This is a genomic window from Pseudomonas sp. B20(2017) (assembly GCF_002113125.1).
In the GTDB taxonomy this organism is placed as follows: Bacteria; Pseudomonadota; Gammaproteobacteria; order Pseudomonadales; family Pseudomonadaceae; genus Aquipseudomonas.
Genome location: NZ_NEJP01000006.1, coordinates 56,467 through 279,029, shown reverse-complemented (window position 1 = coordinate 279,029; position 222,563 = coordinate 56,467). Strand labels below are relative to the sequence as shown.

At 60.4% G+C, this 222,563-nt stretch carries 229 protein-coding genes and 3 pseudogenes (2 of these 232 only partly in view); 106 read left to right on the top strand and 126 right to left on the bottom strand.

All coding sequences use genetic code 11. The features are described from left to right. From CAF63_RS11585 to CAF63_RS11565, 5 genes are all read right to left on the bottom strand, one after another. On the bottom strand, positions 1–527 hold the 5' portion of the coding sequence (locus tag CAF63_RS11585) for a substrate-binding domain-containing protein (protein WP_085687497.1). Its footprint begins 244 nt before the window's first position; only the first 527 of its 771 coding nucleotides appear in the window; it begins with the start codon at positions 525–527; the stop codon falls past the left edge of the window. Between the two features lie 10 nt (positions 528–537). Then, on the bottom strand, positions 538–1,830 hold the full coding sequence (locus CAF63_RS11580; protein ID WP_085687499.1) for an MFS transporter: 1,293 nt from the start codon (positions 1,828–1,830) through the stop codon (positions 538–540). 143 nt (positions 1,831–1,973) lie between these two features. After that, positions 1,974–3,035, bottom strand: a complete 1,062-nt coding sequence (locus tag CAF63_RS11575; protein ID WP_085687501.1) for a M48 family metallopeptidase — start codon at positions 3,033–3,035, stop codon at positions 1,974–1,976. Between the two features lie 27 nt (positions 3,036–3,062). Further along, positions 3,063–4,109 carry a M48 family metallopeptidase gene (locus CAF63_RS11570; protein ID WP_085687503.1) on the bottom strand — a complete coding sequence of 349 codons (1,047 nt, stop codon included), beginning with the start codon at positions 4,107–4,109 and terminating at the stop codon, positions 3,063–3,065. Between the two features lie 24 nt (positions 4,110–4,133). Beyond that, complete coding sequence (locus CAF63_RS11565) at positions 4,134–4,730, bottom strand: LemA family protein (protein WP_085687505.1); 597 nt, start codon at positions 4,728–4,730, stop codon at positions 4,134–4,136. Between the two features lie 200 nt (positions 4,731–4,930). Here CAF63_RS11565 and CAF63_RS11560 point away from each other — a divergent pair, with 200 nt between their 5' ends. Beyond that, a complete protein-coding gene (locus CAF63_RS11560) occupies positions 4,931–5,239 on the top strand; it encodes an RcnB family protein (protein WP_085687507.1) in 309 nt (102 codons plus the stop codon). A 100-nt stretch (positions 5,240–5,339) separates the two neighbouring features. Further along, a complete protein-coding gene (locus CAF63_RS11555; RefSeq protein WP_085687509.1) occupies positions 5,340–5,804 on the top strand; it encodes a hypothetical protein in 465 nt (154 codons plus the stop codon). Positions 5,805–5,807: 3 nt separating this feature from the next. Here CAF63_RS11555 and CAF63_RS11550 read toward each other — a convergent pair whose 3' ends face one another. Then, positions 5,808–6,884 (bottom strand): sensor domain-containing diguanylate cyclase, encoded by a 1,077-nt coding sequence (locus CAF63_RS11550; protein ID WP_085687511.1) that lies wholly within the window; start codon positions 6,882–6,884, stop codon positions 5,808–5,810. A gap of 141 nt (positions 6,885–7,025) precedes the next feature. Here CAF63_RS11550 and CAF63_RS11545 point away from each other — a divergent pair, with 141 nt between their 5' ends. Beyond that, positions 7,026–7,364, top strand: a complete 339-nt coding sequence (locus tag CAF63_RS11545) for an FKBP-type peptidyl-prolyl cis-trans isomerase (RefSeq protein WP_064380576.1) — start codon at positions 7,026–7,028, stop codon at positions 7,362–7,364. 72 nt (positions 7,365–7,436) lie between these two features. Here the strand turns inward: CAF63_RS11545 and CAF63_RS11540 are convergent, their stop codons facing one another. From CAF63_RS11540 to CAF63_RS11530, 3 genes are read right to left on the bottom strand one after another with little or no spacing between them, the layout of a single operon-like run. Continuing rightward, complete coding sequence (locus tag CAF63_RS11540; protein ID WP_256574506.1) at positions 7,437–7,745, bottom strand: hypothetical protein; 309 nt, start codon at positions 7,743–7,745, stop codon at positions 7,437–7,439. A 27-nt stretch (positions 7,746–7,772) separates the two neighbouring features. Further along, complete coding sequence (locus CAF63_RS11535; RefSeq protein WP_085687515.1) at positions 7,773–8,012, bottom strand: pyocin S6 family toxin immunity protein; 240 nt, start codon at positions 8,010–8,012, stop codon at positions 7,773–7,775. A 14-nt stretch (positions 8,013–8,026) separates the two neighbouring features. Then, on the bottom strand, positions 8,027–9,250 hold the full coding sequence (locus tag CAF63_RS11530; protein ID WP_085687517.1) for a colicin E3/pyocin S6 family cytotoxin: 1,224 nt from the start codon (positions 9,248–9,250) through the stop codon (positions 8,027–8,029). A gap of 403 nt (positions 9,251–9,653) precedes the next feature. On the opposite strand from CAF63_RS11530, the gene CAF63_RS11525 reads away from it, so the two are divergent. The 3 genes and pseudogenes from CAF63_RS11525 to CAF63_RS11515 all read left to right on the top strand — a co-directional run bounded on the left by CAF63_RS11525 (position 9,654) and on the right by CAF63_RS11515 (position 10,767). Beyond that, the gene (locus CAF63_RS11525; protein ID WP_143492447.1) at positions 9,654–10,136 is read left to right on the top strand and encodes a hypothetical protein; all 483 of its coding nucleotides are present in this window, start codon (positions 9,654–9,656) and stop codon (positions 10,134–10,136) included. 21 nt (positions 10,137–10,157) lie between these two features. Then, positions 10,158–10,313, top strand: a pseudogene (locus tag CAF63_RS11520) (FKBP-type peptidyl-prolyl cis-trans isomerase); the annotation flags it as partial. A 43-nt stretch (positions 10,314–10,356) separates the two neighbouring features. Beyond that, a complete protein-coding gene (locus tag CAF63_RS11515) occupies positions 10,357–10,767 on the top strand; it encodes a hypothetical protein (protein WP_085687521.1) in 411 nt (136 codons plus the stop codon). 73 nt (positions 10,768–10,840) lie between these two features. Here CAF63_RS11515 and CAF63_RS11510 read toward each other — a convergent pair whose 3' ends face one another. Then, positions 10,841–11,122, bottom strand: coding sequence for a hypothetical protein (locus tag CAF63_RS11510; RefSeq protein WP_085687523.1), 282 nt, complete (start codon positions 11,120–11,122; stop codon positions 10,841–10,843). A gap of 10 nt (positions 11,123–11,132) precedes the next feature. Beyond that, a complete protein-coding gene (locus tag CAF63_RS11505) occupies positions 11,133–11,504 on the bottom strand; it encodes a DUF6124 family protein (RefSeq protein WP_085687525.1) in 372 nt (123 codons plus the stop codon). A gap of 526 nt (positions 11,505–12,030) precedes the next feature. On the opposite strand from CAF63_RS11505, the gene CAF63_RS11500 reads away from it, so the two are divergent. From CAF63_RS11500 to dmeF, 3 genes are all read left to right on the top strand, one after another. Beyond that, the gene (locus CAF63_RS11500; protein ID WP_085687527.1) at positions 12,031–12,342 is read left to right on the top strand and encodes a helix-turn-helix domain-containing protein; all 312 of its coding nucleotides are present in this window, start codon (positions 12,031–12,033) and stop codon (positions 12,340–12,342) included. A 181-nt stretch (positions 12,343–12,523) separates the two neighbouring features. After that, positions 12,524–12,799 carry a metal/formaldehyde-sensitive transcriptional repressor gene (locus CAF63_RS11495; RefSeq protein WP_085687529.1) on the top strand — a complete coding sequence of 92 codons (276 nt, stop codon included), beginning with the start codon at positions 12,524–12,526 and terminating at the stop codon, positions 12,797–12,799. An 11-nt stretch (positions 12,800–12,810) separates the two neighbouring features. Next, positions 12,811–13,731: a CDF family Co(II)/Ni(II) efflux transporter DmeF gene (gene dmeF, locus CAF63_RS11490; protein WP_085687531.1), complete on the top strand. Its 921-nt coding sequence runs from the start codon at positions 12,811–12,813 to the stop codon at positions 13,729–13,731. Here the strand turns inward: dmeF and CAF63_RS28980 are convergent. Next, positions 13,728–13,881, bottom strand: a pseudogene (locus CAF63_RS28980) (cytochrome P450); the annotation flags it as partial. The gene dmeF and the pseudogene CAF63_RS28980 overlap by 4 nt on opposite strands. A gap of 3 nt (positions 13,882–13,884) precedes the next feature. Here CAF63_RS28980 and CAF63_RS28975 point away from each other — a divergent pair. Then, a pseudogene (locus CAF63_RS28975) lies at positions 13,885–14,118 on the top strand (transcriptional regulator); the annotation flags it as partial. Here the strand turns inward: CAF63_RS28975 and CAF63_RS11480 are convergent. After that, on the bottom strand, positions 14,115–14,858 hold the full coding sequence (locus tag CAF63_RS11480; RefSeq protein WP_085687533.1) for an SDR family NAD(P)-dependent oxidoreductase: 744 nt from the start codon (positions 14,856–14,858) through the stop codon (positions 14,115–14,117). The pseudogene CAF63_RS28975 and the gene CAF63_RS11480 sit on opposite strands and share 4 nt — an antisense overlap. Before the next feature lie 263 nt (positions 14,859–15,121). On the opposite strand from CAF63_RS11480, the gene CAF63_RS11475 reads away from it, so the two are divergent. Then, positions 15,122–16,342, top strand: coding sequence for a putative DNA modification/repair radical SAM protein (locus CAF63_RS11475; protein WP_085687535.1), 1,221 nt, complete (start codon positions 15,122–15,124; stop codon positions 16,340–16,342). After that, positions 16,339–17,178 carry a TIGR03915 family putative DNA repair protein gene (locus CAF63_RS11470; protein WP_085687537.1) on the top strand — a complete coding sequence of 280 codons (840 nt, stop codon included), beginning with the start codon at positions 16,339–16,341 and terminating at the stop codon, positions 17,176–17,178. Before CAF63_RS11475 ends, CAF63_RS11470 begins: the two co-directional genes overlap by 4 nt. 52 nt (positions 17,179–17,230) lie before the next feature. Here the strand turns inward: CAF63_RS11470 and CAF63_RS11465 are convergent, their stop codons facing one another. The 5 genes from CAF63_RS11465 to CAF63_RS11445 all read right to left on the bottom strand — a co-directional run bounded on the left by CAF63_RS11465 (position 17,231) and on the right by CAF63_RS11445 (position 23,441). After that, positions 17,231–18,250 (bottom strand): branched-chain amino acid aminotransferase, encoded by a 1,020-nt coding sequence (locus CAF63_RS11465; RefSeq protein ID WP_085687539.1) that lies wholly within the window; start codon positions 18,248–18,250, stop codon positions 17,231–17,233. Between the two features lie 236 nt (positions 18,251–18,486). After that, entirely contained in the window at positions 18,487–19,860 is a 1,374-nt protein-coding gene (gene lpdA / locus CAF63_RS11460) for a dihydrolipoyl dehydrogenase (protein ID WP_085687541.1), read from the bottom strand. Between the two features lie 4 nt (positions 19,861–19,864). Continuing rightward, positions 19,865–21,145, bottom strand: coding sequence for a dihydrolipoamide acetyltransferase family protein (locus CAF63_RS11455; RefSeq protein ID WP_085687543.1), 1,281 nt, complete (start codon positions 21,143–21,145; stop codon positions 19,865–19,867). After that, positions 21,146–22,204, bottom strand: coding sequence for an alpha-ketoacid dehydrogenase subunit beta (locus CAF63_RS11450; RefSeq protein ID WP_085687545.1), 1,059 nt, complete (start codon positions 22,202–22,204; stop codon positions 21,146–21,148). Between the two features lies 1 nt (position 22,205). Further along, entirely contained in the window at positions 22,206–23,441 is a 1,236-nt protein-coding gene (locus CAF63_RS11445) for a 3-methyl-2-oxobutanoate dehydrogenase (2-methylpropanoyl-transferring) subunit alpha (RefSeq protein ID WP_007952906.1), read from the bottom strand. A gap of 185 nt (positions 23,442–23,626) precedes the next feature. On the opposite strand from CAF63_RS11445, the gene bkdR reads away from it, so the two are divergent. After that, entirely contained in the window at positions 23,627–24,115 is a 489-nt protein-coding gene (gene bkdR, locus CAF63_RS11435) for a Bkd operon transcriptional regulator BkdR (protein WP_085687547.1), read from the top strand. 71 nt (positions 24,116–24,186) lie between these two features. Here the strand turns inward: bkdR and CAF63_RS11430 are convergent, their stop codons facing one another. Further along, the gene (locus CAF63_RS11430) at positions 24,187–25,050 is read right to left on the bottom strand and encodes an MBL fold metallo-hydrolase (RefSeq protein WP_085687549.1); all 864 of its coding nucleotides are present in this window, start codon (positions 25,048–25,050) and stop codon (positions 24,187–24,189) included. A 104-nt stretch (positions 25,051–25,154) separates the two neighbouring features. Here CAF63_RS11430 and CAF63_RS11425 point away from each other — a divergent pair, with 104 nt between their 5' ends. The 3 genes from CAF63_RS11425 to CAF63_RS11415 are packed head-to-tail and all read left to right on the top strand — an operon-like array spanning position 25,155 to position 27,586. After that, positions 25,155–25,493: a helix-turn-helix transcriptional regulator gene (locus CAF63_RS11425; protein ID WP_007952897.1), complete on the top strand. Its 339-nt coding sequence runs from the start codon at positions 25,155–25,157 to the stop codon at positions 25,491–25,493. Between the two features lie 38 nt (positions 25,494–25,531). Beyond that, complete coding sequence (locus CAF63_RS11420) at positions 25,532–26,776, top strand: FAD/NAD(P)-binding oxidoreductase (protein ID WP_085687551.1); 1,245 nt, start codon at positions 25,532–25,534, stop codon at positions 26,774–26,776. A 9-nt stretch (positions 26,777–26,785) separates the two neighbouring features. Beyond that, the gene (locus CAF63_RS11415; RefSeq protein ID WP_085687553.1) at positions 26,786–27,586 is read left to right on the top strand and encodes a sulfite exporter TauE/SafE family protein; all 801 of its coding nucleotides are present in this window, start codon (positions 26,786–26,788) and stop codon (positions 27,584–27,586) included. Between the two features lie 64 nt (positions 27,587–27,650). Here CAF63_RS11415 and CAF63_RS11410 read toward each other — a convergent pair whose 3' ends face one another. From CAF63_RS11410 to CAF63_RS11380, 7 genes are all read right to left on the bottom strand, one after another. Further along, on the bottom strand, positions 27,651–28,931 hold the full coding sequence (locus CAF63_RS11410; RefSeq protein WP_085687555.1) for a TRAP transporter large permease: 1,281 nt from the start codon (positions 28,929–28,931) through the stop codon (positions 27,651–27,653). Then, entirely contained in the window at positions 28,931–29,458 is a 528-nt protein-coding gene (locus CAF63_RS11405; protein WP_085687557.1) for a TRAP transporter small permease, read from the bottom strand. Before CAF63_RS11405 ends, CAF63_RS11410 begins: the two co-directional genes overlap by 1 nt. Before the next feature lie 79 nt (positions 29,459–29,537). Then, a complete protein-coding gene (locus CAF63_RS11400; RefSeq protein ID WP_085687559.1) occupies positions 29,538–30,509 on the bottom strand; it encodes a TRAP transporter substrate-binding protein in 972 nt (323 codons plus the stop codon). Positions 30,510–30,568: 59 nt separating this feature from the next. Next, a complete protein-coding gene (locus tag CAF63_RS11395) occupies positions 30,569–31,462 on the bottom strand; it encodes an SMP-30/gluconolactonase/LRE family protein (RefSeq protein ID WP_085687561.1) in 894 nt (297 codons plus the stop codon). A 41-nt stretch (positions 31,463–31,503) separates the two neighbouring features. Beyond that, on the bottom strand, positions 31,504–32,328 hold the full coding sequence (locus CAF63_RS11390) for an NAD(P)-dependent oxidoreductase (RefSeq protein WP_085687563.1): 825 nt from the start codon (positions 32,326–32,328) through the stop codon (positions 31,504–31,506). 149 nt (positions 32,329–32,477) lie between these two features. Continuing rightward, positions 32,478–33,773 carry an OprD family porin gene (locus CAF63_RS11385; RefSeq protein WP_085687565.1) on the bottom strand — a complete coding sequence of 432 codons (1,296 nt, stop codon included), beginning with the start codon at positions 33,771–33,773 and terminating at the stop codon, positions 32,478–32,480. A gap of 172 nt (positions 33,774–33,945) precedes the next feature. After that, positions 33,946–34,896, bottom strand: a complete 951-nt coding sequence (locus CAF63_RS11380; protein ID WP_085687567.1) for a polysaccharide deacetylase family protein — start codon at positions 34,894–34,896, stop codon at positions 33,946–33,948. 200 nt (positions 34,897–35,096) lie between these two features. On the opposite strand from CAF63_RS11380, the gene CAF63_RS11375 reads away from it, so the two are divergent. Together CAF63_RS11375 and CAF63_RS11370 are read left to right on the top strand one after the other, a co-directional pair. After that, positions 35,097–36,752: an MFS transporter gene (locus CAF63_RS11375; RefSeq protein WP_085687569.1), complete on the top strand. Its 1,656-nt coding sequence runs from the start codon at positions 35,097–35,099 to the stop codon at positions 36,750–36,752. Then, positions 36,749–37,891, top strand: a complete 1,143-nt coding sequence (locus CAF63_RS11370; protein WP_085687571.1) for an HlyD family secretion protein — start codon at positions 36,749–36,751, stop codon at positions 37,889–37,891. Before CAF63_RS11375 ends, CAF63_RS11370 begins: the two co-directional genes overlap by 4 nt. A gap of 2 nt (positions 37,892–37,893) precedes the next feature. Here the strand turns inward: CAF63_RS11370 and copD are convergent, their stop codons facing one another. Genes copD through CAF63_RS11355 form a run of 3 tightly spaced genes read right to left on the bottom strand, consistent with a single transcriptional unit; the run spans position 37,894 to position 39,599 of the window. Then, positions 37,894–38,751, bottom strand: a complete 858-nt coding sequence (copD, locus tag CAF63_RS11365; RefSeq protein ID WP_085687573.1) for a copper homeostasis membrane protein CopD — start codon at positions 38,749–38,751, stop codon at positions 37,894–37,896. A gap of 3 nt (positions 38,752–38,754) precedes the next feature. Beyond that, complete coding sequence (gene copC / locus CAF63_RS11360) at positions 38,755–39,117, bottom strand: copper homeostasis periplasmic binding protein CopC (protein WP_085687575.1); 363 nt, start codon at positions 39,115–39,117, stop codon at positions 38,755–38,757. Positions 39,118–39,164: 47 nt separating this feature from the next. Then, positions 39,165–39,599 carry a GNAT family N-acetyltransferase gene (locus tag CAF63_RS11355; RefSeq protein WP_085687577.1) on the bottom strand — a complete coding sequence of 145 codons (435 nt, stop codon included), beginning with the start codon at positions 39,597–39,599 and terminating at the stop codon, positions 39,165–39,167. 147 nt (positions 39,600–39,746) lie between these two features. On the opposite strand from CAF63_RS11355, the gene CAF63_RS11350 reads away from it, so the two are divergent. Then, positions 39,747–40,367: a TetR/AcrR family transcriptional regulator gene (locus tag CAF63_RS11350; RefSeq protein ID WP_007952885.1), complete on the top strand. Its 621-nt coding sequence runs from the start codon at positions 39,747–39,749 to the stop codon at positions 40,365–40,367. Between the two features lie 141 nt (positions 40,368–40,508). Here the strand turns inward: CAF63_RS11350 and preA are convergent, their stop codons facing one another. The 3 genes from preA to hydA all read right to left on the bottom strand — a co-directional run bounded on the left by preA (position 40,509) and on the right by hydA (position 44,746). Continuing rightward, positions 40,509–41,783, bottom strand: a complete 1,275-nt coding sequence (gene preA / locus CAF63_RS11345) for an NAD-dependent dihydropyrimidine dehydrogenase subunit PreA (RefSeq protein ID WP_085687579.1) — start codon at positions 41,781–41,783, stop codon at positions 40,509–40,511. Then, positions 41,784–43,151, bottom strand: coding sequence for an NAD(P)-dependent oxidoreductase (locus tag CAF63_RS11340; protein WP_085687582.1), 1,368 nt, complete (start codon positions 43,149–43,151; stop codon positions 41,784–41,786). Between the two features lie 155 nt (positions 43,152–43,306). Then, entirely contained in the window at positions 43,307–44,746 is a 1,440-nt protein-coding gene (gene hydA / locus CAF63_RS11335; protein ID WP_085687586.1) for a dihydropyrimidinase, read from the bottom strand. A gap of 621 nt (positions 44,747–45,367) precedes the next feature. Here hydA and CAF63_RS11330 point away from each other — a divergent pair. Both CAF63_RS11330 and CAF63_RS11325 read left to right on the top strand, forming a co-directional pair. Further along, on the top strand, positions 45,368–46,852 hold the full coding sequence (locus CAF63_RS11330; protein ID WP_085687588.1) for an NCS1 family nucleobase:cation symporter-1: 1,485 nt from the start codon (positions 45,368–45,370) through the stop codon (positions 46,850–46,852). Between the two features lie 124 nt (positions 46,853–46,976). After that, positions 46,977–48,260 (top strand): Zn-dependent hydrolase, encoded by a 1,284-nt coding sequence (locus CAF63_RS11325; RefSeq protein ID WP_085687589.1) that lies wholly within the window; start codon positions 46,977–46,979, stop codon positions 48,258–48,260. Between the two features lie 60 nt (positions 48,261–48,320). Here CAF63_RS11325 and CAF63_RS11320 read toward each other — a convergent pair whose 3' ends face one another. Next, the gene (locus CAF63_RS11320; RefSeq protein ID WP_085687591.1) at positions 48,321–48,527 is read right to left on the bottom strand and encodes a hypothetical protein; all 207 of its coding nucleotides are present in this window, start codon (positions 48,525–48,527) and stop codon (positions 48,321–48,323) included. A 172-nt stretch (positions 48,528–48,699) separates the two neighbouring features. On the opposite strand from CAF63_RS11320, the gene CAF63_RS11315 reads away from it, so the two are divergent. From CAF63_RS11315 to CAF63_RS11305, 3 genes are all read left to right on the top strand, one after another. Next, positions 48,700–50,190, top strand: a complete 1,491-nt coding sequence (locus tag CAF63_RS11315) for a helix-turn-helix transcriptional regulator (protein ID WP_085687593.1) — start codon at positions 48,700–48,702, stop codon at positions 50,188–50,190. A gap of 184 nt (positions 50,191–50,374) precedes the next feature. Continuing rightward, positions 50,375–50,617 carry a DUF1652 domain-containing protein gene (locus CAF63_RS11310; RefSeq protein ID WP_085687595.1) on the top strand — a complete coding sequence of 81 codons (243 nt, stop codon included), beginning with the start codon at positions 50,375–50,377 and terminating at the stop codon, positions 50,615–50,617. An 892-nt stretch (positions 50,618–51,509) separates the two neighbouring features. Beyond that, positions 51,510–52,163, top strand: a complete 654-nt coding sequence (locus tag CAF63_RS11305; protein ID WP_256574504.1) for a trimeric intracellular cation channel family protein — start codon at positions 51,510–51,512, stop codon at positions 52,161–52,163. Between the two features lie 113 nt (positions 52,164–52,276). On the opposite strand, the gene CAF63_RS11300 is transcribed toward CAF63_RS11305, so the two are convergent. The 4 genes from CAF63_RS11300 to CAF63_RS11285 form a co-directional block, all read right to left on the bottom strand. After that, positions 52,277–53,044 carry an SDR family oxidoreductase gene (locus CAF63_RS11300; RefSeq protein WP_085687598.1) on the bottom strand — a complete coding sequence of 256 codons (768 nt, stop codon included), beginning with the start codon at positions 53,042–53,044 and terminating at the stop codon, positions 52,277–52,279. A 38-nt stretch (positions 53,045–53,082) separates the two neighbouring features. Beyond that, positions 53,083–54,150 (bottom strand): phosphotransferase family protein, encoded by a 1,068-nt coding sequence (locus CAF63_RS11295; RefSeq protein ID WP_085687600.1) that lies wholly within the window; start codon positions 54,148–54,150, stop codon positions 53,083–53,085. A gap of 216 nt (positions 54,151–54,366) precedes the next feature. Beyond that, positions 54,367–55,335 carry a 2-hydroxyacid dehydrogenase gene (locus CAF63_RS11290; RefSeq protein WP_085687603.1) on the bottom strand — a complete coding sequence of 323 codons (969 nt, stop codon included), beginning with the start codon at positions 55,333–55,335 and terminating at the stop codon, positions 54,367–54,369. A 172-nt stretch (positions 55,336–55,507) separates the two neighbouring features. Next, a complete protein-coding gene (locus CAF63_RS11285; RefSeq protein ID WP_085687605.1) occupies positions 55,508–55,891 on the bottom strand; it encodes a tautomerase family protein in 384 nt (127 codons plus the stop codon). A 273-nt stretch (positions 55,892–56,164) separates the two neighbouring features. On the opposite strand from CAF63_RS11285, the gene CAF63_RS11280 reads away from it, so the two are divergent. The 3 genes from CAF63_RS11280 (at position 56,165) to CAF63_RS11275 (ending at position 58,114) form a co-directional block, all read left to right on the top strand. After that, on the top strand, positions 56,165–56,359 hold the full coding sequence (locus CAF63_RS11280; protein WP_007958836.1) for a hypothetical protein: 195 nt from the start codon (positions 56,165–56,167) through the stop codon (positions 56,357–56,359). Between the two features lie 48 nt (positions 56,360–56,407). Beyond that, positions 56,408–56,578, top strand: coding sequence for a hypothetical protein (locus CAF63_RS28825; RefSeq protein WP_007958834.1), 171 nt, complete (start codon positions 56,408–56,410; stop codon positions 56,576–56,578). A gap of 255 nt (positions 56,579–56,833) precedes the next feature. Continuing rightward, complete coding sequence (locus CAF63_RS11275; RefSeq protein ID WP_039767145.1) at positions 56,834–58,114, top strand: HAAAP family serine/threonine permease; 1,281 nt, start codon at positions 56,834–56,836, stop codon at positions 58,112–58,114. Positions 58,115–58,406: 292 nt separating this feature from the next. On the opposite strand, the gene acnB is transcribed toward CAF63_RS11275, so the two are convergent. Continuing rightward, on the bottom strand, positions 58,407–61,016 hold the full coding sequence (gene acnB, locus CAF63_RS11265) for a bifunctional aconitate hydratase 2/2-methylisocitrate dehydratase (protein WP_085687609.1): 2,610 nt from the start codon (positions 61,014–61,016) through the stop codon (positions 58,407–58,409). 469 nt (positions 61,017–61,485) lie between these two features. Here acnB and CAF63_RS11260 point away from each other — a divergent pair, with 469 nt between their 5' ends. Continuing rightward, positions 61,486–61,956: a DUF1289 domain-containing protein gene (locus tag CAF63_RS11260; protein WP_085687611.1), complete on the top strand. Its 471-nt coding sequence runs from the start codon at positions 61,486–61,488 to the stop codon at positions 61,954–61,956. A 125-nt stretch (positions 61,957–62,081) separates the two neighbouring features. Here CAF63_RS11260 and CAF63_RS11255 read toward each other — a convergent pair whose 3' ends face one another. Then, positions 62,082–62,945, bottom strand: coding sequence for a universal stress protein (locus tag CAF63_RS11255; protein WP_007958823.1), 864 nt, complete (start codon positions 62,943–62,945; stop codon positions 62,082–62,084). A 159-nt stretch (positions 62,946–63,104) separates the two neighbouring features. On the opposite strand from CAF63_RS11255, the gene CAF63_RS11250 reads away from it, so the two are divergent. From CAF63_RS11250 to CAF63_RS11240, 3 genes are all read left to right on the top strand, one after another. After that, a complete protein-coding gene (locus CAF63_RS11250; RefSeq protein ID WP_011334764.1) occupies positions 63,105–63,713 on the top strand; it encodes a tRNA-(ms[2]io[6]A)-hydroxylase in 609 nt (202 codons plus the stop codon). Between the two features lie 140 nt (positions 63,714–63,853). After that, complete coding sequence (locus CAF63_RS11245) at positions 63,854–64,561, top strand: winged helix-turn-helix domain-containing protein (protein WP_085687613.1); 708 nt, start codon at positions 63,854–63,856, stop codon at positions 64,559–64,561. After that, positions 64,562–65,848 (top strand): ATP-binding protein, encoded by a 1,287-nt coding sequence (locus tag CAF63_RS11240; RefSeq protein ID WP_085687615.1) that lies wholly within the window; start codon positions 64,562–64,564, stop codon positions 65,846–65,848. 31 nt (positions 65,849–65,879) lie between these two features. On the opposite strand, the gene CAF63_RS11235 is transcribed toward CAF63_RS11240, so the two are convergent. The 3 genes from CAF63_RS11235 to CAF63_RS11225 all read right to left on the bottom strand — a co-directional run bounded on the left by CAF63_RS11235 (position 65,880) and on the right by CAF63_RS11225 (position 68,841). Further along, positions 65,880–66,779 (bottom strand): bestrophin family protein, encoded by a 900-nt coding sequence (locus CAF63_RS11235; protein ID WP_085687617.1) that lies wholly within the window; start codon positions 66,777–66,779, stop codon positions 65,880–65,882. Between the two features lie 27 nt (positions 66,780–66,806). Further along, entirely contained in the window at positions 66,807–67,805 is a 999-nt protein-coding gene (gene moaA, locus CAF63_RS11230; protein WP_085687619.1) for a GTP 3',8-cyclase MoaA, read from the bottom strand. A 184-nt stretch (positions 67,806–67,989) separates the two neighbouring features. Further along, entirely contained in the window at positions 67,990–68,841 is an 852-nt protein-coding gene (locus CAF63_RS11225; protein ID WP_085687621.1) for a CAP domain-containing protein, read from the bottom strand. Positions 68,842–69,041: 200 nt separating this feature from the next. Between CAF63_RS11225 and CAF63_RS11220 the strand changes: the two genes are divergently transcribed. Beyond that, positions 69,042–69,662 carry a cell wall hydrolase gene (locus tag CAF63_RS11220; protein WP_085687623.1) on the top strand — a complete coding sequence of 207 codons (621 nt, stop codon included), beginning with the start codon at positions 69,042–69,044 and terminating at the stop codon, positions 69,660–69,662. On the opposite strand, the gene CAF63_RS11215 is transcribed toward CAF63_RS11220, so the two are convergent. Continuing rightward, positions 69,659–70,546, bottom strand: a complete 888-nt coding sequence (locus CAF63_RS11215) for a LysR family transcriptional regulator (protein WP_085687625.1) — start codon at positions 70,544–70,546, stop codon at positions 69,659–69,661. The genes CAF63_RS11220 and CAF63_RS11215 overlap by 4 nt on opposite strands. A 104-nt stretch (positions 70,547–70,650) precedes the next feature. On the opposite strand from CAF63_RS11215, the gene CAF63_RS11210 reads away from it, so the two are divergent. Continuing rightward, entirely contained in the window at positions 70,651–72,039 is a 1,389-nt protein-coding gene (locus tag CAF63_RS11210; protein WP_085687627.1) for an MFS transporter, read from the top strand. A 76-nt stretch (positions 72,040–72,115) separates the two neighbouring features. Here the strand turns inward: CAF63_RS11210 and CAF63_RS11205 are convergent, their stop codons facing one another. The 4 genes from CAF63_RS11205 to CAF63_RS11190 form a co-directional block, all read right to left on the bottom strand. Further along, complete coding sequence (locus CAF63_RS11205) at positions 72,116–73,522, bottom strand: heavy metal sensor histidine kinase (protein WP_085687629.1); 1,407 nt, start codon at positions 73,520–73,522, stop codon at positions 72,116–72,118. Further along, positions 73,519–74,190, bottom strand: coding sequence for a heavy metal response regulator transcription factor (locus CAF63_RS11200; RefSeq protein WP_085687631.1), 672 nt, complete (start codon positions 74,188–74,190; stop codon positions 73,519–73,521). The genes CAF63_RS11205 and CAF63_RS11200 overlap by 4 nt, the downstream gene beginning before the upstream one ends. Before the next feature lie 12 nt (positions 74,191–74,202). Beyond that, entirely contained in the window at positions 74,203–74,460 is a 258-nt protein-coding gene (locus CAF63_RS11195) for a DUF2790 domain-containing protein (protein ID WP_007950580.1), read from the bottom strand. A gap of 147 nt (positions 74,461–74,607) precedes the next feature. Continuing rightward, positions 74,608–75,321, bottom strand: a complete 714-nt coding sequence (locus CAF63_RS11190; protein WP_085687633.1) for a murein L,D-transpeptidase catalytic domain family protein — start codon at positions 75,319–75,321, stop codon at positions 74,608–74,610. Positions 75,322–75,472: 151 nt separating this feature from the next. On the opposite strand from CAF63_RS11190, the gene CAF63_RS11185 reads away from it, so the two are divergent. After that, positions 75,473–77,077 (top strand): murein L,D-transpeptidase, encoded by a 1,605-nt coding sequence (locus tag CAF63_RS11185; protein WP_085687635.1) that lies wholly within the window; start codon positions 75,473–75,475, stop codon positions 77,075–77,077. A 3-nt stretch (positions 77,078–77,080) separates the two neighbouring features. Here CAF63_RS11185 and CAF63_RS11180 read toward each other — a convergent pair whose 3' ends face one another. Both CAF63_RS11180 and CAF63_RS11175 read right to left on the bottom strand, forming a co-directional pair. Then, on the bottom strand, positions 77,081–77,596 hold the full coding sequence (locus CAF63_RS11180) for a DoxX family protein (RefSeq protein WP_085687637.1): 516 nt from the start codon (positions 77,594–77,596) through the stop codon (positions 77,081–77,083). Between the two features lie 57 nt (positions 77,597–77,653). After that, entirely contained in the window at positions 77,654–77,857 is a 204-nt protein-coding gene (locus tag CAF63_RS11175) for a hypothetical protein (RefSeq protein WP_085687639.1), read from the bottom strand. A gap of 362 nt (positions 77,858–78,219) precedes the next feature. Here CAF63_RS11175 and glsB point away from each other — a divergent pair, with 362 nt between their 5' ends. Continuing rightward, a complete protein-coding gene (gene glsB / locus CAF63_RS11170; RefSeq protein ID WP_085648356.1) occupies positions 78,220–79,128 on the top strand; it encodes a glutaminase B in 909 nt (302 codons plus the stop codon). A gap of 69 nt (positions 79,129–79,197) precedes the next feature. Beyond that, positions 79,198–80,700 (top strand): aldehyde dehydrogenase family protein, encoded by a 1,503-nt coding sequence (locus CAF63_RS11165; RefSeq protein ID WP_085687641.1) that lies wholly within the window; start codon positions 79,198–79,200, stop codon positions 80,698–80,700. Between the two features lie 48 nt (positions 80,701–80,748). Here CAF63_RS11165 and CAF63_RS11160 read toward each other — a convergent pair whose 3' ends face one another. The 3 genes from CAF63_RS11160 to cynS all read right to left on the bottom strand — a co-directional run bounded on the left by CAF63_RS11160 (position 80,749) and on the right by cynS (position 82,205). After that, on the bottom strand, positions 80,749–81,408 hold the full coding sequence (locus CAF63_RS11160) for a carbonic anhydrase (RefSeq protein WP_007950573.1): 660 nt from the start codon (positions 81,406–81,408) through the stop codon (positions 80,749–80,751). 11 nt (positions 81,409–81,419) lie between these two features. Continuing rightward, a complete protein-coding gene (locus tag CAF63_RS11155) occupies positions 81,420–81,656 on the bottom strand; it encodes a DUF2790 domain-containing protein (protein ID WP_085687643.1) in 237 nt (78 codons plus the stop codon). An 84-nt stretch (positions 81,657–81,740) separates the two neighbouring features. Next, on the bottom strand, positions 81,741–82,205 hold the full coding sequence (cynS, locus tag CAF63_RS11150; protein WP_085654242.1) for a cyanase: 465 nt from the start codon (positions 82,203–82,205) through the stop codon (positions 81,741–81,743). Between the two features lie 119 nt (positions 82,206–82,324). On the opposite strand from cynS, the gene cynR reads away from it, so the two are divergent. Together cynR and CAF63_RS11140 are read left to right on the top strand one after the other, a co-directional pair. After that, on the top strand, positions 82,325–83,209 hold the full coding sequence (gene cynR / locus CAF63_RS11145; RefSeq protein WP_085687645.1) for a transcriptional regulator CynR: 885 nt from the start codon (positions 82,325–82,327) through the stop codon (positions 83,207–83,209). A gap of 46 nt (positions 83,210–83,255) precedes the next feature. Continuing rightward, positions 83,256–84,317, top strand: coding sequence for an MBL fold metallo-hydrolase (locus CAF63_RS11140; protein WP_085687647.1), 1,062 nt, complete (start codon positions 83,256–83,258; stop codon positions 84,315–84,317). Between the two features lie 44 nt (positions 84,318–84,361). On the opposite strand, the gene CAF63_RS11135 is transcribed toward CAF63_RS11140, so the two are convergent. Continuing rightward, complete coding sequence (locus CAF63_RS11135; RefSeq protein ID WP_011334739.1) at positions 84,362–84,691, bottom strand: hypothetical protein; 330 nt, start codon at positions 84,689–84,691, stop codon at positions 84,362–84,364. 127 nt (positions 84,692–84,818) lie between these two features. On the opposite strand from CAF63_RS11135, the gene CAF63_RS11130 reads away from it, so the two are divergent. Further along, entirely contained in the window at positions 84,819–85,190 is a 372-nt protein-coding gene (locus tag CAF63_RS11130) for a hypothetical protein (protein ID WP_085687649.1), read from the top strand. Positions 85,191–85,202: 12 nt separating this feature from the next. Here the strand turns inward: CAF63_RS11130 and CAF63_RS11125 are convergent, their stop codons facing one another. Next, complete coding sequence (locus CAF63_RS11125) at positions 85,203–85,706, bottom strand: GNAT family N-acetyltransferase (protein ID WP_085687651.1); 504 nt, start codon at positions 85,704–85,706, stop codon at positions 85,203–85,205. 47 nt (positions 85,707–85,753) lie between these two features. Next, complete coding sequence (locus CAF63_RS11120; RefSeq protein ID WP_085687653.1) at positions 85,754–87,697, bottom strand: DNA topoisomerase III; 1,944 nt, start codon at positions 87,695–87,697, stop codon at positions 85,754–85,756. Between the two features lie 278 nt (positions 87,698–87,975). Between CAF63_RS11120 and CAF63_RS11115 the strand changes: the two genes are divergently transcribed. Both CAF63_RS11115 and CAF63_RS11110 read left to right on the top strand, forming a co-directional pair. Next, complete coding sequence (locus CAF63_RS11115) at positions 87,976–89,382, top strand: serralysin family metalloprotease (RefSeq protein ID WP_085687655.1); 1,407 nt, start codon at positions 87,976–87,978, stop codon at positions 89,380–89,382. A gap of 139 nt (positions 89,383–89,521) precedes the next feature. Further along, complete coding sequence (locus tag CAF63_RS11110) at positions 89,522–89,890, top strand: DUF427 domain-containing protein (RefSeq protein WP_085687657.1); 369 nt, start codon at positions 89,522–89,524, stop codon at positions 89,888–89,890. A 38-nt stretch (positions 89,891–89,928) separates the two neighbouring features. Here CAF63_RS11110 and CAF63_RS11105 read toward each other — a convergent pair whose 3' ends face one another. From CAF63_RS11105 to CAF63_RS11085, 5 genes are all read right to left on the bottom strand, one after another. Further along, on the bottom strand, positions 89,929–91,002 hold the full coding sequence (locus CAF63_RS11105) for an SGNH/GDSL hydrolase family protein (protein ID WP_158090786.1): 1,074 nt from the start codon (positions 91,000–91,002) through the stop codon (positions 89,929–89,931). Between the two features lie 140 nt (positions 91,003–91,142). Beyond that, the gene (locus CAF63_RS11100) at positions 91,143–91,562 is read right to left on the bottom strand and encodes a hypothetical protein (RefSeq protein WP_085687661.1); all 420 of its coding nucleotides are present in this window, start codon (positions 91,560–91,562) and stop codon (positions 91,143–91,145) included. Between the two features lie 16 nt (positions 91,563–91,578). Further along, positions 91,579–93,804 (bottom strand): C1 family peptidase, encoded by a 2,226-nt coding sequence (locus CAF63_RS11095; protein ID WP_085687663.1) that lies wholly within the window; start codon positions 93,802–93,804, stop codon positions 91,579–91,581. A gap of 196 nt (positions 93,805–94,000) precedes the next feature. Then, a complete protein-coding gene (locus tag CAF63_RS11090; protein ID WP_085687665.1) occupies positions 94,001–95,623 on the bottom strand; it encodes an MFS transporter in 1,623 nt (540 codons plus the stop codon). A 130-nt stretch (positions 95,624–95,753) separates the two neighbouring features. Beyond that, positions 95,754–97,439: a GMC family oxidoreductase gene (locus tag CAF63_RS11085; protein WP_085687667.1), complete on the bottom strand. Its 1,686-nt coding sequence runs from the start codon at positions 97,437–97,439 to the stop codon at positions 95,754–95,756. Positions 97,440–97,572: 133 nt separating this feature from the next. On the opposite strand from CAF63_RS11085, the gene CAF63_RS11080 reads away from it, so the two are divergent. Both CAF63_RS11080 and CAF63_RS11075 read left to right on the top strand, forming a co-directional pair. Beyond that, the gene (locus tag CAF63_RS11080) at positions 97,573–98,460 is read left to right on the top strand and encodes a LysR family transcriptional regulator (protein ID WP_039767081.1); all 888 of its coding nucleotides are present in this window, start codon (positions 97,573–97,575) and stop codon (positions 98,458–98,460) included. A gap of 98 nt (positions 98,461–98,558) precedes the next feature. After that, positions 98,559–99,821 carry an MFS transporter gene (locus tag CAF63_RS11075; protein WP_085687669.1) on the top strand — a complete coding sequence of 421 codons (1,263 nt, stop codon included), beginning with the start codon at positions 98,559–98,561 and terminating at the stop codon, positions 99,819–99,821. Between the two features lie 21 nt (positions 99,822–99,842). Here CAF63_RS11075 and CAF63_RS11070 read toward each other — a convergent pair whose 3' ends face one another. The 7 genes from CAF63_RS11070 to CAF63_RS11040 are packed head-to-tail and all read right to left on the bottom strand — an operon-like array spanning position 99,843 to position 106,137. Then, positions 99,843–101,210, bottom strand: coding sequence for an ATP-binding protein (locus CAF63_RS11070; protein ID WP_085687671.1), 1,368 nt, complete (start codon positions 101,208–101,210; stop codon positions 99,843–99,845). Further along, positions 101,207–101,869, bottom strand: coding sequence for a response regulator (locus CAF63_RS11065; RefSeq protein WP_085687674.1), 663 nt, complete (start codon positions 101,867–101,869; stop codon positions 101,207–101,209). The genes CAF63_RS11070 and CAF63_RS11065 overlap by 4 nt, the downstream gene beginning before the upstream one ends. A gap of 11 nt (positions 101,870–101,880) precedes the next feature. Next, positions 101,881–102,525 (bottom strand): tetratricopeptide repeat protein, encoded by a 645-nt coding sequence (locus CAF63_RS11060; RefSeq protein ID WP_085687676.1) that lies wholly within the window; start codon positions 102,523–102,525, stop codon positions 101,881–101,883. Continuing rightward, positions 102,522–103,331 (bottom strand): SDR family oxidoreductase, encoded by an 810-nt coding sequence (locus tag CAF63_RS11055; RefSeq protein WP_085687678.1) that lies wholly within the window; start codon positions 103,329–103,331, stop codon positions 102,522–102,524. The genes CAF63_RS11060 and CAF63_RS11055 overlap by 4 nt, the downstream gene beginning before the upstream one ends. Further along, positions 103,318–103,992 carry a TenA family transcriptional regulator gene (locus tag CAF63_RS11050; RefSeq protein WP_085687680.1) on the bottom strand — a complete coding sequence of 225 codons (675 nt, stop codon included), beginning with the start codon at positions 103,990–103,992 and terminating at the stop codon, positions 103,318–103,320. The genes CAF63_RS11055 and CAF63_RS11050 overlap by 14 nt, the downstream gene beginning before the upstream one ends. After that, a complete protein-coding gene (locus CAF63_RS11045) occupies positions 103,989–105,470 on the bottom strand; it encodes an AMP-binding protein (RefSeq protein WP_085687682.1) in 1,482 nt (493 codons plus the stop codon). Before CAF63_RS11045 ends, CAF63_RS11050 begins: the two co-directional genes overlap by 4 nt. Then, positions 105,460–106,137: a thermostable hemolysin gene (locus CAF63_RS11040; protein WP_085687684.1), complete on the bottom strand. Its 678-nt coding sequence runs from the start codon at positions 106,135–106,137 to the stop codon at positions 105,460–105,462. Before CAF63_RS11040 ends, CAF63_RS11045 begins: the two co-directional genes overlap by 11 nt. Before the next feature lie 207 nt (positions 106,138–106,344). On the opposite strand from CAF63_RS11040, the gene CAF63_RS11035 reads away from it, so the two are divergent. After that, the gene (locus CAF63_RS11035) at positions 106,345–106,896 is read left to right on the top strand and encodes a cytochrome b (RefSeq protein WP_085687686.1); all 552 of its coding nucleotides are present in this window, start codon (positions 106,345–106,347) and stop codon (positions 106,894–106,896) included. A 13-nt stretch (positions 106,897–106,909) separates the two neighbouring features. On the opposite strand, the gene CAF63_RS11030 is transcribed toward CAF63_RS11035, so the two are convergent. Further along, complete coding sequence (locus CAF63_RS11030) at positions 106,910–107,836, bottom strand: universal stress protein (protein WP_085687688.1); 927 nt, start codon at positions 107,834–107,836, stop codon at positions 106,910–106,912. 219 nt (positions 107,837–108,055) lie between these two features. Here CAF63_RS11030 and CAF63_RS11025 point away from each other — a divergent pair, with 219 nt between their 5' ends. Then, complete coding sequence (locus CAF63_RS11025) at positions 108,056–109,129, top strand: NAD(P)-dependent alcohol dehydrogenase (protein ID WP_085687690.1); 1,074 nt, start codon at positions 108,056–108,058, stop codon at positions 109,127–109,129. Positions 109,130–109,159: 30 nt separating this feature from the next. On the opposite strand, the gene fnr is transcribed toward CAF63_RS11025, so the two are convergent. Next, complete coding sequence (gene fnr / locus CAF63_RS11020) at positions 109,160–109,903, bottom strand: fumarate/nitrate reduction transcriptional regulator Fnr (RefSeq protein ID WP_085687692.1); 744 nt, start codon at positions 109,901–109,903, stop codon at positions 109,160–109,162. A 309-nt stretch (positions 109,904–110,212) separates the two neighbouring features. Here fnr and CAF63_RS11015 point away from each other — a divergent pair, with 309 nt between their 5' ends. The 5 genes from CAF63_RS11015 to CAF63_RS10995 all read left to right on the top strand — a co-directional run bounded on the left by CAF63_RS11015 (position 110,213) and on the right by CAF63_RS10995 (position 115,322). Beyond that, the gene (locus tag CAF63_RS11015) at positions 110,213–111,133 is read left to right on the top strand and encodes a universal stress protein (protein ID WP_085687827.1); all 921 of its coding nucleotides are present in this window, start codon (positions 110,213–110,215) and stop codon (positions 111,131–111,133) included. 98 nt (positions 111,134–111,231) lie between these two features. Beyond that, on the top strand, positions 111,232–112,620 hold the full coding sequence (locus CAF63_RS11010) for an MBL fold metallo-hydrolase RNA specificity domain-containing protein (RefSeq protein ID WP_085687694.1): 1,389 nt from the start codon (positions 111,232–111,234) through the stop codon (positions 112,618–112,620). Positions 112,621–112,856: 236 nt separating this feature from the next. Then, entirely contained in the window at positions 112,857–113,069 is a 213-nt protein-coding gene (locus CAF63_RS11005; RefSeq protein ID WP_085687696.1) for a hypothetical protein, read from the top strand. Continuing rightward, positions 113,066–114,316 (top strand): DUF4010 domain-containing protein, encoded by a 1,251-nt coding sequence (locus tag CAF63_RS11000; RefSeq protein ID WP_085687698.1) that lies wholly within the window; start codon positions 113,066–113,068, stop codon positions 114,314–114,316. Before CAF63_RS11005 ends, CAF63_RS11000 begins: the two co-directional genes overlap by 4 nt. Positions 114,317–114,404: 88 nt before the next feature. Continuing rightward, a complete protein-coding gene (locus tag CAF63_RS10995) occupies positions 114,405–115,322 on the top strand; it encodes a universal stress protein (RefSeq protein ID WP_085687700.1) in 918 nt (305 codons plus the stop codon). A gap of 49 nt (positions 115,323–115,371) precedes the next feature. On the opposite strand, the gene CAF63_RS10990 is transcribed toward CAF63_RS10995, so the two are convergent. Further along, positions 115,372–115,935, bottom strand: coding sequence for a GNAT family N-acetyltransferase (locus CAF63_RS10990; RefSeq protein ID WP_085687702.1), 564 nt, complete (start codon positions 115,933–115,935; stop codon positions 115,372–115,374). A 203-nt stretch (positions 115,936–116,138) separates the two neighbouring features. Here CAF63_RS10990 and CAF63_RS10985 point away from each other — a divergent pair, with 203 nt between their 5' ends. The 6 genes from CAF63_RS10985 to CAF63_RS10960 all read left to right on the top strand — a co-directional run bounded on the left by CAF63_RS10985 (position 116,139) and on the right by CAF63_RS10960 (position 120,525). Continuing rightward, on the top strand, positions 116,139–117,086 hold the full coding sequence (locus CAF63_RS10985; protein WP_085687705.1) for a universal stress protein: 948 nt from the start codon (positions 116,139–116,141) through the stop codon (positions 117,084–117,086). Then, positions 117,083–117,967: a universal stress protein gene (locus CAF63_RS10980; protein ID WP_085687707.1), complete on the top strand. Its 885-nt coding sequence runs from the start codon at positions 117,083–117,085 to the stop codon at positions 117,965–117,967. The genes CAF63_RS10985 and CAF63_RS10980 overlap by 4 nt, the downstream gene beginning before the upstream one ends. 89 nt (positions 117,968–118,056) lie before the next feature. Continuing rightward, positions 118,057–118,359: a helix-turn-helix transcriptional regulator gene (locus tag CAF63_RS10975; RefSeq protein ID WP_007950555.1), complete on the top strand. Its 303-nt coding sequence runs from the start codon at positions 118,057–118,059 to the stop codon at positions 118,357–118,359. 63 nt (positions 118,360–118,422) lie between these two features. Then, positions 118,423–119,418, top strand: a complete 996-nt coding sequence (locus tag CAF63_RS10970) for a zinc-dependent alcohol dehydrogenase family protein (protein ID WP_085687709.1) — start codon at positions 118,423–118,425, stop codon at positions 119,416–119,418. Next, a complete protein-coding gene (locus tag CAF63_RS10965; RefSeq protein ID WP_085687711.1) occupies positions 119,415–119,744 on the top strand; it encodes an antibiotic biosynthesis monooxygenase in 330 nt (109 codons plus the stop codon). Before CAF63_RS10970 ends, CAF63_RS10965 begins: the two co-directional genes overlap by 4 nt. Before the next feature lie 418 nt (positions 119,745–120,162). Continuing rightward, entirely contained in the window at positions 120,163–120,525 is a 363-nt protein-coding gene (locus CAF63_RS10960) for a DUF6124 family protein (RefSeq protein WP_085687714.1), read from the top strand. 68 nt (positions 120,526–120,593) lie between these two features. Here the strand turns inward: CAF63_RS10960 and CAF63_RS10955 are convergent, their stop codons facing one another. After that, on the bottom strand, positions 120,594–120,950 hold the full coding sequence (locus CAF63_RS10955) for a hypothetical protein (RefSeq protein ID WP_039767675.1): 357 nt from the start codon (positions 120,948–120,950) through the stop codon (positions 120,594–120,596). Between the two features lie 172 nt (positions 120,951–121,122). Here CAF63_RS10955 and CAF63_RS10950 point away from each other — a divergent pair, with 172 nt between their 5' ends. Together CAF63_RS10950 and CAF63_RS10945 are read left to right on the top strand one after the other, a co-directional pair. Next, positions 121,123–122,664 carry a phospholipase effector Tle1 domain-containing protein gene (locus CAF63_RS10950; RefSeq protein WP_085687716.1) on the top strand — a complete coding sequence of 514 codons (1,542 nt, stop codon included), beginning with the start codon at positions 121,123–121,125 and terminating at the stop codon, positions 122,662–122,664. Then, positions 122,664–123,320 (top strand): DUF2931 family protein, encoded by a 657-nt coding sequence (locus CAF63_RS10945; protein ID WP_085687718.1) that lies wholly within the window; start codon positions 122,664–122,666, stop codon positions 123,318–123,320. Before CAF63_RS10950 ends, CAF63_RS10945 begins: the two co-directional genes overlap by 1 nt. A gap of 560 nt (positions 123,321–123,880) precedes the next feature. On the opposite strand, the gene CAF63_RS10935 is transcribed toward CAF63_RS10945, so the two are convergent. The 3 genes from CAF63_RS10935 to CAF63_RS10925 form a co-directional block, all read right to left on the bottom strand. Continuing rightward, the gene (locus CAF63_RS10935) at positions 123,881–124,120 is read right to left on the bottom strand and encodes a hypothetical protein (RefSeq protein ID WP_011334704.1); all 240 of its coding nucleotides are present in this window, start codon (positions 124,118–124,120) and stop codon (positions 123,881–123,883) included. Between the two features lie 72 nt (positions 124,121–124,192). Beyond that, positions 124,193–125,296 carry a DNA alkylation repair protein gene (locus tag CAF63_RS10930; protein ID WP_085687722.1) on the bottom strand — a complete coding sequence of 368 codons (1,104 nt, stop codon included), beginning with the start codon at positions 125,294–125,296 and terminating at the stop codon, positions 124,193–124,195. A 2-nt stretch (positions 125,297–125,298) separates the two neighbouring features. Further along, positions 125,299–125,904 (bottom strand): glutathione S-transferase, encoded by a 606-nt coding sequence (locus CAF63_RS10925; RefSeq protein ID WP_085687724.1) that lies wholly within the window; start codon positions 125,902–125,904, stop codon positions 125,299–125,301. A 409-nt stretch (positions 125,905–126,313) separates the two neighbouring features. Here CAF63_RS10925 and CAF63_RS10920 point away from each other — a divergent pair, with 409 nt between their 5' ends. The 3 genes from CAF63_RS10920 to CAF63_RS10910 all read left to right on the top strand — a co-directional run bounded on the left by CAF63_RS10920 (position 126,314) and on the right by CAF63_RS10910 (position 128,868). Then, entirely contained in the window at positions 126,314–126,718 is a 405-nt protein-coding gene (locus tag CAF63_RS10920) for a TraR/DksA C4-type zinc finger protein (protein WP_039767046.1), read from the top strand. 228 nt (positions 126,719–126,946) lie between these two features. Further along, entirely contained in the window at positions 126,947–128,551 is a 1,605-nt protein-coding gene (locus CAF63_RS10915; protein ID WP_085687726.1) for a methyl-accepting chemotaxis protein, read from the top strand. 113 nt (positions 128,552–128,664) lie between these two features. After that, the gene (locus tag CAF63_RS10910; protein WP_085687728.1) at positions 128,665–128,868 is read left to right on the top strand and encodes a hypothetical protein; all 204 of its coding nucleotides are present in this window, start codon (positions 128,665–128,667) and stop codon (positions 128,866–128,868) included. 6 nt (positions 128,869–128,874) lie between these two features. On the opposite strand, the gene CAF63_RS10905 is transcribed toward CAF63_RS10910, so the two are convergent. Both CAF63_RS10905 and CAF63_RS28970 read right to left on the bottom strand, forming a co-directional pair. Further along, positions 128,875–129,111, bottom strand: coding sequence for a DUF2789 family protein (locus CAF63_RS10905; protein ID WP_085687730.1), 237 nt, complete (start codon positions 129,109–129,111; stop codon positions 128,875–128,877). A gap of 39 nt (positions 129,112–129,150) precedes the next feature. After that, complete coding sequence (locus CAF63_RS28970) at positions 129,151–129,414, bottom strand: hypothetical protein (protein ID WP_085687732.1); 264 nt, start codon at positions 129,412–129,414, stop codon at positions 129,151–129,153. A gap of 408 nt (positions 129,415–129,822) precedes the next feature. On the opposite strand from CAF63_RS28970, the gene CAF63_RS10895 reads away from it, so the two are divergent. From CAF63_RS10895 to CAF63_RS10885, 3 genes are all read left to right on the top strand, one after another. Then, positions 129,823–130,293, top strand: a complete 471-nt coding sequence (locus CAF63_RS10895) for a hypothetical protein (RefSeq protein ID WP_007950541.1) — start codon at positions 129,823–129,825, stop codon at positions 130,291–130,293. Further along, on the top strand, positions 130,290–130,487 hold the full coding sequence (locus CAF63_RS10890) for a hypothetical protein (RefSeq protein WP_085602906.1): 198 nt from the start codon (positions 130,290–130,292) through the stop codon (positions 130,485–130,487). The genes CAF63_RS10895 and CAF63_RS10890 overlap by 4 nt, the downstream gene beginning before the upstream one ends. Positions 130,488–130,615: 128 nt before the next feature. Next, entirely contained in the window at positions 130,616–131,629 is a 1,014-nt protein-coding gene (locus CAF63_RS10885) for an ABC transporter substrate-binding protein (RefSeq protein ID WP_085687734.1), read from the top strand. Between the two features lie 37 nt (positions 131,630–131,666). Here the strand turns inward: CAF63_RS10885 and CAF63_RS10880 are convergent, their stop codons facing one another. Both CAF63_RS10880 and CAF63_RS10875 read right to left on the bottom strand, forming a co-directional pair. Beyond that, positions 131,667–133,799 (bottom strand): TonB-dependent siderophore receptor, encoded by a 2,133-nt coding sequence (locus CAF63_RS10880; protein ID WP_085687736.1) that lies wholly within the window; start codon positions 133,797–133,799, stop codon positions 131,667–131,669. Between the two features lie 93 nt (positions 133,800–133,892). Beyond that, a complete protein-coding gene (locus CAF63_RS10875; protein ID WP_085687738.1) occupies positions 133,893–134,279 on the bottom strand; it encodes a DUF2946 domain-containing protein in 387 nt (128 codons plus the stop codon). Positions 134,280–134,373: 94 nt separating this feature from the next. On the opposite strand from CAF63_RS10875, the gene CAF63_RS10870 reads away from it, so the two are divergent. Further along, positions 134,374–134,814, top strand: a complete 441-nt coding sequence (locus tag CAF63_RS10870; protein WP_085687740.1) for a DUF3995 domain-containing protein — start codon at positions 134,374–134,376, stop codon at positions 134,812–134,814. On the opposite strand, the gene CAF63_RS10865 is transcribed toward CAF63_RS10870, so the two are convergent. From CAF63_RS10865 to CAF63_RS10835, 7 genes are all read right to left on the bottom strand, one after another. Then, the gene (locus CAF63_RS10865) at positions 134,811–135,173 is read right to left on the bottom strand and encodes a Na+/H+ antiporter subunit G (protein WP_085687742.1); all 363 of its coding nucleotides are present in this window, start codon (positions 135,171–135,173) and stop codon (positions 134,811–134,813) included. The genes CAF63_RS10870 and CAF63_RS10865 overlap by 4 nt on opposite strands. Further along, positions 135,170–135,448 carry a K+/H+ antiporter subunit F gene (locus CAF63_RS10860; protein ID WP_003225959.1) on the bottom strand — a complete coding sequence of 93 codons (279 nt, stop codon included), beginning with the start codon at positions 135,446–135,448 and terminating at the stop codon, positions 135,170–135,172. The genes CAF63_RS10865 and CAF63_RS10860 overlap by 4 nt, the downstream gene beginning before the upstream one ends. Then, positions 135,445–135,933, bottom strand: coding sequence for a Na+/H+ antiporter subunit E (locus CAF63_RS10855; protein ID WP_007950533.1), 489 nt, complete (start codon positions 135,931–135,933; stop codon positions 135,445–135,447). Before CAF63_RS10855 ends, CAF63_RS10860 begins: the two co-directional genes overlap by 4 nt. Next, entirely contained in the window at positions 135,930–137,609 is a 1,680-nt protein-coding gene (locus CAF63_RS10850) for a monovalent cation/H+ antiporter subunit D (protein ID WP_085687744.1), read from the bottom strand. Before CAF63_RS10850 ends, CAF63_RS10855 begins: the two co-directional genes overlap by 4 nt. Continuing rightward, positions 137,606–137,950, bottom strand: a complete 345-nt coding sequence (locus tag CAF63_RS10845) for a Na+/H+ antiporter subunit C (protein ID WP_085687746.1) — start codon at positions 137,948–137,950, stop codon at positions 137,606–137,608. Before CAF63_RS10845 ends, CAF63_RS10850 begins: the two co-directional genes overlap by 4 nt. After that, positions 137,950–140,850: a monovalent cation/H+ antiporter subunit A gene (locus CAF63_RS10840; protein ID WP_085687748.1), complete on the bottom strand. Its 2,901-nt coding sequence runs from the start codon at positions 140,848–140,850 to the stop codon at positions 137,950–137,952. The genes CAF63_RS10845 and CAF63_RS10840 overlap by 1 nt, the downstream gene beginning before the upstream one ends. Positions 140,851–140,956: 106 nt before the next feature. Continuing rightward, the gene (locus tag CAF63_RS10835; RefSeq protein ID WP_085687750.1) at positions 140,957–141,895 is read right to left on the bottom strand and encodes a DMT family transporter; all 939 of its coding nucleotides are present in this window, start codon (positions 141,893–141,895) and stop codon (positions 140,957–140,959) included. A gap of 85 nt (positions 141,896–141,980) precedes the next feature. On the opposite strand from CAF63_RS10835, the gene CAF63_RS10830 reads away from it, so the two are divergent. The 3 genes from CAF63_RS10830 to CAF63_RS10820 all read left to right on the top strand — a co-directional run bounded on the left by CAF63_RS10830 (position 141,981) and on the right by CAF63_RS10820 (position 145,639). Then, the gene (locus tag CAF63_RS10830) at positions 141,981–142,544 is read left to right on the top strand and encodes a helix-turn-helix domain-containing protein (RefSeq protein WP_085687752.1); all 564 of its coding nucleotides are present in this window, start codon (positions 141,981–141,983) and stop codon (positions 142,542–142,544) included. 216 nt (positions 142,545–142,760) lie between these two features. Beyond that, positions 142,761–144,164 carry an LLM class flavin-dependent oxidoreductase gene (locus tag CAF63_RS10825; protein ID WP_085687755.1) on the top strand — a complete coding sequence of 468 codons (1,404 nt, stop codon included), beginning with the start codon at positions 142,761–142,763 and terminating at the stop codon, positions 144,162–144,164. Positions 144,165–144,223: 59 nt separating this feature from the next. After that, positions 144,224–145,639 carry an FAD/NAD(P)-binding protein gene (locus CAF63_RS10820; RefSeq protein ID WP_085687757.1) on the top strand — a complete coding sequence of 472 codons (1,416 nt, stop codon included), beginning with the start codon at positions 144,224–144,226 and terminating at the stop codon, positions 145,637–145,639. A 64-nt stretch (positions 145,640–145,703) separates the two neighbouring features. On the opposite strand, the gene CAF63_RS10815 is transcribed toward CAF63_RS10820, so the two are convergent. From CAF63_RS10815 to ppnN, 5 genes are all read right to left on the bottom strand, one after another. Further along, a complete protein-coding gene (locus CAF63_RS10815; protein WP_085687760.1) occupies positions 145,704–145,955 on the bottom strand; it encodes a hypothetical protein in 252 nt (83 codons plus the stop codon). Between the two features lie 108 nt (positions 145,956–146,063). Then, positions 146,064–146,798: an ABC transporter substrate-binding protein gene (locus CAF63_RS10810; RefSeq protein WP_085687762.1), complete on the bottom strand. Its 735-nt coding sequence runs from the start codon at positions 146,796–146,798 to the stop codon at positions 146,064–146,066. A 161-nt stretch (positions 146,799–146,959) separates the two neighbouring features. After that, entirely contained in the window at positions 146,960–147,337 is a 378-nt protein-coding gene (locus CAF63_RS10805) for a hypothetical protein (protein WP_085687764.1), read from the bottom strand. 151 nt (positions 147,338–147,488) lie between these two features. Further along, positions 147,489–148,226, bottom strand: coding sequence for a response regulator (locus CAF63_RS10800; RefSeq protein WP_085687766.1), 738 nt, complete (start codon positions 148,224–148,226; stop codon positions 147,489–147,491). Positions 148,227–148,381: 155 nt separating this feature from the next. Next, complete coding sequence (ppnN, locus tag CAF63_RS10795) at positions 148,382–149,755, bottom strand: nucleotide 5'-monophosphate nucleosidase PpnN (protein WP_007950520.1); 1,374 nt, start codon at positions 149,753–149,755, stop codon at positions 148,382–148,384. 210 nt (positions 149,756–149,965) lie between these two features. On the opposite strand from ppnN, the gene CAF63_RS10790 reads away from it, so the two are divergent. Next, a complete protein-coding gene (locus CAF63_RS10790) occupies positions 149,966–150,487 on the top strand; it encodes a DUF3087 domain-containing protein (protein ID WP_085687768.1) in 522 nt (173 codons plus the stop codon). Here CAF63_RS10790 and CAF63_RS10785 read toward each other — a convergent pair. Further along, positions 150,484–150,870: a DUF2784 domain-containing protein gene (locus tag CAF63_RS10785; protein ID WP_085687770.1), complete on the bottom strand. Its 387-nt coding sequence runs from the start codon at positions 150,868–150,870 to the stop codon at positions 150,484–150,486. The two genes, CAF63_RS10790 and CAF63_RS10785, sit on opposite strands and share 4 nt — an antisense overlap. Positions 150,871–151,024: 154 nt before the next feature. Here CAF63_RS10785 and CAF63_RS10780 point away from each other — a divergent pair, with 154 nt between their 5' ends. The 3 genes from CAF63_RS10780 to CAF63_RS28820 are packed head-to-tail and all read left to right on the top strand — an operon-like array spanning position 151,025 to position 152,233. Next, positions 151,025–151,723, top strand: a complete 699-nt coding sequence (locus CAF63_RS10780) for an AzlC family ABC transporter permease (RefSeq protein ID WP_045121617.1) — start codon at positions 151,025–151,027, stop codon at positions 151,721–151,723. Further along, positions 151,723–152,034, top strand: coding sequence for an AzlD domain-containing protein (locus tag CAF63_RS10775; RefSeq protein ID WP_178081308.1), 312 nt, complete (start codon positions 151,723–151,725; stop codon positions 152,032–152,034). The genes CAF63_RS10780 and CAF63_RS10775 overlap by 1 nt, the downstream gene beginning before the upstream one ends. A 49-nt stretch (positions 152,035–152,083) precedes the next feature. Then, positions 152,084–152,233, top strand: a complete 150-nt coding sequence (locus tag CAF63_RS28820; protein ID WP_178081307.1) for a hypothetical protein — start codon at positions 152,084–152,086, stop codon at positions 152,231–152,233. Positions 152,234–152,278: 45 nt separating this feature from the next. Here CAF63_RS28820 and CAF63_RS10770 read toward each other — a convergent pair whose 3' ends face one another. The 4 genes from CAF63_RS10770 to CAF63_RS10755 form a co-directional block, all read right to left on the bottom strand. Next, positions 152,279–152,551: a hypothetical protein gene (locus CAF63_RS10770; protein ID WP_085687775.1), complete on the bottom strand. Its 273-nt coding sequence runs from the start codon at positions 152,549–152,551 to the stop codon at positions 152,279–152,281. A gap of 270 nt (positions 152,552–152,821) precedes the next feature. Then, a complete protein-coding gene (locus CAF63_RS10765; protein ID WP_085687777.1) occupies positions 152,822–153,502 on the bottom strand; it encodes an SOS response-associated peptidase in 681 nt (226 codons plus the stop codon). A 49-nt stretch (positions 153,503–153,551) separates the two neighbouring features. Continuing rightward, complete coding sequence (locus CAF63_RS10760) at positions 153,552–154,391, bottom strand: ABC transporter permease (RefSeq protein ID WP_085687779.1); 840 nt, start codon at positions 154,389–154,391, stop codon at positions 153,552–153,554. A 61-nt stretch (positions 154,392–154,452) separates the two neighbouring features. Continuing rightward, positions 154,453–155,439 carry an aliphatic sulfonate ABC transporter substrate-binding protein gene (locus tag CAF63_RS10755; protein ID WP_085687781.1) on the bottom strand — a complete coding sequence of 329 codons (987 nt, stop codon included), beginning with the start codon at positions 155,437–155,439 and terminating at the stop codon, positions 154,453–154,455. A gap of 292 nt (positions 155,440–155,731) precedes the next feature. Here CAF63_RS10755 and CAF63_RS10750 point away from each other — a divergent pair, with 292 nt between their 5' ends. The 3 genes from CAF63_RS10750 (at position 155,732) to CAF63_RS10740 (ending at position 158,078) form a co-directional block, all read left to right on the top strand. After that, on the top strand, positions 155,732–156,679 hold the full coding sequence (locus CAF63_RS10750) for an ABC transporter substrate-binding protein (RefSeq protein WP_085687783.1): 948 nt from the start codon (positions 155,732–155,734) through the stop codon (positions 156,677–156,679). Between the two features lie 134 nt (positions 156,680–156,813). Then, positions 156,814–157,713, top strand: coding sequence for a polysaccharide deacetylase family protein (locus CAF63_RS10745; protein ID WP_085687785.1), 900 nt, complete (start codon positions 156,814–156,816; stop codon positions 157,711–157,713). Between the two features lie 122 nt (positions 157,714–157,835). After that, complete coding sequence (locus tag CAF63_RS10740) at positions 157,836–158,078, top strand: DUF1652 domain-containing protein (RefSeq protein WP_085687787.1); 243 nt, start codon at positions 157,836–157,838, stop codon at positions 158,076–158,078. A gap of 3 nt (positions 158,079–158,081) precedes the next feature. Here CAF63_RS10740 and CAF63_RS10735 read toward each other — a convergent pair whose 3' ends face one another. Beyond that, positions 158,082–158,444 (bottom strand): NUDIX hydrolase, encoded by a 363-nt coding sequence (locus tag CAF63_RS10735; RefSeq protein WP_085687789.1) that lies wholly within the window; start codon positions 158,442–158,444, stop codon positions 158,082–158,084. A 197-nt stretch (positions 158,445–158,641) separates the two neighbouring features. Here CAF63_RS10735 and CAF63_RS10730 point away from each other — a divergent pair, with 197 nt between their 5' ends. Further along, entirely contained in the window at positions 158,642–158,830 is a 189-nt protein-coding gene (locus tag CAF63_RS10730) for a hypothetical protein (RefSeq protein ID WP_007950503.1), read from the top strand. A 59-nt stretch (positions 158,831–158,889) separates the two neighbouring features. On the opposite strand, the gene CAF63_RS10725 is transcribed toward CAF63_RS10730, so the two are convergent. Next, a complete protein-coding gene (locus CAF63_RS10725; RefSeq protein ID WP_085687791.1) occupies positions 158,890–159,129 on the bottom strand; it encodes a hypothetical protein in 240 nt (79 codons plus the stop codon). Positions 159,130–159,306: 177 nt separating this feature from the next. On the opposite strand from CAF63_RS10725, the gene CAF63_RS10720 reads away from it, so the two are divergent. Next, a complete protein-coding gene (locus tag CAF63_RS10720; protein ID WP_085687793.1) occupies positions 159,307–159,642 on the top strand; it encodes a hypothetical protein in 336 nt (111 codons plus the stop codon). Positions 159,643–159,705: 63 nt separating this feature from the next. Here the strand turns inward: CAF63_RS10720 and CAF63_RS10715 are convergent, their stop codons facing one another. Then, positions 159,706–160,254 carry an Rrf2 family transcriptional regulator gene (locus CAF63_RS10715; RefSeq protein ID WP_085687795.1) on the bottom strand — a complete coding sequence of 183 codons (549 nt, stop codon included), beginning with the start codon at positions 160,252–160,254 and terminating at the stop codon, positions 159,706–159,708. Between the two features lie 335 nt (positions 160,255–160,589). On the opposite strand from CAF63_RS10715, the gene CAF63_RS10710 reads away from it, so the two are divergent. Next, positions 160,590–161,795 carry an NAD(P)/FAD-dependent oxidoreductase gene (locus tag CAF63_RS10710; protein WP_085687797.1) on the top strand — a complete coding sequence of 402 codons (1,206 nt, stop codon included), beginning with the start codon at positions 160,590–160,592 and terminating at the stop codon, positions 161,793–161,795. On the opposite strand, the gene CAF63_RS28375 is transcribed toward CAF63_RS10710, so the two are convergent. Then, entirely contained in the window at positions 161,796–161,981 is a 186-nt protein-coding gene (locus CAF63_RS28375; RefSeq protein ID WP_143492446.1) for a hypothetical protein, read from the bottom strand. Between the two features lie 118 nt (positions 161,982–162,099). Between CAF63_RS28375 and fae the strand changes: the two genes are divergently transcribed. The 4 genes from fae to CAF63_RS10690 all read left to right on the top strand — a co-directional run bounded on the left by fae (position 162,100) and on the right by CAF63_RS10690 (position 166,616). Continuing rightward, entirely contained in the window at positions 162,100–162,612 is a 513-nt protein-coding gene (gene fae / locus CAF63_RS10705; RefSeq protein ID WP_085687829.1) for a formaldehyde-activating enzyme, read from the top strand. A 10-nt stretch (positions 162,613–162,622) separates the two neighbouring features. Next, positions 162,623–163,657, top strand: a complete 1,035-nt coding sequence (locus CAF63_RS10700) for an aldo/keto reductase (protein WP_085687799.1) — start codon at positions 162,623–162,625, stop codon at positions 163,655–163,657. Next, positions 163,654–165,087: an NAD-dependent succinate-semialdehyde dehydrogenase gene (locus CAF63_RS10695; protein WP_085687801.1), complete on the top strand. Its 1,434-nt coding sequence runs from the start codon at positions 163,654–163,656 to the stop codon at positions 165,085–165,087. Before CAF63_RS10700 ends, CAF63_RS10695 begins: the two co-directional genes overlap by 4 nt. 164 nt (positions 165,088–165,251) lie before the next feature. Continuing rightward, the gene (locus CAF63_RS10690) at positions 165,252–166,616 is read left to right on the top strand and encodes an MFS transporter (protein WP_085687803.1); all 1,365 of its coding nucleotides are present in this window, start codon (positions 165,252–165,254) and stop codon (positions 166,614–166,616) included. Between the two features lie 10 nt (positions 166,617–166,626). Here CAF63_RS10690 and CAF63_RS10685 read toward each other — a convergent pair whose 3' ends face one another. Beyond that, positions 166,627–167,502 (bottom strand): LysR substrate-binding domain-containing protein, encoded by an 876-nt coding sequence (locus tag CAF63_RS10685; protein ID WP_085687805.1) that lies wholly within the window; start codon positions 167,500–167,502, stop codon positions 166,627–166,629. A gap of 202 nt (positions 167,503–167,704) precedes the next feature. After that, positions 167,705–168,883 (bottom strand): hypothetical protein, encoded by a 1,179-nt coding sequence (locus tag CAF63_RS10680; RefSeq protein WP_085687807.1) that lies wholly within the window; start codon positions 168,881–168,883, stop codon positions 167,705–167,707. 185 nt (positions 168,884–169,068) lie between these two features. Between CAF63_RS10680 and CAF63_RS10675 the strand changes: the two genes are divergently transcribed. From CAF63_RS10675 to CAF63_RS10650, 6 genes are all read left to right on the top strand, one after another. Continuing rightward, positions 169,069–170,001, top strand: a complete 933-nt coding sequence (locus tag CAF63_RS10675) for a LysR substrate-binding domain-containing protein (protein ID WP_085687809.1) — start codon at positions 169,069–169,071, stop codon at positions 169,999–170,001. A 107-nt stretch (positions 170,002–170,108) separates the two neighbouring features. Continuing rightward, positions 170,109–171,533: an aldehyde dehydrogenase gene (aldA, locus tag CAF63_RS10670; RefSeq protein WP_085687831.1), complete on the top strand. Its 1,425-nt coding sequence runs from the start codon at positions 170,109–170,111 to the stop codon at positions 171,531–171,533. Between the two features lie 82 nt (positions 171,534–171,615). Next, complete coding sequence (locus CAF63_RS10665; protein WP_085687811.1) at positions 171,616–172,935, top strand: nitrate/nitrite transporter; 1,320 nt, start codon at positions 171,616–171,618, stop codon at positions 172,933–172,935. A 1-nt stretch (position 172,936) separates the two neighbouring features. Next, positions 172,937–174,154 carry a mandelate racemase/muconate lactonizing enzyme family protein gene (locus CAF63_RS10660; RefSeq protein WP_085687813.1) on the top strand — a complete coding sequence of 406 codons (1,218 nt, stop codon included), beginning with the start codon at positions 172,937–172,939 and terminating at the stop codon, positions 174,152–174,154. A gap of 155 nt (positions 174,155–174,309) precedes the next feature. Further along, positions 174,310–175,923, top strand: coding sequence for a GMC family oxidoreductase (locus tag CAF63_RS10655; RefSeq protein WP_085687815.1), 1,614 nt, complete (start codon positions 174,310–174,312; stop codon positions 175,921–175,923). Between the two features lie 123 nt (positions 175,924–176,046). After that, complete coding sequence (locus CAF63_RS10650) at positions 176,047–176,652, top strand: DUF6338 family protein (protein WP_085722083.1); 606 nt, start codon at positions 176,047–176,049, stop codon at positions 176,650–176,652. 142 nt (positions 176,653–176,794) lie between these two features. Here the strand turns inward: CAF63_RS10650 and CAF63_RS10645 are convergent, their stop codons facing one another. Continuing rightward, on the bottom strand, positions 176,795–177,694 hold the full coding sequence (locus CAF63_RS10645) for a LysR substrate-binding domain-containing protein (protein WP_085690243.1): 900 nt from the start codon (positions 177,692–177,694) through the stop codon (positions 176,795–176,797). Between the two features lie 126 nt (positions 177,695–177,820). Here CAF63_RS10645 and CAF63_RS10640 point away from each other — a divergent pair, with 126 nt between their 5' ends. Then, a complete protein-coding gene (locus tag CAF63_RS10640) occupies positions 177,821–179,188 on the top strand; it encodes an MFS transporter (RefSeq protein ID WP_085690245.1) in 1,368 nt (455 codons plus the stop codon). Positions 179,189–179,212: 24 nt separating this feature from the next. Beyond that, on the top strand, positions 179,213–180,487 hold the full coding sequence (locus CAF63_RS10635; RefSeq protein WP_085690247.1) for a glucarate dehydratase family protein: 1,275 nt from the start codon (positions 179,213–179,215) through the stop codon (positions 180,485–180,487). Between the two features lie 106 nt (positions 180,488–180,593). Here the strand turns inward: CAF63_RS10635 and CAF63_RS10630 are convergent, their stop codons facing one another. Further along, positions 180,594–181,478, bottom strand: a complete 885-nt coding sequence (locus tag CAF63_RS10630) for a LysR substrate-binding domain-containing protein (protein WP_085690249.1) — start codon at positions 181,476–181,478, stop codon at positions 180,594–180,596. A gap of 159 nt (positions 181,479–181,637) precedes the next feature. On the opposite strand from CAF63_RS10630, the gene CAF63_RS10625 reads away from it, so the two are divergent. Both CAF63_RS10625 and CAF63_RS10620 read left to right on the top strand, forming a co-directional pair. Continuing rightward, complete coding sequence (locus tag CAF63_RS10625; protein ID WP_085690251.1) at positions 181,638–184,667, top strand: FAD-binding and (Fe-S)-binding domain-containing protein; 3,030 nt, start codon at positions 181,638–181,640, stop codon at positions 184,665–184,667. A gap of 115 nt (positions 184,668–184,782) precedes the next feature. Then, complete coding sequence (locus tag CAF63_RS10620; RefSeq protein WP_085690351.1) at positions 184,783–185,952, top strand: DUF1624 domain-containing protein; 1,170 nt, start codon at positions 184,783–184,785, stop codon at positions 185,950–185,952. A 6-nt stretch (positions 185,953–185,958) separates the two neighbouring features. Here the strand turns inward: CAF63_RS10620 and CAF63_RS10615 are convergent, their stop codons facing one another. After that, complete coding sequence (locus CAF63_RS10615; RefSeq protein ID WP_085690253.1) at positions 185,959–186,864, bottom strand: LysR family transcriptional regulator; 906 nt, start codon at positions 186,862–186,864, stop codon at positions 185,959–185,961. Between the two features lie 129 nt (positions 186,865–186,993). Between CAF63_RS10615 and CAF63_RS10610 the strand changes: the two genes are divergently transcribed. Further along, a complete protein-coding gene (locus CAF63_RS10610; RefSeq protein WP_085690255.1) occupies positions 186,994–187,824 on the top strand; it encodes an oxidoreductase in 831 nt (276 codons plus the stop codon). A 120-nt stretch (positions 187,825–187,944) separates the two neighbouring features. On the opposite strand, the gene CAF63_RS10605 is transcribed toward CAF63_RS10610, so the two are convergent. Then, positions 187,945–189,336, bottom strand: a complete 1,392-nt coding sequence (locus CAF63_RS10605; protein ID WP_085690257.1) for an aldehyde dehydrogenase family protein — start codon at positions 189,334–189,336, stop codon at positions 187,945–187,947. A gap of 103 nt (positions 189,337–189,439) precedes the next feature. Between CAF63_RS10605 and CAF63_RS10600 the strand changes: the two genes are divergently transcribed. Continuing rightward, positions 189,440–190,321: a LysR family transcriptional regulator gene (locus CAF63_RS10600; RefSeq protein ID WP_085690352.1), complete on the top strand. Its 882-nt coding sequence runs from the start codon at positions 189,440–189,442 to the stop codon at positions 190,319–190,321. Positions 190,322–190,409: 88 nt separating this feature from the next. Continuing rightward, complete coding sequence (locus CAF63_RS10595; protein WP_085690259.1) at positions 190,410–191,072, top strand: M24 family metallopeptidase; 663 nt, start codon at positions 190,410–190,412, stop codon at positions 191,070–191,072. Positions 191,073–191,117: 45 nt separating this feature from the next. Here CAF63_RS10595 and CAF63_RS10590 read toward each other — a convergent pair whose 3' ends face one another. Together CAF63_RS10590 and CAF63_RS10585 are read right to left on the bottom strand one after the other, a co-directional pair. After that, positions 191,118–192,683 (bottom strand): aldehyde dehydrogenase (NADP(+)), encoded by a 1,566-nt coding sequence (locus CAF63_RS10590; protein ID WP_085690261.1) that lies wholly within the window; start codon positions 192,681–192,683, stop codon positions 191,118–191,120. Further along, positions 192,680–193,318, bottom strand: a complete 639-nt coding sequence (locus CAF63_RS10585; RefSeq protein WP_085690263.1) for an isochorismatase family cysteine hydrolase — start codon at positions 193,316–193,318, stop codon at positions 192,680–192,682. Before CAF63_RS10585 ends, CAF63_RS10590 begins: the two co-directional genes overlap by 4 nt. A 99-nt stretch (positions 193,319–193,417) precedes the next feature. Here CAF63_RS10585 and CAF63_RS10580 point away from each other — a divergent pair, with 99 nt between their 5' ends. Continuing rightward, positions 193,418–193,915, top strand: coding sequence for a helix-turn-helix domain-containing protein (locus CAF63_RS10580; RefSeq protein WP_085690265.1), 498 nt, complete (start codon positions 193,418–193,420; stop codon positions 193,913–193,915). A gap of 6 nt (positions 193,916–193,921) precedes the next feature. Here the strand turns inward: CAF63_RS10580 and CAF63_RS10575 are convergent, their stop codons facing one another. The 7 genes from CAF63_RS10575 to CAF63_RS10545 form a co-directional block, all read right to left on the bottom strand. Then, complete coding sequence (locus tag CAF63_RS10575) at positions 193,922–194,545, bottom strand: glutathione S-transferase family protein (RefSeq protein ID WP_085690267.1); 624 nt, start codon at positions 194,543–194,545, stop codon at positions 193,922–193,924. Between the two features lie 99 nt (positions 194,546–194,644). Then, entirely contained in the window at positions 194,645–196,060 is a 1,416-nt protein-coding gene (locus CAF63_RS10570; RefSeq protein WP_085690269.1) for a cytosine permease, read from the bottom strand. A gap of 397 nt (positions 196,061–196,457) precedes the next feature. Then, positions 196,458–197,606, bottom strand: coding sequence for an acetylornithine deacetylase (gene argE, locus CAF63_RS10565; RefSeq protein ID WP_085690271.1), 1,149 nt, complete (start codon positions 197,604–197,606; stop codon positions 196,458–196,460). Continuing rightward, positions 197,603–198,280, bottom strand: a complete 678-nt coding sequence (locus CAF63_RS10560) for a DUF1028 domain-containing protein (RefSeq protein ID WP_085690273.1) — start codon at positions 198,278–198,280, stop codon at positions 197,603–197,605. Before CAF63_RS10560 ends, argE begins: the two co-directional genes overlap by 4 nt. A 119-nt stretch (positions 198,281–198,399) precedes the next feature. Continuing rightward, the gene (locus tag CAF63_RS10555; RefSeq protein WP_007950460.1) at positions 198,400–198,816 is read right to left on the bottom strand and encodes a RidA family protein; all 417 of its coding nucleotides are present in this window, start codon (positions 198,814–198,816) and stop codon (positions 198,400–198,402) included. A 58-nt stretch (positions 198,817–198,874) separates the two neighbouring features. Next, positions 198,875–200,179: an NAD(P)/FAD-dependent oxidoreductase gene (locus CAF63_RS10550; protein ID WP_085690275.1), complete on the bottom strand. Its 1,305-nt coding sequence runs from the start codon at positions 200,177–200,179 to the stop codon at positions 198,875–198,877. Between the two features lie 258 nt (positions 200,180–200,437). Next, positions 200,438–201,256, bottom strand: coding sequence for an alpha/beta fold hydrolase (locus CAF63_RS10545; protein ID WP_085690277.1), 819 nt, complete (start codon positions 201,254–201,256; stop codon positions 200,438–200,440). 181 nt (positions 201,257–201,437) lie between these two features. Here CAF63_RS10545 and CAF63_RS10540 point away from each other — a divergent pair, with 181 nt between their 5' ends. The 3 genes from CAF63_RS10540 to CAF63_RS10530 all read left to right on the top strand — a co-directional run bounded on the left by CAF63_RS10540 (position 201,438) and on the right by CAF63_RS10530 (position 202,723). Further along, the gene (locus CAF63_RS10540) at positions 201,438–201,887 is read left to right on the top strand and encodes a helix-turn-helix domain-containing protein (RefSeq protein WP_085690279.1); all 450 of its coding nucleotides are present in this window, start codon (positions 201,438–201,440) and stop codon (positions 201,885–201,887) included. Positions 201,888–202,076: 189 nt separating this feature from the next. Beyond that, positions 202,077–202,367 (top strand): hypothetical protein, encoded by a 291-nt coding sequence (locus CAF63_RS10535; protein WP_085690281.1) that lies wholly within the window; start codon positions 202,077–202,079, stop codon positions 202,365–202,367. A gap of 47 nt (positions 202,368–202,414) precedes the next feature. Continuing rightward, positions 202,415–202,723, top strand: a complete 309-nt coding sequence (locus CAF63_RS10530; protein ID WP_085690283.1) for a hypothetical protein — start codon at positions 202,415–202,417, stop codon at positions 202,721–202,723. A gap of 103 nt (positions 202,724–202,826) precedes the next feature. Here the strand turns inward: CAF63_RS10530 and CAF63_RS10525 are convergent, their stop codons facing one another. Then, the gene (locus CAF63_RS10525) at positions 202,827–203,870 is read right to left on the bottom strand and encodes an LLM class flavin-dependent oxidoreductase (RefSeq protein ID WP_085690285.1); all 1,044 of its coding nucleotides are present in this window, start codon (positions 203,868–203,870) and stop codon (positions 202,827–202,829) included. A 67-nt stretch (positions 203,871–203,937) separates the two neighbouring features. Then, positions 203,938–204,423 (bottom strand): flavin reductase family protein, encoded by a 486-nt coding sequence (locus CAF63_RS10520; protein WP_085690287.1) that lies wholly within the window; start codon positions 204,421–204,423, stop codon positions 203,938–203,940. A gap of 325 nt (positions 204,424–204,748) precedes the next feature. On the opposite strand from CAF63_RS10520, the gene CAF63_RS10515 reads away from it, so the two are divergent. Further along, complete coding sequence (locus CAF63_RS10515) at positions 204,749–206,155, top strand: cytosine permease (protein WP_085690289.1); 1,407 nt, start codon at positions 204,749–204,751, stop codon at positions 206,153–206,155. A 252-nt stretch (positions 206,156–206,407) separates the two neighbouring features. After that, complete coding sequence (locus tag CAF63_RS10510; RefSeq protein ID WP_085690291.1) at positions 206,408–207,508, top strand: polyamine ABC transporter substrate-binding protein; 1,101 nt, start codon at positions 206,408–206,410, stop codon at positions 207,506–207,508. Positions 207,509–207,545: 37 nt separating this feature from the next. Here the strand turns inward: CAF63_RS10510 and CAF63_RS10505 are convergent, their stop codons facing one another. After that, entirely contained in the window at positions 207,546–208,523 is a 978-nt protein-coding gene (locus CAF63_RS10505; protein WP_085690292.1) for a TerC family protein, read from the bottom strand. A gap of 159 nt (positions 208,524–208,682) precedes the next feature. Between CAF63_RS10505 and CAF63_RS10500 the strand changes: the two genes are divergently transcribed. Beyond that, a complete protein-coding gene (locus CAF63_RS10500) occupies positions 208,683–209,666 on the top strand; it encodes a Dyp-type peroxidase (RefSeq protein ID WP_371807401.1) in 984 nt (327 codons plus the stop codon). A gap of 37 nt (positions 209,667–209,703) precedes the next feature. On the opposite strand, the gene CAF63_RS10495 is transcribed toward CAF63_RS10500, so the two are convergent. Further along, complete coding sequence (locus CAF63_RS10495; RefSeq protein WP_085690293.1) at positions 209,704–211,416, bottom strand: amidase; 1,713 nt, start codon at positions 211,414–211,416, stop codon at positions 209,704–209,706. Positions 211,417–211,554: 138 nt separating this feature from the next. After that, a complete protein-coding gene (locus CAF63_RS10490) occupies positions 211,555–212,343 on the bottom strand; it encodes a helix-turn-helix domain-containing protein (RefSeq protein WP_074688626.1) in 789 nt (262 codons plus the stop codon). A gap of 85 nt (positions 212,344–212,428) precedes the next feature. Here CAF63_RS10490 and CAF63_RS10485 point away from each other — a divergent pair, with 85 nt between their 5' ends. Beyond that, positions 212,429–213,427, top strand: coding sequence for a bile acid:sodium symporter family protein (locus CAF63_RS10485; RefSeq protein ID WP_085690294.1), 999 nt, complete (start codon positions 212,429–212,431; stop codon positions 213,425–213,427). A 15-nt stretch (positions 213,428–213,442) separates the two neighbouring features. Here CAF63_RS10485 and CAF63_RS10480 read toward each other — a convergent pair whose 3' ends face one another. Continuing rightward, positions 213,443–214,045, bottom strand: coding sequence for a response regulator transcription factor (locus tag CAF63_RS10480; RefSeq protein WP_085690295.1), 603 nt, complete (start codon positions 214,043–214,045; stop codon positions 213,443–213,445). 113 nt (positions 214,046–214,158) lie between these two features. Between CAF63_RS10480 and CAF63_RS10475 the strand changes: the two genes are divergently transcribed. Continuing rightward, complete coding sequence (locus CAF63_RS10475; RefSeq protein WP_085690296.1) at positions 214,159–215,796, top strand: hybrid sensor histidine kinase/response regulator; 1,638 nt, start codon at positions 214,159–214,161, stop codon at positions 215,794–215,796. On the opposite strand, the gene yecR is transcribed toward CAF63_RS10475, so the two are convergent. The 6 genes from yecR to CAF63_RS10445 all read right to left on the bottom strand — a co-directional run bounded on the left by yecR (position 215,768) and on the right by CAF63_RS10445 (position 221,614). Next, a complete protein-coding gene (yecR, locus tag CAF63_RS10470) occupies positions 215,768–216,076 on the bottom strand; it encodes a YecR family lipoprotein (RefSeq protein ID WP_085690297.1) in 309 nt (102 codons plus the stop codon). The genes CAF63_RS10475 and yecR overlap by 29 nt on opposite strands. A 61-nt stretch (positions 216,077–216,137) precedes the next feature. Further along, positions 216,138–216,452 (bottom strand): hypothetical protein, encoded by a 315-nt coding sequence (locus tag CAF63_RS10465; protein WP_085690298.1) that lies wholly within the window; start codon positions 216,450–216,452, stop codon positions 216,138–216,140. 218 nt (positions 216,453–216,670) lie between these two features. Then, positions 216,671–217,222 (bottom strand): hypothetical protein, encoded by a 552-nt coding sequence (locus tag CAF63_RS28750; RefSeq protein ID WP_158090785.1) that lies wholly within the window; start codon positions 217,220–217,222, stop codon positions 216,671–216,673. Between the two features lie 645 nt (positions 217,223–217,867). After that, complete coding sequence (locus tag CAF63_RS10455) at positions 217,868–219,046, bottom strand: PLP-dependent aspartate aminotransferase family protein (RefSeq protein ID WP_085690299.1); 1,179 nt, start codon at positions 219,044–219,046, stop codon at positions 217,868–217,870. Then, positions 219,043–220,419 carry a cystathionine beta-synthase gene (locus CAF63_RS10450; RefSeq protein WP_085690300.1) on the bottom strand — a complete coding sequence of 459 codons (1,377 nt, stop codon included), beginning with the start codon at positions 220,417–220,419 and terminating at the stop codon, positions 219,043–219,045. The genes CAF63_RS10455 and CAF63_RS10450 overlap by 4 nt, the downstream gene beginning before the upstream one ends. Before the next feature lie 259 nt (positions 220,420–220,678). Continuing rightward, positions 220,679–221,614 carry a Ppx/GppA family phosphatase gene (locus CAF63_RS10445; protein ID WP_085690301.1) on the bottom strand — a complete coding sequence of 312 codons (936 nt, stop codon included), beginning with the start codon at positions 221,612–221,614 and terminating at the stop codon, positions 220,679–220,681. A gap of 296 nt (positions 221,615–221,910) precedes the next feature. Here CAF63_RS10445 and CAF63_RS10440 point away from each other — a divergent pair, with 296 nt between their 5' ends. Together CAF63_RS10440 and map are read left to right on the top strand one after the other, a co-directional pair. After that, positions 221,911–222,171, top strand: a complete 261-nt coding sequence (locus CAF63_RS10440; protein WP_085690302.1) for a ParD-like family protein — start codon at positions 221,911–221,913, stop codon at positions 222,169–222,171. Further along, positions 222,168–222,563, top strand: the 5' portion of a protein-coding gene (gene map / locus CAF63_RS10435) for a type I methionyl aminopeptidase (protein ID WP_085690303.1). 396 nt of this gene lie beyond the right edge of the window; 396 of the gene's 792 nt are visible here — the first part of the coding sequence; the start codon lies at positions 222,168–222,170; the stop codon falls past the right edge of the window. Before CAF63_RS10440 ends, map begins: the two co-directional genes overlap by 4 nt.

The window sequence follows — 222,563 nt, the reverse complement described above, 5'->3', positions numbered from 1 at the left end:
CCCACCGGGATTTTCGGGATCATCTTCGCCTTCGGTTTCAGCTGATCTTCGATACCGAGTTTCTTGAACAACTGCTGCTCGATGTACACGCCGCTGGCGCTGTCGGAGTAGGCCACCGATTTTGCATCCAGCAGGGTTTTCTTCAGGGCATCGACGTTGCTGATGTCCGGTTTCGGCGCGCCTTCGCGCACTACCAGGCCAATTCGCGAATCCGCCAGTTCCACCCGCGACGCCGGATCAACCTTGCCTTGTTTGATCAGATCATCGAGGGCGTAGCCGACCATGATCACCACATCGGCCTTTTCGCCACGGGCAAGGCGATTGGGGATTGCCTCCGGCGCCTTGCCCATCGACGGGCCGAGTTGGGTGTCCAGGGTGTTGCCGGTGGCGGCAGCGAATTTCGGCCCGAGGATCTTGTAGGCGGCGGTAAAACCGCCGGAGGTCATGACCCGCAACTCTTCGGCCTGGGCCGCAACGTTGAACGCAAGACCGGCGAGCAGGGCTGTAACGGTAAACAGTTTTTTCATGGTGATGTTCTCAGGCAGTAGCAGGTTGCAGACGACCGCCGGCGCGGCGATACAGATACAGCGTCGCACCCAGTGCGCAGAGCGCGCCGATGCTCATCCAGTAACCCGGAGCGGCTTTGTCGCCGGTGTACTGGATCAGGAAGGTCGACATCGCTGGCGTGAATCCGCCGAACACGGCGGTGGCGAGGCTATAGGCCAGGGAGAAACCGGCCACGCGCACTTCTACCGGCATGATTTCGGTCAGGGCCGGAATCATCGCGCCGTTGTACAGGCCGTAGATAAACGACAACCACAACAGCGACAGCAGCATGTGGCTGAAGCTTGGCGCCTGCACCAGATACGACAGCGCCGGATAAGTGGTGGCCAGCGCCAGCAGCGCCATGGCGATCAGCACCGGACGGCGGCCGACGCGATCGGACAATGCGCCGCCAATCGGCAGCCAGAAGAAGTTGGAAACGCCCACCAGCAGCGTCACCAGCAACGCATCGGAGGTGCTCAGGTGCAGCACGGTTTTACCGAAGGTCGGTGCGTACACGGTGATCAGGTAAAACGCGGTGGTGGTCAGGGCAACCATCAGCATCCCGCCCAGCACTACGCCCCAGTTCTGACCGAGGGTGCGGAACACTTCCTTCATGCTCGGACGATGTTTACGAGCGGCGAACTCTTCGGTTTCCGCCAGATTGCGTCGCAGAAAGAAGATGAACGGGACGATCATGCAGCCGACGAAAAACGGAATCCGCCAGCCCCAATCGGCGACCGCTTGCGGTGCCATCCACTGGTTCAAGCCATAACCCAGCGCAGCGGCGACGACGATGGCCACCTGCTGACTGGCCGACTGCCAGGCGGTGAAAAAGCCTTTGCGACCGGGCGTGGCGATCTCCGAGAGATACACCGAAACCCCACCCAGTTCCGCACCCGCGGAGAAGCCTTGCAACAGCCGCCCGATCAACACCAGCGCCGGGGCAAACAGGCCGATGGTTTCATATCCGGGCACCAGCACAATCAGGATCGTGCCGCTGGCCATGATCGACAGGGTGACGATCAGACCTTTGCGCCGACCGACGTCATCGATGTACGCGCCGAGCACAATGGCCCCCAGCGGACGCATCAAAAAGCCTGCGCCGAACACTGCAAAAGTCATCATCAGAGAGGCGAACTCACTGCTCGCCGGGAAGAACACCGCCGCGATCTGCGTGGCGTAGAAACCGAACAGAAAGAAGTCGAACTGTTCGAGGAAGTTACCCGAGGTGACCCGGAAAATGGCGCCGGCCCGCGAGCCGCCGTGTGGGATTGAGGCTGTCATAGAAAAGTACTCCACCGCTTTTATGACGTGCGCGACGGGGAGGCGGCGCACGGTTTTTATTGGGGCGGATAGTGGCGCGCAGGGATCGATTTGTTAATTGCATAGTTGGCATGGATTGATGTGCTAAGCGGATCAATGGCGTGCTATGGCGGCTCTTTCGTCGGCGCTGCCCGCACGGTTCTGGCGACCATCGAGTCCTGCTGTGGTTCGGTGACGTTCACGAAAGTCCCATTCCAGTCAGGGTCTATCCTGCGAATGCGTTCACGCAGATCCGGATGGCCCGAGAGCAGATGAGCGCTGGAAGTGCCAGGGCCGAAAAACAGGTGGCTGAACTCGGCGACGCGGGCGGCTTTGAGGGTCGAGCCGATTTTATACCCGCCGATTTTTTTCAGCGCCCCGGCGATACTGTCGGGGTTGCGGGTGTATTGCACGGCCGTCGCATCGGCCAGGAACTCGCGTTGCCGGCTGACTGCAGCCTTGATCAGGTTGCCGAAGAACGTCCCGGAGAATCCGACGATGCACAGTGCAGTGCCAAACATGCTGACCAGGATGGTCGGCTGCTTACGATTGGCAGATGAGTGTGGTGTGTCCTCAAGACCGCGCAAGAGATGGTTTCCCGCCAACCCGATCACCATGATCCCGTGAACGATCGCGACCAGTTGGGTGTTCAGGCGCATGTCGCCGTTGTAGATGTGGCTGAATTCGTGGGCGATAACGCCTTGCAGTTCATCGCGTGACAACAGGCTTATCGCACCTTGAGTGACGCCAATCACTGCATCCTGAGGAGCGAGGCCGGCAGCAAATGCATTGATGCCCAGATCTGGTAGCAGATACACGGGAGGGACTGCGGTGCCGGACGCCAACGCCATTTCCTCCACCACGTTGACCAGGCGGCGCTCTTCCAGAGTCCGCGCGTCATGGTTGATCAGACGACCGCCCAAACGGCGCGCGACCACTTTGCCGCCCCCTTTCAGTTCAACGTATTTGGCCAGCCCGCCGAGCAACACAACAGCCGTTACCAGTGCTGCGACGGTCGTGAAAAACTGCCAGTTCGACGCCATGTTCTCGAGCGTTTTGCCGTATGAGAACGGCAGAATCAGGAGCATGCAAAACACAAGAATCAGGCTGAGTACGGCAAAAAACATCAAAATCACGAGCTGCACCGAGCGATGTTTGGCCCGGCGCTGTTGTTCGAAGAAATTCATCTAGCCATCCGTGGGCGTGGATTTTAATCAATCCGCCGTTGCCGCCACCTGATCTGGCACCGGTTTTTCGGTTGCGGCAGCCGTCTTAAAACTCCCATCCCACTGCGGATCGATCCGACGAATCCGCACGTTCAGATCAGGGTGGGGCGCAAACATCCGGCTCAGCCAACCTGAGCCGCCGGTGCTGAAAAACAAATGACTGAACTCGGCGGCACGGGGCGAGCTGATTACCGAGCCTTGTGCATGGGCGCCGATTTTTTTCAGGGCGCCGACAATGCTTTGCGGATTGCGCGTGTATTGCACCGCGCTGGCATCAGCGAGGAACTCACGCTGACGACTGACTGCGGCCTTGATCAGATTGCCGTACAGATTCCCGATAAGCCCGGCCACGCACAGTGCGGCACCGAGCGCAAAAACCACCAGCATCAATCGCACGTCGCGTTTGTCGCGCTTGAGCAGGCTGGCCAGTATGTAAGTGCCGGCCAGCCCCAACACCAACAGGCCGTGCACCACTGCCACCAGTTGCGTGTTGAGGCGCATGTCCCCGTTGAAAATGTGGCTGAATTCGTGGGCGATCACCCCTTGCAGTTCTTCTCGGGTCAGTAGTTTCACTGCGCCACGGGTCACACCAATGGCCGCGTCCTCCGGTTTAAATCCGGCCGCGAAGGCATTGATGCTTTCGTCGGGTAACAGATACACCGCTGGCATGCGGGTGCCGGAGGCAATCGCCATTTCTTCGACGACGTTCATCAACCGCTGCTCGTCTAGGGTACGCACATTGCCATTGAGCAGGCGGCCACCCAGTTTCTCGGCGACGACTTTGCCGCCCGCGCGCAGTTGCCGATATTTCAGCAGACCGCCAATCACCACGATGCTGCTGATGAACAATGCAATAACGGCCATTGCCAGAAACGCATCCGCCAGCGTGCCAGTCCCGCTCAGATAATCCTCAAAACCATTGAAGACGAAGGGCAGGCTGGTCATCCCGATCAGCATGACAATCGCCAGAATCATCAGGTAAATCAGCCGTGATGTCTGGTTTCGAGCTTGGGTCTGTCGTTCAAAAAAGTTCATCGGGTCATCCATGGAGAGCAGCAATCAGAAAGAAACGTTGGGCGCGGTCTTGATGGCCAGCGTATCGGCAAACTTCAACGGAACCGCGTCCTCGCGATGGCCAAAACTGGTCGCCAGCAGCACCGCCGGAAAACTCTGCTTGAGCGTGTTGTAGGCCATCACCGCGTCGTTGAACGCCTGACGCGCGAAGCTAACCTTGTTTTCGGTGCTGCTCAGTTCTTCGCTCAGTTGTTGCATGTTCTGCGACGCCTTGAGCTCCGGATAGGCTTCCAGCGTCAGGTTCAGTCGACCCACGGCGCTGCCGAGTGCGCTGTCCGCCAGCCCCAATTGCGCGATGTTCTGGGCGCTGCCCGGTTTCGCCTGTGCAGCCTCAAGTCCGGCCACGGCGGCATTGCGTGCGGCGATCACGGCTTCAAGGGTTTCGCGCTCATGGGCCAGATAACCCTTGGCGATGCTGACCAGATTGGGGATCAGGTCATAGCGGCGTTTGAGCTGCACTTCGACCTGGGCAAATGCGTTCTTTATCTCGTTGCGCCGGGCAACAAGTTTGTTGAAAAGAGTGACAGCGTAGAGCCCCAGAAGCGCAAGCAATACCAGATTGACGATGAGGTAGATCTTCACGGTGATGTCCTTATTCACTCGGCGGGGGCGCGCGATCTTATCGCAAATGGATGCCGTTGACTGCATTGGCCCGGTGGCGGGTTAGCCCGGATCGCGTTCCGGAGCGTGGCTACAATCTCAACTTCCATCAATAAACAAGGAATGATTCCAGAACCCCGCAGTCGGAGTTCAGGTATCAAACATCTGAAGGAGGTTCACCGATGAACAACAAGACCCTAATCGCCAGCCTGGCCCTCGTCGCCAGCATCGCCGGGATCAGCCCACTCGTTCAAGCGGCGCAAACCTCGAACGACACCGTCGAACAATCACCGACCGGCAACCGCGAGCTGAACGTCAACGACCGCGCCCCGGACATTTACCAGCGCAGCGAAAAAGCCATCAAAAACTGGAAACAGAAAGGCCTCAAGCAACCGGAGCCGCAGGCGCAGTGGGTGCAGATCAATGACAAATACGTGATGGTGATGATTACCAACGGGACGATTGTCGCGATTCAGCCGGTGGAGCGCTGACCTCAAGCAACAATTGGCCATGGACGGTTGATTGCATTCGAGCGCCGTTCCGGTAAAACGCGAGGGGCGTTTCGAGTGACTGGATGTCAGGAGCAATAGGTTGGAAAAGAAACCCCTTTATCGCAAAGAAAACACCACCGCCCACAACGTCTGGCGCAACAACCCGGGCGGGCATTACCGGCATCAACGAAACACCAAGTCTGAAATCCACAGCGAGGCTACACGCGGTTCGATGCATGGCATCAAGCACCATGGCTACGATTACACGCCGTTGTTTCGCTTTCTGTTGTCGCGTGTCGGCGGTGATTGGGACGAGATTTTCAGTGAAGCCGTGTCGCGGCTGGATCGGCAGGAACCGGTGTTCTGGATGGTCGCTCTGCATGAACACGAGCGAAGGGATGTCGTGGGGATGGGCGAGTCCAGCATCTACAGCGGGTTATACGTCGATGAGAACAAGCGCCTGCAAATCGTCAATCCCGCCCTGAAAGCCGAAGACATGACGCCCAACTGCCGGTGCTGCACGCATACCTTCAATGGCGTTGTATTCGGTACGCCCGAGCGCTGAGATTCAGTCGATCCGGTTATGGCTCAACGCTTGTCCGCCACCCAACCGATACTGATTATTCCCGCTGCGCTTGGCCTCATACATCGCCAGATCGGCAATGTGCAGCAAGCGATCCATGGTCGGCGCGTGGTCGGGGAAGACGGCGACGCCGAGGCTGGTGCCGATGTGGCGTTGGTCGTTGCCGATGGGAATGGGCGGGGACAGTTCGATGAAGATTTTCTGGCAGATGCTGCGGGCTTCGTCTTGCAGGTTCAGGCCGGGGGCGAGGCCTTGCAGGATGACCACGAATTCATCGCCGCCGATGCGCGCGACGGTGTCGCTGACCCGCAGGATGCGTTTCAGGCGCGTAGCGGTGGTGATCAGAACGCGGTCGCCGGCGGCGTGACCGTAGCGGTCGTTGATCGCTTTGAAGCCGTTGAGATCGATAAACACCAATGCCACCCGCGTCTCGGTCATGCGCGCATGTTCCAGTGCTTCCGATAGCCGTTCTTCCAGCACCAGCCGATTGGGCAGGCCGGTCAACGGGTCGAAATGAGCGAGGTGCTGGAGGTAGCTGGCCGAGGCCTTTTCTTCGGTGATGTCGCGCACCACGCCCATCATCTTGATCACCGCATCGTGATCGTTGCGTACCACGTTGCCGGTTTCCCGCAGCCAGCGAATCGTGCCGTCGGGCCAGACCACGCGGTATTCCTCATCGTGGTTTTCACCGGTTTTCAGACAGCGCAATTCTCCGGCGCGCACCTTGGCGCGATCGTCGGGGTGCACGCACGAGCAAAACAGGGCGTAGGAGGGTGTCACCTCGCCGATCTTGAACCCGAACATGCCGAAGATCGCGTCCGACCAGTAGAGCCGGTCGGTGTCGACCTCCCAGTCCCAGGTGCCGATCCGGGCGAAATACTGGCTGCGCTTGAAGCGGTCGGCGTCGCCATCCTGACGGATGTTCTGGCCCTCGGCGGCGCGGGTGAGCAGTTCGCGATACTCGGCGAGTTGCTGACGAAGCTCGCGCACTCGGCGGATCAGAACGGCGATCACGACCATCAGCACAACGACAATGGCGAAGCTGATCCAGAGTTGAGTCATTCAAGCGTCGCTGTCATGGCGTATCGATCAGGATTGGTAGCGGGTGGCCATCATCCATCACGGCCGACGTAGGGTCAAACGGTTGCCAATGGCCGGTATTTCTGGGAAAACGGCGGCCAGCGGAACGATAGAGTGAATGTTATGAATGATGAACTGCAGATAATCGATCTTCAGACCGGAGACGGAAAAGCCGCCGTCAAAGGCGCGTTGATCACCACCCAATACACCGGTTGGCTGGAAGACGGCACCGAATTCGATTCGTCCTGGAGCCGGGGCAAGCCGTTTCAGTGTGTGATCGGCACCGGTCGGGTGATCAAGGGTTGGGATCAGGGGATCATGGGCATGCAGGTGGGTGGCAAACGCAAACTGCTGGTGCCGGCGCATCTGGGGTATGGCGAGCGGACGATGGGCAAGATTCCGCCGAATTCGAATCTGGTGTTTGAGATTGAGTTGCTTGAGGTTTTGACGCGGGAGGATTGAAGCTTGCGGGACGAGGGCGTTGTGATGAGGGAAGTCCCTGATCACAACGTCCGGGATGCGACGCTTGGCGAGTCAGGTAAATGCCTCAATATCGTCAAGCGTGTCTTCGATCACGCCTTCCAGCGAGGGGAATCTTGTCTTTACTTCTTCCAGCGCTGAGAGGGCAGCATCTTTGTCCAGCTCGCCGTGCCTGCGAGCGATGTGGCCGAGAGCGGTAATGGCGGAGGAGACTACGGTTTCATTGCTGCTGTCGAAATACTTCAAGCAAGTTTGTTGGGCCCAAATCCTGTCTTCTTCATTGAGGCCAATAGAAATCAGAGCCTGGATAACGTCTGTGTCTGTGCGGCTTTGAAGAAGCTTCACTGCTTCATCGTGGTTCACTGATGGTTCTTGATAGAAAAGACTCAACTATTCCCGAACTCCGATAAAAAGATCTAGTTCAGTTGGTAGGTGTTCATTAAGGATTAAGGCGATTTGCCGGACCTGACCTTCATTCAATAACCATTCTCCGGCCTCGCTTTCTTCCAGGCTTTCCCAACCTAGCAACGCTAAAACTGCAGCTTCTGCCTCATGCTTCACCGTCAGTTCAAACTTCAAAGAGTCGTCCTCTTCATCACCTTTCAAAAAGCCACTTATCCATAAAAACATTGAAAGCCTCCTTATTACTTCGGGGTAGATCTCTCGGGATCTGCGGGATCTATTTGTTCACCGGTTTCGTGGTTGAATTCACCAAGGTGTTTGCCTTGTTTGTTGTAAAGCTCAATAGCGCCAGTCTTGCTATCCCATTCATATATTCGCCCCTTCCGGTCCTTCCAGCGGCTTCGCTTGCCTCCTCCACCCTGAACGCTGCTTTTTGATTTGACTGGTTGGGCATCCGGGAATGCGGGCAGTGTGCGTGGGGGCCTGTGGTATTTGATATCACCGCCCAGTGCTGGCCTGGAGAGCACAACATACAGAGGCTGCGCCCCGGAGTCAGCCGGAAACACAAGGATGAAATCCTCGTACTCCGGCGGATAGATCGGGTTGACGATGATTTTGTCTGCTTGCTCAGTCGGCGGATAAATCCAGATAGTCGGTGTTTGCGGGGCACCTTCCAGCGGTGGGATAGCCGAGGTGCTGGATGGATCGACTGCAGGCGTCCAGGTCAAAGTGGCGCCATTGCCAAAGTCAGCCACCTGTCGAGAGCCTTGAGCAACGAATTGCACGACCGGAATCATTTCCCAGTCAGGGCGATTCTGAGTGTTGTACCCGTACCCTTTGAGACTGCCATCGGCCTGTTGCTCTACGTGCAGCCGGATACGTGTTCGGCCCTCCTTCAGTGATCTGAGCTGTTCTTCGGTATAGAGCGAACTGTCCCCCAGATTCGATGGCCACAGAAGTGCAACCATTCCCGCCAATGCACCTCCTGCAACGCCGCCCGTGACTGCGCCAACACTGGAAGTGACGCTTGCGCCGGCGCCAGTAAAAGCAGGACTGCCCAACACAAGAGTTCCTAGTGCGGACGGTAAATTGACACCGCTGATTTTTTTGAGGGGAATGTTTCCCGACGCATGTTTTTCGCGCCCCCCAAGAAGTGAGAACGCTCCAAAGTCGGCAAGCCTTTCGACAGGAATAAACCCTGACGGGCTTTCATGGTTGATGACGCCGTCGGGGAGGTTGCAGCTTTTGGCAAATACACAACCTACGGCGCTGAGTTGACTCTGTGGTGGCGTCTGCCGAACAAAACGATCTTCATAGGCTTGTTGTCTGGCCAGCATATCGTCGTATTTCTTTTGTCTGGCATCCTGCTCTGCAAGTTCGGTAGCAGTCATGAAGCGGGTAGTGATGTGGTGCCCGTCACCTGACGGCGGATTTTGAATCCGGGGGAGGAGTGTTTTTCGAGGCATGAGCGTCCTTGTTTCATCTTTTCAAAGCGTGAAGGACGCTATCTGAATAAGAGTTTGAAAGATGTAGGACGCTTCTGAGGTTCAAGCGGTTGTTACAAAAAAGGCGTTTTCGGCAAGGAGTTGAATGTTGGCTTCGGCCTCACTTGACAATAGTGCGGGGGGGCAAATAACCGGCGTTATGGCACAGGGCTACTCTGGTAACATCCGGCATCTAAGGCAACTAGGGTGACGATATGCAGCAAGAAGGTGCGAAGCAGAAGACGAAATTCCATTTGATGAGAACGCTCGGTGCATGGGCGCTAGTTCCAAGCCTAGGAGTTCCAGCTACCAAGTTCGTTGAGAGCTACTACGACGTGTCCTTTTTAGCCCGGCAATCTCTGTAATGTGGCGCGGGTTACAGAGCGTGCGCAGTTGGATGATCCTTACGGTTCCCCTGCCGTTGTGGATGCTTGTTGTAGTCACGGTCTTGCCTTTGCTGATGATGGGGGTAGTGGTCTGGGTGATCATTGATGCCAATGGAAAGCTAAAAGACGCTGATATGGAGTTAGATGCTGCTCACGCGAAGATCAAGGATTTACAGGTGCCAAAAATACTTCCTCTCACAGACGAGCAGAGTAAGGTCATTGCTGCAATAGCGGCTTATGACAGCGTTGGCAAAGATTGCCGTACTAAAGATTTTCCTGTTCAAATTGGTCTAACGCTTTTGCAGGCAGATGGAGCCATGGACGTACTTGAGAAGAGGAAATTTATCTCTTTTCAATACGCTACATCTGGAAAATACGTCACCCTAACTGCGGCAGGCCGTGAATACGTTCTACGCCCAGAATTTGAATATCCACTAGTCCCGCTACCTCAGGCACCACTTCCTGGTAATGGTCGTATATAAACCGATACATGAAATCCTTGCGATCACGGAATCATGGGCATGCAGGTTGGCGGCAAACGCAAACTGCTGGTGCCGGCGCATCTGGGGTATGGCGAACGGACGATGGGCAAGATTCCGCCGAATTCGAATCTGGTGTTCGAGATTGAGTTGCTTGAGGTTTTGACGCGGGAGGATTGATGACCAGAGGTCATCTTGTTCGAACGGCTCAAGGATCAGGTCGATGGATGTTGAACAGATCATTTACAAAACTGTTGCGTGGTTGACTATCGAACACTCGGGACGACGGAGCCCGATTTACAACATCCAGTTGGTATTCTTCGCGGCCATGATGATTTTTTTGTGGTTCGCCGGAAAGGATGTCCTCGCACGGCGAGAAGCCTTTCTGGCCCGCAAGGCTCAGGTCTTGGCGTCAAAGCCACTGTCTGCGATTTCCTTCGCCGAGGAAGACGGGCAGAAGGTCAGACTCACCGGCGTTTTGCAGGAGACGGAAGGCGCTTACACCGTGACAGTGACTCGTGACGATGACAAAGAAGCCACTTTTTCATCCCGCGAAGGGTTGCTTTCGCTGGAGGAGGTCGAGGCTTACTTGAGGGCGCATACGCCTTTCGTTCTGGCTGACTTTCGGCGTTAACCACATCTGCACACAAAACCCGCAGCCTCCCTCAACGGAGGCAGCGGGTTTTTTCTTGCCTTGTGCCCAGGTGTTACGCAGCCATCGCCATCTCATCCAGCGTCGCGGCAACCGTGCCGGTCAGGCTTGGAAATCTGCGTTTTACGCTGGTGAGTGCCGGCAGCAGGCGGTTGCGATCCAGTTCGCCATGGTCACGGGCGAGTTGGGCGAGGGCGGTGAGTGCGGCGCTGACGATGGATTTTCGTTCGCTCTCCAGCAGCAGCAGACAGGCTTTTTGGGCCCATTGGCTGTCTTTCTCGTTGAGGCCGATGGAGATCAGGGCGGCGACGATGTGTGCATCGGATTTGCTTTCCATGGGTGTTCCCTCAGGTTGTGGCATCGAGAGTGTCCAGCGCCCGGTTCACCGCGAGTTCACCACACATCACCACTTGGGCGATGCCCAGCACGGTGCTGCGGTAGGGCGGGTCCAGCAGCGCGGCGAAGTCGCTGAGCATTACGCTGGCCGAAGTCATCGATTCGCAGGCGTGGGCCAGCAGGGCATGTTGATCCAGGTCGGGGGCGACGAGGAACATGCGGCCGGGGCAGTGTTGTTTCGGGGCGGTGGGTTTGAGGTAATGGTCGAGGGCGCGCTCGGCGGCTTCGTGGAGTTTTTTTGAATCGGTTGTGGAGTAGGGAGAGGTTGGATCGGATTCGGACGGTAAGTCTGTTTCTGGTGGATTAGGCGTAGGTTTGAACATTTGGGGGTATCCCTTAAATAATGCTGACACCACCTTGCGACTAAACAGAGAGGTGGCAGCTGTACACAGGTTAGTCGACCGGGGAACCCACCAAACCCGGTGCACCCGAGGGTGCCCTGCGCACAGCCGCCATAGAGTGCAGATATGTGGAATATCTGGCTGGATGGAGCTTGTGCATGGTTTGTGGTTCCCGAGCGACTAAACCCGATCACTGACCATTCAGTGATGCGAATCAAGTTACGGGCAGGCCCCAAACTGCACAAGCCGGCGGATTCTGGCGTAGTTGTAGGCAAAGGCGCAAGGCAATGTAGCCTCCTGGATGGCGGCAAAATGATGCGTCGTTTTTCAGTCCGCCATCGCGAGCAAGCTCGCTCCCACAGGAGTTCTGTGTCGGCTTATCAGATGTGCTGACTCGCGAATTTTTGCTTTGTGATACCGAATATTTAATAAGCCACTTCGAGCTTGATTTATATCGGTTTCGATATAGCCTGCGTGGCACGTTCAAATGCCAGGAACAGGTGAAACCATGAAGGATCATCAAACCCCACCCCAGCGTTTCTCAAGCATCTGGGATGCACTGGAAGACACGCCGCAGGAAGCGGCCAACATGCGCCTGCGGGCCAAACTGATGCGTACGCTTTGCGAAACGATTCGTGCCTGGGAGCTCCCTCAGAAAGAGGCGGCCAAGCGTCTTGGCATCACTCAGCCGCGTCTCAACGACGTACTCAACGGCAAAATCGACAAGTTCTCGCTGGATGCGCTGGTCAACTTGTCGGCCGCTGCAAAACTGGACGTAGACCTCTGTTTCTCGTCGTCCCCGCCGCTGCAATGGGCCTGACAGACAAGGGGTCCCAACGGCCCTGCATCTGAAAAGCCTTCCAGAGGCGGCACCGTCTGACGCTCCGCCTCAATCCTTTCACGTCAAAATTTCAGGCCGCGACGGGCGGTCGAAAACAGACCTTGCCCCTTTCAATCCGAACAGCGACTATGCTCGCCATATAGGGGTAGGGGGTATAGGTATGTCGCACACACACGAACACAAAGGGGAGTTGCTTAACCGGGTCCGGCGCATTGCCGGGCAGGTTCAGGCGGTTGAACGGGCGCTGGAGTCCGAGGCAGATTGCGCCAAGACGCTGCACCTGATGGCGGCGGTTCGCGGGGCGATCAACGGCCTGATGGAGCAGTTCATCGAGGCCCACGCCCGCGAGCATGTCGCCCATCCTGATCTCAGCGATGAAGCCCGTGCCCAAGGCGTGGAAGAGTTGCTGCAGGCCATTCGCCGTTATTCCAAGTGAGCAACCACGCCATGACACTCAAGGCTGAAACGTTTTCCCACGATCACCAGTTCCTCGGTGCATCCCACGACGACAACGCCCGCCGAACCTTGTGGGTGGTGGCGCTGACGTTCGTGATGATGATTGGCGAAATTGCCGCCGGTTATCTCACCGGTTCCATGGCGCTGCTGGCCGACGGTTTCCACATGGCGACCCACGCTGGTGCCTTGGGCATCGCGGCGGCGGCCTATGGTTTTGCCCGGCGCAACGCCAACAACCGGCGCTACAGTTTCGGCACCGGCAAGGTTGGTGATCTGGCGGGTTTTGCCTCGGCGATGGTGCTGGGGCTGGTGTCGCTGGGCATTGCGGGGGAATCGGTTTTCCGTCTGTTCCAGCCAACCAGCGTGGCGTTCGGCGAAGCTACCTTGATTGCCCTGGTCGGCCTGGGCGTCAACCTGCTCAGCGCGTTTCTGCTGGCCGGCCATCATGGTCATCATGACCATGGTCATAGCCACGATCATGGCCATCAGCACCATCACGACAACAACCTGCGTTCAGCTTACGTGCACGTACTCGCCGATGCGTTGACGTCGGTGCTGGCGATTGCCGCGCTACTTGCCGGGCGCTATCTGGGCTGGGTCTGGATGGACCCGGTGATGGGCATCATCGGTTCCATCGTCATCGCCAAATGGGCCTGGAACCTGATGCGCGACAGCGCCGCCGTGCTGCTCGATACCACCGATGAGCCGGTGGCCGAGGAGATCCGCGAGCTGCTGGAAACCTCCGACGACGTACGCATCAGCGACCTGCACGTCTGGCAGGTCGGCCCGCAGGCGCGGGCGGCGATTGTCAGCGTAGTCGCCGCGGCTGGCGTGACTGCTGAAGCGATTCGCGAGCGGCTGGCGCCGGTGCATGAGCTGTCGCACCTTACGATCGAATTGCGCAGCGCCTAAGCCCGTACTTCGCTGAACAGCGGAATTCGCCCGTTCAGCGAAGGGCGGTAATGCCAGGCGAACCGCTTCAGGTCGATGTCGTGGGCGAGGATTTCACTGATCGTCGCTGGCAATCGTCATCGCTGGCCTTTGCCCCTGACATTGGTGCCGACGTGTCTGGACTGGAGCATGCGCCGGCCGCACTTGGGTGGTTCGCTCGGGGCCGCGTAGTTGCAGTTGAAGCGCAAATGGGTGACGCAGGATCTGGACAGTCGGGCGCTGACGTTGACGGTGCAGGGGCGCCGGGAACTGGCGTCGCGCTGGGGTCTGGTTTTGCCGGAGTCCGGGCGGGAATCGTCAGGCCGCCAGATGACGGATTCCACGCCCGGATCGGTGCATGCGCGTTAGCTCAGGGTATAACCGCTATCGACCACCCAATCCTGACCGATGACGCCACGAGCACCGTTGCCCAGTTGGAACAGAATGACGTCGGCCACCGCCGCAGGTTCGAGAAACTGCCCGCTCAAAAGCCGTTTGTTGACGCCTTGGGCCACGTCGCCGAGCGCTTCGTCACTCAGGCCCAGCGTTGACCAGATCGGCGTCGCGGTCGGGCCGGGAGAGACGCAATTGATGCGCACGCCATGGGGTGCCAGCTCGACCGCAAGGGTTCGGGCATGGGCGATCAACGCCGCTTTTGACGCGATGTAGGCGGCCAGTCCCGCGAAACTGATTTGGGCCAGAAAAGTACCGATGAACACCACTGAAGTCTCGTCTGCAAGGTGCGGGCGCAGGGCGGCCAGCGTGTTGAGGGCGCCGGCGCCGTTCACAGCCCATTGGCGATCGAATGCCGAGCTGTCGAGCCCGTCGGCCAATTCCGCAATGCCGGCGTTGGGTACCACGAAACTTACCGGGCCCACGCTCGCAGCCTGATCGGCCAAAGCGGCAAGGTCGGTTGCTTGAGTGACATCGCCGGGTTGCCAGACCAGTTGCTGCGGATACCGCTCAAGCAGTTCGGCCAGTGCGCCGAGCTTTCGCGACATGGCCAACACGCGTGCGCCTTGATTCAGCAGGCGTTCGGTAACGGCCAGGCCTATGCCTGAACTGGCGCCGGTGATGACGGCAAGCTTGCCCTGAAAAACCTGATCCATGTTCAACTCCCGTTTTTGGTCTTCAGCCAAAATGGCTACGGGGAACCAGACAATTTTCGGGCCATGCCGGACAGCCTTGAATATCAAGGGCTGCGCAGATTTGATAGTCATTATGACCTTCGTGATATCGAGTCAATCTGACTTCCTATGAGTCAAAATGACCTGTCTGTAGCAGCGCGACATTCCGACGAAGAACGGTATTGCATCTTGTATGAGTCAAACGCTCTCTATACTGTATATGCGAACAGTATCGAGTCCGTGCCATGCAAATCATCGACAAGCTCAGCATCCTCGCCGACGCCGCCAAGTACGATGCCTCCTGCGCCAGCAGCGGCGCGCCCAAGCGCAGTTCCGAGGGCAAAAGCGGGCTGGGTTCGACCGATGGCATGGGCATCTGCCACAGCTACACGCCGGACGGGCGTTGCGTGTCGCTGCTCAAGGTGCTGCTGACCAATTTCTGTCTCTACGACTGCCAGTACTGCGTCAACCGCCGCTCCAGCGACGTGCCGCGTGCGCGTTTCACGCCCGAGGAAGTGGTGACGCTGACCCTGGATTTCTACCGGCGCAATTGCGTCAGCGGGTTGTTTCTTAGCTCGGGGATCATTCGTTCGGCGGACTACACCATGGAGCAACTGGTGCGTGTCGCGAAGCTGTTGCGCGAAGAGCATGAGTTCCGTGGCTACATTCATCTCAAGACCATTCCCGATGCGGATCCTGCGCTGATCGAAGAGGCCGGGCGCTACGCCGACCGCTTGAGCGTCAACATCGAATTGCCCACCGATGCCAGCCTGCAAACCCTCGCGCCGGAGAAGCAGATCGGTTCGATCAAGCAGGCGATGAACACCATCTACACCGGTGTGCAGACGGTGCTCAACGAACCCCGTGCACCGAAGTTCGCCCCGGCCGGGCAGAGCACGCAAATGATCGTCGGTGCCGATGACACCGACGACAGCACCATCCTGCACAGCGCTCAGGCGCTCTACGGTAACTTCCGCCTGCGTCGGGTCTATTACTCGGCGTTTAGCCCGATTCCCGACAGCCCGAAAAGCGTGCCGCTGGCCGCGCCGCCACTGATGCGCGAGCACCGCTTGTATCAGGCGGATTTTCTGTTGCGCGGTTATGGCTATACCGCCGGTGAGTTGCTTCAGGGGCCGGGCAATCTGGCGTTGGATATCGATCCGAAACTGGCCTGGGCGCTGCAGAATCGTGAGGTATTCCCTCTGGATCTCAACCGCGCCGAACCGGCGTTGATCTCACGCATTCCCGGCATCGGCCTGCGCACTACCGAACGTCTGGTGGAGCTGCGTCGGCAGCGGCGCATTCGCTACGAAGACGTGGCGCGTATGCGTTGTGTGCTGGCCAAGGCCAAACCGTTCATCATCACCAGCGATTACCACCCGCAGCAGGCAGAAGTCACCAGCCAGATGCTCTATCAGCAACTGCGCGACCGGCCGATGCCGCAACAGATGGGGCTGTGGGGATGATCAATCTCGATTGCGACGACCTGTTCGATACCTGGCGCCAGCAGGCGCGCTGGCTGCTCAGCCATGAAATCGACCCGAGTCTGGTGAGCTGGGCGTCGGAAGGCGTGAGCGATCTGTTCGCCAGTGACGTATCGGTGCCCGAAGGGCAGGGGCCGTTTCAGGCGCGGATTCCGCGTGCATTGCTCGACACCCTGGAACAAGCATCTCGATACCGGGGCGATCAACGCTGGAGTCTGCTGTATGAAGTGCTGTGGCGAGTCAGCCACGGCGACCGCACCGCAATGATGGCCGGCGACAAACTGGGCAGCGAGTTGCAGCGGCGGATCAAGCAGGTGCAGCGCGAAGCCCATCATCTGCATGCGTTCGTGCGCTTCATCGAGCGCCCGCCAGAACAGCCGGGCCCACAATACGTCGCGTGGCACGAACCAGCCCACGACATCCTGCACAGTGCCAGCGAACACTTCATCGGGCGCATGGGCCGGCATCGTTGGCTGATCGCCACACCCCGCGACGGGGTTTATTACGATGGCGAACAACTGATCCATCAACGCCAGTGCCCGCTGGAATGGCAGCAACTGGCGCAGAAGGTCGATGATCCCCACGGTGATTTATGGCTGACGTACTACAGCCACATCTTCAACCCGGCGCGGTTGAACGAGAAAGTCATGCAAGGGCATTTGCCGACGCGGTTCTGGAAGAACCTGCCGGAGGGGGAGCTGATTCCCGGATTGATTACCCAGGCGCGCATGGGCAAGCAGCAGAACGGACAGGCGAGCGGGATTGCCGGTCGCGCGGGCAAGCGGATTGCCATGAAGGTTAGTGAACGGGACGAATGAAAAAGCCCCCATCGATCACTCGATGGGGGCTTTTGTGCATCTGGCCGTCAGATCAAACCTTGACGATCCAGCCTGCTGGCGCTTCGATGTCGCCGGTCTGCACACCGGTCAGCTCTTTGTAGAGCTTCTGGGTCACAGGGCCGACTTCGGTTTCGCTGTGGAACACGTGCAGGTGGTCGTTGTAGCTGATGCCGCCGATCGGGGTGATCACCGCAGCGGTACCGCAGGCACCGGCTTCCTTGAAGTCCGACAGCTTGTCGATGAACACGTCGCCTTCGACCACTTCCAGACCCAGGCGGGACTTGGCCAGTTCGATCAGCGACAGACGGGTGATACCCGGCAGTACCGACGGCGAGTTCGGGGTTACGAACTTGTTGTCGTGGGTAATCCCGAAGAAGTTGGCCGAACCGACTTCCTCGATCTTCTTGTGGGTCAGCGGATCCAGGTAGATGGCGTCAGCGAAGTGCGCTTTCTTGGCCTGGGAGCCCGGCATCAGGCTGGCGGCGTAGTTGCCACCGACCTTGGCGGCACCGGTGCCTTGTGGCGCGGCGCGGTCGAAGGTGGAGATCTGGAAGTTGTGCGGGGTCAGGCCGCCCTTGAAGTAGGCACCGACCGGGATCGCGAACACCGAGAAGATGAACTCAGGTGCGGTACGCACGCCGATGTTGTCACCCACGCCGATCACGAACGGACGCAGGTACAGCGCGCCGCCGGTGCCGTAAGGCGGGATGAAGCGCTCGTTGGCGCGAACCACTTCCTTGCACGCTTCGATGAACTGCTCGGTGGACACATGCGGCATCAGCAGGCGGGCGCAGCTGCGTTGCATGCGTGCGGCGTTCTGGTCCGGACGGAACAGGTTGATCGAGCCGTCCTTGCAACGATAGGCCTTCAGGCCTTCGAAGCATTGCTGGCCATAGTGAAGGGCAGTGGAGCCTTCGCTGATGTGCAGTACGTTGTCTTCGGTCAGGGTGCCTTTGTCCCACTCGCCGTTGCGAAAGTACGACAGATAGCGTTTGTCGGTCTTGATGTAGTCAAAACCCAGCTTGTCCCAGTTGATGCTTTCGTTACCCATGACACCCTCTATCACTGAACAACCGCCGAAGCGGTTCAAGGCTTCTGACGTTTTTTTGGATGGGCACAACAATACTTCATTCTTGAGCGGTTTCGCAGCCCGAAATCTCTGCCTTTGATCGTTCCCAGGCTCTGCGTGGGAATGCAGTCCGGGACGCTCTGCGTCCCAACAGCCGAACGCGGAGCGTCCGTGGAGGCATTCCCACGCGGAGCGTGGGAACGATCTGCGACCGAGCGTTACAGGTGCAACGCATGCCCAAGCGCACGCAACGCCGCTTCCTGCACCGCTTCACCCAGGGTCGGGTGCGCATGGATGGTGCCGCCGATGTCTTCCAGTCGCGCACCCATTTCCAGGCTTTGCGCGAACGCAGTCGACAGTTCGGATACCCCGACACCGACCGCCTGCCAGCCGACAATCACATGATTGTCCCGACGAGCGACCACCCGCACGAAGCCGGTTTTCGATTCCAGCGTCATCGCCCGACCATTGGCCGCGAACGGGAAGTTCGACACGATGCAGTCCAGTCCCGCCGCCTTGGCTTCGTCCGGCGTCTTGCCGACCACTACCAGTTCCGGGTCGGTGAAGCACACGGCAGCGATGGCGGTCGGGTTGAATTCGCGGGTCTTGCCGCTGATCAGTTCGGCAACCATCTCGCCCTGTGCCATGGCGCGGTGAGCCAGCATCGGCTCGCCGCTCAGGTCGCCGATGGCGTAGACGTTGCGCATGCTGGTCTGGCAGCGGCTGTCGATCTTGATCGCCGAGCCGTTCATGTCCAGGTTCAGCGCTTCAAGGTTCCAGCCCTGGGTGTTGGGTTTGCGACCAACGGCCACCAGCACCTGATCGGTTTCCAGGTTCAGGGTGTCGCCGTTCGGATCGCGCACCTGCAACGTCCCGTCGAAACCCAGCACGCTGTGCTTGAGGTACAGCTTCACGCCCAGTTGCTTCAGCGCGTCGTGCACCGGTTGGGTCAGTTCTGCGTCGTAGGCTGGCAGGATGCGATCCTGCGCCTCGACCACGCTGACCTCGGCACCGAGCTTGCGGTAGGCAATGCCCAGCTCCAGACCGATGTAACCACCGCCGACCACGATCAGGCGTTTCGGTACCGACTTCGGTGCCAGTGCTTCGGTCGACGAAATGATCGGCCCGCCAATCGGCAGGATCGGCAGGTTGACGCTTGTCGAACCGGTGGCCAGCACCAGATGCTCGCACTGGATGCGGGTATCGCCGACTTCAACGGTCTTGCCGTCGATGACCTTGGCCCAGCCGTTGAAGACCTGAACCTTGTTTTTCTTCAGCAGGGCGGCGACGCCAGTGGTCAGGCGATCGACGATGCCGTCCTTCCACTCGACGCTTTTGCTGATGTCGAGGGTCGGCGCCGAAACGCTGATGCCCAGTGCCGAATGCTGATTGTGGTGTTGAGTCTGATGAAACTGTTCGGCCACATGAATCAGCGCTTTCGACGGAATACAGCCGATGTTCAGGCAGGTGCCGCCCAGCGATTCGCCCTCGACCAGAATGGTCGAAATGCCCAGTTGCCCGGCGCGAATGGCCGTCACGTAACCGCCGGGGCCGCCGCCGATGATCAGCAGCGTGGTGTTCAGAGTTTGCATGCCATCACTCCACAAACAGGGTCGCGGGTTGTTCGAGCAGACCACGAATGGCCTGGATGAAGAGCGCCGCGTCCATGCCGTCGACCACGCGGTGATCGAAGGAGCTGGAGAGGTTCATCATCTTGCGGATCACCACCTGACCTTTGACGACCATTGGGCGTTCGACGATTTTGTTGACGCCGACGATCGCCACTTCCGGCAGATTCAGCACCGGAGTGCTGACGATGCCGCCAAGGGCGCCGAGACTGGTCAGGGTGATGGTCGAGCCGGACAGTTCATCGCGGCTGGCCTTGCCATTGCGGGCGGCGGTGGCTAGGCGGGAGATTTCCGCCGCGCTGTCCCACAGGCTGCGCGCCTCGGCATGACGCACCACCGGCACCATCAGGCCGACATCGCTTTGGGTGGCGACGCCGACATGCACCGCGCCGAGGCGGGTGATGACCTGGGCTTCGTCGTCGTAACGGGCGTTCATCTGCGGGAAGTCGCGCAGAGCGACGACCAACGCGCGCACCAGGAATGGCAGCAAGGTCAGCTTGCCACGACTGGCACCGTGTTTTTCGTTCAGGTGGGCACGCAGTTCTTCAATCGCAGTGACGTCGATTTCCTCGACATAACTGAAATGAGCGGCACGCTGAGTGGCGTCCTGCATGCGCTGGGCAATCTTGCGGCGCATACCGATCACTTGAATCTGTTCTTCATCGTTACGCTGGGTGTACGCGGCAGCGACCGGCGCCGAAGCGTTCGACTGACCCTGTGCCAGATAGGCCTCAAGGTCTTCGTGCAATACGCGACCGGCCGGGCCGGAGCCGCGCACCAGACGCAATTGAATGCCCAGATCCAGCGCATGTTTGCGCACGGCCGGCGAGGCCAGCGGGCGCTCATCGGCTTCGCGGGCAACCATCGGGCCCTGGCAAACGGCAGCCGCCGGACGCGGTGCGGTCACAGCAGGTTTGCTTTCAACGACCGCTTCAACTTTGGGTGCGGCAGGTGCCTCTTTCGCCGCAACAGGCGCCGGTTTGTCCGACTCCTTCAGATTGCCGGCGCCTTCAACCTCGATGCTGATCAGGATACTGCCGACCGCCATCACTTCACCCGGCTGACCGCCCAACGCAATCACCTTGCCGTGTACCGGCGAGGGAATATCGACCATCGCCTTGTCGGTCATCACATCCGCCAGCACCTGATCTTCAACGACCAGGTCGCCGACCTTGACGTGCCACTGCGACAGTTCTACTTCTGCGATGCCTTCGCCGATGTCCGGCATCTTGATAACGTGCGTGCCCATTCAGACCTCCATGACCCGTTTCAGCGCCGCGCCCACTCGGGACGGCCCAGGGAAATACGCCCACTCCTGCGCGTGCGGGTAGGGGGTGTCCCAACCGGTGACGCGTTCGATCGGCGCTTCCAGGTAGTGGAAGCAATGCTCTTGCACCAGCGACACCAGTTCGGCGCCGAAACCGCAGGTGCGGGTGGCTTCGTGAACCACGACGCAACGGCCGGTTTTCTTCACGGATTTGACGATGGTTTCCAGGTCCAGCGGCCACAGGCTGCGCAGGTCGATGACCTCCGCATCAACGCCGCTTTCTTCGGCGGCGACTTGCGACACGTAAACAGTGGTGCCGTAGGTCAGCACGGTCACGTCCTTGCCCGGACGAGTGATGGCGGCAACGTCCAGCGGCACGGTGTAGTAACCGTCCGGTACTTGCGCGGCCGGGTGTTTCGACCACGGGGTTACCGGGCGGTCGTGGTGGCCGTCGAACGGGCCGTTGTACAGGCGTTTCGGCTCGAGGAAGATCACCGGGTCATCGTTTTCGATGGAGGCGATCAGCAGGCCTTTGGCGTCATACGGGTTGGACGGCATGACGGTGCGCAGGCCGCAGACCTGAGTGAACATCGCCTCGATGCTCTGGCTGTGGGTCTGGCCGCCGTAGATGCCGCCGCCGCAAGGCATGCGCAGGGTCATCGGCGCGGTGAACTCGCCGGCCGAGCGATAACGCAGACGGGCGGCTTCGGAAATGATCTGGTCGGACGCCGGGTACACGTAGTCGGCGAACTGAATTTCGGCGACTGGACGCAAGCCATAAGCACCCATGCCCACGGCGACGCCGACGATGCCGCTTTCGGAGATCGGCGCGTCGAACACCCGCGAGGTGCCGTACTTGGTCTGCAGGCCTTCGGTGCAGCGGAACACGCCGCCGAAGTAGCCGACGTCCTGGCCGAACACCACGACGTTGTCGTCACGCTCAAGCATCACATCCATGGCCGAGCGCAGGGCCTGGATCATGGTCATGGTGGTCGTGGTCATGGCGGTTTCCAACTGAATATTGTTGTTGTGATCGTTCATGTCAGATCCCCAACTGCTGACGCTGGCGCTTCAAGTGCTCCGGCATCTCTTTGTAGACGTCTTCGAACATGGTCGCGGCGCTCGGAATCTGGCCGCCGGCGAGGGTGCCGTACTGTTCGGCCTGTTTCTGCGCCGCGATCACTTCGGCTTCGAGCTCGGCGCTGACGGCGGCGTGCTCTTCTTCCGACCAGTGGCCGACCTTGATCAGGTGCTGTTTCAGGCGGGCAATCGGGTCGCCCAGCGGGAAGTGGCTCCAGTCGTCGGCAGGACGGTATTTGGACGGATCGTCGGAGGTCGAGTGCGGGCCGGCGCGGTAGGTGACCCATTCGATCATGGTCGGGCCAAGGTTGCGGCGAGCGCGTTCGGCAGCCCAGGCGGAGGCGGCGTAGACCGCGTAGAAATCGTTGCCGTCAACACGCAGCGAGGCGATGCCGCAACCGACGCCGCGTCCGGCGAAGGTGGTGGCTTCACCACCGGCAATGGCCTGGAAGGTCGAAATCGCCCACTGGTTGTTGACCACGTTGAGGATTACGGGCGCACGGTAGACGTGAGCGAAGGTGAGGGCGGTGTGGAAGTCCGATTCGGCGGTGGCGCCGTCGCCGATCCAGGCCGAGGCGATTTTGGTGTCGCCCTTGATCGCCGAGGCCATGCCCCAGCCCACGCCTTGAATGAATTGAGTGGCGAGGTTGCCGGAAATGGTGAAGAAACCCGCGTCCTTGACCGAATACATGATCGGCAGCTGACGGCCCTTGAGCGGATCGCGCTCGTTGGACAGCAGTTGGCAGATCAGGTCGACCAATGGCACGTCGCGAGCCATCAGGATGCTTTGCTGGCGGTAGGTCGGGAAGCACATGTCGTCGATGTTCAAGGCCAGGGCCTGGGCGCTGCCGATGGCTTCTTCGCCGAGGCTCTGCATGTAAAACGACATTTTTTTCTGACGCTGGGCGACCACCATGCGGTTGTCGTAGATCCGGGTCTTGAGCATGGCACGCATGCCTTTGCGCAGGATCTCGACCGGCACGTTTTCGGCCCATGGGCCGAGGGCGTTGCCCTGGTCGTCGAGCACGCGGATCAGGCCACGGGCCAGGTCGGCGGTGTCGGCCGGTTCTACGTCGATGGAAGGTTTGCGCACCGTGCCGGCATCGGTCAGATGCAGGTAGGAGAAATCGGTTTTGCAGCCTGGGCGGCCCGAGGGTTCAGGGACGTGCAGACGCAGCGGTTCATACGCTTGGGTCATGGCTTCTACGCTCGATCTTGTGAATTTCTTGTAGTGAGCTGGCAGTCATTCTTCGATAAAAGAAATCTTGTCCTACAACAATCATAGGCCCGGCCAAGAAGAATATTTCTCTCTGTTTCGTTGCGCTGAAGATCATTTGCAGATAGAAATTCTGCATAAACATAAAAAACAGGTGGTTTTGTCTCATGCGCAAACTGGACCGTACCGATATCGGCATTCTCAACAGCCTTCAAGAGAACGCGCGCATCACCAACGCCGACCTGGCCCGTTCGGTCAATCTGTCGCCGACGCCGTGCTTCAACCGGGTCAAGGCGATGGAGGAACTGGGGCTGATCCGCGAGCAGGTGACCCTGCTGGATGCCGACCTGCTGGGGCTGCACGTCAACGTCTTCATTCACGTCAGCCTCGAGAAGCAGGTGGAAGAGGCCCTGCAGCATTTCGAAGAGGCGATTTCCGATCGCCCGGAGGTCATGGAGTGCTACTTGATGGCCGGCGACCCGGACTATCTGATCCGGGTGCTGGTGCCGACCATTCAGGCGCTTGAACGGTTCATGATGGACTTTTTGACCAAGGTGCCGGGCGTGGCCAACATTCGGTCGAGCTTTGCGCTCAAGCAGGTGCGCTACAAGACGGCGTTGCCGTTGCCGGCGAACGGTTTGACATTGGGTGCTTGAAGATGATCGTTCCTACGCTCTGGGTGGGAATGCCGCCATGGACGCTCCGCGTCCCGCTTCCGATCAGTTGATTACAGTTTGTTGAGCGGAATCTTCAGGTATACAACGCCGTTATCTTCCGCCGCCGGAAAATCCCCCGCCCGCACATTCACCTGAATCGCCGGCAGCAATAGCGTAGGCATGCCCAAACCGGCATCTCGTCGCGTGCGCATTTCAACGAACGTGGCTTCATCGATGCCGTCATGCACATGGATATTGCTTTTGCGCTGTTCACCGACAGTAGTCTGGCACTGTGCCTGGCGACTTTCGGGTGGATAGTCGTGGCAGACGTAGAGCTTCACGCTGGCAGGGAAGGCCAGCAGCTTGTGAATCGAATTGAACAATTGATGCGCGTTGCCACCGGGAAAGTCGCAACGGGCGGTGCCGACGTCGGGCATGAACAACGTATCGCCGACCAGAATCTGCTCGCCATCGATCAAATAGGCCATGTCCGCCGGGGTGTGGCCGGGGACGTGCAGGGCGGTGGCCTTGAGATTGCCGATCCTGAATGACTCGTTCGGCGCGAACAGATGATCGAATTGCGAACCATCGACGCGAAATTCCGGTTCCAGGTTGAACAGCGCCTTGAATACGTTCTGCACTTTGCTGATCGACTCGCCAATGGCGATCTTGCCCCCCAGTTCCCGGCGCAGATAGGGCGCGGCGGACAAGTGATCGGCGTGGGCGTGGGTTTCCAGCAGCCACTGCACTTGCAGGTTATGGGCGCGTACGAAGGCGATGATCTTGTCCGCCTGAGCCGTGCAGGTGCGGCCGGCGGCGCCGTCGTAATCGAGCACCGGATCGACGATCGCGCACTGCCCGCCATCGGCTTCGTAGACCACGTAGCTGTAGGTCGAGGAGGCGGGGTCGAGAAAGGCTTCAATCAACGCGGGCATGGACATGAACCTGTGGCAGAGGACGAAAAGTCAGTCGTGGGTTGCAACACTTTATGTAAACACATAATGTCCGCAGCTTAAGTGACGTTGAAGGCATCCTGCAAATGCAATCCAGTCTGACCGAATGTGAAGTCGCCCAACTTCGGGCCTCGGCCTCCAAGGCTTGTTCGCTGCTCAAGGCACTGGCCAATGAGGATCGGCTGTTGATCCTGTGTCAGTTGACCCAAGGCGAGCGCAACGTCGGCGAGCTGGAGAAAATGACCGGCGTGCGTCAACCGACCCTGTCCCAGCAACTGGGCATCCTGCGCGATGAAGGGCTGGTCGCGACCCGTCGTGAAGGCAAGTACATTTTTTACGGTCTCGCCAGTCACGAAGTGATCCAGGTGATGAAAACCCTCTCGGGACTCTACTGCGGAGCCGTGCTCAAAAGCTGGGCGCAATAGACCCGGCTATCCTTGCGTGCAGCCATAAGGAACAAACAATGAACGATCAACACTGGGGCCCATCCATCAGTGCGGACATCGTGGTCATCGGCGGCGGCACTGCCGGTATCGGCTTTGTCGCGAGCCTGCTAAAGCGCGATCCCGGCCTGAACATCACGGTCATCGAGCCGAGCACCCTGCATTACTACCAGCCGGCGTGGACGCTGGTCGGCGGTGGCGCCTTTGATGCCAAAGACACTGCCCGACCGATGAATAAAGTGATGCCACGTCAGGCCACCTGGATTCAGGCTGCAGTGACCGGCATTGACCCCGACCAGCGCCGCCTCACCCTCAACGATCAACGTACCGTCACCTATCAGAACCTGATCGTCTGCCCCGGTCTGCGTCTGGCGTGGGAGAAGATCGAAGGCCTGCAGGAAAGTCTCGGGCAGCACGGCGTCACCTCCAACTACAGCTATCAGCACGCGCAATACACCTGGGATCAGGTGCAGAAAATGCGCGGCGGCAAAGCGCTGTTCACCCAGCCGCCGATCCCTATCAAGTGCGCCGGCGCACCGCAAAAGGCGCTGTACCTGTCCTGCGATCACTGGCTCAAGCGCAACGTGCTGAGCAACATCGATGTGGAATTCAACCTGGCCGGTGCCGCACTGTTCGGCGTCCCTACCTTCGTACCGCCGTTGATGAAGTACATCGAAAAATACAATGCGCGGCTGGCGTTCAACGCCAATCTGGTGAAGGTCGACGGCCCGGCGAAAACCGCCTGGTTCGACGTCAAGGACGCGGACGGCAACGTCACTCGTCAGGCCAAGACTTTCGATCTGCTGCACGTCGTCCCGCCACAGGTCTCGCCGGATTTCATAGCGCAAAGTCCGTTGGCGGACGCTGGCGGCTGGTGCGAGGTCAACCCGCACACCCTGCAACATCCCCGTTATCCCGAAGTGTTTGCCCTGGGCGATATTTGCGGCACCACCAATGCGAAAACAGCAGCGGCAGTGCGCAAGCAGGTCGTGGTGGTGGCGGAAAACCTGCTGGCCCTGCGCAAGGAACTGGCGCTGCCGCTGAAGTACGACGGCTACGGTTCCTGCCCGCTGACGGTGGAGAAGGGCAAGGTGATCCTCGCCGAGTTCGGCTATGGCGGAAAATTGCTCCCGACCTTTCCCCTCGACCCGACCGTGCCGCGCCGTTCCGCTTGGTGGCTGAAGGCGACGCTGCTGCCGTGGTTCTACTGGAACGGCATGCTCAAGGGCCGTGAGTGGTTGACGAGTCTGTCCAAAGTCGACTGAGAACTCCCTATGTTGCTGGCAAGTCTGTTTGGCGTGGTGATGGGATTGATCCTCGGGCTGACCGGGGCCGGTGGCGGGATTCTCGCGGTGCCGGCGCTGGTGCTTGGTCTGGGCTGGACGATGACGCAGGCGGCGCCGGTCGCGCTGTTCGCCGTGGGCAGTGCGGCGGCGGTCGGGGCCATCGATGGTTTGCGTCATGGACTGGTGCGCTACCGCGCGGCGCTGTTGATCGCCGCACTCGGGGCGGTATTTTCGCCGCTGGGCATCTACTTCGCTCATCAGCTGCCGGAAAAGGTTCTGATGATCCTGTTCAGTCTGCTGATGGTGATGGTGGCCTGGCGCATGCTGCGCCGCGAACGCCAGCAAGAGGGGCCGAGCGATCATGGTCACGCCAGTTGGGGCCAGAAGAACTGCATGCTCAATGAACAGACCGGCCGTTTCGACTGGACCGCCAAATGCACCGCAACCCTTGCGGCACTGGGGGCGGTCACCGGCGTCGTGTCGGGGCTGCTCGGCGTTGGCGGTGGGTTTCTGATCGTGCCGGCGTTCAAGCAACTGACTGATGTGCAGATGCGTGGCATCGTCGCCACGTCCTTGATGGTTATCAGCCTGATCTCCGCCATTGGTGTGATCGGCGCGTTCCATGCCGGGGTGCGGATCGATCACTTGGGCGCGGCGTTCATCGTGGCGAGCATCGTCGGCATGATTATCGGCCGCAAGCTCTGCGCACGGGTGCCCGCGCGGACGTTGCAGGTAGGATTTGCCAGTGTGTGCCTGGTGGTGGCGGGTTACATGCTGCTGCGCGCCTGAGGTGTACCCGGCAATGAAAAAGGCTCCGTTTTCGGGAGCCTTTTTTTTGCCCGTGCCGAGGTCGTTACAACACCAGATGCGGCAGCCACAGCGACAGCGCCGGAACATAAGTCACCAGCATCAACACCAGGAACAGCACCGCGTAGAAGGGCAGCAGCGCCTTCACCGTGCTTTCGATACTGACCTTGCCCACCGCCGAACCCACGAACAGCACCGCTCCCACGGGCGGCGTTATCAGACCGATACCGAGGTTGACCAGCATGATCATGCCGAACTGCACCGGGTCGACGCCGATACCGAGAATCACCGGCATCAGGATCGGTGTGAGGATCAGAATCAGCGGTGCCATGTCCATCACGGTGCCGAGCAACAGCAGCATGACGTTGATGCACATCAGGATCACGTAGCGGTTATCGGACAGGGTCAGGAACAGCGTGGTGATTTTCGCCGGGATCTGCATCAGGGTCATGATGTAGCCGAAGCTGGCGGCGAAGCCGATCAGGATCATCACGATGGAAATGGTGCGCACCGTGCGATGCATCAGTTTCGGCAGCTCACTCCATTTGTAGTCGCGGTAAATGAACATGGTGACGAAAAACGACCACAGCACGGCGATGGCCGCCGACTCGGTGGCCGTGAAGATCCCCGACAGAATCCCGCCGAGAATGATCACCATCGCCATCAGGCCCCACAACGCTTCGCCGCAAATTTTCAGGGCTTCGCGCAGCGGGATCACTTCGCCCTTGGGGTATTCGCGTTTGCGCGCAAATATCAGGCACAACACCATCAGGCACGCGCTCATCAGCAGGCCCGGCACCACGCCGGCCATGAACAGCGAAGCAATGGAAACGGTGCCGCCGGCGGCCAGCGAGTAGAGCACCGAGTTGTGACTGGGCGGGGTCAGCAGAGCCTGTACCGAACCGCTGACGGTGACCGCTGTAGAGAATTCCCGAGGGTAGCCTTTGCGCTCCATTTCCGGGATCAGCACCGAACCCACCGACGCGGTGTCGGCCACCGACGAGCCGGAAATCGCGCCGAAAAAGGTCGACGCCATGATATTGACCAGCGACAGGCCACCACGCACGAAACCCACCAGCACCCCGGCAAACGCCACCAGTCGGCGCGACATGCCACCCTCGGCCATGATCGCCCCGGCCAGGACGAAGAACGGGATCGCCAGCAGCGAAAATTTGTTCACCCCGCCAGCAACCTGGATCATCAGGGCCTGGAACGGGATGTCGATCCACCACGCACCGATCAGTGCCGACAGGCCCAAGGCGTAGGCGACCGGCATGCCGATCAGGATCAGCGCGATAAAACTGCCCAGCAGAATCAGTGCGTCCATCAGGCAGCTCCTTCGCTTTCTTCGACCAGATCGAAACGCACGACGCGCCGGTTGCTCTGATCACCGAGCAAGAGTTTCTCCAGGACGAACACCAGCGTCAGCGCGCCGCCGAGCGGTATCGGCATGTAAGTAATGCCGACCCGTAAGGTCGGCATCGCACTCATGAACTGGTTCCAGGTCGACAGACAGAGCTTGCTCCCCCAAATGGTCATGAACAGGCAGATGGTTGCCATTAGCAGCTGAGAGAGGATGCTCATGGTTTTGCGCAGATGCGGCGGCATACGGTCGGTGAGCATCGCCACCGCCATGTGTGCACCGGCGCGATAGCTGGCAGCAGCGCCGATGAAGGTAAACACCATCATCAGCAGGATCGCGGTGGGCTCCGGCCAGCTTGAACCGGTACCGAGTACGTAACGGGCAAACACGCCCCAGGGAATGATCAGGGAAATGGTCAATACCGACAGGCCGGCGACCCAGATGCAGGTCATGTACAGCATGTCGTTGAAGCGCAGCAACAGATTCTTCATCGGGTTCCACCGTAACCGGGCAGCCGCCGACATCAGGCGACGTCAGCGCTGCCGGGCCTTTGTGCAAGGACAGGGAGGGTTACTGAACGGCTTCGATGCGTTTGAGCAGGTCGGCGTAAGGTGCGCCGTATTTCTCGCGGATCGAGGCGGTGGCCTCGTAGAAGGGCTGTTTGTCGACGGTGATGAACTCGACACCGGCGGCCTTGAGTTTTTCTTCACTGCTGGCGGATTTGGCGTCCCACAGCGTGCGCTCCTGGGCCTGCGCAGCCTTGGCGGCTTTCTTCACCAGCGTCTGCTGATCCGGGGTGAGTTTTTCCCAGGTGATTTTCGACATCACGATGGGCTCGGGCAGGATCAGATGCCCGGTCAGGCTGTAGAACTTGGCGTTCTGGTAATGGTTGTGTTCGAGCAGGGTCGGCGGATTGTTTTCGGCACCGTCGATGACCCCGGTCTGCAGGGCGCTGAAGATTTCACCGGTGTCCATGGCGATCCCGTTGCCGCCCATGGCATTGATGGTTTCGATGAACATCGGATTGCCCTGCACGCGGATTTTCATGCCCTTGAGGTCTGCCAGGCTGCGCACCGGTTTCTTGGTGTAGATGTTGCGCGTGCCGCCGTCCATCCACGCCAGGGCGACGAGGTTGAATTCGGATTGAGTGATCTTGTCGAGGATCTCGTCACCGATTTCACCGTCGATGATCTTGCGCATGTGCGCCTGGTCACGGAACACGAACGGCATGTTGAACACGTTCACGTCCGGCACCACCGGGCCGACGATGCCGAGGCTGACCCGGGCCATCTGGATCGCGCCGACCTGGGCCTGTTCGACCACTTCCTTTTCCGAGCCGAGCACGCCGCCAGGGAACATCTTGAAGGTCAGCTTGCCGTCACTTTCGGCGACCAGGGTCTTGCCCAATTGTTCTTCGGCGACCACGGTCGGATAACCGGCGGGGTGGATGTCGGCGAATTTGATTTCCAGTGCCTGGGCCGCGCTGCCGAAGGTGAGCGCGAGGGGGAGGGCGGCGGCGAGCAACGTGCGTTTGAAGTCCATGAGGGGTTCTCCAGTCTTGTTGTTTTTGTGTTCAAGGCACAGCGATGCAGCGGGGGCGGTTACAGCAGGTCATCGAAGATTGGCTCCGGCAAGCCTTTGACGCCGGGGTTGAGGGCGAACACCCCGCCGGCCAGGGAGTGCGGATCCTGGTCGTCGCCGGGGCGGATCGAGGTCACGAACAAGGTATCCATCCGGCTGCCGCCAAAGGCGCACATGGTGGGTTTTTTCACCGGCACCTGCAGCGAGCGGTCGAGGCGACCTTCGGGGGTGAACCGGTGGATCAGGCCGACGTCGTTGGCGCAGATCCAGTAGCAGCCATCGGCATCCACGGCAGCGCCGTCGGGCCGGCCGTAAAAATGGTTCATGTCCACGAACACCCTGCGGTTGGAGGGTGTGCCTGTCTCGGTGTCGTAATCGAAAGCCCAGATCAGTTGCACGCTCGGGTGCGAGTCCGACAGGTACATTGTTTTGCCGTCCGGGCTGAAGCCCAGGCCATTGGGCACGATGAAGCCATCAAGCTGCGCCTCTATCACGCCTGTTTGCCCGGCACCGTAACGGTAGAGCCGGCCCTCGGGCAGATTCAGGCCCATGTTCAGCACCATGCTGCCGGCCCAGAACCGGCCCTGACGGTCGCAGCGGCCGTCGTTCAGGCGCATGTCCTGGCGGCTGTGCTCGACCGGAGCGAGCAGGTCGCTGTCGAGGCTGCCATCGCCGTGCGGCTGCAAGTGAAAGAACCCGCTCTCCATGCCGGCCACCCAGCCGCCCCTGCTGTGTCGCGCGATGCAGGCGAGCATTTCGGGAGCCTTCCAGGCGTGGACGTGGCCCGTGTCGGCGCTCCAGCGTTGCAGTCCACCGTTGGGGATATCGACCCAGTAGAGTGCATTTTCCTGCGGCACCCACACCGGGCTTTCACCCACCGCGTTGCGGGCGTCGACGATCATTTCGGCTTGCATACTCATTCCCTTGGTTTTATTGGAGACGTCAATCGCGCCGGTCAGTCGCCAAACGGGCCGGCCGCAACGAAGGCTCCGCCCTGATAGATCCGCGCCGGGTCATCGTTGGCGGGCATCGGCTGCGCCTCGACTTTTTCGCGAAACACTTCGGACGTGTCTTTGGCCGCGAAACCGAGGTGACTGGCGAAGCGGTTGTCCCACCACACGTCCTTGTTGTCGGACATGCCATAGACCACGGTGTGGCCGACGTTGGGGGTGTACAGCGAACATTCGAGCAATTGGGTGAGGTCATCGAAGCTCAGCCAGGTGTGCATCATTCGGCGGTTCTGCGGTTCGGGAAACGACGAGCCGATGCGGATGCTGACGGTTTCGATGCCATAGCGATCGAAGTAGAAACTGGCCATGTCTTCGCCGTAGGACTTGGACAGACCGTAGTAGCCGTCGGGGCGGCGAGCAGAGCTGGCGTCGAGGCGCTCATCCTGTTTGTAAAAGCCGATGACATGGTTGGAGCTGGCGAAGATCACCCGTTTGACGCCGTGGCGACGTGCCGCTTCATAGAGGTGGAACACGCCACAGATATTGGCACCGAGGATTTCTTCGAAGGGGCGCTCCACTGAAACGCCACCGAAATGCAGGATCGCATCCACGCCTTCGACCAGTTGATGCACGGCGGTTTTGTCGGCGAGGTCGCAGAGCACGATTTCTTCCCGATCATCGATGGCCGGGGCGAGGGCGGCGATGTCCGACAGGCGCAGCACGTTGGCATACGGGCGCAGGCGTTCACGCAAGACTTTGCCCAGGCCACCGGCGGCGCCGGTCAGCAGCAGGCGATTGAACGGAGTTGGGGCGGTGGAGGTGGGCGTCATGGCAATCCCTTACGCGTTGTTATTAGGGTTGTTGTAGGTTGTCGTATGACTGCGCTGAAGTATCGGTAGGGTTTCCGGAACTTGTCAACGCGACTTTTGGTGTAAGTGACAGAAGGCGGATGCACCTTCCGTTCACGCCATGCCGCTGTTTACAACAACGAAATCGGGTAACTGATGAAGATCCGGTTCTCATCGAATTCATTGGTGCTGAAGTCCCGGCGAATCGTTGCGTTGCGCCATTTGACGTTGAGATTCTTCAGCGGACCGCTCTGAACGGTGTAGGCCAGTTCCGACTCGCGACCCCATTCCTTGCCATCGGTGATGGTGCCGGTGTGCACGTTGTCACCGCTGATGTAGCGGTTCATCAACGTCAGCCCGGGGACGCCGAGAACAACGAAGTTGTAGTCGTGGCGAATCTGCCAGGAGCGCTCCTTCGCGTTGTCGTAACTGGCGTTGTAGCTGTCGTTGGCCAGAGTGCCGCCACTGGTGCCGTTGACGCGCATCCAGGCATCGTCACCACTGAGCTTTTGCAGGCCTATGTAGAACGTGTTGCCGCCGTACCTGGCCGAAAGCAGGGCGAACGCGGTTTTGTTGTCGAGGTCGCCGGCCTGAGTGCTGCCGTCTTCCTTGCCGGTGAAGAAACCGAGGTTGGCGCCCAGTGTCCAGTCGCCCAGGGGCTGGCTGTGGCTGAGGTTGAAATACTGCTGCTGGTAGATGTCGCTGAGTTCGGCATACCACGCACCGACAAGCGTGCGTTTGTCGTTGAAGGTGTATTCGCCGCCGCCGAAGTTGAAGCGGTCGGAGGTAAATGCGCCTCGGCCGTTCATCGACATGTCTTCCATGCTTGCATCGTTGCGCGGGCTGTTGCCGCGGAACTGGCCGCCGTAAAGGGTCAAGCCATTGATTTCAGTAGACGTGACCTGGCCACCGCGAAAGGTCTGCGGCAGGGAGCGGCCATCGTCCGAGCGCAAGATGGGCAGTACCGGCATCCATTCACCGACCTTCAATTCGGTCTTCGACACTTTGGCCTTGAGCGCCACGCCCAGGCGCCCGAAATTGTCCGCCGGGCGGCCATCATCGTGGATCGGCAATAACTGCGTACCGCCGGTACCTTTGCCGCCATCGAGTTTCTGCGAGTACAGCCCCAGTACATCCAGGCCAAAGCCGACAGTGCCCTGCGTGAAGCCGGATTTGGCGTCGAGAATGAAGTTCTGCGTCCACTCTTCAGCCTTGCCTTGCGGATAGTTCGGGTTGACGAAATTGCGGTTGAAGTAGGCGTTACGCAGGTTCAGCGTGGCTTTGCTGTCTTCGATGAAGCCCTCGGCATCGGCGCTCATCGGCAAGATGAGGGCCAGACTGCTGCAGCCGATCAAACTCAGGGTGGAACGCGGGCGGGGGACAGAAAAACGGGACGTGCGGACGGAATTGCGGACGAGTGTGCTCACTGTGACGCTCCCTGTTTCGTTTGTTGTTTTTATTATTTGTTATACGTCGTCGTACAACATGGTTGCGGATGTTTGCGAGGTTTTCCGGAAATGTCAACAGGGCGTTGTACGATGACTTTGCGTGAGCGGGCAGCCCTCCAAACGCTGTGAAGAGGGCTGCTTTCGACCGTTTTTACTGGTTGTAGAGCGCTTCAGTGTTATCGATCAGTGGGTTTTTTTCGGTCAGCACGATTTGCGCGATCTGATCCTTGCGCATGAAACTCACCTTCGGATGCGATTGGGCGTACCGGATAAAACGCTCCATGGCCTCAACCATCGCCGGCGTGCCGCCAATCCGGTCGTGCAGACTCACCGACATCATCCGCCGCTTGCTCGCGCCTTCGGCGTAGAGGCGATCGAATTCCAGCACCAGTTGCTGGTAGAACTGCTCGGCTGAGAAGTGCCGACCTTCGACCAGCACGATGTCGTTGTTGCGCAGGGTGTACGGCACTACGGCGAATTTGCGCCCGCGAACCATCGTCACGAACGGCTCGTCACGGCTGACATCGTCGATGTGATAGGTGAAGTTCAGGTCCTGCAATACCTTCAGCGTATTGGGGCTGCGCCGTAGCCAGTTGGCGTTGTAGCCGACCGAGCGCTGGCCGGTGATTTTTTCCACCGCTGCGACACCATCGCCGATGAACTGTTTTTCCTGGGCGTAATTCATGTTGTACGAATCGGCCCAGCGCATTCCGTGGGCCGCCAGCTCATGACCGCGCTCGGCGATCGCCTTGGCCAGTTCCGGGTGCTTGAGCGCCGCTTCGCCGACCACGTGGGAAGTGACTTTGATACCGGTGCGATCCCACAGATCGAGCATGCGCCACAGACCTTCCTTGTAGCCGTAATCGAACCAGGTCTGGGCCGGCAGATCCGGGTAGCCTTTTGGCAGCGGTGTGCCGGAGAACGGACTTTCAGCGCCTTCGGGCTGGCCGCCGGTTTCGAATTGCATCGACACCGAAATCACCAGTTGCGAGCCATTCGGCCACGGGCGTTCCTGAGCGAAGGCGAGGGCGGGCAGTAACAGCGCGGCGGCCAGCAGGTTTTTCAACAGACGGGGGGAGCGTTGCGAGTGGGGAGTGGTCATATCGGGCACCTTGCAGGTTGAGAAGTGCTGCAAGGTTGGCATCCGCTACGCTTGGGAAAAATCGGCTGCGGGCGAGATGTCTTTTAAACAGAATTTACGAATCCTCCCAAAATCCCTTTGTGGCAGCGAGCTCCCACAGTGGATAGGTGTTTGGCCAGGATTTGCGGCACACTTAAGCGACTACCAGACAAGGCCTTTCAATGGATCAATACGCCCCGCGCAACTGGCAGCCGCACGAGAAGCCCAGTCTGCCCGGTTCCCCTTCGACGCCGCTGCACTCCAACCCCAAGCGCCTGGCCTATGCGCTGGTCGGGTTGCTGGTGGCATTGACCGGCGGGTTGGGCAATTCGCTGGTGGTCGCCAACCTGCCTTATCTGCAAGGCGCGCTCGGGGCGACCACGGCGGAGATGGCCTGGCTGCCGGCGGCGTATGTGATGACCAACGTATCGATGAACCTGCTGCTGGTGAAGTTTCGCCAGCAGTTCGGTTTGCGGGCGTTCACCGAGGTGTTTCTGGTGCTGTACGCGCTGGTTACCTTCGGCCATCTGTTCGTCAATGACCTGAATTCGGCGGTGGCCGTGCGTGCGGCCCACGGCATGGTGGGCGCGGCGTTGAGTTCGCTGGGCCTGTATTACATGGTGCAGGCGTTCCCGGCCAAGTGGCGGATGAAGGCGCTGGTGCTGGGGCTTGGCACTTCGCAACTGGCTTTGCCGCTGGCACGACTGTTTTCCGAGGATCTGTTGCAGATCGCCGAATGGCGTGGTCTGTACCTGTTCGAATTGGGCATGGCGCTGCTGTCGCTGGGTTGCGTGTTGATGCTCAAGCTGCCGCCGGGTGACCGGTTCAAGACCTTCGAGCCTCTCGATTTCCTCACCTTCGCGATCCTTGCCAGTGGCGTGGCGCTGCTGTGTGCCGTGTTGTCCCTGGGCAGGATCGACTGGTGGCTGGAAGCCGACTGGATCGGCATCGCCCTGGCCGCTTCAATTGTCCTGATTCTCGCGGGGCTGGCGATCGAACATAACCGCAGCAACCCGATGTTGATGACCCGCTGGCTCGGCAGTGGGGTGATGATCCGCCTGGCGCTGGCGGTGATCCTGATTCGCATGGTTATCTCGGAGCAGTCCACCGGCGCCGTGGGCTTCATGCAAAACCTGAACATGAGCAGCCAGCAGCTTCATAGCCTGTACGTGGTGATGCTGATCGGCAGCGTCGCCGGGCTGCTGACCAGCGCGCTGACCATCGACCCGAAACACCTGCTGATGCCGCTGATCGTCTCGCTGGCGTTGATGGCCACCGGCTCGATCATGGACAGCTCATCGAACAACCTGACCCGCCCCGGCAACCTGTATTTCAGCCAGTTCCTGCTGGCGTTCGGCAGTACGTTCTTCCTCGGCCCGACCATGGTGCTGGGTACGCGCAACGTGCTGACCAATCCGCGCAACCTTGTGAGTTTTTCGGTGTTGTTCGGGATCTGCAACAACCTCGGTGGCCTGATCGGCGCAGCGTTGCTGGGGACGTTCCAGATCGTGCGCGAGAAATTTCATTCCAGCCACATCGTCGAGCAACTGGTGATGTCCGACCCGCGCGTCGCCGCCCGGGTTCAGAGCGGCGGTTCGGCGGTCGGCTCCGTGATTGCCGACCCAAGCCTGCGCAACCTGCAAGGCATTCGCAGCCTGGCCAACGCGGCCACCCGCGAAGCCAACGTGCTGGCCTATAACGATGTGTTCATGCTGATCGCGGTGATCGCGATCCTGACCATGATCTGGATTTCCATCCGTGCGCTGTGGCTGATCAGCACCACCAGAACCGTCGCCCCGACACCTTCCGTACCTTCCAGCGGTGCCACTTCTTCATGACCGAACCGACTACCACGACCACCAATGCCATCGCCGCCACCCCTGAAGGTATGGCGCCACCGTCATCACCGAACACCGAGCCGCGCTCGTTGCGGGTGCGGATCATCTCGTCGCTGGGCTTTGCCGCGATTGCCATCGTCGGTGTGCTGATCGTGCTGTATGCCTGGCAGTTGCCGCCGTTCAGCAGCGCGGTCGAGACTACCGAAAACGCCCTGGTGCGCGGGCAGGTGACGATCATCGGGCCGCAGCTCAGTGGTTACGTGTTCGAGGTGCCAGTGCAGGACTTTCAGTTTGTGAAGGCGGGCGATTTGCTGGTGCGCCTCGATGACCGGATCTATCAGCAGCGTCTCGATCAGTCGCTGGCGCAGCTGGCGGTGCAAAAGGCCTCGCTGGCCAACGTGGTGCAGCAGCGCAACAGCGCCGAAGCCACGATCAAACTGCGGCAGGCGGTGGTGGCCGACAGCGAGGCGCAGTTACGCAAGAGCGAGGCAGACCTGCGGCGCAACAAGGCGTTGGTCAATGACGGCTCCGTGTCCAGGCGCGAGATGGACGTGGCGCTGGCCGCCAACGCGCAGAGCATTGCGGCGCTGGCGCAGGCCAAGGCCAATCTGGAAATCGCCCGGCAGGATCTGCAAACGGTGATCGTCAATCGCGGCTCTCTGGAAGCGGCGGTGGCCAGCGCCGAAGCGGCGGTGCAACTGGCGCGGATCGACTTGTCCAACACGCGGATCATCGCTCCGCGTGACGGTCAGCTCGGGCAGATTGGCGTGCGTCTGGGCGCTTACGTCAACTCAGGGGCGCAGTTGATGGCGCTGGTGCCGGATCAAAAATGGGTGATCGCCAACATGAAGGAAACCCAGATGGATAACGTGCGGGTCGGGCAACCGGTGAGCTTCACCGTCGATGCGCTGAACCACCGCAAATTCACCGGCCACGTTCAGCACATCTCGCCCGGCACCGGTTCGGAGTTTGCGTTATTGCAGGCCGACAACGCCACCGGCAACTTCGTGAAAATCGCCCAGCGGGTACCGGTGCGAGTGACCATCGATCCGGACCAACAGGAAATCGAGCGTTTGCGGCCGGGAATGTCGGTGGTGGTCAGCATCGATACGGCGAAGGGTGATACTCAGAAACACTGACGTCAGGCAGCGATCATCGGGGGCAGGGTGCCGAGCACGGAAACCGCAGCCACGGCGCCGATCCCCAGCAGCCACTCGAGCATGACGCTGCGCTTGAGGGTATCGACGCGCTGTTCGCAATCACGGATGCGCAAGCGATTGAACAGCGCCAGCCCAAGCATTCCGAGCACCAGCAAGGCCTTGATCAGCAGGATCAGGGCGAATCCCGAGAACAACGGCGTCGGCCACCACTGACCGGTGAGGACGCGCACGTTGATCAATCCGGTGATCAGCAGACCGGCAACCAACCCGTAGCCGACCCCGCTGAAGCGCTGCAAGACGTAGCGCACCGTTTTGCCGGACTGGCGCAGGATCATCACCAGCATCAACAGCCCGCCGAGCCAGGCACCGACACAGGTCAGATGAATCACTTGATTGAGGATCAACATCTGGCCGCTGAAACCGTCGAGCATCGCCCCGTGTCCGACCGGTGCCAGCGTCATCAACAGCAACGCACTCAGGCCCAGCCGCAATGGTTGGTTCGAACGCCACGGGGTAAACAGCAACGCCAGCAACAATGCATTGATCAGCAGATGCCAGCGCCACACCTGACCGAAAAACGTATGGCCCAGCACCAGCTCGATGGTGGCCGGATCGAATGCCGCAGCAGCCGAACCGGCCATGCTCGCGGTGATCAGCAACGCCCAGGCGACGCCGCTGACCAGCGCGACCGCCGCCAACCAGCGAGCCAGTCGCGCCAAGTGCAGATCCAGCGTCGGCGCTTCACCCTTGAGCAGCAGCGGCCGGAACAGCCAGGCCCCGAACAGCATCAACACCACGATGAAGTGCAGGAACCGGCACAGCACCAGCGCTTCGCTCATGAATTACTGGCCAACCTTGAACTGATAGGCGCCTTCGCTCTTGTGCGTGTCGACCGACACCGCGTGCCATTCGACCTTGTATTCGCCCGCGGTCAGCGGTGCTTCGGGGGTGACGATCAGGGTTTTCTTGTCGCCTTCGGTGGTCAGCGGTTTGACCGCCACCGGCTTGCCGTCGTGGGTCACGGTGACTTTGGTGAAACTGGCCTCGACGCCTTCGGAAAACACCATGCGCAGATCTGCCGGCGCGGTGACGGTGCTGTCGGCGGCCGGGGTCTGACTTTTCAGATGGGCGTGGGCGAAGGCCTGAGAAGTGACAATCAGCGAAGCCAGCAGCGCGCCAGCGGTGAACAGGTTTTTCATCGACATGGAAAGATTCCCTTCAGTGAAATGGCGGGCAGAGTATAGAACCTGGATCACAAGGCTTTCAGGCGCATGTGAATGACCGGAAACGGCCGGCCTTCGCCGTCGAGTGCCGAGCGGCCGATGTCTTCGAATCCGTAGTGCCGGTAGAAGCCGTGGGCCTGCGGGTTCTGTTCGTTGACGTCGACCTTCAGCAGCGGGCGGCGGACGTGGTCGAGCAAGCGCCGGCCGATCCCCTGGCCACGCTGAGCCGGGTCGATGAACAGCATCTGCACGGTGTCGTCGTCGGTGGCGATGAAGCCTGCCGGGGAGTGGTCGGGGTTCTCGAAAACCTGCACGTCCAGGGCGGGCAGGTAGGTGTCACGCACCAGCGGGAACAGCCGGTGGATGTCTTCTTCCGGGAGAAAATCATGGGTGGCGCGGACCGAGCGCTCCCACAGCGCGGCGAGTTGCGGATCATCCGCAGCGATGCGCTTTCGAATGGTCATGGGCAGGATCCTTCAGTGTCTGACGGGGAGAAGGAGGGCGATCCTAAACCAGAAAAAAGCCCAAGTGTGTGAAGAATCGTTCTCGGCTGTCGCCCCTTGCCCAGAGCGGATGCTAGTCTTCAACAACGTTGTCTTCAGGGAGCCCTCATGGGCAATCACAAGATCGAAATCCGCCGCACCAACGTCGACAAGATCCTGCTTGCAGCGGAAAAAGTCTTCGCTGAAAAAGGTTTCGGCGGCACCGCCATGGCCGACATCGCTGCGGAAGTGCAGCTGCCGCGATCCAACCTTCATTACTACTTCAGCACCAAGAGCGAGCTGTACAGCGCCGTGCTGTTCGACCTGCTGGAAGTGTGGAAGCAGGACGCGCTGTGTTTCGAGATGTTCGACGATCCGCGCGTGGTGCTCAGCAGCTACATCCGCGCCAAGATGAACCACTCGCGCAGCCGGCCGTATGGCTCAAAAGTCTGGGCCAACGAAATCATTCACGGTGCGCCGACCCTGGGCGAGGCGCTGGATGTCAGCTTGTACGACTGGGCGAAGATGAAAGAAGCGAAGATCCGGCAGTGGGTGGAGGACAAGCGGATTCTGCCGGTGGAACCGTCGAGTTTGTTGTACATGATCTGGGCGTCGACGCAGCACTATGCGGACTTCGATCATCAGGTGAATATTCTGAATGAGCATCAGCCGTTGTCGGACATGCAGTTCGAGCGGGCGGTGCAGACGGTGACCAGCGTGATTTTGCGGGGGATCGGGTTGGAGCCTTGAGCCATGTGTTGTGACTGACTGCCCCTTCGCGGGCAAGCCCGCTCCCACAGAGTTTTCTGGTGTACATGACACTTGAAAACAACTCGAAAACCTGTGGGAGCGGGCTTGCCCGCGAAGGCGTCAGCTCAGACGCCGTATGCCTCAAGGTGAGACATGGTAGGGATTCCTCGGATCATGATTCCAGTCCAGAAACGGCTTGCCCGTTTCCATCGGCACCATCTCGATACAGTCCGCCACCGGGCAGGTGATCTGGCACAGATTGCACCCCACACACTCATCATCGATCACTTCATATTTGTGCGTGCCATCGGCCTGTTTCAGGCTGCTGATCGCCTGGTGTGAAGTGTCCTCGCAGGCAATGTGGCACCGCCCGCAACCGATGCACGCCTCCTGGTCGATCTTCGCGATGACCTGATAGTTGATGTCCAGGTACTTCCAATCAGTCGTGTTGCCCACCGCGCGCCCGGAAAACTCGGCGATGCTGGCGTAACCCTGACTGTCCATCCATCGCGACAAGCCATCCTTCATCTCATCGACAATCCGGAACCCGTGCAGCATCGCCGCCGTGCACACCTGCACCGCGCCGCTACCCAATGCGATGAACTCCGCTGCATCGCGCCAGCTGCCGATGCCACCGATGCCGCAGATCGGCAGGCCTTGAGTCTGCGGGTCGCGGGCGATTTCCGCGACCATGTTCAGCGCGATCGGCTTGACTGCCGAGCCGCAATACCCGCCATGGGTGCTTTTGCTGCCGACGGTGGGCAGGGCGACCATGTGTTCGAGGTCGACGCTGGTGATCGAGTTGATGGTGTTGATCAGCGACACCGCATCGGCGCCGCCCCGGTGCGCGGCGCGGGCGGCGACGCGGATGTCGGTGATGTTCGGTGTGAGTTTGACGATCACCGGCAGCGAGCAATAGGTCTTGCACCAGCGCGTGACTTGCTCGACGTACTCCGGCACCTGACCGACCGCCGCGCCCATGCCGCGTTCGGGCATGCCGTGGGGGCAGCCGAAGTTCAGCTCGATGCCGTCGGCGCCGGTGGCCTCCACCAGCGGCAGGATGTGTTTCCACGACTCTTCAACGCAGGGCACCATCAGCGAAACGATCAGCGCGCGGTCCGGCCAGTCCTTTTTCACCTGGGTGATTTCCCGCAGGTTGATTTCCAGCGAGCGGTCGGTGATCAGTTCGATGTTGTTGATGCCCAGCACTTCGCGGTTGTTGCCGTAATGCGCCGAGTAGCGCGAGGACACGTTGACCGCCGCCGGGTCTTCACCCAGGGTTTTCCAGACCACGCCGCCCCAGCCCGCCTCGAAGGCGCGCACCACGTTGTAGGCCTTGTCGGTCGGCGGCGCGGAGGCCAGCCAGAACGGATTGGGGGCTGTGATTCCGGCGAAGACAATCGAGAGATCGGCCATTTACGCAGCCTCCACGTTGAGCATCAGTTCAGCATTGATCGCCTCGGCGGCGCGCTTGCCGTGTTGTACCGCCTGCACGGTCAGATCCTGATCGAGGCTGGTGCAGTCGCCGCCGGCGTACACACCTGGAATGCTGGTGCGCAGGTTTTCATCGACCTGAATCCGTTCTCCCTGACGTTTCAGCTCACGGGCCAGTGGGTCGGTGAGGGCGCTGCCGTCGAAGGCTTGGCCGATGGCTTTGAAGATCGCATCGGCGGCCAACTCGAACGTCTCGCCGGTGGTTTGCAGGCGACCGTCCACCAGATGGGTACGAGCGAAGCGCATGCCGCGCACTTTGCCCTGAGTGTCGAGCAGCACTTCGTCCGGTTGTGCCCAGGTCAGCAGCCGCACCTGATTGGCCTTGGCGATGTCCTGTTCATGGCCGGTGGCGCCCATGTCCGCCGCGCCACGGCGATAGACCAGATTGACGTCGCGGGCACCGAGGCGGGCCATTTGCACGGCCATGTCGATGGCGGTATTGCCGGCGCCGAGGACGATGCAATGTTCGGCCAGCGGCAGTTGCGACAGGTCATCGGCCTGGCGCAGCTCGCGGATGTAGTCGGTGGCGGCGAGCAGGCCGGGGGCGTCTTCGTGGGCCAGGCCGAGTTTTTTGCTGGCGTTGAGGCCAAGGCCGAGGAACACCGCGTCGAACTGTTGGTGCAGTTCGCTCAAGGTCAGGTTTTCACCGAGTTTCTGGCCATGGCGGATTTCGATGCCGCCGATTTGCAGGAGGAAATCCAGCTCCTTCTGCGCGTAGTCGTCGACCAGTTTGTATTTGGCGATTCCGTATTCGTTGAGCCCTCCAGCCTTCTCCCGTGCTTCGAAAATCACCACGTCATGCCCGTGCATGGCGCTGCGGTGTGCACAGGACAGGCCGGCCGGGCCGGCACCGACCACCGCAATGCGTTTACCAGTGGCGGCGGCGCGCTGGAATGGGTGCTCGCTGAAGTTTGCGTTGTCCACGGCGTAGCGTTGCAGCAAGCCAATCAGCACTGGCGCGCATTCATGAGCGTTGTTGCGCACGCACGCTTGCTGGCAGAGGATTTCGGTCGGACAGACCCGGGCGCAACTGCCGCCGAGGATGTTCGCCGAGAGGATTTTCTGCGCCGCACCGGGCACGTTGTCTTGGTGGATATTGCGGATGAACGACGGAATGTCGATCTCGCTCGGGCACGCATTCACGCAAGGCGCGTCGTAGCAATACAGGCAGCGCGAGGCTTCCAGATGCGCCTGACGGTCGTTGAGCGGCGGCGCCAGATCGGTGAAATGGCCGGCGAGGGCGGCCGCACTCTCGTGCGGGTGCGGGAGATGGTTCAGGGTCTCGATCACGGTTTTTTGCCTCACGGTTAATTGAGGTGCTGCCTCTGATGGGCATGTTTTTTGTGTTGCCTGGACTGGCCTCTTCGCGAGCAAGCCCGCTCCCACAGGGGTACGCATTTCAAATGTGGGAGCGGGCTTGCTCGCGAAGGCCGAAGGCCTGGGTTTCAGCGTTTAACCGCAACCGGCCTGTGCAACTCAGCCCGCTTGCTCAGCAAATCAAACACCGCCGGATACGCCGGCCGTTCGACATACCGGCCCGCCCCACGCTCGGCGCGCAGGTCGCCATCGGCCCAGACCACCCGGCCCTGGCTGACGGTATGGCTCGGCACACCGGTCACGGTCTTGCCTTCGAAAATGTTGAAGTCCACCTGCTGATGGTGGGTCTTGGCGGAGATGGTGCGGGTGCCTCGCGGATCCCACAGCACCAGGTCGGCATCGGCGCCGACGCGGATCGCGCCCTTGCGCGGGTAGAGGTTGAAAATTTTCGCTGTGTGGGTGGAGGTGAGGGCGACGAAGTCCTGCATCGACAACCGCCCCGAATTCACCCCTTCATCCCACAACACCGCCATGCGGTCTTCGATGCCGGCGGTGCCGTTGGGGATCTTGCTGAAGTCGTCACGGCCGGCGGCTTTTTGCTCGGCGCAGAAACAGCAATGGTCGGTGGCGGTGGTGTGCAGATTGCCGCTCTGCAGACCATGCCACAGTGCCTCTTGATGCCCGCGCGGACGGAACGGCGGGCTCATTACGTAACCGGCGGCGGTCTGCCAGTCCGGGTGCTGGTAGACGCTGTCGTCCAGCAGCAGATGCCCGGCCAGCACCTCACCGTAGACCGGTTGGCCCTTGCTGCGGGCATAGGTGATTTCGTCGAGGGCTTCCTTGGTCGAAACGTGCACCAGGTACAGCGGCGTGCCGATGGTTTCAGCGATACGGATTGCCCGGCTCGCGGCTTCACCTTCGACTTGTGAGGGCCGCGACAGCGGATGCGCTTCCGGCCCGGTGATGCCCTGGGCCATCAACTTGCGTTGCAGGTGATAGACCAGCTCGCCGTTTTCCGCGTGCACAGTCGGCACCGCGCCGAGTTCCAGGCAGCGCTCGAAGCTCGCCACCAGCGTGTCGTCGGCGGCCATGATCGCGTTCTTGTAGGCCATGAAATGCTTGAAGCTGTTGATCCCGTGATGGCTGACCAGCTCGGCCATTTCTTCACGCACCTGCTCGCTCCACCAGGTGATCGCGACGTGAAAGCCATAATCGGACGCCGATTTCTCCGCCCAGCCACGCCACTGATGAAACGCTTCGAGCAGCGATTGCTGCGGATTGGGAATCACGAAATCGATGATCGAGGTGGTGCCGCCGGCCAGGCCTGCGGCGGTGCCGCTGTAGAAGTCTTCGCTGGCCACGGTGCCCATGAACGGGAGTTGCATGTGGGTGTGCGGATCGATGCCGCCGGGCATCAGGTACTGGCCGCTGCCATCGAGCACTTCGGCGCCGGCGGGAACATCCAGGTTTTCACCAATGGCTTTGATCACGCCGTCAGCGCAATAGACATCGGCGCGGTAACTTTCATCATGGGTAACAACGGTGGCGCCACGGATCAACAGAGACATTCCGAGTTCCTCGCAGGCATGACCGACTTGTGCCGGTTCTAGTGTTTTATTGTTTGCAGCGCCAAATACGTAATCTTGTCAGCGCTGTCAGGAATAGACGCTAGTCGCAGTTCTGCAATTGATCAAGATTATTTTTTATAAGCTTATGACTGTTTTAAGTTGATGATAAATAACGATAAAAATAGAAAATCACCAAAATGGTGAGGCGCTTCACCATTTTGACGCACTTGACAGGTTGGAAATATGAGCAAAATTTCCTATGTGAAATCAGCCGCTTGAAGTTGAGCTGCGGCTGAGTGCCCACGATGAAAAAAAGTGCAGTGCACCAGATTGAGCCCTGACAGTTCGGACAACTTGCCTGGCATTTAGCCTGAGTGTTCAGTCAAGTTTTCGCGGCCTCACAAGGTGAATAATTAAAACTGATAAACATCAGTTGGTTACAAGAAATGAAAAGCACGGCCCGATGCGCAAGCGGGGCACCCGGCACGTTTATTGATGCCGCCGCTGACACCATGGCCGGTGCATGAAAGTTGTCAGTTCCTCCGGCCATCGTCCGGCTCGCACCTGCGTGTGCAGCCACCTGATGAGCAAAAAAATAATCAGAAGAACAGTGGAGCGGCCATGCAACAGAACAGATCGCAAGTGACCGAGCGCGACGGCTTGTTCGAACTCGAAGCCGGCAGCGACGTCCTCGACAGTCCCCGTTACAACCACGACATGGCACCGACCAAGGTGCGCGAACGAACCTGGAACAAATGGCACATCACCGCGCTGTGGGTCGGCATGTCGATCTGCGTGCCGACCTACACCCTCGGCGGCGTGCTCACCGCGTATTTCGGCCTGAGCGTCGGCGAAGCCTTGCTGGCGATTCTGTTCGCCAACATCATCGTCCTCATCCCGCTGACGCTGAATGCGTTTCCCGGCACCAAATACGGCATTCCGTTTCCGGTGCTGCTGCGCTCGTCGTTCGGGATTCTCGGCTCCAACGTGCCGTGCCTGATCCGCGCGCTCGTGGCGTGCGGCTGGTTCGGCATCCAGACCATGTTCGGCGGGCTGGCGATTCACCTGTTTCTCGGCTCGGTGTTCGAGGGCTGGAAATCCCTCGGTGGCACGGGGGAGGTGATCGGTTTCATGGTCTTCTGGGCGCTCAACCTGTGGGTGGTGATCCGTGGCGCCGAGTCGATCAAATGGCTGGAAACCCTGTCGGCACCGCTGCTGGTGGCGGTCGGCATCGGGTTGCTGGTGTGGGCGATGCCCAATGTGTCGATGACTGAATTGCTGGCGATTCCACCGAAGCGTCCCGAGGGCGCGAGTGTGGTCAGCTACTTCGCTGCCGGGCTGACCGCGATGGTCGGTTTCTGGGCCACATTGTCGTTGAACATTCCTGATTTCAGCCGTTATGCCCGTAGCCAGAAGGATCAGATTCTCGGGCAGATTTTCGGCCTGCCGCTGACCATGTTCCTGTTCGCTGCGCTGGGCGTGGTGATGACTGCGGCATCGGTGAAACTGGTGGGCGTCAGCGTTTCCGATCCGGTGACCCTGATCGGCCATATCCAGAGCCCGGTGTGGGTCGCGGTGGCCATGGCGCTGATCATCATCGCCACGCTATCGACCAACACCGCCGCCAACATCGTCTCGCCGACCAACGATTTCCAGAACATCGCCCCGAAGGTGATCAAACGTACCAAAGCGGTGATCCTCACCGGATTTGTCGGGCTGGCGCTGATGGCCCATGAGCTGCTGAAAAAGCTTGGGTTGATCGTCTCCGATGTCAGCCTGGAAACCGTATATTCGAACTGGCTGCTGGGCTATTCCAGCCTGCTCGGGCCGATTGCCGGGATCATGGTGGTGGACTATTTCCTGATCAAGAAGCAGCAACTGGACCTGGCCGGCCTGTACCGCGACGACGTGTACCCGGCGTGGAACTGGGCCGGGTTCATCGCGTTCGGCGTGCCGGTGGTGCTGACTCTGCTGTCGTTGGGCAGCAGCGCATTCAGCTGGTTCTACAGCTACGGCTGGTTCACCGGCTCGGCGCTGGGCGGCTTGATCTATTACGGGTTGTGCGCGATGCGCGGTAACCCGGCCATGGCAAAAGTACCCTCGTAATGATCGTTCCCACGCTCCGCGTGGGAATGCAGCCGGGACGCTCCGCGTCCCCACAGCGGACGCAGAGCGTCCATGGATGAATTCCCGCGCAGAGCGTGGGAACTAACTGCCTGAGGAGATCCCCATGAACGCAGCCGTAGACGTTCTGCAATCGACCCATCAGCACATCAACCGCGACCGCTTGTGGGCGTCGCTCATGGAACTCGCCAAGCTCGGCGCCACGGTCAAGGGCGGGGTCTGTCGCCTGGCCCTGACCGACCTCGACCGCCAGGCTCGCGACCTGTTTGTGCAGTGGTGCAAGGACGCCGGTTGCAGCGTCACGGTCGATGAAGTCGGCAACATCTTCGCCCGTCGCCCCGGGCGCAACCCGAACCTGCCGCCAGTGATGACCGGCAGCCACATCGACACCCAGCCCACCGGCGGCAAGTTCGACGGCTGCTTCGGCGTGCTGGCCGGGGTCGAAGTGCTGCGCACCCTCAACGACCTCGGCGTGGAAACTGAGGCGCCGCTGGAAGTGGTGGTCTGGACCAACGAAGAAGGCTCGCGTTTCGCCCCGTGCATGATGGGCTCCGGCGTGTTCGCCGAAAAATTCACCCTCGAAGAAACCTTGGCCAAGGTCGATGCCGACGGCATTACGGTAGGCGAAGCACTGAACGCCATCGGCTACGCCGGGCAGCGCAAGGTCAGCGGGCACAAGGTCGGCGCCTATTTCGAGGCGCACATCGAGCAAGGTCCGATCCTTGAGGATGAACAGAAAACCATCGGCGTAGTGCTCGGCGCACTCGGGCAGAAGTGGTTCGACCTGAAACTGCGCGGCGTCGAAGCCCACGCCGGCCCGACTCCGATGCACCTGCGCAAGGATGCCCTGGTCGGCGCTTCGGTGATCGTCGGTGCAGTCAATCGTGCAGCGCTCGGTCATCAACCCCACGCCTGCGGCACGGTCGGTTGCCTGCAAGCCTATCCGGGGTCGCGCAACGTCATCCCCGGCGAAGTACGCATGACCCTAGACTTCCGGCACCTGGAACCTGCACGCCTCGACTCGATGATCGCCGAGGTCAAGCAAGTCATCGAAACCACCTGCGAAGAACACGGCCTGACCTATGAACTGACCCCGACCGCCGACTTCCCGCCGCTGTACTTCGAAAAAGGCTGTGTCGAAGCCGTGCGCGGCGCCGCCAAAGGTCTGGGCCTGTCGCACATGGACATCGTCAGCGGTGCCGGCCACGACGCGATTTTCCTCGCCGAACTGGGCCCGGCCGGCATGATCTTCGTGCCGTGCGAAGGCGGCATCAGCCACAACGAAATCGAAAACGCCGCACCGGACGATCTGGCGGCGGGTTGTGCGGTGTTGTTGCGGGCGATGCTGGCGGCTTCGGCGGCGGTGGCGGGCAAGCAACGCGCGGCGTAAAGCCAGGGTTGTGTAGTCAAGAGACTGTGGCGATCTGGCAGATCGCCACAGACACCCGGCTCAAGTTGTTCTTTTATGGCTCAGCTCTGCCTTGCGCCGTTCCTTGCCATCCGGGCTGCCGATGTTCAACAGCCTTCTTTCGATCATCACGTTTTCCAGTGCCTGCCGCTCTGCCGGGTTCATCTGGTGTTCGCGCTTTTTCAGCTCCAACAGAATGGGTGTGGACCACGTGCGATAGGTCCGTTCGGTAATACGGTCGCTCGTCATTTTTGTCTCTCCTTGATCAGATGCCCGGCCGCAGGCGCGGGCACAATCCGTCGAGGTACTAACGTTAGACGAGAAAGCCGTGAGGCGCGAATAGTCAACGCTCAATCGTGGTTGGCACGATCACAACCGTCCGCGGTCGTAAATTTCACATGCGCGAACTTGTGGAGAACCAATGAGCCGGGACGTCCTGACCACTGAAACCAATCGCCGTCAGTTGCAGCAGATCATTGCCGGCCTGTCCGACGGGGTGATTCTGCTGGAACTCGACCAGACGATTCTCTGGGCCAACGAAGCGGCGCTGGCGATGCATGGCGTCAGCCGGATCGGCGAGCTGGGCAACAACGCCGGGGAATATGCCGAGCGCTTCAACCTGCGGTATCGCAACAACCACACGCTGACGCCCGATCAGTATCCGATCAGCCGAGTGGCCGCCGGCGAAACCTTCAGCGACGTGCTGGTCGAAGTCACCCCGAACAGTGACGAGGAACGCACCTGGGTGCACAGCGTGCGCAGCATGGTGTTGACCGATCGCGACGGCGACACCGAATCGCTGGTGCTGATCATGAGCGACGTCACCGACTGGGCCAACGCCGAACAGCGCTTCGAAAAAACCTTCAATGCCAACCCGGCGCCGGCGGTGATCTGCCGCCTCAGCGATCTGCGTTACATCAAGGTCAATCCGGGGTTTCTGGAAATGACCGGCTACACCCGCGATCAGGTGATCGGCGCCTCGACCTATGAGCTGGACATTCTCGAGCAGGCCGAGCGCAAGGATCTGGCGATCCAGCGCCTGCGCGATGTCGCGACGATTCCGCAGATGCAGGCTGAATTGCGTCTGCCGGACGGTGGCAGCAAACAGGTGATCGTCGCGGGGCAGCCGCTGGTGCTCAACAACGAAGATTGCATGTTGTTTTCCTTCGTCGACATGGAGCTGCGGCACAAGGCCGAAGTTGCCCTGCGCCAGAGTGAAGAACGGTTTGCCAAGGCCTTTCGCCTGACCCCGGTGCCGATCCTGATTTGCAGCGCCGACGAGCAGCGGCTGATCGATGTCAATCAGGCCTTCCTCGATATCCTGGCGTACGAGAGCGACGACGTGCTCGGCAAGACCGTTGCGCAACTGGACTTCATCGATGAACCGGCGGAACGCGCTCGCTTGCTGGCGGCGCTGGAGAAGACCGGCCGGGTTGATCGCGTCGATATGCGGATCCGCAGGAAAGACGCCGAGCTGCTGGAGTGCGCGGTGTCCGCCGATACCGTCAACATCCAGGACACGGTGTGTTATCTGCTGGTGCTGATGGACATCACCGAGCGCAAGCGCACCGAGCTTGAGCTGGTGGCGGCGATTGAGGAGGTGATGAAGGATGCTTCGTGGTTCAGCCGCACGTTGATCGAAAAGCTGGCCAATGTGAAGAAGGTCAATTCGCCGCAGCTGCCCAGTGTTTCGTTCACCGATCTGACGGCTCGCGAACGTGATGTGCTGGGGTTGATCTGTGAGGGGCTGGCGGACAAGGAGATTGCTGCGCGGTTGAAGCTGGCGCCGAATACGGTGCGCAATCATGTGGCGACGGTGTATTCGAAGCTGGATGTGCACAGTCGCAGTGAGGCGATTGTCTGGGCGCGGGAGCGTGGGTTGTTTTCGGGGGGCGGTCGGGGGCAGCGGTAAGGTGCAAATGCACTAGTTCATGGGGTGCAAATTCGGGTGTTTGATCGGGCGGGGTGTTCTTAGTCTGGTGAGGTGCGGTGCGGTTTTTTTTCCGTGATCGCGTGCCCTTTTGAACCTGCTAATGGATAAGCCCCCTTATGAATGAATTGTTTGTCGTTGAGTCTCGTTGTGCGGAGCTGGCGCGATGATTTATCTGGCGCAGTTGCGGGCTCGGCTTGAGCGTAGTTTTTCGCCGTTGGCTTGTGAGTGTGTGGTGGATGGGGATCATTCGCTTACGGTGAAGTTGTATCACCCGGCTTCCGGGCAGGTTGATCTGGTGATCAGTGGGTTGAGTCTGGATGCCTTGCGCACGCCGGAAGCGGTGGATGCCTTGATTGATGAATTGCGGTATGAGCTTGAGAGTAATTCTTTGCGCTCGTCCGGGTGAACTTGGCGGCCTTTGGGCCGACTAGGTTCTTGTTCGGTTTGGGTCAATATCCGGTTCTTGGGTGCAGCCGCTGGCGGTTTCGCCCTTACGGCGAGTCACCTTTTCCAAACGCCGAAAAGGTAACCCAAAAGGCTTTACCCTGACGTACGGCCCTCGCTGTGGCTCGGGTCCCTTCGCTCCGGGATTGATCCGGGGGCATCGCCTACGGTTTGCTTCGCTGCACCTCCTCTCGATGTGTTTGGCTTCGCCAAACGGTCGCTGCGCTCCCACCCCCGGATCAATCCCTCCACTCAGCCTGCCGACGGGCCCTGCGATCAAAAGCGGTGCTCGAGCTAACGCTCATCGTGGTGAGTGGGGCGGCTCCGCCGCTTGCTCTTCTGTGGGAGCGAGCCTGCTCGCGATTTGATCGTTCCCACGCTCCGCGTGGGAATGCAGCCCGGGACGCTCTGCGTCCCATCCGACGTTCACCCGCAGGCACTGGCTTGCCAGCGATGTCAGCGCATCAGTCGACTCGTTCAGTTGATATCGACTCATCCCAAAAATCGACAGCCAATTTCTCCCAATCCCACCATTTCACTGGCACTCACCCCCCACTGGTCTATAAGGAATGAGTGGTTCGGTTTCCATAACCGGGCGTTGTCCTGCTCGGCGACGGGAGTTTTCTTCCATTCATCGCGGGTCATCCTATGAACAATCCTGGGAAACGCGTGTGCTCTTCGTTGTTGTCGGCTTTTGCTCTGGTGCTGCTCAGTGGCTGTGCCAGTCCTCCACCCCCTCCGCCAGCAGTACCGCCTCCACCACCTGAGCGGACTTGTCAGGTCATGGAAAACACCGAGGTCGCCGGTGATGCCTATGCCGACGGGCAAGTGACTCGCCACATCACCAAGACTCGTTGCGTCACTCAATAACGCACGCGCCGTTGAAGGCGCGGGTCGAGTGGATTGTGCTGGTGGCCGATCTGGTCGGCACGGCGGTGTTTGCGGTTGAAGGCGCGATTGCGGCGATGCGCAGTCACCTTGATCTGCTCGGGGTGATGGTGATTGCGTTCATCGTTGCGCTCGGTGGCGGGGTGACGCGTGATCTGTTGATCGGTGCGACGCCGCCCAAGGCTGTGGCTGACTGGCGTTATCCGGCGCTGGCGTTTGCCATGGGCGGGGTGGCGTTTGTTTTTCATGAGCGGGTGCTGGGCTGGTCCGGTTCGACGCTGATCGTGCTGGATGCGGCGGGGTTGGCGCTGTTTGCCGTGGCCGGGGCGCAGAAGGCGTTGAATTTCGGGATCTCGCCGTTTGTGGCCATGCTGATGGGCACGATTACCGGGGTCGGTGGCGGGGTGCTGCGTGACATTGTGCTGGCGCGGGTGCCGGTGGTGTTGCAGGCGGATTTGTATGCCAGTTCGGCGTTTGCCGGGGCAGCGGTGTTGATTGTCGGGCGCAGGCTGGGTGTGCCGCCGGTGGCGGCTGCGTTGCTGGCGGGGGCGGCGTGTTTGTTGTTGCGGTTGTTGTCGGTGCATTTCGGCTGGCAGTTGCCGAAAGTCCTCGATGCCTGATTGAAACACTGACCCTGTGGGAGCGAGCTTGCTCGCGATAGCGGTGGTTCAGCCCATGCAGATCTTGACTGTACCGACGCAATCGCGGGCAGGCTCGCTCCTACAGGTTTGAGTCAGGACAGGAAACCACCGTCCACATTCAGCGAAACCCCGGTGGTGTAGCTCGAAGCATCGCTCGCCAGGTACAGCACCGCACCGGCCATTTCGCTCGGGTCGGCTACTCGCTTGAGCGGGATCTGGGTCAGGGCCTGTTTCAGGATCGCGTCGTTCTTCACCAGCGCCGAAGCGAATTTGGTGTCGGTCAGGCCTGGCAGCAGGGCGTTGCAGCGGATGCCGAACTGCGCGCATTCCTTGGCGAAGACTTTGGTCATGTTGATCACGGCGGCTTTGGTCACCGAGTAGATGCCCTGGAAGATCCCCGGCGAGATGCCGTTGATCGACGCCACGTTGATGATGCTGCCTCCGCCGTTTTCGCGCATCAGCTTGCCGGCTTCCACCGACATGAAGAAATAGCCGCGGATGTTCACGTCGACGGTTTTCTGGAAGGCGCCGAGGTCGGTGTCCAGCACGTTGCAGAACTGCGGGTTGGTCGCGGCGTTGTTGACCAGGATGTCCAGGCGCCCGAACTGTTCCTTGATCCCGGCGAAGACCTGACTTATCTGTTCCATTTCACCGATGTGGCAGGCGACTGCTGTGGCCTTGCCGCCGGCGGCGATGATGGCGTCGGCCACGTGCTGGCAGCCTTCGAGTTTGCGGCTCGAAACGATGACGTGGGCACCTTGCTGGGCCAGCAGTTTGGCGATGGCTTCACCGATGCCGCGGCTGGCGCCGGAGACGAAAGCGATCTTGCCGTCGAGGTCGAACAACTGAGTCTTGGACATGGGATTCCCTTGTAGTAAGCCTTGTTATAACGCCGTCATCAGAGGCTGGATTTGGCAATGACCTGCAGGCTCATCTGCTCCAGCAGTTTGTTCATGTGAATGAACTGCGCGAAGCGTTTGTCCTGGGTCTGGCCATGGAAGAAGCGGTAGTAGATCTGCTGCACGATGCCAGCCAGGCGGAACAGGCCGTAGGTGTAGTAGAAATCGAAGTTGTCGATCTGGATGCCCGAGCGCTCGGCGTAGTAGTCGACGAATTCGCGGCGGGTCAGCATGCCCGGGGCGTGGCTCGGCTGGCGGCGCATCAGTTGCACCGGTGCCGGGTCGTCGGCCTGGATCCAGTAGGCGAGGGTGTTGCCCAGATCCATCAGTGGATCGCCGAGGGTGGTCAGTTCCCAGTCGAGCACGCCGATGATCTGCATCGGGTTGTTCGGGTCGAGGATGACGTTGTCGAAGCGGTAGTCGTTGTGGACGATGCTGGAAGTCGGGTGATCGGCCGGCATCTTGTCGTTGAGCCAGGCTTTGACCTTTTCCCAGTGCGGTGCATCCGGGGTCAGGGCTTTTTCGTAGCGCTCGCTCCAGCCTTTGATCTGGCGGGCGACGTAGCCTTCAGGCTTGCCGAGGTCGCCGAGGCCGCAGGCGTTGTAATCGACCCGGTGCAGTTCGACGAAACGGTCGATGAAGCTCTTGCACAGGGCTTCGGTTTTGGCCGAGTCGAGGCCCAGTTCCGGCGGCAGGTCCGAGCGCAGGATGATCCCCTTGACCCGTTCCATCACGTAGAACTCGGCGCCGATCACCGATTCGTCAGTGCAGTGCACGTAGGCTTTCGGGCAATACGGGAAGCCATCGCGCAACTGGTTGAGGATGCGGAATTCGCGGCCCATGTCGTGGGCGGACTTGGCCTTGTGGCCGAACGGCGGACGGCGCAGGACGAATTCCTGGTCCGGGTATTCCAGCAGGTAGGTCAGGTTCGACGCGCCGCCCGGAAACTGGCTGATCTGCGGCGTGCCGGTCAGGCCCGGAATGTGCGCCTTGAGGTACGGATCGATCAGGCTGGCATCGAGTTCTTCGCCAGAGCGGATACGGGTGGACTGGTCAGTAAGCGCCATGCTTATCCCTTCTGCTTATTTTGGAGGCCAGACATCATTGGCTAATCTAATGGCGCGCTCGGGTCGTCACAAGCGCGGTTCGGTCTTATAGGTTAGCGTGTTGGACGGTAATCAACTTCGGGAATGGGCGTGGCGTGCCGCAGCACAACGGCGCCACGTTTGGCATGATGTCGGCAGACGCCGAATCCCGGCGTCTTGAACTTTGCCTGGCGTGCTTTAGTGCACGCGCTGGTTGTTCAGCTTCGGCGGCAACTGGAGCGGTGTCAGCACCGGTTGGCCGGAGAAGAACGCCACCAGATTCTTGCCCACCAGCTCAACGGTGCCCTGGGTGGCTTCCGGTGACAGCCCGGCGACGTGTGGGGTCAGAAGTACATTGCTCAGGCTCTTCAGTGCATCGGGCACTTGTGGCTCGTGATCGAATACATCCAGCGCCGCCCCGGCGATTCGCCGTTGCTCCAGAGCGCTGATCAGGTCGGCGGTGGAGATCACGCTGGCACGGGCAATGTTGACGATAAAACCGTTGGGCCCCAGGGCATCGAGCACCGGGCGGGTCACCAGATGCTGGCTACCGATGCCCCCGGGCGTTGCGACTACCAGAAAGTCCGAGGCCCGGGCCAGTTCGGTCGGGGTCGAGCAAAACGCGTAAGTCACATCACTGCGCACCTGACGGTTGTGGTAGCTGATCTCCATGTCGAAGCCCAGGCCCGCGCGCTTGGCAATCGCCATCCCCACCGCACCCAACCCGAGAATGCCCAGGCGCTTGCCGGCCAGCGACGGGCGCATGATTTTCGGCCACTCGCCCCGACGCACCGCCGCATCGCAGCGCGGAATGTCACGCACCAACGCCAGCAGCATCGCCATGGCGTGGTCGGCCACCGACGAAGCATTGACACCGGCGCCGTTGGTCACTGTCAGGCCACGGTCGCTGGCGGCCTGCAGGTCGACCTGTTCGTAACCGGCACCGATCACGCAGATGATTTTCAGCGCGGGCAATGCGGCGATTTCTTCCGCGTACAAACCCAGCGGGCCACGGGTCAGCACCGCGTCGATCCGTGCCCCGTGTGTGGCGATGGCTTGCGCGCGCTCGGCTGGGGTCGGCGCGAGAATCAGGTGAAAACCCTGACGTTCGAGAATCGGCAAATAATCATTGATGGTTTCAACCAGTACCAGAACGGTGGCGGGCATTGCTCGGCTCCTGTGATCGTCGGTCTTCGGGCGCAAAAGTCGGTTCAGAGTGCTGATTCCAGAGCGGTTTGGCAATGGCTGGCACGGCCCCGCATCAGGCAGTGTAGGAGCTGAGGCGGGGAGCGCGCGGGTGCTTCGTCAGAAGGTGACGTCGGCGCTGGCAGTCACAGAATCAGGTCACGTACTGGGCGATGCCGTTGCCGAAAGACCAGTTTTCTTTTTTCACTTCCACCAGATTGATGAATACGTCTTCCTGGCGCACGGCCAGTTGCTGGTTCAGGTTGCGCGCGATGGTCTGGAACAGCCGTTGTTTCATCTCCACGGTGCGGCCTTCGCTGATGGTCAGCTGGATAAACACGATACCGTCGCTGCGCTGGATCCCCAGGTATTGCGGGTCATAGACGAAGTGCTGGTGGTCGTGCTCGGCCAGCACCTGGAAATTGTCGTGTTCCGGCACATTGATCTCGCTGCGCAGGGCGGCGTAGATCACTTCGCCAATGCGTTTGGCGAACGTCGGATCCGGGTTTTTCTTGATGTCGACGCGGACGAGGGGCATGGGATGGCTCCACAGGCGAGGGGACTGGACGGGGATGTCAGTCAATTCGCCATTGGGTATAGCTGAAAAATGCCGGTCGATGAGGTTGTTTAAAAGCGGTAGGAAATGGACGTACCGTCCTGCGGGATTTACGGATGTTGCCTACGAGTGCTGCCGGATTCATCCGCTATACGGCGGGGTGAGAAGCGCGGAATTATAGAGAGCAGGGCGGGATGCGTTCTTCATGACGAAGCAGTAATCCGGACGGAAATTGCCATCAGCCAAGGAAGGCCAATGCTTCAGAACAACCGCGAAAACCTGGAACTCGACAGGCTGCATAACGAAACGCGAAAACTGATAGCTGAGCGGCAGAAGCTTATGGCGGAACAGAAGAAGCTGAAGTGGGAGACGTATTTTTATCCGGTTGCGGTGGTGGCCGGCGTGTTGACGGCAAGCGCGGCATTGGCAGGCGTCTTTTTCAAGTTTTGAACGTTCGTTTTCGCAATCTTCAGACACATGACCCAAAAGGAAATCAACATGAGCACCTATGACGCCAAAGCCAGAATGGAACAACTGGAACGGGAACACGATGAGTGGGCCGAAAAAATACGTATCAAAGACAGGAAAGAAATGCGCCCGATCTGGGGGTTGATGGGTCTGGGCATCTTTTGCATGTTCCTCGGCTTCATATTGGCCCGATCGATCTGATCGGACTTTCCCATGGCTTGTTCGGCACCGGTTCATGTCATAAAACGACATGTCGCGTATCTGGTGCCGACAGTCTTTTTCCTGAAAACGACAATCCTCCGATCTGCTCCGTATAACCATTCCTCAGCTAAGTCTTTGCTTCTGCTCATTTATCGCGGAGAATCGCGCCCCTGTTTCGGCCGGGGCATGTCTGTCGGTTTTTTCCGACGCGTCCCGACCGAGTGGCAAGTGACCGGAATGCGGAGATCCGACCGGATGAATGATCAGGCCAATAGCGTCGAACAACGCTTTGAAGCGGCAGCACCAGCTGAACTGTCGAGCTGGAATCGCCATGACACTACCTGGATGTTGGGACTGTTTGGGACGGCCATCGGCGCCGGTACCCTGTTTTTGCCGATCAACGCAGGTCTGGGTGGCTTCTGGCCGCTGGTGATCCTCGCGCTGCTGGCATTCCCGATGACGTTCTACGCACACCGCGGCCTGACCCGCTTCGTGCTTTCCGGTCGCGAAGGCGCCGACATCACTGACGTGGTAGAGCAGCATTTCGGCATCAAGGCCGGCGCGCTGATCACACTGCTGTACTTCTTCGCGATCTTCCCGATCCTGCTGATCTACAGCGTCGGCCTGACCAATACGGTCGCCAGTTTTCTCGAACACCAACTGCACATTACGCCGCCACCGCGCGCGCTGCTGTCGTTCGTGCTGATCCTCGGCCTGCTGGCCGTGGTGCGCTGCGGCGAGCAAGTGATCGTCAAGGCCATGAGCCTGATGGTGTATCCGTTCATCGTCGCGCTGCTGTTCCTGGCGGTGTACCTGATTCCGCACTGGAACGGCGGCATTCTGACCACCGCTTCGCAGGTGCCGGCACCGTCGGCGCTGCTGCACACGCTGTGGCTGGCGATTCCAGTGATGGTGTTCTCGTTCAACCACTCGCCGATCATCTCGGCGTTTGCGGTGGACCAGAAGCGTCGTTACGGCGTCCACGCCGATGAGCGCAGCTCGCAGATCCTGTCCCGCGCCCATCTGCTGATGGTGGTGATGGTGCTGTTCTTCGTATTCAGCTGCGTACTGACCCTGTCGCCCGAGCAACTGGCGGAAGCCAAGGCGCAAAACCTGTCGATCCTGTCGTACCTCGCCAACCACTTCAGCAACCCGACCATCGCGTTCGCGGCGCCGCTGATTGCGTTCGTGGCCATCTCCAAGTCGTTCCTCGGTCACTACATCGGTGCCAGCGAAGGCCTGAAGGGCCTGATCGTCAAAAGCGGCAAGCGTCCGGGCGCCAAGGCTCTGGACCGCATCGTGGCGGCGTTCATGCTGGTGGTCTGCTGGATCGTGGCGACCCTGAACCCGAGCATCCTCGGCATGATCGAAACCATCGGTGGCCCGGTCATCGCAGCGATCCTGTTCCTGATGCCGATGTACGCGATCCGTAAAGTGCCGGCGATGGCCCGTTATCGTGGGCAGATGTCGAACGTGTTTGTCACCGCAGTGGGTCTGGTGGCGATTTCGGCATTGATCTACTCGCTGACAGCTTGAGGTTCAACACAAGATCCCGTTTGATCTTGTGACACAGAAAGGCCGATCTGCCTCGCAGGTCGGCCTTTTTTGTGCCTGCGATCTTCGCGGGCAGGTTCGGTCCCAAGATGATCGTTCCCACGCTCTGGGTGGGAATGCAGCCAAGGACGCTCTGCGTCCTGAACCGTGACGCAGAGCGTCACAAGAGGCATTCCCACGCGGAGCGTGGGAACGATCAGCACCAGCCGTTCAGCAGGCATAAAAAAACGCCGCTCATCTAGCGATGGGCGGCGTTTTTCATTGCGTTGCAGCGTCAGGCTTGAACGACAGGGATCTTGGCGTTCGCAGCAGCTTCACGGAACTCGGCAATCTGGTCGAAGGACAGGTAGCGGTAAACGTCGGCCGCCATGCTGTCGATCTTGCCAGCGTATTCCATGTACTCCTCGACGGTCGGCAGGCGACCCAGGATCGAAGCAACGGACGCCAGCTCAGCCGAAGCCAGGTAGACGTTCGCGCCGTCGCCCAGACGGTTCGGGAAGTTACGGGTCGACGTCGACACCACGGTGCTGTTCGGCTCAACGCGTGCCTGGTTACCCATGCACAGCGAGCAGCCTGGCATTTCCATGCGCGCGCCGGCCTTGCCGTAGATGCCGTAGTAGCCTTCTTCGGTCAGTTGGTGAGCGTCCATCTTGGTCGGCGGCGACAGCCACAGACGGGTTGGCAGCTGACCCTTGACCTGATCCAGCAGTTTACCGGCAGCGCGGAAGTGACCGATGTTGGTCATGCACGAACCGATGAACACTTCGTCGATCTTCTCGCCAGCAACGCTGGACAGCAGACGGGCGTCGTCCGGGTCGTTCGGCGCGCACAGTACAGGCTCGTTGATGTCGGCCAGATCGATTTCGATGACTTCGGCGTATTCGGCGTCGGCATCGGCTTCCATCAGTTGTGGGTTGGCAATCCAGGCTTCCATCGCTTGAGCACGACGTTCCAGGGTACGCGCATCGCCGTAGCCTTCGCCGATCATCCAGCGCAGCAGGGTGATGTTGGACTGCAGGTACTCGGTGATCGACTCTTTCGACAGCTTGATGGTGCAACCGGCAGCCGAACGTTCGGCCGAGGCGTCGGACAGTTCGAAAGCCTGTTCCAGGGTCAGACCTTCCAGACCTTCGATTTCCAGGATGCGGCCGGAGAAGGCGTTTTTCTTGCCTTTCTTCTCGACGGTCAGCAGACCGTTCTGGATGGCGAAGTAAGGAATGGCATGAACCAGGTCACGCAGGGTGATGCCAGGTTTCATTTTGCCTTTGAAGCGCACCAGGATCGATTCCGGCATGTCCAGTGGCATGACGCCGGTGGCAGCGGCGAACGCAACCAGACCGGAACCGGCCGGGAACGAGATGCCCATCGGGAAACGGGTGTGGGAGTCACCACCGGTACCTACGGTGTCCGGCAGCAGCATGCGGTTCAGCCACGAGTGGATGATGCCGTCGCCCGGACGCAGGGAAACGCCGCCGCGGGTCATGATGAAGTCAGGCAGGGTGTGGTGGGTGGTCACGTCGATCGGCTTTGGATAGGCCGCGGTGTGGCAGAACGACTGCATCACCAGATCAGCGGAGAAGCCCAGGCACGCCAGGTCTTTCAGTTCGTCACGGGTCATTGGACCGGTGGTGTCCTGAGAACCTACGGTGGTCATCTTCGGTTCGCAGTAGGTGCCAGGACGGATGCCTTTGCCTTCTGCCAGACCGCAGGCCTTGCCGACCATTTTCTGCGCCAGGGTGTAACCCTTGGTGCTTTCGGCTGGTGCTTCAGGCTTCTTGAACAGGTCGAACGCAGGCAGACCCAGTTCGGCGCGAGCCTTCTCGGTCAGGCCACGGCCGATGATCAGCGGGATACGGCCGCCGGCGCGGACTTCGTCCAGCAGGACCGGGGTCTTCATTTCGAAGGTGGTGATGACTTCGTCAGTACCGTGCTTGCAGACTTTGCCTGCGTGCGGGTACAGGTCGATCACGTCGCCCATGTTCATGTTCGATACGTCGAACTCGATTGGCAGTGCGCCGGCGTCTTCCATGGTGTTGTAGAAGATCGGAGCGATTTTGCTGCCGAAGCAGAAACCGCCAGCGCGCTTGTTCGGCACATAAGGGATGTCGTCGCCGAAGAACCACAGCACCGAGTTGGTCGCCGATTTACGCGAGGAACCGGTACCGACCACGTCACCGACGTAGGCGATAGGGAAGCCCTGGCCGCGCATTTCTTCGATCTGCTTCATCGGGCCGGTCTTGCCTTGCTCGTCCGGAACGATGCCGTCACGGGCCATTTTCAGCATGGCCAAGGCGTGCAGCGGGATGTCTGGGCGCGACCAGGCGTCAGGAGCAGGGGACAGGTCGTCGGTGTTGGTTTCGCCGGTCACCTTGAAGACGCGCAGGCTGATCTTGTCGGCCAGCACAGGGCGCTTCTTGAACCACTCGCCTTCAGCCCAGGATTGCAGCACGGCCTTGGCGTGAACGTTGCCGTTCTTGGCTTTTTCAGCCACGTCGTGGAAAGCATCGAACATCAGCAGGGTGTGCTTGAGTTCCTCGGCGGCCACTGGCGCCAGTTCGGCGTTGTCCAGCAGTTCAACCAGGGTCACGATGTTGTAGCCGCCCTGCATGGTGCCGAGCAGTTCTACAGCGCGCTTCTTGTCCAGCAGAGGGGAGGAGACTTCGCCCTTGGCCAGTGCGGAGAGGAAACCGGCCTTGACGTAGGCGGCTTCGTCCACTCCTGGTGGTACGCGATTGGTGATCAGGTCAACGAGGAAAGCTTCTTCGCCAGCCGGAGGATTCTTCAGCAGCTCGACCAGGCCTGCAGTTTGTTCGGCGTTAAGCGGCTGGGGAACGATACCCAGGGCTGCACGCTCTTCGATATGTTTGCGGTAGGCTTCAAGCACAGTTATTACCCTCATCAGTGGTCCCAAATGGGTGTCCGGGACGCTCATCCCGAAATGGACGTACTCATGCGCTGCGCGGCGTTGTGGGCCGCTTAGCCAGAATTACCGACCATTCCTTACAGAAGCTGCTTTCAAAGTTTTACGCCTGCAGAACGGGGAGCTGATGAGGGTTGGCGACTGAATTTTCCCCGCTGGAAAACCCTATCGCCAACACCGCTCTGAAGGAACGACTGTGCTCGTGACGCTTTGAAAACAGCTTCTAACGGACATTGGCGCCTAAAAAGGCTGGCTGATTCTACGGCAAAAAAAATTTAAAGGTAAGTCGCGCTCTATTGGACTTTGGTGGCGTTGTGCGTGGGCGGGCCAAACCCCGATCCAGCGCTTGCCCCTGACGTTTGAGGGGTGATGAATGGCGGACAAAGGGCTAACATGCCGACCTGTTCCGCGTTTCAAGTGTTCTGCCCACCCTATGCCCAATCAGACCATCAAGACCCCCTGCGTCGGCCTCTGCTCCACTGTTTACGGTGATCTGGTGTGCCGTGGCTGCAAGCGTTTCCACCACGAAGTGATCCACTGGAACGGTTACAACGAGGAAGAAAAGCGCGCGGTGTGGCTGCGTCTTGAGCAATTGCTGTCACAAGTGATGGCGAGCAAGGTTGAAGTCTTCGATCCGGCGCGACTGCGCCTGCAACTGGAACAGCGCAAGATCCGCTTCGTGCCGCATCAGTCGGAATATTGCTGGGCGTATCAGCTGATCGCCCGGGGCGCGCGGGTGATCATTAATCTGGAAGCCTACGGTATGGTGCTGCTGCCGGAGTTTCGCGACTGGAACCTGCCGGAACTTCGCGATGCCATTGATCGGGAATTTTTCCTGCTGTCGGAAGCACACTATCAGCGCTACATCGCGCCTGATTTCCTCAAGGATGCCCTCGGCGACTGAAGTTCAAAAGCTTCGCGAGCAAGCTGCTCCCACATTGGATTAATGTCGTTCACAAAACCACTGTGGGAGCGACGGTGCGACGATTCGACTTGCTCGCGAAGGGGCCGGTTCAGGCACCGAAGGCCTTAATGCTTGACCGCCAACTCGACCAAATGGTCTTCAACCTCCTGGGGTTTGAGCACCAGCACATCGCTTTCCAACTGATCCAGCACCTGTTCAGCCGTGTTCCCGATCAACGCACCGGATACCCCGCTGCGCGCCACGGTGCCAATCACCGTCACTGCCGCCTGCAGCTTGTGCGCCATGAACGGAATCAGCACATCCGCCGGGCCTTCCTCGACGTGCAGGTGAGCGTCATCGATGTCGAATTCAGCCTGAAACGCCCGGCATTGCTCGCGATAGCGCGCCTCGATGGTTTCCTTGAGCTGGAACGTCGGATCGGCCGCTGACAGCATCGGCGATGGATGAGCGGTAATCACGTGCAGATGCCCCTTGGCCAGGCTGGCGATGTCGAACCCGTGGTCGATGATGGTGGTGTGCAGGTGACGGTGTTCGCCGTCGGCATTGCCCACGTCGACCGCCGCCAGAATCACCTTGTCCTTCCACGAACCGGCGGTTTTCACCAGCAGCACCGGAGTAGGGCAGTGGCGCAGCAGTTTCCAGTCCGCCGGGGTCAGCAGGGCCTTTTTCAGCGAACTATCGGGGAAATGTTGTTTGATCACCAACCCGCAGCCTTCGGCCTGCTGCACATCGATGATGGTTTCGTGCAGGCTCTCGTTCCACGCCTGTTCGGTGGTGACGCTGTACCCGTCCGCCAACAGCGCGGCCTTGAGCACGCTGAGCATGCCGGCGTGATCGTGCTTCTTGTCGCAGACCAGCAGGTGCAGATGGGCCTGGGTCACCCCGGCGATCAGCTTGGCGCGCTTGAGCGCCAGGCTTTCCGCGTGTTCGGGTTCAATGACCACCAGAATGCTGCGAATGGCTTGCATGAGCGGAGTCTCCAGCAATGAAAAGGCACGGCGTTGCACAACTATAGTTGCTGCTGCCACGCCTGCGACTTGATGCATATCAAGGGCTGGCGCTGGTGGTCTGCGGGCAGGCCGGTATAATCGGCGCCCTTCGCTCGAACACCTTTGACCGTGAGCCCCATGATCCTTCCCGAAATCCACGAATTCCTTGGTTGCCGCACGCCTGACGCCTGGGTCCAGGCCGCGCTGGCCGATCAGGAAACCCTGCTGATCGACCACAAGAACTGCGAGTTCAAGGCCGCCAGCACCGCGTTGAGCCTGATCGCCAAGTACCACTCCCACGTCGATCTGATCAACATGATGTCGCGTCTGGCCCGGGAAGAACTGGTGCACCACGAGCAGGTGATGCGCATCATGAAGCGACGCAAGATCGAACTGCGCCAGCTGCATGCCGGGCGTTATGCCTCCAGCCTGCGCAAAGTGGTGCGCAGCCACGAACCGGTAAAACTGGTCGATACCCTGGTGGTCGGCGCCTTCATCGAAGCACGCAGTTGCGAGCGTTTCGAAGCGCTGGTGCCGCATCTGGACGAAGAACTCGGCAAGTTCTACTTCGGCCTGCTGAAAAGCGAGGCCCGGCATTTCCAGGGTTATCTGAAACTGGCCTACCAGTACGGCGACGCCAAGGACATCGCGCAGGTGATCGAGAGAGTCCGCGCCGCTGAGCAGGACCTGATCGAGTCGCCGGACGAAGAATTCCGTTTCCACAGCGGTGTACCCGTCGCGGCATGAATTGTTAAAAACTCTTAAGAGTATGAAATATCAACGAAAACCGGCCCCGGAGGCCGGTTTTTGCTGCCTGCGATAAACGTCTCGTCATTGAATGCCCGCATAATGTCGCCCACTTCACAAAGCGGTTGGTGGCGGTTGTTATGGATAACCTGGGTTTTGGCAGAGTCCTGCTGGTGGAAGACGATGAGCGGTTGGCCGCGCTGATCGCGCACTTTCTCGAACAACACGGCTTTGATGTGCGCACGGTGCATCGCGGCGATCTGGCCGTGGCCGCGTTTCTCGAATTCAAGCCCAAGGTGGTGGTGCTCGACCTGATGCTGCCGGGGCAGAGCGGGCTGCATGTGTGCCGGGAAATCCGCAGCGTGTCGGACACGCCGATCGTCATCCTCACGGCCAAGGAGGACGACCTCGACCATATTCTGGGCCTGGAATCCGGGGCCGACGACTACGTGATCAAACCGATCAAACCGCCGGTCTTGCTTGCACGCCTGCGTGCCCTGCAACGTCGGCAAGTGCCTGACAGCAGCGTGGTCAGCTCGCTGGAGTTCGGCAACCTGATCATCGACCGCAGTTGCCGTGAAGTGCGTCTGGCAGGCGAACTGATTGAACTGACCACCATGGAGTTCGAATTGCTGTGGCTGCTGGCCAATGCCGCCGGCACCATCCTCTCGCGCGATGAGATTCTCAACCGCATGCGTGGCATTGCCTTTGACGGCCTCAACCGTAGCGTCGACGTGTACATCAGCAAATTGCGCAACAAACTCAAGGACAATCCTCGCGAACCGGTGTGCATCAAGACCGTGTGGGGCAAGGGTTACCTGTTCAATCCGTTTGCGTGGGAGTTGTAGATGCTGCGGTTATTCTTCGGGCTGTTTCTGGTCATGACGGTCGGACTGGTACTGGCGCTGCAAACGGTCGAGCGCACGTTCGACGCGCTGCTCGATTATCAGATGCAGGACTACAACCGCGAGGCCGTGCGCGGTCAGGCCTGGACGCTGGGTGAACAACTGCGCGACCTGGACGGCCCGGCCCGGGAGCGACAACTGGAAGCGATCCGCCCGCACTATGGTTTGGGGCTGGCATTGGTTCAGGCCGATCAACTGGCCCTGAACGACAAGGAAAAAACCGAGCTGGCCGAGGGCCTGTTGGTTATTCGCGATAAGTACACGCAATACATCGCTTCGATCGATGGCGGGCCGCAACTGCTCAGCATCAAGCTTCCGGCCGAGCCGAGCCTGATGCCGTTTTACATCGCCGGCGCATACCTGATGATCGCGGTGATGATCGGCATTGTGCTGTTTTTCTGGGTGCGCCCGCATTGGCGCGATCTGGAAAAGCTGCGGATGGCCGCTGAGCGATTCGGCGACAACGACCTGTCGGCGCGTATTCAATTGTCCAGGCGCTCGAACATCCGCGATCTCGCCGAACACTTCAACCTGATGGCGGCGCGCATCGAAGGTCTGATCGCCAATCAGCGCGAACTGACCAATGCCGTGTCCCATGAACTGCGTACGCCAATTGCGCGGCTGTCGTTCGAACTCGATCAACTCAAACAGCAACCGGACGCCAGCCAGAATCGCGAACTGATCGCCGACATGTATGCCGACCTCGGTGAACTGGAGGAAATGGTTTCCGAGTTGCTGACCTACGCCAGCCTCGAACGCGGCGCGACGGTGATCACCCGCGAGAACATTCAGGCGGCGGACTGGCTCGACAGCGTGGTTGGCAGCGTCGCACTGGAGGCCGAGGCCGTCGGTGTGCAGTTGATTATTGGCGAATGCCGGGTGGAGGTAGTGCGGATCGAGCCGCGCTTCATGGCGCGGGCAGTGATCAATCTGCTGCGCAATGCCATTCGGTATGCCGAGCAGCGGGTCGAGGTGTCACTGGTGCGCATCGGCGATCAATATGAAGTGCAGGTCAACGACGACGGGCCGGGTGTGCCGCTTGAAGGCCGGGAGAAAATTTTCGAACCGTTCTCGCGTCTGGACGCCAGTCGCGACCGACGTACCGGCGGGTTTGGTCTCGGGTTGGCGCTGGTGCGACGGGTTTCCCAGTCCCATGGCGGGCAGGTCGAGGTCGGCGATTCGCCGTGGGGCGGGGCGTCGTTTCGCATGACCTGGGCGCATCTGGATTGATGACAATCCCTCCTTTGGCGGGAGGGATCGATCAGCTGAGTATGTAATCGACTGGCTTGAGTGCCGGTGGCAGAGGCTCGACCCCCAACTCCGCCAGAATGTCCCGCTCGATGCTGCGCACCAGCGAATCGGTTGGCAGGTCATTTTCATCCCGACCGAATGGATCTTCCAGTTCATCGGCAATCGCATCCAGCCCGAAAAAGGTGTAGCTGACAATCGCTGTAAACAGCGGTGTCAGCCAACCCAGCGGTTCGGCCATGGCGAACGGCAGCAGGATGCAGAACAGATAAATCGTGCGGTGCAGCAATAAGGTGTAGGGAAACGGTAAAGGGGTGTTCTTGATCCGGTCGCAGACCGCTTGTGCCTGAGTCAGACTGGTCAGGTGATTGGCCAGCAGCATGTAGCGCCACTCGTTGAGCTCACCGGCCTCATGCAACTGCGAACATTGCTGGCCGATCGTTTGCAGGATACGGCTACTGTAATCCGGCACCTGCGCATCGTGTCGTGGCGTGATCCATTCGGCACTTGCAGCCGCTTCGTTTTCCCGACGCAGCCGGGCATTCAGGGCATGAGCGAATCCGCAGAGGTTTCGCAGCATGGCGCGCCGTTCGCTCGATTCGCGGATCACATGGGTTTCACGAATCACCGAGCGCACGTGCACGATGATTTCGCCCCAGGCCTTGCGCGCTTCGTACCAGCGGTCGTAGCAGGCGTTGTTGCGAAAACTCATGAAGATGGACAGTGACAGGCCGAGCAGGGTGAATGGTGTGGCGTTGACCTTGGTGAAGTTGCTCGGGTGAAGCATTTCCACCAGCACGATGGCCGACGCCAGCAGCGTGACCATCAGGGCGCGCAGGGCAATGCGCTTGGCAATCGAGCCCTTGAGGGTGAAGAGAATGGCGAATTGATTGACCTTGGGCCTGATGATCATGCGGCTCTGCCTTGAAAACGTGGCGTGTCAGCCACCGGTCATGTTCATGAAACGCACCACTTGCACGTCGTCGTTCACTTCGAAGTTGTGCCGATAGGGCTTGAGCTTCATGGCTTCGATGATCGCTTTCTCAAGCCGTTCCGGCTGCCCCGGATGCGCGCGTAACACTGCCTTCAGATCGACGGAGTGTTCGTTACCCAGACACAGTAGCAAACGCCCCTCGACTGTCAGCCGCACCCGGTTGCAAGTGCCGCAGAAATTGTGGCTGTGGGGAGAGATGAACCCCAAGCGAATGTGCGGTGCTTCGGCCAGCCGCCAGTAGCGCGACGGGCCTTGGGTCGATTCGGCGGAATCGACCAGGGTGTAGCGCTCGGCGATCCGCTCGCGCACCTGAGTACTGGAAAAAAATGACTCGGCGCGGCTGTGTTCGCTGATGATCCCCAGCGGCATTTCCTCGATGAAGGAAATGTCCAGATCCCGCTCGATGGCAAACTGCACCAGATCGTTGATCTCGTGATCGTTGCGGCCTTGCATCACCACGCAGTTGAGTTTAGTGCGGGTGAATCCGGCTTTGCGTGCCGCGTCGATGCCGTCGATCACCTGAGCCAGGTCGCCAGTACGGGTCATTTGTTTGAAGCGTGCGGGATCGAGGCTGTCGAGGCTGACGTTCAGGCGTTTGACCCCGGCATCGAACAGCGGGGCGGCCAGTTTGCCGAGTTGCGAGCCGTTGGTGGTCAGGCACAGTTCCCGAAGGCCGGGCAGGGCCGCGATCTGTTGGCACAACTTGACGACGCCGGGACGGATCAGCGGTTCGCCGCCGGTGAGGCGAATCTTGCGGGTGCCCAGTGCGACGAAGCTCTGCGCCAGTTGGTAGATCTCTTCGAGGGTCAGCACCTGTTGGCGTGGCAGGAACTGCATGTCCTCGGCCATGCAATACACACAGCGAAAGTCGCAGCGGTCGGTGACCGACATGCGCAGGTAGTCGACGCGCCGGTTGTAACCATCGATCAGCACGCGCTCTGACATGGCAGCCTCAACGGGATGAAAAGTCGCCATTCACGGCAGGGGATGGCGCAGGTTATGGGCAACTTTCAGGGGTGTCCAATCACTATTAATGACCGGCTGATTGATGCTGTCGATGAGGTGTTCATCGGTAGCGATCAGGCGACCTTCCTGACGTTGTGAGCCCACAGGTTTTACGCCACGACCATCACTCGGCGCCAAACATCGCCGTCCAATAGATGCCCGCGCTGCTCTTCGGATCGACTGCATAGGCCGCGCCCAGTTCGCGGTATTGCGGGTTCATCAGGTTGGCGCAATGGCCGGGACTCGCAAGCCAGCCGGCGACGACTTTCTGCACCGTGTCCTGCCCGGCGGCGATGTTTTCTCCGACTTGCTGACCGCTGTAGCCGGCCAGTTCGGCGCGGTCGCCGGGGGTGCGGCCATCGCGGTCCTTGTGATCGAAATAATTGTTGTTGGCCATCTCGCGGCTGTGTTCCTGGGCAACGCCGCCCAGCACCGCGTTCCATGCCAGCGGCCCAGTCGCTGCGAATGCCTGACCGCCACACTGGCGTGGTTGGGCGCGGGCAGCGTTGAGTTGTTCGAGCAGCTTCTGGCCTTCGGCTTGTCCATCGCCCAGGCGCGCCGACAGCAGCGGCCGTGCCAGCGTGATACGCCAGTCACGATCAGCTCGGCTGACGCCAATATCGACGAACTGTGGATCCAGCACCACCTGACAGAAGCTCTCCTGAATCGCCTTCATCGCCGACGCCGCATCCCGTGGCCCGTTCAGGGTGATCGCCTGCACGTTGACCATCGGGTAGCGTGCGCTGGACATCGCCTGCTGCAAATCCACCACGCCGCTGGCCGGCAGAGTCAGGCGCGGATCGGCCGACAGCGGCGGCAATTCGCTGGACGCCTGGCTGCCACAACGCTGTGGCTGGCTGCGGTAGCTGTTGATCGACTCGATCAATTGCGACTCGTCGGCGGCCATGGCCGGAGTGGCCAGCGCGACGCCCACGGACAACGCGGCGAATCGCAGAACGGATGGCATGAAGCGCATGGAAATCTCCCTTGGACTGAGTGCGCACATCATGCGCGAAAGGGCCCCGGTCCGTGCAATGTCTTTTTCTTCATAACGTGGATTTCAGTGCGGAACGTTGCTGCGATTTTCGCCGTCTACACTCTGCGAAGACCCCGGAATCCGGGCGTTTCAGCCACGTAACACTTTGCCCGCGCCGGGCGCTGCCGGAAGAATAGATCATGGGATTGAAGGCTTTGTTTTGCTGTCTCGTGTTTACCTTGGCGAGTGCTGCCGTATCAGCCACCGACCAGGCTCCAATCAAGGAAAAGGCTGAAGAGAAAGCCCAGGTGCTGGAAGAGAAGGCTGCCGATAAAGTCAGCGCAGCACCGGCGCCGAAATCCGAAGCGATCACCCCGACCGAAGCGCAAGCGGTCGACCCCGCCGGCGCCGCGCCGCTGGACGATCCGATCACCTGTCTGGCGCGCAGTATCTATTGGGAAGCCAAAGGCAAGGACAATCCGGAAATGGAAGCGGTGGCCAACGTGGTGATGAACCGGCTCGGCCATGAAGGGTTCCCCGACACCGTATGCGCAGTGGTCAAACAGGGCTCGGAAACCAAGAGCTGCCAGTTTTCCTGGTGGTGCGACGGGCGTCCGGATCAGGTCAAGGAAGACGCCGAATACGCGCTGGCCAAGGAAATCGCCGGCAAGGCGCTGAACCGCCAGCTCACCGACCGCACCCACGGCGCGCTGTATTTCCACGATCGCAACGTTCATCCGAGCTGGGCCAAGGAATATACCAAGACCGCCCAGACCAAAAAATTCCTGTTCTATAAACCCACTGGCGGGGATGCGCGCTAGGCGCAGACTTCCCGCACACAATTGCGCAACCAGCGGTGCGCCGGATCGGCGTCCATGCGCGGGTGCCAGAGCATAGACACGCTGATGTCCGGCATGCGAAAGGGCAGGGCGAAGCTGTGCAGGCCTGTTCGCAGTTTGCTGGTGTGACGCTCCGGAACGGTGGCGATCAGGTCCGATTCACGGACCAGCGTCAGCGCTGCCGAAAATCCACCGAACGAAGTGACGATGTCTCGCGTCAGGCCAAAGGCGAGCAACGCTTCGTCCACCGGGCCGCTGCTGCGCCCGCGTCGTGACACCAGAATGTGCTGGCCTGCAGCAAAGCGTTTGGCGCTGACCTTGCCGCTGCTCAACGGATGCCCCTCACGTACCACACCAATCCACTGATCGCGGAACAGGATGCGGCTGTGCAGCGTCGGGTCGGTGCTGTCGTCGACCACGCCGGTTTCCAGGTCCACCCGGCCGACGCGCAGCAGCGTGCTGTCCTTGTCGGCCTTCTGCACGAAGCGCAGGCGCACGCCGGGTGCCTCTTCGGCGATGCGGGCGAGCAGGGCGGCGGCAAAGGTTTCGACAAAACCGTCGGTGTTGCGCAGGGTGAAGGTGCGCTGCAACTGGCCGGGATCAAGCACTTCTGCCGGACGCAAAACCGCTTCGGCTTCCTGCACCAGATAACTGACCCGGTCGCGCAGTTCCAGCGCACGCGGGGTCGGCACCAGCCCACGACCGGCGCGCACCAGCAGCGGATCCCCGGTGGTTTCGCGCAGCCGAGCCAGCGCGCGGCTCATGGCTGACGGACTCAAACGCAGGCGCTCGGCGGCGCGGGCAACGCTGCCTTCGCTCAGCAACACGTCGAGGGTGATCAACAGGTTCAGATCCGGTGCATTCATGACATGGCGTTCCATGCAGGTATCAAGTGCAAAGCATGCGTCTTGCGCCCTGTATTGTCGAGGCTCAGGCTATGTCCCAAGACTTCTGCCCTGTGAGCACCCCCATGCACCGAGAACCCCTGAGTCCTTCAGCCCGCTGGGCGCTGACCAGCCTGGCGCTGTCGATGCTGATGCCGTCGCTCGACACCAGCATCGCCAACGCCGGATTGCCCACGCTGGCGGCGGTGTTCGATGCGACGTTTCAACAAGTGCAGTGGATCGTGCTGGCCTATCTGCTGGCGGTCACCACGTTGATTGTCAGCGTCGGGCGGCTGGGTGACGGTTTCGGGCGACGACGTTTGCTGTTGATCGGCATCGGCATCTTTACCGCCGCTTCACTGGCTTGCGCACTGGCGCCGAGCCTTGGCTGGCTGATCGGTGCGCGGGCGGTACAGGGCCTGGGTGCGGCGATCATGTTCGCGTTGACGGTGGCACTGGTGGCCGATGCGGTGCCCAAATCCCGGTCCGGCAGTGCGATGGGCTTGCTGGCCACGATGTCGGCCACCGGCACCACCCTCGGGCCGTCGCTCGGTGGGCTGTTGATGGCGCATGTCGGCTGGCAGTCGATCTTTGTGATCAACGTGCCGTTGGGATTGCTCAATGCGTGGTTGGTTTATCGCTATTTGCCTAAGGATCGGATCGTGCGCTCGGGTGTTGCATTTGATTATCCCGGCACCGCCGTGCTGATGCTGACGCTGGCGGCCTATGCACTGGCAATGACAATCGAAGGACTTACCCCGACGTTGCTGTTGCTCAGCCTGTTGGGCGTGGGCTTGTTCATCCTGGTCGAGAAACGGAGCAAGGCGCCGCTGATTCACCTGTTATTGTTCACCGACACGCGAATCAGCAGCAGTCTGGCGCTGACCTTGCTGGTGACGACGGTGATGATGACCACGCTGGTGGTCGGGCCGTTTTACCTGAGTCGAGGGCTGGGCCTCACCAGCACTCAGGTCGGACTGGTGTTGTCGATCGGACCGTTGCTGGCGGCGTTCAGTGGTGTGCCGGCCGGGCGCCTGGTGGATCGTTTCGGCGCGCGGCGGATGGTTCCGGGTGCGTTGTTCGGTCTGGCTTGCGGTTGCGGTTTGTTGACGCTGTTTCCGGTGAGTTTCGGAGTGCTTGCATACGTGCTGCCGATCACGGTGGTGGCCTTGAGTTACGCGCTGTTCCAGGCCGCCAACAACACCGGGTTGATGTCCGGCGTTGCTCAGGATCAGCGCGGCGTGGTCTCGGCCATGCTCGGGCTGTCGCGCAATCTGGGCTTGATCACCGGGGCCGCGGCGATGGGCGCGGTATTCGCTTTGGCCACGGACGATCCGACTCAGGCGTCGGCCGCCGATATTACGGGCGGATTGCACATGACCTTCGGCGTGGCCACGGCGTTGATGCTCACCGCCCTGTGCATCAATCAATTGTGGGAGCGAGCTTGCTCGCGAATGCGGTATGTCATGCGCTGAAGAGTTGACTGGTATGACCCATTCGTCGGATCGCCGCCCGGAGCAAGCTCGCTCCCACAGTAAGGCCTAAGTGAAATTAGTCGCGGGATTGTCGTGCCGGAAAGAACAGTTCAAAGCAGGTGACGCCATCAGCGCTGGTGACGCTGTAGCGGCCCTGATGCAACTGCATGATGGTCGCGACAATCGACAGGCCCAGACCGTTGGATTGGGCCGAGCGCTCGCGGGACGGATCAACGCGGTAGAAGCGTTCAAACAGTCGCGACAGATGCTCGGCAGGAATGGTTGCGCCCTGATTGCGCACCCGCAGGTAGCTGCCGTCCGATTTGGCAATGGCCTCGACCTGCAACGTCGAATCCGCCGAGCCGTACTTGATCGCGTTGGCGCACAGATTGGCCAGGGCCCGACGCAGCAGCATCGGCTCGGCCCAGATCACGCCGCTGCCACTGGCCTCGATGGTGACACCGACGTCCGCCGCCAGCCCTTCGAAGTAATCGGCAATGCGCTGCATCTCATCGCTGGCGTCCAGCTCCTGCCGCTGACTCAGTGCGCTGGCCGGGTCGGTGCGGGCGAGAAATAGCATGTTGTCGAGCATCCGCGCCAGCCGTTCGAGTTCTTCGACATTGGAGGCGAGCAACTGTTGATAGGCGTCGACGCTGCGGTTCTGTTGCAGGGCGACCTGGGTCTCGCCGAGCAGGTTATTGATCGGCGTGCGCAGTTCGTGGGCCATGTCGGTGGAAACCTGGCTCAGTTGCGCAACCCCTCGGTCTAGCCGGTCCAGCATCGCATTGAAAGACTCGATCATCGGTTGCAGTTCCCGGGGCGTGCCTAGGCTGTCGAGCCGTTCGCCGAGGTTGGCGATGCCGATGCCGTGGGCATGCCGGGCAATCCGCCGCAACGGCAGCAAGCCGCGATACACCAGCAGGCAGCCGACCAGCGCCAGCACAATCGCTGCCAGTGACGCGAGGCCGTACACGCTGAGCCGGTAATTGGCGAGCATCGCCGTGCGCTCGCTCATCACCTTGGCGATGAGCACCTGCAGATTGCCCTGGTCGCCAGAGTCGATACTGGCCGCCACCGCCGAGAATGGCACGCCGTTGATGCTTGGCAGGTGCTGCACGTCGTTGAGCGCCATGACATGGTCGACCGGCACGGCGGGCACGCTCGGCAGTGCCAGGTCGCTGGGGTTGACCACGAACAAGGGTGGTTGTCCCGGCGCGCTGATGGTCAAGAGCGCTTCGCGGTTGCCCAGCATGTTCTGGAACAGCGCCGGTTTGGTCTTGATCAATTCCAGCGTGTTGCTGTCGTTGAGGATGGTGCGCAGTTGATCGATGCGGCTGACCAACTGGATGTCGTCGCGGCGAGTCAGCTGCTCTTCCAGCTGGTTGTAAAGCGCCGCGCCCAGGCCTGCCAGCGCGGCGAAGGCGAGCACGGCGAAGACCAGCGCCAGACGCAAGGTCAGGGAGTAAGTGCCGGCGATTTTCATGGCTGGGTATCGAAGCGGTAGCCGATGCCGCGCACGCTGTGGATCAGCTTGAGCGGGAACGGATCGTCGATCTTCGCCCGCAGGCGGCGCACGGCGACATCGACTACATTGGTGTCGCTGTCGAAATTCATGTCCCACACCCGCGAGGCGATCAGAGAACGCGACAGCACTTGCCCGGTGTGGGTGGCGAACAATTGGAGCAGGGCGAATTCCTTGTTGGTCAGGGTGACCCGGTTGCCGGCGCGAACGACCCGGCGCTTGAGCACGTCGATCTGCAGATCGGCCACCTGCAATTGCTCTTCTTCATGGATCGGCCCGCGCCGGGTCAGGGTGCGCAGGCGCGCCACCAGTTCGGCGAAGGAAAACGGCTTGATCAGGTAATCGTCGGCGCCCAGTTCCAGGCCTTTGACCCGGTCGGCGATGTCGTCGCGGGCAGTGAGGAAAAGCACCGGCGTGTCGGTTTCCTTGCGCAGCCGGCGCAGGACTTCCCAGCCATCCATTTTCGGCATCATCACGTCCAGCACGATCACGTCGAAGTCGAACTCCAGCGCCAGGTGCAGGCCGTCGGCGCCGTCCCGGGCCAGGCTCACGCTGTAGCCCAGTTCCTGCAAGCCGTTGAGCAAGTAGTTGCCGGCTTTGGGTTCGTCTTCGACAACAAGGATATTCATGGGCACTGTGCCTCAATTGTCATTGATACAACCGCTGCCTTGCACTTGATAGTCCAACACATGTTCACGGCCCTGGTGGTCGAGGTAGTTGAGCTGTGCGGGGATCACGCCGCAAGCCTGGGAAATATCGGTGCTGGAGAGGACTTTGTCGACATCCAGGTGCACGAAGAAGCCGGTTTTGTCATGAATGACGGCGGCGTCCGGCGCAGGCGCGGCGAACACGGAACCGGTGGCGAGGAGGGCGGTGAAGGCGAGGATCAGGGTTTTCATGGCGTGTCACTCGAGTCGTTGAAGTTGATCGGCGTTCTGGCCGGGACAACTTCAAGCTACCGGGCGATCCGCTCGGCAAACCGACAACTCGATGACAAATCTGTAATAAACCGAACCTGTGGGAGCCAGCGCACTCCCACAGAGTATTCAGCTGGCGTGAGTGCTGAGAATGCTCGCGATCTGTTGCGGCTGGCAGTTGAGGTACGGCGAGGATTTCAGCCACTGCTGATCCGGGTACCAGGAGAACATGAATTGACCATTCTTCAGACTGTCGATCACCCGTTTGGCAACCTGCGGTCGCACCGCCGGGCAGCCCTGGCTGCGGCCCAGACGGCCCGTACGCTTGCTCCAGAACGGGTTCACGTAATCGGCGGCGTGGATGACGATGGCGCGGTCACGGGCCATGTCGTTGACGCCCGGTTCCAGACCGTCCATGCGCAGCGAGTAACCGTGAGTGCCTTGGTAACTTTCCTGAGTGCGGAACAGGCCGAGGCTGGATTGAAAACTGCCTTCACGGTTGGAGAACCGGGTGGCGAAATTTTCCCCGGAGTTCGAACCGTGGGCTACCAGATCGCGCAGCACCAATGTCTTGCGGGTCAGGTCGAAGATCCACAAGCGGCGTTCGGTGGACGGCTGCGAGTAGTCGATGATCGCCAGATGACGGGACTGCTTCGCGCCGTTGTTGATCGCACATTGCATGGCGTTCAAGGCACCTTTCAGCGCCTGGGGATTGAGTTCCGGAGCGGCGTGGGCGAGGCTGGTGTACAGAACCGGCGAAGAGGTGCCGGCGGCAAAAACGGGGCTGGTCAGCACGCCAATGGCGGTGGCAGTCAGCAGAAGTCGGCGCAAAAACGTCAACATTTAAAGTGAGTCTCCACTTGCTACTTGTTTGGCACTTAGGCTCCTGACGTCCAGTCGTCCCCGGCAGGCCCGCGAATCGGGCCTGACTGTTCACCGCACCTGAGGTAAGGTTGACCGTCAATCAGGACGGCCATGGATTGGAGTAAAGCAGTTGTTCAAAAAGTATGCATGCTACTTGAGCATTTGTTTGCTCGCTGCGCCGTTTGTCGCTTGCGCCGAGGAGCCGCTTGCGCCATTGCCGGTGCCGCCGGCTGAAATGCCGGTCGAGCCGCAAAGTCCGCTGCAGGCCGTTTTGCTCGATCTGCCGTTGGCATGTCCGGCAATCGGCACCCGTTTCAATGGACCGGCGCTGGATCAGTTGCGGGCGTTCTATCAGCAGCAGGACTGGATGCCGGTGTGGGCGGATGGCGGGCAATTGCCGGCCTTGCATGCGCAATTGCAGCTGTTGGCCGACGATGGCCTGAACCCGACACGTTATCCGGTGGCGCTCACCGCCCCGCAGGACGGCGAGCTGTGCGCCGACATCGAGATCAGCCGCTACTATCTCCAGGCCTTGCAGGATTTGCATTACGGGCGCCTGCTGCAATCGCACTTCGAACCGCTGTGGCATTCCGACGAAACGCCACGCGACCGTCAGGCCGAATTGCTCGCCATTGCCGTTCCGGGCGTGCGCAACGTGCCGGCCGCGTTCGATCTGGCCCGCCCGCAGCTGGCGCAGTACCAGAACCTGCGTCATCTCTATGCCGCGCAGCGCCTGCAAGCCTTGCCCCAATGGACGTCGGTGGGCAACGGCCCGTTGCTGCGTCCGGACATGGAAGACAAACGCGTGCCGGAACTGGCTCGGCGGCTCCACAGTGAAGGTTATCTGAGCAGTGCAGTCGCCACGCCGGACAACGCCTATCACGGCGCACTGGTCGCGGCGGTGAAAAGTTTTCAGACCACTCACTCATTGCAGGCTGACGGGGTAGTGGGGCCGGGGACGATTGCCGAACTCAACATCAGTCCGCTGACCCGACGCGAACAGCTACGGGTCAATCTCGAACGTTTCCGCTGGATGGCCCAGGACATGGAGCCGGACGGTTTGCTGGTCAATGTCGCGGCTGCCGAGCTGACGCTGTATCAGGGTGGCCTGCCGGTGTGGCAGACCCGTACCCAGGTCGGTCGCGCCGAACGCCAGACCCCGTTGCTCAAATCCCGGGTCACGCGTCTGACGCTCAACCCGACCTGGACCGTGCCGCCGACCATCTGGAAGGAAGACAAACTGCCGGAGATCCGCAAGGACCAGACCTTCCTCAGCCGTCAGAATCTGCAAGTACTCGACGCCAACGGCCAGCCGCTGGCCGCCGCCGACATCGACTGGGACAACCCCGGCAACATCCTTCTGCGTCAGGACGCCGGGCCGCGCAACCCGCTGGGGCAGATGGTCATTCGGTTCCCCAACCCGTTCTCGGTGTACCTGCATGACACGCCGAGCAAGGCGCTGTTCGACAAGGGGCCACGGGCGTTCAGCTCCGGCTGCGTGCGGGTCGAGCATCCGATGAAGCTGCGCGACTTCCTGTTAAGCCCGGCTGAGATTGCCCGCACCGACACCTTGCTCGCCACCGGCACCACTCACGAGTTCCGGTTGAGCAACCCGGTGCCGATCCTGATGACCTACTGGACGGCTCAGGTCGACAGTCAGGGCCGCGTACTCTACGCGCCGGACATCTACAGCCGCGACAGCGCGTTGCTGGCCGGGCTGGACCGGGCGCATTGATCCTCAGCGGCTGGCGCGTTTCCAGAAGAACCGCGCCAGCCACGCATCCACGCTCAACTTGCCGGCCCCGGCAAACACCAGCGGCACCAGCGCAACCAGATAGATTGCCGGCAGCTTGAAGTTGCCGAAACCCTTGTTGGTGATCGCGTAACCCTGAGCCAGCTCACTCAACGATGACCAGTCCGCCGGCCAGTGCACGGCAGCGGTGGCAACGACGGTCACGACAATCAACGAAATCGCCGAAATCCGCGTGCCGAATCCGATCAGGATCGCCAGCGCGCAGATCAGCTCGGCCCACATCGACAGCTCCCAGTTCAGCGTCGCCGGCAGACGATCGAAGGGAAACGGGAACCGCTCCTGGATGTCTTCGAACCAGTTCTGGCCGTTGAATTTCTCCAGCCCGGATTCGAAGAATTCCCAGGCGATGAACAGGCGCAGGGTCAGCGGCGCGAGCCACTGGCCGGCGCGGTCGAGATTCAGGTGCAGGCCTTTGACGGCCGACGAGAGAGCTGTGGTCATGGGAAGGCTCCATTCAGTCATAAGAAAACGGGGCACCGACGTGCCCCGTAAAAAGGTTTATTCGCCGGCGCCGCACTTGCCTTCGCCGCATTTGCCTTCCGAGGTTTTTTCCGCGGTGTCGGTCTTGGCCTGGGTCTGGCTGTAACCGTGATCCAGTTGCTTGACGCTGAACGCTTCGGAAGCCGAAGCCGCATTGGACAGGGCCAGGCCACCGGCAAGCAGCAGGCCGAGTGTCAGGGAGGTTTTCGAGCGCTTGGTCATGGTGAATCTCCGATGCGATGTGTGAGTTCAAAGGCTTGATCGGGGCTGCCGATCGACAGGTTCATTTGAACGCCGGGCTGTATCGGTGATGTGTCGCAGAGGGCCGTATTTGTGCGCGGGATGTGTCGGGCGTCGGGCCGTACACACTGCGATACACAGCCTGCGCAAAAACTGTGGGAGCGAGCTTGCTCGCGATATCGGTGGGTCAGGCGCCGAGGGTACTGGCTGTATTGGCCTCATCGCGAGCAGGCTCGCTCCCACACTGGATCTCCAATTATTCCGAATGTGTGATTTGCCTCAGACCCGCAGCGTCTAGCCACGGTGTCCCCGCAATCCCATGGGGCGAGACTTCGAGACCCGGCATGCAAGCGCTGTTGAACGAGATCCTTGACGCTGTCCGGCCCCTGATCGGGCAGGGCAAGGTGGCTGACTACATTCCCGCCCTCGGCACCGTGCCGGCCAATCAACTGGGCATCGCCGTGTATGGCAACGACGGCGAGATGTATTGCGCCGGCGACGCCGAGACGCCGTTCTCGGTGCAGAGTATTTCCAAGGTGTTCAGCCTGGTGCAGGCCATCGAACATTCCGGCGAGGCGATCTGGGAACGTCTGGGTCACGAGCCGTCCGGCCAGCCGTTCAACTCGCTGGTGCAGCTGGAGTTCGAACGCGGCCGTCCGCGCAATCCGTTCATCAATGCCGGGGCGCTGGTGATCTGCGACATCAACCAATCACGCTTTGCCGCACCGGCCTTGTCGATGCGCGACTTCGTGCGGCGGCTGTCGGGCAATCCGCAGGTGATGGTCGACGGCAAGGTCGCCGACTCCGAATACCAGCACCGAGCGCGCAACGCGGCGATGGCTTACCTGATGCAATCCTTCGGCAATTTTCACAATGACGTTGAAGCGGTGCTGCGCAGCTACTTCAGCCACTGCGCGTTGCGCATGAGCTGCATCGACCTGGCCCGGGCGTTCTGTTTCCTGGCCAACGACGGTTTCTGCAAACACAGCGGCGAGCAGATCCTGAGCCGGCGCCAGACCCAGCAAGTCAACTCGATCATGGCCACCAGCGGTCTCTACGACGAGGCCGGCAACTTTGCCTATCGCGTCGGCCTGCCGGGCAAGAGCGGCGTCGGTGGCGGCATCGTCGCGGTGGTGCCGGGGCAGTTCACGGTGTGCGTGTGGTCACCGGAGCTGAACGCGGCGGGCAACTCGCTGGCGGGGATGGCGGCGCTGGAAATGCTCAGTTCGCGGATTGGCTGGTCGGTGTTCTGAGCCCGTGTTGCGTTGAGGAAGGCCAACCTATACATTTTCCGGCCGCCCTCAATATGGTGAATCCGCTCCATGTCTCTCGCGCTCGAACGTCTCGTCGCTGGCACGCCTATCCCTTTCGCCGGTAACCGCGTCACCGTGGTCAGCCCCGAACTGGCCGAGCGTTTCCGACCCGGCGACCACCTGCTGGTGGAGCAGGTGAGCGGCGAGCTGTTGCTGATTCCGGTGGTGGATCAACAAGCAGCGTCGGTGGCGATAGAGCGTGCATCGGCGGCGTTTACTGCGTTGTCCGCTGTGCCGGATGAGGCCATCAGCCGCTTCTTTGATCTGTTCGCTCAACGTCTGGAAAACCCGGACGCCTGGGCGCTGATCGAAACCGCCAACCTCGCCGACATCGAACGGGCCAAGGCGCGCGGTCGTTCCACTACCCGGTTGCTCGCCGACGAGCGCATGCGCCGCGACATGATCGCAGGCCTGCGTGCCTGGCGTGATGCGCCGGCCACCCGCGGCAAAGTGATCAGCAGCGTCGAGCACGACGGCTGGAAGGTCGAACAAGTGGTGTCGCCGCTGGGTATCGTCGCGTTCGTGTTCGAAGGCCGGCCGAATGTTTTCGCTGACGCCGCTGGCGTGCTGCGCACCGGCAACACCGCCGTTCTGCGGATTGGCAGCGATGCATTGGGCACCGCGCAAGCCATCGTCACCCACGCCTTGAACCCGGCGCTGGCCGACGCCGGTCTGCCGGCGGGTGCGGTGTCGCTGGTGGAGAGCGTCAACCACGCCGCCGGTTGGGCGATGTTCGCCGACCGGCGTCTGTCGCTGGCGGTGGCCCGTGGTTCTGGCCGTGCGGTCAGTCAACTGGGCAGCATCGCCCAGCAGGCCGGCACCGCCGTCAGCCTGCACGGCACCGGTGGTGCGTGGCTGATCGCTGATCGTGATGCCGACGCCACACGCTTCGCCGCTGTGGTGCGCAACTCGCTGGATCGCAAGGTCTGCAACACACTCAACGTCTGCCTGATCCAGCGCGACCGTGCTGCCGAACTGGTGCCGTTGTTCCTCGACGCCTTGCAGCAGGCCGGTACCGCGCGCGGTCAGGGCTGCAAATTGCACATCGTCGAAGGCAGCGAAAGTTACCTGCCGGGCGACTGGCAGAACGCGACGGTCGAGGTCTATCGCGCCGAGGGTTACCAGACCGAAGCCTTGGCCGAACCGCTGCCCGAAGCGCAATTGGGCCGCGAGTGGGAATGGGAAGAAACCCCGGAAACCAGCCTGATGATTGTCGACGATCTGGATCAGGCCATCGCGCTGTTCAACCGTTACAGCCCACAGTTCACGGTGTCGCTGATCAGCGAAGACGCAGCGGTTCAGGAGCGTTTCTACAGCGCGGTCAACGCGCCGTTCGTGGGCAACGGCATCACCCGTTGGGTCGATGGTCAGTACGCGCTGAACAAGCCGGAACTGGGGCTTTCGAACTGGGAAAGCGGGCGGTTGTTTGCCCGCAGCGCGATCCTCTCCGGCGACGGAGTGTTCACCGTACGCAGCCGCATGACGCAAATCGATCTGGGCGTAAAACGCTGAACAGAACAACGCCGCGTCCGTCGCAATGACGGGCGCGGCGTTGTGTTTTCAAGCAGCATCGACTGCCTGACCGTACACCGCGCACGTCGACGGTTGCTCGGCCAGCGAGACGAAGGTGCGACGGTCGGCACTCAGCGCGTCGATCGAGCCGGTCTCGATGTCGTACACCCAGCCGTGCAGATTCAGCAGGCCTTTCTCCTGGGCCAGGCGCACGCTCGGGTGAGTCTGGATGTTCGCCAGTTGCGCAATCACGTTTTCCCGCACCATCGAACTCAGCTTGGCTGCGTCATTGGCGTGTGGCCGCGATTCGTTGACCACTTTCGCCGACTCGGCGTGTTGCAGCCAGCCGCTGACGGCGGGCAGGTGATCCATGCATTTGCACTGGGCGATGGCAGTCATGGCGCCGCAGTCGGAGTGTCCGCAGATCACGATGTCGGTCACGCCGAGCACGGCCACCGCGTATTCCACCGTCGCTGAAACCCCGCCCGGATGCGGGCTGTAGGACGGCACGATATTGCCGGCGTTACGGATAACGAACAGCTCGCCGGGTTCTTGCTGGGTCAGCAGTTCCGGGACGACGCGGCTGTCGGAGCAAGTGATGAACAATGTGCCCGGGGTTTGGGTGGTCGCCAGATGTTTGAACAGCTCGGTGCGTTGTGGAAACGCTTCGTTCTGGAACTTCAGGAAGCCTTCGATCAGGTTTTTCATGGTGTGTCCTCTCAGTTCGAACAGCCGGTGCCGAATTCGCTGTATTGAAGAATGTGTTTTGCGCCGTGGCTGTCGAGGTACGTCATCTCGACCGGCACCACGCCGCAGATGTCGGCGACCGGGGTGATGCTCACGACTTCAGCGATGTCCAGAGACATGCCATAGCGGTAGGCGACGGCCTCTTCATCAGCCTGAGCCTGGGCGGCAAGGCCGGCGAGCAGGGCCAGGGTCAACAGAATTTTTTGCATGGGGCAGCCTCCAGACAGATGTGGTGACGACTTGGCAATTCAGGTTTTGGATGGGCCCGCACGCGATGGGCGGGCCCGGAGGAATCAGAACGGACGCAGCGGGAGGAACTTGCCGTCGAGGGTGACCACGGCGCGGGAACCGCCTTCAGGGTCTTCGACTTTCTTGATGTCGAGCTTGAAGTTGATCGCGCTGATGATGCCGTCGCCGAACTGCTCGTGAACCAGGGCTTTGAGGGTGGTGCCGTAGATCTGGATCATCTCGTGGAAACGGTAGATGGTCGGGTCGGTCGGCACACCGTCGAGGCTGCCGCGCAGCGGGATGATTTGCAGGGCGGCGACGTCTTCGGCGCTCAGCTCAAGCTTGTCGCCAACCACTTCGGCCGCGGCTTTCGGCAGTGGATGCTGGCCGAGGAGGGCGGCGGTGACATAGGCCAGGCTCAGGCCGGTGCCGTCGGCCAGATCCTGCCACGACAGGTTCTTCTGTGCCTTGGCATCCAGGGTGCGGGTGGTCAGGGCGATGCGGCTGTCGTTGTAGGCTTGGGATTGCATGGTGTTTCTCCTTTCGGGGTTGGCTTGCTGTATGGGCTCATCTTCTGCCGATTGATCCATAGCGTCCAAGATCGATATACAATGCAAAGCATAAGTACTGCCTATAGATGGAGCGTTCCATGCTGCTGCGACACTTGCGATACCTGCTGGCCGTGGCCGATCACGGCGGCTTCACCCGGGCGGCCGAGGCGCTGCATGTGTCGCAGCCGACTCTGTCGCAACAGATCCGCCAACTGGAAGAAAGCCTCGGTGTGGATTTGTTCGACCGCACCTCGCGTTCGGTGAAGCCCACTGATGCCGGTCAGGCCTATATCGAATGCGCGCGACGGGTGCTGGTGGAGCTGGAGGCGGGCAAGCGCGCGTTGCATGACGTGAAGGATCTGTCCCGAGGCTCGTTGCGGCTGGCCATGACACCGACGTTCATGGCGTATCTGGTGGGGCCGTTGGTGCGCGATTACGTGGCGCGGTATCCGGGGATTCACCTGGAGATTTTCGAGTTGTCGATGGATGACATCGAGGCCGGGCTGGCGGATGACTCGCTGGATATCGCGATTGCCTTTACCCCGGTGCGCAATCCGGACATTGAATGCATCCCGGCGTTTGTCGAGACGTTGGGGGTGATGGTCGGGCGCGAGCATCCGCTGTACGACAGCTCATCGGTGCTGACACCGGATGACATTGCGCAGTTGGATTTCGCCCTGTTGGCGCCGGACTTCATCACGCGGTTGTCAATTGACGAGTATTTCCGTCAGCACGGCATCACGCCCAAAGTGCAGATCGAGGTGAATTCGGTGAGTACGTTGCTGGAAGTGATCCGGCATGCGCCGATTGCGACCATGTTGCCGGAGGCGATTGCGACCGAGGACCGGGCATTGCGCCGGTTGCATGTCCAGAGCGAGGCACCGCAGCGGGGAGCGGCGTTGTTGCGGCGCCAGAACAATTATCACAGTGCGGCATCGGTGGCGTTCATGAATCTGGTTCTGGGGTTGCCGTTCGATAGCTGAAGGTTCCTCCGCTAGGCTTGCAGTAGCCTCAGGGAGGAACGCAGTGATGCGCCTGTGTTTAGTGATCGTGCTGATTGTGCTGGTGGCTTGCACGAAGGATCCGTCAGTGCAGGATCTTCGGGTCTCCAATGAACACAATCTCACCCAACCGCACATTCAATTCCTCGGCGTCGGCGGGTGGTTGCTTCACTGGAAGGGAGAGGGCCTGATGCTGGCGCCTTCCTTCAGCAATCCTGGATTGTTTGGATTGCGAGGGGTTCCTTCACCGCTGGTTCTGGCCAATGAACGAAAGATCGACAAGGCCATGCGCGAAGTACGTGGTTTTGGCGATGTGCAGATGATGCTGGTGGGGCATGGTCACTACGATCATTTGCTTGATGTGCCGTGGATTGTGGAGCACTACATGCCGGGCGCCACAATCTATGGATCGGAAACGGTCAAACATATTCTGCATGGCTTTGATGGCTTGAATGAGGTCCAGGTCGTTGATGTGCCGCCAGGAAAAATGGCCCGATTGAGGAAGCCTGGCGAATCCGGCCCACTTATGCGAGAGGGGGAATGGATAACGTCAGAGGGAGGGCACATTCGGGTCATGCCGATCGAGAGCGAGCATGCCGGTCATGTCGCCGGCCTGAATTTGATACCCGGCGGATACCGTCAGGACCTGACAAAACCGGAACTCTCACTGTGGCGCTGGAAGCCCGGTCAGAGCCTGGCCTGGGTGATCGACCTGATGGACGATAAAGGAGAACCGGTTTACCGAATTCACTATCAGGATTCTGCAGCTACGCCGCCGTTTGGGTTCGTGCCGGATTTCGCCGATAAAAAGGCCATTGATGTCGAAATCCTCTGCGCGTCATCGTGGATACAAGTGCCTCACTACCCTCAGCGAGTACTGGAGCGACATCGCCCACGAATGGTGCTGATCGGGCACTGGGAAAACTTCTTCGCTAACGATCCCCATGAGCCGAGGCTGTTGGTCGGGCAGGATGTACGTGCCTTTATTCAGGTTGTCCAGACCACCGTGGGGCGCCATGTGCCCGTGATACTGCCGGCGCCTCTTTCAGAAGTTGCGTTTCCCCGCCCCGAAAAAAAACCGCCCCTTTGAAAGGGGCGGTTTTCATTTGCAATCAAGAGAAGTTGATTCGCCGATCAGCAGAACCGATCAATCACCCGAACTTCGTTGTTGTTCTGCATCGAGTCCCACGCCTGTTTCAGCGTCTGCAGAACATTACCGATGAAGTCCTTGTCGGCCGCGGCTTTCTTGCCGACATAGCCGTGGCCGCGGCGGTACATCTTCAGGCGGGCCAGCAGGTTCTGGTTGTTCCGGTCGAACTCTTCTTCACCAGCATGGGGCGACAGGCAGTCGATATGGACCTGACCCGACTTGCTGATCCACAGAATATGGCTGTCGTGGCTGTCTTTTTGCGCAGCGAACATACGAGCCAGTTCTTCGATAGTAGGTTGATTGTTCAGATTCATGATATTGCCCCTTGACCAGTCTGGTGATCTTTCAAAGTTGATTCGCTAATACAGGTAGCCCATCGGTTAGTTGATCCCTGGCACCGAAACCAGGACGTCAGCGGTCGCCCGTGTGAAGTACGGGGTCATGCGTCTGTTGCATGTAGTCGTGTTGAATAACTGCTACGCAATAGCGTCACAACGAGGAGAAGCAGCGAAAACCGGGAGGCTCCTTGACGACGTTTTTACGGTCGACCACAAGCGTCTTGAGAATTTTCGCCAGCGCTTCTCGTCCTTGTACTGGACGTTCAGGCCAGGTCAGCTTCTTCAATCTGCCTTGTGGGCAGCGTGTATCCGGAAAAAACAGCTCGGCGGTCAGACGAGCTTGCTCAAGCGTGTTGCCAGTGCTCCCGATCGGGGAGACGTCTGCATCATGCAAAAGCCAAACGACGCCGTCAACGGTTTTGTAGTGATTATTTTTGGTCACTACATATTGTCGGACAAAGTCATTCTGGAATGAAAAAAGCGCCTTTCAGGCAGCGGGAGAAAGGCTGCGCAGGCAGTAGAACGTGCAGGGATAGCCGTCCACTGTTTTGGTCTGGCGGGTAAAGTCGCCGCCGCTCAGCTCGGGGATGAGCCGGGCCCAGAACCGCTGTGCAGGCCGGTTGGCGTCGACATGGAAAATCTGCCATCGACCGGGCAAGTGGCTCAAGAGGGCAGAGGCGACAAACTGCGCGACGCCTTGGCCACGCCAGCGCCGGCTGACGAAGAAGTAGCCGATGTTGTAGTCGGCGCCTTCGATGAGGATGTGGTCATCCACGGTCACGAACCCCGCCAGTTCGCCGTCCACATGGATCAGGAACGGCCGGGTCGCCGGCTGGCGCCAGTAATCGCCTTTCAACTGGATCGGAAAGAAACCATGGCCACCGAGCTTCAGCGGCAGCCACTCGCTGAAGTCGTAGGTGTAGAACTGCATCAGGTTTTCGAGGGTATCCAGTTCGTCGCGCCGGGCGACACGCAGTTCGATGACAGACATGCGGCTGCCTCCTGACCATCACTGCAGAAACAGTAGCGCGTAGCGGGCTATTTGGCTGCCGGTTTCACCGCACGCTTGCTGGTTCCGGTGGTTTTGCGCCGAGTGGACTTGCGTTTGTTCTTCCATGGCGCAGCGGCCTTGCCGGCAGGTGGCGGGCCACTGATGGTCAGACTCAGCCCGGCGCATCGGGTCACTTGCTTGCTCATCCACGCGGCCTGTTTGGTGACGAACTCTTCAAGACTCATCTCGCCGCTCTGCACCATGTCCAGCGCCTGCTCCCAGATCGCCGTGGTGCCGGGGTCGGCAATTGCGCGCGGCACGGCGTCGATCAGGCTGAACGCGGCGGGTGTGGCGGACAGGGCCTTGCCGTTCTTCACCAGATAACCGCGATCCAGCAGCCCTTGAATGATCGAGGCGCGGGTGGCTTCGGTGCCGATGCCGGTGGTGTCCTTGAGCTTCTGCTTGAGCAGCGGATCTTCCACCAGTTTGGCGACGTTCTTCATCGCCTTGATCAGGTCGCCTTCGGTGTAGGGTTTTGGCGGCTGCGTCCACAGGTCCTTGAGTTTCACGTCCGCGATGGCGCACTCGGCGCCTTGGGTCAGCGTGGGCAATGTCTGTGGCGCGGGGGCTTCACGACCCTTGGCCGGGGCCAGCGCTTCGGGCAACGCGCGTTTCCAGCCCGGCTCGATGATCTGCTTGCCAACCGCGCGCAAGGCTTCCCCGGCGCAATCGAAATCGGTCTGGGTGCGATCGTATTCGTGATTGGGCAGGAACTGCGCCAGATAACGCGCGCGAATCAGCGTGTAGACCGCGCGGTGCTTGCCGGTCAGGCGTTCGAGATTTTTCGCGGCAGCGGTCGGGATGATGCCGTGGTGGGCGCTGACCTTGGCGTCGTTCCAGGCGCGGGAGCGGCGTTGCGGCTCCAGGTGATCGCGCAAGGCTTCCAGGCTCGGGTCGGCCTGACGCAACGCCGCGAGAATCCCCGGCGCCTCGCTGTGCTGGCTCAGGGGCAGGTAGCCGCAATCGCTGCGCGGGTAGGTGATGACTTTGTAGGTTTCGTAGAGGGCCTGGGCAATGTCGAGGGTTTCCTGGGCACCGAGGCCGAGTTTCTTCGAGCAGACTTCCTGCAAGGTGCCCAGATCGAAGGGCAGGGGCGCCACTTCGCGCATGCGTTCGGTGCGCAGCTTGACCACCCGGGCGCTGGCAGCGCTGCTGATGGCGGCGGCCGCTTGCTGGGCGAGGGCCTGATTCAGGCAGCGATCCTGATCGTCACAGGCATCGTTCGGTGCACGCCATTGCGCCATGAACGGCGTGCCGTGATGCAGCAGTTGCACGTCGATGGCCCAGTACGCGACCGGTACGAAATCGGCGATGCTGCGGTCGCGATCCACCACCAGCCGCAGGGTCGGTGTTTGTACCCGGCCCACCGGCAACACGCCTTGATAGCCCGATTGCCGGCCGAGCAGGGTGAACAGGCGACTCATGTTCATCCCGATCAGCCAGTCCGCCCGCGAGCGCCCCAGTGCCGAGTGATACAGGCTGAAGGTTTCAGCCCCCGGTTTGAGCGCCGCTAACGCCTTGCGAATCGAGGCTTCGTCCAGCGCCGACAGCCACAAGCGGCGGATCGGCCCGCGATAGCGACAGTGCTCAACCAGCTCACGCGCGATCATCTCGCCTTCACGGTCGGCGTCGGTGGCGATGATCAGTTCGCTGGCCTCGCCGAGCAGGCGCTTGACCGCCTTGTACTGGCTGGCGGTACGCGGCTTGACGGTCATTTTCCACTTGTCGGGGATGATCGGCAGGTCGGTCAGCACCCAGCGTTTGTATTTGGCGTCGTAGGCATCCGGCGGGGCGGTTTCCAGCAAGTGGCCGATGCACCAGGTCACCGTGACGTCCGTTCCCAGCCAGCAGCCATCGCCGCGACGCTTTGCGCCGAGCACGGCCGCAATATCCTTGGCCTGGGAAGGTTTTTCACAGAGGTACAGCCGCATATCCACCGTCGTCGATCATTGCCCGAAGAGGCGTACAGGATGGCCTGACTCGGGCGAACGGGCAACTTTTATCTGTATGGATATACAGATAAAAAGATTGCCGGTCATGACAGCCCGCGTCGTGGCAATCCGGGACGCTATCGAGAAATTGATTAGCGCCCCCGTTGGCGGCTGTGGCAGGTTCAATCTGCCTCACAGGGCGAGTGACAGGACGATCTCGCCAGAAGATCGCCGCTTTTCTGTCTGACACTGACTCTTTAGAAACAAGGACGTACACCATGTCGCAACCTTCCTCCCAGGCCAGCAGCGCCTTCACCGCCGTCGACACCTTCAGCCACCTGTACGACCGTGGCACCGGGACCGTCAACGGCAAGCCGTCGTTCACCGCCGACCAGGCTGCCGACGAAATCCTGCGCAAGGGCATGTCGTGGCAGGACAAGAATGCCGACGGCAAGATTGATCTGACCTACACCTTCCTGACCGACAAACCGTCGAACTACAACCCGAAACTCGGCAACTTCAGCGAGTTCAGCGCCCAGCAGAAAGCGCAGGCCGTGCTGGCGATGCAATCGTGGTCGGACGTGGCCAACGTGACCTTCACCGAAGGCAAGGGTGGCGACGGTCACATGACCTTCGGCAACTACGATGTCAGCACCGGCGGCGCTGCGTTCGCCTATCTGCCGCAGGGCAGCAGCTACGACGGCCAGTCGTGGTACCTGATCAACGATCAGTACCAGGTCAACAAGACCCCGGACACCAACAACTACGGGCGTCAGACCCTGACCCACGAAATCGGCCACACCCTCGGCCTGTCGCACCCGGGCGCCTACAACGCCGGCAACGGCAACCCGACCTACGGCGACGCCAAATACGCCGAAGACACCCGCGGCTACAGCCTGATGAGCTACTGGAGCGAAGCCAACACCGACCAGAACTTCAGCAAGGACGGCAGCGGCGCCTACGCCTCGGCGCCGCTGATGGATGACATCGTCGCGGTGCAGAAACTCTACGGCGCCAACTTCGAGACCCGTGCCGACAACACCGTATACGGCTTCAACTCCAACGCTGATCGCGACTTCTACAGCGTCACGTCGAACACCTCCAAAGTGGTGTTCTCAGTGTGGGACGGCGGCGGCAACGACACGTTGGATTTCTCCGGCTTCAGCCAGAACCAGAAGATCAACCTCAACGAAGGCTCGTTCTCCGATGTCGGCGGTCTGGTGGGCAACGTGTCCATCGCCCACGGCGTGACCGTGGAAAACGCGATTGGTGGCTCGGGCAATGACCTGCTGATCGGCAACGCGGCGGCCAACGACCTGATCGGTGGCGCGGGCAACGACATCATTTACGGCGGTGGCGGCGGTGATTCGCTGTGGGGCGGTGACGGTGCGGACACCTTCGTGTTCGGCGCGGCCAGCGACTCGACCATGACCGCACCGGACTGGATCATGGATTTCACCAGCGGCGTGGACAAGATCGACCTGTCGGGCATCGCCGGGTTCGCCACCGGCGCGGCCACGCTGAACTTCGTCAGCGGCTTCACCGGGCACGCCGGCGACGCGATCCTCACTTACTTCGAACAGACCAACCAGACCAGCCTGATGATCGACCTCACAGGCCAGGGCGCGGTGGACTTCGCCGTGGGTGTGGTGGGGCAGGCTGTGGCGACCGATATAGTCGCGTGATCTGAGTCCAAAAAAAACGCAGCCCTTCACAGGCTGCGTTTTTTTATGAGCGGAAAAACCGTTCGGCTGCGAACCCGGCGTGATCCGGTCGCATGGGTTATACCTGAAGCGCTCTCTTCGCCGCAGTCAGGAGAAACCGATGAAAACTTCCGGCCCCAGTCCCGTCATCACCATCGCCGAGCAGCCAGGCTGCCTGCTTGTGAGATTCCACGGCATACAGGTCGCCGCCTCGGCCCGAGCGCTGGTCCTGCTCGAAGCCAATTACCCGCCGGTCTACTACATCCCCCGCGAAGACATCGACGAGAAGTACTTCGCCCGCACCGACCACACCACCTACTGCCCGTACAAGGGCGATGCCAATTACTTCAGTCTGCAGGTTCCGGGGCATGAAGGGGCAAATGCGGTGTGGACATACGAGCATCCGAAAATATCAGTCAGTCAAATCAAGGACTATGTTGCGTTTTACCCTGATCAGGTGAAATTCGAATTGCTGGATACCGAGGTCTGAACGCAACCGGCCGCCCGCAGAGGGCGGCCGGTTGATGCTCACTTGCCTTTGCGCCGGGTCGTCGATTTGGCTTTCGCCGACTCTGCTTTGCGGCTTCGTGTGTGCTTGATGGCCGGTGGTGGCGCAGCTGCCGCACGATGAGCCTGGGCCGGCGCCCCCGGTTGGGTGCTCGCCAACGATTGCTCAAGCAGCTGGAACGACGCCTGTGCGACCGCCTTGGCTTTCGTCTGGATGGCCGCCAGTTTCGGTGATAACAGTGCGTCCATTTTATTCTCGAACACCTGCGCCACACGTTTGTATGCGAGTGCATTCAGATGCAGTTCGTTGATCCAGTCATCGTCGTTGATCAAGTTTCTCAGGTCGAGGAAATAGACGTCTTGATAGCTGTTGGCGACTGACTGGAGCATCACGTTGAGTTGATCGATAAAGTCCGCCACGATCTTGCGCTGCACCTGCGGGTCGAGAATGTTCTTGCGGGTCAGCGACGGACGGATCCACGGTCCGATGAAGCGATAGTTGCCGATGTTGACCACACCTTTACCGGTCGGAATGGCGCGGCCGTAGCCGTGGAAGATGATTCTGGTCTTGGGGCTGGCAGCCTTGACCTTCTTGATCATGTCTTCGTAACCACCTCGAAACACCCGGTCGATGATGTCGGTGACGTACGCGGTTCGCAGCAGAGAAGGAGGCGAACTGTCGGCATGGTTCAGAAACGATGCGAACTCGTCCCCGGCGATGTCGTTGCCACCGGCCGAAAACAGAAAGAACGCCGGTTTCGTGCGTTTGATTTCTGCCAGTACCTCGACGAATTCCGTCGGTTTCCGGGTCCATGATCCTTCTTTGATTTCAGTGCCGTACACCATGTTTTCCAGGGTGTCGCCGCCCGTGGCGAAGTTCTTGATCTTGTAGCCGGATGTCAGCTTGAGCCATTTGATGATGTCCACCCCTGGCAAGTAGTCGAACCAGGAATCTCCTTGGGCAACTACATCCACACCATCGGAACCAAAGAAGAATCCCCCGGCGGCGCCCGGTGCCATTTTTTGTGCGGGCTGCTCGTGTTGCCAGATGGCCAGGTTGATTTTTGCCAGTGCGTCTTCACTTTCGTAATTCATCTCGGCAGTCTCTTTTTTGTCGGAAGAAACGTTCGGGAACCGGCGCGTTGCCGGCTCCATTCATTGAGTCCGAACGACTTCCTCAGGGTGCTGCTACGTCCAGACTGTTCAGCACTTCTGCATAGCGCCAGGGAAGGTGCTCAGGTCCAGACCTGCAGGGTGATCGCACCCGTGTTGTTGCGATACATCAACCGCACGTCGTTGGCGAAGCACCTGAGTTGTCCGCTGGCCGGTGCGACCCAGCCGTTCGGCCAGCGGCTGCCATCACCGATGGGAAAAAAACTGTGCGAATCCTTGTCGATCGAACCGATCAGGGTGAACCATGTGGCACCTTGTGCCTTGCACCTGATGAGTGGCAGAAACAGTTTCAGCTTCGGGACGGCCGCGCCGTTGACGTTGTGTTCTTCGTGCCAGTCGAACCACTGGCCGCTGGCTCGGAAGAAATAGCGTTGCCCGGCGGCAAGCATTACCGGTGTCGGGCACCAGGGGTCATTCGCCTGAATCTGCACACTGTGCAGCAACGTCTGAGCGCCCGGTGGCGCGATGACTGAAGGAGCCATGAGCGCTCTCCGTAGCTCAATAATCCAGGTCGATGAAGGGTTGATCCAGCCTGGCGTCGGCGTCGAGCCTTAGGATGGTCTTGAGTGTGGTGGTCATCACGTTCAAATCGTTATCGAATCCGCCATGCGAGGTGTCGGCCTTGGTGTGCGGCCCGTAGGTCATTTTCGGGTCGTTGTAAATGTGCAGGGTTGACGCCCGGGGGTGCGTGAGACCACTACCGGTCGCGGCAAAGCCGGCAGGAATGTTGTTGTCCCAGTAGAAAGCGTTCCATTGAGTTGTCATGTCTTGCGCGGCGATGTTCCATTCGCTGAGTTTGGGGTCGCTGAAATCCTGATACGCGCCATCCAGACTCTTGGCCATGCCCAGCAGCGGCATGCGTTGCAACTCCTCATAGGAACGGGAGACGAGATAAAGCAGTGATTTGTGATAGACGCCGATGACGTTGTCATCCTGTTCGCGCTTGTCGGACATGATGTGCATGTGGAAATCATCGCGTTGCAGTCCGCCACCTTCGATGACACTGCGATAAGTCTGGTTGGCAAAATCGAGGGTGCACGCGGGAGCCATCAGGGTCGAGGTTGCAATTGGCAGGTGCCTGGCCCAGAGCAGGCGAATCAGATGTCCGTTGATCAGTGACCCCGCCGAATGTCCGATCAGGTGCAGTTCGACTTTATCGGCGCCCAGATCATTGACCAGCGCCTGCAGGTTCAGGGTCATTTCCACGAGACCACGGGGCGTGAAACCGCTGACCGCTGCGGCCTCGGCATTCTGTTTCATCTGGCTCCACTGGTCGCCACCGAGTTTTTTGGTGATCATTTCCACCGTGCGATCGAGGCCTTCGACGGCCTTGTCCTTGACCACTTTGAAAATGTCACCGAAGCCGCCTGCCTCGGGGAACAAGCCGGGCAAGGTGTCCTTGACGATGTCCACCAGCGTTTCCAGAACCCCGGTGCGCCAGGTGACGAATAACGGATAGATGCCGTTTTCGAGAAAGTACGGGGCCATCGCACAAATGCGCTTGATCGAGGCGGCTTCGTTGTTCAGCCCGCCGTGGGAGAACACGGCGATGCGCAACTTGTCGGGCCGGGTTGCGTCGGGAAGATTGCCATACCAGACCTTCGGAGCTTCCCGGACGATTCGGGCCACGCCTGCGCGCACATTCTCTACATCGGTGAGGCGCGGGCCGATGCTGCCGTTGTTCTCCATGACCACGGTCATTGCATAGGCTTGATCCGTGGTCAGAGCGGGCGGTCCCTTGCGGGTAACCATCGAAGAATCGAAGGAGAGCAGTGACATGCCCTCGCGCTTTGCGCTTGCGGAGGGCAGGGCCCCCAGAAATGCCGACTGGACAACGTTGCGGCTGTTCGAAGGTCTGGTGCTGCGCGTGATGACGCCGTGCTTGATCGGCACACCGAGGGCAACGGTCCAGGCATCGGTGCCGTTGGCCAGCCAGTCCTCGTAGGTCAGGATCGCGAAGCCCGAAAAGCCCCAGTCTGTGGACCAGGAGTTCTGCACGATAAAACCTTCGTGGGTGTAGCCGATCAGAGCGAAGGCATGGCCGCCTTCGACTTTTGATTTCCACTTGATGACAGGCAGCTGGGAGGTGCTCTGGAACACCTTGGGACCCGGTTTGCCTGTGGCTGGCAGATCCCAGCCCTTGTGCACATTGGCCGAGACATACAGCACATTGGTTTCATACAGCGCCGCCATCATCGCGGTGATGTCATCCTTTTCAACCCGATAGTAAACACCCAGGGGCCGCGTCACGGCATCCTCTGCCCAGTTGTCAGCCGGTGCCTCAAAGTCGGGTACCGAGCCGTTCGGTGCGACGGTGTAGGGCCAGAGACTTCTCTCGCAGGCACCGTGCTTGTGCCAGCCCTTCAAAGCACCACGGCAACTGGAACCGGCATAGTCTTCACCCGGCCATTCATCATAGAGCTTGGCCAGGTGATAGAGCTGACGCGGGCTGGTCAGCACTGATTGACTGTCTCGCCGCCACAACAGGTAGTTGATCACCGCCGAAAGTCCGAATCCGGTACACGCACCTTCGTTGCCCTGATACAGCACCATGCCCCTGCCGAGGTAATCGGCCAGCTTGCCGGTGATGTCCTCGTCCAGCGGAAAGGAGGCGGGGAGTGATTGCGCCCGTGGAGTGAAAAGGCGATCGCGCAGATCCAGGCGATCCGGACGGGCGTCGAGGGTGATCGAATTTTTGGCGAAGGAAAACAGGCTGGCAGGCATGGGAGGATCCTCGGGTCCAGAGGCTCGTACCCCCACGCCACGAACGCTTTTCTGCGTCGTGGGGTCAATTGGTCTGATTTATCGTAGACGAGTTTTTGCCGAAGCAAATAGGGACCCGCGAGAAGTTCTACAGCGCCGACGAGTGGCCGCACGGTACGTCGCTGACGAGGAACTGCCCCGTCAGCGACAGCCTGCATCAGTTCTTGTCGAGGTCGATATTCTTCGTCTCCCGCAAACAGATCATGCCCACCACCAGGCTCACCCCGGTGATCAAAACCGGATACCACAGCCCGTAGAAAATATCCCCGGTGTACACCACCAGCGCAAACGACACCGTCGGCAGGAATCCACCGAACCAGCCGTTGCCGATGTGATATGGCAGAGACATCGAGGTGTAGCGGATGCGGGTCGGGAACAGCTCGACCATCAGCGCGGCGAGCGGACCGTAGCACATGGCCGAGATGATGATCAGGCCGACGATCAGGGCCACGATCATCGGTTTGTTGATTTGCTGCATGTCGGCCTGTTGCGGGTAGCCGGCCAGAGTGATGGCGCCTCGCAGGGCGGCTTCGTCGAAGCCGTCGAGTTTCACATCGCCGACGCTCACTTGCACCGTGCTGCCCGCCGGCGCGGCGACGCTGGAGTAGGGTAGGCCTTGTTTGACCAGGAAGGTTTTGACCTTATCGCACGGGCTGTCGAATTTGGCCTTGCCCACCGGATCGAACTGGAAGGTGCAGGTCGCCGGATCCGCCACCACGGTAATCGGTGCCTGTCGGCTGGCGTGGTCGATGGCCGGGTTGGCGTAGTGGGCCAGGGATTTGAAGATCGGGAAGTACAGCGCGGTGGCCAGCAGCAAGCCAAGCATCAGCACCGGTTTGCGCCCGACCTTGTCCGACAGCCAGCCGAAAATGATGAAGAACGGCGCGCCGATCACCACGCTGATGATCAGCAGACTGTTGGCCACCGCCGGGTCCATTTTCAGGAACTGGGTGAGGAAGAACAGCACGTAGAACTGCGCGGCATAGAAGGTCACTGCTTGCCCCGCGTTGATGCTGAACAGGGCGATCAGCACCACCTTGAGGTTTTCCCATTTGCCGAAGGATTCGCGGATCGGCGCCTTGCTGGCCTTGCCTTGCTCTTTCATCTTCAGATAGGCCGGCGACTCGTGCAGGCTCAGGCGAATCCAGGTGGAAATGCCCAGCAGCACGATCGACAGCAGGAACGGGATACGCCAGCCCCAGACTTCGAACTGATCGCCAGTGAAGTAGCGGCAACCGAGCACCACCAGCAGCGACAGCAGGAGACCAAGGGTCGCGGTGGATTGAATCCAGCTGGTGTGGAACCCGCGCTTGCCGATCGGCGCGTGTTCGGCCACGTAAGTCGCGGCGCCGCCGTATTCGCCGCCGAGGGCCAGGCCCTGCAGCATGCGCAGTATCACCAGAATGATCGGTGCGGCGATGCCGATGCTGGCGTAGGTCGGCAGCAGGCCCACGGCGAACGTCGCCACGCCCATCAGAATGATGGTCGCAAGGAACGTGTATTTGCGCCCGATCATGTCCCCCAACCGACCGAACACCAGCGCCCCGAACGGCCGCACGATAAAGCCTGCGGCAAACGCCATCAGCGCGAAGATGAACGCCGTTGTGTCGTTGACCCCGGCAAAAAACTGCTTGCTGATTACCGCTGCCAGGGCGCCGTAGAGAAAGAAGTCATACCACTCGAACACCGTCCCCAAAGACGAGGCGAAGATGACCTTGCGGGTATCGGGGCTGGCGTCCGTGCTGCGCACGGCATCCAGAGGCTGAACGTGTTCTGACATATCGGTATCCCTCACAGTGATTGTTTTTGTTGTTTCCACTGGTGTTGCGTGTCCGGGTGATGCGCGATGTCCGTGAATCTGATGCGGGTCATTTGTGGAAGGGAGCTTGCTCCCGAAGGCGATGTGCCATTCAACTCACTGCTGAATGATCCGCCGCTTTCGCGGGCAAGTCGAATCGTCGCACCGCCGCTCCCACAGGGATCGGTGTCGCTTGTAAAGAGTTGAGGATCAGCTGTGCCGCTTTTTCAGCAATCATCAGCGTAGGCGAACAGGTGTTGCCCGAGGTAATGCGCGGCATGATCGACGCATCGGCAATCCGCAGCCCCGGTACGCCGTGCACGCGCAACTGCGCATCGACCACGGCGTCCGCGTCGTTGCCCATGCGGCAAGTGCCGACCGGGTGGAAAATCGTCGTGCCGATCTTCGCCGCCGCTTCGTGCAGTTGTTCTTCGGTCTGCAGGCTGGCGCCGGGCAGGTATTCCACCGGGTTGAAGGCTTGCAGGGCCGGGGCGCTGACGATGCGCCGGGTCAGGCGAATCGCGTCGGCGGCCACGCGCAGGTCTTCGGGATGGCTGAGGTAATTGGGCTGGATCAGCGGCGCGGTTTGCGGATCGGCGGAGCGGATCTCGATCCGGCCCCGGCTCTGCGGGCGCAAATCACACACCGACGCGGTGAACGCGGGAAAGCTGTGCAGCGGCTCGCCAAAGCGTTCCAGCGACAGCGGCTGCACGTGGTATTCGAGATTGGCCGAGGTCTGTTCCGGCCCGGAACGGGCAAACGCGCCCAGTTGACTCGGCGCCATCGACAACGGCCCGCTGCGGTCATACAGATAGCGCAGGCCCATGCCCATCTTGCCCCACACGCTGCCGGCGATCTGGTTGAGGGTGCGAGCGTTTTCCAGTTTGTAGATCAGCCGCAGTTGCAGGTGATCCTGCAGATTGCCGCCGACGCCCGGCAGCCCATGCACGACGCCAATCCCGAGCTTTTCCAGCAGCGGACGCGGCCCGATCCCGGAGCGTTGCAGAATGCTTGGCGAGCCCACGGAGCCTGCGCACAACACGATCTCCTTGCGTGCCTTGAAGCTCTTTTGTTGACCCTGCCAGCGAGCACTGACTTTCGAGGCGCGGCCGTCTTCGAACAGAACGCGATCAACCTCGACTTCGGTGAGCACCGTGAGATTGGCCCGATCGCGAATCGGCTTCAGAAACGCCTTCGCCGCATTCCAGCGCACCCCGGCTTTCTGATTGACCTGAAAGTAGCCGCAACCTTCGTTGTCGCCCTGGTTGAAGTCATCGATGCTGGCGATGCCGCTTTGCTCGGCAGCGCTGCGGAAGGCGTCGAGAATCGGCCACGACAGGCGCTGACGTTCGACTCGCCATTCACCCCTGTCGCCATGAAAGTCCGCCGCGCCGGCAAAGTGGTTTTCGCTCTGCTTGAACAGCGGCAGCACATCATTCCAGGCCCAGCCCGGATTGCCCTCGGCAGCCCAGCCGTCGTAGTCGTTGGCCTGACCGCGCATGTAGATCATGCCGTTGATCGACGAACAGCCGCCCAGCACCTTGCCGCGCGGATAACTCAGCGCACGGCCGTTGAGGCCCGGTTGTTCTTCGGTCTTGAAGCACCAGTCGGTGCGTGGGTTGCCGATGCAGAACAGGTAACCCACGGGGATGTGAATCCACGGATAGTTGTCGCGCCCGCCGGCCTCCAGCAACAGCACGCGCCGCTGCGGATCCGCCGACAGCCGATTGGCCAGCAAACACCCGGCCGGCCCGGCGCCGACCACGATGTAATCGAATTCACCAAGGGAAGTCTGCATTCCCTGACCTCGCTTATTGTTTTTGTTGTCGCTCATCCTAGTTGTTAGCTTTCGTCAAAAGAATGTTAGTTTTTGCGCAGCCGCTGTGCGTTTTCAAACAGCGCTCCCTGACGATAGCCGACAAGGACAAGCCATGTTCGACTGGAACGACCTGCGGTTCTTTCTTGAGTTGCAGCGCAGCGGCCGACTGCTCACCGCCGCCCGTCGCTTGAACACCACCCACGCCACGGTCGCCCGGCATATCGAGGCCATCGAAAAAAGCCTCGGCACCGCGCTGTTCGTCCAGCACGCCCAAGGCTACGAAATGACCCCGGCAGGGGAGGCGCTGCTCAAGCACGCTGAGGCCATGGAGAACGTCGCGCTGCTGGCTCAAGAAGAAATCACCCAGTCCACGGCGCCGCTGGGCAAGATCCGCGTGGGTGTCACCGAAGGTTTGGGCATCATGTTTCTCGCCAGTCGCATGATCGGGCTGTTCGAACGCTATCCGGGGCTGGAAGTGGAACTGGTGGCGGTGCCGCGCTTTGTCAGCATCCTCAACCGCGAGGCGGAAATCAGCATTCACCTGGAACGGCCGGCGGCAGACATGCTGGTCACCCGCAAACTCACCGATTACCGGCTCGCGCTCTATGCCAGCCGCGCCTATCTCGACAACGCGCCGCCGCTGCGCAGCCGAGAGGATCTCGGGCGGCATGCGTGGATCGGCTATGTCGATGATTTGCTGTTCAGTCAGGAGCTGATGTTTCTCAACAGCTTCTGCCGCAATCCTCGGGTGGTGTTTCACAGCACCAGCGTGATCGCCCAGCAGCAGGCGGCGCGCTCGGGGTTGGGGATTGCCGTACTTCCTTGCTACATGGCCGCGTCGGATCCGGATCTGGTGGCGCTTTTACCGGATGAGAGCATCGAGCGCAGTTACTGGATCAGCACGCGGCGCGAGTTGCACAAGTCGGTGCGGTTGCGGGTGGTCTGGGATTACGTCGTGGGCTTGTGCGAAGGCGAGCGCGAGTTGTTGATGGGCCAGTAAAGACGGCGGTTTCATGCAACTAAAACGCCCTGCAAAAGGTCATTCGATTTGCGGAGGTTGAGTCATTTCGCAGAACCTCGACAACGAAGACGTTTCCCGTGGCCACTCACCTCGATCGCCGCAATAACCTGTCCCTCGACAGTCTGAATTTTTTCCTCGCCGATGTGCGTGACGGCCTCGGTCCCTATCTGGCGATTTACCTGCTGGCGGTTCACCACTGGGAGCCGGCGAGCATTGGTCTGGTGATGACTATTGCCGGGATCGCCGCGCTCATCACCCAGACCCCGGCAGGCGCGCTGGTCGACAGCACACGCTTCAAACGGGCGCTGATAGCGATTGCCGCGCTGGTGGTCACCGGAAGCTGCCTGTTGCTGCCGTTCGTGACATCGTTCAGCTTGGTGGCACTGACGCAGGCCATCAGCGCTGCTGCCGCTTCGATTTTCGCGCCGGCCATTTGCGCGATCACCCTTGGCATTACCGGGCCTCGCGCGTTTACCCGAAGAACCGGGCGCAATGAAACCTTCAACCACGCGGGCAATGCCTGCGCTGCGTTGTTGGCCGGTTTGTCCGCGTACCTGTTCGGCCCGGTGGCGGTGTTTTATTTGATGGCAGTCATGGCGCTGGCCAGTGTGATTGCCGTCTCGTTCGTATCGGCCGACGCCATTGACCACGATCTCGCCCGAGGACTGGAGCCTAGCGCAACGGGGCAGGGCAAGCAGCCTTCGGGCTTTTCCGTGTTGCTCACCAACCGCCCGCTGCTGATGTTTGCAATCTGCTGCGCGCTGTTTCATCTGGCGAACGCGGCGATGTTGCCGCTGGTAAGTCAGAAACTGGCGCAGGCCAACCTGCAGCTGGCCACGCCACTCACGTCCGCCTGCATCGTCGCGGCACAACTGGTGATGGTGCCGGTCGCGCTGCTGGTGGGAGCGAAGGCCGATCTGTGGGGACGCAAGCCGTTGCTGCTGGCGGGCTTCCTTATCCTGCCGCTGCGTGGCGTGTTGTATGTGCTGTCGAACGATCCGTGGTGGCTGGTTTCGGTGCAGTTGCTCGATGGCATCGGCGCGGGGATTTTCGGCGCGCTGTTTCCGGTGGTGGTGAAAGACCTGACGCTGGGCACCGGACATTTCAATGTCAGCCTCGGGGCGATTTCAACGGTGTTCGGTTTGGGAGCAGCGTTGAGCAATAGCCTGGCGGGGATTGTGGTTCAGGAGGCGGGGTATAGCGCTGCGTTCCTGACGTTGGCGGGGGTGGCCATGGCGGCGCTGGTGCTGCTTTGGGTGGCGGTGCCGGAGACGGTGCAGCGCTCCGATACCGACTCGATCGCCCTGGAAGGCAAGGCGCCGCCGATGGTTGCGCCATGACTCAACGCTCGCAAGACCTGTTCAACTGGCGGGAATCGACAACGTCGCCCGCAGGCCGCCCTCGACCCGGTTTTCCAGTGTGATCCGCCCACCCAGACGGGTCGCGATGGTATGGACGATGGTCAGTCCCAGCCCCGCACCCTGGGGGTTGCCCCGACTGTAGAACCGTTCGAACAATCGAGCCCGATCCGCTTCATCGATTCCAGGCCCCTGATCTTCAACGCTCAAATGGTAAAACCCGTCGGCCCTGGTCAATTGCACGCTGATCACGCCTTGCTCCGGGGAGAAGTTGGCGGCGTTGGTGATGAGGTTGTTCAGGGCAATGTCGATGGTGGCGGCATCGGCGAGCACAGGGAAAGGTTGGTCGTTGACGTCGAAGGCCAGTTCCAGATGCTTGCTCAGCAGCCACGGCGTGAGCTGCACCAGACTGTTGCGCACGGTATCGCCAAGGTTGATGCGTTGTTTGACAGGGGCGCCGGCCTTGGGCTCGAGACGGGCCATGGTCAGCAACTGATTGACCAGTCGGCTGGTGCGATCCACCCCGGCGATCAGAAATTCGAGTGATTCGCGGCGTTCCTGCTCGGTACCGGCCTCCAGCAGGTTCTGCGCATGCACCCGCAGCACCGCCAGCGGCGTGCGCATTTCGTGGGCGGCGTCGGCGATGAACCGGCGTTCACGCCCCAGCACTTCCTGAATCTGCGCGAGCATGCGGTTGAGCGCGGCCTGCATCGGTTCCAGTTCGCTGGGCAGCGGTGTCAGTTGCAGCGGTTCGAGGGCGCCACTGTGGCGGGCGCGCAGGGTCGCCGCCATGTTGGCCAAAGGCTTGAGACCCCAGCCGATGGCCAGCCAGATCATCGCCGCAAGGATCAGGCTGCCGATCACGTTCGGCCACAGGGTATGACGAACGATCCGGTCAACCAGATCGGCCCGCACGTCACCGCGCTCACCTACCCAGATGCGCAAACCGTTCTGATTGTCTTGCAGAACAAACGCCCGCCAGTGGCGCTTGTTCAAATCCACCACATCACTGAAGCCTGGCTGGATCGGCGGCGTGCTGAACGAGGGCGCGCTGGCGGTATGCACCAGAACCTCACCCCTGGCATTCCAGACCTGAAAGGCGAGTTTTCTTTCGTAGGGATGGCCGTCACCCTTGGGCACGGCTTCAGCCAGGGCCGAGTTGAACGCCCGATAAAGATCCGCGTGTTCCTGCCCCGGCAACGGCATGCGCATCACGCCTTGCAGCAGGCGTGCGTTCTGCGCCAGTTGAGCGTCGTAGACCTCGGCGATCTCGTGGTTGCTGTCGTGCAGGTTGAACAGGCTGAGGACGGTCAGACCGGCGAGCATCAGGCCGATGATCAGGGTCAGGGTGCGGCGCCGGATAGAGGTCATCGACGCTCCTCCACCAGATAACCCACACCGCGGATGGTGCGAATCAGGTCGGTGGAGAATTTCTTGCGCAGGTGATGAATGTGCACTTCAAGGGTGTTGCTTTCGGCTTCTTCGTTCCAGCCGTAGAGCAGTTGTGTCAGGTGATCGCGGGTCATGACCCGACCCGGCGGCGAGAGCAGTTCGTGCAGCAACTGATATTCCTTGGGCGTGAGCACCACCGGTTGGCCCAGATAGCTGACTTGCTGGGTGCCGGGGTTGAGGCTGATGCCGGCGTGCTCGATCAGCATCTGCGCGCGTCCGGCGCTGCGTCGCAGCAGCGCGCGCAGACGGGCCTTGAGCTCGGCCAGGTCGAAGGGTTTGATCAGGTAATCATCGGCGCCGGCGTCCAGCCCCGCGATGCGGTCTTCGGTGGCATCGCGGGCGGTGAGGATCAACACCGGCAGGTTCGAACCGCTGGCGCGCAGACGACGCAGGACTTCGAGCCCGTCCATGCGCGGCAGGCCGAGATCGAGCACCGCCAGATCAAAGGTTTCGCTGAGCAGGGCGTGCAGGGCGCTGCTGCCGTCCTTGAGCCAGTCGACGGTATAGCCCTCGCGCCCCAGCGCCTGATGAATGCCCTCGCCGAGGGCCACGTCATCCTCGATCAGTAGTAAACGCACACGGACTCCTGTCAGTCGAGTTTCTTGTTTACGTCCACCAGTAATGCGGCGATTTCTTTGCGGCGCCCGGCATCGGCACTTTCCCGGCCCGGGCGCGGAGCGGCTTGCAGAGCCTTGAGCAGCGCTGCTCTGGCTTCAGCGTAGCGTTTTTGACGGTAAAGGTGATCGCCCCAGAAGTACAGACTGTCGATCCCCTCGGGGTTGAGTTGCAGGGCCTGTTTGAGCAGTTGTTCGGCCTTGTCGCTGTCGCCGAAACCGATCGGCCAGCCCGGCACCCGGTCGTACAGCGCGGCGAGGCTGGTGTAGGCCGAACCTTGCAGCGCTTTGGGGTCGAGGGTCAGGGATTTTTCCAGATCAGCCTTGGCGTCCTTCGCTTTACCCAAAGCCCCCAATCCTCCCTCGGCACCGGCCCAACTGCTGGTGACGATGCCTTTCCAGATCCAGGCCTCGGCGACGGCCGGACGTTCCGTGGCGAAATGCGTTGCCTGGACGGCCAACTGTTCAAACGCAGCGGCGCGCTGTTTTTCCGGTATTTCGTATTGGATGTGCGCCCAGCTCTGCTGGATGCCGTTGAGGCGTTGCTGATCGGCGGCGTCCAGTGCCCAGACACTTTGACTGAGGGCGCCCAACAACACACAGGCGAGAAGTTTTTTCATGGTTTTGGCGTCTCGTTCTCGGGTTTTTCACTCAGGCGACGGATCAACGGCAATTGCTTGCGCAAGCCGCGATCCACCAGATTGGGCAGCAGGCTGTTGAGGCGTACGAAAAAGCGCTCCGGCCAGCCCAGATAGAGGTCACGGCGATCACCGGCGATCGCATGGATCACGGCATTCGCGACGGCTTGCGGGTCGTCGACGCTGGATTTGAGTGCGTCATTCAAGGCTTGGGCGGCGGGGCTGTTCATGGCGGTGCGCGTGGCGCGGGGCGCCACGTACAACACACCGACCCGGGTATCCGCCAACTCTCGGCGCAAGGCCTCGGAAAATCCGCGCAAGGCAAACTTGGTCGCGCAGTAACTGGCATAACCGGGATAACCGATCGAACCATAGGTCGAGCCGACGTTGACCACCATGGCACTGTCGGCCTGCTTGAGCAGCGGCAGCAACAGCTTGGTCAGGCAGATCGGCGCACTGATGTTCACCGCCAGCATGGCGTTGATGTCGCTGTCGTCGAGCTGTTCCAGCATTGCGAAATGATTGACCCCGGCGGCGTTGATCAGCAGGTTGATGCCGCCGATGGCCTCGGCGGCGGCCAGCACGTTGCGGCGGTCGCTGAGGACCGTCAGGTCGGCAGCGACCCAGCACAAGTTCTGCGGATAAAGGTCAAGCAACGGGCGCAGCGATTCCTGATGCCGCGCGACCGCCAGGACCTGCGCACCGGCAGCGCACAGGGCACGCGTGATCGCTATCCCGATGCCGCCGCTGGCACCGGTCAACACCACACGGGCTTCATGCAGCTGCATGTTGAGCCTCCGCGTCACGGGGCAGGCCGCGGAACATGTCGGTGTAGAGCCGATAGACGACTTTCGAGGCATGGATCACCGCCGCCTGGTCGGCCGGATCTTCCAGCTGATTCATCAGCCGGCGATAGGTTTGCATGTGCTCGATGTCGAGCGAACCGTGGGAACTGAGGTAGCTGAACGCCGTTTCCGGCAGGGCCAGACGTTCGCGGATGCTGCCCGCCGCATGGGTGGCCAGGGCGATGCTGGTGCCCTCGAGCACGTTGACCATGCCAAACAGACCCACCGGATTGCCTCGGGCGATCAGGTCGTAAAGAAAACTGACCATCAGCTCGATCGGCAGCGACGGCTGGCCATCACGCACCGCGTTCCGGTCACCGCCACAGGCCTCAATGTCGTTGAGCACCCATTGCTCATGGCCGTATTCGTCTTCGATGTATTCGCAAACGGCTTTGCGCAACCATTCCAGGTGCGTCGGCAGGCGCGCACCGCAGGCCATCATCAACGGTACGGTGTGACGAACGTGGTAGTAGGCCTGGGCAAGAAACGCGCGATAGCTTTCAAGGCTGACCTTGCCTTGCAGCGCATCGAGGATGATCGGCAGGTTGAACAGCTCGTGGCGTTCCTGCTGTGTGGCTTCTTGCAGGGTGTCGAAAAAACTCATTGTGCGTTTTCCTCGCAAAGGACGGATTCGGTGAGCACGGTGCGGTATTGCGCGACGATGGCATCGCGGCGCGGACGACCGTTGGCGGTGAGCAGGCCGTTGGTGGCCGTGAAAGGTTGTTCGAGGCGTGTCCAGTGATGCACCTGGGCGTAATCAGGCAAGGCCTCGTTGGCAGCGGCGACGGCAGCCGCCAACTGTGCATCGGTGCAGTCCGGACGGTACGGCCAGAGCAGGGCATGGTTGTGTGGCATGGCCTCGCCATACACAAAGGCCTGGGCGATGTGCTGGCGCTGAGTCAGTTCGGACTCGACCCATTCCGGGTTGACGTTGCGCCCGAAACTGGTAACGAACTGATGCTTCTTGCGGCCCTTGAGGTAGAGAAAACCTTCCGGGTCGAACTCGCCCAGATCGCCGCTGGGCCACCATTCATCGCTGTACGCCGGTTCGCCAAGGTAACCGAGCAAGGTCGAGCCTTTGATCAACACCTCTCCGTCTTCGGCAAGGCGCACGTCGACATGGGGCAGGGGCCGCCCGACACTGCCCGGACGACGTTCGCCGGGTCGGTTGAGGCAGACCACCGAGGCGCACTCGGACAAGCCGTAGCCTTCGTAGACCGGCAGGCCGACCCGTTGCGCTCGGTGCAGCAGATCCTCGGAAACCCGTGCGCCACCAACGGCGGCAAAACGCAGTGATTGCGGATCGAAGGCTTTCTGTTCGGCAGCGCTGACCAACAGCAAAAGCAATTGCGGTACCAGAATCAGGCTCTCGGGTGCCCGGCTGGCCAGACAGCCCAGCAAGCGCGGCAGGTCGACGCCGCTGGCGCCCTGGATGCCCAGGGTTTTCTGGCTCGGCACGCTCAGCGTCGCGCCGGCGTACAGCGCGGCGTAACAGCCGAGGTTCTCCAGCAGGATCGCCAGCGGCAGCAACGCCACGTGATGCTGAGGGGCTGTGGGTTTGCTGGCGTCTTCCAGCTCCCGAGCGACCCGCAGCAGACTGTCGGCGCTCAGGCACACGCCCTTCGGTGTACCGGTGGTCCCGGAGGTAAACGTCAGTTTGGCGGTGCCGACTGGCAGGCGGTTCGGGCCTTCAAAAGCGCGGCACCAGAATTCACCGCGTTGTTCATAACCGACGCAGAGCAGTTCGCTCTTCAACTCCGGTTCAGCGATCACCCGCTCGGCCTGGCTTTGTTCCAGGCAATGGGCGCGTTGTGCCGGACTGAAGAACGGCGGCAGGGTCACGCACGTCAAGCCTTCAAACAACGCCGCCAGATCCCAGAGTATGGCCTCGACACCGTTGTCCAGTGCCAGGGCAATGACCTTCACGTTTTCATCGCGCAAGCGTTGCTGGCGGTACATCACTTCGGCGTACAGCGTCGTGTAACTGACTTTCAGGGTATCGCCCCATAACGCCAGCGCGTTGTCATTGCGCCCTGCATGGCTGCGCAGGGTTTCCTGGAATCGTTGCCGTTCAAGCGACATGGCAAGCTCCTTCGATAGACGTCGGCAATCCCAGCCGGCTGAACAGACCGATGTTGCGCAGATGGATGAAACCGGCGCGGATATTGCCCACGTGCACCCAGGGTTTGCTTTCGTAGTAACTGCCCCAGTGGTGACGGTCATCGCCCAGGCGTTCCGGGTCGGCGGCGCACAGTGTCACGGGTTTCAGACCCAGGCGATGGAAGCTGTTGACCAGTCCGATATTGCCGGTGAAGGTCACCCATTCCAGACCGCCCATGGCCAACAGGTAAGTGATGGCAATGATGCTCAGGCGTGCGCTGCCGGTGTCGTTGGCGGCAAGGTTGCCGACTTCGACAATCGCGCTGCGCTCCACCGGTCGCTCGGCGGCTGCGCTGATCAACGGCTCGATCGGCTCGTCCAGGTAGCGTTCAAGGAACAACGGTTCAAGGTGCGCACGACGTACCCCGGCCACCGCACACAAGTCGCCGGAGTCGTTGTGCACACCAAACAGTTCGGGCATGAAATGGCGGATATCGGCGCCGTGGGCCTTGCGAAAGCGTTGTTGAATAAACGCTTCGAACGCCGCCCGTTGAGCGTCGCCGGGTTGGGCGCTCGACAGCTGCATCTGCGGTGTTTCGCCTTGGCCAAAACGCAGGGGCAGGGGGATGTTCCAGTCAGAATCGGGCATGGGCTGAACGCCTCCCTCAATAGGTTTGAGTGGAGTATCCGGACCATTTCTTAACGAAGTCTGAAGGTGAAAAAAGGTTAACGAACGACAGATCTTCAGATTGTCTTAAGACTGTCAGGGCAGGGTGACGCCGTCGGTTCGCCCGGCACAACCGGATCGAGACAGCCGAACGAGTCGGCCGTCGCTTACAACAATCACGAGGCAACTATGACCCGCGACATGGCCGCACCCCGTTATGGAAAACTGTCGATCACCTTGCACTGGCTGATGCTGGCGCTGTTCGTCGGCGTATATGCCTGCGTTGAAATCAAAGGCTTCATGCCCCGAGGCAGCGAAGCGCGAGGCCTGTTAATGGGCCTGCACGGAATGTTCGGCGCGAGCATTTTCGTCCTGGTGTGGGTGCGCCTGTTTGGCCGCCTGACGCCGCGTCCGCCGATCACCCCCAAACCGCCTGCCTGGCAGACGGCAATCGCGCACCTGATGCACCTGGCCCTGTACGGGCTGATGATCGCCACGCCGGTGCTGGCCTGGCTGATGCTGGCGACCGGTGACAAACCTTTCCCGTATTTCGGCTTTCATCTGCCGTCGCCGCTGGCGGTGGATACCGACCTGGCCAAGCAACTCAAGCACTGGCATGAGCTGATCGGCAGTGCCGGTTACTGGTTGATCGGTCTGCATGCGGCCGCCGGACTGTTCCACCACTACTGGGTAGGTGACGACACCCTTGACCGCATGCTGGGAGGACGCACTCGCTCCTGAGGCGCAAGCCTGCTCAGTCGGCCAGATGTTCGGGCGCTACGACCCAAACGCTGCACGGAATCTTGTACAGCAGGTGTTCGACCGTACTGCCGACCAGCCGATCTACGCCGTGATGGCCGACACGTCCCATGACGATCATGTCGATGTCATATCCGCTTGCGTAACTGCAGAGCACCTTGGCCGGGTTACCCATGACCATGTGCTGACGCTCGTCTGGAATACCGTTGCGCTCGGCGAGTTCACGAAACGCAGCGGCCTGGGCATCGAACAGCGATTTGGCGGCGCTGGAGGAGAAGAATGCCGAGGCATTGTCGAAGCCGAATTCATTGGCGCTGATCGAAGACAGATCATGGGCATACAGCACGTCGAGTTCGGCATTGCACAGGCTGGCCAGTCTGGCAGCCTCGCGCAGGATCCGGTCGTTGAAACCGGCGTATTGCCCGTCACGGTGGAACGGATCTACGGCGGCCAGGATCTTGCGCGGCAGGGCATGCCCGACATGGCTGACGAAATGTAGCGGCACCGGGCATTCGCGCAGCAAGTGAATATCCAGCGGGGTGAACATCAAACGTGAAAGGAACGATTCTGGCTCCAGCGCCTTGATCAGCGCCGCCATGGGCTGTTCCCGGAGGTGAATGAGGATTTCCTGTAACGGCCGTTCCACCCATACCACTTCCGTGGTGACGGTGACCCCGAGCTTGCGCATCGAGTGCGCCCGCTCTTCGAGCCACTGACGATGACGCTCGATATAGCCGATCCGCATCTGCTCCAGTGCTTGCTCGTTGACCATGCTGGCGGTCGCCAGACCTTCGAGGTAATCGAAAGCCACGATGTGCAGGGCCGCGCCCGCCGCTTTGGCCAGTGCCGCCGCACGCTCGAAAGCCGGGTTGTTTTCCATCAGGGGTGGGGCGACCAGCATGTAACGCGATTGCTCTGACATGACGACTCTCCTTTGGCAGGACGCTTTGAACCGATGGTCACAGGCTGCGCCGTGCCTGAGTTGGGCGTTTGATCTTTGTCAAACAATGGGTGGCCGGCAGAACACGACAGACTGATGGTCAATCGTCGTGGATGTCGTCGATTGTTGATCATTATCAAGTGCCGCTCAGGGAGTGCGGCGCAGGCTGGGCCAAGAGTCGAATCGCTCAGGAGAATGCTCATGGCCACCATGAAAGCCGCCATTTTTGTCGAAAACAATCGCATCGTGCTGGATGAAAAACCGATCCCCGAGGTCGGCCCGCTGGACGCTCTGGTCCGAATAACCACCACGACCATTTGCGGTACGGATGTACATATCCTGCGGGGCGAGTACCCGGTGGCGAAAGGGCTGACGGTCGGTCACGAGCCAGTGGGCATCATTGAGCGTCTGGGTTCGCAGGTGCGTGGATTCGCAGAAGGGCAGCGCGTGATTGCCGGCGCCATCACCCCCAGCGGTCAAAGTTATGCGTGCCTGTGTGGTTGTGGTTCTCAGGACGGGCCGGACACTCGCCATGGTTTCCGGGCCATCGGCGGGTGGAAATTCGGCAATACCATCGATGGCTGCCAGGCCGAGTACGTACTGGTGCCCGATGCCTTGGCCAATCTTTGCCCGATTCCCGATGGCCTCAGTGATGAGCAGGTACTCATGTGTCCGGACATCATGTCCACCGGTTTCTCCGGTGCCGAACGGGGTGAGGTGAGTATCGGCGACACAGTCGCCGTGTTTGCCCTGGGGCCCATCGGCCTGTGTGCGGTGGCCGGTGCCCGGCTCAAGGGCGCCAGCACGATTATCGGTGTCGATGCCGTGGCCGAGCGCATGACGGTGGCGCATCGTCTGGGAGCAACCCATGTCGTCAATTTCCGGGAGGGCGATGTGGTCGAGCAGATCATGGCCCTGACCGACGGGCGCGGCGTCGATGTCGCGATCGAGGCACTGGGCACGCAAGGCACCTTTGAATCGGCATTGCGCGTGCTGCGTCCGGGCGGTCGATTGTCGAGCCTGGGCGTTTACTCGAGCAATCTGCACATACCGCTCGACGCCTTTGCCGCAGGGTTGGGCGATTACAGCATCGTTACCACCCTGTGCCCCGGCGGAAAAGAACGTATGCGGCGTTTAATGGCAGTTGTGCAGAGCGGCATGGTTGACCTGTCACCGCTGGTGACTCACCGATTCAAACTGGATGACATCGAAGCGGCCTATGACTTGTTTGCGCACCAGCGTGACGGGGTGATGAAAGTGGCGATTACACCGTGAAGGTAACGGTGCGGCAGCCCGTCGGCCAACTCACGGCAGGTGACGATGGCAGCCGGCGACCAACTGCTTGAGCCCGTCCATGTTCTGAATGGTGACGTCGCGGCCGGTGATTTCCACCAGCTCCAGGTCGCGCAGGTGGGCGATGCCGCGACAGACGGTTTCCAGGCGCAGGCCCAGGTAGGAGCCGATCTCCTCCCGACGCATCTTCAACACAAAGCAGCGGGACGAATAACCCCGGGAGTTCAAGCGTTGCGACAGGTTCAACAGGAACGCCGCGAGGCGTTCATCCGAATTCATGTTGCCCAGCATCATCAGCATGTCGTGATCGCGAACGATTTCCCGGCTGAGGATTTTGTTCAGGTTGTGCTGCAGTGACGGCAGCTCCCGGCTCAGTTTTTCCAGATGACCGAAATGGATGGGGCAGACTTCGCTGTCTTCCAGCGCGACTGCATCGCAGGTGTGCAGATCCGAACTGATGGCGTCCAGACCGAGCATTTCACCGGCAATCTGGAATCCGGTGACTTGCTCGCGACCGTCGATCGACAGCACGCTGGTCTTGAACGACCCCAGCCGCACGGCATAGAGCGAGCGTAAAGGGTCACCGGCACGGTAGAGCGCAGCGCCTTTCTTGACCTTCAGTCGCTGGGTGATCAGCGTGTCCAGGCGCTCGATTTCCCCACCGCTCAAACCGAGCGGCAGACACAACTCCAGCACGCTGCAACTGGAGCACGCCGTTTTGAGTTGTTGATTGCGACAAGAGCGAGTTTCTGCCACCGAAAAGCCCTCACTTTCAGCCTGTTCAGCATAGTTCTCGGGTCGCCATTGGCACGGAAAAAACGTCGTCAAACGACGAATGGATCCGGGCTGTCAGACATTCACGTGCATCAGAAACCAGCCATGAATCAGTGTGGCGACGTATCTCATACAGTTGATAAAAATCAGTGATTCAGACGTGTGCCGCCAGATACTTGAACGGCAGCGTTTCCTGATTGTGGTCACACGCAGAGAAACTCACGCCCCTGTCGCTCTTCAGGAAATCAGGTTTGCAATCTTCAAGGTAAACGTTTCAGGGAGAGGCACGTGGTGCTCAAACTCAAACGCATTCTATTGATAGCCCCTGGTGAAATGACCCTGACCCCGGCGTTTGAGCGCGCCTGTGCGCTGGCTTGTGCAGGCGGAGCGCTGTTGCACATCGTCGCGTTCGATTATGTCCCGGTGCTGGCAGCGGCCGGACTGTTTGCGCCCGAGGCAATGGCCCAGGCGCGGGAAGGGTATCTGCAAGTGCATCGGCACTGGCTGGAGCAGCAGGCCCGCTTCAAACGATGCATCGGCCTGAACGTGACCACTGAAGTGGTCTGGGCCAGATCGAACCTGGCGCACGTGCTTGAGTACGTGAACGACTTTCATCCGGACCTGGTCGTCAAGGATACCCATTGCGTCCCGGCTCTCGACCGGGCTTTCCATCGCTCGCTGGACTGGCGCTTGCTGCGCGAATGTCCGGCACATCTGCATCTGGTGACTCGCGCCGGGCATGCCAGGCCAATGAAGATCCTTGCGGCGGTCGATCTGTCGCATCTGGAAGCACTGACGCGGGGGTTGAACGACCGGATACTTGACCTTGCTTGCAGGCTGGCGGCCGATTGCGGCGCGGCGCTGCACCTGCTCAATGTCGGTTGCTGGGCGGTCATGGATGAGGGGACCGCAAGTGTGCCGACAGGCAGCCTGGACGACAGTCTGAAAGACGCAATCGAGGACGCTCAGCAAGAAGCTTTCGAAGCACTCGCTGAACGCTATGGCATCCCGAGTTCATGCAGACACTCGCTGACCGGCATCCCGCGAAAGGTCATCGGGCTGTTTGCCCGGCAGCACGCTTTTGACATGGTGGTTCTGGGGATGCTCTATCCCGACGGCAAACACCGGCTCATCGGCAGTACCGTCGAGAGCCTGTTGAACCAGGCTCCCTGCAGTCTGATGATCGTCAAGTCGCCGCAGCCCTCCGATTGAAAGTGAGCGTTGTCAGGTCAGCAGTTGATAAAAATCAACGGCTCCCGAGCCAAAAGGAGCGCTCAATAGTGCTCCTCTGAGCGTTCAAGGAAACGGCCATGCGAATCACATTTCTGGGTGCTGCGGGCACGGTGACGGGCAGCAAGTATTTGCTGGAACATCATGAGCAACATGTGCTGGTCGATTGCGGCCTGTTCCAGGGCTACAAGCAACTGCGACTGCACAACCGCGACCCGTTCCCGCTCCCTCTCGGCGGTCTTGACGCGGTTGTGCTGACCCATGCCCATCTCGATCACAGCGGCTATCTGCCGGTATTGGTACGCAATGGTTATCGCGGCCCGGTCTACGCCACACCAGCGACCTGTGAACTGGTAAAAATCCTGTTGCTGGACAGCGGTCGATTGCAGGAAGAGGAGGCTGAGTTCGCCAATCGGCATGGTTTCTCCAAGCACAATCCGGCGCTGCCGCTTTACACCGAACAAGACGCGGCACAAGCATTGAAACTGTTACGGCCGGTGGAGTTGCGTCACAAGGTTCAAATCATCCCCGGCATGACCATCGAACTACACTGCGCCGGGCATATCCTGGGTGCAGCAACGGTCACGGTGGTTGCCGACGGACAGTCCCTGGTGTTTTCAGGAGATCTTGGCCGACCGGATGATCCCTTGATGCTTGCCCCGGAAACGATCGAGCAAGCAGATTTTCTGCTGGTGGAGTCAACGTACGGCGACCGTAAGCATCCAGCCGAATCACCGCATCAACAGTTGGCCAAGGTCATCAACCGTACTGCGTTGCGCCGAGGCATCACGCTGGTGCCATCGTTCGCAGTCGGACGTGCCCAATTGCTGATGTATCACCTGTATCAATTGAAACGTACAAAAGCGATTCCCGATCTTCCTGTCTACCTTAACAGCCCCATGGCTACTGATGTCACGGACCTGTATCAGCGATTTCGCAGCGAGCACAAATTGTCTGCGCAGGACTGCGACGGCATGTGCCATGTCGCGCAGTTTGTCCGGACGGTCCAGGACTCGAGAGAGCTTGATCAACTGCGCACGCCGGCAGTGATCATTGCTGCCAGCGGCATGGCGACGGGAGGGCGGGTCGTCCATCATCTCAAGGCGCTGGCTCCCAACCCGCTCAACACATTGTTGATGCCGGGCTTTCAGGCCGGTGGCACCCGTGGGGCGCAGATTGTCGCGGGCGCTCCCAGCGTACGCATCCATGGCAGGGACGTACCCATCAACGCCGAGGTGGTGCCCATGCAAACCCTGTCGGCGCATGCCGACGCCGATGAAATCATGCAGTGGTTGCGTGGATTCAAGCGGCCGCCGAAACACACCTTCGTGGTGCACGGTGAACCAAACGCTTCCGACACGCTGCGCCGCCGCATCAGCCTGGAACTGGGATGGCCGGTGTCGGTGCCGGAGTATCGCGACAGCGTGGATCTGGCTCGATGTGACTTCGATATGGATCGGCAGCGCTGACGCAGGGATTCCCCCAACCGTTTGCGGCGTGGATTGTTGATCATTATCAAGGGTCGGTCGCCTAGCCCGGCGCAGTCTGGTTCAGCGCCCACCCCGGCAGATGACCGCGATGCTCGCTTGATACCGAGGCGCTCAAGGGCATCGGCGACGGCCACTCATGGCGAGCTCACGACACTGCATCGAGGGGTGTAACGGTGACTGCATGTCGGATTGTCTTCGGCGATTGGAGGTGATCGATGAACATTGAAATCAGTGGACCAAGCGGCGACCAATGGATCGTGCGAATGGATGCGTTCGTGGTCAGGTTTGACAGCAAGGTCGCTGCGCAATCTTTTGTCGATCAGCTCAAGGCAAGGATCGATGCGCCTCATGTGTGGCCAACAATTGTCGATACAGCGCCGGTTGCACGACCAAAGGTCGCGCGCGCCCGTGATCCCGTCGCGCTATGACTAACGCACTGGGTCTGGCCGGAGCCGCCGCGGCGCTGGGGATCGGCATGCTGGTCGGTCTGGAGCGCGAGCGGCACAAAGGGCGCGGCGACAGCCGTGCCTGCGCCGGGTTGCGCACATTTGCGATCACGGCGTTGCTGGGTTACGTCGCGATGCAAGTGGGCGGCGCGCTGCTGGTGGGCATTGTGGGCGGCTGTCTGGCGGTGCTGATCAGCGTGGCTTATTGGCGCAGCCTGAGCAGTGATCCAGGGGTAACCAGCGAAGTGGCCTTGCTCACGGTGCTGGTACTGGGCGCGCTGTGTGGTACAGCGCCGGAATTGGCAATCGCCGTTGGCGTGGTCATGGCGGGGCTGTTGGCTTACCGGCAGAAACTCCATCATTTCGCCCGCAGCCAGTTGAGCGAAGCGGAGATGCGCGATGGGCTGGTGCTGCTGATCGCAGCGCTGGTGGTGTTGCCGCTGACGCCTGACCGGTTCATCGGCCCCTACTCGGCGCTAAACCTGCGCACCCTTTGCACATTGACCGTGTTGCTGATGGCCGTCGGCGCCATCGGGCATATCGCCGTGCGCACGTTGGGGGTGCGCTACGGCTATGCGGTCAGCGCCATCGCCTCCGGTTTCGCCTCCAGCACCATGACGATCGCGGCGATGGGGCACATCGCCCGCAAAGACCCGGAGCACCTCAAAGTATTGAGTTCGGCGGCCCTGCTGTCGAACCTGGCCACGGCGGCGCAGGTCGCGCTGATCCTCGGCGCGGTCGACACCGCGCTGTTGCCGCACCTGTGGGGACCGTTGCTGGCCGGAATCATCGTTACGCTACTGTTCAGTATGTGTTTGCTGTTCCCCAAACCTGCGGTCGCTGCGAACCAGCCGATCAAGGTCGGCGGGGCGTTCAATCTCAAACTCGCGCTGGCGGTCACGTTGACCATGGCCGGGGTGACGTTCTTGTCTTCGTTGATGCTCGACTACTTTGGCGAGGCGGGCGTGATGCTGACCGCCGTACTCAGCGGATTCGCCGATGCGCATTCTTCCACGGCTTCGATTGCCACCCTCGCCAAGGGTGGTCTGTTGGCTTACAGCGCCATTGCGCCACCCGTGCTGCTGGCGGTCAGCAGCAACGCATTGAGCAAATGCCTGGTGGCCTGGATCAGTGGCGGACGACGTTTTGCCGCGTATGTCATACCCGGCCAGATTCTGCTGACCGCTGCCATGTGGGCCGGTCTGCTGGTGAATCAAGCGACGATTTGACCGGACACTGACAAAAATCAAAGTGGTTGTCGGTAAAAGGGCCAGCGTGAGTTTAATTCCCTGCCATCGCTCAATGTCGAGGTGCACCATGTCACAGGAACCCCGCCTGCTGCTGATCGCTCCATCCGCCATGGACCACACGCCGGCATTCGATCGTGCCTTGGCATTGGCCCAGGCGCTGCAAAGACCGCTGCATATCGTGGCGTTCGATTATTTGCAGGCGCTGGCCGTGGCCGGACTGTTTGCCCCCGACCAGGTGGCAGTGGTCCGTGACGCCTACCTGGAGAAGCATCGCCATTGGCTCGAAGAACAGGCGACCCGGATGCGTGGACACGGGATCGTCGTCACGAGCGAAGTGGTGTGGGTTCAGGAACCGTACGCGGAGATTGTGCAATTCATCAATGAAATGCCGCTGGTGATGATCATCAAGGATGCCCATGAAGAGTCGGCCCTGAAACGGGTGTTCTTCACCCCGCTGGACTGGCAACTGCTGCGCGACTGCCCGATTCCGGCACACTTGGTGACCAATGCCTTGAACCCACGCCCCCGTCATGTTCTGGCGATCATCGACGTGCTGCGCAGCGAAGATCAGGATCTGCTGTTCTACGACCAGATCATCGACGCGGCATCGAAGCTGGCCGAGGTGTGCAATGCCCGGCTGCAGTTATTGCACGTTTACGATTGGACCGCCGCGTATGCGCAAGACTACGGTTTCGGCGCGTTACCGCTGGCCACCGGCATCTACGAGGCATTGGGGACGGCACAGCATGAGGCGTTTGCCGCGATGGCCGAGCGTCACGGCGTGTCGACGGACTGTCGCCATTTCATCGAAGGTGTGCCGGTGCCGGCCATTTGCCGATTCGTCGAAGAGCAGAATGTCGACGTCATCGTCGCGGGTACGGTGCAGCACAAAGGCATGAGCAAACGGCTGGGCACCACCGCCGAACAGCTCCTGCAGCGGGCACCGTGCAGTGTGTTGGCGATCAAGCCGGGCAGGGGGCTTTAGCGCCGAAGCGCCGGCGATCGCCCGTTTGGACGTTCGCCGGCCGCAGAGGCTACAAGTACAGGCTGTGAATGACCTGGCGAGGATCTTCAGGATCGCTGTTTCGTTCAAACCCCAACGTCCGGGCCAGGTCCCGCATTTGGGCGTTGCTGGCGGCATCGACCGAGTACATTCGGTGCATTCCATTCTTGCGCGCCGCCGTGATCAAGTGCTCCATCAATAATGTCCCCAACCCCAGATGCGTCCATTCATCGGCAACGGTAACGGCGCATTCGCACTCGTGTTCACCCGTGGCGGCATAGCGGCTTACGCCGATTTCGATCAATTGACCGTTGTCGTACACCAGCGCTACATAAGCCAGGCGCAGGCGATTATCGGTGTCCATCAATTGGTCCAGCATCGTGCCCGACGGTTCGTTGATCTGCGCCAGAAAGCGCATATGTCGCGACTCGGGAGACAAGCGTTTGATGAACGCATATTCGCGTTCCCGATCCTTTTCCGAAAGAGGCCGGATCAGTACATGACGACCGTCCTTGAGTGCTTCGATCCAGTGTTGGCCGGCGATCGAGGCATAGGCAACGGCGGCTCGTTCGTTGTGGTCTTTGACGGTGAGCATGAGGAGAACCTCCCTGCGGTTTTGGAGACGGGCACGGGACACAGCGCCCCGCAGTCGCTTTCTTTCTACGCCGCTCGAAGGGCAGGAATCTGATCTGGGTCAGAGACCGGCGATGTTGAATCGTCCGCAGTTGATGTAAATCAACTGCGCGCCGGCAGTCAGGCTCAGTCTCAAAGCCTGTGGTTGTCTTGCGGAGGTGTGTGATGGGGCAATATCAACGTTTGCTGCTGGTCGCCGACCGAACCCTGCATCAGACGCCCGCCATGCTGCGCGCAGTGGCGCTGGCCAAGGCGAGCGGGGCGGCGCTGGATGTTCGGGTATTCACTGAGCCGGCCCCGGTTGTCCGGCTGTGGGAGGACAAAATCGACGAGGCCGGCTATCAGCGATACCTGCGTCACCATCGTCGCTGGGTTGCCGATCAGCTTGAGCAACTTTCAGGACAGGGATTGAAGGTGACAGTGGAGGTGGTGTTCACCACGCACCCGCAACTGGACATTTTGCGGGCTGTCGCAGACCTCAATCCTGATGTATTGATCAAAGACGTGGCGATGGAACCCCTGCTTAAACGGGTTTTCATCACGCCGCTGGATTGCCATTTGCTGCGCGAGTGCCCCGTGCCCGTGCATCTGGTCAACGAGGTCCGTTACAGCCTGCCGCATCGCATCGTTGCGGCCGTGGATCCGTTCGATCCAGAGACCCAGATCAGCGGTCTGAATGACACCATCATTCAGACCGCCAACGCGCTGGCCGCGCAATGCGACGCGCCCATGCACCTGCTCTACGCTTATGACCTGTCACCGGCATTCAATGGCGATGCGCCGCTGGTCGGTGCCGGGTGGGGAATGGATTTTGTCGAGGAGCTGCGGCAGTCCCTGCATCAGGCGTTCATCAATCTGGCTGAACGCTACGAGATTCCACCCGAGCGACGCCATTTTGTGATGGGGCTGCCGGTGCCGGTCATCAGCGAGTTTGTCGAGCAATACGTGGCGGATGTGGTCGTGATGGGCACCGTACACCGGACCGGTATCGATCGATTGATCGGCAGCACTACCGAACGGGCATTGTATTCGGTACCCGGTAGCATTCTGGCAGTGGGGCCGGGCGTCAGAGCCGGCGTAGACAGTCACTCAGCTGACGAGAGGTTGCCATGAGCCAGTATCAGCGGTTGCTGCTGATCATCAATCCGCTCCTGCGCGAGTCCGGCGCGATCAATCATGCAGCAGCGCTGGCCAGGGCCAGCGGCGCGCGTTTGCACATATTGGCGCTGATTCCTTCGCTCGACGGTTTGTCGCTGCTGGAAACAGGCAACCGGCAACAGGCGCGCGAGGCATTTCTTCAGGATCATCGGCAAACGCTGGAGGCCCGGGCGGTCAATCTGCGCGGCAGGCGGATCGAGGTGACCATCGAAGTGGAATGGGCCGCTGATGTGGAGCAGCGCATCCTTGATCACGTCAAAGCGTATGAGCCCGATCTGCTGATCAAGGAAATCGAACAGGTGTCCGCCCTCAGACGCGCGTTTTACACGCCGCTGGACTGGCAATTACTGCGCGATTGTCCGGTACCTGTCTATCTGGTGGGCGGAAGCGGCTATGTATTGCCTCGCAAAGTGCTGGCGGCGGTCGAGGTGTCGGATATCGAGTCCGACGACAACTCGTTGAACGAGCAGATCATCCGGCAGGCCAATGCCCTGGCCATTCAGTGCGACGCCGAGTTGCACTTGCTCTATGCCTGCGATATTTCCGCCGGGTACCTGGCGGACATGGGCGGATTGCCGCTGGCCGAGCTGACCCGGTCACTGCGCGAGGACCTGCAAAAATCGTTTCTTCGACTGGCCGGGCATTCCGGTGTGGCCTCCAGTCAGCGCCACTTCATTGAAGGCCGGGCAGTCACCGTGCTGAGCGAGTTCGCCGACGAGCAGCATGTCGATGTCATCGTGATGGGCAGGGTTCGCAAGCGGGGTCTGAGCAAGTGGTTGGGCAGTACCACCGAGCACATTCTTTATCAGGTGCCTTGCTGCGTTCTGGCGGTTTGACGAGCTTTGCCGAGCTGTCGGCAGGCGGGAGGCTTGTCGTGGGTCAAACAGCGTATTGACATATCGAATAATCTCGATATTCTCGCGGCATGGACCTGATCGAAGTATTCAAAGCACTCTCAAACCCGGTACGGCTTGAAATCCTGAAAGGCTTGAAAGACCCCGTAAAGAATTTCCCCCCGCAGGATGAGGGTGACGTTCACACGGTGGGCGTGTGTGTGAGCAGTATTCAAGAGGGCATCGGACTCTCGCAGTCAACGGTGTCCGGTTATCTTGCAACGCTGCAGCGCGTGGGACTGGTTGAAGTCAGGCGCATCGGTCAGTGGACCTACTACAAGCGCAATGAAGCCAACATCAGCGCTTTGGCCGAGGTCATAGGGAAAGAGCTGTAAAAAAATTTACCGCATGATATCGAGATATCTCGATATCCCTTATTGTCGATACGAGGATTCACCATGAAAGCGATGCTGCTTGAATCATTTGGCAACCCGGAATCGTTCGCACTTTGCGACGTACCCAAGCCCGTGCCGGAAGCGGGGGAAGTACTTGTCCGGGTATACGCCACCTCGATCAATCCATTGGATTATCAAGTCCGACGCGGCGACTATCAGGATCTGGTGCAACTGCCGGCCATCACCGGACATGACGTCTCCGGCGTAGTCGAAGCCGTCGGCCCCGGCGTGACGGCTTTCGCGCCGGGCGACGAAGTCTGGTACACGCCACAAATCTTCGACGGCCCCGGCAGCTATGCCGAGTACCACGTGGCGTCCGCCAGCATCATCGGCAAAAAACCTTCCTCGCTGAGCCATCTCGAAGCGGCCACCCTGAGTCTGGTGGGTGGGACGGCGTGGGAAGCCTTGATCGTGCGGGCAGCGCTCAGAGTGGGGGAGAGCATTCTGATCCACGGTGGCGCAGGCGGCGTCGGACACGTCGCCATCCAGCTCGCCAAAGCGATGGGCGCCAAAGTGTTCACCACCGCGCGCGAAGCAAACGCCGAGTTCGTCCGCCGTATGGGCGCCGATGTGATCATCGACTACGAAAAGGGCGACTACGTCGACGCCATCCTGCGAGAAACCAATGGCCTCGGAGTGGACGTGGTATTCGACACCATCGGCGGCGACACCCTCTCGCGCAGCCCCGACGCCCTCGCACAACTTGGCCGCGTGGTCTCGATCGTCGACATCGGCAAACCACAAAACCTCGTCCAGGCCTGGGGCAAGAACGCGAGCTATCACTTCGTTTTCACCCGCCAGAACCGCGGCAAGCTCGATGAGTTGAGTGCCCTGGTGGAGCGCGGTCAACTGCGGCCACATGTTGGCGCGGTGTATTCGCTTGCGGAGATTCCGCTTGCCCATGCTCGGCTGGAAAGTCCCAACAACGGTCTTCAAGGGAAGATTGCGATTGCGGTTGAGCCGTCGCTTCGGGCGGGTTCTGCGGGGGATGCGTCATGATTTATGAGATCGCTTTGTTGCCCGTTTATAAAGAACGTGTTGATGAGTTCAGACGTGCATTTGCCGAGGTTGCGCCTTTGCTCCGCCGCTCGAACGGGTACGGCGGGCACATGCTTGCGCAGGGGATTGAAACGCCGGAGCGGTTCAACTTGATCGTGCGGTGGGAGTCGCTGAAGGCTCATACGGAGTTTGAGGCGGGGGAGGATCACAGGGTCTTTATGCTGGGACTTGAGAGGTATTTTTCAGAGGAGCCGCAGGTTTATCACATTGAGGGGGCGGCTTTTACGGCTGGAGAAGGTGATGGGGCTCTTTGGTCCGGAAACTGAAAACATGATTTTGTGACGAGCGAGCCGGACTGGGTGACAGCCCGGCTTTTATCCGGAGTTAAACGCCCTGCGCATTGGTTGTTTAAATCAGTCCTGAAGTCACACCCAGATGCCCACAGCGCCTTGCGCCGTCCCCTACACCTAAGACAGAATCCGCCGGCTTGTGCGTCTGGACCTCCGACCGTAACTTGATTCCCGTCACTGCCCATCAGTGATCGGGTCTGCAAGCCCGCCGGAAAACCAGTTGCACAGCCTGCCAAAAGGACGCTCGTTCGCGTCCGCTCAATGGCGGCTTTGTGCGGGAGACCCTCGGGTCTGCCGGGTGCCTGGTTTCCCGGTCTTGCAGACCCGCACATGGCTGCCACCCATCATCTGCAAGTGATGCTGGTAGCTCCTAGTGAAAATCAGGAGTTTCACCATGATCAAACCCACACCGAATCCCCCGGAAACCGATCCGGTATCACCCTACAAATTCCCCGACTCCCGAACCCTGAACGAAGCCGCCGAACGCGCACTCGATCATTACCTCACTCCACAGCAACGGGTCATGGGTAGTCACCACAAACACGATCCGATGTACCTGGCCAATCCGGCGTACGACACCGAATCACTGCTCGCCAACGCCAGTGAATCCCTCGGTTCGGCCAGCGAAATGCTGAACAACTTTGCGACCACGCTGGAGCCCGCTCACCGTAAGACCGCGATAGGGATTGCGCAGATTGTGATGCTTGGGGAATTGGCGGTAAATCAGGCGTTGGATAACGTCGAACTGAAGACTTAAGGCTGTCCTTCAGTAAAAAGGGAGCAGATTCATTACCTGAATCTGCTCCCTTTTTTTGTTCGTTAAGCTCAGCCGTTGGCGTTTGCTCTCTTTTCCGCCGTCACGATGCAAGCCTTGTAGAAATTGGAATGGAAATCGCTGATCGCTTTCTGCTGCAAGCTCTCGCTTGAGTATTGAGGAATCTCGTACGCCTCGCGGATCAACGACTTGAACACCTCACCCACATACTCGTTCTGCTTACCTGCCGCTTCGGCCAGTTCCAACACCGAAGCCATGGGCACGCCTTGCTGCCTGGTTTTCATGACCTGTTTGGCCGAGTTTTCTATTCGTTGGCACTCTTCGAGCTCTTCCTGCGGCACAGGAGAGGCAAGGGCGGAAAAACTGATGGCGAAGGTTACGGCTGCTGCAAGGCATTGTTTGTGCACGAGGTGTCGTCCCTGGTTTTGACGCTGAACCTTATCATTCGTGGCTCAGCGCCACCATTGCAGGCAGGGAGAAAGAGCGCCAGGTGCTGGCACGCGGCCACGCCTTGCGCCCCCCGATTTCCGCTGTCACCCTTCGGCCCGTTCTTCAAGGATCAGAAGAAGGAATCAAGGATTGAGTGGCTACATTCCCAACCCGCCTAAAAACTATCGCAACAAAGGAACCGACCCCGTCGATATTCATGCCCAACATTGGGCTGAATACGAGAAACACGGGAAGGAACCGGCATCGGCTCGTGAAAAAATCGGCATTGCCCTGCGGATCGGAGTGTTCTTCGATGGTACGGGGAATAATGCCAATAACGCGGCGGCCGGGCTTCTGTGTGGTGCTCATCATCCGATTGCGGCTAAGGACATTGATGCCAGTTGCAAGCCGTATATGAGTGATCCGGATAGCAGCTACGGTAACGACACCAGCAATGTGCAGAAACTGAGTGACTTGTATTACGCACCTCAGAAAGCCGAAGGAGAGGGGTCGCAGAAACAAGCCTTTCGCATGGTGTATGTCGAGGGGATCGGTACCCGCTCAGGCATGGAGGACAGCACGCTTGGGGCTGGTACTGGTCGAGGTGAGACGGGGGTTGCAGGTCGTGTTCAGCTTTCGTTTTCAGAGATCAAACTGCGTATTGAAGGGGTACTGGCTAGCCATCCTGAGAGCGAAATTACTTCTCTGACATTCGATACGTTCGGTTTCAGCCGGGGAGCTGCTGCCGCTCGGCATTTTGCCAATGAAGTTGCACGCGGAAAGCAGGGGCCTCTCGGGGATGTGATGCGCAATAGTGCGAGAAGTTTCAGTCCTACTTTCAATGATCAATACAAAAGCAGCATCAACATGGGCTTCATTGGTCTGTTCGACACCGTACCCTCGATTGCTGGATGGTCGAATTTGGGCAATATCAAAAGCCCTGTTGCCACTGGCATCAGGTTGTACTTGGATCGTCGTTATTTCAGCGATGTCGTCCAACTGACTGCGCGCGATGAATGCCGGGCGAATTTCGCTTTGAGTCGCGTCAAGCCCGATCATTTGGAAATCGTTTTACCGGGAGTTCATTCCGACCTTGGGGGTGGTTACCTCGAAGAAGCACAAGAGAATGTACTCGTCAGTCCAATGCAAAGTTTGGACGTGTCGCAGAATACTGATGTTGTGACAACCTCGATTTATCGTGATGCAGAGATAGTGAAGGACCAGTTGCTTGCCAAAGGTTGGCCTGCGGAAAAGCTGGAGATTGTCACACCCGCCGCGCTGCCCTTGCCGAATGCATTAGACGATCGGCTCAGCCCACGCCTGAAGCGTGTGTACTCCGCCGTCCAACTAAAACGTCCAGTGAGTGGCATGCTCTCCCGGGTGTACTTGCGCTTGATGCACCGGTTGGCGAAAGAGAAGGGTGTTCGCTTTAAAGACATTCCGGATACACCGGAATTGGCTGTTCCTTCAGAGCTTCAAGCGTTGTGTGATCGGTTCTTGGCGGGTGACTACAGCGTTACTCCGCAAGAAGAAAGGCTGTTGAAACTGAAGTACATTCACACGTCCGCAAACTGGAACCATCCCCTTGGCCGCAGAGATGGCAGCGGAATGAGAGCGGTCTATATCAATGCTCCTACCGCAGACTCGATTCGCGTACAACATCCTCACGTACCTGACTGGACGCTCTGGTAATGAAATTACTTGTCACCCTGTTTTGCGCGTTGTTCATGGCTGGCTGCCAGTCTGCTGACGCTCTATCAGGTAAAAACGACCCCAAATCCGAATGGTGGGAATTGGCATTCATCGAACCTGATTACATGCAGGTTTGGGTGGAGGACAGTTCTGTGCAGGACGTTACCGGCAAGGTCTACTTCAAGGCCAATGGCGGCTCCGCAGCCGGTGGCGAGCCAGAGGACGGCACCGAGTCGGCTCGCGGCTGGTCAATAGTGGACGGCAGCGGGAAACGAGTAGTGGGTGCCGATCTTCCCGTTCGGATATATGTTCGATGGCAGTCAATCGTTGAAAAGAAAACCTGGCAAGCCTGGGTGGATATTCCAGAACACGCCAGACAATTGATGGTGGAGTCCACCAGCAAACGTTGCCCGCAAACACCTGAACGAGAGGCGCGGTTTATGGCGTCGGTTTACTTGGGGCTGGCGCCCGGCGGGGTGGTGCAGGCTTGGGTTAAAGACTCGTGTCATAAGGCGATCAAGGTCGCTCGGGCGCAAGCAGAGATCGAGCCGTTAGGGCCAAGTCAGGGCAAGAACGAAGGACGTTACGCTTATCCGGTCAGTGAAAAGTCCAAGCGCTACATCGAGAAATTTGGCATTCCGTATGGCAGTTGGTAATTCTTGAAAATGGAGGCGAGTCGGAAAGATACAGGGTGGGTATTTTGATAAATAGATGCGTCCCCATTTTTATTTTTGAAATGATCCTTCTATAGTGATCGGATACTGGATGCCACTTTGAAGATAATAAAAGTTACTCGCTTTGATGACGTCGACCACGACCTCGGGTATGAGTATCGTGGTTATAACTACGAAATACAGAGCGAAGAGGATATGTTTCTGATCAGGATTTACGATGACGAACCCGGACAGGCAGCGGTAGTGCGTCCGACGTCGATGTCTAAAAACAAAAAGCTAAGAACGTTAGTCGAGCTTTTACAGTCCGAGCTGGGCGTGTCCAGGGTCTCGCTTTACAAGGGGGATATAGGTTCTTACGCCGAGATCAATCTTGACAGTTTGACCTTCCTTCCCGCCTGAAGCCGGCTGTGAAGGGGTGCCAAGCGTGTTTAGATACTTTTGGTCAAAATCAGTCAGAAAGTAAAGTCGTAAATTTTTGATCGGTTGCGAAGAGTTGAAAACGTCGAGTTGGATTAGTCGGAATGACGCATAGGTGTGAAGTTTTATCTCTTGTTGAACATTTCATACACCCATTTAGCCAGCTCCTCTGGTGATGTTGTCTCTTTTCTCAACACTTCATAACCGCGATCTCGCGCAACGATAGCCAGTTTTCCTGAGTCGGAAATTTCAACATACGGCCCGCCAAACTCATCGATTTCAGTGGTAAGGGGGAAGCTGCTATACGGATTTCTCCGTTCAATCGCATATTTAAAAAAGCAATCGACTATTTGTTTAAGCTTCATGGCCAGGTTCTTGGATTTTTTTGTTGGCTAGTCCACGTACGAGAGCAACGTCAGAGAGAATCTTTCAGTCCGTCAAAAATCGATGTCAACCGCTGTACTCCCCAACCGCTCCCCATTAAGCACCACATGCACCGCATGTACCCCCGCATAGTGCTTGCGCGTAGTGAAATCCTTAATCACCTGCCGCCGCGCCACAATCTCACTCCCAAACCCCGCCAACTCCAACGTCTTCAACTTGAAAACCTTCGCCGACGTCCCGCCATTCGCCTTCACATAGTCAATCGCATAATCAATCACCAGCCGCTGTTCAGCTGGCACCAACGATCGCACGGTAAACGACAAAGTGATCGTCTCCCCAAGCCGCACAACCGCCGGTTCCACCTTCACATCCAGCAACTCAACCTCAGCCTTGGCCCCTGCACCGATCACAGTGAGCGCCCGCAAATCCCCCTGTTTGATCAAACTCCGCAACGCATGTTTGGCAATCCACGCCGTGTGTTTGTTCTCCAGCGACCATCCCTCAACCGTATCCAGCACCCACTCCGGATGCTCTTTCGTCACGTCGTTCAAATGATTCGCCACGGACTTGCGCACGTACAAACTTTCATCCGCCTTCAACCGGTCAAGAATTCCGGCAGCCAACAGCGGATCAGCCTGCACCGGTTCCAGTCGAAATGACCACGGCAGGCGAGGGCGGCTGCCTTCGCTGGCGAGGCGGCGGACGTGATGGTTTTCGTCACGCGCCCAGTCGTGCATCAGTTCCAGCGAGCGTTCCAGGTCGCTGCGCAGGAAGTGGCGGATGGCGAATTCGGAGGAGCCGAAGGTGGTGAAGTACTTCAGGGCTTCCATCGAGGTGTCGAACGCGTGCGCGCCGTAGCTCGCGACGTAGTGCGGCAGGCACATGCTGACGAAGCCGCTGTTCAGTCGCGGGGCAAGTTCGCGCAGCACAGCGAGGGAATCTGCGTAATCCAGCGGCAGCACCGCGTGCAGGCTTTCGCTGACGCGGGCCATGCGTTGCATGACGGAGAGGTCGGCGAGGCCTTCGTTGACGTGTTTAAGAAACGCCTTGGCCTTGAACGCCGGATACACGGCGCTCATTTCAGTGGCGATGTGTTGCAGGCGTTCGGCGTTGAAGATTTCTTTCAGGGCCGGGGCGGCGGTTTCGTTGGCGCTCATGGTCAGGTCATCGGGGTGCTGATGAACGCCTGGGTGTTTTCGGCGTACGCGGTGTATTGGGCGACGCGCGGGAAGCGCTCCGCGTCGATCTGGTCGGGGACGACGAGGCCGGTGAAGCTCCAGGCGACGGCGAGGGTGATGCCGTCCTGCTGGAGCGGGCTGTCGGTGGGCAATGGGTGTTTTTCGAGTTCGTGTTCGAGGGCGGTGAAGGCGGCGGCGAGTTGACCTTCGACGCGTTCGACCCACGGCTGGTATTGAATGTCGGCCGGGCGCAGGTTGCGTTCGTAGTAGAGCTGCACGGCTTTTTCGCAGGCGGCGAGGCCGAGGCCGATCAGGCGCAGGGCTTTGACCCGTTGCGGCAGGTCGGTTGGCAGCAGGGTTTTGCCGGACAGGGCTTCGAGATAGTCGAGGATCAGGGTCGAGTCGATCAGCACTTCGCCGTCATCGAGTACCAGGGTCGGCGCCTTGACCACCGGGTTGATCTGCTGGAAACGCTCGAAGTGACGGAACACCGAGACCGGGTCGTGTTCCAGTTCGATCCCCAGGCATTTGGCGGAGATCGCCACGCGGCGCACGTAAGGGGAGTCCAACATGCCGATCAGTTTCATGACGCGTTCCTTCAAGTCGAACCGGGGAGGGCATAACGTAGCCGAGGTTGGGGGGATTTGTCAGTCTTTGCGAGGGGTGGGTTTTGCGGTGACCGACCGTAACGAATTGCGACAAAGCGCCGCTCGTCCGACGTTTGTCTTCTATATACAGCCGCTCGACTGAATTTCTTGCTATAAACGCACTCCGATGAGCGCTGTGAAGCTTGTGTCAGAGCAGTTTCCGAGCCTTGTCGGACAAATTCCCGGTATTTACAGTTGCTGAGGCCTCAAACGGGCCTTAGACTGCCGCCCCTTCGTAAATTGAGTGCCGGGTGGCGTTTGCAATAAACGATGCCTTTCCGATGACCGCAGGCGGTTCGCCGGAACGCTCCCTAATTCGCCTTAATGCACGTTTTTTATAGAGATATCAATGACAAAGGACAAGTTGCTGGCCATGCCGGCAGATGACTACATGAATGCCGAGCAACACGCTTTCTTTCAAGAGCTGTTGCAGAACATGAAAGTCGAAACCCATGAGCGCATTGAGCAGAACCGTATTGCCATCGAAAGCCTGGACACCCCGGCTGACCCGGCGGACGCCGCATCGGTGGAAGAAGAGCGCACCTGGCTGGTAAACGCGATCGATCGCGACCAGCGCATGCTGCCGCAACTCGAGCAGGCCCTTGAGCGTATCAAGGAAGACAGCTTTGGCTGGTGCGACGACAGCGGCGAGCCGATCGGCCTGAAACGCCTGCTGATCAGCCCGACCACCAAGTACTGCATCGAAGCTCAAGAGCGTCACGAGCAGATCGACAAGCACCAGCGTCAGGCCTGATTCCTGAGGCGACCCCTTCAATGCGGGTCGTCGCGAAAAGATCGCAGCCTTTTGCAGTTTCTCCGGAAGCTGCAAAAGGCTGCGATCTTTGCTTTTTCTCGTCTGCCGGAAAGTCCCCGCGCCATTCCATTGACCTGCCACAGACCCACGACTAACGGACCATGGATAATGGCGTTGTAGTGGCGTTTAATGCAGTCACAACAATGAGAACAAGCGTGGGGTTACAAAATGACGAGAGATGGATCTCTGGTTGCGGCTCTGCCTGCACCAGTTGTTTTGCCGAAGAATCGCTGGCTGACGCCGACCTTGCAAAGCATCGCCCTGATGCTGTTGCTGACCGGGATGACTCTGGGCGAGTGGCCCTTGTACGTCGGCATGCCGCTGGCGGTACTGATCATCTGGCTGCCGCGCCTGCGTTCCCGGGCCGTCCCCGATACGCAACCGGTCGATAGCAGCAACGCGATGTCCGAGCTGACTCGCGACCTTTCCTACACCACCAGTCATAACGCGCTGTCAGCCGCTGGCGTGGCGTTTTCCGTCAAGGAGCTGGCCGGCAAGCTGCAATCGCAACTCGACGCCGCCGCGCAGATCGTCAACAACGCTGAAGTCATGATCGCCACTGAGCAGGCCACTTCGCAGCTCAGCCGCGAGGCATTGGGCGCTGCCAGCGAAGCCCATCACAGCAGCGCGGCGGGGCGCGCCGAACTGGTGGATTCGATCTCGCGCATGCATCAGCTCAGCCAGCGCGCCAATGCCAGCCGTGAACTGATCGAAGCCTTGAGCCAGCGCAGCGATGACATTCAACGCGTGACGCTGGTGATTCAGTCCATCGCCAGCCAGACCAATCTGCTGGCATTGAACGCCGCGATAGAAGCGGCCCGGGCCGGCGAGCACGGTCGTGGTTTTGCCGTGGTGGCGGATGAAGTGCGCGGTCTGGCTGCCCGAACCGCGACAGCCACCGGCGAAGTGGGCGAGATGGTCGCCGACATCCAGCAACGCACGGCGCAGGTGGTGGAGCAAATCCGCCAGCTCTCTGACGATTTGCACACCGGCGTCGAGCAGGTCGAACACACCGGTCAGCACCTGGAAAACATTGCGCGACTGGCGGCCGGGGTGGAAACCCAGGTTGGCGAAATCGCCCGAGGCGCGGAAACCAATCGTGAACAGCTCGACAGTCTGTTCACCGCCATCGAGCAGATGCGCAGCGATCTGGCGATCAGCGACCAACAGACTCGTCGCCTGGCCGAAGCGGCCGTGCAGATGGAAGGGCAGGCAGAAACCATCAGCGAACGCTTGGCCGAGGTCGGGCTGGATGACTATCACCAGCGCATCTACGACCTCGCCCGCGAAGGGGCCAGCCAGATTGCCGCGCGCTTCGAGGCTGACGTCGAGCAAGGGCGCATCAGTCTTGAAGACCTGTTCGACCGCCAGTATCAGCCGATTCCCGACACCCAGCCCGCCAAGTTCCAGACCCGTTTCGACCGCTACACCGATCAGGTGCTGCCGGCGATTCAGGAACCGTTGCTGCCGCGCCACGAAGGTCTGGTGTTCGCCATCGCCTGTACGCAGCAGGGTTACGTGCCGACCCACAATCAAGCGTTCAGCCAACCGCTGACCGGAGATGTGCAGGTCGATACCGTCAACAACCGCACCAAACGCAAATTCGCCGACCGCACCGGTATCCGTTGCGGCAGCCATCAGCAACCGGTGCTGTTGCAGACTTACACCCGCGATACCGGCGAACTGATGCACGACCTGTCGGTGCCTATCATCGTCAAGGGACGCCACTGGGGTGGATTGCGTCTGGGCTACAAACCGGAGAAGCCGCGCTGAGGCATTGTTGCCGGAACTGCAATTATGCTGTGCAGCGGCGTTGCTGTTTCCTCTTGATCCACTTCATTAACATGCCCGCATAGTTAGGTTGCTAATGAAGTTGGGAGGTCAGCATGCAATGCAGAGTCGATGTCGCGGTGATGATCGGCAGCGGTGTACCCGCCGGACTGCGCGCGATGGGGCAGAGTGTCTGCTGGGTGGTGCTGCTCAATGGCGAACGCCGCGGCACCGCTTTCGCGAGTCGTAATGAAGCGGAAGAGTGCAGGGCCGCTTGGCTTGAGCAGTTGAGCGCTGAAACCGGTGACTGCCTGCACTGATTGAAATCACTTGCCCCGGTGCAGGCGCACGTTCAGCTCATCGACCATCACCGCCTCTTCGCCATCGGCACGCAGCCATTCCTTGAGCAGCTGCGCCTGTTGCGGGCTCCAGAAGTCGGCGTCGATCAGTTTGGTATCGGCCTCCAGCGGATGGGCTTCGATGAAGTCGTCAATCGCCGCTTCCTCCGAAGGCAGCCCTAATTGATCGAACAGGGTTGTCAGATTGTACGCAGGCAGTTCCATGGTGTGCTCCTTGAAGGATGGCGGGGTCGGTCACTCTCTTTATCTGAGGTGCTCGCTGGCCAGGAGTTCGATTCGCGATTCCAGTGACCGGGCGAGGGCGCAGGCGGCGTTGTGATTCTCGCGGAAACCTCTGACAAGCCCCGTCGACTTTTCCCTGATATGGAAAAAGGCGTTGCCCGCCGGGATCACCTGAAACAATGGTTCCCGTCCGCAAGGTTCCTTTGTAGGAACAGTCTCGAAGACTGAAGTGTTCAAGGCAAAGGCAGGTTCGTGAGTCACGGCAAAATGCGTCATAGTGCACATATGAAGTCCTTTTCATGGATTGACCCGCATTTACAGGGTGTTGCGGGTAGTCGCGAACAGCATCGCTGCTCTAGAATCGCCAACACCTGTTGACGGTATGGCGCTATCTAAAGCAATTTTTTGCGTGCGATATGTCGGAAAAGTGCTTTTTTTGGTGAGTTTTTTCCCTAAAGTTCGTAGTCAGTTTTCTCTGGCCGGCCGTGACGCGTTTTCCTTCAACATTTGGAGAACGTCTTTGCAGGTTTCGTGAGTGGCATTCCAGTAGTCTTGTGCAACTCGCGTTGAATGAGCACTTCGCTCGCTCAGGCGTATATTCGAGTCATCGCGCAACACCTTCGGCCGGGCCGACTTTTTCTGCCGTGCGCGCTTTTCGTGTACGGCACTCTTTTCAAGTGTGGGGATGTTTCTTTGGCAGTCAGTAACCTCGATATGCATGCTTTGTTCGTGCTGGGTGATTTGCGGGCAAAGCTGGTCAAGCAGTTTCAATCGCGTTTTGTTTATATCACCGAGCAGAACGCCGAAGGCATTTACGTTGCCGAGATCGACACCGAAAGCGCATTGGTGGTCGATGACAAACCTGGCCTCAAGCTCAAGGTCGGCGATCATTTCAGCGCGTCGGTGCTGCCGAGCCGAGAGGGCGGCAAGATGGATATCCGCTTTCGCGAAATCAAAATGACCGTGTACGGTCTGGGCGACTACGCGTTTGTCACCACGGCCGACGGCCATGCCATCGTGTTCAAGGAAGGCCACAGCGCGGTCACCGTGTTCGCTGCCAACGAACAGTTACAGGAAGGCCTGACCAAAACCCTGAAAGCCGTCACCGCCAAAGCCGCCAAGTGGCGCAAAGGCGAACTGGTGACGTTCAAGGCCAGCGAGTGAGCCGCGCCGATTTCCATTTGCAGAACCTCGACAGCGCCCGCGAAGAAGCACGTCGGTTGTTCACTGCGAAGGCCGAATTGAAGGGCGCCTGGCTGGGTTGGGTCGCCTCGCAGATCTATGCCTTGCAGCCTGCGGAATACGCCAGCATGGTCAGACGCGAGCTGAAGAGCCTGCAGGAAATTTCTGAAAAGTAGCCTCGTGCGTGTCATGCCCCTGAAAAAGCAGGAACCTCGTCTACAGTCAGTTGACTGAGTATTCAGAGGCTTGCGGTCTTCTGTCAGGCCATCCTGCTATTGCTGTGAACAGCACGAGGTGCAAAAGCATGAACGGATTTCGACGGTTGCTGGCCGCTGGCCTGACCACCTTCGGCTTGATGACGGCGGTGCCTGCGGTGAGCGCGGCGCAGGCGCCGATCCACTTTGCCGACCTGAACTGGGAAAGCGGCAGCCTGATCACCGACGTCCTGCGCGTCATCGTCGAGAAGGGCTACGGCCTGCCGACCGATACTCTGCCGGGCACCACCATCACCCTTGAGACCGCACTGGCCAATAATGACATCCAGGTCATCGGCGAAGAGTGGGCCGGGCGCAGTCCTGTGTGGGTCAAGGCCGAGGCTGAAGGCAAGGTCGTCAGTCTGGGCGACACGGTCAAAGGCGCCACCGAAGGCTGGTGGGTGCCGGAGTACGTGATCAAGGGCGACCCGGCCAAAGGCATCAAGCCACTGGCACCGGACTTGCGTAGCGTCAGCGATCTGAAGAAGTACAAGGACGTGTTCAAGGACCCGGAAACCCCGAGCAAGGGACGATTCCTCAACAGCCCGATCGGCTGGACGTCGGAGGTCGTGAACAAGCAGAAACTCACGGCTTACGGCTTGCAGAATGATTTCACCAATTTCCGTAGCGGGTCGGGCGCGGCGCTTGATGCCGAGATCAGTTCATCGATCCGCCGGGGTAGGCCGGTGCTGTTCTATTATTGGTCGCCGACGCCGTTGCTCGGCAAGTTCAAGCTGATTCAACTGGAAGAGCCGCCGTTTGATGCCGAGGCCTGGAAGACCCTGACCGACGCCGACAACCCCAATCCGAAACCGACTCGTTCTCTGGCCTCGAAGCTGTCGATCGGGGTATCCACGCCGTTCCAGAAGCAGTACCCGCAGATTGCCGAGTTCTTCAGCAAGGTCGATTTTCCGATTGATGACCTGAACAAGGCGCTGGCCGAGATGAGCGAGAAACACACCCCGCCTCGTGATGCGGCGGTAGCGTTCATGAAGGCGCACCCGGATGTGTGGCAGGCGTGGCTGCCGAATGATGTGGCGCAGAAGGTTCAGGCAGGTTTGTAGCGATGTGGCGAGGGCACGAGGCCCTCGCCAGGTTAAGTCAGAACTGTGTCTGCACTGCCAGCTCGAATGTACGCGGTGTGCCGAGGTAATACGCCGGCGACACATGGGCGAACTCGGCATACACCTCATTTGTCAGGTTGCGCACCCGCCCGGTCACGGAGGTGTGCGTATCCACCTTGTAGCTGAGGAAGCTGCCAAACAGCGTGTACGACGGCACGGTCATGGTGTTGGCCGTGTCGGCGAACACCGACGCCACGTACCGCGCATCGACCCCACCTTGCCATTGTGGCGAGAAATCATAGGTCAGCCACAGATTGCCGACCCGGTCCGGCACGTTGGTCGGTGTGTTGCCCTTGCGGGAAACCACCACACCGGCGGCGTTCTTCTCGTTGAACTCATCGTATTGCGCATCGACCCAGGCGAAGTTGCCTTCGGCCAGCAACTTGTCGCTGATCCGCAGCGAGCTGGCAATCTCGATGCCCTTCGAAGTCTGCTGGCCGACCGGAATGCTGCTGGTCGGGTCCAGTGGATCCGTCACCGCGAAATCTTTTCGCTCGATGGTGTAGGCGGCCACCGTCGCCGAACCGCGACCGTTCAGGTAGTCGAACTTGCTGCCGATTTCCCATTGTTTGCCGGTCGAGACATCAAAGTCCTGAGTGCCATTGGGTTGCTCGGCGGCGGTGCTGTATTGCACGTAGACATTGGCGGACGGAATGAACTGATACGTCAGGCCGACGCGTCCGGTGACTGGCTCCCAGCTGCGCTTCAGATGACGCGGGTTGCTCGCTGTCACCGTGCGATGGTTGGTTACGTCGAGGTCGATGTCGTCGTAGCGCAGGCCTGTGAGCAACGAGAGCTTGTCGGTCAGCGCCAGGCGATTTTCGGCAAACAGCGCTTTGGTCGTCACCTCATTGGTCTTGTCGCTGACAAAACCCGGCATCGTTCCGGGAATGTCATAAAAGTGCCCCGGTCGGTAGTTGTTCGGGTTCACCGTGCTGGCGCCTTTGACGTTCAGCGGCGAGTTGGTGGTCTGGTTGACCTTGTACTCGAATCCGCCGGACCAGGTGGTGTCGAGGCCGAACAGGGTGTTGTCGTGGCGCAATTCGAACTGGTTGCCGTTCTGCTCGCCCTGGTGTCGTACCTGGTACGCAGTGGATCGGTTCACGGCGCTGTTGTCGGCGTTGTATTGATAGGTTTCCAGGTTGCGGTAATCGCGCTGGCTGTCGAGGTGATAGAGGGTATTGCGCAGGGTGGTGCTGTCGTTGATCCGGTAATCGATGATCGAGCGCACCCAGATGGTCCGCTGCTCGTAGCGGCCGTCCTCGACGTTGTAGTTGTTGAAGCGGTTGTGCTTGTCGATCTTCAACTCGCCGGCCTTGGGGTTGAGCACCGGCGTGCCCCAGTACGGGCTGTCCTCGTGTTCGTCCTGATATTCCAGAGCCAGGGTGTGTGACAGGTTAGGCGTCAGGTCGCTGAGCAACGAGAACGCCACGCTCCAGGCATCGCGTTCCTGGCGGTCGATGTAGCCGTTGCTGGTGTTGTGGCTGACGTCGAGACGCGCGTAATGCTGCACATCCGCGCCGGGTTCGGTCAGCGCATGGTTGAGGCCGAATGCGGTTTCGGTGGTGTCGTAGGTGCCATAACTGACTCGGCCTTCGATGGCTTGCTCGTCTCGGGTGGCCAGTTTGGTCACGTAGTTCAGCGAGCCACCGACCGAGCCGGCACCGTTGATCAGCGACGACGGGCCGCCGACCAGTTCCACCCGGTCATATATCCACGAATCCACGGGGCGCGCCAGTCCGCCGGAAACGTTGACCCCGTTGAACATCTGGGTGATCTGGCTGCTGGTAAAGCCGCGATAGGAGACAAACCCGCCAAAGCCTGGCGGCGCACTGGCGTTCACACCCGGCAAGGTGTTGGCTGCGTCCTGAAAGTTTTGCGAACCGTGACGTTCGATGTCATTGCGGTTGGCAATGGCCACCGAGGCCGGGGTGTCGCGCACGCTGAGACCAAGGCGCGAGGCCATGCCGCTGGACTGGTCGAGGCTCAGGCCCGGTTCGGCACCGGACTCGCCATCAATGGTGATCGGCGCAAGATCCACGGTGGATTGCGCCCAGACGTTGACGGACAGGCAGCCGCACAGGCTCGCCAGCAAGGTAAGTTGTTTCATCGATTGAATCCTGAAGGCTTGTCTAGGAGTCAGCGCACAGGCGAACGCCGCGCGTTGGCGCAGTGGGCTGACAAATCAAAAAGGCAAGGACACTCAGGCGAGCGGCGGGGCGCGAGGGTTGGCTGAAGGCCAGATGAAGCGGGCAGGGAGGTCGGCGCTGACAATAAACGGCAGCGGCGGGCTGTGTTGTTCCGGCAGGATCGCGAGAGTCAGGCTGGAGTTGAACGCCGGGCCCATGCCGCCGGTGGAGCACAGCGGACAGCCGAAGGCTTTGGCCAGGGTCGGCAGTTTTTCTTCGGCGGGATTTGAGGCGAGCGGCGCCTGGGTGCTCGGGTCGACGGCACAGAACTGGCCGCCGATACCGTTGAGCTGCATGCCGACCATTTGTCCGTGACCGATGCTGCAGGCGAACACGTTGAACAGGACGCAGCAATAGAGCATCCAGGCCAGCAGTGAGCGATCGGTACGGGTGAATTTCATGGGGCGGCACTTTACCGCACCGCCGATCGGTCGTGCACATGGAAAAATGCCGACTAGGATGTTTTGTTCAAATCCCTTTCAAGGATTCTCGACCATGACCTTTGTGTTGGCTCAATGGCTGGTGACGATATTTGCGGTGATCAGCCTGATGCATGTGTATTGGGCGATGGGTGGGCAGTGGGCGGCCGTGGCGGTGGTGCCGCAGGTTCCGGTAGATAGCGGCGGGCTGACGCTCAAGCCGGCATTCAAGCCGTCAGGCTGGATCACGCTGGTGGTGGCAGCAGCCCTGCTACTGATTGCCGCTCTGGTGTGCATGCGAGTGGGGTGGTGGCTGCCCGCCGTGCATCACTGGGCGCTGCAATGGGTGATCAGCGCGATTGCGCTGCTGATGTTTGCGCGGGCGATCGGCGATTCGGAGCTGGTGGGTTTCTTCAAGGAAGTGAAGGGGTCGCGGTTTGCTCGGCTCGACACTTGGGTTTACTCGCCGCTGTGTCTGATATTGGGAGCCGGGCTGTTGGCTGTCGCCTGGATCTAGCTGCCGGTTTCAGTGCGCCGGCTGCTGACCTCGGCCGGCACATCGTCCCCGGCCATGCGCTTGCGGAACAGCGCCGCCCGCGCCAGTAGCAGGGTGGTGACCGGCACTGTGATCGACAGCAGGATCGGTATCAGCCACGCATGCAATACCGGCCCGGACTTGAGCGCGGAAAAACAGATGATCGACGCCAGCGCCACGCACCAGGCGCCAATCGTGGAGGCCAGCGCCGGAGGGTGCATGCGTTGAAAGTAATCCTTCATTCGCAGCAACCCGGCAGCACCGATCAGGGCGAATACGCCGCTGAGCACCAACAGGATCGCCACCGGGATTTCCACCCACAGAGACAGTTCAGCATTCATTCGATCACCTCGCCACGCAGGAGGAATTTCGCCAGGGCAAACGAGCCGACGAAGCCGAACAGCGCGATCAACAGCGCCGCTTCGAAGTAGGTGTCACTGGAGTAGCGAATGCCCAGGGTCAGCATCATCAGCATGGCGACGATGTACAGGTAGTCCAGCGCCAGTACCCGGTCCTGTGCCGACGGGCCTTTGAACAGGCGAATCAGCGTCAGCACCATCGCCAGCGAGAACAGGAACAGCGTCAACAGAATCGCGTTCGACAGCAGTGGGCTCATTCGAAAATCTCCATCAACGGTCGCTCGTAAGTGACCTTGAAGTGCTGGATGAACTGCGCCTCGTCATCCAGATCCCAGACGTGCAGCAACAGAATGCTGCGATCCAGCGCCAGTTCCGACCACACTGTGCCGGGCACGACCGTACAGATCATCGACAGCGCCGCCAGACCGTTGGCATCGCGCAGGTCTAGCGGCACCTTGATGAAACGTGAACGAAGCGGCCGACGACCGGCGTTGAGTACGCCCCAGGCCACCTGGAGGTTCGAGACGATCACGTCGCGCCCTACCAGCAGAAACAGTCGCAGGATCGTGCCCGGGCGGCGGATGTGAATCCGTTGCGGGCGCAGTTTGCGCATCATCAGCGGGGCGCAGAAACCGAGTACGGCACCCAGCAGCAGATTGCCCGGGCTGACCGACAGGTTCAGCACCAGCCATAGCAACCACAGCGCGAGCGACAACCACGGAGCAGGAAACAGACGCTTCATGGTTGCACCTCCAGCAGCGCGGCCTTGGCTTCCGGGCTCGGCACGGCTCGGGTGCCGAGTACCGCCATCACGTATTGTTGCGGATTGTTCAGGGCGTCGGCCGCTGCCTGGGTATAGCGCATGAGCGGTTCAGCCTTGAAGGTCAGCGCAATGCTCAAACCCAACAGCAGGAAAATCGGCGTGCATTCCAGTTTGCGCAGCAGCGGCGATGGTCGTTCTTCAGGTGACCAGAAGCGCTGGATCCCCAGGCGCGAGAACGCCATCAGCGAGCCGAGTCCGGTAAGAATCAGCAGGGCCAGCAACGCCCAGGCGGCACTCGAAATCGGTTCGCCGGCGCCGAGGCCAAGTGGATTGAGCAGGGCACCGATCAGGCTCAGCTTGCCGATAAATCCGGACAACGGAGGCATGCCAATGATCAGCAGCGCGCAGGCAATGAAGCTCAGACCGAGGAAGGCCATGGTCCACGGGATCACCTGACCGACCACCGCTTTCTGATCGTCGTCGAGGTTGATGCCTTTGACCGGTCGCTGCCATTCCTGCGGACGCGGCAGCAGTTCGTTTTCGTCTTCCAGCGGTACTTCGATGGCGGTGCGCGAGCGTTCGATCAATTCGGCCAGCAGGAACAGCGCGCTCAACGCCAGGGTCGAGCTGACCAAGTAGAACAGCGCTGCGCCGATCAGGTTTGGCTGGGCGAATCCCACGGCTGACAGCAGGATCCCCGCCGACACCAGAATGCTCAGGCTGGCCATGCGTTCCAGGCGTTGCGCGGCGATGATCGCCACACCCGCGCCGGCCATGGTGGCCATGCCGCCGTAGATCAGCCAGTCACCGCCAAAATACGCCGAAGCGCCGGCCTGTCCCGAGAACAGCAGTGTCCACAGGCGCAGCAAGGTGTAGACGCCGACCTTGGTCATGATCGCGAACATCGCCGCCACCGGCGCGCTGGCCGAGGAATAGGCCGGCACCAGCCAGAAGTTCAGCGGCCACATACCGGCCTTGGCCAGGAACGCCACGGCAAGAATCCCCGCGCCGGCGTGCAGCAGGCCGCGGTCGGCCTCAGGCACCAGAGGGATCTTCAACGCCAGATCCGCCATGTTCAGCGTGCCGGTCACGCCGTAGATCAACGCCGCGCCAATCAGGAACAGCGACGAGGCCAGCAGATTGATCGAGATGTAATGCAACCCCGATGACACCCGCGCCCGGCCCGAGCCGTGAAGCAGCAGGCCGTAGGAGGCGGCCAGCAATACCTCGAAGAACACGAACAGGTTGAACAGATCCGCTGTCAGGAACGCGCCGTAAAGGCCCATTAACTGAATCTGGAACAAGGCGTGGAAGCTCGACCCGGCGCCGTCCCAGCGGGCCATGGCGAACAGCAGGGCGCTGACGCCGATGATCCCGGTCAGCACCAGCATCAGCGCCGACAGGCGATCAACCACCAGCACGATGCCGAACGGTACCTGCCAGTTACCCGGCAGATACACGCCGATCGAGCCGGGCACGCCGGTGGACTGTGTCCATTGCAGCAGCATCACCGAAATGCCCAGGCCAAGGAGACTGGACAACAGGTTGATTTTCGCCTTCAGCGGACGGTGCTTTTCGCCGAGCATCAGCATGATGGCGGCGGTCAGCAGCGGCAGCAGGATCGGTGCGGCGATCAGGTGGGTCATCGCCGTCATTCCTTGGGCTCCCTTCCGTCAACGTGGTCGGTGCCGGTCAGGCCTCGTGAGGCCAGCAACACCACCAGAAACAATGCGGTCATGGCGAAGCTGATGACGATGGCCGTCAGCACCAGCGCCTGGGGCAGCGGGTCGGTGTAATTGAGCAGGTCCTGCGGTACGCCGTCCTTGATGATCGGCTCCTTGCCGATGAACAGGCTGCCCATGCTGAAGATGAACAGATTGACACCGTAAGACAGCAGGCACAGGCCCATCACCACCTGGAACGTCCGTGGCCGCAGGATCAGCCAGACCCCGGATGCGGCGAGTATGCCGATGGCGATTGCGATGACTTCTTCCATCAGACGGCTCCTTTGGCGGCAGCGGTTTTGTGGCCCCGGACCGATTGGTGGGCGAGGGCGGTGAGGATCAGCAAGGTCGAGCCGACCACCACGGCGTAGACGCCGATATCGAAGAACAGCGCGCTGGCGATATGGATGTCACCCAGCAGCGGCAGGCTGAAATGCCAAGTGTGAGTGGTGAGGAACGGATAGCCCACCGCCATCGCCCCGAGGCCGGTGACGGTAGCGAACAGCAGGCCGGTGCCCATCCAGCGCAGCGGCCGCAGGCTCATTTGCGCCTCGACCCACTGGGTGCCCGCGACCATGTATTGCAGGATGAACGCCACCGACATCACCAGACCGGCGACGAAGCCGCCACCCGGCTGGTTGTGCCCGCGCATGAACAGGTAGAACGACACCACCAGCGCAATCGGCAGCAGCAGGCGCACCAGCACCGCTGGCACCATCATGAAACCGAGCGCGGTGTCGCTGGCCGAACGCGGGTTGACCAGGTCGGTGACCACGTCGGGGGCGAGCAGGCGCTGCTGGGCCGGCAGTTGCAGGCTTTCTTTTGGCGGGCGGAAACGGCGCAGCAGGGCGAACACGGTCAGTGCCACGGCGGCCAGTACCGTGATTTCGCCAAGGGTGTCGAAACCACGGAAATCCACCAGCATCACGTTGACCACGTTGCTGCCACCACCCTCGGGCAGGGCGCGACTCAGGTAGAACGAAGAAATGTCGTTCGGCGTCTGCCGGGTCAGCATCGCGTAGGACAGCAGCGCCATGCCGCCACCGACCGCAATCGACAACAGCAAGTCGCGCAGACGCCGGACCCGCGCCTTGCGCAGGCTGCTCGGCAACGGTGAAACCTCTTCGATCCGCCGTGGCAGCCAGCGCAAGCCGAGCAGGATCAGTACCGTGGTCACCACTTCGACCACCAGTTGCGTCAGGGCCAGATCCGGCGCCGAGAACCAGACGAAGGTCACGCAGGTCATCAGGCCGCAGACGCTGACCATGGTCAGGGCGGCGAGACGGTGATACTTGGCCTGCCATGCGGCGCCGAGGGCGCAGGCGATCGCCAGTAGCCACAGGGTCACGAACACGATCGAGCCTGGAATCTTCGGCCGGTCGCCCCAGCTCAGGCTGCTGTGCAGCATCGGGATCAAGCCGGCGAGCACCGCCGCCAATACCATCAGGAATAGCTGGGTTTGCAAACGCTTGGTGCCGATCCGCCGCTCCAGCCGCCGGGCCAGGCGCATCATCGCCACCAGACTGCGCTCGAACATTCGCTTGCCGTTGAAGCGTCCCGCCAATGGCGGGTACTTGAAGCGCCCGCGCTTGAGCTGATTGCGCAGCAGCAGATACAGCACGATGCCGCCGGACATGGCGATCAGGCTCATGATCATCGGTGCATTGAGACCGTGCCAGATCGCCAGACTGTATTCCGGGAGCTCGCCACCCACCACTGGCAATGCCGCAGCGGCGAGCAGCGGGCCGACGATTTGAGCCGGAAAAATGCCCACCAGCAGACAGGTGAATACCAGCAATTCAACCGGCGCCCGCATCCAGCGTGGCGGCTCGTGCGGTGTATGCGGCAGATCGGTGGCGGTCGGGCCGAAGAATACGTCGACGGTGAACCGCAGCGAGTAGGCCACGCTGAACATGCCGGCGATGGTCGCGACGATCGGCAGGCTGGTTTCAACCCAGGCAGTGGCATTGATGAACACGGTTTCGGCGAAGAACATTTCTTTCGACAGGAAACCGTTCAGCAGAGGCACGCCAGCCATCGAGGCGCTGGCCACCATCGCCAGGGTGGCGGTGAATGGAATCAGTTTGAACAGGCCGTTGAGCTTGCGGATGTCGCGGGTGCCACTTTCGTGGTCGATGATCCCGGCGGCCATGAACAGCGAAGCCTTGAAGGTCGCATGGTTGAGAATGTGGAACACCGCCGCGACGGCGGCCAGCGGGCTGTTCAGGCCCAGCAGCAGCGTGATCAGGCCGAGGTGGCTGATGGTCGAGTAGGCCAACAGTCCTTTGAGGTCGTTCTGGAACATCGCGCAGTACGCGCCGAGCAGCAGCGTGGCGGCGCCGGCGCCGCTGACGATGTAGAACCATTCTTCGCTGCCGGACAGCGACGGCCACAGGCGGGCCAGCAGGAAAACCCCGGCCTTGACCATGGTCGCCGAGTGCAAGTACGCCGAAACCGGTGTTGGCGCCGCCATGGCGTGAGGCAGCCAGAAGTGGAAGGGAAACTGGGCGCTTTTGCTGAGGGCGCCGATAAGAATGAGGGGAAGCAGGATGGGGTAGAGGGCATGTGCGCGAATCAGATCGCTGGCGGCCAGGACCTTGTCCAGGTCATAGCTGCCGACGACATGGCCGAGGATCATGACCCCCGCCAGCAGGCACAATCCCCCGGCACCGGTAACCATCAACGCCATGTAGGCGCCGCGGCGCGCGTCGTGGCGGTGGTGCCAGTAGCCGATCAACAGGAACGAGAAGAGGCTGGTCAGCTCCCAGAAAAACACGATCTGGATCAGGTTGCCGGAGATCACCAGCCCGAGCATGGCGCCCATGAACGCTAGAAAGAATGCGAAGAAACGCGGCACCGGATCGTCCGGCGACATGTAATAACGGGCATATAAGGAGACGAGGGTGCCGATGCCCAGCACCAGCATCGAGAACAGCCAGGCGAAGCCGTCCATGCGCAGGACGAAATTCAGGCCCAGGCTGGGCAGCCACGTGAATTCTTCGCGGATCACGCCGCCGTGGGCGATCTGTGGGTACAGCATCGCGACCGAGACAGTGCCGATCAGTGCGACCAGACCTGCCAGCAGGGATTCGGCGTTACGTGCGTTGTGCGGCAGCACGGCTGCCAGACAGCTGCCCAGAAAAGGCAGAAGCAGTAGAACTATCAGGGACATAGGTTTCTAATCTGCGGAAGTTTGTGAAGCATCATACGTGCCAGCTCCCGGATCGCCAAACGCGAGGATGTCTCTGAATCCTACAAAGTAGCTGCTAAATCCGTGTTCAGCCTTCGGTTTCGCGCTCCAGTTCTTCTGTGACCGGTTGTGTCTCCCTGCCCTTGGTCTTCAATTCACTGACGATCACCGCTGCCACGATCAGCCCCGCACCCACCAATGCAATCGCTGGCAGACGCTCCCCCGCAATGCGTCCGACGATCCCGGCCCACACCGGCTCACCGGCGTAGATCAAGGTCGCACGGGACGGCGAAACACTTTTCTGCGCCCAGTTCATCGCCACCTGAATCGCCGCACTCATCGCGCCCAGGCCCAGGGCGGTGCTCAGCAACAGCCACGAGAACTCCGGAATCGCCTCACCAGTCGGCACCACCATCAAAAAAGACAGCGCCGAAGTCGTTGCCAGTTGTACGACGGTTACGCGGCGCACATCGACCTGGCCGGCATAGTTACTGATCAGGATGATTTCGGCCGCTATCGCGATGGCGCTGATCAGCGTGGCGATTTCACCGGGGCTGAAATTCAGCGAAGCGCCGGACGGACCGGAAAGCAGCATCAGCCCGGTAAACGCCAGCATGATGCCGATGCTCGGCATCAAACCCGGGCGCCGACCGAGCACCAGCCATTGCAGCAGCGGCACGAACGGCACATACAGCGCGGTGATGAACGCCGACTGGCTGCTTGGGATGCTCTGCAAACCGACGGTCTGCAAGCCATAACCGAGCATGATCGCCACGCCGATAAAAGCGCCGGCCTTGAGTTCGAGCAGGGTCAGTTCACGCAGGTGTTTCCAGGAGAACAGGGCAACGATGCTCGCCGCTGCGGCGAAGCGCAGACCGACGAAAAACATCGGGCCGCTGACGGTCATGGCGTGTTGAACCAGCAGGAAGGTGCCGCCCCAGAGCATGGTGATCAGTACCAGCACGCACTCGGCTTTGCTGAACCGGGAAAACCGCAGGGGAGTTTGAGGGGAGTTGGCTGACGTCATGACCTTGCGCACTTTTGAGGAGGGGACGCACAATGCGCCAAATGTTGCGCAGTATACTGCCCAACCCCAGCCAGTGAGCAATATAGTGCACAGAGATTCCGTTCAGCGGGCTTCGGTCCTGCAACACGTCAGCCAGAACGTCCGGCGCCTGCGCCACGCCGCCGACATGAGCCAGACGGCCCTCGCGGAAAAGTCCGGGGTCAGCCGGCGGATGCTGGTGGCCATCGAGGCCGGCGAGAAAAACGTCAGCCTGACCACCCTCGACCGCGTCGCCGAAGCCCTCGAAGTGGCCTTCAGCGATCTGATCCAGGCCCCGGACAACCGCGATCCGGGCCGCATCAACAAACTCGCCTGGGCCGGCAGCATTCCCGGCAGCAAAGCCGTTTTACTGTCCAAGGCCAACGCCACCCGCGCAGTTGAACAGTGGGAGTGGTGTCTGCAACCGGGCGAGATCTATCCCTCGCAACCGGACGCCGAAGGCTGGAGCGAACAGATTTTCGTGTTCGAAGGCTGCCTGACGTTGATGCTCGGCGACCAACCTCATCACATTTCAGCAGGCGAGTTTTTCATGTTCGCCAGCAACCAACCTCACACCTATCGCAATGACGGGGAAGTGGCGGCGCGGTTCGTGCGCAATGTCGTGATCTGACTGTTGCAGGGCCGACAGCGGATAAACAGTTTGCTCCATCCTGCGTGCAGACTGCTTTAGGTTGTTGTCTCAATGTATTGATAAATAAATAAAATATATTCAGGCATGACTCCTGCTAAAGGTTCTGGATCCTCATCCGGAAACCACGGAGTCGCCTCACATGACCGCTTCAAATCAAACCTCCAAACGCCTCCTGAACATCGGGAGTGCCATCTGATGGCTCGTGAAATTCGTCTCAATGCTTTCGACATGAACTGCGTCGGTCACCAGTCGCCGGGCCTGTGGGCTCACCCTCGGGATCGCTCCTGGCAATACAAGGATCTGGAGTACTGGACCGATCTGGCGAAAATCCTTGAGCGCGGCAAGTTCGACGGTTTGTTCATCGCCGACGTGCTGGGCATCTACGACGTGTACAACGGCAACGGCGAAGCGGCCATCCGGCAGGCGGCGCAGGTGCCGGTCAACGATCCGTTGCAACTGATCCCGCCGATGGCGCTGGTCACCGAGCATCTGGGGTTTGGTCTGACTGCATCGTTGTCCTTCGAACATCCGTATCCATTCGCTCGACGCCTGTCGACCCTCGATCACCTGACCAAGGGCCGGGCCGGCTGGAACATTGTCACCTCTTATCTGGAGAGCGGCGCGAAGAACATCGGCCAGCAAGCCCAGACCGAACATGACGCGCGCTACGACTACGCCGAGGAATACCTGGAGGTCTGCTACAAACTCTGGGAAGGCAGTTGGGAAGAGGGCGCGATTTTGCGGGATCGCGAGCGCCGCATCTTCAGTGACCCGAGCAAGATCCACGAGATCCGCCATCACGGTAAACACTTCCAGGTGCCGGGCATTCACCTTTGCGAGCCGTCGCCGCAGCGCACGCCGGTTCTCTATCAGGCGGGAGCATCCAGCCGCGGCAAGCAGTTTGCCGCCGAGCATGCCGAGTGCGTATTCGTCGCTGCGCCGTCGAAAGTGCTGCTGAAGAAAACCGTGGCCGACATCCGCCGCCGCGCTGCCGAGGCAGGGCGCGATCCGTCGAAGATCCTGATCTTCAACCTGCAAACCGTGATCCTCGGTGAAACCGACGCCAAGGCCAAAGCCAAGTTCGAGGAATACAAATCCTGGGTCAGCTACGAAGGCGCGATGGCGTTGATTTCTGGCTGGACCGGCATCGACTTCAGCCGCTTCAAACCGGACGAACCGCTCAAACACGTGCACACCAACGCGATTCAGTCGGCGGTCGAGGCGTTTTCCACGGCGGACCCGAACAAGGTCTGGACCCCCAACGAACTGGCGGACTGGGTCGGCATCGGCGGTTTCGGCCCGTTGTTCGTCGGCAGCCCGGAAACCGTGGCGGACCTGTTGCAGGAGTGGGTCGACGAAACCGACGTCGACGGCTTCAACCTGGCCTACGCGCTGACCCACGAAACCTTCATCGACGCCGTGGAATTGCTGGTGCCGGAGTTGCAGAAGCGCGGTGTCTACAAGACCGAGTATGCGCCAGGAACGTTGCGCGAGAAGCTGTTTGGCGAAGGGCCGAGATTGCCGGAGACTCATCCGGGCAGTGGCTATCGAAACCTTGGCGAACTGCATCGGCAGGAGAAAAAAGTCGCGTCCGTCTAGACGCCTTTGCGGCGTGTGAATGACACTGGCCCGAGCATATCCTCAGCTGCGAGAACGGCATGACTCAAACCGATACGACCGCCCTGCGTCACGCCGACATCCTGATTGTCGGCGGTGGGCTCAGCGGCACGATGCTGGCGGTGCAATTGCTGCGTTTGCCGGGACGGAGAAAGATTCTGGTGATCGAGCCCCGCGCCGAACTGGGCCGGGGCGAAGCGTACAGCGCGGTGGAACTGGGCCACACGCTCAACGGCAACGCGGCGCGGATGAGCGTCGATCCGGACAATGCCGATGACCTGACCCAATGGCTGACCGGTCACATCGCCGACGGAGGCTGGCCGGAGTCCGATCAGCAGCACGTGCCGGTCAGCGAACTGTTTCCACCACGGGGGCTGTTCGGCGTGTACGTGCAGCAGCGCCTGGCCGAAGCGCAGCAGGTGGGCGCGCAACACGGGTCGACGGTCGAGCATGTGCGCGCCGAAGTGGTAGACGTTCAGGCCTCGACCGAGTCGGTGCAGCTCACCTTGAATGACGGTCAGCAATTGCAGGGTGCTTTTGCCGTGCTGGCGACCGGGATGTTCCCGGCTGCCCGCACTCCGCAAAAGGAGTCCAGTGGCCTCAACGCGGCGGCGCTGGATCCTTGGGATGTCGCAGCCATGCGCCAGCTCGATCCGCAATCCACGGTGCTGATCATTGGTTCAGGCCTGACCATGGTCGATGCCGTGGTGTCGCTGGAGCAGGCCGGGCATCGCGGGCCAATCGAGGTGTTTTCCCGGCATGGGTTGCTGCCCCATGTCCGTCGACAACCACCGGCGTGGGTGGACTTCCTCGCCGAGGATCACAGCATTCGCACACCGCGCCAGTTACTGCGCGAATTGCGCCGGCATTGTCGCGACGCTATCGCACAAGGCATCGACTGGCAGGCGCCGCTCGACACCGTGCGTGCGCACATCGGTCGGTTGTGGAGTCAGGCCAGTGATGTGCAGCGCCGGCAGTTCGTGCGGCATGTGCGGCCGTGGTGGGAAAGTCATCACCACCGTTCGCCGCCGCTGAGTGCGGAACTGGTCGAGCGCCTGCACCGGGAAGGACGGTTGCGCATTCGTGCGGCGTCTTACAAGGGGCTTGAGCCGGTATCGGGCGAGGGCGTGAGTATCCGCGTTCGCCCTCGCGGTGAGGCTGAAACCCGTGTGGTGCAGGGCGCGGCGTTGATCAACTCCAGCGGCATCGAATACGACTGGCGCCGGGTCGCGCGACCTTTGCCACAACAATTGTTGGCGCGCGGTCTGGTTCGTCCGGGGCCGTTGGCACTGGGCATCGCGGCGGCGGTGGACGGCGCTGTGCTGGATGAAGAGGGGCGGGTCTCGAACCGCTTGTTCGCCATGGGCCCGCCGTTGCGCGGCATGTGGTGGGAAAGCACCGCTGTCACCGACGTGGCGTTGCAGGCCAAGGCACTGGCCGCGCGACTGGTTCGCTGACGCCCAGATGCAAGAAACCCCGCTTCGGCGGGGTTTCCTGTTTCTGGCAGCTCAAACCGATCACTCAGTAGCGCTGATATTTGGAACCGAATTCCGGACGGTTTTCCGCGACGTACAGTTTGGTCTGTTCGGCGTTCTGTTGCAGTTTGAGGCCGTCTTTGTGTTCGGCATCGATGCTGACGGTGTCAACGTTGAGGGTGCCGGACTGGCCAATGGTCGCAGCGGCGACAACCGGGGTGCTGGCGTGAGGGGCGGCGATGGCGGAGGTGGCGCCGATCAGTGAAACGATGAAGCCGAGTGCGATGATGTCTTTCATGATGTTGCTCCAGAGAGTGGGGAGAAGATGGGGCCCACTTTAGTGCTGGAGGGTTTTGATGTGAAAACACCCTTGCGCATAGTCGTTATCGAAGTCGTTGATGCCCGATCAGCGCGGTAGGGTATCGCTCAGCCAGCGTTGGCGCAGTTGCTCCAGACGGCCGTCGGCGCGCAATGTATCCAGCGCCTGCTGCCAGCGTGCGACCTGTTTCGGATCGGTCTGCGGCGAAAAGGCAATGTAGGTGTTTTGTTTCATCAACGGGATCTGGTACTGCAAGCGTGCCGGCTCCATGCCTTGTTCGCGGGCGAGGGCGGCCTTGGACCAGGTGTCGGAGACCACGAAATCGGTACGCCCCAGGCTGAACAGTCGCATCATCTGCTCCGGGGTTTCCACGCCGTAGAGATTGTTCAGATCTTGCCCTTGCAGGTAGCTGTAGACCAGCCACTTTCGCGGCACGGTGATCCGACCCAGGCGATCGGCTTCACGCAGGCTGTGCACGGGTGGCTGGAGATTGTCGCGGGCGTACAGCGCGGTTTCGACTTCGATCAGCGGCCCGACCCATTGATAGCGATCGTCACGGTCGTCGGTACGCAGCACTGTGAATACGCCGGTGTCGGGGGTGTCGCTGGCCATGTGCAGGGCACGCAGCAGCGGGACTTGTTGCAGATGAATGCGGTCGCCGGTCTGGGCCGCCAGGGCCTGCACTACGTCCACCCCGAATCCTGCGAGCTGATTGCCTTGCATGAAATGAAGGGGCGGATGGTTGTCGGTGAGCAGTTGCAGATCCGCCGCGTTGGCCGTCAGGGCCATTAATGACAGCAGACAGGCGGCAAATCGTTTCATGGATCGTCCCTGAACAAAACTGTCGCCAGCTTATTACGGGGAGCGGTGGCTGTCGTGAGGAATCAGCGGGGCTTTTGCGTCAGAGAACAAGGCTTATCGGTAGTGATCGCTGCGGGGGCAGTGCGCCCCCGGCAGGAATCGATTTCGGCTGTGGCTGGCGATCAGTAGCGCTGGTATTTGGAACCGAACTCGGGACGGTTCTCGGCGACCAGTACGCTGCGGGCCGAACGCTCGCGCAGTTCCTGCAAACGATCGGCACCGCCTTCGGCCACGCGTTCACGCAGTTCCTGCAAGCGGTCCGCACCACCTTCAGCGACGCGTTCACGCAATTCCTGCAGACGATCAGCACCGCCTTCAGCCACGCGTTCACGCAGTTCCTGCAGGCGATCCGCGCCACCTTCGGCAACGCGATCCTTCTGCAGGTTTTCCGAGCCGTATTCGGCGACCAGCGGCTGGGAGCTGGCGGACGCCAGATCGGTCAGGGCCAGGCCGCCGAGCAGGCTGATTGCGAGTACCAGGGATTTCGAGGACTTCAACATGGTGATTCTCCTTGCGCTTGAGATGAGTGAACCAGTGCTTTCTGGTGGGTTCATTCAAACGCGAGGGTGTATCACTGATATGTGGTGTTGCGGCCCGAAAACACGGGTTACGTATCTGCGCGGCGAATATATACAGAGCGATACAAATCCCTCAGGATTCGGCGAGCATCTCCACGGCAAAGGAGAAAACATAACCCTCGTTGCGCACGGTCTTGATGTAGGTCGGCTCGCGGGAGTCGTCCAGCAGACGCTGGCGCAGGCGACTGACCAGCAAATCGATGGAGCGGTCGAACAGGTCGGCGTCCCGGCCCTGGGTCAAATTGAGCAACTGATCGCGACTGAGCACCCGTTGCGGATGATCGAGAAACACCCGAAGCAAGCGATACTCGGCGCCGCTGAGGGCAACCATGGTGTCGTCTTCATCGAGCAGGTGGCGGGCAGTGGTGTCCAGACGCCAGCGGCCGAACGCGAGCAGGCGCCCGGTTTCGGTGATCAGCAAATTCGGCGGCAACATCCGCGTGCGGCGCAGTACGGCGTTGATTCTCGCCAGCAGTTCGCGGGCGGCGAAGGGTTTGGTCAGATAATCATCGGCGCCCATTTCCAGGCCGAGGATGCGATCGGTCTGGTCGTCGCGGGCGGTGAGCATCAAGATCGGCGTAGCCTTGTGCTTGCCGGCGCGCAATTCGCGGCACAGCACCAGCCCGTCATCGCCGGGGAGCATGATGTCGAGCACGATCAGGTCGACCGTGTTGGCTTCCAGAAAGCTGCGCATTTGCCGGCCATCGGCGACCACGGTGCTGCGCAGGCCGTTCTTGGTCAGGTAATTGCCGACCAGCTCGCGGATCTCGCGGTCATCGTCGACGATCAGGATGTGGTTGATGTGATCCATGGTTCACACTCTTTTTGTGGGAGCGAGCTTGCTCGCGAAAGCGGTCTGTCAGTCAACAATGATGCTGAATTCGATGGCCCCTTCGCGGGCAAGCCCGCTCCCACAGTGTTATGGGGTGGCCTGAAGAATGGGTCTTCAGGCTTATGCATTGATGGTCAGGACACCACGCGATAGCACGGCACATACGCCGCGCCGCCCGGCAGTTTCATCCGGTGCTGGGCGACGAAGGCTTTGAGCAGCAGATCGAGCGGCTGCATGATCGCGGCGTCGCCACGGATCTGGTACGGCCCGTGTTCCTCGATCAGGCGGATGCCCTTGTCCTTGACGTTGCCGGCCACGATCCCGGAGAACGCTCGGCGCAGGTTGGCCGCCAGCTCATGGGGCGGTTGGTCGCGGTGCAGCTTGAGGTTGGCCATGTTTTCGTGGGTCGGGTCGAACGGGCGCTGGAAGCCTTCGTCGATCTTCAGCAGCCAGTTGAAATGGAACGCATCAGCGCGTTCGCGGCGGAACTGCTTCACGGCCTTCAGGCCCGCCGTCATCTGCCGCGCCACTTCGGCCGGGTCGTCGATGATGATTTCGTAGTGCTTTTTCGCCGCTTCGCCGAGGGTGGCGGTGACGAAGGCGTCCAGTTGTTCCAGATACGGCGCGGCGTGTTTCGGCCCGGTCAGGATCACCGGGAACGGCAGGCCGGCGTTGTCCGGGTGCATCAGGATGCCCAGCAGGTACAGGAACTCTTCGGCAGTGCCGGCGCCGCCCGGGAAGATGATGATGCCGTGGCCGACGCGGACGAAGGCTTCCAGGCGTTTTTCGATGTCCGGCAGGATCACCAGCTCGTTGACGATCGGGTTCGGCGCTTCGGCGGCGATGATGCCCGGCTCGGTCAGACCGAGGTAGCGACCGCCATGAATGCGTTGCTTGGCGTGGGCGATGGTTGCACCTTTCATCGGGCCTTTCATCACGCCGGGACCGCAGCCGGTGCAGATGTCGAGGCTGCGCAGGCCCAGTTCGTGGCCGACTTTCTTGGTGTATTTGTATTCTTCGGTGTTGATCGAGTGGCCGCCCCAGCACACGACGATTTTCGGCTCGACGCCCGGACGCAGGGTGCGCGCGTTGCGCAGCAGGTGGAAGACGTAGTCGCTGATGCCCTGGGAGGTGCTGAGGTCAATGCTCAGGGCATCGAGCTCGTTTTCGGTGTAGACGATGTCGCGCAGGGCGCTGAACAGCATTTCCCGGGTGCTGGCGATCATTTCGCCGTCGACGAAGGCGTCGGCCGGGGCGTTCAGCAGTTCCAGGCGCACGCCGCGATCCTGCTGGTGGATGCGGATTTCGAAGTCTTTGTAGGCTTCAAGAATGGTTTTTGCGTTGTCGACATGGGCGCCAGTATTGAGGATGGCCAGGGCGCACTGGCGAAAGAGGGTGTAGGTGCTGCCGGTTCCGGCCTGGCTCAGTTGCTGAACTTCACGTTGGGAAAGGGTTTCGAGGCTGCCTTTTGGGCTGACCGAGGCATTGATTACGTGTCGTTGGGTCATGCAGTGATCCTTAAAACGATGTCATTGCCGGCATGGCCAATGGCATCCGAATAGTGTGTATCCATGAATGAAGATGGCACGATCTGCGTGGTATCGCCATGTCCCCGTTGGACGTTGAAAAGATGAAAAGGCGCTCCAGCATAGCTAAATCCGCCGCAGAGGCGATAATGCGCAGCCTCTTTTTAACTCAAGCCATGGAAGCCTGTCGCGATGTTCGAGATTCAACCGATCGATGCCATCACTTATCGCCAGCAGACCCGGCGCAGCACGCTGATCATCGCGGTGCTGTTTCTGGTGCTGGCGATGGCGTTTTCGACTGCGGCGGTGGCACTGTTCGGCGAGCCGGGCGGGGATAATCTGCGGTTCAATGTCGGCGGGGTGTTTGGCGCATTTCTGCTGACGGCGGTGTTGCTGCGCGGGCGTTTCTGGAATCAGACCTGGATGGCTCCGGCGGTGTACGGCTGGCGGCTCAAGCGCAGTTTGATGAGCGTCACCAACGTCATGCATCAGGTGACCGCGGCGGTGGAGAAGGGTGATCCGGTGGCGATGAAGGTGCTGCGTTTCTATCACCTGGGCCTGACCCAGATGCATGAACTGGACGGCAACTCCAGCGATCACGCGCAATTGCATCGGGAAGTCGAAGCGCACAAGGCGCGGATGAAGGCGCTCGGTCTGGACACCGATCAGACACGCCTCGATCCGGCCTGGCTGGAAACCCTGAAAGCTCGTTAAAACGGAATGCGCGCCGCGCGCCGCAGTTTCCAGCGGCGAATCAGGCGCGCGTACACCAGCAGGTTGACCACCAGCACTACGCTGCCCAGCAACAACTGAATCTGTGGCGTCAGCCCGGCCGGGTAGATGATCGGCCAGACGTAATGTTCGATGAAGCCACCGGCGTATTCGGTCTGTCCGGCAGCGTGTCGCATCAGGTTTTCCCAATAGGTCAGCGGACAGGTCAGGTGTAACACCTCGACCGCCACGCCCCAGGCCGCCGCCGGCAAATGCAGCCAGATCAGCCGCGCCCACTTGAGCACCAGCAGCCCGCCGAACAGCACGAACAGAATGAACGATAGGTGAAACAGCACCAGCCCGTCGGCGGCTATTCGATACAGCATGTCGTCTCTCTGACGCGTGTGTGAATGGTTGCCATGTTACGCCGGCAAACGACTGACCGAAGGAAGGATTTGCGCCAACTGCGCAAGATTGTTCAAGCCATGAAAGGGCGTTTGCTGGCAGAGTCCGGGTCTTGTCTCACGATTGAAGCGTGTTATGTCTGACTCATTAATGCCGCGCAGTGCCTTCCTTCGCGGCGCCGCGGCGATCATGCCGTTATCCCTGGCGACCGCGCCGTGGGGGCTGCTGGCCGGCTCCATGGCGATCGAAGCCAACCTCACGCCACTGCAAGGGCAAGGCTTGTCGAGCATCGTGTTCGCCGGCGCCGCGCAACTGGTGGCGATCGGCATGCTCAAGGGCGGCGCGGGGATTTTCTCGATTCTGCTGACGACCTTGCTGCTAACTTCGCAACATTTGCTCTACGGCATGAGCATGCGCCACGTGATTTCGCCGTTGCCGGGGCGCTGGCGAATCGGTCTGGGCTTTCTGCTCACCGATGAACTGTTCGCCCTGACCAGTCAGCACGACCGTCAGCAGTTCAATCGCTGGTATGCGTTGGGCGTCGGCCTGACGTTCTATATCGCCTGGAACCTCTTCACCCTGGCCGGCATCGTGCTCGGCAGCAGTATTCCGGGGCTTGAACACCTGGGGCTGGACTTCTCGATTGCCGCCACCTTCATCGCGCTGATTACCCCGGTGGTGCGCAATGTGCCGACGGTGGTCTGCGTGGCGGTGTCGCTGTTCTGCTCGGTGTTGTTCAGCTATTGGCAGTGGGGCTCGGCGCTGGTGCTGTCGGGACTGGCGGGAATGACCGCAGGGTTTATCTGCAACAAGCTGTATCGGGAGCGCACATGATGGTCTGGGCAGTGATTATCGGCATGGGGATTCTGGTGTTCCTCAACCGTTACGTGTTTCTCGAACCGCGCCTGCCGGTGCGTCTGAGCAGCAACGCGCGGCAATTTCTCGGTTTTGCCGTGCCGGGCATGTTGACCGCGATTTGCGGGCCGATTGTGTTCATGCCGGAGAAACAACTGAATCTGCAGTGGGACAATCCTTATTTGATCAGCTCGTTAGTGGCTGTAGGACTGGTGATTTATACCCGCAGCACGCTGATCAGCATGCTATTGAGCATGGCGTTCTTCTTTCTGTTGCGCTGGTGGCTTTAAGTTGCAGGTGTTCTACGCTTTAAGGATGAACTCAAAAAGCGAGGTGAACATGGCAACCGAGCAAAAACGTCCCGACGAAGATGAAGAAGAACCCAGCGAAGAAGAGATCGAGCGGGAGAAGCATAAAGAACAGACCTGGAAGCACGACGACAGCCGCGAACTGTCCGACCGTGATCAGGAACGCCCGCTGAAACCCTGAACGCCACAACGAAAAAGCCCCGCGATTGCGGGGCTTTTCGTTTCATCAAAGATCTTCCAGCTGCGTGAAATCGGGGTGGGAGGCCCGATAACCCAAGGTCTTGTCGATCCAGGCATTCAACTCGTTGACCATCACTGGCGGGTGGCAGGGATAGTTTTCGAGGGTGGCGCGCAGGATGCGGTCGATATCGGGTACGTCACGCAGGTTTCGAGTCTTTATGTAGTGGCCGATAAAACAGTCGAGTTGAAAGCGTTCTGTCGAGGACAGATGAATACACTCCAGGCCGCTGACCTGTTTGATTGCAAAATCGTCGCGCAACTTAGTTCTCTGCAAGGCTTGTAAAGTTTGTGGGGATATTCCTGGTTTTGCTGACTCTTTGGTCAACTGGTATGCCAACTGGAAATGCGGCGCGCATGCTATCCGTTGAGTTTGAAAATGTATGTATGACGATTGAAATGTCAGACAGGCGGTTAGTTCGCTCGAACGTGTGTTTCAAAATATCTGTCTCGTGGATGAAACACCGCTTGTAACGCAAAAGAATCACACCACGAGTTGCTGTTTTTGATAACGCACCATGGAAGAATTTATCTAAATGACTTTTTCAATCAGTTCTGCGCCCTGATTGCGGGAGTTACCCACTGCTTTGCTGACTTTGTGCCACTGAAACGTTTCACTGAGCTCCCCTTCAAACAGCAGCATTTGCTCGGCGCGTTCTGTGGGCGTGGCTGGATCGAGCCATTCTCGCGCGCGTTCGGCAGAGAATACGATCGGGCGACGGTCATGAATGTCGAGCATGCCTCCTTCACTGTCGGCGGTGATGATCACAAATCCGTCGTCGTCCCTGGCCTGATTATCAGGTGTAGGAAATTGTCCGATTGCTGCGCAGAAAACCGGTTGTCCGTCAGTCCGACGGATCAACCACGGTTGTCGGCTATTGTCCGGTGCGTCGACCCACTCGAACCAGTTGTCGACCGGAACGATCAATCGGCGTCGCCAGATCGCGCGAAAAAACGGGCTGTGAGCGACTTTTTCCAGTCGGGCATTGATCGGTGCAGCGCGGTCCGTGGCCCAGTGCGGGCGCCAGCCCCAGCGCAGATTGTCGGCGTAAATGCGTTCGTCGTGCTGGTGCAGGATTGCCAGCGACGTGGTGGGGGCGGCGTTGTAATGGCAAAGTGGGGCATCACCGACGTGATTGATCAACGCATCGGGAATGCTCAGCACCGCGACGAAATCGTGGATGCCCCGGTATTGCGACAGTCTTCCGCACATCGGCCGACCCTCCGGCAGCTGCCTGAAGATTTGAGCTTAGTTGCACGGTTCACTCCTTGCTGCCCTGACCGGTGAACGCGTCGCGCCAGACCAGCCAGCGACGCTCCAGCACCGCAAGCAAACCGTCGCTGAGTTTGCCGAGCAGCGCCAGGACGATAATCGCGGCCAGCACGATGTCCGGCCGCGAGGTTTCGCGACCGTCACTGAGCAAATAACCCAGCCCTTTGGTCGCCGCGATCAGTTCGGCCGCCACAAGAAACATCCATGACAGACTCATGCCGCTGCGCAACCCCGTGAACAGGCCGGGCAGGGCCGCAGGTAACAGAATACGTCGCACCAGTTGCAACGCACTGAAGCCGTAGATATGCCCGACTTCCACCAGTTTGCGGTCGATGTTGCGGATCGCCGCGACCACGTTGACGTACACCGGGAAGAACGCGCCGATGGCGATCAGGACAATTTTCGAGGTCTCGTCGATCCCCAGCCACAGCAGCAACAGCGGCACCCAGGCCAGGCTGGGAATCGAACGCAGCGCGGCGAAGGTCGGTTCCAGATAAGCCTCGGCTTCGCGGCTCAGACCGACCCACGCGGCAAACACCAGCGCCAGACTCGCGCCGATGGCAAACCCCAGCAGCACGCGAATCAGGCTGGCGCCGATGTGCTTCCACAAGGCGCCTTCGGCCAAATCGGTAAGGGTCAGGGCGATCTCGCTTGGCGCGGGTATCTGGTAGGACGGCAGCCAGCCGATGCGTACGATAAATTCCAGTGCGATCACGATCAGCAATGGCAGGGTCAGGCCTTTGAGGCGCCGACGCCAGAGCGGATTCAGCAGTAGGAGTTTTCGCCGTGGTGCCGACAAGGCGATGCGGGCGGGCAAGTCGTTGCTCATGGGCAGGTCTCCGCTCACGACAAATCCGCGACGGGCGCGGAGTTGTTGTGAGCCTGATCGGTTACTGGGCGGTGGCGACTTGCTGGAAACCGGTGTCGATCAATTGATCGATAACCTGATCGACATTCACCCCACGGCGTACCAGTTCTTCGGAGACCAGAATCGGCGCGGCGGCTTTCGAGGCCAGCACGTCCTTGGCGGTCAGTTGCGGGCTGCTCAGATCGGTGCGCGACAGTTGCAGCTTGGCCACGTCCAGTGGCAGGCCGGATTCGCTGGCGAGCAATTTTGCCAATTCGTCCGGGTTCTTCACCGACCATTCGCGGGCCTGCTCATAGGCCTTGATCACGGTGTCGATGGTTTGCGGGTGCTCCTTTGCGTATTGCTCGGTGACGCTGACCACGCCGTAGCTGTTGAAGTCGCGATTGCGGTACAGCAGGCGCGAACCGGCCTGCACCTGACTGGCGGCCATGTGCGGATCGAGGCCGGCCCAGGCGTCGACATCGCCTTTCTCCAGCGCGGTGCGGCCGTCCGGGTGTTGCAAGTGCACCAGTTCCACGTCGTCCTTTTTCAGCCCGGCCTGTTGCAGGGTGCGCAGGGTGAACAGGTACGGATCGGTGCCCTTGGTGGCGGCGATTTTCTTGCCCTTGAGGTCGGCGACGGACTGGATCGGCGAGTCCTTGCGCACCACCAGCGCAGTCCACTCGGCGCGGCTGTAGACGTAGACCGATTTGATCGGGCTGCCATTGGCGCGGCTGAGCACGGCAGCGAGGCTGGCCGACGAGGCGAAGTCCACGCCGCCGCTGTTGAGGTATTCCAGCGAACGGTTGCTGCCCTGGCTCAACACCCAGCTGACTTTGCTCTGGGGCAGGGCTTTCTCCAGGTAGCCCAGGTGTTTGAGCGCCAGGCTGACCGGCGAGTAATAGGCGTAATCCAGATGCACCTCGGCCGGCGGTGCTTCGGCGGCGTGGGTGAGCGGTTGCAGACTCAGGGCTACTGCGCAGGCCGCGAGCAGCGTTTTGACGCGGGAAAAGGGTAAGAGGGATTTCATGGGCACGCTCCGGCACGGCAACAGGTTCTTATGTCCAAAAGATATTTTTATCGAATGCTTCCTGCATGAATGGAATATTGCAGGCTCTGTGCCATGTGCGCCCTGTCCCGTATTTACGGGGGCTGACGCCGGTTTTGCAGGTTGGAAGTGTTGCAGGGAAAACACTGTGACGCGCCACTGTTGCTCGGCCAACAGTGAGGCGGGAAGGTGCTGAGCTTATGCGCAAATCGAATTTCAAACTCGATTTGTAAGAGCGTTATGGTCTATAAAAATCCTATCTGCAGGACTCGCCATGAAGCTCTCACGTTTCCTACGCGCCGCGTTGACCAGCGCACTGTTTGCCACGCCATTGACCTACGCTGCCGAACCTTTGGTCCTGCACGTCGGCGACCAGAATTACTACAACATCCGCGCGTCCATAGAGGCGTCCGGCGTACTGAAGGACGCGCCTTACACGGTTGACTGGAAACACTTCCAGGCCGCCGCGCCATTGGCCGAGGCGTTGCAGACCGGTTCACTGGATCTGGGTTTTCTGGGGGATTCGGGATTTCTGTTTCTGGCCGCCAAGCAGGCGCCGGTGAAGTTGATCGGTGTTTCGCGGCAGAACCCGGACACCATCGCCCTGTTGGTGCCCAAGGATTCTCCGGTGAAAACCATCGAGGACCTGAAGGGCAAAAAAGTCGCCTATTGGCCAGGTGCCTGGAGTCAGCAATTGACCTTGCGGGCGCTGGAGCAGGGCGGTTTGCCGGATAATTACGTCGACTTCGTCAAGCTGATGCCGATTGATGCGGCGGCGGCGCTACCGCAAGGCAGCATCGACGCGTTCCCGGTCTGGGAACCTTACATTTCCCAGCAGATCGTTTTCTCCGGTGCACGACCGATTCTCACCGCAAAAAACCTGATGCCGGGCTTGAGCGCCATCGCCGCATCCGCGCCTTCCATCGACAGCAAGCGTGAAGCGATCGCCGATTTTCTCGGGCGCCTGAAGCAGGCCCGGGCCTGGGTCGACAGCCACACCGACGAATACGCTGACTTGTGGGCGAAGAAAGCCAACCTCGATCAGCAAGTCTCGCGACACTGGTTACGCCAGGCGCACATGACGATCGGCCCGGTGGATCAGCAGGCCGCCGCCGATCTGCAAAGCACCGCCGACTTCCTGTTCAAGGTCAAGGCTCTGCCGGCACCGCTGGCCACGGCAGGGATCATCGACAGCTCGTTTCAACAGGCATTGGCACGCTGAGCGAGCGCCGGAACCAAACCCTGTGTATCTTTATCCAACCTCGGCCCATCTCGATGGGTCGCAGGGAGGCAGCAGCGGCGAAGGAGTTTTGCCAATCGACAACATGACCGCAACGGTCGGGCTCAAGGCAAAACATGACACAGTGGTTCAAGCTTTTCTGCGCGATGGCGGTGGCCGTCGGGTTGGCCGGGTGCATCGCCGCTCCCATCGAAATGACCGCGCAGACCGAGACCCGGCTCAAGGCCCAAGCGCCTGTACGGTTTCTGTTGACCTTCGATGACGGCCCCAGCGCCTCCAGCTTTTTCAACCCCACCGATACCGTGCTCGACAGCCTAAAGGAAAACCCGCTGCAACCGGGGATCAAAGCGGTGTTTTTCGTCCAGACCCGCGCACCGCGAGCGGGCAACAGCGAGATCGGCCGGCGAGTCATGCGCCGCGAGCACGCTGAGGGGCACATTCTGGGCTTTCACACCGCCACCCATTGGCACACCAATCATCGATTGCTCGACCCGGATGAGCTCGAAACCTCATTGACCAACGGCTCGGCGGACATCGCGGCGATTACCGGCGAGCCGCCAACGTTGCTGCGCCCGCCGTTCTGGAACTACGACAAACGCACCTTCGCCGCCTATCAGCAGCACTACATGCAGGTGTTGCTGACCGACCTGAGCGCCAACGATGGCAAGATCTGGGGCTTCAACGCCAGCCCCCGGCGGCGGGCGAACATGCTGCGTCAATTGTCGGAAGTCCGGGAACGGATTGCCCTTGGCGAATTGCCAACAGTGGACGGGGTAATTCCGGTGGTGGTGACCTTCCACGATCTCAATCGCTACACCGCCCGTCACGCCCGCGAGTACCTGCAGATTCTGCTTGATAGCGCCGCCGCCACCGGTGTGCGACTGGCAGACAAACCGTTCTATGACGATCGCGCGGCGCTGGAAAAAGCCGCGCTGGCGCGTACGGTGGGCGAGTCGTCTAAACCGGTAAATCTGCCGGGCATCTGGAACTGGATCTGGGATCACAACGCCCATTGAGAGCGGCGATTTGAAGATGTGAAGCGGTTGGCAAATTTTGCAGCGGGCGGCGGGAGCAATGCGGTAAAAGCTCATCTATGCTCAACGGGTCGCCCAAGCCAGCGCCTGTGAGGCGTGCCCCCATGATTGCCATTGCCGACATTTGCCGCATCGTCGAATCCGGCTTTTCGCCGTTGTATTGCGATTGCACCGAAACGGCGCAGGGGCTCTTGCAGATCAAGGTTTACGAACCCGGCAGCGGGCGTGTTGACCTGTTGCTCAATGGAGTTTCTCCGGAGCATCTGGTCACCATTCGTGACATCTCCAATTTCATTGGTGAGCTGCGCACGGAAATGAATGCCGGGCGCCGGGCGTTCGCCGGCTGAGGGTCAAAGGCGTCGCTGAAAGGCGCGGACAATGCTCAGCGTGGCGTCACTGACGTTCAGATTCTGCACTGCATCCAGCGGATGCCAGAGGCAGTCGACGATTTCATTCAGCGGGCGCACCTGGTCAATATTCAGCACCGACGCCTCGTACACATGGTGGCGGGTGCTGCCGGTTTGTAATTCCATCAGATAAAGCATGTCATCGCTGTCCAGCCCGGTTTCTTCCTGGAGCTCACGGGCGGCGGCTTGCGCGCGGGTTTCGCCCGGTTCGACGGTGCCCCCCGGAAGCGTCCAGCGGCACTTGGGTTTGCGCACCAGGAGAATGTGTCGATCCTGCTCGCAGATGACGGTGGCTCGTACTTTCATGTGTTACCCGATTGCCGTTTGTCATAAAACTGTCATGAATTAGCAATATTTGGGCCGCTGCCGGTTTAGAGCTTCTGAGTGCCTGGAGGGCGAAAAAGTGCCGGAGAGTTGACGCGGCCTCGGTGCGACGTCCGGTCGGCACCGCAGTGCGTTGCGGGTGTAAGGTGGAAAGGTTCGTTAGAAGACAGGAGGTGCCTATGAGCATGGCGATGCTGAATAAAATGCATATGAATGGCTACGACGTACTCAGCGTCAACAACGGCCCGTGGCGGGTCTGCACGCAGGGTGACCGGCTCGCTTCGTTTGCCAGTCGCGAGGAAGCGCTGGCGTACGCCGCCGCGCTGCCGGGGTACAAAAGCCGCGCACGCGGTCGTAAGGCAGACTGAAGGTCTGTGAAGAAAAAGCCCCGGTTGTCCGGGGCTTTTTGCTGTGGGCAGGGTGATGCTCAGTGGACTTTGGTTCGGCTGATGGCGCGCGCTTTCACTTCCCGGGCGTAAAGTTGCAGGCGTTCTTCATCGCTTTGCAGCACCTCGCAGGATCTGAGCACCGCCTGGGCATCCGCTTCGTTGCCCGATTTGCGTAGCTGATCGGCGATGCGCTTGAGATCGACTGCCGACCATCTCAGGTCCGATGCAACGCTTTGCAGGTCACGCTGAAGTTCGTGTTCGTATTCATTGAGCCGCATGATCACCTCCGGAACATTCTCGGTAAAACAGAGTAGCTGCATTTTTCCGGAGCGGGTCAAGGGGCTTCTGTCAGTGAGCTGAATGGCCCGGTTTTCGGGGAATACAGGCAGAGCGCTACGATGGATGTCCGAACAGTTACAGGGTACATTCGCGTTTTTTCAGATGAAGGAATCACCATGCGGATGTTGATCGGGGGGCTGCTTCTGGCAGTGTTGTCCGGTTGTTCATTGCCGACCTCGCTGGTGCCGGGCGAACCGAACGTGAGCAAGATCAGTGGCAAGGCTCCCAAAGACTACGCCGCCTGCGTGTTGCCGCTATGGCAGCAGGATGTCCCGAAAACCTCACAGATGGGGATTTCCAACGGCTACCGCATCACTGCGCCGAGTATCGTGACCGCCGACGAGATTCTGGATATCGTGAAATGGAAGGATGGCAGTCGTGTGTCGTTGTATCAGGGGCCACCATGGGCCAAGTCGGGATCGTTGCGCAAAGCGGTGCGAGATTGCTTGTGATGTTGAAATGAAAAAAGCAGAAACCGTTTATCGGTTTCTGCTTTTTTTGCCTGCTGATCGAGTTCAGTCCGAGATGTCGGTGAGTGGAATGCCGGCGCCACCAGTTTTCTTTTCCCGGCGATCCTGCATCCAGTCTTCCACCTGGCTGTTGAACCCTGCCGGTGCCTTGCGCCCGACCTTTCTGGCGATGTCGAGAATGGTCTGCTGGGCGAGGGCTTCCTCCATGCGCTTTTGCGCGGTCATCATCGCGGCGTGAATCGAGCAGATGCCGTCCAGCGCCCAGTCCGGCGGTGAACCGTCGAACAGTGCGCAACGTCCGCGTATCTCCCGGCACTCGAAAATGTTCTTGCGACCATCGATGGCATTGACGATGTCGAGCAGAGTGATTTCGTCTGCCGGACGCGCCAGGGTGAAGCCGCCGCGCACGCCGCCGGTGGATTCCACCAGTTTGCCTTTGGCCAGTTTGGTGAAGATCTTCGCCAGATAATCCAGCGGCACCCCTTGCAGCTCTGCCAGATCGCGCACGCTGGCTTCACGACTGTCACCTCCGCTGCCTACCAGAAAGGCCAGGCAGTGAATGCCGTACTCGACCCCCGCACTGTAAAGCGACATAACTATCTCCGACTGTATTTGTCGCCGATGCTATCAGGTTTTTGTGGAAAACAAATAGAGAGCATCCTAGATGATTGGCCATCAGGATCCCGGTTTTCTTGGTTTTTAGCTAAATCAATGAGTTGTGGAGGGTGGGTGGACTCGGTTTAAGCTATCGAAGTTTTCGATGCTAATCATCACAAAATCTGACTTGTCGGAATTAAAGGCGACCAATACAGTCGCCGTTATCCGGTGAGCAGCCTTTCGCGTTCTTGAAAAATACAGACGTGTCCGCTCCCGATGATGTGAATCCTTCAACCTCATTCAGTGACTTGGCTTCGTGCCTGGAGAGAACAATGAAACAGCACATTCTGGTAATCGGCGCAGGTTTCGGTGGCATGTGGACGGCGTTGAGCGCCACGCGTCTGGTTGATATTCACAATCGGGACAACATCGACGTGACCGTACTGGCGCCGCAGGCCGAGCTGCGCGTTCGTCCGCGTTTCTACGAGCCGAATGCCCACACGCTGGCGGCGCCGCTGGGCGATCTGTTCGACGTAGTCGGCGTCAACTTCATCAAAGGCGCGGCGAACACCATCGACGTACAGGCGAAAACCGTGGGCTACACCGACGCAGCCGGTGCGCAACAGGTGTTCAATTACGACAAACTGGTGCTGGCCTCCGGCAGCGGCCTGGCCCTGACGGACACCCCGGGCGTTGCGCAATACGCGTTTGACGTCGACCAGATCGAAGCCGCCATCCGCCTGGAAAACCACCTGAAATCCTTGATCGACCAGCCTGAAAGCCAGGCACGCAACACCGTGGTGGTCGCCGGCGGTGGTTTCACCGGTATCGAAACCGCCACTGAAATGCCGGCGCGTCTGCGGGCCGTGCTGGGCGACGAAGCCAACGTTCAAGTGATCATCGTTGACCGTGCGCAGAAAGTTGGCGCTTCGATGGGCGAAGCCATCAGCGTGTCGATTGCCGAAGCGAGCGAAGAACTGGGCGTTGAATGGCGACTGGGTGTGTCGGTGCTGTCGGTCGATGAAAATGGCGTGACCCTGTCGGACGGCCAGCGCATCGAGGCAAAAACCGTGGTATGGACCACCGGTGTGCGCGCCAGCTCCCTGACCGAACAGATTCCTGCCGAGCGTGATCGTCAGGGCCGTCTGCACGTTGATGCCAACCTCAAAGTCATCGGCCAGGACGACATCTTCGCCACCGGCGACGTGGCTTATGCCGCCACTGACGATATCGGCAACTTCGCCCTGATGACCTGCCAGCACGCGATTTCCCTCGGTCGTCACGCCGGCAACAACGTCGCGGCGCAGATTCTGGGTGTCGACCCGACGCCGTACAGCCAGCCGAAATACGTGACCTGCCTCGACCTCGGCGCCTGGGGCGCGGTGTACACCGAAGGCTGGGATCGTCAGGTGAAACTGGTCAAGGAGGAGGGCAAGTCGCTCAAGACCCAGATCAACACCCAGTGGATCTACCCACCAGCGGCTGACCGTGCCATTGCGCTGGCGGCTGCGGATCCGATGATTCCTATCGTCGCGTAATCAGAGCCGTTCAAAAATCCCGCTTTCGAGCGGGATTTTTTTCGCCTGCCCTTTTTTACCTGCATAAAGGCTATGACTAAAAGTCATTGCCCCATGATTTTTAATGGTTACGGCCGGCCCGATCCCCGGTGTTAAAAAATCGCAAACACAGCTCATCAATAACAACCAGAGAGCGTTTGCAGCCATGTCCCGATTGTCCCTTCGCGTCTCCCCTCGTCCGTTATTGATCCCGTTGGCCATCCGGCCCGCGTGAGCTGTCGATCGCCCCAAAAAAATCCCTCTGCATCGCAAAGAGTAATGAATGATGAAAGAACTCGACCTGTACATCGGTGAAGGTTTCGAAGGCCCGGGCGTGAACGCCGCGCACATCAATATCCTTATCGGCCCGCGCAACGGTCCGGCAGGGCAGGCGTTCGCCAACAGTCTGGCGTCGCCGAGCCAGGGCCATTGCCCGTTCATGGTGATCGCCCAGCCGAACATCCCGGTCAAGCCGATGACCTTGTACGTCAACAAGGCTGCGATCAGCAGCGACCTGCACGGTAACGCGACGTGGGGTGCATCTCAGGCGGGTATCGCCAAGGCAGTGCTCGAAGCACTGCTCGACGGCACGCTGCCGTCGGAAGCCGAAGACGAGTGGGCGATCGTCACCGCCAACTGGGTCAACCCGGCGTGCGATGACCTCGATGCGGTCTACCTGAACAATTACAACGCCTGCCGCACCGCGATCCGCGCCGCCCTGACCGGCAAGCCGGAAACCGCGCAGCTCAAGGATGTGGTCAACCACATCAGCAACCCTTTCTACACGCCGAAAGCCTGAGGTCCGCGCCATGCAATACATCTGTTTGGGCAACTCCGGCCTGCAAGTTTCCCGCCTGTGCCTGGGCACCATGAACATGGGCACTCCGGACTGGAAGCCGTGGATCTTCAATGAAAAACAAAGCGAGCCGATCGTCGCTCACGCGCTGAACAACGGCGTGAATTTCATCGACCTGGCGGACTTCTATTCCGCCGGTGTCGGCGAAGAAGTGGTGGGGCGCATCGTCAAGCGTCTGGCTCGTCGTGAAGACCTGGTGATCACCACTAAAGTCGGCTACGGCACCCGCAACGGCATCAACGCCAGCGGCCATTCGCGCAAGCACATCATGGATAGCATCGATGCCTCGCTGAAGCGTCTGGACATGGATTATGTCGACGTGTTCATGCTGCATTACTTCGACGTGAACACCCCGGTCGAGGAAACCATGGGCGCGCTGAACGACATCGTGCGTTCCGGCAAGGCGCGTTACATCGGCGTGTCGACCATGCTCACCGGGCAACTGGCGAAAATCCTCATGGCCTGCGAGCGCAACGGTTGGGTCAAGCCGATCAACATGCAGCTGCAACTGAACTGCGCCTACCGCGAAGAAGAGCGCGAGATGATTCCGTTCTGCCGCGATCAGGGCATCGGCGTCTCGGTGTTCAGTCCATTGGCCCGTGGCCTGTTGACCGGTGACGTGCAATCGACCCGCAACCAGACCGACTTCTTCACCCAGCAGATGTACAGCGACGAAGCCTCGTTCGAGATCGCCCATTCGGTACAACGCGTGGCCCGTGCCCGTGGCGTGTCGAACGCGCAGATCGCCCAAGCCTGGGTCGCCAATCATCCGGGTGTGGACTGCATGCTGGTCGGGGCCGACACCACTGCGCAGTTCGACAGCGCACTGGCGGCGCTGGAAACCAAACTCGATGCGGAAGAGCTGCACGAACTGGAACGCAACTACACCCCGTGCGACGTGATCAACGATTACACCGCCGGCAAACGCATCCTGCGCACGGCGCGTCCGGGACTGGAACGCTTCACGTTGCAGGGGGCGGTGGCATGAGCGAATTGATCCGTCACGGCAACTTTATCGACGGTCAGTGGGGCCAGGGTGGCGCCACTTATCCGGTGCGCAACCCTGCCAACGGTGAGTTGATCGCCGACGTGCAAAAGGCCGGCGCCGAGGAAACCAACCTCGCCATCGAGGCCGCCAATCGTGCCTTGCCGGCCTGGCGCAAACTCACGGCCAAGGAGCGCAGCCAGCGCCTGAAACGCTGGAGCGATCTGATGCTCGCCAACCAGCAGGACCTGGCGACCTTGCTCAGCCGCGAACAGGGTAAACCGCTAGCCGAAGCCAAGGGCGAAGTGGTCTATGCCGCGAGTTTTCTCGAGTGGTTCGGTGAAGAAGCCAAGCGTGCCTACGGTGATGTGATCCCGAGCCACAAGGCCGATGCGCGGATCATCGTGACCAAGGAAGCCATCGGCGTGGTCGCCGCGATCACCCCTTGGAACTTCCCGCTGGCGATGGTCACCCGCAAGGTCGGCCCGGCGCTGGCGGCGGGTTGCACGATGATTCTCAAGCCGTCGGAAGAAACCCCGTTGTCGGCATTCGCCCTGGCAGTTCTGGCCGAGCAAGCCGGGATTCCGGCCGGTGTGTTCAACATCGTCTCCGGCGACGCGGTGGCCATCGGCGGTGCGCTGCAAGCGTCCAGCGTGGTGCGCAAGCTGTCGTTCACCGGCTCGACCCGCACCGGCAAACTGCTAATGCGCCAGGCCGCTGACACCCTGAAAAAGGTTTCGCTGGAACTGGGCGGCAACGCGCCGTTCATTGTCTTCGACGACGCCGACATCGATGCGGCCGTCAAAGGCGCGATGGCCTCGAAATTCCGCAACACCGGGCAGACCTGCGTGTGCGTCAACCGCTTCTTCATTCAGGACGGCGTCTACGAAGCCTTCACCGGCAAACTCGCCGAAGCCGTGGCGGCCATGCGCGTGGGCAGTGCGCTGGACGGTGACACCGAGCAGGGTCCGCTGATCAACGCCGCTGCGCTGGCCAAAGTCGAAGCCCACGTCAGCGATGCGCTGGAGAAAGACGCCACGCTGTTGTGCGGCGGTCGTCGTCATGCGCTGGGCGGCACGTTCTACGAACCGACCATCCTCACTGAAGCCAACGGCGACATGCTCATCGCCCAGGACGAAACCTTCGGCCCGGTGGCCGCGTGCTTCCGTTTCAAGGACGAAGCCGAGGTGCTGGCGCGGGCCAACGACACGCCGTTCGGTCTGTCGGCGTACTTCTACAGCCGCGACATCGGCCGCGTCTGGCGCATGGCCGAAGGGCTGGAAGCCGGGATGGTCGGCATCAACGAAGGGATCATCTCCACGGAGGTGGCACCGTTCGGTGGCATCAAGGAATCGGGCCTTGGGCGTGAAGGTTCGAAGTACGGTCTGGATGACTATCTGGAGATCAAATACCTGTTGATAGGCGGCCTCTGAACCTTCACTGAAATCTCCATGTGGGAGCGGGCTTGCTCGCGAAAGCGGTGGATCAGCTGGAGCAAATGTTGACTGACACACCGCCTTCGCGAGCAAGCCCGCTCCCACAAAAAACCAGCAAGAGCTTTCCGTTTCTCCGTCAATAACAACAATTGGAGACGAACATGTCCGCTCAACCCGTAAAGATCGATGACCTGCCCATCGGGCGCTTCCACATCAAGATCGCCGGCCTGACCTTCGGCGCGCACTTCACCGACGGCTATATCCTTGGCCTGATCGGCATCGCATTCACCTTGCTCAGCCCGCAGATGCAGCTCGACGCGTTCTGGCAGGGCCTGATCGGCGCGTCGGCGCTGATCGGTCTGTTTCTCGGCAGTCTGTTTTTCGGCTGGATCTCGGACAAGGTCGGCCGGCAGAAAATTTTCCTGGTCAGTTTTGTGCTGATCACGCTCGCTTCGGTGATGCAGTTCTACGTCGAAACCGCCATGAGTCTGTTCCTCTGCCGGGTGCTGATCGGCATCGGTCTGGGCGGGGATTTCAGTGTCGGTCACGCGATGCTCGCCGAATTCGCACCGAAGAAACATCGTGGCGTGTTGCTGGGTTCGTTCAGCGTGATCTGGACCTTCGGCTACGTCGCAGCGACCTTCGTCGGCACCGCCATGCTCAGCCTCGGTGATGACGCCTGGCGCTGGATGCTGGCGTCGTCGGCGATCCCGGCGGCGTTGATTCTGATCGCCCGGATCGGCACGCCGGAATCTCCACGCTGGCTGGTCAATCAGGGCCGGGTGGCGGAAGCCCGTGCCATCGTCAAAAAGCATCTGGGCGACAACGTCGAGCTGGATGAAACCCGCTCCAGCGAAACCCGTTCGGGCTATGCGGTGCTGTTCAGCCGCGAATACCGCAAGCGCACGGCGTTCAACTGCCTGTTCTTCGTCTGCATCGTCATGCCGTACTTCGCCATCTACACCTTCCTGCCGTCGATCCTGCAGAAGATGGGCCTTGCCGAAGGCTTCGGCACCGAGCTGATGCTCAACATGCTGCTGATCCTCGGCGCGTTGATCGGCATCTGGTGCACGATCAAATTCACCCGACGCGGATTCCTGATCAACTCGTTCATCATTCTGGCGGTGGCGTTGTTTCTGTTGGCGGTGTTGCCGGGCAGCGCGGCGTGGCTGATGGTGCTGGTGTTCGGCGTGTTCACGCTGGTGCTGTCGGCGGTGAGCAATCTGGTGGGCGTGTTCCCGGCGGAGAGCTTCCCGACGGAAGTGCGGGCCAGCGGGATTGGCCTGGCGACGGCGGTCAGTCGTCTGGGTTCGGCGGTCAGTACGTTCCTGTTGCCGGTGAGTGTGGCGGGGATCGGGTTGAGCCCGACCATGGGGATTCTTGCGGCGATTCTGGGGATTGGTGCGTTGCTGTCGTGGGCGTGGGCGCCGGAGACCAAGTCGCTGACATTGAGTCAGGCGTGCAAGGCGCAGAGTCCGGTGGAGGTTGGAGTGGGGCCGGTCGGCAAAGTCGCGACCCCCGTCTGATGAGTGCAGGTCAGGGGTTGCTGACAACCCCTAGCCACTCGGTAAACAGCCTCACCTTCGACAGCCCCTGTTTGTCATTCGCCACATCCAGCCAATACCCATAAGGGCCGATCACCTCAATCGGGGTGATCGGCAGCAGGCTGCCGTTGGCCAGTTCTTTTTCGATCATCTGCCGGTCGATCACCGCCAGACCGCCACCGGCGAGGGCGGTGTGGATCACCTGATCCAGGGTGCTGAATTCCAGTCCTTGCCCGGCATCGATGTCGTCCCGGCCCATGGCCGCCAGCCAGTTTTCCCAGACCTTCAAGCGCTTGCCGTCGTGCAGGATATGCAGCAGCGGGAACTGCTTCAGATCCGGCGGTTGATCGCCGTTGAACAGTTCCGGGCTGGCCACCGCGATGTGCCGTTCCATCACCAACAACTGGCTGACGCAGTGGGGCGCCGCCGCGAGGCCGAAGCGGATGTGGCAATCGACTTCCGTGAGGCTGTCATGACCGATCTGGTTGGTCACGCTGAGGTTGATGTCCGGGTAGCGCTGGCAGAACGCGCGCAGGTGTGGCGACAGCCAGCGGGTGGCCCAGGTCGGCGGTGCGAGCACTTTCAAGCGTTGGCGCAGATTGGGCACGCGCACTGCTTGCAGGGAGCGTTCGATGTGGTCGAAGGCTTCGGCCAGATGCGGGGAGAGATTGCTGCCGGCTTCGGTCAGCGACAGCCCTTGAGGCGTGCGCACGAACAGCGCCACGCCAAGGTAGTCTTCAAGCTGTTTGATCTGGCGACTGACCGCACCCTGGGTGACGTTCAGCCCGATGGCGGCCTGGCTGAAACTGCGATGACGGGCGACTTCTTCGAACACGCGCAGGGTGTTGAGCGAGGGCAGTTGACGCATGGAGACGGTACTCCGGATCGGGCGGTTTATTGTTGTTTTGAGTGGGGCCTATCTGACTATCGGTGATGGGCGGATGCAAGTGTTGTTTGAGCAGACGCATTCGCGAGCAAGCTCGCTCCCACAAGTTCTGTGTACGACACAAATCCACTGTGGGAGCGAGCTTGCTCGCGAAAGCAATTTGAAGGGCGAAAACGAAGCTGGATCAGAAGTAGTAACCGGCGTTCACATACAACTGGTTCTCCCACTGATCCAGCCCGCCCGCGCCAAGGCTCTGGGTGTAGCTGCTGCCCCCGATGTACGGATCGTTTTTGCCGAACAACCACTCTGTGGCCACCCACAATTTACTCACGGAAAACGAGGTGCCGAGGATCATCCGCTCGGAGGTTTTGAAGCCACTGGCAGACTTGTCGAAGGCGCTGTAGTTGGCGTACAGCTTGATCCCGCTGACCTGATCGAACAGGTATTTGCCGCCGACGTCATAACTCAGGTCGGCCACGTACAGATTGCCGCGACTGGCCACGTTGTAAGTGCCGTCGTAACCGCCGAGGGTCACCAGTTCATCGGTGCCGGCGTTGCGTGGCGACATCTGCTGCCGCGCCGCCTGTAGCTGCACGCCCCACGGACCGTTCTTGCCCAGGTAATGCACGGCTACGGCGTTGCGTCGGCCGTCATTGTCGGTGTCTTTGTTTTCGAGGGTCGAGGTCAGGCCGGAGATCCCTACTTCGGACTTCCACGACCCCAGATCCAGCGACCTGGCCACGCGCAGCACCACGGTGTTGCGTTCCTGGTTGTCACTGCCGTCGGCCACGTAACTGTCGGCGCCCGATACGGCGCTGGAGTAGGTCACACCTTTGCTGGTGCCTTTGCCCTGCCAGGCCGGACGCAGGTAATAACCGGCCTGAACGTTCCAGTCGCCGCTTTGCTGGATGTACTTGGCGCCGACCTGTTGCACGTCTTCCAGACCGATGACGTTGCCCAGGGTTTCGTAAAACGTGCTGCCGAAGTACGGCTGCAAGCCGAACGGCACGGTGTTCAGACCGACCTGTACTTGCTGGTCCGGGTTGAACTTGTAGCCGACCCACGCAAACTTGGCGAAACGGATATCGCCGTAGTTCTTGGTGTACTGGTACGGGTAGGAGCGGCCGTAAAAGCGGTACTGCGCTTCACCGATCCACGAGTCGGAGTTGTACTTGGCGCTGAGGAACACCGTGTCGAGGCCGAACTTCTGAATGTCGCGATCCGGGTCCACGTCCCAACGGGCACGAATGGCGCCGCCAAGGTCGAGATTGTCGGTGACCTGGACCGCCATGGCCGGTGCGGCAATGCTGCAGAACAGAGCGATGGAGGTGGTGCGCAGGCGCAAAGATGCAGGGAAGGGCATGGAGCGGCTCTCGATTGTTTTTATTAGAGATGCCGCGCAGTTTTGCCATCCGTCTGCTGTAGAACAAACGATAAAAACGGTGGGGAAACCTGCATCGAATGCATGTTACTCGGAAAATCCTGTAGGACAATTCGCCCGCATCGTGGGATGCTTTGCACCTTGCCAGTGGTTTTCGAGTGCCTTGTATGAAACGCAAAATGCCCGGCCTGAATGCACTCAAAGCATTCGAAGTGGCCGGCAGCACCGGCAGCTTCACCCGCGCCGCCGAGTTGCTCAACGTCACCCAGAGCGCGGTCAGCCGTCAGGTACGGCAGCTGGAAGAACAGCTCGGCGAGAGCCTGCTGGAGCGTCGCCATCACCATCTCGAACTGACCGGTGCCGGCAAGATTCTGCTGCGGGCGCTGCATCAGTCGTTCGACAAGATCGAACTGACCGTGCGCAGCATCCAGCAGAAAACCCACGCCAATCGCCTGCACATCAACGCGCCGCCCACCTTCACCAGCCGCTGGTTGATGCCGCGCCTGGGGCGCCTGCGCGAGCAGCATCCGGAGCTGGAACTGAGCATCACCACCCGCTTGCAGGACAGCCTCGCGGAAACCAGCACCCTCGATTGCGCGATCCGTTTTGGCGACGGCGAGTGGGACGGGCTCGACAGTTCGCTGCTGATTCAGGAGCGGCACATCGCCGTCTGCGCGCCGACCCTGTATGCGCGGGAGGGCGGCGATCAGGGCATCGACCTCAATCGCCTGACCCTGCTGCATGTGCTGGCCCGCGAAGATCAGCGCTACCTGACCTGGAAACACTGGCTCGATGCGGCGCGCATCAGCGGTGTCGATACCCAGGGCGGTTATGAATTCGACTTGCTGGACCTGGCGATTCAGGCGGCGGTCGATGGCCTGGGGATCACCATTGCCGACTGGCACATGGTCGCCTCCGAGCTGGCCAGCGGGCAGTTGACTCAGGTGCACAACGTGCATGTGGAAGGGCACCAGTCCTACTGGCTGGTGACCCGCCCGGAGCAGACGCAGATGCCGCAATTGCAGGCGTTCAGTCAGTGGTTGCAGGAAGAGATCTGGCTGGCGCAGCGCCAACTTGAGCCGTCAACCGCGATTTCCTGAGTAACGTGCCTTTTTCGAATGTTTGATCGCCGGATAAATCGTTTGTTGAACTTGCTGTCGATGACAAGACTGGCGGCATCGATAAAAACAAACGATGGGCGATGCACATGCGAGTCGAGCGAAATTTTGTTAACGGCCACTTCATCGAGCCGGCCAGCGCGGCGCTGATCGCGGTCTACAACCCGGCCACCGAAGCGTTGATCGGCCAGGTGTCGGCCGCTACTGCCGAAGAGGCCACGGCGGCAGTCGATGCCGCCGCCAAGGCGCAAAAGACCTGGGGCAAACTCACCAGCATCGAACGCGCCGAGCACCTGCGAGCGTTTGCAGCGGCCCTTGAAGATCGCGCCGAAGCCATCGGCGCTGCACTGGCCGCCGAGTCCGGGAAAAGCCTGAGCGACGCCAGCAACGAAGCCCGTTATGCCGCGCAGATCACCCGTTACCACGCCGAATGGGCACGTCGTATCGAAGGCGAGATCATTCCCAGCGACAGCCCCGACGAAAACCTGTTTCTGCACCGCGAGCCGATTGGCGTCGTCGCGTGCCTGATTCCGTTCAACTACCCGGTCTACACCCTGCTGCGCAAAATCGCTCCGGCGCTGATTGCCGGCAACACCGTGGTCGTGCGTCCGAGCAATAACACCCCGACCTCGGCATTCGAAATCGCCAAAGCCGTGGAGCAATCGGGCATGCCGGCTGGTGTGATCAACATCCTGACCATGGATCACGCCACCGCTGCAGCCGTTTGCACCCATAAAGCCGTGGGCCTGATTACCCTGACCGGCAGCGTCAACGCCGGGCGTATCGTCCTCGATTACTGCAAGGCCAACATCGCCAAGCCGTCGCTGGAACTGGGCGGCAAGACTCCGGCAATCATCGAGGCCGATGCCGATCTTGAAGCGGCCGCGAGCGCAATCATCGCCTCCAAAACCACTCACTGCGGCCAGTTGTGCACGGCGGTGGAGCGGGTCTATGTGCAGGAAAGCGTCTACGACCGTTTCCTTGCATTGCTCAAAGCGAAGATCGCCGCCGTGAAGTTCGGCGACCGCGCCACAGACGCGAGCCTGATGGGCCCGCTGGTCAACGCCAGTTCGCAGAAAAACATCCACGCCATGGTCGAGCGCGCGATTGCCGACGGCGCCGTCCTCGAAAGCGGCGGTGTGCTGCCCGAAGGCCCGGGGCATTTCTACCCGCCAACGCTGCTCAGCAGTTGCCGCCAGGGCATGGAAATCGTCCAGGAAGAAATCTTCGGCCCGGTCCTGCCGGTGCTCAAGTACCGCGACATCGACGAAGCGCTGGCCATGGCCAACGACCACCAGTTCGGCCTGTCGTCGGTGCTTTACACCGAGAACTACCGTACCGCGCAGAAAGTCGCCAACGCCATCGAGGCCGGCGAGTTGTACGTCAATCGCACCCCGGCCGATCCATATCAGGGCTATCACGCCGGCTGGAAACGTTCGGGCCTGGGCGGCGATGACGGCAAGCACGGCATGCTCGAATTCACCCAGACCCGACTCGTGGTCATGAAGTACTGATCTACCGCAACACGCCTCACGCTACACCTATAAAAACAATTATCAGGGGCGCCCGGAGCACGGGTCGCCCGAGGTCACTTCAATGTCCAAGCATGCATCCTCTGCTGCCGCTGTTCAGGGTTCCGATTCGGCTTCGAAAAGCCAGAGCGACAAGGGAAGTCGCTATTTCCAACTGATGTTGCTGGTGCTCGCCGCCGGTGCGATCTATCCGATTCTGTACCTGCGTCAGGTCTACCAGACCACCATGCTCGAGGTGTTCCAGATCAGCCACAGCGAGTTGGGTTATCTGTACTCGATGCTGGGGACGATTTTCCTGCTCAGCTACTTGCCGAGCGGCTGGCTGGCCGACCGTATCGCGCCGCGTTTCCTGATTTTCTTCTCGTTGGTGGCCACCGGCGTGCTGGGCTTGTGGTACTCGACCGCGCCGTCGATGACCGGGCTGATGATCATCTTCGGTTGCTGGGGGCTGACCACCGGCCTGACGTTCTGGGCCTCGGTGCTCAAGCGCGTAAAGATGATTGCTCATCACACCGAGCAGGGCCGTTTCTTCGGCATCCTTGATGGTGGTCGCGGACTGGTCGAAGCGCTGTTGGCAACGGTTGCGCTGGGGCTGTTCGCCTATGCCACTGAAACCCGTGGCGAGTCCACCGCCGAAGGTTTCAAGCACGTGGTTTACCTCTACGCCTTCACCTGTATCGCCATCGGCTGTGTGCTGGTGCTGATCAAGGACCCGAAGTCGATGGAGGACACGCCGCCGGTGGAGAAGGGCAAGTTCAACCTGTTCACGGATCTGGCAACGTTGGTGAAGATCCCTGAACTGTGGCTGGTCACCGCGATCGTGTTCTGCGGTTATCACATCTTCTGGGCCACCTACAGCTTCTCGGACTACCTGCAAGGCAGCGGCCTGACCGCCGTGATGGCCGGCACCATCACCACCATCAAACTGTGGATGCGCCCGATCGGTGGCATCGGCGGTGGCTGGCTGGGGGACAAGTTTTCGAATATCTCGGTGCTGATCGTCGCGCTGTTGCTGGCGAGTCTGGCGATTGTCGGCCTGATCGTATTCCCGGCGCTCAACAGCATGGGGCTGCTGATCGCGACAGTGATTTTCATCGGCCTGATGACCTACGCGATTCGCGGTCTGTACTGGGCGATCCTCGACAGCTGCAACATTCCGCTGCGCATCACCGGACTGGCCATCGGCATCGTCTCCGTGGTCGGTTACATGCCGGACGCGTTTATCCCGCTGATCAACGGCTACCTCACTGAGCATTTCCCCGGCGCCCTGGGTTACAAGCTCTATTTCGGCTACATCGCCGCTATCGGTCTGATCGGCACCCTGGCTGCCGTGACCCTGCGTGCCCGGATCAATCGCAAATCTTTGAACAAGACAGGTGCCTGAGATGAAAATCGTCGCCCTTGAAACCCATATCGTTGCCGTACCGCCACCGCACATCGGCGGCATGTACTGGCTGTTCGTCAAGCTCAAGACCGACTGCGGCATCGAAGGCGTCGGCGAGATCTACGCCGCGACCTTCGGCCCCAAAGCCATGCTGCCGATCATCGAAGACGTGTTCGAACGCTACATGCTGAATCAGGACCCGCACCACATCGAGCGCTTCTTCCGTCAGGCCTATTCGAGCGGATTCACCCAACGTCCCGACCTGACCATGATGGGCGTGGTCAGCGGTCTGGAAATGGCTTGCTGGGACATCATCGGCAAGGCCGCGAACAAACCGGTCTACGAATTGCTCGGCGGCAAGGTCCACGAACGCCTGCGTTCCTACACCTATCTGTACCCGGTCAACAGCCGTGGCGAGTACGACTACGACGACCCGGACCTCGCGGCCGAGTGCGCGATTAAAAACATGAACAAAGGCTTCACCGCCGTGAAGTTCGACCCGGCCGGGCCTTACACCGCGTACTCCGGGCACCAGATCTCGCTGGAAGTGCTGGAGCGCTGCGAAACCTTCTGCCGCAAAATCCGCGAAGCGGTGGGCAACAAGTGCGACCTGCTGTTCGGCACCCACGGGCAAATGGTGCCGTCCTCGGCGATTCGCCTGGCCAAACGCCTGGAGAAGTACGATCCGCTGTGGTTCGAAGAGCCGGTGCCACCGGGACAGGAAGAGGCCATGGCGCAAGTCGCGGCCAAGACCAGCATTCCGATTGCCACTGGCGAGCGCCTGACCACCAAGTACGAGTTCTTCAAGCTGTTGCAGGCCGGCGGCGCGTCGATTCTGCAGATGAACGTGGCGCGCTGCGGCGGCCTGCTCGAAGGCAAGAAGATCGCCAGTATGGCCGAAGCCTATTACGCGCAAATCGCCCCGCATCTGTACAACGGTCCGATCGGTGCAGCGGCAAGTTTCCAGCTTGCGGCCTGCACGCCGAACTTCCTGATCCAGGAAAGCATCGAGACCTGGGGCGGCTTCCATGCCGAGGTCCTGAAAAAGCCGTTGCAGTGGGAGGACGGTTACATCATCCCGTCCACCGAGCCGGGCCTGGGCGTGGAGCTGAACATGGACGTGGTGCGCAAGCATTCGCCGTACTCCGGTGAGCGCCTGCACCTGCAAATGGCCCCGACTCCGGCCGACGTCAAAGACACATCGCCGGCCAAGGGCTGACAGAAGCCTATTGTGGGAGCGGGCTTGCTCGCGAAAGCGGTGTGTCAGGTTCACAAATGTCAGCTGACCAGGCGCCTTCGCGAGCAAGCCCGCTCCCACAGGGGGATCCCGTTGCTCATTCGAATTTTGTACAACGACTTACGCGGTAACCGTGCATGACATACGACTACATCATCGCTGGCGCAGGCGCCGCTGGCTGCGTGCTGGCCAACCGGCTTTCGGCCTCGGGCCAATACACGGTGCTGCTGCTGGAAGCGGGCGGCAAGGACAGTTCCCTGTGGTTCAGGATCCCGGTCGGCTTCGCCAAAATGTATTACAACCCGACCTTCAACTGGATGTACTACAGCCAGCCGCAGAAGCAGTTGGGCAATCGTGAAATCTACGCCCCGCGCGGCAAGGTCCAGGGCGGTTCGGGCTCGATCAACGCGATGATCTACGTGCGTGGCCAGGCCCATGACTTCAACGACTGGGCGGCCAACGGCAACGACGGCTGGGCCTTCAAGGATGTGCTGCCGTACTTCCGCAAACTGGAAAACCATCCGCTGGGCGACAGCGAATACCACGGCGGCAGCGGCCCGATCAGCATCACCCCGATGGCCGGCCAGACCCACCCGATCTGCGACGTGTTCCTCAAGGGCTGTGATGAACTCGGTTACCCGCGCAGCGACGATTTCAACGGGCCGAAATTCGAAGGCGCGGGCATCTACGACGTCAATACTCGCAACGGTCAGCGCAGCTCCAGCAGCTTCGCCCATTTGCACCCGGCGCTGAGCCGGCCGAACCTGGCGGTCGAGCATTACGCGCTGGTTGATCGAGTGCTGTTCGATGAAACTCAACAGCGCGCTACCGGTATTTCCATCACCCAGCATGGTGTGGCGCGGACCTTCACGGCGCGCAAGGAAGTGATCCTGTGCGCCGGTGCGGTCGACACGCCGAAGATCCTGCAACTGTCCGGCGTGGCCGATCGCGCCTTGTTGGCGAAGCATCAGATTCCTGTGGTCAAACACCTGCCGGCGGTGGGGCAAAACCTGCAGGATCACCTGTGCGTCAGCTACTACTATAAGGCCAATATTCCGACCCTGAACGATGAACTCAGCTCGCTGTTCGGTCAGTTCAAACTCGGCGTGAAATACCTGCTGACCCGCAAGGGCGCGCTGGCGATGAGTGTCAATCAGGCCGGCGGATTCTTCCGGGGGAATTCGGAACAGAGCCATCCGAACCTGCAGTTGTATTTCAACCCGTTGTCGTACCAGATTCCGAAAAACAACAAGGCCAGCCTCAAGCCCGAACCGTACTCAGGCTTCCTGCTGTGCTTCAACCCGTGCCGCCCGACCAGTCGCGGGCACATCACGATTGCCTCGAAAAATCCCCGTGATGCGGCGTTGATCGACCCGAATTACCTGAGCACGCAAAAGGACATCGACGAGGTGATCCAGGGCAGTCGCCTTATGCGCAAGATCATGGGCGCTCCTTCGTTGAAGGGCATCACGGTCGATGAAGTTCTGCCAGGGGCGGCAGTGGAAAGCGACGAGCAGATGCTCCAGTACTTCCGTGACAACTGCGGCTCGATCTATCACCTGTGCGGTTCCTGCGCGATGGGCACGGACGAGCAGAGTTCGGTAGTCGACAAACGCCTCAAGGTGCATGGCCTCGAGGGGTTGCGGATCGTCGATGCGTCGATCTTCCCCAACGTGACGTCAGGCAACACCCATGCGGCGGTGCTGATGGTGGCAGAGAAGGGCGCGGATCTGATTTTGCAGGACGCGTAATGCGCGGTGACAGTTGATCGCGGGCGATTATCCAGCGTGCACTAGGCTTTGCATGCCGGCCCATTACGGGCCGGCATTGCTGTTTCTGGAGGATTGTTTTTCTGATTCAAGGAGCGACCGGTCATGGATGATCTGGTGAAAGAAGTGATTCCGCTGTTGCAGTACCTGATCCCGGGGTTTGTCTCGACCTGGATTTTCTACACCCTGACGGCGTTCAAGCGGCCGGACACGTTCGGGCAGATTGTGCAGGCGCTGATTTTCACGTTTGTGATTCACGGGATGGTGCTGGGGGTTGGGGCGGTTTGTGTGTGGGTGGGGGAGAAGGGGTTTTCAGTAGGGAAGTGGGATGCGAAGGCTGAAGCGTGCTGGGCATTTTCTGCTTCGCTGGTTCTCGGATTATTCGCCTGTTCCCTGTCTGCCAATGGCAAGTTACATGGTTGGTTGCGCAGCAGAAACGTAACGAAACAATCTTCCTACCCCAGTCAATGGTTCAGCGCATTTGCGAAATATGATCGCGTCGTCACCCTGCATTTGGATGATGAAAGGCGCGTCCTGGGCTGGCCGGTGGACTGGCCGCCAGAGTCAACCAGCGGCCAGTTTGTGATGCAGTATCCCTGCTGGATCAACGAGGATGGAACGGAGGTGCCTATTAGCGCGGAATTTTTGCTGATAGATTCCACAAGGGTTAAATGGGTTGAATTCAGCCCTGTATCAGAGGGTTCATCATGACCGCCAGAGCATCACAACCAATACCGCCACATATAAAGCGTCTTTTTGTAGGACCGGACGGGAAACGGCTGGAGAAACCATTGATCCAGGCATCAAAGGCACCACCACCGCCGAAGTATCCTCCATATCCGCATACCCATTCCTAGCCCCATCCATCCTTCACCGCCCGGCGAATGCCCTCCAGCAGCATCGCAAACGCCGGGTTGTCGTTGTTTTCCCGCCAGATCAGATGCAGTTCGCTCTGCACCCCTTCGCCCAGGTCAATCTCGCGAAACACTACATTCTTGAACACCACGCTGGTCGCGCAACGCGGCACCAGCGCCAGGCCCATGCCCGCATTCACCAGCGCCAGAATCGTCAGCGAAGACCCCAGCCACTGCACGTAATCCGGAGCGACCCGGGCCGAGCGCAGCATGCCGGTCAGCAGTTCGTTGAACGGCGGATAGGCCGCGTGGGAATACATCAGGAACGGCTGCCCATCCAGGTCCTTCACTGAAACGTCGTCAGCCCCGGCCAGTCGATGGCCGCTCGGCACCGCCAGTACAAACGGCTCGCGCACCAGACATTCGGTGGCGTAACCCGGTTCCAGCAACGGCGCGCGGACGATGCCCAGGTCGATGCGCCGGGCGCGCAGGGCTTCGTGTTGCTGGTAGGTGTTCATTTCAGTCAGGTCGATCTTCACCTGCGGCTGCTTGAGCCGCGCCTCGGCGATGACCTTGGGCAGAAACTCGTACACCGCGCTGCCGACAAAACTGATGTTCACCGAACCAATATCACCCTCGGCAAAACGCCGGGCGGTGACGGCGGCCTGCTGCGCGCGCTCAAGCAGATTCTGCGCCTCGATGAAAAACGCTCGGCCAGCAGCCGTGAGCGCCACGCTGCGTGTGCTGCGGGTAAACAGTTCGACGCCCAGGTGATGTTCCAGCAACTGGATCTGCCGGCTCAGTGGCGGCTGGGTCATGTTCAGCCGCTCGGCGGCACGGCGGAAGTTGAGTTCGGTGGCGACGGTGGTGAAGCATCGCAGTTGGGTCAGCTCGAACATTGATCTAATCCAGGTATCAATCGAATGCCAAGTTAGATTAGACGGGATCAATTGTCCCGTCCATGATCGCTCTACGCCTCAAAGGCCACCGCTATCCCTACAAAAACAAAGAACGGGAGTCGCCCCTTGAATACCCTCCAGAGTCCGCCGGACATCACGGTACTCGCCCGCGCCGCCGCCAAGGTCAAGCGCCATGTGCTGCCGCTGTTCGTGGTGATGTTCATCGTCAACTACATTGACCGGGTCAACATCGGATTCGTGCGCAGTCATCTGGAAACCGATCTGGGTATCGGCGCTGCTGCCTATGGCCTTGGCGCCGGTCTGTTTTTCATCGGTTACGCCTTGTTTGAAGTGCCATCCAATATGCTTCTGCAACGCTACGGTGCCCGCGCCTGGCTGACGCGGATCATGTTCACCTGGGGCGCCGCGGCGATGGCCATGGCGTTCGTCAAGGGTGAAACCAGTTTCTACGTGTTGCGCTTCATCCTGGGCGCTGCCGAGGCCGGGTTCTTCCCGGGGATCATTTATTACTTCACCCAATGGCTGCCGGCCTCGGAACGCGGCAAGACCATGGCGGTATTTCTCAGCGGTTCGGCGATTGCATCAGTAATTTCCGGCCCGGTGTCCGGCGCGCTGTTGCACATCAGCGGTCTTGGCCTGCACGGCTGGCAGTGGATGTTCCTGATCGAAGGCGCCGCGTCGGTGGTGCTCTGCGGGTTTGTCTGGTTCTGGCTGCAATCCCATCCGCGCCAGGCCAAGTGGCTGAGCGAGGAGGAGCGTGAAGCGCTGGTGGCGGCAATCGCCGAGGAACAGCGCGCCCGCGAAGCAACTCACGTCGCCAGACCATCGATGTTCAAACTGTTGGCGGATCGACAGATCGCGCTGTTCTGCTTCATCTACTTCTCCATCGCTCTGACGATCTACGGCGCTACGTTCTGGCTGCCGAGCATGATCAAGAAAATGGGCAGCCTCGGCGACTTCCAGGTCGGGCTGCTCAACTCGGTGCCGTGGATCATTTCCATCGTCGCGATGTACGGCTTTGCGGCGCTGGCGGGCAAGTGGAAATTCCAGCAGGCGTGGGTCGCACTGACCCTGGTGATCGCCGCGTTCGGCATGTTCATGTCCACCACCGGCGGGCCGATTTTCGCTTTCGTCGCCATCTGTTTTGCGGCCATCGGCTTCAAGGCTGCTTCGGCACTGTTCTGGCCGATTCCGCAAAGCTATCTGGATGCGCGTATCGCGGCGGCAGTGATCGCGTTGATCAACTCCATCGGCAACCTCGGCGGCTTCGTTGCGCCGACCGCGTTCGGTTTTCTGGAACAGACCACCGGCTCCATCGAGGGCGGCCTGTATGGCCTGGCCGCGACTTCGCTGGTGGCGGCGGTAGTGATTTTCTTCGCCCGCATGGCGCCTGGCGCCAAAGGCAACACCCCGGCAAAGCCTGAACCCGAAACCGCCGTTGCGCCGACGGCCAACCCGGTGGCGAGCCACTGATTCCGACTCAACAGGAGCGTCATTTTGAAAATCACTCGCGTAACTGTCACTCCGATCGCTTTCCGTGATCCGCCGCTGCTCAACGCCAGTGGCATCCACGAACCGTTCGCCTTGCGCTCGATCATCGAGATCGAGAGCGACAACGGCTACATCGGCCTCGGCGAAAGCTATGGCGATGCCCCGGCGCTGGCGATCCAGCAACAGCTGCAGTCGCAGTTGATCGGCCTCGATCCGTTCAACCTCAATCAGCTGCGTCGGATCGTTCAGGCGACGGTCGCTGCCCAAAAAACGGCCAGTCTGGCCGGTGCTGAACTCGCCCCCGGTTCTCACGCCAGCAAGGCCGTGAGCAACGCGTATTCGGCGTTCGAAGTGGCGTTTCTCGACTTGCAGGCCCGTTACCTGAATGTGCCGTTGGTGGATCTGCTGGGCGGGGCGGTGCGTGATGAAGTGCCGTTCAGTGCCTACCTGTTTTTCAAGTACGCGCAGCACGTCGATTCACCGTACAAACCGGACAACTGGGGCGAGGCGCTGAACGAACAGCAGATCGTCGCCCAGGCCGCGAGAATGATCGAGGCCTATGGCTTCAAGAGCATCAAGCTCAAGGCCGGCACGCTGCCGCCGGAACATGAAGTGGCGTGCATCAAGGCGCTGAAGAAGGCCTTTCCTGGTTATCCGCTGCGCATCGATCCCAACGGCAACTGGTCGCTGGAAACCTCGATCCGCATGGCCGAATTGCTCGGTGATGATCTGCAATATTACGAAGACCCGACGCCGGGCCTCGAAGGGATGGCCGAGCTGCACAAACGCACCGGGTTGCCGCTGGCGACCAACATGGTGGTCACCGATTTCAACGAATTCCGCCGCAGCGTCGCGTTGAACAGCGTGCAGATTGTCCTCGCCGATCACCATTACTGGGGCGGTCTGCGCGACACCCAGACCCTGGCGAAAATGTGCGACACCTTCGGCCTCGGCGTGTCGATGCATTCCAACTCACACCTGGGCATCAGCCTGATGGCGATGGCTCACGTGGCGGCCGCCGTGCCGAATCTGGACTACGCCTGCGACACCCACTACCCGTGGCAGGAGCCGGATGAAGAAGTGATCAAGGGCGGCAAACTGCCGATCGTCGACGGCTGCGTGAAGATCACGCGTGCGCCGGGCCTGGGGTTGGAACTGGATCACGATCAACTGGGCAAGCTGCATGACCAGTACCTGACCTGCGGCATTCGCCAGCGCGATGATGTGCGGCAGATGCAGCGCTACAAACCTGACTGGAAAGCGGTGAAACCGCGGTTCTGAGTTCACCGATCTGGCGCCATCGCGAGCAGGCTCGCTCCCACATTGGAATATTGATCTCTGTGGGAGAGCCTGCTCGCGATGGCAATTGATCTGGCGATGTAGAGATTCAGAGCGTACGCATCAACCAGTCGCGAAACGCCTTCAACGACGCCAACGATTCATTGCGCGCCGGGTACACCAGGTAATAGCTGCGCCGGCTGCTGATCGGTTCGCCCAGTTGCAGCAGCTCGCCGTTGTGCAACTCATCCTCCACCAGAATCCTCGGCACCAGACCGATACCGATATTGGCGCGCACGGCCTGGATCAGGTGCGAGGTCATCTCGAAACTCGGGCCGATGCGCATGCTGCGATGGGGCAGGGCGTGATGACTGAACCACTCGGACCAGGCCTGAGCGTTGCTGCTGACGTTGAGCAGCAACTGCCCGGCGATGTCCTTGTCGGCAGCCAGACGTTCGGCATCGGACAGCTGCGTGCTGGCGATCACCACCAGTTCTTCGGTGTGCAGACGATGCGCGGTCAGCCCCGGCCAGTCACCGCCGCCGACGCAAATTGCCGCGTCGATTTCGCTGGTGTCGAAGTCGATGGTTTCGATGCGTGAATGCAGGTGCACGGTCATGCCGGGGTGCGCGGTGTAGAAATCCTTCAGGCGCGGCAACAGCCATTTCGAGCCGAAGGTTGGCAGGGTCGCCAGGCGCAGGCTGTGAATGCCTGAGCCAAACGCCATGGCCTGCAACGTCGCGCTGCGGATCTGGCCGAGGGCTTCGGACAGTTCGCGCTGATACATGCGTCCGACGTCGGTAAGGATCACCCGCCGGCCTTCACGGCTGAACAGGCGCATGCCGAGCATCTTTTCCAGAATCTGCACCTGACGACTGACCGCGCTTTGGGTCAGCGACAGTTCGTGGGCGGCGCGGGTGTAGCTTTCATGGCGCGCGGCGGCTTCAAATGCCAGCAGCAACGACATCGAGGGAGTGAGAGTTCGCGGATTCATTCGTTTTAGTCATGGATTGCGGGTCGATTTTACGGTTGTCCCAGCGTCGCTCTGCAATGAATATAAGGCCTATGAGATGGCGGGAGCGTGACGTAATCATTCATTGCGCACAACTGTTCACCGCCACACGGCCCGTTTTTGACCGAGATTGCCCTTCCGATGATTGCCCAGCTGTCGCCTTCCACTGCGTTGAACACCGATTACCAGCAGTTTCTCAAAGCCCTTGAAGCCGGCGGTTTTCGTGGCGAAATCAGTGCCGACTACGCCAGCCGCGTAGTGCTGGCCACGGACAACTCGATCTATCAGCGCTTGCCGCAAGCGGCGGTGTTTCCGCGCGACGCCGACGACGTGGCGCTGCTCGCGCGCCTGATCGCCGAGCCGGCTTACCAGAAAGTCGTGATCACCCCTCGCGGTGGCGGCACTGGCACCAACGGCCAGTCGTTGACCGACGGCATCGTCGTCGATCTGTCGCGGCACATGAACCGTATTCTTGAAATCAACGTTGAACAGCGTTGGGTACGGGTGCAGGCCGGTGTGGTGAAGGATCAACTGAACGCCGCGCTGAAATCCGCCGGGCTGTTTTTCGCCCCGGAACTGTCGACTTCGAACCGTGCAACCGTCGGCGGCATGATCAACACCGACGCCAGCGGCCAGGGCAGTTGCACTTACGGCAAGACCCGCGACCACGTGCTGGAGCTGCACATGGTCCTGCGTGGTGGCGAGCGTTTGCACGGCCGCCCACTGGAAGATAGCGAGCTGGCAGCGGAGTGCGCCCGCGAGGGCCGGGCCGGCGAGGTGTATCGCTGTGCGCGGCAGATCATCGATGAGCAGGGCGAACTGATCCGGGAAACCTTCCCCGACCTCAACCGCTGCCTGACCGGCTACGATTTGGCGCACCTGCGCGAAGCCGACAACCGTTTCAACCTCAACAGCGTGCTGTGCGGCGCTGAAGGTTCGCTGGGGTTTGTGGTCGAGGCCAAGCTCAACGTGTTGCCGATCCCCAAGCACACGATGCTGGTGAACATTCGCTACGCCGGCTTCATGGATGCCTTGCGCGATGCCCGCGCGTTGATGGCGCTCAAGCCATTGTCGATCGAAACCGTCGACTCCAAAGTGCTGTTGCTGGCGATGCAGGACATCGTCTGGCATGGCGTCGCCGAATACTTCCCGGAAAGCGCCGAGCGGCCGACGCTGGGGATCAACCTGGTGGAATTCTGCGGCGACGATCCCGAGGAGTTGCAAGGCCGGGTCGAGGCTTTTGTCCAGCACCTGGGCACCGACGCCACGGTCGAGCGCCTGGGCCATACGCTGGCCGTCGGGCATGCGGCGGTTAACCGCGTTTATGGCATGCGCAAACGCGCGGTGGGGTTGCTCGGCAACGTCGCCGGTGAAGCGCGGCCGCAGCCGTTTGTCGAAGACACTGCCGTGCCGCCGCAGCATCTGGCCGAGTACATCGCCGAACTGCGCGAGCTGCTCGACAGCCATAAGCTGCAATACGGCATGTTCGGCCACGTCGATGCCGGCGTGCTGCACGTGCGGCCGATTCTCGACATGAAGGACCCGCAACAAGCCGCGCTGGTGCGCCCGGTGTCGGACGGCGTCGCTGCGCTGACCCAGCGTTACGGCGGTCTGTTGTGGGGCGAGCACGGCAAGGGCCTGCGCTCGGAATACGCGCCGGCCTTTTTCGGCGCGTTGTACCCGGCGCTGCAAGCCTTGAAGGCGGCGTTCGATCCGTTCAACCAGTTCAATCCGGGCAAGATCGCCACACCGAATATTCCCGGTGCGGCATTGCTGAAAATCGACGAAGTGACCCTGCGCGGCGAACTGGACCGACAGATCGACGAGAAAGTCTGGCAGGACTACGGCGCGGCCATGCACTGCAACGGCAACGGCGCCTGCTACAACTTCGATCCCGACGATGCGATGTGCCCGTCGTGGAAAGCCACTCGCCAGCGCGCGCAGTCGCCCAAGGGCCGCGCCTCGCTGATTCGTGAATGGCTGCGTTTGCAGGGCGAGGCGGGTGTTGATGTATTGGCCGATGCCAGCCGTCGTCCGCCGTTTTTCAGCACTTTGCTGCAGCGTTGGCGCAACAGCCGTGCGCAGGAAAAGGACTTCTCACATGAGGTTTATGACGCCATGGCCGGCTGCCTGGCGTGCAAATCCTGCGCGGGGCAGTGCCCGGTGAAGGTCAACGTGCCGGACTTCCGCTCGCGGTTTCTCGAGCTGTACCACACCCGTTACCTGCGGCCGGCGCGGGATTATCTGATTGCCTCGCTGGAGTACACGATTCCGTACATGGCGCGGATTCCGTTGCTCTACAACGGCTTGATGGGCGCCTCGTTCAGCCGGCGCTTGATCGAGCGTCTTGGCGGCATGGTCGATGTGCCGTTGCTCAGTCGTTTCGATTTCCATGCGGCGATGCGCCGCTGGCAGGTTCAGCCGGCGTCGGTCGACGTGTTGTCGGTGCTGACCCAGGCGCAACGCGAGCGTAGCGTGGTCCTGGTGCAGGATGCATTCACCCGGTATTTCGAGGCACCGTTGCTGGCGGATCTGATCGAGCTGATTTCGCGTCTCGGCTATCAGGTTTATCTGGCGCCGTTCAGCGCCAACGGCAAGCCGCTGCATGTGCAGGGTTTCCTGTCGGCATTCAATCGCGCGGCGTTGCGCAATGCCGGGCAATTGCGCGCACTGGCCGAGATCGGCGTGCCGTTGGTGGGACTCGACCCGGCGATGACGCTGGTTTATCGCCAGGAATATCTGAAAGTGCCCGGGATGGAGAAATGTCCGGAGGTGGCGCTGGTGCAGGAGTGGTTGCTCAAGGTCATGCCGGAGCAAACCGATCAGCGCCGCGCCGAACCCTTCCGCCTGCTGGCCCACTGCACCGAAAAAACCAACGCCCCGGCCGCCACCCGGCAATGGGAACAGGTGTTCGAACGTGTCGGCCTCAAGCTGGCGACCCAGGCCACCGGCTGCTGTGGCATGTCCGGCACTTACGGACATGAAGCGCGCAATCGCGAGACGTCGGCGGTGATCTACGAACAATCCTGGGCGAAGCACATCGAGGCGCCGGCGGAGAAGGGCGAGGCGCTGGCCACCGGCTATTCCTGCCGCAGTCAGGTCAAGCGCCAGGCCGATCAACAGCTGCGTCATCCGTTGCAGGTCGTGCTGGAAATCCTGCGCACTGCGTGATCGCTGTTTGAGAACCGCTAGCGATTGGATCGGTTTTTCATGTTATAAGGTAACGCAAATTATGCGGCCGCTTTCGGGCGGTCGCATCGATCAACCTTTCGATTGCGATACCTCCATGACGATTGCGGTTCCCCGTTCTGCCCTCTCGGCCACTGGCCGGTTGCTGTCCATTGATGCACTGCGTGGCCTGGTGATTCTGTTCATGTTGCTGGACCACGTGCGCGAAACCTTTCTGCTACATCGCCAGGTGACCGACCCGATGGACATCGCCAGCACCGAGCCGGCGCTGTTCTTCAGCCGCACTTTGGCGCATCTGTGCGCGCCGGTGTTTGTGCTCCTGACCGGGTTGTCGGCGTGGCTGTTCGGCGAGAAGTACGACGGCAAGGCTGATGTCAGTGCCTTCCTGTTCAAGCGCGGACTGTTTCTGGTGGCGCTCGAATTTACCCTGGTGAATTTCGCCTGGACGTTCCAGCTGCCACCGACCGTGATCTACCTGCAAGTGATCTGGGCGATCGGCCTGAGCATGATCGCGCTGTCGCTGCTGGTCTGGCTGCCACGCTGGCTGCTGTTGACGCTGAGCCTGGCGATCATCACCGGGCACAACCTGCTCGACGGACTGCACTTTGGAACCGAGTCGGCACTGCACGTACCGTGGGCGATCCTGCATGACCGCGGCTGGATCGAGGTGGGCGAGACCTTGCGTCTGCGCACCTCGTATCCGTTGTTGCCGTGGATCGGCGTGATCGGGTTGGGTTACGCGCTGGGGCCGTGGTTCGCTCGTGCGGCCGATGCCGGGGTGCGTCAGCGCCGTTTGTTGATCGGTGGCATCACTGGTTTGCTGGGCTTTGTGGCACTGCGGCTGGTCAACGGTTACGGCGAGAAACCCTGGGCCTTCGGTGACAGCGGCCTGCAAACCCTGATGAGCTTTTTCAACATCACCAAATACCCGCCGTCGCTGTTGTTCATCACCTTGACGGTGAGTGCGGGGCTGCTGCTGTTGCTGGTGTTCGAGCGCGCGCAGGATCGGCGCTGGATTCGCTGGCTGACGGTGTTCGGTTCGGCGCCGATGTTTTTCTACCTGCTGCACCTGTATGCGCTGAAGGTGTTGTACCTGATTGGCGTGGCGCTGTTCGGGCTCAATCAGGGCACGTATTTCGGTTTCTCGTCGGTGACGGCGGTGTGGCTGGCGGCGGTGGTGCTGGCGGTCGCGTTGTTCCCGGCCGTGCGCTGGTTTTCGGCACTGAAGGCCCGGCGTCGCGACATTGCCTGGCTGAAGTATCTGTAGAACGGCTCAGCCCGTTTTGCCATCGCGGGCATGGCGGGCGAAGTCGATAAACGCCTTGAGCGGCGCCGGTACGTGGCGTCGGCTCGGGTAGTACAGGTGGAGGCCGGGATAGTATGGGCACCAGTCCGCCAGTACCTGCACCAGCCGTCCGCTCGCCAAATGTTCGCGGGCCATGTCCTCGAATACATAGGCCAGTCCCAAGCCCTGCAACGCGGGGCCGATCATCAGGCTGACATCGCCCAGGGTCAGCGAGCCGTTGACCTCGATTTCCTGAGCGATGCCGCCACGCTCGAATTCCCAGCGATACAGCGCGCCGCTGGGAAACCGGTGACGGATGCAGGGCAGTGCATGCAGATCCTCCGGCTTTTGCGGCGCGGCGTGCCGTTCGAAAAACGCCGGTGAAGCAACCACCACCGAGCGCAAGGTCGGCCCGATCGGCAGTGACACCATGTCCGCCTCCAGCCGATTGCCGAACCGCACCCCGGCATCAAAACCGGCGGCGACGATATCCAGCAGCGCATCGCTTTCGACCACTTCCAGGCGGATGTCCGGATAGGCCTGCAGAAATGCTCCGGCAATCGGCAGCAGCACCAGTTCGCAAGCCTGACGTCCGGCAGTGATGCGCAGGTTGCCGGAAGGTTTGTCGCGAAAGTGATTGAGGTCTTCGAGGGCGTCGTCGATGTCGCGAAACGCCGGTTTCAGCCGCGCATACAACCGTTCGCCCGCCTCGGTCAGCGCCACGCTGCGGGTGGTGCGATTGAACAGGCGCACGCCGAGGCGATTTTCCAGCGCTCGCAATGAATGGCTCAGGGCTGACGGTGTCAGGCCCAGATCCACCGCCGCACGGCTGAAATTCAAATGTTGGGCAATGCACAGAAAGATCGATAGATCCGCCGTGGAAGGGTTTTTCATTTGTGAACACCTTTCACAAAGTCATGCAAATTTGTTGGGATTATCACATCAGTAGCACGGCTTTAAAGTCGACTCAACTCATCAAGAAGGCCCGGCAATCTCGCAGGGTCACCGACAGGAGGAGTTGATATGCGTACCTGGCTGATTACCGGAGCTTCCCGTGGTTTTGGCACCCTCATCGCCGAGCAGGCCCTGCGTGCCGGTGACGCGGTGATTGCTACTGCCCGCAACCCGCAAGACATCACCGACCGCCTCGGCGATCACCCGAATCTGCTGGCGGTGCGCCTGGATGTCACCCGCGAAGAGGAAGCCCACCAAGCGGTGGCAGAAGGCATCAAGCGCTTCGGTCGCATCGACGTGCTGATCAACAATGCCGGTTTCGGCGTGTTGGGCGCCGTTGAAGAAACCAGCGCCAGCGAAACCGAGCGCCTGTTCGCCACCAACGTGTTCGGCCTGCTCAACGTCACCCGCGCCGTGCTGCCACACATGCGCGGCCAGCGCAGCGGGCGGGTCATCAACATCTCGTCGATTGGTGGTTATCAGGCGTACATGGGTTGGGGTGTCTACGGCTCGACCAAGTTCGCAGTGGAAGGAATCAGCGAAGCACTGCATCAGGAACTGGCACCGCTTGGCATTCATGCCACGGTGGTCGAACCGGGCTTCTTCCGCACCGACTTCCTCGACGAGCAATCGCTGGTCAAGACTGCGCTTGTACTGCCGGACTACGACGAAACCGTCGGCAAGATGCGCACGTTTGCCGAAGCGGCCAACCATGCGCAACCGGGCGATCCTCAGAAGTTTGCCGAAGCGATGCTGGTGCTGGTGAACGCGCCGAACCCGCCGCAACGGCTGGCGCTGGGCAGCGACACGGTTGCACGGATCGAGGCGAAGAACCGCTTGGTGGCGAAGGAGTTGGCCGAATGGAATGAGTTGTCGCTGTCCACCGACTTCAAGGATTGAAACAAGACCTGTGGGAGCGGGCTTGCCCGCGAAGGCGGAGTGTCAGGCACCTTAAACTGAGACTGACACTCCCTCTTCGCGGGCAAGCCCGCTCCCACAGGGTTTATCGGATCGACCGGATCAGCGGCGATCCAGCCACACCGTCTGCGCATTGCAGAACTCGCGAACGCCGAAGTGCGACAGCTCGCGGCCGAAACCGCTTTTCTTCACGCCGCCGAAGGTCACGCGCGGGTCGCTGGCGGAGTAGCCGTTGATGAACACGCCGCCGGTTTCCAGTTCGCTGGTCAGTTGCTGGGCCAGGGCGACGTTGGCGGTGTAGATCGTTGCAGTCAGACCGAACTCGCTGTCGTTTGCCAGGGCCACGGCGTGGGCGCAGTCGCGGGCGGTGATGATCGATGCTACCGGGCCGAACAGTTCCTGCTTGAACGAGGTCATACGGTCGGTGACGTCGGCCAGTACGGTCGGCTCGTAGTAGTTGCCGGGCCCCTGGGCCTTGCCGCCGCCGAGCAGCAGGGTGGCGCCTTCTTCGAGGGTGGCGCGCACTTGTTGGTCGAGTTCGTCACGCAGGTCGAAACGGGCCATCGGGCCGATGTAGTTGTCGGCGGACAACGGATCGCCCATCTTCAACTGGCGGGTGGCTTCGACGAACTTGCGGGTGAACTCTTCAACCACGCCTTCTTCGATGATCAGGCGTTTGGCGGCGGCGCAGACCTGCCCTGAGTTCTGGTAACGACCGATGACTGCCGCTTGCACGGCTTCATCAATATCGGCGTCGTTGAGCACGATGAACGGATCGGAACCGCCCAGTTCCAGCACGCACTTCTTCAGCGCGGCACCGGCCTGTGCGCCGATGGCCATGCCGGCGCGAACGCTGCCGGTCAGGGTTACGGCGGCAATGCGCGGGTCAGCAATGGCGGTGGACACGCCTTCCGGAGTGACGTTGAGCACTTCAAACACGCCATCGGCAAAACCGGCGCGGGTGAACGCGTCGCGCAACAGATAGGCGCTGCCCATCACATTCGGCGCATGCTTGAGCACGTAAGTATTGCCGGCGATCAGCGCCGGGACGGCGCCGCGCAGCACTTGCCAGATCGGGAAGTTCCACGGCATCACGGCGAGGATCGGGCCGAGCGGACGGTATTCGATGCGCGCCTTGCCGCCTTCGACCAGGGTCGCTTCGGCGTTGAGCATGGCCGGGCCGTGTTCGGCGTACCACTCGCAGAGCTTGGCGCATTTCTCGATTTCGCCACGGGCCTGGGCGATCGGCTTGCCCATTTCCCGGGTGATCATGGTCGCCATGGCTTCGCTGCTGTCACGCAGAGCGCCGGCCAGGGCGGTCAGGGCGCGGGAGCGGTCTTGCAATGGCTTGCGTTTCCACTTGCCGAAACCGAACGCGGCACGGGTCAGCGCGGCGTCGAGGGCCTCGGCGGATTCGAAAGCGTAGTGACCGATCTGCTCGCCGGTGGCGGGGTTGATCGAGATGGCGTGGGTCTGGCTGGAAATCGGGCTCATGGCATCGTCCTGCGAGGTCAGTGGATGCGCTCAGAGTAGGCTGGTGTTTGTTTTCTGGAAACTGAATAATAAAGATCGTTTCTTTCACGATTGGAGAATGGCTGTGGATCTGGTGCAACTGGAAATCTTCAAGGCCGTTGCCGAGCACGGCAGCATCAGCGCGGCGGCGGCGCAGATCCACCGCGTGCCGTCGAACCTGACGACCCGCATCAAGCAGCTGGAAGAGGATCTGGGCGTCGATCTGTTCATCCGCGAGAAAAGCCGCTTGCGCCTGTCGCCGGCGGGCTGGAGTTTTCTCGAGTACGCACGGCGGATTCTCGACCTGGTACAGGAAGCGCGCGCCACGGTAGCCGGTGAAGAACCGCAAGGCGCGTTCCCGCTGGGCTCGCTGGAAAGCACGGCGGCGGTGCGCATTCCCGGTTTGCTGGCGACCTACAACCAGCAACATCCTAAGGTCGATCTGGATCTGTCGACCGGGCCGTCCGGGACGATGATCGACGGTGTGCTTTCCGGGCGCCTGGCGGCCGCGTTCGTCGACGGTCCGGTCCTGCACCCGGCGCTGGAAGGCATCCCGGCGTTCGAAGAAGAAATGGTCATCATCTCGCCGCTTCATCACGGGCCGATCCAGCGCGCTGCGGACGTGAACGGCGAGAACATCTATGCTTTCCGCTCGAACTGCTCCTACCGCCATCACTTCGAAAAATGGTTCAGCACCGACGCTGCGGTGCCCGGCAAGATCTTCGAAATGGAGTCTTATCACGGCATGCTCGCCTGCGTCAGTGCGGGCGCCGGCCTGGCCCTGATGCCGCGCAGCATGCTGCAAAGCATGCCCGGCTGCGCGACGGTGAGCGTATGGCCGCTGGCGTCGGAGTTCCGCTATCTGACGACGTGGCTGGTATGGCGGCGGGGTACGGTTTCGCGCAGTCTGAGCATGTTTGTGCGCTTGCTGGAAGAGCGCGGTGTGGTGCGTGCAGAAGAGAATTGACACTTTGTGTCATGGTTGTATCTTAGGCGTCCTGTTTCGCAATATAAAAAACTATACAGCGCAAGCGATTAGCCAGAAGGAATCAGCGATGACCACAGCCCTGAGCGGAAAAGAAGCGGTAGGTGAGCGTTTTGTCCTGGAAACCATGCGCCACGCCCAGCAGTGGACCTGGAAGGCCGTGGACGAGATTGCCAAGGTGATCAAACCCGGGATGCGCGAGTCGGAAGCCCATGCACGGGGCAAGGAAATTCTCGTCGAACTGGGCATGGACCGGATCTGGCATCCGCTGCTGATCCGCTTCGGCGCCAACACGCTGAAGACCTTCAAGGAGCGTTCCGACGGCGATCCAGTGCTGGGCGAGAACGACATTTTCTTCATCGACATGGGCGTGGTCTGGGAAGGGCACGAAGGCGATGCCGGGGCGACGTTCGTGACCGGTTCCGATCCGCAAATGATCGCTTGCGCGGCGGCCTCCAAAGAGCTCTTCGACAAGGTCGAGGCCTTTTGGCGTCAGGGCGTAACGGGTGTCGAACTTTACCGCTACGCCACTGATCAGGCCGAGGCCATGGGCTGGAAATTGAACCTGGACATCAAGGGCCACCGGGTCAGCGATTTTCCTCATGCGATTTATCGCGGTGGCAATCTGGGAGATTTCGATCAGGCGCCGAATGCCGGTGTGTGGATTCTGGAAATCCAGATTGAACACCCTGAGCTTCCGTACGGTGCTTTCTATGAAGACCTGCTCATTTGATTGAAAAGCTTGCCCGGTTCGGTGATTTGCCGAACCGGGCATTTTTTATTGGCCGTCGATGCTGCGGGGCAGGTCGAGTGGATTACCGTCGCGCAATACCTCCGGCAGCAACGCATCGGGAAAGCCCTGATACGCCACCGGCCGCAAAAAGCGCTCGATCGAGGTCATGCCGACCGAAGTGAAGCGACTGTCCGATGTGGCCGGGAACGGCCCGCCGTGTACGGTGGCGAAGGTCACTTCCTGCGGATGAGCAAAGGCGTTGACCACAATGCGTCCGGTGCGGCGCTCGAGGATCGGCAGCAGACGCCGGGCCAGATCCAGATCGCGGTCTTCAAGGTGAATGGCTGCGCTCAGTTGACCCTTGAACGATCGGGCGACCGCCAGCAACTCTTCATCATCCCTGACTGTTACCAACAGAGCGGCCGGGCCGAACACCTCGTGGGCCAGTGCCGGCTCGCTGAGGAGGCGTTGGCCGTTAACTTCCAGCAGTGCCGAGCGTCCCTCAAATTGACCATCCGCCGGTGCGCCGACCGCCACCAGATTCGCCCCCACGCTTTCCATCGCCACCAGGCCTTTGACGTATGAACCGTGAATCCCCGGCGTCAGCATCGTACGCGCCGGCGCTTCGCTGACCCGCTTGATCATGGCGCTACGTAGCGCTTGCAGACCTTCGCCTTCGACCGCAATCAGAATCGACGGACACAGACAGGCCTGACCGACGTTGACCAGCATCCGCTCGATAAATCCGTCGCCGATCTTGTCGCCACGTGCGGACAGCGCTGCGGGCAAGATGAACGTCGGATTGACGCTGGTCATTTCGGTGAAAACCGGAATCGGATCAGGCCGCAACTGCGCGCGGCGATAAAGCGCCATGCCGCCCAGCTCCGAGCCGGTGAACGTCACCGCTTTAATCAAAGGATGATCGACCAGTGCCTCACCGATGGCATTGCTGCCACCGCGCACCATCGAAAAAACACCCTCGTGGAGGCCATGCATCTGCACCGCTTTGCGGATAGCGCGAGCCTGAATTTCCGAGGCCCCGGGATGCGCGTTGTGCGCCTTGAGAATCACCGTCGCACCGGCCGCGAGTGCCGACGCGGTGTCACCGCCGGCCACCGAATAGGAGATCGGAAAGTTGCTCGCACCGAAGATCGCCACCGGGCCGATGGCGACTTTCTGCAGGCGATGATCCATCCGTGGTCGCGGCTGGCGATCAGGTTGCGCCGGGTCTATCGCCAGTTGCAGAAAGCGCCCCTTGCGCACCACCTCGGCGAACTGACGGAACTGGGTCGCGGCCCGGGCGGCTTCGCCTTCGAGCTGCGCCTGAGGCAGACCGGTTTCAAGTGCGGCGCGGGCTGCAAGCTCCTCGCGCACGGCGTCGAGGTTGTCGGCGATGCTTTCCAGAAACGCCGCACGTTCGGCCGGCGAAGTGTGGCTGTAGCTGTCGAAGGCCGCGTCGGCGAGGGTTGCCGCCTGATCGACCTGCGCCGTACCGCCGAAGGCGAATTCCGGTTCGATCAGCGAGTTGGTCGCCGGATTCAGCGCCTTCATCGTGCCCTCGGTGGCGGGCACGTCAGCGGCGCCGATCAGCAGGTGGCCGCTCAGACTCATTTCGCGTCACCCTGCGACTGAAGATTGGCGATCAGTTCGTCTGTGGTAGTGATGGCATGGGCGAACGTCGGGCCGTTGAGTTCGTGGGCGGCGTGCATCATTTCCTCTTTGAACGCGGCGGTGGCATCGCGCACCAGCGTGACGTGATAGCCGAGTTCCGATGCATAGCGCGCAGTGGCTTCGATGCAGGTATTGGCCAGCAGGCCGACGATGATTACGTGGGTGATGCCTTGCTGTTTCAGCCGAAAATCCAGGTCGGTATTGGCGAAGCCGCTGGAGCCCCAGTGTTCCTGAACCACGATGTCGCCGTCCTTCGGCGCAAAATCAGGATGCCATTCACCGCCCCATTCGCCGCGCGCAAAGTGGTGCATGTGCATGATTTTGCATTGGGTCGGACTTGGGTGATCCCAGTTCTCGTAGTCGCCTTTGACCCAGCGATGATGGGGTACGATGACGACCGGAATCGGCAGTGCCCGTACGGCACGATCGAGTTTGCGCAGGTTGTCGAGCAGGCCGTTCTGCTCGGCCATTGGCTTGATCAGCGGAAAGATCTTGCCGCCGTCGGAGAGAAAATCGTTGTACGGATCGACCAGCAGGTAGGCGGTTCTGTCGAGCGGATAGAGAGGTTTCGACATGACGATGTACTCCGGCAATGAGAGTGATCGATGCTCAGGGCTTGTTCCCGCATCTTGTCGATATGATAATCATAGTAACTGTGAAAGAGGCAAGCCCTGATGGCTGTAAACGATAGTCTTCCCGATACGCTGTGCCCGATTTCCCGGGCCGAGGCGATCGTCGGCGACCGCTGGACGGTGCTGGTTTTGCGCGAATTGTTCATGGGCAGCCATCGCTACGACGAGATCCTGGCCCAGACCGGCGGTACGCCGCAGATGGTTGCCGCCCGTCTGAAAAGCCTGGAGGCGGACGGGCTGGTCGAGCGCCGCTTGTACAACGAGCGGCCAAAACGCTACGAGTACCACCTCACCGCAAAAGGCGAGGCGTTTTACCCGGTGGTGATTGCGTTACGCGCCTGGGGCGAAACCTGGTGCAAGTCGCCGGAGGAAGGGCTGGCCGTGAACATGACCCACAAGACCTGCAACCACAGCGCGGGCCTTGGGCCGTTGTGCGATCACTGCGGTGAAGTGTTGCGTCGTGAGGATCTGATCAGCCAGCCGCAGGAGGCATACGCCGCCGAACGACAGGCGCGGCGTGAGGCGTTCAAAAACAGATGACCGGCATCACGGGGTGCCGTTGCGTCCGTGCAACCGGTAAGCGGGGCGCTGGCTCAAGCGTTCGTAATAATCGCTCACCGCCGGCAGATTTGGATGTTCCAGCGGCGTCTCGAACCAGCGATTGACCGACAGGCCGATAGGGATGTCGGCGAGGGAAAACTGCTCGCCGCTGACATAGGCGCCGGTTTTTTGCAGCTGCCGGTCGAGGATCTCCATGTGCCTTGTCCACTCCCGGCAACCGGTCGCAAGAGCAACGCTGTCCTGATGCGAGGGTGACTTGCGCACCAGCGACATGAACGCGTAAGACCAGGATTTGTTCAACTCCGAAGCCTGCCAGTCGATCCATTGATCCACCCGCGCTCGGGCGCGTGCCTCGCTTGGGTAAAGTTGTTCGCCGGCATAACGCGACGCCAGATAGCGAATGATCGAGTTCGACTCCCACAGCGTGAAGTCATCGTCCTGAATCACCGGCACCATCGCGCAGGGATTGAGTGCGAGGAACTCCGGCGTCGACGTCGATTGAAAACCTGAGCCCCAGTCCTCGCGTTCGAAGGGAAGGTTCAGTTCAGCACAGGCCCACAGCACTTTGCGCACATTGATCGATGAGGCTTTGCCCAGAATTCGCAGCATTGGATTTCCATCTCCGGTTGTCGTCGGGCGTAAAGAAATAGCACAACGCAAAGCAGAAGGCCCGCACAGGGCGGACCTTGGTGGTGCATCGAGTCAATCTCAGAGACTGCCCGCCAGTTTCCCGGATGTCAGTCGCCGACGATAAGCACTGTCACGAGTCGCCAGCCAGAAATACAGCGGCGAGGTCACCAGCAAGCCGACCACCCACGAAAGGTCCGCGCCGTTGATGTGCGCCGACACCGGCCCGACGTACAGCGGCGTGTTCATGAACGGAATCTGCACGGCGATACCGATCGCATAGGCCAGCAACGCTTGCGGGTTGTAGCGGCCATAGATGCCGCCGTCGACTTTGAAGATCGAGCCGATGTCGTATTGGCCTTTGTGAATGGCGTAGAAGTCGATCAGGTTGATCGCTGTCCACGGCACCAACACCACCAGCAGCACCAGCACCATGTCGACGAAGTGGCCGATGAAGTCTGCCGAGGCGCCGACCGCAGCGAAGCAGCAGGCCAGCAGCACGATGATCGAAATTACCGCACGACTCTTGGCGGTCGGAATCCAGCGGTAGGCGAAGGTTTGTACCAGCGTGATCAGCGACAGCACTGCGCCGTACAGGTTGAGGGCGTTGTGGCTGATCACGCTGAGCAGGAACAGCACCAGCATCAATGGGCCGATGGCGCCGGTGGCAAGTTTCACCGCGTCCATGGTGTCCATGCCCACGGGCGTTGCAAGCACGGCGACCGCGCCAAACACGAACGACAGGCTCGAACCCAGTGCCGATCCCAGATAGGTCGTCCAGAAGGTCGCCGCCACCGGCACGTTCGCCGGCAGGTAGCGCGAGTAGTCCGAGACGTAAGGCGCAAACGCGATCTGCCACAGCGCCGCCAGCGACACGGTGGCGAGCCAGCCCGAGATGTTGAAGCTGCCGCGAGTGAGGAAATCATCGCTCTGGATGTGGGTGAGGATGTAGCCGAAGCCGACCACGATGCCGATCCCCAAGACCCAGGTGCCGATGCGGTTGAGCACGTGAATGAAGCGGTAACCGATGATGCCGATGATCCCCGAACCCAGCGCGCCGATGACGATGCCGACTGGCACCGGAACGCTGTCGACCACACCATGCAGGGACTTGCCGGCGAGCACAATGTTGGAGGCGAAGAAGCCGATGTACATGACGCCGGCAATCAACACCACCAGCAGCGCGCCGAGGGAACCGAACTGCGCACGGCTCTGGATCATCTGCGGAATGCCCATCTGCGGGCCCTGCGCCGAGTGCAGCGCCATCAGCACACCGCCGACCAGATGGCCGACCAGAATGGCGACGATGCCCCACACCAGATTCAGGTGAAACAGCTGCACGCCGAGAGCGCCGGTGACGATGGGCAGCGGCGCGATATTGCCGCCGAACCAGAGGGTGAACAGATCCCGAACCTTTCCGTGGCGATCTTCGGGCGGCACGTAGCCGATCGTGTGTTTTTCAATGAGCGGTGCGGACGTTGTTGCAGAGGTGGCCATGACGAACTCCAAGGCAAGGACGAGTACGTGGACGTACTTCAGTGAGCGCCGGCACGGACGGCGCATTTCTTGTTGGGGTTGATCATGGGCAAGGAAAGGTGAGAGATAAATTAGTAGTTTTGTTGCTTCAGGCGTTAAAAAAACGAGGCTCTTCGGTCAGATGAAAACGCTTTGTTTCGGGTGTTTCAGCGTCATGAACGACAACGCAGCTGACCTCCATTGGAGCAGCTGTCTGTCGGTTGCGGCGCATCGGAAATCTGCGTCAATCGCCGGATTACTGTGGGAGCGGGCTTGCCCGCGAAGAGGCTGTCAGCCTCAGCATAAGCAGAGGCTGATCTGATGCCATGCCGGAGAGCCGCCCGGACCAAGCCCGCTCCCACAACGTTGGGGGCAGGAATCAAAGGCGAATCAACGCCAGCATCCGTTGCAGCATCGCATCGCAGGCCGTGAGCTGATCGACGCTGACGAACTCGTCCGGCTTGTGGCCCTGATCCATGCTGCCGGGGCCGCACACCACCGTGGGAATCCCCACCTCATCGAACAATCCGCCTTCAGTCCCAAACGCCACGGTGCCGAAATCGTCCGAACCACAGAACATGGCGATCAGTTCCGCAGCCTTGCTTCGGGCATCTGTGGCCAATCCCGGATAGGCCGACAATTCACTGAACCGGATATCGCTCTGCTCACTGACGGCCCGCATGCGCGGCAGCATTTGCTGCTCGGCGTAGGCCCTGAGTTGCTGCGCGACAAGCGCCGGATCCTGCGAGGGCAGGGCGCGGATCTCGAAGTCGAAACGGCAGTCGGCGGGGACAATGTTCAACGCCTTGCCACCGCTGATCACACCGGTTTGCACCGTGGAATACGGCGGGTCGAAACGCGGGTCGAGATGTTCATCCCTGAGCTTTCGACCGATACGCCCCAGCTCGCCGATCAGCTCGGCGGCGCATTCGATGGCGTTCACTCCGAGCGGCGCGTAGGCCGAGTGACAGGCGTGACCCTGGACATCGCAGCGCACCGCCAGTTTGCCCTTGTGCCCGAGCACCGGTTTGAGTTCGGTCGGCTCGCCGATGATGCACAGCAGCGGTTTGACCGGACGCTGCTCCAGCACCTTGAGCAGCGAACGCACACCGAGGCAGCCGACCTCTTCGTCGTACGACAGGGCAATGTGCACGGGCAGTCGCAACGGAGCTTCGATCAACGACGGCACCAGCGCTAGCACGCAGGCGATGTAGCCTTTCATGTCCGCCGTGCCGCGACCATAGAGCTTACCGTCATGCTCGCTGAGTTCAAACGGTGGCAGCGTCCATGGCTGGCCATCAACGGGCACCACATCGGTGTGCCCCGACAGCACGATGCCCGGCTGATCGGCCGGGCCGATCGTGGCGAACAGGTTGGCCTTGCTGCGCTCATCGTTGTAAATCAGCTCGCACGGCACATCGAAACTTTCGAGGTAGCTGCGCACGAAGTCGATCAATTGCAGGTTGGACTCGCGGCTGGTGGTATCGAACCCCACCAGCGTCTTGAGCAACGCGACGCTGTTGCTCATCGATCGTCTCCGGCAACTCCATAACCCGGCGCCTTCGCCGGGTCGAGGGCGCGGTCAATGTAGTCCTGAAGCTGCGGGCGATAGGCGTCCCAGAGCTTTTGCAGTTGGCCGATCGGATCTTCATCGGCCCAGTCCACCCGCAGGTTGACGATGGGCCAGGTCAGTTCGCCAACCACGACTACGGCTGCCGAATGCACCGGGCCTGCTTCACCGCCCAAGGCCTGGGCGGCGTGCAAGGCCTTGATCAGGCGATCGGCCAATTGACCTTCGCCTTCTTCGAACGCGCTGACCATGGCTTCGATCACCGAGCGCCCGGCGAGCATGTTGCCCGCCGCCACGCACTGTTCGCCGGACACGGCGTTGTGCACGCCGAGGGTCTGCGCGCCGCTGAAATGCGCGGTCTGGCCGAGGTGATTGATGGCAGTGATCTGCCGGTACTGACTGTAGCCGTTGCGGGTCAGCACCTTGTCCAGCGCCGCCTCGGGCGCCTGACCTTGCTCCATCAAGGCGAGCACTTCCGGGCCGAGCGACGGCAGAGTGATGTTCTGGCTCGACACCGCGCCGACACCCGGCAGCAGCCACGGGCAGCGGGCGCCGACGGCGATGCTGGAAGAGCTGATGGCGATGCCGAACTGACCGGTTTCGGGGCAACGGGCGGCGATGGAAAATGTCATGTCTTTACTCCTCGTTTGTCTGAGCTGGCCTCATCGCGGGCAGGCTCGCTCCCACATTTGGAACGCATTTCTCTGTGGGAGTGAGCCTGCTCGCGATGGCCGTGACTCGGTCTGCCGACTTACTCAGGGATAACGGCCACCACATCGATTTCCATCAGCCACTGCGGCTGACCCAAGGCCGACACCACCAGCCCGGTGGAGATCGGGAATACGCCCTTCAACCATTTGCCGACTTCCTGATACACCGGCTCGCGGTAGCGCGGGTCGATCAGGTAAGTGGTGGTCTTGACGATATGGCTCAGGTCGCTGCCGGCCTCTTCGAGCAGTTGCTTGACGTTGCGCATCGCCTGTTCGGTCTGCGCGCGCGGGTCGCCGAGGCCGACCAGTTCGCCATCGAAATTGGTCCCGACCTGACCACGGACATACACAGTGTTGCCGGCGCGCACGGCCTGGCACAGGTCGTTGTCCAGGGTCTGGTTCGGGTAGGTGTCCTTGGTGTTGAACATGCGGATGCGGGTGTGGGTTGGCTGACTCATGTGTGGCTCCTGACGAAATCGGACCCGGCGCGACGGGCGCCGGGATTGAAGAGGGAAATCAAGCGTCGACGGTGTCGACAGCGTTGTGCAGCGCGGCTTCGCGTTGTTCGGCATCGCGATAAGCCAGGTATTTGCGCTGGGTCGCGATGTGATCGGCCACGTGCTTGGCGTCGTGCCATACGCCCCAGATGAACGACGAGCCGCGTCGCGACTGCCACGGCAAGCCGAGGAAATACACGCCCGATTCGCTGGACACACCGCGCTGGTGTTGTGGTTTGCCGTTGTCGTCGAAAGCGGCGACTTTCAGCCACGAATAGTCCACGGCAAACCCGGTGGCCCAGATGATCGAGGTGATACCGGCGGCGGCCAGATCGAGATCGGCCAGCGGTTTTTTCACGCATTCAGGATCCGGATAAGTCTCGCGGGCTTCCGGTTCCAGCGGCAGATCGAGGCCGTTGCGTTCGATGTAGGCGTCGGCGGCATCCAGCAGCGCGAGGTAGTTCTCGTCGCCACGCTTGAGGTTGTCGCGCAGGTCCTGCTTGAAGGTCACCACGCCGTCGCTGAACGATTCGGTGACGCCAACCAGGGTCATGCCGCGATGGGCCAGGCCACGGAAGTCGATGGTGCGACCACCATGGGCGCCGCTGACGGCGATGGTCACGTGTTCGCGGCCAGGTTTCATCGCGGCCTGGTCCCACTCGCCGAGCACACCGAGCCACCAGCAGAAATCACGGTTGCGGTAAGCGCGAGGAGGGCGGTCGTGGGCGCCGACCGAGAGGTAAACCTGCTTGCCCGAGCGCTGCAATTCATCGGCGATCTGCACGCCCGACGAACCGGCACCGACTACCAGCACGGCACCGGCCGGCAGTTGTTGCGGGTTGCGGTAGTCGGCCGAGTGAATCTGCAACAGGCGTTCATCCTTCGGCGCAATGGCCGGGATCACCGGACGCTGGAACGGGCCGGTGGCGGCAACGACGCGGGCCGCTTCGATCACGCCCTCGGAGGTCTCGACGGTGAAGCCCGGACGCCCGACATTGCGCACCACGCTTTTCACATCGACGCCGGTGCGGATCGGCGCGTTGAATTTCTTCGCGTAGGCTTCGAAGTAATCGGCGACACGTTCCTTGTGGGCAAAACCATCCGGATCGACATCATCGAATTCCATCCCCGGAAACCGGTCGTGCCACGCCGGACCGTTGGCCACCAGCGAGTCCCAGCGACCGGTGCGCCAGCGTTCGGCAATGCGGCTGCGCTCCAGCACCAGGTGCGGCACACCGAGTTTGCTCAGGTGTTCACTCATGGCCACACCCGCTTGACCGGCGCCGACAACAAGCGTGTCTGTTTTTATTATTTCAGTGGTCATCTCTGATCCCTTCTCACGAGGCCGTTGGATTCAGGTCGCTGTCGACCTGTTCTCTGTGCTTGGGATCAGACTAGGGAGGGGGTGGTTATCGGTAAAATATTATTAAGCTGGCATGTGAAGATAAAAACGTGATGCAGAGGCCTGAAAGCCCCGTAAATACGGGGCTTTGCCGTGGCACGGAAATCCGGGACAAGGAAAAAAAGGGCCGCCGACAGAGTTGTCGACGGCCCTTTTTCGGGCGTTCAGTTCATATCGAACTCAACGATTGAGGAATGCCAGCAGGTCTTCGTTCAGAGCTTCTGCATGGGTCACCGCGAAACCGTGCGGCGCACCGGAATACACTTTCAGCTCGGCGCCCTTGATTTGCTCGGCAGCACGTTTGCCGGTGATTTCGAACGGTACGATGGCATCGCCGTCGCCATGGATCACCAGTGTCGGCACATCGATTTTCGCCATGTCCGGACGGAAGTCGGTTTCCGAGAATGCGGTAACGCAATCCACGGTGCCTTTCAGCGAAGCCAGCAAGGCGATGTTCAGGGTTTGCGTCAGCACGCCGTCGGAGACTTTCTGGCCTTGGTCGAGGCCATAGAACGGCGTGCTGAAATCAGCGATGAATTGCGCGCGATCCTTCAGCAAGCCGGCCTTGATCCCGTCGAACAGCGATTTTTCGACGCCTTCGGGGAAGTCCGGTTTTTGGCCGAACAGCGGCGTCACCGCGCCCAGCAGCACCAGGCCCGCAACGCGCTCACTGCCGTGACGCGCAATGTAGCGGCTGACATCGCCGCCGCCCATGGAGAAGCCGACCAGGGTCACGTCACGCAGATCCAGGTGCTCGATCAGCTGTGCGATATCGTCGGCGAAGGTGTCGTAGTCGTAGCCGGTCCACGGCTGCTCGGAGCGACCGAAACCGCGGCGGTCGAAGGCGATGGTGCGATACCCGCGGCTGCTCAGGTATTCCATCTGGTATTCCCACATGTCGGCGTCCAGCGGCCAGCCGTGGCTGAACAGGACGGGCTTGCCGCTGCCCCAGTCCTTGTAATAGATCTCGGTGCCGTCTTGGGTCTGGAATGTGCTCATGAAAACTCCTTGGGTGTGGGCCTGCGTGGATGCCGTGATGGCAGCGTTCACTATCGCGACAACGGGCATTGGCCACTTGTACGCAGGTGCTAAGTTTCGTGGTGCAAGCGTTAACGGTTTGGCGGCATGAGTTGTAAGATGCAACCGCATTGAACCTGCCGTTTTCCCGGAGACACCCGAAATGAAGCGCAAAAGCCTTGCGGGCAATGCCTGCCCGATCGCCCGGACACTCGACCTGATCGGTGACTGGTGGTCGCTGCTGATCATTCGCGATGCGCTGGCAGGCATCTGTCGTTTCAGCGATTTCGAGAAGAGCCTGGAAATCGCCAAGAACATGTTGAGCATGCGGCTAAAAGGGCTGGTGGAGCGGGGTATCCTGCGCCTGGTGCCTGCGTCCGATGGCAGCGCTTACAAGGAGTACGTGCTGACTGAAAAGGGCCGGGCGTTGCAAACCGTGATCGTTGCGTTGTCGCAGTGGGGTGGGGAGTTCATGTTCGAGCCTGGCGAACCCGGGTCGGTGATGGTAGATGCGCAAAAGCGTCAGCCGATCAGGAAGCTTGAGTTGCTGTCGGCCGATGGTCGAGTACTGGCACCGGAGGATGTGGCGACGAAACTGGCTGTTGAACACTGAGGTGAAGTTAGCGGGGTCTGTCGGACGCTTCGCTAATAATGTCCTCTGATGCGGCCACCGTTTTTCCTTGATTGATCTGCGAAACATCCTGCGTCTCTGTCGGAGTCGGACGATCTCACCGATGCCGTTCGTCGGCAATTGCAGAAGAAAATCTGTTACTTTTTTCGGGAGTTCAAGAGGGAACGTTAAATGAACTTTATAAAATTGATGCCTGATTATGAGTGTCATCCTTTATGGAATATGTCTCCGGGCGAGTATGGTGATATCGATCCTCTGGATCTTCCGATTTCTGATGTGCTTAAGTCGCGCTTGAAGGTTTGGGCTACCAAGTACGATGAAACTCTTGATATGAACTATCCGCCAAACTCAGGTTTTAAAAGTAAGGTGTTGGAGCTGGTATTTAAAGAAGAGGGTAAGTTGTTGGCGGAACTCCTGCAAAGAGAGCTTGGGGCGGAATATGTGATTTTGGTTGGGATTTAAGAAAGAAAGTGGGGGGTATCTGTACAATCCTGCTAATGGAGCGGTTGATGTGTAAACCCCAAAACTCAATAGTTGCAGCGCTTTTCAAATATCGCCACGGTGTAGGTGTTGCCTTGTTGGCGGCGGCACTCATCAACGGTTATTTTCAGTTCAATGGCAGCTGGGGACGTTTTTTCACTGTGCTCGCGGTTCAGCTGTGGTTTGCGCAGGGGGTCTATTGCTACTTCTGCGGTGCGAGCATTTCAATTGCCCCGGGTGGGTTGGGAAGAGATGCAGATCCTGAGTGGCGTGCTGCGTTGGCAGCCTTTGCCTTCTTTCTATACGCCGTATTTTTCTTTCTGGATTACCAGTACTAGCGACTGATACGACAGAGCTATCGCTGCCTCGGTCCCTGGACTGAAACCCCAAATGAAAACGCCCCGAACATCTCGGGGCGTTTTCGTATGCCGGGCGGCAGGTCTATCTGAATGCCGGCACCACATGCTTGATAAACAGTTCCAGCGATTTCTTCTTCTGCGCATGCGGCAAGCTGTTGTCGCACCAGAAGCTGAACTCATCCACCCCCAGTTCCTGGTAGTACTTGATCCGCGGAATGATCTCTTCCGGCGTGCCGATCATCGCCGTCTTGTGCAGGCTCTCCAGTTCAAATTCCGGACGTCCGGCAAATTTCTCTTCCGGGCTCGGGGCGAGGAAGCCGTTGACTGGGGTTTCCTTATTGCCGAACCAGGCGTCGAAGGTGCGGTAGAAACGTGAAATCGCTTTGGCGCCCACCTTCCAGCCGTCCGGGTCATCCGCCGAGTGCACGTGGGTATGACGCAGCACCATCAATTGTGGACGCGGCACCTCCGGGTTGTTGTCCAGCGCAGTCTGGAACTTGTTCTTCAGGTCGAGGACTTCTTCGTCGCCCTTCATCAACGGCGTGACCATTACGTTGCAGCCGTTGGCCACGGCGAAGTTGTGCGAGTCCGGGTCGCGGGCGGCGATCCACATCGGCGGGTTCGGCTTTTGAATCGGCTTCGGCACGCTGGTGGAGGTGGGGAATTTCCAGATCTCACCGTTGTGGGCGTAATCGCCTTGCCAAAGCGCGCGCACTACCGGAACCATTTCCCGCAGTGCCTGGCCGCCGCTGGAGGCGGGCATGCCGCCGGCCATGCGATCGAATTCCACCTGGTAGGCGCCGCGCGCCAGACCGACTTCCATCCGGCCATTGCTGATCACGTCGAGCAACGCGCATTCACCGGCGACCCGCAGCGGATGCCAGAACGGCGCGATGATGGTGCCAGCGCCCAGGTGAATGGTCGTGGTTTTGGCCGCGAGGTAGGCCAGCAGCGGCATCGGGCTCGGCGAGATGGTGTATTCCATCGCGTGGTGTTCGCCGATCCACACGGTGCTGAAACCACCGGCCTCGGCCATCAACGTCAGTTCGGTCAGGTCTTCGAACAGTTGACGGTGGCTGACGCTTTCGTCCCAGCGTTCCATGTGTACGAACAGGGAAAATTTCATGACGCTACCTCGAATCTCTTGTGGTCGGCCGGTCGCTTGCCGGCCTGTTTAAGTGCAATCGTGTGGGTCAGGCAAAGGCAGGCAGGGCGCCCATCTTGCCGTGGCAATACACCAGCGGGTCGGCGTCCTGCTGAGGGACGATGAGGTTTTTCACCGCGCCGACCATGATCGCGTGGTCGCCGCCTTCGTATTCGCGCCACAGCTCACACTCGATGATAGCTGTCGCGTTCGCCAGAATCGGGTTGCCCAGTTCGCTCAGCGTCCACTCGATGCCCTGTGCCTTGTCCTTGCCTTTGCGGGCGAAGGCGTAGGCTTCGCTCTGCTGGCCGCCGGACAGCACGTGAATGGCAAAGCGTTTGTTCTTGATCAGGACGGGATAGGAGTCGGAGCTGTAGTTGGGGCAGAACAGCACCAGGGCCGGGTCCATCGACAGCGAACTGAATGCGCTGGCGGTGAGGCCGACGATCTGGCCGTCGTCATCAAGCGTGGTGATGACGGTGACGCCGGACGGGAACGAGCCCATGACTTGTTTGTAGACGGCAGCATCGATCATTGGTCAATCCTCGAGTGCGGTGAAGCGTGTTTTTATTCGTTTGTTGGCCTGATGGTATACCGTAATACATCGATTGCAAGTGCTTTTTTGGTGAAACGATAAACGTGGTGCATTCGTCGGAAACTCAGCATTTACGGGGCTTTTCTATAGCCGTGAACGTGGCCTATCAGTGAGGATGCCGGATCAGATGCCGTCGCAAACAGCGGATCGGTCTTGTGAAAATGTTGGAATACCATAATATGGTCTTCATCTGAGGGGCGGCCAAGAAGCACCCCCGGTTTGGCTTCATACAACGATAAAAACAGACCCAATCGAGTTCATTTTTATGTCCCAGATGTCCCGGCAAGATCCGTTGATCGAGAATCACACGGTCGACTACGTCCCACTCGCGGAACGCCACGGGAAGGCCCGCGACCTTTTCACCCTTTGGTTCAGCACCAACATTGCGCCACTGCCCATCGTCACCGGCGCCATGGTGGTTCAAGTGTTCCATCTCGACCTGTTCTGGGGGCTGCTGGCGATTGCGCTGGGGCACATGATCGGCGGCGTGGTGATCGCCCTGGCGTCGGCGCAAGGCCCCCGGATGGGCATTCCGCAGATGGTCCAGAGTCGTGGTCAGTTCGGGCGTTACGGTGCGCTGCTGATCGTGTTCTTCGCGGCGATCATCTACATAGGCTTCTTCATCTCCAACATTGTGTTGGCCGGTAAATCCATCGTCGGCATTGCGCCGTCGGTGCCGGCACCGCTGAGCATTCTGATCGGCGCCCTCAGCGCCACGGCCATCGGCGTGATCGGCTACAACTTCATTCACACGCTCAACCGCATCGGCACCTGGGTGATGGGCAGCGCGCTGCTCGCCGGTTTCATCTACATCTTTGCCCATGAGTTGCCGGCTGACTTCCTGACCCGTGGCAGTTTCAATCTGTCCGGGTGGCTGGCAACGGTGTCGCTGGGAATCATCTGGCAGATCAGTTTCTCACCGTATGTGTCCGACTATTCCCGTTACCTGCCGGCGGACATCGGGATCGGCAAGCCATTTATCGCCACTTATCTGGGCGCCACGCTAGGCACGATTCTGTCGTTCACGTTCGGCGCGGTGGCTGTGTTGGCGACCCCGGGAGGCACCGAAGCGATGGCGGCGGTCAAGCAGTCTACCGGTTGGCTGGGGCCGATTCTGATGGTGCTTTTCCTGCTCAACATCATCAGCCACAACGCGCTGAATCTGTATGGCGCGGTGCTGTCGATCATCACCTCGATCCAGACCTTCGCCAGCCAGTGGACGCCGAGCATCAAGGTGCGGGTGATCTTGTCGAGCATCGTGCTGGCGGGTTGCTGCGTTGTAGCGCTGGGCGCGTCGGCGGATTTCATTTCCGAGTTCATCGGGCTGATTCTGGCGCTGCTGCTGGTGTTGGTACCGTGGGCATCAATCAACCTGATCGACTTCTACCTGATCAAGCGCGGCCACTACGACATCGCCTCGATCTTTCGCGCTGACGGTGGCATCTACGGTCGTTTCAATCTGCACGCGATCATTGCCTATTTCATCGGCATCATCGTGCAGCTGCCGTTCGCCAACACATCGTTGTATGTCGGGCCGTATGCCAATCTGGTGGAAGGCGCGGACCTGTCATGGCTGGTCGGGCTGATCGTGACATGCCCACTGTATTACTGCCTCGCCACGCGTGGGCAGACGCAGCAGAGCAGGGCGGCGCGGTTGGGTTTTACCGACTGATCCTTTGCAGGCTGTTGAAACAATGCCCGGCGCTTTGTCGGGCACTGTTGTTTCCGTATCCCGGCGGTCACGCAAGTTGGCCATTTCGATCCCCTTTTGGCCAGTCGTCTACTGTGCTGCGTCTACGCTGTCAGCAAGAATCAAAGTCACAATTAAATGCTGCACCTTCCTTGCCCTTGGCTGATTTGCAAGCCGCTGCCGTGTACAGAACATAAAAACCATCGACTCACGCTGCATTCGGGGAAACACAACATGGTCACGATGAAACGCATTCTGGGCGCCACTGTATGTGGGCTGACGCTGCTGGCCAGCGCCGTACAGGCCGAACAGCGCGAACTTCGGGTGTACAACTGGGCGGATTACATCCTGCCATCAGTGCCCAAGGACTTCGCCGCCAAAAGCAACATCAAAGTGACCTGGGACACCTTCGACACCAACGAATCCCTGGAGGCCAAGCTGCTGACCGGCAACTCTGGCTATGACCTGGTGGTGCCGTCGAACCAGTTCCTCGAAACCCAGATCAAGGCTGGCGTGTTCCAGAAGCTCGACAAGTCCAAACTGCCGAACTGGAGTCATCAAGACCCGGCTCTACTCAAGTTGCTCGACGCCAACGATCCCGGCAACCAGTACGGCGTGCCGTACATGGTCGGCACGGTGCTGATCGGTTTCAACCCGGCCAAGGTCAAGGCGGCGCTCGGCGAGAATGCGCCGGTGGACAGCTGGGATCTGGTGTTCAAACCCGAGAACATGGAAAAGCTCAAATCCTGCGGCGTGGCAATGCTCGATTCACCCTCGGAAATCCTGCCGCTGGCCCTGCATTACCTCGGACTGGACCCGAACAGTCAGAACCCCGCTGACTATGAGAAAGCCAAGGACCTGATGCTCAAGGTTCGCCCTTACGTCACTTACTTCAACTCGGCCAAGTACATGACCGACATCGCCAACGGCGACATCTGCGTGGCCATCGGTTATTCCGGCAGCTTCTACCAGTTCGGCAACCGCGCCAAAGAAGCGAAAAACGGCGTGGTGGTCGACTGGCGCTTGCCGAAGGAGGGCGCACCGATCTGGTTCGACACCTTCGCCATTCCGAAGAGCGCGAAGAACGTTGAAGAAGCGCACGAGTTCCTCAACACCTTGCTCGATCCGAAGGTCATCGCCTCGATCAGTGATTTTCTTGGCTACCCGAACGCCAACAAGGATTCGCTGCCGCTGATCAACAAGGAAATCACTGGCAACCCCAACCTGACGCCGACCAGCGAAGCGCTGAAGAAACTGTACGTGGTGCAGCCGTTGCCACAGAAGCTGGAGCGGGTGCGGACGCGGGTGTGGACCAGCATCAAATCCGATAAATAGGTTAAAAGCCGAGGGAGCGAATTCGCTCCCTCGGCCATTATTTCGCCTGACTCTCCTCGGGTGACTTGTTCTTCGTCAGGATCAGACTCAGCAACACCGATGTCAGAATCACCCCGCCGACAATCGCCAGCGACCACTCCACCGGCATGTGAAACCACGGCATCACCGTCATCTTCCCGCCGATGAACACCAGCACCAGCGCCAGCCCGTACTTGAGCAGGTGAAAGCGGTCGGCCATGTCCGCCAGCAAAAAGTACAGCGCCCGCAGCCCCATGATCGCGAAAATGTTCGAGGTGAAAATGATGAACGGGTCGGTCGTCACCGCGAAGATCGCTGGGATGCTGTCGACCGCGAACATCAGGTCACTGGCCTCGATCAGCACCAGCACCAGAAACATCGGCGTGGCCCAGCGCACGCCGTTTTGCAACACGAAAAAGCGCTCGCCGTGGAAGCTATTGGTGATGCGTAAATGTCCTCGAGCCCAACGCACGATCGGATTTTTTTCAAGATCTGGCTGCTGATCGGCGAACATCAACATCTTGATCCCGGTAATGATCAGGAACACACCGAACACGTACAGCAGCCACGTAAACTGCGACACCAGCCACACCCCGGCAAAAATCATCGCCGCGCGCATCACGATCGCTCCCAGTACGCCGTACAGCAACACCCGGCGCTGCAACTCCGGCGGCACGGCGAAGTAGCTGAAGATCATCACGAACACGAACATGTTGTCGATCGACAGCGACTGTTCGATCAAATAACCGGTGAGGAATTCCAGGGTCTTGACCTTGGCGATGTTGGGACCGAATTCGCCGTTCAGATACCACCAGAGCAACCCGGCGAAGGCCATCGCCAGCATGCACCAGGCGATCACCCAGGATGAGGCTTCCCGCACAGAGACCCGATGCGCCTTGCGCCCACCGAAGACAAACAGGTCGACGGCCAGCATGGCGAGGACAAAAACGATGAAGGCGACCCACATCCAGGGTTCGCCGATGTTGATGGGGTGCATGCCGTTCTCCCTGTCTTTATGTTTTTCGGGGTAGACGGGGCCATGCTAGTAGGAGCCTTCCGGCAAAGAAAAATCGTTTATTTCGTGGGTATTGTTCGTGAATAACGAAGTGTCGGTCGATACGGGCAGAGCGCGGGTAATACTTCATTCAGCACTTCTTTGCTAACCTCGCTGTCGAGTCAGTCCACCACTCCGGGAGCTACGATCATCGACACGCCAGATCCTCAAGCCGTCTGCAGCCCGATCACCAGCGCTGCCATCTTCATCGTGGCCACTCTCAACGCCGAGGCAGAGGCCGCTGAAAAAGTCCGTGCCTGGTGCGCCGATATCGCGGGCCTGACGCGCTCGGTCGGCAAGCGCGTCCCCTCGGGAAACCTGTCCTGTGTCTGCGGATTTTCTTCCAGCGCGTGGGACCGTCTGTTCGGCAGTCCGCGCCCTGCGTCCCTGCATGATTTTCGCGAGTTCGGTGTAGAAGGGCGGCGGGCTGTTTCCACACCTGGCGACTTGCTGCTGCACATTCGGGCCGATCAGATGGACTTGTGTTTCGAACTGGCGACGCAGTTGATGTCGGCGCTGGACGACGCTGTGACGGTGACCGACGAGGTGCAGGGTTTCCGCTATTTCGACATGCGCAGCATCATCGGTTTTGTCGACGGCACGGAAAATCCGGTCGGTCGCAAAGCCGAGCATTTCACCCTCGTGGGCGATGAAGATCAGCCGTTCATTGGCGGCAGTTATGTGCTGGTGCAGAAGTATCTGCACAACATGAAGGCGTGGAACGAATTGTCGGTCGAAGCGCAGGAGCGGGTGATCGGGCGCACCAAGTTGTCCGATATCGAGCTGGATGACGCGGTCAAGCCGAGCAATTCCCACAGCGCGTTGACGACCATCACCAAGGACGGCGAAGAGGTGAAGATCCTGCGCGACAACATGCCGTTCGGCCGACCTGGCGCAGGCGAGTTCGGCACTTATTTCATTGGCTACGCGCGTTCGCCGGAGCCGTTGGAGCAGATGCTGGAGAACATGTTTGTCGGCAAGCCGCCGGGCAACTACGACCGGTTGCTGGACTTCAGCACGGCGGTCACCGGCAGTCTGTTTTTCGTGCCTTCGGCGGATTTGCTGGAAGAGTTGGCAGAGCGATAAAAAAACGGCGGGATCAATCGATCCCGCCGTTTTGCATTTACTTGCCTGCTGCCAGCGCTGGCGTGCGTGGCGGCACCAGACGCCTGGAACCGGTCGCCTCAAACGCCGCTGCCAGACGCAGCAACGTCGAGTCGTCATAGGCGCGACCGGCAAACGTCAGCCCCACCGGCATGCCGATGTCGGCCATCACGCCCATCGGCACGGTGACGGTCGGCACGCCGAGGTGGCGGATTGCGAGGTTGCCGTTGGCGACCCAGATGCCGTTGCTCCAGGCGATATCCGCCGAAGCCGGGTTGACGTCAGCGTCGGCCGGGCCGACGTCGGCGTTGGTCGGGAACAGCACGGCGTCGAGGCCGAGGCGATCCATCCAGTCTTCGAGGTCGAGCTTGCGGGTCTTCTCCAGACCGCGCAGGCCGTCCGGCAGGGTCGGGATCTGATCCCACGGCGTGATGCCGCGCTGGGCCATCCGCACGTATTCGTCCATGCCGGCAGCGAGGTCGCCTTCACGGTTGGGCAGGGTGCCCGGATCGTGCGGGAAGATCTTCGGCCCGTCGACGTCCGCCAGACGGTTGAGTTTCGGGTCGCCGTTGGCACGCAGGAAATCATCGAACGCCCAGGCCGACAGGTCCCACAGTTCATGGTGCATGAACTCTTTGGAAACGATGCCGCGATTGAACACAGTCGGCGCGCCCGGACGATCGCCTTCGCAATTGGAGACCAGCGGGAAATCCACTTCGATCACTTCGGCGCCGGCCGCTTCGAGGGCCTGACGTGCCTGTTTCCAGAGATCGATCACCGACGCGCGGGTGTTGATGCGCTGCCCGGTCGGGCCGCCAATGCCTGGTGCTTCGCTGGTGCCGGCCTCAGGGTCGGCGTTGATGTACATGCGCGGCACGCCCAGGCGTTTGCCGGCCAGTGCATCACTTTTCACGGCGAGTTCAAGATAGGAAGCAGGGCGCACCGAGGCGACGCTCGGGATCGGCACCCACGGTTGCAGGCGCCACAGATCGCCACGGGTGTCGGTGTCTTCGGCGACCACCACGTCGAGCACTTCCAGCAGGTCGGCCATGGTGCGCGCGTAAGGTACCACCACGTCCATGGTCGGCGTCAGCGGCCAGTTGCCGCGTACCGAAATTACCCCGCGCGACGGCGTGTAGGCGCACAGACCATTGTTCGAAGCCGGGCCGCGACCGCTCGACCAGGTTTCTTCTGCCAGACCGAATGCCGAGAAGCTGGCAGCGGTGGCGGTACCGGCACCGTTCGACGAGCCGGAAGCAAACGGCGCGGTCAGGTAATCAGCGTTGTACGGGCTTTCGGCGCGGCCATAGACCCCGCGCTGCATCCCGCCATTGGCCATCGGCGGCATGTTGGTCTTGCCTAGGCAGATCGCACCGCCAGCACGCAGGCGCTCGATGGTGAACGCGTCGCGCTGGGCGACGAGATCGGCGAAGGCCGGGCTACCGGACGCGGCGGTCAGGCCTTTGACCAGATAGCTGTCCTTGGCGGTGTAAGGGATGCCGTCCAGCGGACCAAGGGTTTCGCCCTTGGCGCGACGGGCATCGGAGGCCTGCGCTTCTTTCAGCGCTTCTGGGTTGCGCACGATCACTGCGTTCAGGGCAGTGGCGGTGTCCGGGCCGTCAAAGGCGTCGATGCGCGCCAGGTAGGCCTGGACCAGTTCAACCGCCGTGGTCTGGCCGGATTCGAGCGCCGCGCGCAATTGGGCAATGGAAACTTCAGTGACTTCGATCATGCTGTTACCGCCGACAGGTTCGCTAAAGGGTGGTTGATCATTGTTATCGTCGAAAGATGTCAAAGATTCTTGATGGGCGAAACTCTACCCTGAAATTTGCCCAATGGCATGCATTAAGTCGATAAATATCGGTTAATTTCATCGGAAAAACTCTCCCGGTGTCTCGCCAAACTGTTGGCGAAACGCCGCGATAAAGGCTGACGTCGAGTCATAACCACAGGCCAAGGCCACGTCGGTGACGCGTTCGCCGCGCTCCAGCGGTGTCAGCGCACCCAGCAGACGCAAGCGCTGGCGCCAGGTGCGGAAGGTCAAGCCGGTGTCGCGCAGGAACAGCCGAGTCAGAGTTTTCTCGGTTACGCCGAACTTTTCGCTCCAGTGCGCCAGGGTGGTCTGCTGTTCCGGATGTTGCTCCAGACTCTGATAGATCTGGCGCAGGCGACTATCCTGCGGCAGTGGCAGCATCAGATCGATAGGCGGCGCATCGGCCAGTTGATCGAGGATCACTTGCGCCAGACGCCCGTGGGGGCCGCTCTGGTCATATTCGACAGGAATCTGACTGAAGGCCCGGATCAGCTCACGCAAAAGATCGCTGACGCCGAGCACATGGCAACGCTCCGGCGCCCAGCTGGCGACACTGCAATCGATGTACAGGCTGCGCATTTCAGTGTGCGGCGAACTGAATACCCGATGCGGCACACCCGCCGGAATCCACACTGCCCGCTCCGGCGGCGCGACGAAACGACCGACGGCGGTCTGCACTTCGAGCACGCCCTGGATCGCGTAGGACAACTGCACCCACGGATGACTGTGGCGGCGGGTCAATGCGCGATTGGGCAGCGATTCGGTGCGCCCGTACAGCGGACGCGGCAGGCTGGGCAGTCCGGGAATGCTGCGTCTGACGCTCTTTTCGTGTCCTTTTGGCGGCATCTGTGGGTTCTTCGGCGTTAGTCGGTAATTTCCAGTCACGTTAGAGTCGCTTCCATGTACTGGCAACCCCCCGGATGAGCAAACCATGACGCGCCCACGCTTTTTGCCCGACAACTTCACCCTGACCCTGATCGGCGTGGTGCTGCTGGCCAGCTTCCTGCCCGCCAGCGGCCAGGTCGCGACCGGCTTCGGCTGGCTGACCAACATTGCGATTGCGCTGCTGTTTTTCCTGCACGGCGCCAAGCTATCGCGCGAGTCGATCATCGCCGGCGCCGGCCACTGGCGTTTGCACTTGCTGGTGTTCGGCCTGACCTTCGTCCTGTTCCCGCTACTGGGTCTGGCGCTCAAGCCGCTGTTGTCGCCGCTGATCGGTGAGCAGTTGTACATGGGCATGCTTTACCTGTGTGCGCTGCCGGCCACGGTGCAATCGGCAATTGCCTTCACTTCGCTGGCGCGGGGCAATATTCCGGCGGCGATCTGCAGCGCGGCGGCGTCCAGCCTGTTCGGGATTTTCCTCACGCCGTTGCTGGTGACGCTGCTGCTCAACGTCCACGGCGACGGCGGCTCGACCCTCGACGCGATCGTGAAAATCAGCGTGCAATTGCTGCTGCCGTTCATCGCCGGTCAGATCGCCCGTCGCTGGATCGGCGCGTGGGTCGGTCGCAACAAGAACTGGCTGAAATTCGTCGATCAGGGCTCGATTCTGCTGGTGGTCTACGGAGCATTCAGCGAAGCGGTGAACGAGGGCATCTGGCACCAGATTCCGGTGATTGAGCTGCTGGGGCTGGTAGTGGTCTGCTGCATTCTGCTGGCGCTGGTGCTGGTTGCATCTACGGTGTTGGGCAGGGCATTCGGTTTCAGTCAGGAAGACCGCATCACCATTTTGTTCTGTGGTTCGAAAAAGAGCCTGGCTACCGGGGTGCCGATGGCCCAGGTGTTGTTCGCCGGCAGCACGATTGGCGTGTTGATCCTTCCGCTGATGCTGTTCCATCAGATTCAGTTGATGGTCTGCGCGGTGCTGGCTCAGCGTTATGCCAAACGGCCGGAATCGGTCCCGGAATTGATGGCGCAGGTGGATCCTTGATCTTGGCTTTGCCAGCTATCCCACGCCCGAATACTTGACCGCCGCCGCGGCTCGCGACGGCACATTCAACGTACGCAACAACGACGACACGTGAATTCGCACCGTGAACGGAGAAATATCCAGTTCACGGGCGATTTCCTTGTTGGTCTTGCCTTGCGCGATCAGCCGCAGGACATCCTGCTGGCGCGGGGTGAGGGTAGTGCCCGACTCCAGCGGCAACAGCCCTGACGGCGCAAACCTGACCAGCACCTCACCTTCACGGATGGCCAGAATGGCCTGTCCGATCTCGTCCGGCGCGATGTTCTTGCCGATAAAACCATCGATGCCAGCCGCCATGACTTCACTGATCAGCGTCTCGTCATCGACCATCGAAACCACGATCAGGGTGGTTCGTGGCAGGCGCTGCCGCAACCCGGCGAGCTGGCTGACGCACGTCAACCCCGGAAAACGCAAATCCAGAATCAGCGTGTCCGGCTCCTCGCCAGTCAGCAGCGCCAGTACGGCGTCGAGATCGCCCGCCTCATCGACGCACGCCTCAGGCAACAGACGCTGGACGGTACGCAGCATCGCCTCGCGAAACATTGGGTGATCGTCGGCTATGATGATTCGACAAGCCATGGTCTAACCCTCCCTGGGTCAGGCATTCTCAAGGCATGCACCTTAGCACCGGGTGAAGGCGTTGCCTGTTGTTCGTGCTGAATATGACGACCACCGCACAAGGACGTTCCACCATGAAGTTCGAGAACAACACCGAACTCGATCAGGCCAATCTGCGCATCATCATCGCCAGCATCGCGGTGGTTTACATCAGCGTCCTCGGGTTTCTGCCCGGCCAGCGTTTCGATACCTACCTGCCGGTGGTTGTTTACATCTTCCTGTTTTTGCTGGCCTCGATCGGGTTGCGTCAGGCCATCGTGCGCTGGCCGGGGCATTACCCTGCGCGACGGATTTTCGGCATGGTCCACGATTACACCGGGACGTGCTTCGGGATGGTGGTCGGCGGTGAGGCCGCATTACCACTCTACGCGGTGATGGTCTGGGTCAATCTCGGCAACGGCATGCGCTATGGTTCGCGCTACCTGGCGATTGCCACGGCACTGGCATTGCTGGCGCTTTTGGCGGTCTATCGGTTGACGCCGTACTGGCAGGCGCAACCGTTCATGGTGCTGATGCTGATGATCACCAGCACGGTGATTCCGTTTTACGCGCATCTTTTGCTGGAGCGCACGCGCAAGGCCTCGGAAGAGGCGGTGGCCGCCAATCTTGAAAAATCCCGGTTCCTGGCTCAGGCAAGCCATGACCTGCGTCAGCCGATCCACTCCATCGGGTTGTTTACCGCGTGCCTGCGCGAGTCGCGGCTGGGCGAGGAGGAGCGGCGGCTGGTGGACAGCATCGACCGTTCGCTGCTCAACGTGTCGCAATTGTTTCGTTCGATTCTCGATCTCTACACCCTCGACAATGGGCGGATTCTGCCGCGCTTGCAGACGCTTGAGCTGGGCGAATGGCTAACGGATCTGATCCGCCAGAACGCCGAAGCCGCACGCTGGGCGGGTGTTGAACTGCGCTTGCGGCCTTGCGAACACTGGGTGCGCACCGATCCGGCGCTGCTCGCGACCATGGTCCAGAACGTGCTCTCCAACTGCTTCAAATACGGCGCGCACCGGCCGGTGCTGATCGGTGTGCGCAAGCGCGGCGCGGGATTGGCCATCACGATCTATGACCGCGGCAACGGGATCGCCGAAGAGCATTTGCCCAAGGTGTTCGAGGAGTTTTATCGGGTTCGCCAGCTGCGCGACAAGGATGTTGAAGGCGTGGGACTGGGACTGTCGATTGTCCGGCGCCTGGGGCAGTTGATCGGTGTCGACGTCGCGATCCGCTCACGGCTGGGACATGGCACGGCGGTGACCTTGTATGGGCTGCCGCTGGCGCCGCCGCAGATGCCGGTCAATCGGGAGGAGGCTCGTCAGGTAGGACTATTGACGGGGTTGAAGGTGTGTCTGGTAGAGGATGATCGCAACGTTCTGCTGGCGACCTCGGCGTTGCTCGAGCGCTGGGGCTGCGTTGTGCAGGCCGAACTGAGCGGGCAGGGCCTGGTGACGGACTGCGACATCATCATCGCCGACTATGACCTCGGCTCCCACAGCACCGGCATCGAGTGCATCGATGAGGTTCGCCGTCAGCGCGGTTATGCGGTGCCGGCCATGATCATCACCGGGCATGACATCGAAAAAATCCAGGCGGCCCTGCACGACCGCCAGATCGCCATTCTGTCCAAACCGGTACGCCCGGCCGAGCTGCGCGCGACTTTGCGTGCGCTGCGCGACCGGCAGACCGAAGGGGTCAGCGCTTACACAGATAGTCTTGCGTGATGGTGGTTTGCAGGCAGTTGTACTGTCCCATGGTGCGGCAGATGTTTTTCTCCGAGCCCGACACTTCGGCGCTCTTGTAGCCCCAGACCTTGCAACGGCCTTCAGCTGCGGCCAACCCTTGAGCGGCGGAGGTTTGCCCGCTTTCGAACTGGCCCAGTTCATAGGAGACCTGGACAACGCCATCGGTCTTGCTGCCGCCGGTGGCTTCCCATTGTTTGGGGGTGGCGCAGCCGGTGAGCGCTACGGCCGCGAGGGTGAGGCTGGCGATGAGTGTTTTCATGATCGAGCGGAATCCTTTACCGGGTGAGAGGGAGGCACTAAGACGGTTTTTCTGCACCGGATTACTGGTACGGAATCGGCGACGCACCTTTGGGCAGGCAGGACAGTGGAGGCGTCATGATGCCCATGCTGGCCACCGCGATGATCGCGCCGCTGGGCAACTCGCAGTTGTATTCGCCGGCGGCGGTGTAGGCGGTGTAGTAGGTCAGCGTGCTGTCATTGCGGATGTTGCCGATCCTGGTGACCGGTTGGCCGATGACGGTCTGGGCGCGTTCGCGCATGCTGTCTTCGGTGGGTTTGGCGGTCTGGCAACCGCTGGCGCCGAGAAGCAGGGCACCGAGAACCGTGATCCTGGTGAGGCTGAGCTGCAGTTTCATGGTGTTTCTTCCTTGGTGTTGTTGTTTTTCCAGGCACAACGATCCCGCGCACTGCACAGCGGCAATGTTGGGGAGCGTCGGGGGTTGCGAGGGAATATAACGCCAGGGATCGGGGTGGTCGATTAGCACAAATGTGCTAGTGCGGCGCAACCAGCGGTGGGCTGGTTGCGCCGATAGCGGTTATTGAGGGCTGTTGAACTGGTCCGAATAGCTGCCGCTCATGAGGGCGGAAGCCACTTGGTCCGAACCGACGCCTGCGCGGGAGTAGGCGAGACGGTTGGCACCAACCTTGTCTGCGCCATCGGCGGCCAGAGCCCCAGCGCCGACGTGATCCGCGCCGTCAGAGGCAACGGCGCCAGCGCCGACGTGATCCGCGCCGTCAGAGGCAACGGCGCCAGCGCCGACGTGATCCGCGCCGTCAGAAGCCACGGCGCCAGCGCCGACGTGATCCGCGCCGTCAGAAGCAACGGCACCAGCGCCGACGTGATCGGAGCCGTCAGAAGCCACGGCTCCAGCGCCGACGTGATCCGCGCCGTCAGAGGCCACGGCGCCAGCGCCGACGTGATCCGCGCCGTCAGAAGCAACGGCACCAGCGCCGACGTGATCGGAGCCGTCAGAGGCAACGGTTCCAGCGCCGACGTGATCGGAGCCGTCAGAAGCCACGGCTCCAGCGCCGACGTGATCCGCGCCGTCAGAGGCGACAGCCCCAGCTCCGACGTGATCCGCGCCATCAGAAGCAACGGCACCTGCCCCCACATGATCCGCCCCATCCGACGCCAATGCCTGCGCCTTCGCAGCCCAGACATTGGGCACTGCCACCGTTGCCACAACTGCCAGGACGAGACCTGGCCAAAGCGTGTGCTTCATGATTTTCTCCACGCCCCATCAGCCGCACAGCAACCGAGCATTACCCGTCATTCGTTGCTTGACGGAAGGCGCGTCGGCCCGGGGTCAATCAGATTGGTGAGTGGCACGGGGGCACCGGAGGGTGCTCGGGTGTCGACGGTTTACATGAAATCTGGACAGCGAACTGAAAAGTATAGTTCGCCCTTGGCGGGGAGCAGGTTGAAGGGCCTGGAAGCCGATAGTCGGTTAGCTTCCTTGGAGGCCTGTGCTAGAAAACAAACAGTCTAAAAACTGCGTAGCGCAAAGCGGCGTGTTTGCTAGGCTCAAGAATGTAGGCGAAGACGCAGACTGATGCGCAAGCGGATAGCGAGGAAGCGTTGGGCGCGTTCCGAAGGGTACACGGTTAGAAAGAACCCCGCGCTGGGTTCCAGCCCTTATGCCGTGTGAAGCAGCAGAGCACATTGCCTGTACTGTGGGAGTCCTGAGAAACCTCGTAAGCCAGAGACCAGCACTGGCCGCCTACTCAAACACCAAAGCCCGCCTCGTGCGGGCTTTGACGCTTTCGGGCGTTAAATACTGGCCAACGCCTGCGCCAGATCCGCACGCAGGTCTTCGATGTCCTCGACGCCTACCGACAGACGCACCAGACTGTCACCGATGCCGAGTTTGGCACGGGTTTCGGCCGGAATGGTCGCGTGAGTCATGATCGCCGGGTGCTCGATCAGGCTTTCCACACCGCCGAGGCTTTCTGCCAGAGCGAAGATCTGCACGTTCTCCAGGAAGCGACGAGCGCCTGCCAGGTCACTGTTCAGATCCAGGGAAATCATCCCGCCGAAACCACGCATCTGACGCTTGGCCAGTTCGTGTTGCGGGTGGGATTCCAGACCCGGGTAGTAGACGCGTTTGACCTGCGGCTGCTGTTCCAGCCAACGCGCCAGATCCAGCGCGTTGTTGCAATGACGCTCCATACGCAACGCCAGGGTCTTCACGCCGCGCAGAGTAAGGAACGCGTCGAACGGGCCGGAGATGGCGCCCACGGCGTTCTGCAGAAAGCCCAGGCGTTCGGCCAGCGCAGGATTGTCACCGACCACCGCGATCCCGCCGATCACATCGGAGTGACCGTTCAGGTATTTGGTGGTCGAGTGCAGCACGATGTCGAAACCCAGTTCCAGCGGGCGCTGGATCAACGGGCTGGCGAAGGTGTTGTCGGCCACGCAGAGGATCCCGCGCGCCTTGCAGATGCGCGCGATGGCAGCGAGGTCGGACAGACCCAGCAGCGGGTTGGTCGGGCTCTCCCCAATCACCATGCGCGTGTCGTCCTGCAACGACGCTTCGAATGCCGACAGATCCGCCAGATCAACGTAGCTGAAACGATGCCCGGCACTGCGCTGGCGCACCTTGTCGAACAGACGGAACGTGCCGCCGTACAGGTCATTGCCGGAGACGATGTGCGAGCCGGCGTCGAGCAGTTCGAGCACGGTGGAAATCGTCGCTAGCCCGGACGCGAAGGCAAACGCCTGGGTGCCGCCCTCCAGATCCGCCACGCAACGCTCCAGGGCAAAACGCGTCGGGTTGTGCGAGCGACCGTAGTCGAAACCCTTGTGCACGCCGGGGCTGTCTTGCAGGTACGTGGAGTTGGCGTAGATCGGCGGCATCAGTGCGCCGGTGGTCGGGTCCGGCGTTTGCCCGGCGTGGATCACGCGTGTGGCGAAGCCCTGTTGACGGGCGTTCTTGTCGTGCTGGCTCATGCCAGGGATCTCCGTAATTGATTGAGCATGTCGACGCGGGTGATCAGGCCGTGGAAGCCTGAAGCGTCGGCGATGATGGCCACCAGGCCGCTGCTGAGCACGGCTTCCAGTTCAGCCAGCGTGGCGCCGGGGGCGAGGGTTTGCAACTTGTCGGTCATCGCGCTGGAAACGGGTTTGCTGAAGAGCGAAGCGTCTTCGTGCACGCGTACCAGAATGTCCGACTCGTCGATCACACCGACCAGTTGCTTGCCATCCACCAGCACCGGCAGTTGTGAAACGTCGGCCAGGCGCATGCGCTGGAAGGCAGTCATCAGTGTATCGTCCGGGCCGACGCTGACGACTTTGCCGTCTTCGAAGCGGCGGGCGATCAGGTCGCGCAAGTCGCCGTAGCGTTTGCGCTGCAGCAGTCCCTGATCGGTCATCCACTGGTCGTTGTAGACCTTCGACAGGTAGCGAGTCCCGGTGTCGCAGACGAAGCTGACCACGCGTTTCGGCTCGGTCTGTTCGCGGCAGTAGCGCAGCGCGGCGGCGAGCAGGGTGCCGGTGGACGAACCACCGAGGATGCCTTCGGCTTTCAGCAACTGGCGGGCGTGATCGAAGCTTTCTTCATCGCTGATCGAGTAGGCGCTGCGCACGCTCGACAGGTCGGTGATCGACGGAATGAAATCCTCGCCGATGCCTTCCACCGCCCACGATCCAGCAGTGCCAAGGTGCTTGCTGCGGCTGTATTCAGCCATCACCGAACCGACCGGGTCGGCCAGGACCATTTCAAGGTCCGGTTGTACGCGCTTGAAGAAACGGGTCAGGCCGGTCAGTGTGCCGGCCGAACCGACACCGACCACGACGGCGTCCAGGTCATGCTCGGTCTGTGCCCAGATTTCCGGCCCGGTGCTGCACTCGTGGGCCAACGGGTTGGCGGGGTTGTTGAACTGGTCGGCAAAGAACGCGCCGGGAATGTCCTTGGCCAGACGCGCGGCGACATCCTGGTAATACTCGGGATGGCCCTTGCCGACATCGGAGCGGGTGATGTGCACTTCGGCGCCCATGGCCTTGAGGTGCAGGACTTTTTCGGTGGACATTTTGTCCGGCACCACCAGCACGACGCGGTAGCCCTTGGCGCGGCCGACCAGGGCCAGGCCCAGACCGGTGTTGCCGGCGGTGGCCTCGACAATCGTGCCGCCGGGTTGCAGGCGACCATCGCGCTCAGCGGCGTCGATCATGGCCAGACCGATGCGGTCCTTGATCGAACCGCCGGGGTTCTGTGATTCGAGTTTGAGAAACAGGGTGCAGGGACCGGTATCGAAGCGGGTGACTTGTACCAGCGGCGTATTGCCGATCAGCCCAAGTACGGCAGGGCGTGAATCCTTTGACATCTCTTCACCTCTTTGTGGTGTTGATCGCGTTCCATTCGCGGGGAAAAAGCTCGCGTGCAACATAGGCTCTGACCTGAGCTGCCGCAACCTTTAAACGGCCGGAAATACAGCCATTTCGATCTAACGATAGAACGAAATCGGAGAGGGGAAGGAAGTGATTTGCAGGGGTTTATACGCAGGCGTCATCGAGTATTGAAAGGGCGTCTTCAGCGCCACGAAGCGCTTGATCCGACAGTGAAAATCCTGCAGCGAAAATCGCTCAGTGCTTGCTCATCAGACCGTGCAGCACACCCAGTCGCAAGCCGGGTTCGGATGGCACCATTTGCGAGATGCCGAACACTTTGAACGCTGCCAGCATGACCACCAGACCACCGGGCAGAATGCTCTGGCGATGGGGTTGCAGGCCGGCCAGTTTCAGCTGTTGAACATTGCTGACTTCCAGCAGGCGCAACGACAGCCGCAACAGGCCGCCGTAGGTGATGCCGCTCTCGCCATGATCGTTCAGGCGATTGGCCTTGAGCACTTTGGCGAGCATCCGCGCGGTGCCCGAGGAACCAATGGTCTGCTGCCAGCCCTGGGCGCGATAACGGCGGGCGACTTTTTCGAATTGGAGAATGGCGACCCGTTCGGCTTCTTGTAGCGCACCGGCGGAAATCTCGCCGTTGCGAAAGTAACGGGTACTCAAGGTGCCGCTGCCGAGGGCGATGCTTTCGGTCAGCAGCGGTTGCGCGCCCTGGCCGAGAATAAGCTCGGTGGAACCGCCGCCAATGTCGACCACCAGACGCATGTCATCGGCGACCGGCAGGGTGTGGGCTACGCCGGCATAGACCAGACGCGCTTCTTCATGCCCGGAAATCACATCGATGCGAAACCCCAGATGCCGCTCCGCGCTGGCCAGAAACAGCTGCGCGTTGTCGGCCTCGCGCACCGCGCTGGTGGCCACCGCACGCACGCGACCCGGCTCGAAACCGCGCAGCTTCTTGCCGAACCGCGCCAGCGCCTGCCAGCCGCGATCCAGCGCCATTTCGTCGAGTGCCCGGCCATCGAAGCCCTCGGCCAGCCGCACCGGCTCGCGCAAGGTTTTGACCTCCTGAATCATGAAGCCCTTTCTGCTGCGCACCGACTGGCCAATCATCATGCGAAAGGCATTGGAACCGAGGTCGATGGCGGCGAACAGCGAGGTGTCTTCTTTCATGGGGATCCTTGCAAATCTTCCGTCGGGAGGCGCGGGACGGTTTGCGAGGATTCTGCCGTGGGTTGGATGACAACCTGATGACGCGGGCGGGGCGGTTCAATGAATTCATCGTTGTCATGACACTGTCATTATCGGCTGCCCATACTTGACCCCATTACATCGCGTGCTTTTCATGATTCGGCTGCCTCTTTGGGCAGCTTTTTTTTGCCCGGAATTTGCCGGGCGCGCAACATTTGCAATCCTCGGTGATACACGGTTAATATACGATCCATATACACATCGTATCGGATATTGCCATGGGCATCGTTAAAATTTCAGAGGACATGCACGAGAATCTGCGCATCTCCAGCAACGCACTCAGCCGCTCGATCAACGCGCAGGCCGAACACTGGATGCGCATCGGCATGCTCGCCGAGCTGTACCCCGACCTTGATCACCACGCCATTTGCCGGTTGCTGATTCGCGCCGAACAGTCGGGCGGTCTGGATCTGCAGCAAGTCTGCGCATTGGCGGATGCTGCGCAGAACGCCTCGGTGAAAGAGGTGGTCAAGGCATGAGAAACCCGATCAAGATCAACACCCAGGCCGAAATCACCCAATCACGCGAGGCCGGTAGACTGGCCGCCGAGGTGCTGGCGATGCTGGTGCCGCACGTCAAGGCTGGCGTGACTACCGATCAGCTCGACCAGTTGTGCAACGACTACATCGTCAATGTGCAGAAGGCGATTCCGGCCAACGTTGGTTACCACGGCTTTCCGAAAACCGTCTGCGCGTCAGTCAACGAAGTGGTCTGCCACGGCATTCCCTCGAAGCGGGTGCTGAAGGACGGCGACATCGTCAACCTCGACATCGCGGTGATCAAGGACGGTTGGTTTGGCGACACCAGCCGCATGTACGTGGTCGGTGAGCCGACGCCCGAGGCGCGGCATCTGATCAAGACCACTTACGAC

Excerpts from the sequence above, each read along its gene's own strand:
- CAF63_RS10445 (WP_085690301.1), bottom strand. The coding sequence starts at position 221,614 with ATGAAAGAAGACACCTCGCTGTTCGCCGCCATCGACCTCGGTTCCAAT.
- CAF63_RS11465 (WP_085687539.1), bottom strand. The coding sequence starts at position 18,250 with ATGGGTAACGAAAGCATCAACTGGGACAAGCTGGGTTTTGACTACATC.
- CAF63_RS11210 (WP_085687627.1), top strand. The coding sequence starts at position 70,651 with ATGCACCGAGAACCCCTGAGTCCTTCAGCCCGCTGGGCGCTGACCAGC.
- CAF63_RS10475 (WP_085690296.1), top strand. The coding sequence starts at position 214,159 with ATGAAGTTCGAGAACAACACCGAACTCGATCAGGCCAATCTGCGCATC.
- lpdA (WP_085687541.1), bottom strand. The coding sequence starts at position 19,860 with ATGCAAACTCTGAACACCACGCTGCTGATCATCGGCGGCGGCCCCGGC.
- CAF63_RS11245 (WP_085687613.1), top strand. The coding sequence starts at position 63,854 with ATGGATAACCTGGGTTTTGGCAGAGTCCTGCTGGTGGAAGACGATGAG.
- CAF63_RS10680 (WP_085687807.1), bottom strand. The coding sequence starts at position 168,883 with ATGCCCTTCCCTGCATCTTTGCGCCTGCGCACCACCTCCATCGCTCTG.
- CAF63_RS11315 (WP_085687593.1), top strand. The coding sequence starts at position 48,700 with ATGAGCCGGGACGTCCTGACCACTGAAACCAATCGCCGTCAGTTGCAG.
- argE (WP_085690271.1), bottom strand. The coding sequence starts at position 197,606 with ATGAGCAACAGCGTCGCGTTGCTCAAGACGCTGGTGGGGTTCGATACC.
- CAF63_RS11165 (WP_085687641.1), top strand. The coding sequence starts at position 79,198 with ATGTCTCTCGCGCTCGAACGTCTCGTCGCTGGCACGCCTATCCCTTTC.
- CAF63_RS10725 (WP_085687791.1), bottom strand. The coding sequence starts at position 159,129 with ATGCGGCTCAATGAATACGAACACGAACTTCAGCGTGACCTGCAAAGC.
- CAF63_RS10560 (WP_085690273.1), bottom strand. The coding sequence starts at position 198,280 with ATGACATTTTCCATCGCCGCCCGTTGCCCCGAAACCGGTCAGTTCGGC.
- CAF63_RS10535 (WP_085690281.1), top strand. The coding sequence starts at position 202,077 with ATGAACTTTATAAAATTGATGCCTGATTATGAGTGTCATCCTTTATGG.
- CAF63_RS10465 (WP_085690298.1), bottom strand. The coding sequence starts at position 216,452 with ATGAAACTGCAGCTCAGCCTCACCAGGATCACGGTTCTCGGTGCCCTG.
- CAF63_RS11205 (WP_085687629.1), bottom strand. The coding sequence starts at position 73,522 with ATGAAAATCGCCGGCACTTACTCCCTGACCTTGCGTCTGGCGCTGGTC.
- CAF63_RS10710 (WP_085687797.1), top strand. The coding sequence starts at position 160,590 with ATGAAACAGCACATTCTGGTAATCGGCGCAGGTTTCGGTGGCATGTGG.
- CAF63_RS11350 (WP_007952885.1), top strand. The coding sequence starts at position 39,747 with ATGGGCAATCACAAGATCGAAATCCGCCGCACCAACGTCGACAAGATC.
- CAF63_RS10840 (WP_085687748.1), bottom strand. The coding sequence starts at position 140,850 with ATGTCCCTGATAGTTCTACTGCTTCTGCCTTTTCTGGGCAGCTGTCTG.
- dmeF (WP_085687531.1), top strand. The coding sequence starts at position 12,811 with ATGACACTCAAGGCTGAAACGTTTTCCCACGATCACCAGTTCCTCGGT.
- CAF63_RS11175 (WP_085687639.1), bottom strand. The coding sequence starts at position 77,857 with ATGACCAAGCGCTCGAAAACCTCCCTGACACTCGGCCTGCTGCTTGCC.
- CAF63_RS11025 (WP_085687690.1), top strand. The coding sequence starts at position 108,056 with ATGGCCACCATGAAAGCCGCCATTTTTGTCGAAAACAATCGCATCGTG.
- CAF63_RS10590 (WP_085690261.1), bottom strand. The coding sequence starts at position 192,683 with ATGAGTCTGAGCGGCCACCTGCTGATCGGCGCCGCTGACGTGCCCGCC.
- CAF63_RS10820 (WP_085687757.1), top strand. The coding sequence starts at position 144,224 with ATGACTCAAACCGATACGACCGCCCTGCGTCACGCCGACATCCTGATT.
- CAF63_RS11395 (WP_085687561.1), bottom strand. The coding sequence starts at position 31,462 with ATGCAAGCCGAAATGATCGTCGACGCCCGCAACGCGGTGGGTGAAAGC.
- CAF63_RS10850 (WP_085687744.1), bottom strand. The coding sequence starts at position 137,609 with ATGACGGCGATGACCCACCTGATCGCCGCACCGATCCTGCTGCCGCTG.
- fae (WP_085687829.1), top strand. The coding sequence starts at position 162,100 with ATGAAAGAACTCGACCTGTACATCGGTGAAGGTTTCGAAGGCCCGGGC.
- CAF63_RS10665 (WP_085687811.1), top strand. The coding sequence starts at position 171,616 with ATGTCCAAGCATGCATCCTCTGCTGCCGCTGTTCAGGGTTCCGATTCG.
- CAF63_RS10760 (WP_085687779.1), bottom strand. The coding sequence starts at position 154,391 with ATGAGCAACGACTTGCCCGCCCGCATCGCCTTGTCGGCACCACGGCGA.
- CAF63_RS10765 (WP_085687777.1), bottom strand. The coding sequence starts at position 153,502 with ATGTGCGGAAGACTGTCGCAATACCGGGGCATCCACGATTTCGTCGCG.
- CAF63_RS10575 (WP_085690267.1), bottom strand. The coding sequence starts at position 194,545 with ATGCTGCGAATTCTGGGCAAAGCCTCATCGATCAATGTGCGCAAAGTG.
- CAF63_RS10800 (WP_085687766.1), bottom strand. The coding sequence starts at position 148,226 with ATGGATCACATCAACCACATCCTGATCGTCGACGATGACCGCGAGATC.
- aldA (WP_085687831.1), top strand. The coding sequence starts at position 170,109 with ATGCGAGTCGAGCGAAATTTTGTTAACGGCCACTTCATCGAGCCGGCC.
- CAF63_RS10655 (WP_085687815.1), top strand. The coding sequence starts at position 174,310 with ATGACATACGACTACATCATCGCTGGCGCAGGCGCCGCTGGCTGCGTG.
- CAF63_RS10920 (WP_039767046.1), top strand. The coding sequence starts at position 126,314 with ATGACAAAGGACAAGTTGCTGGCCATGCCGGCAGATGACTACATGAAT.
- CAF63_RS10585 (WP_085690263.1), bottom strand. The coding sequence starts at position 193,318 with ATGTCGAAACCTCTCTATCCGCTCGACAGAACCGCCTACCTGCTGGTC.
- CAF63_RS10525 (WP_085690285.1), bottom strand. The coding sequence starts at position 203,870 with ATGAAATTTTCCCTGTTCGTACACATGGAACGCTGGGACGAAAGCGTC.
- CAF63_RS11250 (WP_011334764.1), top strand. The coding sequence starts at position 63,105 with ATGATCCTTCCCGAAATCCACGAATTCCTTGGTTGCCGCACGCCTGAC.
- CAF63_RS10960 (WP_085687714.1), top strand. The coding sequence starts at position 120,163 with ATGATCAAACCCACACCGAATCCCCCGGAAACCGATCCGGTATCACCC.
- CAF63_RS10755 (WP_085687781.1), bottom strand. The coding sequence starts at position 155,439 with ATGAAATCCCTCTTACCCTTTTCCCGCGTCAAAACGCTGCTCGCGGCC.
- CAF63_RS11530 (WP_085687517.1), bottom strand. The coding sequence starts at position 9,250 with ATGCCTCGAAAAACACTCCTCCCCCGGATTCAAAATCCGCCGTCAGGT.
- yecR (WP_085690297.1), bottom strand. The coding sequence starts at position 216,076 with ATGAAAACACTCATCGCCAGCCTCACCCTCGCGGCCGTAGCGCTCACC.
- CAF63_RS11135 (WP_011334739.1), bottom strand. The coding sequence starts at position 84,691 with ATGAATCTGAACAATCAACCTACTATCGAAGAACTGGCTCGTATGTTC.
- CAF63_RS10745 (WP_085687785.1), top strand. The coding sequence starts at position 156,814 with ATGACACAGTGGTTCAAGCTTTTCTGCGCGATGGCGGTGGCCGTCGGG.
- CAF63_RS10605 (WP_085690257.1), bottom strand. The coding sequence starts at position 189,336 with ATGAGCCCGATTTCCAGCCAGACCCACGCCATCTCGATCAACCCCGCC.
- CAF63_RS11120 (WP_085687653.1), bottom strand. The coding sequence starts at position 87,697 with ATGCGGCTGTACCTCTGTGAAAAACCTTCCCAGGCCAAGGATATTGCG.
- CAF63_RS10510 (WP_085690291.1), top strand. The coding sequence starts at position 206,408 with ATGGTCACGATGAAACGCATTCTGGGCGCCACTGTATGTGGGCTGACG.
- CAF63_RS28750 (WP_158090785.1), bottom strand. The coding sequence starts at position 217,222 with ATGGGGCGGATCATGTGGGGGCAGGTGCCGTTGCTTCTGATGGCGCGG.
- CAF63_RS10695 (WP_085687801.1), top strand. The coding sequence starts at position 163,654 with ATGAGCGAATTGATCCGTCACGGCAACTTTATCGACGGTCAGTGGGGC.
- CAF63_RS11155 (WP_085687643.1), bottom strand. The coding sequence starts at position 81,656 with ATGCAAAAAATTCTGTTGACCCTGGCCCTGCTCGCCGGCCTTGCCGCC.
- CAF63_RS10630 (WP_085690249.1), bottom strand. The coding sequence starts at position 181,478 with ATGAATCCGCGAACTCTCACTCCCTCGATGTCGTTGCTGCTGGCATTT.
- CAF63_RS11220 (WP_085687623.1), top strand. The coding sequence starts at position 69,042 with ATGGGATTGAAGGCTTTGTTTTGCTGTCTCGTGTTTACCTTGGCGAGT.
- CAF63_RS11285 (WP_085687605.1), bottom strand. The coding sequence starts at position 55,891 with ATGCCCCTCGTCCGCGTCGACATCAAGAAAAACCCGGATCCGACGTTC.
- moaA (WP_085687619.1), bottom strand. The coding sequence starts at position 67,805 with ATGTCAGAGCGCGTGCTGATCGATGGTTACAACCGGCGCGTCGACTAC.
- CAF63_RS11055 (WP_085687678.1), bottom strand. The coding sequence starts at position 103,331 with ATGCAGCTGCATGAAGCCCGTGTGGTGTTGACCGGTGCCAGCGGCGGC.
- CAF63_RS11280 (WP_007958836.1), top strand. The coding sequence starts at position 56,165 with ATGCTTCAGAACAACCGCGAAAACCTGGAACTCGACAGGCTGCATAAC.
- CAF63_RS10730 (WP_007950503.1), top strand. The coding sequence starts at position 158,642 with ATGAGCATGGCGATGCTGAATAAAATGCATATGAATGGCTACGACGTA.
- CAF63_RS10550 (WP_085690275.1), bottom strand. The coding sequence starts at position 200,179 with ATGACCACTGAAATAATAAAAACAGACACGCTTGTTGTCGGCGCCGGT.
- CAF63_RS11255 (WP_007958823.1), bottom strand. The coding sequence starts at position 62,945 with ATGCAAGCCATTCGCAGCATTCTGGTGGTCATTGAACCCGAACACGCG.
- CAF63_RS11355 (WP_085687577.1), bottom strand. The coding sequence starts at position 39,599 with ATGACCATTCGAAAGCGCATCGCTGCGGATGATCCGCAACTCGCCGCG.
- CAF63_RS10980 (WP_085687707.1), top strand. The coding sequence starts at position 117,083 with ATGAGCCAGTATCAGCGGTTGCTGCTGATCATCAATCCGCTCCTGCGC.
- CAF63_RS11030 (WP_085687688.1), bottom strand. The coding sequence starts at position 107,836 with ATGTCAGAGCAATCGCGTTACATGCTGGTCGCCCCACCCCTGATGGAA.
- CAF63_RS10750 (WP_085687783.1), top strand. The coding sequence starts at position 155,732 with ATGAAGCTCTCACGTTTCCTACGCGCCGCGTTGACCAGCGCACTGTTT.
- CAF63_RS11310 (WP_085687595.1), top strand. The coding sequence starts at position 50,375 with ATGATTTATCTGGCGCAGTTGCGGGCTCGGCTTGAGCGTAGTTTTTCG.
- CAF63_RS11085 (WP_085687667.1), bottom strand. The coding sequence starts at position 97,439 with ATGCAGACTTCCCTTGGTGAATTCGATTACATCGTGGTCGGCGCCGGG.
- CAF63_RS11100 (WP_085687661.1), bottom strand. The coding sequence starts at position 91,562 with ATGGCTCCTTCAGTCATCGCGCCACCGGGCGCTCAGACGTTGCTGCAC.
- preA (WP_085687579.1), bottom strand. The coding sequence starts at position 41,783 with ATGGCCGATCTCTCGATTGTCTTCGCCGGAATCACAGCCCCCAATCCG.
- CAF63_RS10485 (WP_085690294.1), top strand. The coding sequence starts at position 212,429 with ATGACGCGCCCACGCTTTTTGCCCGACAACTTCACCCTGACCCTGATC.
- CAF63_RS28820 (WP_178081307.1), top strand. The coding sequence starts at position 152,084 with ATGGCAACCGAGCAAAAACGTCCCGACGAAGATGAAGAAGAACCCAGC.
- CAF63_RS10545 (WP_085690277.1), bottom strand. The coding sequence starts at position 201,256 with ATGAGCACATTCCAGACCCAAGACGGCACCGAGATCTATTACAAGGAC.
- CAF63_RS10440 (WP_085690302.1), top strand. The coding sequence starts at position 221,911 with ATGGGCATCGTTAAAATTTCAGAGGACATGCACGAGAATCTGCGCATC.
- CAF63_RS10910 (WP_085687728.1), top strand. The coding sequence starts at position 128,665 with ATGCAATGCAGAGTCGATGTCGCGGTGATGATCGGCAGCGGTGTACCC.
- CAF63_RS11195 (WP_007950580.1), bottom strand. The coding sequence starts at position 74,460 with ATGAAAACCCTGATCCTCGCCTTCACCGCCCTCCTCGCCACCGGTTCC.
- CAF63_RS10620 (WP_085690351.1), top strand. The coding sequence starts at position 184,783 with ATGACGATTGCGGTTCCCCGTTCTGCCCTCTCGGCCACTGGCCGGTTG.
- CAF63_RS11410 (WP_085687555.1), bottom strand. The coding sequence starts at position 28,931 with ATGGACGCACTGATTCTGCTGGGCAGTTTTATCGCGCTGATCCTGATC.
- copD (WP_085687573.1), bottom strand. The coding sequence starts at position 38,751 with ATGAGCGAAGCGCTGGTGCTGTGCCGGTTCCTGCACTTCATCGTGGTG.
- CAF63_RS10905 (WP_085687730.1), bottom strand. The coding sequence starts at position 129,111 with ATGGAACTGCCTGCGTACAATCTGACAACCCTGTTCGATCAATTAGGG.
- CAF63_RS11370 (WP_085687571.1), top strand. The coding sequence starts at position 36,749 with ATGACCGAACCGACTACCACGACCACCAATGCCATCGCCGCCACCCCT.
- CAF63_RS11550 (WP_085687511.1), bottom strand. The coding sequence starts at position 6,884 with ATGACTCAACTCTGGATCAGCTTCGCCATTGTCGTTGTGCTGATGGTC.
- ppnN (WP_007950520.1), bottom strand. The coding sequence starts at position 149,755 with ATGACCCAACGACACGTAATCAATGCCTCGGTCAGCCCAAAAGGCAGC.
- CAF63_RS10880 (WP_085687736.1), bottom strand. The coding sequence starts at position 133,799 with ATGAAACAACTTACCTTGCTGGCGAGCCTGTGCGGCTGCCTGTCCGTC.
- CAF63_RS10615 (WP_085690253.1), bottom strand. The coding sequence starts at position 186,864 with ATGAAAAACCCTTCCACGGCGGATCTATCGATCTTTCTGTGCATTGCC.
- CAF63_RS10690 (WP_085687803.1), top strand. The coding sequence starts at position 165,252 with ATGTCCGCTCAACCCGTAAAGATCGATGACCTGCCCATCGGGCGCTTC.
- CAF63_RS11400 (WP_085687559.1), bottom strand. The coding sequence starts at position 30,509 with ATGGACTTCAAACGCACGTTGCTCGCCGCCGCCCTCCCCCTCGCGCTC.
- CAF63_RS10530 (WP_085690283.1), top strand. The coding sequence starts at position 202,415 with ATGTGTAAACCCCAAAACTCAATAGTTGCAGCGCTTTTCAAATATCGC.
- CAF63_RS28970 (WP_085687732.1), bottom strand. The coding sequence starts at position 129,414 with ATGTGCACTATGACGCATTTTGCCGTGACTCACGAACCTGCCTTTGCC.
- CAF63_RS11110 (WP_085687657.1), top strand. The coding sequence starts at position 89,522 with ATGAAAACTTCCGGCCCCAGTCCCGTCATCACCATCGCCGAGCAGCCA.
- CAF63_RS11090 (WP_085687665.1), bottom strand. The coding sequence starts at position 95,623 with ATGTCAGAACACGTTCAGCCTCTGGATGCCGTGCGCAGCACGGACGCC.
- CAF63_RS10675 (WP_085687809.1), top strand. The coding sequence starts at position 169,069 with ATGAAACGCAAAATGCCCGGCCTGAATGCACTCAAAGCATTCGAAGTG.
- CAF63_RS11545 (WP_064380576.1), top strand. The coding sequence starts at position 7,026 with ATGAATGATGAACTGCAGATAATCGATCTTCAGACCGGAGACGGAAAA.
- CAF63_RS10740 (WP_085687787.1), top strand. The coding sequence starts at position 157,836 with ATGATTGCCATTGCCGACATTTGCCGCATCGTCGAATCCGGCTTTTCG.
- cynS (WP_085654242.1), bottom strand. The coding sequence starts at position 82,205 with ATGCAATCCCAAGCCTACAACGACAGCCGCATCGCCCTGACCACCCGC.
- CAF63_RS10970 (WP_085687709.1), top strand. The coding sequence starts at position 118,423 with ATGAAAGCGATGCTGCTTGAATCATTTGGCAACCCGGAATCGTTCGCA.
- CAF63_RS10870 (WP_085687740.1), top strand. The coding sequence starts at position 134,374 with ATGACCTTTGTGTTGGCTCAATGGCTGGTGACGATATTTGCGGTGATC.
- CAF63_RS11045 (WP_085687682.1), bottom strand. The coding sequence starts at position 105,470 with ATGTCGCTTGAACGGCAACGATTCCAGGAAACCCTGCGCAGCCATGCA.
- CAF63_RS11180 (WP_085687637.1), bottom strand. The coding sequence starts at position 77,596 with ATGACCACAGCTCTCTCGTCGGCCGTCAAAGGCCTGCACCTGAATCTC.
- CAF63_RS10495 (WP_085690293.1), bottom strand. The coding sequence starts at position 211,416 with ATGATCGAAGTCACTGAAGTTTCCATTGCCCAATTGCGCGCGGCGCTC.
- CAF63_RS11500 (WP_085687527.1), top strand. The coding sequence starts at position 12,031 with ATGAAGGATCATCAAACCCCACCCCAGCGTTTCTCAAGCATCTGGGAT.
- CAF63_RS11050 (WP_085687680.1), bottom strand. The coding sequence starts at position 103,992 with ATGAGTTTTTTCGACACCCTGCAAGAAGCCACACAGCAGGAACGCCAC.
- CAF63_RS11095 (WP_085687663.1), bottom strand. The coding sequence starts at position 93,804 with ATGCCTGCCAGCCTGTTTTCCTTCGCCAAAAATTCGATCACCCTCGAC.
- CAF63_RS10810 (WP_085687762.1), bottom strand. The coding sequence starts at position 146,798 with ATGAAACGATTTGCCGCCTGTCTGCTGTCATTAATGGCCCTGACGGCC.
- CAF63_RS10825 (WP_085687755.1), top strand. The coding sequence starts at position 142,761 with ATGGCTCGTGAAATTCGTCTCAATGCTTTCGACATGAACTGCGTCGGT.
- CAF63_RS11190 (WP_085687633.1), bottom strand. The coding sequence starts at position 75,321 with ATGTTGACGTTTTTGCGCCGACTTCTGCTGACTGCCACCGCCATTGGC.
- CAF63_RS11405 (WP_085687557.1), bottom strand. The coding sequence starts at position 29,458 with ATGAAGAATCTGTTGCTGCGCTTCAACGACATGCTGTACATGACCTGC.
- CAF63_RS10990 (WP_085687702.1), bottom strand. The coding sequence starts at position 115,935 with ATGCTCACCGTCAAAGACCACAACGAACGAGCCGCCGTTGCCTATGCC.
- CAF63_RS10520 (WP_085690287.1), bottom strand. The coding sequence starts at position 204,423 with ATGATCGATGCTGCCGTCTACAAACAAGTCATGGGCTCGTTCCCGTCC.
- CAF63_RS11560 (WP_085687507.1), top strand. The coding sequence starts at position 4,931 with ATGAACAACAAGACCCTAATCGCCAGCCTGGCCCTCGTCGCCAGCATC.
- CAF63_RS11445 (WP_007952906.1), bottom strand. The coding sequence starts at position 23,441 with ATGACCCAAGCGTATGAACCGCTGCGTCTGCACGTCCCTGAACCCTCG.
- CAF63_RS11035 (WP_085687686.1), top strand. The coding sequence starts at position 106,345 with ATGACCCGCGACATGGCCGCACCCCGTTATGGAAAACTGTCGATCACC.
- CAF63_RS11070 (WP_085687671.1), bottom strand. The coding sequence starts at position 101,210 with ATGACCTCTATCCGGCGCCGCACCCTGACCCTGATCATCGGCCTGATG.
- CAF63_RS11140 (WP_085687647.1), top strand. The coding sequence starts at position 83,256 with ATGCGCCTGTGTTTAGTGATCGTGCTGATTGTGCTGGTGGCTTGCACG.
- bkdR (WP_085687547.1), top strand. The coding sequence starts at position 23,627 with ATGCGCAAACTGGACCGTACCGATATCGGCATTCTCAACAGCCTTCAA.
- CAF63_RS10930 (WP_085687722.1), bottom strand. The coding sequence starts at position 125,296 with ATGAGCGCCAACGAAACCGCCGCCCCGGCCCTGAAAGAAATCTTCAAC.
- CAF63_RS11105 (WP_158090786.1), bottom strand. The coding sequence starts at position 91,002 with ATGAATTACGAAAGTGAAGACGCACTGGCAAAAATCAACCTGGCCATC.
- CAF63_RS11295 (WP_085687600.1), bottom strand. The coding sequence starts at position 54,150 with ATGGCGCTTACTGACCAGTCCACCCGTATCCGCTCTGGCGAAGAACTC.
- CAF63_RS11290 (WP_085687603.1), bottom strand. The coding sequence starts at position 55,335 with ATGCCCGCCACCGTTCTGGTACTGGTTGAAACCATCAATGATTATTTG.
- CAF63_RS10855 (WP_007950533.1), bottom strand. The coding sequence starts at position 135,933 with ATGAAGCGTCTGTTTCCTGCTCCGTGGTTGTCGCTCGCGCTGTGGTTG.
- CAF63_RS10720 (WP_085687793.1), top strand. The coding sequence starts at position 159,307 with ATGCGGATGTTGATCGGGGGGCTGCTTCTGGCAGTGTTGTCCGGTTGT.
- CAF63_RS10925 (WP_085687724.1), bottom strand. The coding sequence starts at position 125,904 with ATGAAACTGATCGGCATGTTGGACTCCCCTTACGTGCGCCGCGTGGCG.
- CAF63_RS10995 (WP_085687700.1), top strand. The coding sequence starts at position 114,405 with ATGTCACAGGAACCCCGCCTGCTGCTGATCGCTCCATCCGCCATGGAC.
- CAF63_RS11160 (WP_007950573.1), bottom strand. The coding sequence starts at position 81,408 with ATGAAAAACCTGATCGAAGGCTTCCTGAAGTTCCAGAACGAAGCGTTT.
- CAF63_RS28825 (WP_007958834.1), top strand. The coding sequence starts at position 56,408 with ATGAGCACCTATGACGCCAAAGCCAGAATGGAACAACTGGAACGGGAA.
- CAF63_RS11260 (WP_085687611.1), top strand. The coding sequence starts at position 61,486 with ATGCCCAATCAGACCATCAAGACCCCCTGCGTCGGCCTCTGCTCCACT.
- CAF63_RS10845 (WP_085687746.1), bottom strand. The coding sequence starts at position 137,950 with ATGGAAGAAGTCATCGCAATCGCCATCGGCATACTCGCCGCATCCGGG.
- CAF63_RS10975 (WP_007950555.1), top strand. The coding sequence starts at position 118,057 with ATGGACCTGATCGAAGTATTCAAAGCACTCTCAAACCCGGTACGGCTT.
- CAF63_RS10790 (WP_085687768.1), top strand. The coding sequence starts at position 149,966 with ATGTTCGAGATTCAACCGATCGATGCCATCACTTATCGCCAGCAGACC.
- CAF63_RS11425 (WP_007952897.1), top strand. The coding sequence starts at position 25,155 with ATGCAATCCAGTCTGACCGAATGTGAAGTCGCCCAACTTCGGGCCTCG.
- CAF63_RS11420 (WP_085687551.1), top strand. The coding sequence starts at position 25,532 with ATGAACGATCAACACTGGGGCCCATCCATCAGTGCGGACATCGTGGTC.
- CAF63_RS11415 (WP_085687553.1), top strand. The coding sequence starts at position 26,786 with ATGTTGCTGGCAAGTCTGTTTGGCGTGGTGATGGGATTGATCCTCGGG.
- CAF63_RS10555 (WP_007950460.1), bottom strand. The coding sequence starts at position 198,816 with ATGAGTCAGCCAACCCACACCCGCATCCGCATGTTCAACACCAAGGAC.
- glsB (WP_085648356.1), top strand. The coding sequence starts at position 78,220 with ATGCAAGCGCTGTTGAACGAGATCCTTGACGCTGTCCGGCCCCTGATC.
- CAF63_RS10515 (WP_085690289.1), top strand. The coding sequence starts at position 204,749 with ATGTCCCAGATGTCCCGGCAAGATCCGTTGATCGAGAATCACACGGTC.
- CAF63_RS11320 (WP_085687591.1), bottom strand. The coding sequence starts at position 48,527 with ATGACGAGCGACCGTATTACCGAACGGACCTATCGCACGTGGTCCACA.
- CAF63_RS10625 (WP_085690251.1), top strand. The coding sequence starts at position 181,638 with ATGATTGCCCAGCTGTCGCCTTCCACTGCGTTGAACACCGATTACCAG.
- CAF63_RS10540 (WP_085690279.1), top strand. The coding sequence starts at position 201,438 with ATGAAGCGCAAAAGCCTTGCGGGCAATGCCTGCCCGATCGCCCGGACA.
- CAF63_RS10860 (WP_003225959.1), bottom strand. The coding sequence starts at position 135,448 with ATGAGCCCACTGCTGTCGAACGCGATTCTGTTGACGCTGTTCCTGTTC.
- CAF63_RS10775 (WP_178081308.1), top strand. The coding sequence starts at position 151,723 with ATGGTCTGGGCAGTGATTATCGGCATGGGGATTCTGGTGTTCCTCAAC.
- CAF63_RS28375 (WP_143492446.1), bottom strand. The coding sequence starts at position 161,981 with ATGGCTGCAAACGCTCTCTGGTTGTTATTGATGAGCTGTGTTTGCGAT.
- CAF63_RS11430 (WP_085687549.1), bottom strand. The coding sequence starts at position 25,050 with ATGCCCGCGTTGATTGAAGCCTTTCTCGACCCCGCCTCCTCGACCTAC.
- CAF63_RS11040 (WP_085687684.1), bottom strand. The coding sequence starts at position 106,137 with ATGCCCGATTCTGACTGGAACATCCCCCTGCCCCTGCGTTTTGGCCAA.
- CAF63_RS10785 (WP_085687770.1), bottom strand. The coding sequence starts at position 150,870 with ATGCTGTATCGAATAGCCGCCGACGGGCTGGTGCTGTTTCACCTATCG.
- CAF63_RS11215 (WP_085687625.1), bottom strand. The coding sequence starts at position 70,546 with ATGAATGCACCGGATCTGAACCTGTTGATCACCCTCGACGTGTTGCTG.
- copC (WP_085687575.1), bottom strand. The coding sequence starts at position 39,117 with ATGTCGATGAAAAACCTGTTCACCGCTGGCGCGCTGCTGGCTTCGCTG.
- CAF63_RS10735 (WP_085687789.1), bottom strand. The coding sequence starts at position 158,444 with ATGAAAGTACGAGCCACCGTCATCTGCGAGCAGGATCGACACATTCTC.
- CAF63_RS11505 (WP_085687525.1), bottom strand. The coding sequence starts at position 11,504 with ATGTTCAAACCTACGCCTAATCCACCAGAAACAGACTTACCGTCCGAA.
- CAF63_RS10650 (WP_085722083.1), top strand. The coding sequence starts at position 176,047 with ATGGATGATCTGGTGAAAGAAGTGATTCCGCTGTTGCAGTACCTGATC.
- CAF63_RS10685 (WP_085687805.1), bottom strand. The coding sequence starts at position 167,502 with ATGCGTCAACTGCCCTCGCTCAACACCCTGCGCGTGTTCGAAGAAGTC.
- CAF63_RS10490 (WP_074688626.1), bottom strand. The coding sequence starts at position 212,343 with ATGCCGCCAAAAGGACACGAAAAGAGCGTCAGACGCAGCATTCCCGGA.
- CAF63_RS11470 (WP_085687537.1), top strand. The coding sequence starts at position 16,339 with ATGATCAATCTCGATTGCGACGACCTGTTCGATACCTGGCGCCAGCAG.
- CAF63_RS10595 (WP_085690259.1), top strand. The coding sequence starts at position 190,410 with ATGACCACAGCCCTGAGCGGAAAAGAAGCGGTAGGTGAGCGTTTTGTC.
- CAF63_RS11130 (WP_085687649.1), top strand. The coding sequence starts at position 84,819 with ATGCGTCTGTTGCATGTAGTCGTGTTGAATAACTGCTACGCAATAGCG.
- CAF63_RS11275 (WP_039767145.1), top strand. The coding sequence starts at position 56,834 with ATGAATGATCAGGCCAATAGCGTCGAACAACGCTTTGAAGCGGCAGCA.
- CAF63_RS11200 (WP_085687631.1), bottom strand. The coding sequence starts at position 74,190 with ATGAATATCCTTGTTGTCGAAGACGAACCCAAAGCCGGCAACTACTTG.
- CAF63_RS11455 (WP_085687543.1), bottom strand. The coding sequence starts at position 21,145 with ATGGGCACGCACGTTATCAAGATGCCGGACATCGGCGAAGGCATCGCA.
- CAF63_RS10875 (WP_085687738.1), bottom strand. The coding sequence starts at position 134,279 with ATGAAATTCACCCGTACCGATCGCTCACTGCTGGCCTGGATGCTCTAT.
- CAF63_RS11575 (WP_085687501.1), bottom strand. The coding sequence starts at position 3,035 with ATGAATTTCTTCGAACAACAGCGCCGGGCCAAACATCGCTCGGTGCAG.
- CAF63_RS10815 (WP_085687760.1), bottom strand. The coding sequence starts at position 145,955 with ATGAAAGACATCATCGCACTCGGCTTCATCGTTTCACTGATCGGCGCC.
- CAF63_RS11375 (WP_085687569.1), top strand. The coding sequence starts at position 35,097 with ATGGATCAATACGCCCCGCGCAACTGGCAGCCGCACGAGAAGCCCAGT.
- CAF63_RS11300 (WP_085687598.1), bottom strand. The coding sequence starts at position 53,044 with ATGTCCAAGACTCAGTTGTTCGACCTCGACGGCAAGATCGCTTTCGTC.
- CAF63_RS10660 (WP_085687813.1), top strand. The coding sequence starts at position 172,937 with ATGAAAATCGTCGCCCTTGAAACCCATATCGTTGCCGTACCGCCACCG.
- CAF63_RS10610 (WP_085690255.1), top strand. The coding sequence starts at position 186,994 with ATGCGTACCTGGCTGATTACCGGAGCTTCCCGTGGTTTTGGCACCCTC.
- CAF63_RS10915 (WP_085687726.1), top strand. The coding sequence starts at position 126,947 with ATGACGAGAGATGGATCTCTGGTTGCGGCTCTGCCTGCACCAGTTGTT.
- CAF63_RS10715 (WP_085687795.1), bottom strand. The coding sequence starts at position 160,254 with ATGTCGCTTTACAGTGCGGGGGTCGAGTACGGCATTCACTGCCTGGCC.
- CAF63_RS11450 (WP_085687545.1), bottom strand. The coding sequence starts at position 22,204 with ATGAACGATCACAACAACAATATTCAGTTGGAAACCGCCATGACCACG.
- CAF63_RS11225 (WP_085687621.1), bottom strand. The coding sequence starts at position 68,841 with ATGCGCTTCATGCCATCCGTTCTGCGATTCGCCGCGTTGTCCGTGGGC.
- CAF63_RS11580 (WP_085687499.1), bottom strand. The coding sequence starts at position 1,830 with ATGACAGCCTCAATCCCACACGGCGGCTCGCGGGCCGGCGCCATTTTC.
- CAF63_RS11235 (WP_085687617.1), bottom strand. The coding sequence starts at position 66,779 with ATGATCATCAGGCCCAAGGTCAATCAATTCGCCATTCTCTTCACCCTC.
- CAF63_RS10580 (WP_085690265.1), top strand. The coding sequence starts at position 193,418 with ATGGCTGTAAACGATAGTCTTCCCGATACGCTGTGCCCGATTTCCCGG.
- CAF63_RS10805 (WP_085687764.1), bottom strand. The coding sequence starts at position 147,337 with ATGTTGAAGTCCTCGAAATCCCTGGTACTCGCAATCAGCCTGCTCGGC.
- CAF63_RS10455 (WP_085690299.1), bottom strand. The coding sequence starts at position 219,046 with ATGAGCCAGCACGACAAGAACGCCCGTCAACAGGGCTTCGCCACACGC.
- CAF63_RS10780 (WP_045121617.1), top strand. The coding sequence starts at position 151,025 with ATGTCTGACTCATTAATGCCGCGCAGTGCCTTCCTTCGCGGCGCCGCG.
- CAF63_RS10865 (WP_085687742.1), bottom strand. The coding sequence starts at position 135,173 with ATGAATGCTGAACTGTCTCTGTGGGTGGAAATCCCGGTGGCGATCCTG.
- CAF63_RS10885 (WP_085687734.1), top strand. The coding sequence starts at position 130,616 with ATGAACGGATTTCGACGGTTGCTGGCCGCTGGCCTGACCACCTTCGGC.
- CAF63_RS11010 (WP_085687694.1), top strand. The coding sequence starts at position 111,232 with ATGCGAATCACATTTCTGGGTGCTGCGGGCACGGTGACGGGCAGCAAG.
- CAF63_RS11325 (WP_085687589.1), top strand. The coding sequence starts at position 46,977 with ATGAACGCAGCCGTAGACGTTCTGCAATCGACCCATCAGCACATCAAC.
- CAF63_RS11125 (WP_085687651.1), bottom strand. The coding sequence starts at position 85,706 with ATGTCTGTCATCGAACTGCGTGTCGCCCGGCGCGACGAACTGGATACC.
- CAF63_RS11080 (WP_039767081.1), top strand. The coding sequence starts at position 97,573 with ATGTTCGACTGGAACGACCTGCGGTTCTTTCTTGAGTTGCAGCGCAGC.
- CAF63_RS11390 (WP_085687563.1), bottom strand. The coding sequence starts at position 32,328 with ATGACGCCCACCTCCACCGCCCCAACTCCGTTCAATCGCCTGCTGCTG.
- CAF63_RS11240 (WP_085687615.1), top strand. The coding sequence starts at position 64,562 with ATGCTGCGGTTATTCTTCGGGCTGTTTCTGGTCATGACGGTCGGACTG.
- CAF63_RS10945 (WP_085687718.1), top strand. The coding sequence starts at position 122,664 with ATGAAATTACTTGTCACCCTGTTTTGCGCGTTGTTCATGGCTGGCTGC.
- CAF63_RS11480 (WP_085687533.1), bottom strand. The coding sequence starts at position 14,858 with ATGGATCAGGTTTTTCAGGGCAAGCTTGCCGTCATCACCGGCGCCAGT.
- CAF63_RS10935 (WP_011334704.1), bottom strand. The coding sequence starts at position 124,120 with ATGAAGCTTAAACAAATAGTCGATTGCTTTTTTAAATATGCGATTGAA.
- CAF63_RS10505 (WP_085690292.1), bottom strand. The coding sequence starts at position 208,523 with ATGCACCCCATCAACATCGGCGAACCCTGGATGTGGGTCGCCTTCATC.
- CAF63_RS11115 (WP_085687655.1), top strand. The coding sequence starts at position 87,976 with ATGTCGCAACCTTCCTCCCAGGCCAGCAGCGCCTTCACCGCCGTCGAC.
- CAF63_RS11515 (WP_085687521.1), top strand. The coding sequence starts at position 10,357 with ATGGATGTTGAACAGATCATTTACAAAACTGTTGCGTGGTTGACTATC.
- cynR (WP_085687645.1), top strand. The coding sequence starts at position 82,325 with ATGCTGCTGCGACACTTGCGATACCTGCTGGCCGTGGCCGATCACGGC.
- CAF63_RS11535 (WP_085687515.1), bottom strand. The coding sequence starts at position 8,012 with ATGTTTTTATGGATAAGTGGCTTTTTGAAAGGTGATGAAGAGGACGAC.
- CAF63_RS10450 (WP_085690300.1), bottom strand. The coding sequence starts at position 220,419 with ATGTCAAAGGATTCACGCCCTGCCGTACTTGGGCTGATCGGCAATACG.
- CAF63_RS11380 (WP_085687567.1), bottom strand. The coding sequence starts at position 34,896 with ATGACCACTCCCCACTCGCAACGCTCCCCCCGTCTGTTGAAAAACCTG.
- CAF63_RS10480 (WP_085690295.1), bottom strand. The coding sequence starts at position 214,045 with ATGGCTTGTCGAATCATCATAGCCGACGATCACCCAATGTTTCGCGAG.
- CAF63_RS11000 (WP_085687698.1), top strand. The coding sequence starts at position 113,066 with ATGACTAACGCACTGGGTCTGGCCGGAGCCGCCGCGGCGCTGGGGATC.
- CAF63_RS10835 (WP_085687750.1), bottom strand. The coding sequence starts at position 141,895 with ATGACGTCAGCCAACTCCCCTCAAACTCCCCTGCGGTTTTCCCGGTTC.
- CAF63_RS11510 (WP_085687523.1), bottom strand. The coding sequence starts at position 11,122 with ATGGAAAGCAAATCCGATGCACACATCGTCGCCGCCCTGATCTCCATC.
- CAF63_RS11330 (WP_085687588.1), top strand. The coding sequence starts at position 45,368 with ATGCAACAGAACAGATCGCAAGTGACCGAGCGCGACGGCTTGTTCGAA.
- CAF63_RS10645 (WP_085690243.1), bottom strand. The coding sequence starts at position 177,694 with ATGTTCGAGCTGACCCAACTGCGATGCTTCACCACCGTCGCCACCGAA.
- CAF63_RS11495 (WP_085687529.1), top strand. The coding sequence starts at position 12,524 with ATGTCGCACACACACGAACACAAAGGGGAGTTGCTTAACCGGGTCCGG.
- CAF63_RS11570 (WP_085687503.1), bottom strand. The coding sequence starts at position 4,109 with ATGAACTTTTTTGAACGACAGACCCAAGCTCGAAACCAGACATCACGG.
- CAF63_RS10985 (WP_085687705.1), top strand. The coding sequence starts at position 116,139 with ATGGGGCAATATCAACGTTTGCTGCTGGTCGCCGACCGAACCCTGCAT.
- CAF63_RS10965 (WP_085687711.1), top strand. The coding sequence starts at position 119,415 with ATGATTTATGAGATCGCTTTGTTGCCCGTTTATAAAGAACGTGTTGAT.
- hydA (WP_085687586.1), bottom strand. The coding sequence starts at position 44,746 with ATGTCTCTGTTGATCCGTGGCGCCACCGTTGTTACCCATGATGAAAGT.
- CAF63_RS11475 (WP_085687535.1), top strand. The coding sequence starts at position 15,122 with ATGCAAATCATCGACAAGCTCAGCATCCTCGCCGACGCCGCCAAGTAC.
- CAF63_RS11005 (WP_085687696.1), top strand. The coding sequence starts at position 112,857 with ATGAACATTGAAATCAGTGGACCAAGCGGCGACCAATGGATCGTGCGA.
- CAF63_RS11060 (WP_085687676.1), bottom strand. The coding sequence starts at position 102,525 with ATGAAAAAACTTCTCGCCTGTGTGTTGTTGGGCGCCCTCAGTCAAAGT.
- CAF63_RS10570 (WP_085690269.1), bottom strand. The coding sequence starts at position 196,060 with ATGGCCACCTCTGCAACAACGTCCGCACCGCTCATTGAAAAACACACG.
- CAF63_RS10700 (WP_085687799.1), top strand. The coding sequence starts at position 162,623 with ATGCAATACATCTGTTTGGGCAACTCCGGCCTGCAAGTTTCCCGCCTG.